Consider the following 230,686-nt stretch of genomic DNA (forward strand, 5'->3'; position numbering starts at 1 on the left):
AGTTTGGTTCATGGTTGGTTTGGGTTTGGTTGTTTGTTGTTGGTTGGGTTCTCGTGGTGAGATGGGTTGAAAAGGAATGGCCGCCAGCCGGGACGTGAATGTCTCAACTGGCGGCCTGTGTTTCCCCGGCCTGCGCTTGGGCATGTCGTGCGACCGGGCTTGCCTCATGCGGCGGTGGCGGACTCGGCTTGGTCTGCCGTGGCGGCGGTGGCGGTGGTGGGACGCATGGGCATTACGACGCAGAGCCTGCCGCTTGGATGCCGGCAGATCCCCGGTGACTGCCCATCATTCAGGCAGAGGGTGCCGCCGACTTCCAAGGCATCCGCCAGGAAGCGCGGGTTGAACGCGACGGGCGGTGGGTTGCCTTCGATCTCCACGCTCACCCGCAACACGGCGGACGTGTCCGGTGCTGTGCGCTGCGTGAGGGTGAGGTGTCCCTTTTTCTCCCACGTCAGGTTGACTGCCGAGCTGCGGTCGGAGAGCCCGCGCAGCCACTTGATGACCGAGGTTCGGTGTGCCGGGGAGAAGGTCACCAGTTCCGTTGCCTTGTCTGGAATGACTTGGCGGTAGTTCGGGTATTTTCCCTCGATGAGTTTCGATATCAGGAGGTGGTTGCCGGAGCGGATTGCGATCCATTCCGTTTCTTCCAGCTTCTGCATACGGACATGGGCTTCGACACTGGTGAAGCCGGGATGCATCAGCACATTCACCGACGGGTTGGGTAGGATGAATGGTGTCGGCGGAACTTCCGCCGGGGCGCAGGCCAGTCTTCTGCCGTCGGTGGCGACGAGTCTGCCGTCATCCTCGGGGGTGAAGAAGACCCCGTTGAGAACGTGGCGAGTCACGTCGCTGGAGGCGCACTTCGCGATGGTCGCCAGGCTCTCCATGGTTTTGGCGGGGATGCGGATTTCCTCACCGCCAATGTCGGGACGTGCCGGAAATTCCGAGACGTCCAATGTGGGGTGGCGGGATGCTACGGAGATGCCGCCGCAGGTCATGACCAGGCGCAGTTCGCGGCGTTTGCCCGGCCCCTTGCAACTGATCCTGATGTCGGTGTTCTTGTCCGCCTGTTTGATGACCTTCACTGCGTCTGGCGGGATGAGGAAGGCTTCCGGTTCGTATGGTCCGGCGGTTGTGGGCGTGCGGGTTTCAAGCCAGCGGTCCAGGTCGGTGACCGCCAGCGTGATGCCGGCTGCGTCCAGGGTGGCGAGGACATGGGTCAAGACCGGCAAGGTGGAACGGGTATGGCGGATGCGGGTGAGGAGTCTGATGGACTCCCGGAGGTGGTTGGATGGAATATTCATTGGTGGATTATGGTTGGTGGTTGTGGGGGTTGGGTTTTAGACTCCGGGTTTGATGTAGGCGTTGACGCCGACGATAACGGGCAAGCCGTTGACGCGGGCTTCGGTGGGTTTGTTGCCCTTGCTGCTTGCGACGGTGAGCGTCTTGCCGGTGGCAGACGGGCGCGGCGCGTGCAGCGGGATTTCGATGTGGAGGACGTTGTCCTTGATGGTTGTTTTCATGTGGTTTATGGGTTGTTGGTTTTCTGTTGGAGATGGGTTGAAAAAATAACCGCCACTGAGATTTTGAGGTCTCAGTGGCGGCTGGTGTTTCGGTTGTTGCGATTAACCGGCGAGGGCCACCTGGGTGTCGAACAATCCGTGCAGGGCCTGGCCGCGTTTGACGGCGGTCTGGGGGTTCACTGTCTTATACACCTCGGTGAAGGCGTTGAACAGGCTCCAGCCGTTGCGCGGCAGGAACTCCTTGTGCCGGGGGGTGCGCCACTCGCTGAGGACGGCGGGCACTTGGCTTGGGGTGATGGCCCGGCAGTCGACGGCGCGGATGACGAGGTCGTGGGCGGACCTGTCCGGGAGGTAGTGGCGCTTGTAGGCGCCCACCCGCCGGTCGAGGTCGCGGAACTTGTCGCCCAGCTTGCCGACGGCGCGTGCCGTGAGCTGGCGCAGGTCGCGCATCACGTGGCGCGTGTGCTTGCGGCTGAGCTTGACCTCGCCGTTGAAGCAGAGGTTGTCGCAGACAAACACCTGGGTCCCGGCAACGAGCCCGGCGGGCAGGCTCTTGTCATGCGAGTTACGCAAGCCCACCACCCAGTCGAAGTCCTGCTCACTACGTGTGGGCAGGCTCACTTGGATGACTCCGAAGTAGCGGGCCCCGTCATGGGTGACTGCGTGGGTCTCACCGCGTAGGATGAAGCCGGTTTCACGCAGCTGTTTTTCCACTTCGATAAGCAAGTCCCGATGCGGGATCGGATACCAGGTGTCGGTGCCGTTGGGTGTCAAAACTCCGAAGAGATCGGCACGGTCAACGACCTGTGCACCGCAGTGAAGCAGGAGCCCCTTCGGGCGTGTGTTGGTATTGAGCTCGGGTGGATTCTCGACGATCTCGAAGGGAATCCCCCGGGCTGTGGATGCCGGTGTTACCGGCTGTTGTTGTAGTTGGATTACATTGTTCATAATGGTTGTTAATTGGTTGGTTTGATGAAAACGGCCGGGTCACCTAAGTGAGGAACCGGCCACGGTTGTTGTTGGTTGTTTTGTTAATACTCAGCTTTTCCGCACCACCAGGGCATGAACCCCGGCGATGCAGAAGAGCACGAGCATGACGACCCAGAGGTCGTGGACTGCCCATAGGATGAGTGCGGCGAGGGACACTGCGCCGAACAGGCACAGGATCGTGTTTGCATGTTTCATGATACTATGGGTTTGGGTTTTTGGACTTACTCATCAAGGCAATGGCGATGATGACGGCGATACCGATCAGGGCGTAGCTCTGCACCTTCCACCCCTCCGAGAGAGGTTTATAGTCAGGTGCGTGAACGACAACCGGTGGGGGTGGCGGAGGTGGCTTTTGAGGGCTATCACCACAGCTCACCAGAGGTAGGACGAACAACATGATACCGAGCAGAAGAATGAGACGCTTCACGCGGCATCTCCCTTCCATTTGGCACACTCGTTGCGGAACTGACACCAGCTACAGTGCATGCCCGGCTGTGGATGGAACCGCCCTTCGGCAATGCCCTGCACCGCTGTTTCCAGCATCATGACTGCACGCCGCCTCCGGTGTTCGTCGGCGGGCGCAATCGCCACGGGAATGACCTGGGGTGCCCTGGTCTTCACCAGGAACAACAATTCCAATGCAGGAGGCGTCCGTCCCGTGGCCTTCTCGATCATCATCTGGTAGGAGACGAGCTGGAGTTCGTGGTCGAACGCTGCGGTTTCCGGATCGGGTTTGCTGGCGCTGGTCTTGAAATCGACGGGCGTCAGATCCCGCCGCACAAGGTCGATGGCACCCGTGAGCGGCACCGAGAGTCCGTCGATGTCCTCGCGGAGGAAGACCTCGACGGCCCTCGGCGACTCCTTCAACGCGGCGGGCGAGTCGAGGTAGGCGGCAACCACCCTCAGCCCGTCCTCGCGTGCCTTTTCCCGGGCCTTGGGTGTTTTCCACGACACCGGCCCCTCTTCCTTCTCCAGGGCCGTGAAGGCTCCGTCAAAGGCCGTGGCGGCGGATTCCGGGGACGTGTCGCCACCACGCCAGACGGCGAGGTGGTGATGCTGGAGGGCCGCATGCACGGCCTTGCCCAGGTGCAGGGAGGGGCTTGTCTCGCTCGGGATGGCCATCACCCGGCCAAAGAAAAACCTCAGCGAGCAGCCGAGGTAGTCTTTGGCGGAGGTGGGGCTGATGTGTTCGGGCGGCGTGCCCGGCTTCACCGCCGGCGGTGATTCGGCGAGGGCGATCATGACCTCCCCTTTCCGTAGGCGTTGCGCCGGGGTGCCCTGTTGTTTTTCCTGCCGGTCATCTCGAAGAGTTCCTCGATCAGACCGCTGGCCTGGATCTTGTCGAGCGACTTGACCCCGCGCCCGAATCGCTGGGTGGCCAGCTCATCGATACGATCCTTTTCAAGACCGTGTTCATCGACCAGCTTTAGAATCAGGTCACGTTGTTTGTCACTGCATGCCCATCGGTCGATGGGGAGCACGTTGCCCGGGGGAGGCGGCGCGCCGTTGTTGGGTGTCTCCATGCCGTAGTCGTGGGGCGGGACAAACCCGGTTCGCCGGATCTGCTCGTCCACGTTGGACTGGAGGTTGTCGTAGAGGCGTCCGGCCTCGTGGGCGATGTCGTCGGTGGTGTTGACCTCGGTCTCGACGGAGACGGAGAACTGGTGCGACGAGTAGCCCGGGAGTCCGAGACGCTTGGAGTAATTTGCTATGAGTTTCACAGCCATGGTGTTTGGTTCCTTTCTTGTTGTTGGTTTTGGTTGATGCCCGGACAGCAAAAAGCCCGGCCGTGGTGGCCGGGCTCGTTGTGGTGGCGGGCGGTGTTGGTTTTGGGTCAGCGTGGATGCTGATACTGTTGTGGTTCCCCGCGGAGCCGGTTGGTCCCGTCGCCTTCCAGGGCCTGGCGCAGGATCTCGTCCACGAGCTTGGTCATGGGGAGTTTCCTGCGTCTGGCCTCGTGATAGAGAAGGCTAACAAGATCACGCCGGATCACCGGGGAATAGTGGTGTGGTCTTGCCATTTTTCCGTGGTTTTCGAGGTTGAAACGGGCCACGGATATCTAATCTCCGTGACTCATGGTATTATGGCTTTTTCCAACATGCTTTTTAACCGCTGACTGGAATTTGCGAGGGGGATGGCGTGTTAGATTCGATGGATTCCGATAAAAAAGATAAATTTTAGTGGGGGAGGGGCTTCGGATCCGCCTAAAAAAACACTTTACTTAGGGGAGCGTAGGTGCTTGAAAATATGTGTGAAATTTTCGTGTCCAGCATGTAATCGACGGCTTGAGGCTGATGACTCAGTTGCGGAAACTAAGGTTACATGTCCAGTGTGTGATGTCGCGTTCATGGCTCCTGATAAGTCGGCAGACACAGGCAGTAAAATAAAGAAGTTGAAGCGAGAATGTATCGCAGATTTGAAGGCAGCCTTCATCATAGCGTTATTACTCTGTGGACTTTTCCTCTATCTAAAAATATCGACGTCTCACAAGAAACCACCAAGCTCAGCAACTGGTTCTAGCCTAGCGATTGAGGGGAATGGTCTATTGACAGACCAATACCCCAAACCTTCTGAAAATGTATTGCATCCCATCCCTAACAAACTACTACTACCGAGAAGTAGATTTGGAAAGCCATGGGGGCTTCCGGGACGCGAATCTATTTTTACCTTAAAACCAAATCCGGCAATAGCTGCCACACCAAAAAAGAAAAAGGAGGACCCTCTATCTTCATTACCTGATGAGGAGCAGAAATACTGGCGGTCACTTAAAGCAAATTTTAAAAATAAGTCCTACAATGAAGGCTCTGATTTCGTATACACATACCGCCGAGTCCCCACTAAAGCGGAATATTTCCTTATTCTTACCAACAAATACCGGGAATTTAATTTCCCCGATATGGAGAAACTTGCTAATGAGTCCAAGGACCCTCTAGATAAGATTCGTCATAAAATCTATGTTGATTTATTCGAAGAATTTCAAGAGAGCTATAAGAGAGGATGCCAAGAAGCGCTCAAGCTACTTCAAGATGCCGCATCACCTGCCTTTGAACCTTAATGCTCCACTGACTCTCACTCAGTTAGCTACAGAAAGAACGCCTAAGTCTATTGGTGATACCCCCACCTGCTCACACCGGTGTGCCTGTCTGTGCCTGGTCCCGAACCTCTGGCACTTTCATCTGGCTTGAATAGCTCTTCGTTCATCTCGCTTACGCCAAAGATGCATAATTGGCTAATGAATAGAGCTCCATCGTAATTTCCGAGGGGGCCAGCTTCGCCGACATGGTTAGGCTGAAGGGCCCCAAGGACATCGGCGACCAGATCAACAAGACCATCATCGCTCAACGAGGTGAGCAAGATGGCCTGAGGGCTTCAACTTTGAGATTATGAGTTGGGCGACAAATGTAACCAACACAGAAGCAGCAAAAAAGTAGGTTCCCGCCATTACCTCTACCTTAATGTTAGGTGATGACTTTAAGCTTACCAATAACAATGAAATCACGAATACGTCTGTCATCGAAAACTTGCTTACCTTGTCTGTGATTTTCAACACACTATCCATGTTGAGTCCAGGCTGCTCCAAGCTACGGGCACTCAACAGATAGAGGGCGATTTTTGCAGTAGGGAATAATACTGAGAAAATAAGGATGAGGCCGAAAAGGAATAATTCTCTATCGCTGAGTAGCATCCCAAGGATGTCTATGACCGACTTTTCCTGAGGCTTATTGAAATCCGACCCTGTTACGGCAGAAATAACCGAGTCAAAGTTTCCAGTCAGGCTCGGTGTGATACGCAGGCATGGCATGGACACTCCGGCTCCGAGCAACACAGCCGAGATCACTAGGAGTATTTTCGCTGTTTTTACATTCATCTCTGACTAATACAGCACATTGTTCTTCCGACAGAATTCGATCATTTCAGCGGTGTCCATATCCAGAGGTATCACCATCAACTTGATACTCTTGAGACTGCCAGTTCCCGGGTGCGTAACTATTCCGACCCGGCACTTTTTAAAATCAAACTTACAATCACCAATAAAATCATCAGGGGTGAGTCCATCATTATCAAAAACCTTAATCACAAAAGTGCTGTCATGGTATAAACGCATCGTTGCTCCTTGCCATATTTCGTCAAGGTTGTTCTTTTTTGTGGAGAGACTGACTAGCGATGGAGCATCAAATGCCTTCCAGACGCCCAGAACCCGGTCTTTTTGGGTCGAACTACGATAAAGGCGGACCCCTTTCATTTCAAAAGCATAATACAGGTCTGGGGCAGATTCATTTAAACTGTCCCAAGATCGACCGTCTGCCCTCCTCTCATGGACATCAACTTCAACTACTGACAATCTATAGCTCTTACCTGACTCCAGTGGTCCAGCATCCGACTCAATATTCAAGCCTCCGTGACTATCACTGTCCCCACCATTGCTTCTCCATAAGGAACCGAGCAGGGTTCCACCCATGACAATAACCAAGACTCCGACAATTACCCAAATAACGCTTTTTGGTGAGCTTTTAGAGCCTTCGTCAAGTGGTTGACTGTCAGATTCATCTACTTCATATTCTCGCATAGCGTAATCTTCAGGTTCACGTTGATTGCTTGCATAAACGCGTAACTTGATCTGACCACTGCATGTCGGACATTCAAAGATCGTCGGAGCGTCGTCGTCGAGAGCAATCCTCTGGTCACAGTGGGGGCATTCTATCTTCATTAGCTTATTGTTGGTAGTTGAGCGGGATGGGGATAGTAATAAAAATTTCAACGCTTAGGTTCACCGATTCACTCTCTTGAACTTAAGCCCCGTCCGTCCCGGGGTATTTGGAATGTATATGAGAGTGTCCCCTTTGATTGAAATTTCATAAGTCCTCCAGTCCGAGAATGGGTTAGTGTCACTAGTTGCGATTCTAGCCCGCTGATGCAATACTACCCCCTCCACTCGATACTCTCCAGTTAATGCATAATCGTCATTCACTTTAGGCTCGGGATTATCACGGATCTTACCGTCGATGGTCCCGATGATCCTACTTTCCCATGTTCCATCTTTCAGATAGTTATCAATTATGACTACTTTATCATCGGTGTGCTTCCACTTCCCAACAATTTTTTCTGACAGGGGCCTAGAGTCATCATCAGGAAGCTCTAAAACAACGCGAAAACCGAGATCCCCGGTCCTTAGGGTTTCAAAAAAGCGGCCTGACATTAAGGATCGGAACTGGAATTGGGTTCCAGATGTCCAGGATGCCCCCATACCCCATTGTTCCAGATTTTTCTCATCGAGACCAGTTGGGGTAGAGCTCATCTCGCCTACGTTCCCAAACATATCAAAAATACCGAATCGATTAGGTTGGAATGAGCCAACAGGTGCCGTTGAAGGGAACGGGTCTCTCCAACCTCTTATATATTGATCAAAGCCATCGGGGAAATATTTGCGAACTTCCTCGCCGCCGAAATTGCCCGCCCCCTCCGGGGGGGGCCATGAACTACGCCAAGGATATCTGGGAGGATGAGGAGCATCTTGGGTTGGTTTCTCCTCTCCAGCGGCAACGCACCACTCAAATAAAGTAGGAAGGCGGTAGGTCAACCCCTCCTTTTCTGAAAGCCATGCACAAAACTTTTCGGCGTCCTCCTTGCTGACCATCACAACGGGGTGATCGGCAGTTTGGTGTAATTGCCTCCACGAGAAATTCTTCCACTCCTCATTTATGTCACGTTGATCCTCTGCAAATTTTTGGTAATCGGACACACGGGTCTCCCAACGACAGAAAAGGATTCGCTCTTTATCAAACTGGATGGGCACAAATTCCATGCCGAGTGAGTTCACAAAGGGCTTGTCTGGAGAAGCGTCGTTAATCGAAACGGGAGCAGTTCGATTACGAGCTGGCTTGCTTTTGTCGCCAACTAAGAACCATATCACCCCACCAAGGCAAAATATGCTCAGAATAATAGATAGAGTCAGCCCTCTAGGTAAAGTTACCTTTCGTTTGGCTCCACGCCCGGTTCTTTTCTTGGGTCGTCCGCTGCGTGCAGTCGCAGATGGCACCGCTTCTTTCACTACAGGATATTTTTGAGAATCTGTCTGTTTCTCTTCTGATGCTCGTCCCTCATCTCGATGACGGTGCCGAGTCGCTGTCACCTTTTGTTCGGGAGTTGGGGTGGAGGGTGGCTCTGGCTTCACTCCCTCGACTAGCAACTCAATATGACCGCTGCATGTGGGGCATTTAAAAGCAAGCGGGGCATTGTTATCGAGGGCAATATGTTGTCCGCAGTGGGGGCATTCAATTTTCATGAGTTTGTTGTTGGGTGTGAGGTGGAAAAGTTCTACTTAGCGTCAATGCCTTGGCCGCAATGAATGCAATGGAATTTAATGGGCACGTATTTAAAGTGCCTTTACCTTCTACGCTTTCAGCCTCTCTTTGTGCAATAGGGCTTTGAGTGGATACCCCTCCTGAGGCATTCCTGTGGCTTGGAATGCTTGCAGGAATAGCGGGGCCTGACTCTTCAAGTTGTATATCCTGGTTGCAGGGCGTAGCATCGTGTCCCTTGATAACCTGAATTTTAATATGGCAACCACAACCTGGGCAGGTAGACCCTCCGGAATCATTATCCCCAAGCTCGATTTTTTTATCACACCGCGGGCACTTCATAATGATCCCTTTCTTCAGTGGCACCGGGGGTATTTAAAATGCGCTCGGAGTTCCCCACAGGGAACCAATAACTCAAATTATCCTGTCACTGTCAAGTTCCCCTTCGGGAACTTTTATGGACAGACGATATAGGAACTGCATCGGCCCCGAAGTGAGGGAGCTAAGAAAAGCTCGAGTGCTGACGCAGGAGCAACTCGCCGCGAAGTTACAGCTTGCCGGTCTGCATTCCATCGACCGTGTGGGGATCGCTAAAATAGAAACCCAAATCCGTTCGGTATTTGATTACGAGCTGGCAGTAATAGCTCAAGTTATGGGGGTTGAGCTTGCGGACCTCATTCCGTCGCCAGAGAGACTGAAGAGGGATCTCGGGTCGCTCATCGGGGGGAAACGTTAGAAGGGGCACAATCCGCCTGAACACCGAGCTGGCCAAGAAGCCGCCGGAGTGCCTTGAATACCTCGTGGTCCACGAGATGGTGCATTTCCTAGAGCCGACCCACAACGACCACTTCGTCGCCCTGATGGACCGTTTCATGTCAAACTGGCGTAGCCGTAAGGACCTGCTCAACAGCCTGCCGGTGAGGCATGAGGAGTGGAGGTATTGACGCTGTCTCCGATAACCAAAGGGGGGCAAGCGTTATCCGTGGACAATTTGCCAAAGATTGCAGAAATAAATGAAATAACGCTTGCCCCCCCTTTGGGAAGACACCCCCCCCTACAGACATTCCCTCCTTTGCAGAGACATTCCCCCTCCGGATAGAAGGTTCCGCCTACGACCAGCTTCTCAGATTGTCTTCATTCAAGCTGGTCGGCGATCCTCTCGAAGTTACGGAAGAACGAGTCCAACCTAGTGCCTTTTCTTGCGTATTTGTATTGGTCCTGAGAGTAGCCGTCGTCTGGCTTGGGTGGCACCTTTGCGCAAGCATCAAGCATACCGATTATTTCGGCAACCGCGCATTCCGTGTTCTTTTTGAAAAACCCTTCTGCCGCAGCCAACCCCAGCTTAACCCGTTGGATGTAGTCTCGCCGAATCTCTGGATTAGGGCATTCAAAGCCACTGGAGGCAGGGATCTCGATCCCAATCTGGTTTCTACACGTCAACACGGCTTCAAGGCAACGACGCTTCTCTTGGGGTGTTGAATCCGGATTGGCGTCTTCCGGGGTATGCCCCTCCTCCAAGAGCCTGATCCGCTCATCATGAATTGCCCCAAGCCGACTTTGAATTTCGAGGGCAAGGCCATACGCCACCCGACGCAGGGACGGAGATGAGGACGGCAGCCATGGCCTCCGGCGAAGCTGCAAAGCGAGCGTGAAGAGCTCGGCACACAAATCAGGATGATTATGACTGTTGACATGTGTTTGTGGACTCTCTCGATGTGGATGCTCGTTATGCTCATCCAAAAGGCTGCTTATGGAGGGGCGCGATCTCTCCCTAAAGTAGGACTCGGTTCCATCCGCCCCCATCGACCCGAGCCCGACAACAGTCATGATGTCCAAAGACCGGATAAGCGACGAAATTTCTCGCACGATCGATTCATCAAGAGCTACCTGCGACCTGGAGTTTTTACTGACAATATACCGCAACACATCGTCGGTGTCGCCGAAGTTCAGCTCCGGCTCCTCGGCCTCTATAAACATCACAACTCCTGTGTCGCAGGGAGTTTTGGCGTCCTGAACCAACGGGTGATTCTCTGGCAGCCCTTCCGAACGGGCCCTCTCCAAGCACTCCTTCTGCTTCCTCTGGTTGACAGAATCAACATCAATATCGACGGGCTTCCTGTTGAGACCGTCAGCAAAACGTAGGTGACGACGTGACCCGCGACCTTCGTGTTCAACGAGAACTCCTTTGTCACGGAGCGAATTTATCCACCGCTGAATCTGCTTTTGTTGAACACCGAGGTATTCAGATGTCAGCCTGGTACGGATGAAGGCATTGTCGTCGTCCCTTTGCCTCAGGACCCACTCCAAATGGTACAGTAAAAGCGCCTGTCCGATGCCGTAATTGTTGGCATCATCGAGACCGAAGCGGACATATGGGGCGCTTGAGGAGGAACCGTCGGAAGCTGGACCGGGGCTACCGACAATTTCGGTGATTCCCGGTTTGAGATAAAATTCCGATGCCGCATTCAGTGATCCCCTGGGTCTGCCGGAACGAATTTCCAGAGCCTCCATCTGTTTCAGTTTTTGGAGTTGATCCCAGACCGCAGACGCTGAAATCCCTCCGATGTCTTCGGCCAGAGCAGCGGCACTCCGGAAGCACCAACGGCTTCCATTCTTCTTGATGGATTTAGAGGTCCAGTAAAGGAGCTTGGTAAGGATAGCTGCCGCATTGACTCCATGGGAAAGGATCAGAGTCTTGTAGACATTGTTCCGGATCTGACATGGTGAAGAATTAGAGGAGAAATCCGTCTCTGCTGGGCCGTTAGGCCCGAGCGGGGCGGATTCCTCTCTTTCTTGTTCTATATTGTTCATATCTTCTTGTATTATCTTATAGGTTCTCGGATTTGTCGCTTTCACGTGCGGATTTGTCGCTTTCATGTGCGGATTTGTCGCTTTCTCCATGTGCGGATTTGTCGCTTTCTCCATGTGCGGATTTGTCGCCCGGGTCACAGATTGTCGGCTCGCCTTGGACACGGGGAATCAAGTAGCTGTCGTCCACATCGGAGAACCATTGACATTCCCACCGGACACGGGTCCGGATCTGAAACCTTGAGCCGTAGCGGTTCTTGTCAACTGTGAGGACAGCATCACTTCCTTTGTCTTCGGGGCAACTCCTCCCAAGACCGATTAACAGCGAGCAGGGAAATGCCTTTCCGGTAGCCTCGCGAAGGTTATCGATGGTTACGGTGGTGCCCCTGGAATTGGCCTGGGATGTGGCCCATACCAGGGCATCTTCCTGTCCAGCCATACTGGCTAATGACTGTGCGATTTCCTCAAGTTGTTTGCGACCACTCTCAATACCATCCATAGAATCGACGATAACGACCGGCTTGTTCTTGTGTGCCGTCTTCAGGGGCGAGATATTGGCCACGATATCTTGCACTCCAGCGTTCCCGCCCGAGCGCAGGGATAAGACTTCGATCAAGGGGAAATCCACGGGAACAACCCCGCGGATCTTAGCATAGGCTACTCCAGACTCCCAAGACTTGAGACGCTGGAGGTATTCCTCGGTCGTCATTTCGCTATGATAGAGCTGGACCGGATGCCCCAGGGCGGCAGCGGTCTGTGCAAGGTGAACCACGAACGATGACTTCCCATCACCGGTATAGCCGCAGATTACATTGAACGTGCCCACCCGGACTCCACCACGAAGTTGGTTATCAAGGGACGTAATCCCTGTTGGAACCAGAGGCCCCTCCATAGGCGGTTGCTCGTCTCCAGTTGGCAGGAAGGCACCACCATTGATGGGGCTGTGAACTATGTCGTTTGCTGTATTCATCTGTATTTGTGTGTGCCCGTATGAAGCCCGGGCACGGGGGCGTTGTGTTTTTTGGCGCTCGCCGCTTAAGCGGCAGCGAACCTTCTCGGCACGATCATGCCCTGACTAGAGGGCACAATGCCTGCCCAACCGTCACAATGCGTGCGGAGACAACTCTTCCAGGGAGCCTTGCCCCCTGAATGGCGTGTTCCCTCTGGCCCAGGAACACCTGGCCCAGAGTGAACTCAACATTCACTATTCCATGGCTGTTTCAAACAGACCCACGGCTTTAACACCCTTATGAATGGGTAACTCTCTTACTCCGGAAGGAATTCCTCCCTGGATCTCAACCAGGCCTCCACGCTGGCGCGACAGAAACGCAGGACCTCCCTGTCCCCCCTGGGGAGGAAGATGGCGGGAAATCCATGGTCCCGGATCAACACATCGATGCTTTCTGGTCGTGTGCGTAGCCACTTGGAGACATCTCTCTTGGTTAGCAGTCTTGCTGGTTTCTCCACTTCTTTCATCTGGAAATCCAGTGACGCCGCCCCCAAGCGCGGGGATGGCCATCTGCTGTTTCCTGATATTTGATGTAGTGGAGATCATTACGAACGACAAATATAGCCATCCCGGCTGGATGTCAATCCTGAGTGATAAATAAATTGCGTTCTCCCATATTTTGAGCCAGACTCCCTCACATGAGCCGCTACAAGCCTATGGGAGTCAGCTTTCTGCCCGAACGAATTGCCATGGTGGACGACCGTGCCAAGCAGCTAGGCCTTTCCCGGTCAAAATACCTGCAGGCACTCGTCGAGGCCGACATCGATGCCGGTTTACTGGACAGCACCAAGAATGCAGCGAATGGAAAAACCACGATTAAACTGCGGGATGGCGTAACCTTGGTAGCGCTCGATAAAAAAACGGAACACGACGAGAAAGTTAAGATCATCGTCGAGGCTGTTAAGACCCTTACCCGGGCCATGCCTCAATTATTCGGAAGTGCAGGGAACGTAGAAAGGCACGCCAAAGATATCCTGAGACTAGGGTAATGAACAACAAGCCCCATAAAGTCATCAAGAGCGGCAGCGTGTCGGTGCCGGTCTACCGCAATATTATTCACGGGAAATACCGGTTCCAGGTAATCTGGCGGGAAAACGGCAAACGTATCAACAGGACAAGGACACAAGAGCGGGATGCCGTGAAGATGGCGGAAAAGGTCGCCGCGCAGCTCTCAAAGCAGGGTGATGTCAGGAAGCGGTTGGTGTCGCATAGCTCCTACCGGGCGCTCTGCCGTCTGAGTAAGATCGCCGATGGTGACATGCACGCCTTCCTGTCCGAACTGGAGGCGGCGAAGACGCATCTCGGTGACGCCGGTTGGACAGAGGCCGCCCGCTTCTGGCGCAGCCACGCACCGGACAATTTTGAAGAGAAGCTCGTCAAGGATGTGTTCGAGGAATACATGGAGCTGTTTCAGGATCGCTCGGCAGACGTCCGTAGTGCCGTGCGCACGAAGATCTGGAAGTTTGTCAAAGCGTTTGGCGGCACTTACATCGGCCAGATCACCACCAAGCAGATAGACGACTGGATGAGGCAGTTGCAATTGTCCAAGGTATACTCCAACAAGCTGAGGGCCGAACTTGTCACATTTTTCCGCAAGGCCCAGTTATGGGGGTATCTTCCCGAGGGCACCGTCGCCCCGGCCAAGATTGCCAGGCACCGGGTGGAAAGAAAAGAGCCGGCCATCTTTTCCATCGAGAAAGCCCGTGAGATCCTGACTCATGTCAGAAAAGACTGTGTCCCCTACGTCGCCATAGGACTATTCGCAGGCCTCCGCCCCTTTGAGATTGCCTGCTCCCGAAAAAAACACTCCCTGGAGTGGCAGGACATCGATTTCGTGAAGGGTTACATCAGGGTGAGGGCCGAGGTGGATGCCAAGAACCTCACCACCCGCTATGTAAAACTCCAGCCGAACCTCATGCAATGGCTTCTGCCCTACAGAAAACCCGAGGGGAAGGTCGCCATGGCCACGGCATCGGCGACGGTCAGCAAAGACCTCATCAAGAAAGGCATTATCGACACCTGGCCCCCCGATGTGATGCGCCATTCATTCTGTAGCTACCTGCTCGGGAAGGAGCAGGATATCAACAAGGTGGCCGAGCAGGCGGGCAACAGCCCCACAATGATCAAGAAGCACTACCGCAGACCCATGACCCAGGAGGACGGCGAAGCGTGGTTTGAGATCCGGCCGGATGCCGCACCGGAGGAGCAAGCTGAAGTAGCCTAACAGTAACCTAGTTACAGCTCGCAAAAAACAGAAACTTTACCATGTGCAGCGTTTATGAATTCGGCAGAGGTAAAAAGAAAGCGCCTCAAGTAATCAACGCTGACGGTTTTGATAATTTAGATGATGACGTCAGGCTCATCAGACGCACTAATACGGCCCCTGTGTATCTGAGTGACGGCGATGTCCGAATGATGCGCTGGGGCTATGAACGACCCGGCCTCGGTGTTGTAAACAATACACGCAGCGAGAACTTTGGCAGTCCCATGTGGCGGGACTCTATCGAACACCGCCGCTGCCTCATTCCCGTGACTGCTTTCTACGAGTGGTCCGGGTCCAAGGGTAACAAGCGAACTCATCGATTCACCAGCCCAGCCGATGAATGGCTATGGATGGCGGGCATCTGGGAGCAGTCAGTCAGCCAAGGCGAATGTTTCTCGATGATTACGACGACAGCAAACTCACTGATGGCACCTATACATCATCGCATGCCTGCGGTCCTCTCAGCCGATGAACTGAACCCGTATCTCAATGGCGAACTGATGGTATTCACACCCAAGCCTGACACTCTGTTAGTAAACGAGACCACGAACCCGCTGCTGAAAAACCCACCATCTCATTTACAAGGCGAGCTATTTTGATGGAATGGAATTCGTCACACTTTAAGGGGCTGTAACTCCAGTTTGTCACTCTGAGCTCGTCCATGATCGCATCTCTCAGCTTCTTCGGCTTGATGACTACGGCTCAGCGTCCCCCTAATCATTAGCGACCCTGGGATTGATTCACCCTAAGGGTGATTTTGCAACGACGGCTGATATTGTGTATAAGGGGGCATGTCACGCCACTACAGCCTGAAGCCCCGCAAGTTTGCAATGGAACTCAGAACCTCGGAGTCCTGCTCAGTGCATGGAGGTCAGTTGGCCATTGTCGGGCTGCTTCGCCAAAGCGGACTAGTCAACTGGATCAGCGACTACCCGCAGCTCGACCACCGTAAGAACAGCAACCGGGGCTTCGACCCCGAAGTCTACATCTGCACCTTGCTCTACAACTTCTGCACGGAAGGAAGCAGTCTGGCGGATGCGGAGGCACTTAATGAAGACAAGGCCCTGCTCAAGCTGCTGGGTATCAAAAAACTGCCCGACCAGAGTGCCCTGGAGCGCATGGCCGAAGGACTGCCCGAGGAAAACTGGGGCGAACCCCGGCTCGAGCACTGGCGCGGGGGAACCAGACACCTCGTGTCGTATAGCTGGGTCAGACACCAGCCCTCGGGTTGCAGGGAGGCGCATAACTTTGCAGCCCTGCGTCACAAACGGGAGGGCGACATGTTCTGGAGCTACTGCTTCATCGAGGTTGAGGAGGGGCGGTGGTTTACATCTGCCGTGAACGCATGAAGGCCTGGCAAAAAATCTTTGAAGAATGGATACCGGACCACCGGCTGGTGTATCCAAGGACATGAGGAAGCCGCCCTGGGCAAAAAGTTCCGGTTGAAGACCTCCCGTGCCGGGGAGGAGGAGGGACAACGCCGCCGACCGGCGCCAGACGGCAATTTTCCCTGAAATTGAGCAGGCAAAAACGCCCGGTCGCCATTGCACCGGCACCCGAGGTGATCAAGTTGATGGTTTTGCAACCCTCCAGCATGAATATCACACGAAAATCAATCCAGCCCAATCTTCGCTAAGGATTTGGGTGGTTTGTTAATCCTGCTTTTCTACTTTACCCGAGCTCACGAAACGAACAGGATGCGGGCGAAATCGTTCTCTAACTACTTAATCAACTTCTCACATGCATGTATCCGAGACCAATCACCTGGTAACCTCAATGGGTCTGTCAAAGTTGGCCGCCCTTGTCGGCACGCTGGGCAGTTCGGACTACGCCGGATGGTGGAACTGTTCATTCCTCTCCCCTACTGGAATTGCTACCCTGGAGTTCAATTTCCCACGCACTGCCATTTCGGCAGCCGTCAGTGCTACATCGAAGGCAGCCGCACTGAAACATGACCACGCAGCAGGTGCCGTGGGTGTGTTCCACCTGTTCAGACTACCCACCGGATTAACCCAGAAAGTTCATGCCCACCTTGTGGCTGATGCCTCACGTATCGCCGAGGTCATCGCTTCCCGGGACCTTTGTATCGAGGCTCTTCGAGAAATGGCAGAGCACGGCTCCACCGATGGTCTAGGCCCAGGTGCGAGAAACCTGGGTAACTTCAGTTTTGACGATCCAGCCCTCACCTATCGTCTGGCATCATCATATCTCAAAGCTTTCACCGAGGACTACCAGACCTTTCCCTACTTCACGCTTTCATGAGCCTGACCTTGGATACCAAAGAACAACGCTACACGACGGCACTTTCAGCAGCACAGGGAATCATACCTGAGTCGCTGGAGTTGTTCGACGCGTGGTATCCAGGCGAGGCACGCCCAGACTTCGTCAATCGAGCGCTGAGCGAGGGCATGTTAGCGTCAGCGACCCAGCGCCGGGCTGAAAATATTTTGAAGGAAGGTTTCGCTGCACGCTTTCTATCAGAACCAGCTTTCCAGTCAGCTCCCGCTTTGAAACGATTGGTGGACGGATCTGCACCACGGGGCATCCTCCATCCAATTTTCCTCATCTTCGCCATCCGTCAGCATTTGATCCTCAGGGAGTTCCTAACCGAGATATACTGGCCTCGTTTCCGTGCTGGAAATGACAGCGTCAACAAGCGAGATGCTCTGGAACTCATCGAGCGGGGCGAAGCTATCGGTCGATTTAAAAAATCATGGTCGCCTACAGTGAAAAATCGAGTCGGTGCCTATGTGCTCGGCATCGCTCACGATTTCGGCCTGCTCTCTGAGGTCTGTGGTGCCGGCGGCCAGCGTCGGATCGAACTTTTTCGCGCCAACCTATCAACCGCACTTTTCCTGGCCTACGATCTCCACTTTCAAGGTGTCGGCACGGAGGCCATCATTTCTCACCCTGACTGGGAGCCGCTCGGACTCAGTCCAGCCGACGTTCGCGACGAACTTTCCCGCTTATCCCAGAGAGGACATCTTCTCTTCCAAGATTCAGGCGACATCGCCTCGATCCAATGGAAATACTCCAACCTCGAAGCCGTAGCCGATGCAATCCTTGCAGAATAATTTTCATGATTTGCTCATCCAGCTGAGGAGCGGTATGCGCCGCACCATCAGCACTGGCTTTGACCCCGTTTACTATATGGTTTTCCATCCATCGGAAATCCTGGAGGTCCGTCGTTTGCTCCCGACCTGGAAGCTGAAACTAGGTGCTGAATTTGAAGTCGCCGAGCTGTCGATGGCCAAGCTCATCCCCCGGCTGATCCAGGAAGATCCCCTCTACGAGATCAACCTGGACAATGAAAACAACAGCGACACCACCGTCCAAGACATCAACGAAACTCTTCGTGGCTCACTGGGTGTGGGTGCTGACGGCCAGCCCGAAGCAGAAGCCCCGGTTCTAGAAGCGTTCTCCGAGGCTCTTACCAAAGCCAAAGAGCTGACGAACGGCGTGCTGCTCATCACCGATGTTGAGGCGATCCATCCCTACATCCGTATCGGCGCGATCGAACAGGTTCTCCAAGGTAAGTTTGAGTGCCCGGTGATCGTTTTTTACCCAGGCGTCCGGACTGGTAAATTCGGACTCAAATTCCTCGGCATCTATCCCGACGACGGAAATTACCGCTCAGTCCACGTTGGCGGCTAACCATTCTCAATATACTCTTATCATGCAAATCCGCGAACTCTTCGATTCCAATCGAGCCATTGACCGACGTATCGAGAAGGTCATCACCTTCAGCAACGACGACGAAAAACTCCTCCTCAGCGAGGTCTCGGAATACGTCGTTACGGATAGCCTTGAGCACCACTACGAGAACTTGCTCGATCGGCTTGATGAAGCACTTCACGGAGGCGGTGGGTTCGAGACTTGCGCTTGGATTTCTGGATTCTACGGGTCTGGAAAAAGCTCGTTTGCCAAATACCTCGGCTTCTCGCTCGACCCGCAGCGAAGCATCGGCGGCACTCCTTTCCGGGATCATTTCGCCAACCAGTTTGACAAGGCCGCATTGCGCCAACGTCTCGGCACCGTGGCTCAGCGTCATGAAGTCACGGTATTCATGCTCGACCTGGCCGCTCAGATGGGGGCTGGCTCGCTGACCACCCCGATCTCCACCCTGCTCTACAACCGGGTGATGGCCTGGGCAGGTTACTCGGCGGAAATGAAGGTGGCCGAGTTTGAATTCCTGCTAGAAAAAGACGGTCGCAAAGAGGATTTTGAGAATCGGGTCCAGGAGATCGCCAAGGGCAAGACCTGGAAGGAACTGCAACGCTCCACCCTGGCCCTCAAAGGCGTCGCCTCACAGCTCGCTCCAGAATTTTACCCGGAGTATTTCCCCGATTCAAAAGCCTTCAATGAAATCACCCTGGAGTCTCCCGAGGTGGAGAGGGAGCGAGTCGAGCGGATGTTAGATCTCGTCAAACGCCGCACCGGTAGCCATAAGGTTCTATTCCTCATTGATGAGGTCGGCCACTTCCTCAGCAGCAACAAATCGCTGATCAACAACTTCGATGGTCTTTGTAAAAACATCAAAGAAGTCGGCGGCGGCACCGCATGGCTCATGGCCACGGCACAACAAACCCTAACAAAAGACGGGCCATTCTTCCCGCTCATGGCTCGACTACCCATCCCGGTAGAACTCGAGTCCAGCGACATCCAGGAAATCACCCACCGCCGTCTACTTCGTAAGTCGGATGCAGGCACGGCACGCTTGGAGCAGGACTTCGCCGGTGCCTCCAGCAAGCTCAAGCTCTCCACCAAACTCGAGGGCGTAAAAGCCTACCAGAAAGAGGAACTTGAGAAAACCAAGTTCGTCCAGCTCTACCCCTTCCTGCCGCATCACTTCGAGCTACTTATGGATCTTCTCGCTGTCTTGGCACATTCGTCCGGTGGCTTGGGACTTCGCTCGGCGATCAAGGTCATCCAGGACATGCTTGTCGAGGCCGATACTCTCGTGGACGGACCTCTCGCAGATCGGGACGTCGGTCAGCTCGCCACCATGGCAGACATCTTTGACACCCTTTCTCGCGATATTGAACCACGCCAGCGCCATCTGGTCGAAACCATCCAGGCGGTGGTCAAAAGCTACGGCAAGGATGAAGTCGCCACCCGGGCAGCGAAATCGGTCGCCATTCTACAGCAGCTTGAAGGGTTCCCCATCACCAAGAAGAACATCGCAGCCCTGCTCCACCCCGCCATCGATGCCCAGCCACTTGAAACCGAGGTCATTAAACAAACGGATGCCCTCATCGATGATCAAAGCGTCCCACTTGGAATCATCGACGGCAAGCTCCGCTTCCTCAGTGAGAAAGTAGGACTGATCGATAGCAACCGCGATCAGCTTCAGCCCCGCTCGAACGACAAGCTCGCCATCCGCAACAAAGAACTCCAGGAAATCTTCTCCACCAAGCCCTCCACGAGTCTGGACGGTGCCCGCAAGGTTGAGTCGGGCGTAGCCGTCTCCGATGGTGGCCGTGCCGTATCTCTCATCGGTGACAACGCTGAGATCCAGACCCTCATCGACCTTGTGGCGTCAGCGGACTATGATTCCACCAAAAAGGCCCGGATTGATGAATCACGGCTCAATGACCACAGCTCCAGGATTTTTCTCCTCGCCGAACTCCCTTCCGAAGTCGATTCCCTGGTCACCGAGATCTACCGATGCCGGGAAATTTGCCGGGCGAACAGCAATGAAGCCGACCCGGATGTGGTCGACTACGTGCGTGGTCAGGAAACCCGTGAACGAGAACTCCGTGGCAAGCTTCAGGAACTTCTCCGCGTGGCCCTCAAGAAAGGCCTCTTCATCTTCCGGGGCAAGCAGGAGGCGCTGGCGGACCACGGCAGTGAAACCATGCCCGCCCTCAAGAAATTCCTCGGTGATGCCGCCAAGGAGATCTTTGATAAATACTCCCAGGCCGGCGAAGAGGTGGCTTCCAACATTGCGGAAAAACTACTTCTCACCAACGATCTCTCCCAGGTCTCCAGCAAGATCGATCCCCTTGGCCTGGTGAAAAAACAAGGCAGCAAGACTCAGGTCGATCTCCAGCATGCCGCACTCGTTTCTGTTCGTGACTACCTCGATAAGCACGGCCAGTCCGATGGTGCCCGGCTGCTCAATGAGTTCTACTCCGCTCCGTTCGGATGGTCGAAGGACACCACCCGCTACTTCATCGCCGCCCTGCTCATCGGCGGTGCGGTAAAGATCAAGCTCGGCGGGGAAACCACCACCGTTCCGGGAGAAACCGCCCTGGCCGCACTGAAGAGTAATCAGGCGCTGTCCAAGACCACCATCTACCCGAACAACGACCAAGTTCCGCAGGACCAGTTGCTGCGTGCTGCCAAGCGCCTGCACGAGCTTCTTGCCGAGAATGTGCTGCCGATGGCGAAGCAGATTAGCCAGGCGGTCCAGAATCACTTCCCGAGCTACCAGCAGAGCTATGCTGGCCTTGAGGCTAAGCTGGAAATGCTCGGTCTTCCGGGTGGAGATCGTGCCCAGCAGCTCCTCACGGGGCTCGCCGGGGTGCTCTCCGCGGACGCTTCAGATGCTCCCGCCACCCTTGGTGCCGAGACCTCCACGCTCTATGATGATCTGCTTTGGGCCAGAGCCGTGACCAAGGCGCTCGACCAAGGTGCCGAGACCACCGTGAAAGAGTCCCTGACTTTACTCAATGACATCGTCGCCCTTCCGGACGCAGGTGCTTGTGTCCAGCTGAAGGCGGATAGCGAGGAAACCCGGGCCAAGGTCCGCACCATCTTCTGCTCAGGGAAGTTCCACGAGCATATTTCCGAGCTGAACCAGCACCTTCAGTCACTCCGCACCGTTGCCAAGCAGGGAGCCTCTGACTTCCTCGCCCAAGAGGCCGCACGGCTCGACAAGGCGAAGGACGAAATCAAGCAGTCCTCGGACTGGCTTGCCGCCCCAGTGGACATACGAGAGAGCCTGGAAAAGCAGCTTGAGGATCTCAAACTCGACCTGCCCACGGATCTGGACGGTGCCCGCAAGCTCCCAGCCCGCCGTATGGAGGTGGATAATAAGCTCGAGTCCGTCCGGGTCGCCGTGACCGAAGCGGTCGCTGAAAAGCAGTTCGAGAAAGAGAAATCCGAGGAAACCCTCCAGCTCCCCGCCCGTCTCCAGTCGACCGCGGATCTGGACGCCGCCCTCGAGCAGCTGGAAGGTGCCCGCGCTACCCTGGATGCCGGCACCCCGGTCAATCTCACCCTCGGCTCATAATCAGCTCCCTACGCCATGGCCTTCGATACCACCACCCGCAATAAACTCGCCGCCCTCGTCACCCGCTGCCGTGGGCGCTTGGTGGAGGAGTTTTCCGATCAGTTCCAACAGTTCTACGGTATCGTGCCGAAGGAAGGGACCGTGGCAGATCTGGGTTCCCTCACCCACCTCAACGAATCTCAGAGGGAAACCGCCCGCCAGCTTCACGAGGTCATCGACTATTATGCCGAGAGCAACAGCGGTAGCGAAGCCCAGCGACGCAAGGATGCCATCGACCGCCTGCTCCGCGAGCAGGCCTTCACGGTGCTCAACCGTCTCGCCGCCCTCCGTATGGCCGAGGAGCGTGGCATCGTCCTGGAATGTGTGCGCCAGGGCACCAAGTCCGAGGGCTTCACGCTCTTTGAAATGAACGCCGGCACCGATCTCGGCGATGCCCACCAGCGCTACGTCACCTACCTGGAGTGCCTCTACGATGAACTCTCCATCGACCTCGGTGTGCTCTTCGATCGCTTCAGCCCCCACGGTCTGCTCTTCCCGGGCGAGGCGGGCCTCAAGGAAGTTCTCGCTTTCCTCGGCGATGCCGACATCAAGCACCTCTGGGCCGAGGACGAGACCATCGGCTGGATTTACCAATACTGGAACAGTAAGGAGGAACGCAAAGCCATGCGCGACGCCTCCGCCGCCCCCCGGAACTCCCGTGAGCTCGCCGTGCGTAACCAGTTCTTCACCCCACGCTACGTCGTCGAGTTCCTCACCGACAACACCCTTGGCCGTATCTGGTATGAGATGACCCAGGGCCAGACCCGCCTCGTCGACCAATGCCGCTACCTCGTCCGCCGACCCAACGAAATTTTTCTCGCTCCGATCGAAGAAATTTATCGTTCGTTATATGGGGAAGACACTGATCTTCCTGATGATATTTTCGAAACCGATGCAATTGCCGATCTGTTTCGGGGAAATCTCGAACGCATCGCAGAGGGCGATGATGGATCCTTTCCCCTCCTCAAGGGCATTGTTGCTTACAAATCGTTCGAGAGCTACTTCGGTGAACGATGGGACCTTAACGACAATTCCTTCTTGGACGATGTTACTAACGCCGTTTTCCGAGGAGAAGACCATCCCAATAAATGGAATCTTGTCTGGGGATTGGCAGTAATCACCCATTACCTCACCAACTCGCAATTAGGTAGTCCCTATGCCAAAGAGTCACTGGCACTCGCCAGAGAATACTTTCAGGAGCTGATAAGGAGACATCTGGACTCACAGAGCCTATCTCAAGAAGAACTCTTGAAACGACCTGTGTTAATTCCCCACCGTGCTATCAAGGACCCGCGTGAGATCCGCCTGCTCGACCCCGCCTGCGGCTCCATGCACTTCGGGCTCTACGCCTTCGATCTCTTCGAGGCCATCTATGAAGAAGCCTGGGATCTGGCAAGCACTGGAAACTGCCAACTGATCACTGAAAACTCTCATGCACCCCTAACCGACCTCTACGCGTCCAAAGAGGCCTTCATGCTCGATGTGCCCAAACTTATCATCGAAAACAACGTGCATGGAGTAGACATCGACCCCCGCGCCGTCCAGATCGCCGGCCTCTCCCTCTGGCTCCGCGCCCAGAAAACCTGGAAAGACACCCCCGCCGCCGAGCGCCCCCGCGTCCGCCGCTCGAACATCGTCTGCGCCGAGCCCATGCCCGGCAGCGACGCCATGCTCGAAGACTTCGTCGGAACCCTCGACCCACCCCTGCTCGGCGAACTCGTCAAAACTGTCTTCGACAAAATGCAGCTCGCCGGCGAGGCCGGCACCCTCCTCAAGATCGAGGAAGAAATCCGCACCGCCATCGATGACGCCAAAACCAAGTGGAAGAAACTCGGCGCCGCCGAACGCGACCTCTTCTCCACTGAAGAGCTCAACCAGACCCTCCGTCCTGGCACCCAACAAGAGCTTACCGGCGTCGAGAAGGCACTGACCACCGATCACCGACCACTGGCCACCGACTTCTTCGACACCGCCGAAGAACGCATCTACGCCGCCCTGCGCGACTACGCCGAGTCCGCCGAAGCCGGCGACTACCAACGGCGCCTCTTTGCCGAAGACGCCGCGCACGGCTTCGCGTTCATCGATCTTTGCAGAAAACGCTACGACGCGGTGGTGATGAATCCGCCGTTTGGTGCCTTCTCGAAGACAACCAAAAAATGGGCTGAAAACACATTCCCTCGTAGTTCTAGCGACATCTACTCCTCGTTCATTGATCGTGGGATCCAGCTCTTCACCTCGGGAGCCTTACTCGGTGCGATAACTTCGCGAACCGGGTTTTTCCTTCGGTCATTCACACGTTGGCGTGAAAAGTTGCTGTTACCATTGTCGCCACCAAACCTTATTGCCGATTTAGGACACGGGGTATTGGATGACGCAATGGTGGAGGTGGCTGCATACTGCCTCGGTGGAACAAATCGAAACTCGAGCACATTCTTTAGAATTGTCGACGCTGAAGACAGGGCATCAGCTCTCCTTAACTCCATAAAATCCTCGCAAGATGCGGTTGCAGGTCAAAGATTCGAATGTGCCCCGTCATCGTTCAAGATGGTTCCAGGCTCACCATTTGCATACTGGGTTTCGGACTCACTACGGGCCGCTTTTGAAAAGCATTCTCCGCTCAAAACATCAGATCGTTTTGCTGCTCGTGGTCCCTACACTCTGGACGATTTCCGCTTCGTTCGAATTCGCTGGGAGATCGCAACATCCTCAATAAAGAACACTCGTGCGCAGACTACCGACACATCATGGGTCCGATTTGTTAAAGGTGGTGATTTCGCTCGTTTCTACGCTGATCCACATTTGGCATTGAACTGGTCGAAAGATGGACTCCAATTAAAAGCGCTAGTTTCTGCTTACCGTGAATCAAAGGGATGGGGGCCGAATTGGACGGCTGCCATTAACGGCCATGACTTCTATTTTCTGCCAGGTCTCACGTGGACTCACCGGACCAGCAGTGATTTATCGCTTCGGGCGCTTCCAGCTGGCTGCATTTTCTCGGCTAAGGGACCAGCTCTAATTGTAGAGGATAGGGAACAGCGACTTGCCTTACTCTCGCTCTGCAACTCGAGTGTATTCAGGTCCCTCTTTTCACTCAATCTTGGGGCAGCTGACGCTGCGGCCCGTTCTTACGACGTTGGGATAATGCAGCGCATGCCAATTCCCGAACTCGACCCCGCATCTAAAGACCGTCTAGCTAGGCTCGCATATGAGGCTTGGAAACTGTGGAGGCGAATTGGTGATGGGGACGAAACTTCGCACAGCTTCCTAATTCCCTGCACAGTAGAGCGGCGCAATTCAACCTTGGGTGAGAGTTCAAACGGCCGGTTTTCAGAACACCTAGAATTGCAGAGCAGGTGCGGAGAAATCGATCAAGAGATAGATTCTACATGTTTCGATATCTACGGAGCTGCACCTATCAAGACCGAACAGGATATCGAACAATCGATCCACGAAGGAGATACGCTTAAGGAGGTTGCAGACTCCATGGAACCAGATGATGACATCTGTGGTCCTCTAGTCTTGTGGATGATCGGTGCTGTATTCGGCCGCTGGGACATCCGCTACGCCACCGGCGAGCGCCAGCCGCCCGAGTTGCCCGACCCCTTCGATCCGTTGCCCGTCTGCCCGCCCGGCATGCTCCAGAACGCCGACGGCCTGCCCGCTGCGCCCGCCGACGTGCCCGACGACTACCCGCTGCCCATCACCTGGCCCGGCATCCTCGTTTCCGATCCCGGCCACCCCGAGGACATCGTCGCCCGCGTCCGCGACGCCCTCGCCGTCATCTGGGGTGACCGCAGTGCCGCCATCGAGCAAGAAGCCTGCGAGATCCTCGGCGTCCGCACCCTGCGCGACTACTTCGCCGAGAAGAAATCCGGCGGCAAATTCTTCAAAGACCACCTCAAGCGCTACAGCAAGAGCCGCCGTCAGGCCCCCATCTACTGGCCCCTCTCCACCGAGTCCGGCAGCTACACCCTTTGGATCTACTACCACCGCCTCACTCCTGACACCCTCTACACCTGCGTCTCCGACTTCATCGAACCCAAGATCACCGCCGTCGGCCGCGAACTCGAACGCCTCACCGCCAAGGGCGACCAGCGCAGCGCCCGGGAGAATAGGGATTGGGAACGCCTTGCCGACCTCAGCGGCGAGCTCCAAGTCTTCCGCGACGAACTCCTCCGTATCGCCAACCTCCCCTGGAAGCCCAACCTCAACGACGGCGTCCAAATCACCGCTGCCCCCCTCTGGAACCTCTTCCGCCTCAAACCCTGGCAAACCAAGCTCAAAGCCACCTGGAAGAGCCTCGAAAAAGGTGACTACGATTGGGCCCACCTCGCCCACACCCTCTGGCCGGAAAGAGTCATCCCAAAATGCACCACCGACCGCTCCCTAGCCATCGCCCACGGCCACGAGGATGCCCTGTGGGAAGAAGTCAAAAACGACAAAGGCAAACTCGTCTGGCAGCCCAAGAAAAACGCCGATCAGATCGCCCAAGAACTCGTTCAACAACACCAAGCTTGATCCATGGCCGCCAAGAAAAAAAAGCCGATCCTCATGGTATCCTCCGCCGTCTACGGCTTCGAGGAGTTACTGGATCGCATTTACGCCACTCTATCAACCCTAGGATACGAGGTCTGGATGTCGCACAAGGGAACGATGCCCGTCGATCCTAAGCTCACAGCCTTGGAAAGCTGCCGCAGGGCAGTGAAGGACTGCGATCTGTTTCTTGGAATCATCCTGCCACGCTACGGCAGTGGTAAAGAGAAACCAAAGGATGACTCGATTGTTCACGAGGAGCTGCGGATGGCGATTGCCGAGAAAAAGCCCCGATGGATTCTAGCACACGATCACGTCGTGTTTGCCCGATCCCTCATTGATAACGTCTGCAAGGAAATGAAACTCAAACGAGGTGAAATGAAGCTAAAGCGGTCGGCCATTTTTGAGGACTTACGTATCCTCGACATGTATGATCTGGCGACTCGCCAAGACGTGGAAGTCTATCGTGACCGAACGGGCAACTGGGTTCAGAAGTTCGGATCGATCGATGAAGCTAGCCTGTTCGCAGTGAGCCAGTTCCGCCGCTATCAAGAGGCGGAGGCATTTATTAGTGACAACTTCGGTGATTCTGGAGCTGTCAAGAAAGTGACAAAAAAGAAAGGAGGAAAATTATGACGCCACTAGAACGACAGATCAAAAAGGGCGAATCGAAAGAGTTGGCATTGCTGCGCTCCGCCGAGGACTACGAACAGATTACGACTCACGTCGTCGCCCTACTAAATAGTGGAGGCGGCAGCATCGTGCTTGGTGTAGATGAAAACGGGTACCCGCTCGGACTACCCAACCCAGTCAATTTCGCCCATCAAATAGCACTCTATTTGAGAAAAGTGATTTCACCCCGCCCTCTACTCTCCGTGACGGCCGAGGAAGCCTACGGCCTCCAAGTCATCCTGATCGAGGTCCCTGGTGGCAGGGACATGCCCTTCTTACACGATGGGCGGATATTTCTCCGCAGAGGCCGGACCACCGTGCCCGCCGACGCTGAAGACCTTCAAGAAATATTCCAACGCCAAGCTCCGGAAGCGGTTCGATGGGAGCGCAGAGGTTCGCCCACACTCACCATCGAAGATCTCCACCATGAGCAGATCGAGACGACTGTTCAAAAGGCTATGGCAGAAGGTCGTTTCCGGTTTAGCGATACTGACTCGACCGAAACCGTCCTGGGAGAACTTGGAATGCTCAGTAATGGTGTCCTCACCAATGCTGCAGACGTCTGTTTCGGCGAGCAGCCAGCCGTGCGGCATCCACAGGTCAGACTTCGGGCCTATGCTTTCCAATCCGACAAACAGGGTGACGAGTATCTCGACCAAGGGGATTTCAATGGGCCTCTGGCAAACGTGCTCGCCAGTGCGGTGGCATTCATCCAGCGCAATGCCTCTACGGCCGCGATGTTTCTGCCCGAGTCTATTGAGAGGAGGAACGTTGCACCCTACCCCGTCAACGCCGTTCGAGAAGGCCTGGTGAATGCGCTGGCGCACCGGGACTACAGTAGCTTTTCCAGTGGTGCCTCGGTTTTAGTGTATCCGGACCGGGTGGAAATTTGGAACTCGGGTAAGCTGCCAGATGGATGGACAGCTAGCAGGCTACGCAGTAACCACCCCTCGATTCCTAGGAACCCTGATATCGCCAATTTTCTCTTTATCCGTAGTTTAATGGAACAAATCGGACGCGGCACACAACGGATGATCGAGGACTGCCGCAAAGCCGAGATTCCGGCCCCAACATGGAAGGTGGATCAGGACGGCATTACCGTGACGCTCTATAGCTTGACCTCTCGTGAAGCTCCGGCAGCTCAACTCGGCGAGCGGCAGCTCTGCATGTTGGAGAAACTTAAACCGGGCGATACGATCCGCCTGCAGGAATACATCCAGCAGTTCGCCCCTGAAGTCACAAAACGCCAGGCCCAGCGAGATCTCCAGGAACTACGGGAGGCTGATCTACTCCGTCTCCAGGGAGGAGGACGATCAGCTCACTATATACGAACAAGTCGGGAACTACCGCGATGAAAGACGACATAATCACGACATTAACCCACCTTGCCGACCTGATAGACCGATTGATTTTGCAGGTCTTCCTGTCAAAACGCTGTCAAATAGCGACACAATCACGACATTTCGACCTAAAGACACACTTCCGTATTCTGCCCGGTTCCTTAGATGATCGGCAAAGAGCAGCTGTAATACTAGAGCAGGAAACAGGATTGCCTCGTCGCGCTCCCAACTGCTTAGTTCACACAATCACCCCACATGAGCTTTCTTAAATTCATCGCCAATCATTGGCAGCAACGTCTTTCTTCAAATCGATCCATCGTGATCTACGATGGATCAGGAGCCCTGCGCGGAGCCCTGGCTCTGCTCGACCTCAAGGAGCTGCATGTCGTGGACACCTCCGAGTCCTCCATGAGATCCCGTCTTGAGGCCTGGGATGCCTGGCTCGCCGTCGGTGCTGATGAGTCCTTGCAGACCCGGCTGCTGGTCTATGTCCCCCAAAACCTTCCTACCGAGATGATGGATGTCCTGGCCGACCCCTACCAGCCATTCCGTCTGGCTGGGTGCCATTTTCCCGACGGCGCAGGGGATTCCCTGCGCAGCCTGGCAAAGAAATTTGTCCCATCAAGAGCCGCCGAGGTCGATAAACTCTTCGAGAACACCGAGTGCCCCGACCTATCGCTCATCGATGCCCTTCGCACCAGCAAGACAGCCACACCCCACTTGCAGACGATCTTTGGAACCGACGAGTTCACAACCATCCTCCGCCGTTTCCTATTGGCCGATGATAGCCTGCGAAAAACGCTCGAAGCCTCTGATGACTGGGCAGCGGAATTCCGATCGCTGGTGAAGTCCTCACTCGGTCTGGACATCTACGGTAAGGCCACTACCTGGAAGACCCTTTCGGAGAAGCTCTGGAACTATCTGCTTTTCAGCGAGTTTGCCTTCGACCTGCCCGAGGGGTTGCCAGAAGAGTTGGAAGAGATCCCCAGGGCCCAGGGCGAGCATATCGACGTGATCAACCACCTCTGCCAAGAACTCCGGGATTACACCCCAAGCCAGTCAAGCTACATCGCCGAGGCCGAGCGTGTCTCGACCAGCTTCGGACTGGAGAAAATCTGCGAGGACATCCATGATCTTGGCCAGCGCGACACCTTTGCCTTTGAAGAGCGCTCCTTCCTGAAACGCTTCGAGCAGGCACTCTCAAGCGGCGATCGTAATATCAGTGGGGAGATCCTCACTCAGCGGAAGGGATCCCTATGGGCGAATCACGAAAGCCGCCAATCACTATGGCGGATTGCTGAACTTGCCAACGATCTGTGCACACTCGGCGATGAACTCGACTCCGAGCTTCCTAAACTAACGAGCAAGGGCGATGCCTTGGTAAATTTCTTTTCTAACAATTTCAGACGGTTGGACACCCTTCATCGCGAGATGGAACAGGCCGTCGCGGATGTTTTCGGCGATTCTAACGAAGTCACCGGAATCATCGACCTGGCTCGCACCGCATTCAAGGAGCGGGCACTGAAGCTACAAAAAACCTTCCTCACGACCGTCGAAACCGAAGGCTGGCCGCTGACTGGTATGGAGGCGAACTCCGGAACCTTTAATCGTCTGGTCGCTCCCCTGCTCGAACAGAAGACCCGGGTCGTTTATTTCATGATCGATGCCCTCCGCTTCGAGCTGGGAATCTGCATCGAACAGGAACTGGTAGAACAACACGAGGTATCTACCGAAGCCGTCTGCGCCCAGCTACCGTGTGTCACCCGCTTTGGCATGGCCGCTCTCTTGCCAGGAGCAGAGACTGATCTCCGTCTCGTGACGGAAAAAAGCGAGGTCCAGCCCAAAGTCGGCGATCAATTCGCTCGAAACCCAAACGAACGCCTCAAGGTATTCCAATCAGTCTACGGCGAGCGCTGTTCGATGATCAAACTCGACGAGCTGATCGGAAAGAAAAACCTCGATGAATTTTCAAACACAGACCTACTGGTCGTGCGCAGCACTGAGATCGATGAATCCGGCGAGATCAATGTGATGCAGGCACGCACCTTAATACCTAGAATCGTGCGCATGATTCTGACTGCCTGCAACCGTCTCCAGGATGAAGCTGGATTTGGCAAGGCGGTGATTGCCACCGATCACGGTTTCCATTGGCTCGATGACCTTGATCAGGGAGACAGCTGTCCCGTTCCGCCCGGAGATTGGAAACTCAAAAAGCGCCGCTGTCTTCTTGGCAGTGGTGATGCATCCCCAACCTCCGTTCATTTTTCCACGGCACAGGTTGGAATTCCAACAGACCTTCCGACTTACGCAGTGCCACGCAACCTGGGTGTCTTCGCACTCGGTTCAAGCTACTTCCACGAGGGATTCTCACCGCAAGAGTCAATTGTTCCAGCTATCTCGGTAAACCTCAAATCGAAGGACTGCTCCGATGCGTTCTCCGCAGGTGGCTTTGAGGTCAATCTGAACTACAAGCAGGGTAACTCGAAGAAGATCATGACACGGAGGCCCTCGATCGAAATTGGTATTCACCAAGAAGGACTTTTTGCCGGCGACCATGTCCGTTTCCAACTGGAGGCTGTGCACAAGAAAGCGGTCGTCGGACGGCCCGCTCCATGCCAGTATGTCGATCCATCAACCAATTACGTGCAAATGCCCCCCCAGAGCTTTGCCAAACTGACATTGATCATGGACGAGGAGTTCAACGGGGAATTCGAATTACGCGCCATCGATCCCGATACCAAAATGCCACTGGGCAAGCAGGCCAAGCTAAAGCTCTACACCGATTACATCGCCTAACTATTTTGCCATGATAGACCCCATCGATCTCAAACTCAATGAAACCTTTGAAGGCCGCTGCGTCCGCAAGGATCTCGTTCAGCGCATTAAAAAGGGAACGAACATCCCAACTTTCGTGCTGGAATTCCTGCTGGCAAAATACTGCGCCACGGATGACCCGGATGAAATCAATGCCGGTCTTCAAGCCGTCACCGAGACCATTCAGCTCAATTACGTCCGCCCCAATGAGGCGAACAAAGCCCAGTCGATGGTGCAGCAAAAAGGCAAACACAAATACATCGACAAGGTGCATGTGCACCACAACGAGAAAGAAAAACGCCACTGGGCGGAGATGCAAAACTTCGGCTCAAAACGCATTGCCATCAACGAACGCCACTACCGGGATAACAATCGTTTACTTGAAGGTGGACTCTGGTGCGAAGTAACGGTGGCATACAATGGAGTAGAGGAGGACGACTACACCTTCTACATCGAGGACCTCAGACCCATTCAAATTTCTCGTTTCTCCTTCGAGGACTACTGCGAGTGCCGATCCAATTTCACGCGTGACGAGTGGCTATCCGTCGTCCTGAGGACCCTGGGGCTAGAGCCAACGGAACTCACCCAGCGGCAACAATTCCATTTCCTGGCACGGCTATTCCCCCTCGTTGAACAGAACTATAATTTCCTGGAACTAGGCCCGCGTGGAACAGGTAAATCCTACGTCTATAGCGAATTCACCCCCTACTCCACCCTGATCAGTGGAGGCCAGACCACCACGGCCACCCTCTTCTACAACAAACAACGTCGCCAAGTGGGTATCATCGGCTACTGGGACACTATCGCCTTTGATGAGGTAGCCGGCATTAAAGTCAAGGACCCTGGCACTATTCAGATCCTCAAGGACTATATGGCCAACGGTCATTTCAATCTGGGAGCCGAGGTGATGGCTCCTGCCAGCTTGTCTTTCGTAGGCAACATCGATGACTCCATCGAGCAGCTTGTTGCCTCTGAACAACACGACCTCTGCCGACCGTTACCCAAAGAGTTTGACCTCGCTGTCATCCACCGTTTCCACACTTACATGCCAGGATGGGAAATCCCACCTAACAGCAGCAAACTACTCACTGATAACTACGGCCTCATCACTGACTACTTGGCAGAGGCTTTCCACCACTTGTTTTCAAAGGTCAATCTGTTCTCCCCTATCAAGAGTAAACTTCAGCTCAACAAGATGCACGAGGGTCGGGATGAAACAGCTGTCATCAAGACCGTGGCCGCGTTCTGCAAAATGCTACATCCCGGGTGCGATCCGTCACCGGAAGAACTGGATGAGTATATCCATTACGCCATCGAGGGACGCCGCCGGGTCAAAGAGCAGCTCAACAAACGTAAGAAAGATGACGAGTTTGCCAACATCAGCCTTGGATTCACCAACTCTAACAATCAAGAAGTTATCGTCGACTGTCCAGAATCGAAAGGTGTGGAAGCGACACAATCCCCAAGAAGAACTGATGATGAAATCCCCGATGCCCCAGCTCCACTCCAGAAAATAACTCCCGCTGACGTAGGAGCTGCAACACAGTCACCAGTAGCAGAATTATCTCCACCTGAACCAACGACGTTGAAAGAAAAGGAGATTCGTATTTTCCACGGCGACCGCGGATTTTCTTATCGCACACTCTTCCTAGACTACCTTCAAGGTGCCAAAAAAGTACAGCTGGAGGACCCCTACATACGACGGCCCCACCAAATCACCAACTTCCTCCACTTCTGTGAAGTCTGCGTCGATGCCGGAACCGTGCAAGAAATCCACCTAACAACTTCTTACGAAGACGATGAGGAGAAAAAAGAAGCGGGAGTTAAGATCATCGCTATCGCCAAGAGTTTAGCCGAGCACGGCATCAAACTCGATGTCACGATGAGCGAAACCCTCCACGACCGCCGTATCGAACTCGATAATGGCTGGACCATTACCCTAGGCCGAGGTCTGGACTTCTACCAACGCCCCGACGACTGGTTAGAAATCGGAGCCAACGAACTCAATCTCCGCCAATGCACCGAGACTACTATCAATTATCGCAGGGCCTTGTAAAACTCCAGCCGAACCTCATGCAATGGCTTCTGCCCTACAGAAAACCCGAGGGGAAGGTCGCCATGGCCACGGCATCGGCGACGGTCAGCAAAGACCTCATCAAGAAAGGCATTATCGACACCTGGCCCCCCGATGTGATGCGCCATTCATTCTGTAGCTACCTGCTCGGGAAGGAGCAGGATATCAACAAGGTGGCCGAGCAGGCGGGCAACAGCCCCACAATGGTCAAGAAGCACTACCGCAGACCCATGACCCAGGAGGACGGCGAAGCGTGGTTTGAGATCCGGCCGGATGCCGCACCGGAGGAGCAAGCCAATGTGGCCTGACGCCACAACCGCCCGGCGGAGCAGCATGGCACGCCCCCCTCGGCACCTGCGGAGATAACGCTCCCCCCACCGCCGGCATCGTTGATGGCGTGAGGCCGCCGCCCCGCCGCCCGGGGACAGGCTGAATACCACTGGCACCCGGGTCGCCGACTTCCACGAGACAGGACAAGCCGACTCGACGGCCAACAACCCGATCAGTTGTTCCCAAATCAGCCGAGCGGAAGAGGAGGTGTTCCTTCTGATTCCGGAAAACAGCGAATGTCAGGCATTGTCAACCCATGCTAACATTTTCGCCTCAAAATATAATCCATACCTTGAGCGAGGGCAAGACTACGAAAATGATTATGGCATACCCTGAAAGCCGCATGAATATGAGCCTTACTCCCCCCCTTGAGCTCTGATCAATAAGGGCTGACGTCCAAACGACGTCAGAGATGGGATTTATACTTGCCATGTGGCCGTTAGTAGCAGTAGCTAGGCACGAATATTTTCATTTTCTATCATGCCCACGCCTCCAGATTCCTCTGCCAGAACTATTGCCAACCAAACATTGCTGTTATTTAGCATCGGCCCGGTTCAAGACTTCATCGCCGCCGCCCGCACCACTCGGGATCTCTGGAGCGGTTCTTACCTACTCTCAACCTTGATTGCCTCTGCTCTCGGTAAAATACAACACGATCACGAAACTGCTGCCGTGGTGTTTCCGCACATTGCAGATCAACCTCTGGTAAACGGCACTCCTAAATCTACCAACAATGGTGACATCTCCGCCTTTCTAACACCCACACTCCCCAACCGCTTACTCGCCATCCTTCCCGAAAGTGTCGACGCGGCAGCCTACGCCAAGGAGCTCAAAAATGCGGTGCGCGATAAACTCCAAACCATAGCCACTGATGTCGCCAATGGACTAAATAATAATCTTAAAGCGGGAGCATCCTTCCATAAAGATAATTTCATCAGCCAAGCCGAACGCCTTCTCGAGGTCCAATGGCAAACCCTCCCTGTCACGAGCGCCGAAGACGCCTACGCTTTCGCCAATTCTTTGCCTGCTAACGAAGAGTTTGATCCTTGCAAACACGTCTCAGCAAGCTCCTCCTTGGATGAACTCTGGGGACCGCTTAATGCCTCCATTTCCTGGCTACAGGACGGCGCCAAATCGCTCCGCAGCTTCAACGCTTGGCGGAAAGGACGTTGGGAGTCCGGAAATAAATTCTTCAAAGACACTCTCAATGGCAAGGAGGAGGTGGTCTTCGTCGTGTCCAATCAACTTGATAAGAACCAAGTCAAAGAACTCGCTGGTCAACTCAAATTGAATAAAGAGGGAGGCCTCAAGAAAGGGGAAATGCTCGGTGCCTCCAGCGTCATCAAGCGATTCTGGGACGTCTTCCATCTCGCACCCAAACTCAATCTTACCCCCGATGATCTAAGGAGCAAACACCCGATGCCCAACACCCACCGCATCGCCAAATACGACAACAAGAAGGATGGAGGTAACGAAGAAGGTGCCGAATCCGATAAATACTTCGCCATTATCGCCATGGATGGTGATGAGATGGGAAAATGGATCTCCGGGCAGAAGTTTGACCGTGCAATGAGCCCGGACGACCACAGGGAGTTCTCAGACATCCTCAATGAGTTTTCCGTCAATCAAGCAGCCGGGTTGGTCGAAGACTCGGTTGGCAAACTCATCTACTCTGGTGGAGACGACGTTCTCGCCATGGTGCCTGCGGGATATGCGCTCGACTGCGCACTCGATCTGAAGGACGCGTTCATATCAGCATTCAAAGGTAAGAACGCCGAGAAATATAAGGAAATGAATGCCTCCATCGGCATCGCCATCGCGCACTACAAGGCGCCGCTGCAGGATGTCGTGAAGGCCGCCCAAGCTGCCGAGAAGCGCGCGAAGTGTTCACCGGATCAAGGAGGTCACGGCCGTGGTGCGGTTGCCATCACCATCTACAAGCGTTCCGGGGAAATCCTGGAGTGGGGAAGCCGATGGGATAACACCGGCATCAGCTTGCTTGGCTCCTTGCTAAAGGACTTGAAAGGGAAAAAGCTCAAGACCCGCTTCCCTCATAAGCTGGAGGCCCAACTCACGCCCTACTTACCGCAATCCGAGTCCATCGCCACTGATGAGAACTTCGCTCAGCATTTCTCAGACATCCTTGAAAAAGAAGTCGCCCACACCCTTAAACGCAATGAAGGAGGAGCTCTTGGGGAAACCAAGCTCGAGCACTTCACCGACTACTGGAACGGAATCAACACGGAAGATTTCACAGAGAAACTCAAACGCTTCATCAACCTCCTCCGCACTGCTGCCTGGATGGCTCGCGGTTACGATGAAAAGGAAGCTAACAAAAACTCAAACACACAGGAAGCAGCCACTCATTAAGCCATGTCTACACATCAACTACTCTACGAACCCACCGACGTTCTCTTCTTTAAGGACGGCCGCCCCATGGAAGGTGCCAATGCCGGACACGGTGCGGCATGGCCCATGCCTCATGTGCTGGACTCGGCACTCCACGCCGCACTCCACCGTTCCGGCCAGAAATCACATACCCACCGCGCTCACCGCAATGGCAAGGTCATTTCCGAAGACCGAGAGAAGGATGGTCGTCAATTCGGCTCGCTGCAATCAGCGGGGCCTTTCCCGGTAAATGCAGATGGACAATGGTTCTTTCCCCGTCCGGCAGATGCTGACCAGGGCAAGTCCTCGGTCACTACGCACAAGCCTCTGCTGGAAACTCCGATTGGCGCTCATTCCAGCCTCGAAACAGGGCTTTCTCCCGCCCTGAACACCCTCCCGCCCAGCAAGGACAAGGCGGAAAAATGGCTGAGCAAATCCGCTTTCGAAGCCTACCTGACTGGAGGAGAATCACCTGCAAAGGAGCACTACCTGAATGACGAGGCGATCTATGCTGCCGAGCACAACATCGGCATCGGGATCGATGCCGATAGTGGCACCCAGGACGGAGAGTCATTTTACTCCGCATCCTATCTCAGGCTGAAGAAAGACTGGAAGCTGGGCCAGATCGCCCGCTGTGATGATAAAGAAAACTCTGATCTGCTGGAGCAGGTTTTCCAGAACTCCGGCCATGAAAACCACATCATCGCCGGCGGTCAGCAGCGCACCTGCACCTTGCTTAGAAATGCATTCACCGCCACCGTCTTGCCCATGGCTCCGGAGATTACTGGCACATTGGTCCGATGGACGCTCCTTACACCGGCTATCTACCCGGCCACTAGCGGGAAGCACACCCACCCCGGCGGCTGGCTCCCGTCATGGGTTAATCCTGACACCAAACAAGTCATGCTTCTTGACGGACCGGGCGTGAAGGCTGCCAAACGCAAAAAGCTTGAACCCGGTAACCCCATCGACGCAAAGCTAGTCGCCGCCATCATCCCCCGCCCGATCCCCGTCACCGGCTGGTCACTCGGCAAAACAGACGGCAACGACTTCGGAGCCAAAGCCACCCACCTAGCAGTCCCGGCGGGTGCCGTTTACTACTTCGACTGCGACGAAGACGAAACTGCGGCCCAACAACTCGCCGCCGCACTCAACTGGCACGGCTGCCAAACCAACCCCCAACACATCATCAATCGCCGATCCACCATCCTCGGAGAAAAAGGCTACGGCCTCGGCGTTTGCTCCCCCTGGACACCACATAACCAATAAACAAGCTCAAATAATCTAACAAACCAAATCCTATGGAAACCAAACTACTCTACCTCTTCACCCGCACACCCCTGCACGTGGGAGCCGGATCATCCGTTGGCGCCATCGACCAACCCATTCAACGCGAGCGACATACCCAGTTCCCCATCATTCCTGGATCCAGCTTAAAGGGATCGCTCACAGACCAGTGGCCAGCTAGCCAAATTGATGACAACGGTAAAGCGTCCCGTCTCACCACAGAAAAGCAAGGAGACAAGAGTATTGTCAAAATGGCTGATCCCGCTGCCTGGCTTTTCGGCTCGGACACTACGGAACTATCTTTCGCTGGTTCACTCCTATTCTCGGAGGCCACTTTGTTAGCCTTCCCAATTCGCTCGGCCAAAGGCTCCTATGCATGGGTAACTTGCCCACACATCCTGGCCAAAGCTCACCGTGAAGGTGTTCTCGTCAACAAACTCGGCACGCCCCTCCCGGCAGAAGACCAAGCCATCTACCAAAGCGGTGCCCCCCTTGATCTAGATGGAACCATTGTCCTTGAGGACTATGCCTTGACGCTTTGCATCAACAGTAACCTCGCCAGCCTCGCAGAGGAAATGAGCAAACTCGTTGATGATGAGATTTACGAGTCGATCAAAGAGCGCCTCGTAATTGTATCTGATCATATGATGACTCATTTTGTCAGTACTGCTTGTGAAGTCGCCACCCACGTCCGAATTGACGACCGCACGGGCACAGCTGAAGGGACCGGACTTTTCAATCAAGAGAATGTCCCCTCAGAAACCCTTTTCTACGCCCCCATTCGTGCCACTAAATCCCGAGTTCCCAACGGCGAATACGCGGATAAAACAGATGCAGACGCGCTCGCCGAGTTTGGCAAAAAAGTTGCTGCACAAAGAGTCTTCCAGTTCGGAGCCGATGCATCCATTGGTCTTGGTTACTGCTCAGCAACTCTTCAAGACATGCAACCATCACCAACAGCTTAAACCTTCAGAAAAATGACCAATATCGATCAAATCCGTGCTGCACATGCTCTCAGTGCCTGCTCCCATGAGAGGCTCAAACGCTCTGCTATCAGCAGCCTTCCCTGTCTCATCATCAATAACGGGCTGCTCGCCACCGTCGCTTATGTGAAATGCGAAGGTGGTGGTGCAAACAGACCCCACCAAGTCAAGGCCATGGAGTCACTTGCGGATCATCTCAAGAATCAGGGCATCACTAATCAACAAACGAACACCCTCTCTATATTTGCTAATGATTTGGCTAACAACTCTCCTGTCAATCTCCAGAGAGCCACTGCTGAAGCTCTCGCTTATTTTAGCTTTCTCAAACGATTCGCGGACATGAATGCCGATGATAATGCAGTGCAAGCACCAATTCCTGACTAAGCCATGCCTATTCACATAGAAAATTCATGTAAGCAGGCGATTGGTGAGCTGGCTCAGAACTGCAATTGTCGCAGCTTGCTCAAAGATCGATACGTTTTTATCGATGAACAGTTGGATGAAGCTAAGTTCATTCAAGCGTCTCGCATTTGCACAGCGGGGCATCATATTATAACAAACTTGATAGAATCATGGGGTAGGGCTGCCGCTGCGGAAAGGAACCCTGCCAAGCAAGGCCAGATAGAAAACAAAATTACACGATGCTCCCCATTTACAAACGCAGAAAATCCGGAGTCCATCGTTATTAAACACCCGCATGCTTGGTTACCAGGCAACGCCAGCAAGGTCCGTGCCCGTCTAATCTCCCGCATGATGGTCAACATGGGAGAAGGGGTCATGGAAAATGCCAACCTGCACCTCAATCGATTTGGTATCCCCACTATTCCCGGTTCGGCGATCAAGGGCTGTGCTCGCCGCATGGCTCTGCAAGCCCTGCACGACTGGGTTGATCACATCAACGATCCTGATGAATCACTTCCTGCGGAAGCCCGGTTACGTCCACACCCGGATGACCTCTGCGCCCCCTGCTGTGAAAGCTTTACTTCACCAGCGGATATGCTTGCCGCCATCGCCCGCGTTTTTGGCTGGGTTCAGTCAGACTGGGAAGGGGACGCAAGTGATCTCCGCTGGGCTGTTCACAATGAACCAGAGATCATCTCTGCCGCAAAAGAGCAGATTCGTGCCGCAGCACAATTCGCTGGCACCGTGGCATTCATCGAAGCCCAGCCCAAGAGCGACCCCGGCATCGAACTAGATGTCCTTACACCCCACCACACTAAATATCACAATGGCGAACAGGGGTATGACGATGCACCCGATACGGAAGACCCCGTGCCGGTCTATTTCCCTGCCGTCAGACCCCAGTCTGCACCCAACCACTACATCTTCCCTATTCTTCCTCTCCCACGCTTGAAGGAAGGGGATCTAGCCAGCGCCGAAATCTGGCTCCTGCACGGTCTCGAACTCTTTGGTATCGGAGCCAAAACCGCAGCTGGCTACGGCTGTTATGAAGCCTACGAACCGCCCGAAGACCTCGGTGATTACGAAAACGAAGATACCTTCAAAAACCGGGTTCTCGACCGCCTTTCAAAATCCGGAGAATACCCACAGCTCAAAAAAGAAATCGAGATCATCAAAGGCAACCCAAAGAACGCACGGTGGATACCCATCCTGCGCGAAAGAGCACGTGCAGACAACAACACGAAAAAACGCCTGAAAAAAACAGACTGGTTTCCAAAAGAATGGATTTCCAGTGAGACAACCCCTTGACCCCAAAATCCAATGATCCAGATCACACAGAAACTCGAAATCATCAGCCCGTGCTTCAATGGAGGAGCTGAACCTGACCAGCGGGCCGAAATCCGTGCGTCATCCATTCGCGGCCAACTTCGTTGGTGGTTCCGTGTTCTCGGCGGTTTCAAATCGTTGGACACACCGCTCCGAGAACAGGAGGCTGCCATCTTCGGTGGTGCCAATGATAGTGATGATAACGGCGTCGGCAGCAAGCTGATCGTACGAGTCGTGTCGCATAATCTCATCTCCAATCGTAAAGATGGTCAGGAATTAGGGCATGCGAATTTCAGCGACTCGGCATTTCTGACTTTCCCGATTCAATCACGAGAAAAAAATCATGTTAAAACGACTTACGATGGAAAAGGTGTCATATTAGAGGGTTCATCATTTAGCCTTCTTTTTATTTGGAAAGGGTTACGACAAGAGAAAAAAAATCTCCAAGCTCTGCTGACTATCTTCGCTAATCTCGGTTCCCTTGGCTTCCGATCAAGACGTGCCATGGGGGCGGTTGCCCCGAAAGACAAGGGACTCATGACTCTGGAGGATGCATTTGGCGCATTCAAATCGCCAAACAACATCCTTATCAAAAAGCTAACTGTAGATTCGTCGGCTACAAATCCGTCGTCGACCGCTATTTCAACACTTGGTGGCTGGCTAAAATCTTGGCGTTCATACGGACGAACGGCAGACCACATACGTGACGAGGGCAACACTCAAGGACGCCCTCCCGAAAACATAGGTTTCAACTACGCGAAAAATGATCATGACATAGGTTATGGGCTACCTAATGCAGCTCAATCCCCAGCGTATCGACCAGCACTCGGGCTGCCCATCATCCAACGTGCAGACGGAACCAAAAATTGGGAGTGGAATACCATCAATAGGAAAGCACAAGGCCGTTTCGCTTCGCCCGTCATATTACGTCCCCACAAGAATCTCAATGGTTCGTGGTCTGCCCTGATCATCTTCGTTGACTCCAAGAAATGGCCAGCTGGGAAGATAGTATATATTAACCACACTTCCCGTGACGTTTCGCTTGGATTATATGATGCCATGAAGGCTGACAATCACCTCACGGATTTCAATTCCTGACTGACAGTCCACGTGTTCATGCATCATCACATACTCGTTGCCTGTCGAAAGCTATTACCCCAGAGCACGCCGGACATCCACATGACGTCATGAGGTTTTACAATACCCAGTCACGCAGCTATGTCTCTGCCTTGTAAAACCTATATCCCAGCGACTCTAAATCCATGAACGAGAACCTGCTACTGCCCTTCTACTTGCTAGAAACGCCCGACCACATGGTGCGCACACTCGACAGCTATTGGCAGCAGGATGCCCGGTGGCTGGAGCAAACTCACGATTATATCCAGTGGATGTTTCCCCTTGTTGTCAGAAGTAACTATAACCCCCACGCGCCGGTGTTGACTGATCAAGTGAGGCAGGCTTTTGAACTGACTGATCAGCATGAGTCCAAGGTGCTGCAGGATAACCTTTCCCGGTCCACACAATGTATGCTGGGTTTCTACGGCTACGATGTTGTAGCTGGTGATATCAACCGCGCTTGCGACTGGCAGGAAAAAAGTCGCAAATGGTTGAACAACGGCAATCATAATCATCTGCGTATTACCCGGATTCTGCGCTCTCTGAATCTCCTTGGGCAGGGTGATCTTGCTCAAGCCTTGCTTGCCGAGTTTGAGAATAGCATAGAACAAACGTCCGCTCCCGTCCCAAGAGAAACTAGGCTCTTGTGGAAAAATGCCGCAGCCCCCAATGTTGCCTCGTCCTTAAACTAAAAGATCGACTCCCATTTATTCATCACACAAGCTAAACCCTGCCTTACTCAATTACTTTGACATCTATCATTCTTCAACCCACTCAATCATCATTACGATTAGCACTATGAAATCCCATTCCTTCTCTCACTACCTAACGACTTTCCCATGGAGGGCTTTTTTATTACTTGTCATGGTTCTTTTCTTCGGCCACTGGCTGGGTGCGTCTACCTCGATCTGGGTGAACCTCGTAACTGATTATTTTCCTCATCATCACCCAATTGTGGCATTACCGGTGGTTTACACCATTCTCATCGCCTTGGTGTTCTCGCTCTATCATCTCAATCATCACTATATCAGGCCAAAATCGTTGTTTATTCGTTTCGTTCTGTGGTTATTATCCACCCTGATTATCGTCACAGCCTATTGTTCTGCCACATGGTCGGAGCATGCCGTTTTAGGGAAAGATTTTTTGGAGGCCCATCCAATTTTCATCTCAAGTATTTGCGTGTTAGGCTTGCTTGCTACTAACAAGGTTCTGAAAAAAATTCTTCGTGTCATTGAAGGACCTGAAGATATTCACCTCAATAATAACCCGGACCCCATCAACACTTTGGTGCTCGCAGTATCATTGCCGAACCACACGCTGGAATTTCCGACTTCAACAGATGTGCATGCCGTTGTCAGTGTAGCATCCAGAACGGACTCTCCGCCTGTAACATATACTTTGAGTGGAAAAAATCTAGCAAGTGACATAGATGCTCTAGATGGCTCGATGTGGAAGTGGCAACAATTATTGCGTGCTATAGAACCTCATAAAGAGCTAAAGAAGGTGATCCTCATAGGTTCAAAAACCGGATATATGCCCGGATCGCCAGGCTCCTACGCGTCATTGGACGAGTGTAGTAAATTGCTTGCTCCCTACTTGCCCTCATCATGTGCGCTTTCCTTGCATCATGAGGCCCTGGCTTTTGAAGATTTTAATGAACTAAAAACGGCTCTGAGGAATATCATTACCGAGGAAATATCCGATGTAGGGGAAGGTCATGTGGCCGTCGATGTCACTGGCGGACAAGCCACTACCAGCATTGCCGGTGCTGCTGCCACCATCGGCACCGAGGCCATATTCCAATACGTTCAGACCAATGAGCCATATGCGGTCCTTTACTATGACGTGCATAATAAACACGCACCCAACCCCAGTGGACATTAACATGATTACCATCGACATATCATCACTCTATGCTGAAACGGGCACAGCCAAGCTGACAGATATTCCTGTTTATGAGGATAAGATCAAAAAACTGACACCGCCCGGTTCAGATGTGACAATTACCGGCCACGGTCCTGTTTGGCTTTATCTTAGACTTGCGCACGCCCTGCATGGGATCGCCCGCATACTGATTTATGATTCTCCTGTGACAGGCCCAGTGGTAATTTTTAACCACAATCCACGCTAAAATTATACTGCGCTTCAGGCTTGATCCACCGTTATGAAAACCACCCTTCTTGCCACCACCGGGCTCTCCCCCGCTATCGTGACTGAGACAGTCTGGGCACTTGCCCAGATGGACCCACCCGTCATTCCCAACTACGTAGAAATCATTACTACCAAGACGGGAAAAAATACCTGTAAGGAAGCTCTGCACACTCCGCTAAAAACATGGGGAGGAAAAACTGTGTGGGAAACATTGCGAGAACATGTGGGGGCCGGACCCGGGCAACTCATCGCCCTGCCCGTCCAGTGCATTCATATCCCTGATCACAGCTCGGGACGATCGATCGATCTGGATGACATTCAAACTCCCGAAGAAAACTCAGCGGCTGCGGAATTTATTTTTTCCCGTGTCTGGAATGTGGTGAGGGACAGCGACCAGTGCCTTGTCGCCAGCATTGCGGGGGGCAGAAAAACCATGGGAGCACTACTGCACGCCGCAGTCAGCCTGATCGGCAGAGAAACAGATCTACTCACACACATCCTGGTGAATCCTCCCTACGATACCCTGCGTGGCTTCTTTTTCCCGGGGCAGCCCGGCGGCGATTTGCTCGATTGGAATAAGAATATACACTCCCCGGACAAAGCTGTGCCGATCCTCGCCGAGGTTCCCTTTGTCCCCCTGCGCAACCGTTTCAAAGACCTCGACGATTTACCAGGATCCTTCATCAGACTGAAAAACAACCTCAGTAGCCAACTCGCCCGTGATTCAGCGGATGCTGTATCGATCGAGATCGACTATAATGGCAACTGCCTCACGGTAGGAGGGCTCCCCAATCAAAACGTAAACATCCGTCAGCTCAGCCTACTGCACTTCCTGCTGGCTTGCAACGAGGAGAATGCCATTCCCCCGTCCCAGGCTGTGGCTGCCGATACTTACAACGACTGGCTCAATAGTGTTAGGCAAATAATAGGAGAGACACCTCCCAACATGGATGAGGAGGATTTCAGAAAAATTCTCAGCGCCCTGAGAACTCAGACTCTCAAAAAAGCACCTTGGCAACCAGCCAGCGGGACACTGAAACAAGCTCCTTTCGTTCTTAATGTCGTGCGACGTGTGCACCGTTGACATACCTCAATCGGGGTGGAAAACGCCGCCGGCCTGCCAAAACCCATAACTTACTCATAAAGAATGATCAAACTGATATGGGAGATGTGAAACCTTGCACCCGCCGTGAAAAATTCCATGCTCAAGTTGGAGGTCTGCCAAAACTGCCTTCTTGACTCTTGAGGATCAATGACTCAAGATAGGTGCAGTCCCGAGAGGGATGTTTGCCGAAAGGCATTGATGACTCAGCCAACCGTTTGCGGGTATCCTCAAGCTCATTGACCTGGTCCCGAGAGGGATGTTTGCCGAAAGGCATTGATGACGGACGGATATGGGTGATTATTGTCTTAATTTTCAATAGTGTCCCGGGAGGGATGTTTGCCGAAAGGCATTGATGACCTTGGCGGCTTGGCGTCTCCTTTTCTTTTTCATAACTTGAGTCCCGGGAGGGATGTTTGCCGAAAGGCATTGATGACGCGGCGATGATTACGAGGAACTGGTTTTGGTCTGTCATGGTCCCGGGAGGGATGTTTGCCGAAAGGCATTGATGACTCGGGCGAGTTCAGGCGTGCGTGGCGAGGATGAACCTCAGTCCCAGGAGGGATGTTTGCCGAAAGGCATTGATGACGATACTGCTCCAGGAACAGAGACTCTCACTCCAGAGAGGTCCCGGGAGGGATGTTTGCCGAAAGGCATTGATGACCTCCGCGAACACTAACAGGCGGATCACAGGAGCCACCACGTCCCGGGAGGGATGTTTGCCGAAAGGCATTGATGACTAGCCGATCCCCAGTCGCTCACACAGCAGTCACCTCTAGTCCCGAGAGGGATGTTTGCCGAAAGGCATTGATGACCCTGTTCAGGACAATCCCCATCAGGATCCTGAGTCTCTGTCCCGAGAGGGATGTTTGCCGAAAGGCATTGATGACTCCCATTGTGGCCTATGAAAAGGAGAGACGATGTTAAAGTCCCGAGAGGGATGTTTGCCGAAAGGCATTGATGACATTACAGTGAATGCAACAGCATGGATTTCGTCATCGCTGGTCCCGAGAGGGATGTTTGCCGAAGGAGTTACGGACATCGCCGTGACGTCAGACAGTTTCCCTTTCAGGGGTATCCGTGGCATACCATACAGCCATGAATAACGTCACACCTGACCATCACCTCGCTATTACCGGGCAGGAAGCTCGCCTAACAACATTGGCAAACGAGCTTTCCGCACCGGAAATACCGACATCCGGAGAAAGCACGCTGCACTGGATTAGGGACCTGGTTTTTCCTGATCGTTTTCGCCATCACATTTGTGCAGGTGCTCATGCAAGAAGCTTCGGGAAATTCTAAATCTTCCTGACATCCGCCCGACATCACACCACTTGCCCAAGGTCAGCACTACGTCATATACTGTAGCCATGAAAAACATCACCCCATCGCGCCACTCCAAAAAACGCTCGTTAATTAAATCCGTCCTCTATTTCGTCGGTTTAATCTATACGATTTGGGAAGTCCGTAGCCTGATCGGCGTCATTATGAACGCCTCCCGGAAATCCCGACGTTAAGATCGACTCGACGCAACCGCAACTATAACCCCCATAATCCCCTACCCATCTAATCATTATGAAACAGGAATCCTCATCCACCTCTAAGCAACACACTGAAAGCGCGTGGACTATCGCCACCCGCGTGATCAAAGCCATCAGCAAGTTCGCCGCCTTCGTCGGCATACCCTTGTTCGTGATTGGCCTGATTATCTACTGCCTGGCAGTTTATTTTGTGCACCGTGAAATCACAGACAAAGCGGTGTCCATCACCCAGGCGGCGGGCACATCAGCGGAGTTCATGGACTTTTTTGGGGATTTTCTTCCATGGCTATTTACCTTTGCCCTGGTCCCTCTGGTTCTGCGCTTTATCCTCGATTGCATCAATCCTTTCGGAGATTCCTCCCAAAACCTAAAAAAACTAAGTTATGCCGCCCTCATCCTCATAGCCCTGGCTAGCCTCATCCCGCTGCTGCGCACCATCCGCGGCGTGGACGCAGACGGGCTGCCAGTTCGCATGGAGCGCAGCGATCCAGCAACCGCACAATGGTTCGCGCCCAACGGCTCAGCCGTCATCTTCGTCTCCCGCGAGAGCGACGGCAGCCAGGCCTTCTGGAACCGCCCGGGAACTACACCGCAAACTGCCACCATCAGCAAGCCGGTTACCCGTGCGGACCGCCAAGAGTGGGAAGCTGCTGAAAAGAAAAAGAAACAGCAAGCTGAGAAGAAGGCAGCGGAGCGCAAAAAGGAGGAGGAGGCCCAGCGTGAAGCCCGTGAGGAGAAGAACCACCTGGCACGTGAGCAGGCGTTGCAGAAGACCCTCATCGAGGAACGCCAGCGCCATGAGTTAGAGCGCAAACGCCTTGAGGAGGAAAAAGCCCGCCTGAAACATCTGCAGGCTTCCCCCAAAAATTATCCTGCACCCGGCACAAACCGCCCTGTCATCACCCGCCCGTCCCAAGCCGGGCCATCCACAGCGAGGGTTTCACCACCCGCAGCCCCCCGGTCTGCTCCGCTCTACCGAGGTAAGATATTCAGATGCACTGTCAATGGCCGAAGCACGGTCGTCTGGACTGACGGGCCGGTTTCGGCTTGGGCTGACCGGGGTGCGCCACGCCGACTGTCTGCCGGTCAACGCATAACTTTTCACCGGTGTCAGGTCATTTATGTCCGCCCTTTGGCTCCATCAGCTCAGCGCGTGTATTATGCCTCTGCGCACGGTTCTCAGCAGGACGGTAACGCAGCGCTGGAGCGGGCAGTGCAGGAGCAGTTAAACCGCTAATCCCCGTTCTAACATGCGATCAATCACCCTTGATGAAGTGCTGCATCACGCGAATGTCAGCAGGGCATGGGAAAAAGTCAGGAACAACCGAGGCGCGGCTGGCGAGGACTCTGTCAGTATAGCCGAACTGGAATCATGCTTTAGTTCAATTTGGCCGGGAGTTGAAACATCCATCCGCCAGCGGAGGTATCAGGTTGCCCCGCTCCGCCCAGTCAGTATTCCCAAGCCATCCGGTGGCCGCAGAAAGCTGCTGATCCCATCGGTGATCGATCGAATTGTCCAGCAATCCCTCGCCTCGACTTTCGGCAGGCGCTGGGAGCACCGGTTTCTGGACAATTCCTATGCCTACCGCCCGGGCCGTGGCGCGCATGGGGCTATACAACAAGTGCTGCTTGATGCTGGCCGCTTATCCTCGCCTTTCGGGCTGAGAATCGATATACAGGATTTTTTTGACACTGTCTCTCGTGCTCAGATTGAGCGCATCATCGGCGAAACTGGATGTGATGAGGATGTAGCGAACCTGGTGCATGGCGTGCTCGGGGCTCCATCAGCATCTCTGACAGGCCCCGTTGCCAGGATTGCTGGTATACCGCAGGGTAGCCCGCTTTCTCCCGTCATCTCCAATGCCATCCTGCATCACTTTGATACGGTGATCACCCGCCAGAACATCGTGTTGATGCGCTACGCCGACGACATGCTCATGATACTCCCCAGCGAGCAATCAGCCCACGAGGCACACAAGAGCGCAGTTTCTGCACTCACCGATTTGGAGCTCCGCCTGAATGAAAAGAAAACCCGCATCGCTCCGCTAAACCAGATTTCATTTCTGGGATTTGGCTTCGAGAGAAATGGCTTAGGCCAATGGCATAGCCAGCTGCCACTGGAGACCTGTGATGCCTGCCGCGCTCATTTACGCCGTATGGAAGACTCCGCCAAATCTCCTGCCGAAATGGCACGTTTTCTAAACCAGTGGGCATCCTATTTTCTTCCTTCACCTGAAGACCGCTTCAGACACGGGTCCTTCCTTACAGAAATAGAAACCCTCTTTCATCTCCCCCAATCCTCCACCTCAAGCCACTCATCCAGACAGAAACCCCCACAAGCTAGGCCGCCGGAATCATTCTCTTATGATGGATCATCATCGCACTCTCAAGAATACAAGAAGGGCTGGTGGGCAGCTCGCTTCATTCTCCGTCGCACCCGCATGGGCCTCACATTCAAGCGCAAGGGCCTGTTACCCATCCCATCCGGTCTCCGCATCAATGTGGCTGGACATCACTTTCACATCCGTTTCTAACCATGGTGATCGCAGCACACACCCCCTCCACCAGAGTCAGCCTGCAGCGGCGCACCATCTGCGTGCAGAATCCCGAGGGCGAAACTTGCCGTGTCCCCATCGAGGAAGTGGAACGTGTCATTCTTGGCTCACGGGTTTCGGTAACATCCGCATGCCTTGCCAGATTGTTAGGAACAGGTATCCCGGTCGCAATCATCTCCACTGGCGGTAGATACCTCGGCTCCTTTGAACCAGCTACCCCACCCCGCGGACTGGCTAAACGCCTTCAGATGGCCAGCTCCGCTGACCTTGGAACCCGGCTCTCCATTGCTACTTCCCTGCTCGATTCCAAGTTCTATAATATGCGGCGTGCATTGGCACGTCTGAACCAGCGAAGACGGCAGTTCGATCCCCAAGTGCTCACCCAGTTCAAACACCTAGCCAGAGATCTCACGCGAGCCGAGAGCATTGAAAGCCTCAGGGGGCTGGAAGGTGCCGCCACGGCGCGCTACTATCAACAATGGGCTACCTTCCTCCCGCCTGAATTTTCCTTCGTCCGCCGCTCCCGTAGGCCTCCGCTCAATGCTGTCAATGCAGTCATTTCCTACACCTCTTCCCTGGTGTATGGAGAAATACTCTCCGCCTGTCAGGCGAGGGGATTGGAAACGGCATTCGCCTACCTTCATGAAACCACTGACGATCGCCACTCGCTACCGCTTGACCTCATGGAGCCATACAGACCATGCCTCATCGAACCTCTCGCCCTGCGGATGTTCTCGCTGGGTATTCTCAATGAGCGTCATTTCCAGCCCCACGGCCAGGGTATCTACCTTGCCCCCCTAGGTCGTCAGCTACTGCTTGAACAGTATGAAGACAGACTGACACGCCCTTTTTTAAACCCGGCCACAGAGTGCAGAACCACCTTCCGTCAGCTCCTTCGGCAATGCCCTCTGGATCTTAAAATAGCTCTGGCCAACCCCGCTTGCTACAGCCCGTTTAAGATGCCGTGACCAGCATCACGCCACAAACACGGGAACGATCCACAGATGCATGGTGGGATGAGTTCTTTCCTGCCAAGCCCTATAAAAAACCACCCGGTTACCCTCTCATGCTCCGCCTCATCATCTATGACATCAGCTGCCCGAAACGTCTCCGCAGTATCGCCAGAGTCTGTGAAGACTACGGCCTCCGGGTGCAAAAAAGCGTCTTTGAATGCTGGCTTGAAAATGAGCGCTTTGATCGCCTGTGGCAGGAACTGCTTGACCAGATGCACCTTCAGGAGGACTCCATCTGCGCCTACTCACTGGATGCATCCGCCGCATCCGCCCGCAGGGGAGCGGGCAATTTGACTAACCTCACGGAAAAACGCAGCCAGCTCATTGTATGAAAAATTTTAGGGGCTGACCTACCTCCGGAACCCTGAAAAGGGCTGCAATATGCCAATAGCCATAAGAAGCTCTTTCTATGTGTGTTATACACTTTCGTGTGCGTAAAACATCAAACATGAAACCAATCCGTTACCACCAATTTCCGAGGTCTGCCAAACATACACTCTTGCCATCTGAGTATAAGCAGGTTAAGACTGGTGCAGTCCCGAAGGGGGCTTTTGCCGAAAGGCATTGATGACAACACTGTAGGTCAATTCAGTAGTATTCATAATTTTTTAGTCCCGAAGGGGGCTTTTGCCGAAAGGCATTGATGACCGGCGAATACCAACAGGCGTATCACAGGAGCCACCACAAGTCCCGAAGGGGGCTTTTGCCGAAAGGCATTGATGACATGGATTCATCGACTGATCCTTTGATCAAGTTTCCGTAACGGGTCCCGAAGGGGGCTTTTGCCGAAAGGCATTGATGACTTGCGGCCGAATCTCTTCAATTGAGTTCCGTGGTCGTAGTCCCGAAGGGGGCTTTTGCCGAAAGGCATTGATGACCGAGGATGAATAGGCCGAATACAAGTAATAATGGTTTTAGGTCCCGAAGGGGGCTTTTGCCGAAAGGCATTGATGACTTGTCTTCTTTTGAGATATTGTAGGTAGTATTCATAATTGTCCCGAAGGGGGCTTTTGCCGAAAGGCATTGATGACTAGGACATGGAGGAAAGAAAAAGGAGTTGTCCACCAGTCCCGAAGGGGGCTTTTGCCGAAAGGCATTGATGACATAATTGACATTTTTTTTCTTACCCTGTCAGTATCATCAAGTCCCGAAGGAGGCTTTTGCCGAAAGGCATTGATGACGCGGCTCCCACTCCTCAACGCAGGGGAGCTTCAGCCAATTGGTCCCGAGAGGGGCTTTTGCCTAAATTGACATTGACGACAACCCGTCTTCATTAGCCTCCAAATTAGATATCCATCAAATCCATCAAATACAACAAACACTTCAATTCATGAAATTTATCGCCTTGCAATCAATGCAACTCAATTACGTCCGGGTAAGCCTCGGATACCGTGAATGGCCTGACGGGACGTTCAGAGAAATGTATGACTACATGAACATGAAGCTCAAACCGGGAGAGAACTTTATTCTTCCCCGGTCCATTGGTTGCGGCACGATCCGTGGCAAGCTTTCTCGTCCAAGCAACTGTAGCCATGCTGCGCTTGAATGGAAATCCGACCATGAATTTACATTTGATCCGGATTCTTTGGAGAATGAATCTTTTCCATTTGAACTCGAGGGGCTTTTCCGACTAGAAATCTCTAAGTAAGCGGCCGTCCAAACCTGAGTGATTAGCTCGGTCACAATACCTGGCACCCCAATGATAGCAAAATAGCACATGCTCTTGGGAAACCCCTTCCTCGTCAAGCGGACAGCTCTAAAGTAGAAATTTGTTGCAGTATCAAAACAGTCCGGTGAGGAGCATTGGCAAAATGGCATTCATGACGTCCGTTGGACGTCTCAATGATGGCGGTTATTTGTCATCTGTGTGTATGGTATGAATTCCTGCTTGAAACCCGATCACCCAGCCCAACAAAACCATGTTTATTGACTGCCTCCAATGCCACCTCGCCGTATGCGCCCAGAAGGACTTGCCAAATTATGGAACGCGTGACCGCGATTTTTGGAACCTCATTTCTATCCGCGAACCCACACGCCCACAGATTGACAAGAATGGATTCCTTCAGGTCCACACAAGCCTCTTTCATGATGTGGCGGGGCTTGAGCAACTCGATCCGACCATCCGTTTCATCCTGCCCAGTGCCGGGCATATTAGGGAGATCTACAACTTCGTGGACTCGGTCAGCGGAGAGCCGCTCCTGATCCATTGCTGGGAAGGGCGATCTCGCAGCACAGCCATTGCACTGGCGCTGATTGTGCGCGGCATGCACATGGATGGCTTCACCACGGATGAAATCATCAGCGAAGCCCCGGAACTGCTCCTTGCCATCCGCAGAATTGCCGTCCCCAATCACCTCGTTCTGACCCTGGCACTGGAACATTTTCTTGAGAAAGAAACAGCGGACAGTTACGTTACGCAGTTACTACATCACCCCGTGCTATTCTCAAACCGATACCCCGGAGCCTCTCCTGCGGACTAAGGCAGCAAGACACAACAACCACTAGTGATCGTATATCCCGACATCACCATCACGAGTATAATTAAAATAGCTGGCTGGTGCAGTTTTACGCTCGTAGTCAGTAGGGGCCGTCCTACAACCCTCGTTGCCCTCAGGAACACCCGCCGGGGGACCGGTCTTCCCCGTTGTGGCGCAGCATCCAGCTCCGCTTTTCCTTCACCACCCCGCCACACATGCCCCGCAACCCCAGCACTTCAAAAATCGACTGGTGGGACGAGGCCTTCCGTCCCGTCGATCCACCTCAAACACCCCTGCTCCGATCCACCATGCTCTACCTCATCGCCTACGACATCTCCTCACCCAGGAGACTCCAGAAAGTAGCCAAGACCTGTGAGGACTTCGGTGCCCGGGTGCAGTATTCACTCTTCGAGTGCAGGCTCAATCCGGACCACTTCCAGGAACTGTGGAGCCGCTTGAACGATCTCATCGATCCCGAGGAAGACCGCATCGTGTCCTACCGGCTGGACACCGACAACGCCGCAAAAACCCTCACCGCGGGAACCATGCATGTCACCACCCCCGTTGTCTGCTACCTCGTGTGAGCTTGCACGGCACCGCACCTCATCGTGACACACCCCCCCCCAGGTCACGAGCCCCATCCCCCCAAAAACACCGACCTCGTGACCTGGACGTCAATCCACTCATTGTCAACAACTTACAAGAAATACCACCCTCCCCCACACCTCCCGAATGCACCGACTAACAGAAAACACCACCCTCAAGATGGCCCGCATTTTGGCCTTTCATTTCCAACACCTTACACCTACCCTCTCCCAAGCAGACCAAACCCCGAAAGGCAGTGGAGACGTTATTTTCATTGTACCTAATTATATCTGAGTTCCTACAAACGGTTCATGACTCGGGTGTTTTCCGGGGCGTGTTGCTTGCCCACCGTTGACGCCTAACCGCTGCGATACAACCACCCGCCCGCCCAGCACCCGAGCCATGGCTCCCTCCACACTCAGTTTTCAAACAATTCATACAGAATCGGGGTGCAAAAAGGGCTTTTTGTGGCAAAAACCCACCATTTCAAGCGGCCATCCAAAACCACGTATATCGCTCTGTTTGTGGTTGTTACGCACCACCCAAGGGCATACTCTAGTGAGGATTCGAATCCCTGTCGGTCCGCCATGACCCCCGCTCAGTCTTTCTGAGTGGGGGTCATGGCGTTTCAGGGGGGATGCCCCGGCCCGCAGTCTTGTGTTCACTCCAGCGGTAAAAGCAACTGGGCCACGGGGGCAAAGCTTTTCCGGTGGATCGGGCATGGCCCGTGTTTGCGGAGGGCCTCGAGGTGGAGTTTGGTGCCGTAGCCTTTGTGGCGCTCAAAGCCGTATTCGGGGTATTTCCCGGCATACTCCAGCATCAGCCGGTCACGTGATACCTTGGCGATGATACTGGCGGCCGCAATCGAGAGGCTTTTACTGTCGCCTTTCACAATGCCTTGGGAGGCAATGGGGAAGCCGGGAACCTGCAAGCCGTCGATCAGGCAGAAGTCGGGCAGCGGACGCAGCGCCTGGGCGGCACGTGCCATCGCGGCATGGGTTGACTTGAGGATGTTGATGGAATCGATCTCCCCGACGTCACCGTAGGAGAGAGCCCAGGAAATATCATCACATCCGGTGATCTCATCATAGAGTTGCTCGCGTTTTTTTTCGGACAACTTCTTGGAGTCATCCAGCAGCTCGTGGGTGAACTCCTCGGGCAGGATGACAGCGGCCGCGGCAACGGGACCGGCCAGCGGGCCACGGCCTGCCTCGTCGATTCCTGCGACCCGATGGAATCCATCGTTCAGCTTTTCCTGTTCATAAAACAAACCGGGCACGCCGAAACGTGCCCGGTTTGGAAAACATTTACCAGAATTATTGTTGCGGCTGGTCTACTGCCAGCCGACAGGTTGCACACCGCGTGGCACCCCCATGGGTTGGGCACCCATACACATCGTGACGTAGGTATTGCCGTTAGGTGCCGACTTGACACCAATGCCAGTGAGATCCCACGCCTGAAGCATGTGCCTGCTGTGTTCCGCACTGCGTTTCCATGCTGCAACGGCGACTGCTGCGGGGTCAGCGGAGCCAGCGGGCACGGCATAGGTCATTTCACTGAGGTTCTCGATGCTGTATTTGAGATAGGCATACTGGGCGCGGTTCTGTGAACCGAGATGGTTTGCATCGCGGGAGGATGAACTCATTTGGTTGCTGTGATTTTGAGCTAATAGGTTTAGACCACTATGGCCGCGCATGGCACGTTTGCCCGCCCGGACCCGCTCATTGTTTACCAGACTGAACAGACGCTCTGCGATGGCACGTTCCCGGGAGGATACAGATGCGGGTGCTGAGGGTGATGCTGGTGGAGTGCCAAGCTTCGAGGCGCACGAGGAGAGAACGAGTGCCACCCCTCCGCACATCACGATGTGTTTGATCGACTTCATGTTTTTGTCTTTAAGTAATTTTTATTAAGATGTCGAGAATATATTGAATTTGCAATATTTCATAGAGCCATACAAGCTATTCAATAGATTGCTTTAAAAATATCCAGCTCCTGGCCTTGGTCAAAACTAACCGGCATACAAACGTTTTTCGCTGACGATAATTTCAAGCACTTGTTCTTGGCAAAGCTCAAGTGACTACGTAGCTTGGTTTCATGCGAAAGAAAGTTATCCTTCCCCTGGCCCTGAATGCTGTCTCCCTGGCTGTCCTTGTCTCCCTGGCATCCTGCGGTTCAAAGTCCGATGATCTCCCGCTCTCAGGAGAGACCGCGGCATTGGGTGGCGTCGATGCAGCCAACACTCTTCTGAATGAAGCCAAGGGTTATGAGGGCGCCGGCAAAACCAGTAAAGCGATTTCAGCTTACGGGGATGTTGCCAAACGTTACCCCTATTCCAGTGCGGCTCCCGAAGCCCGATACGCTGAAGGGCGCTTGCTTGACCAGGAAGGTGACCTGTTCAAGGCCTTTGAAGCCTACCAGGATCTGATTGCGCGTTACCCGAACAGCAAACATTACGCGCCAGCGATCAAACGACAAGAAGCCGTTGCCCACGCGGCTGCCAATGGCATTATCAAAAACAATTTCCTGGGCATGAAAACCCGGATCAGTCCGGAGAAAACAGAGAAAATGCTGGGCCATGTGCGTGACAACGCACCACGCGCATTGAGTGCGCCCAAAGCACAGTTAGCCATTGGACGCATCTGGCAGAAAGCGGGCAATGCCGATAAATCGATTGCCGCCTACCAACGAATCGGGGTCGATTACCCGGATAGCAGCGCAGCGCCAGAGGCACTCTACCAGACAGGTGAAATCCTGATCCTCAAGGCCGAGCGAGGTAACCAGAACAAAGCCAATGTCAATCGCGCGCGGGACATTTTCCAGGACTTGATCAGACGCTACCCGAGTCACGGTCGTGCGGCAGACGCCCGCAAACGTCTGGCTCTACTAGGTGGCCAGGACATCCAGAGGAGCTTCGACACGGGAGAGTTCTATCGGAAAAAAGGACAGACCCAGTCAGCGATTTTCTATTACCGTGAAGTAATGCGCAAGGCCAGGAGCGGCACGCTTTACAATCAAGCCAAGCAACGTATCAGTGAACTGGGCGGTCAGTAAACCGCTTGATCAGCCCCTTATCCAGACCCTATCATGTCCAGAATCATCTTCATCATCCCCCTGCTGCTGGCATCTTGCGTTGGCTATCAGTTAGGCGGCTCCAAACCCGCCCACCTGTCGCATGTCAAAAGCATCCATGTGCCGCTGTTTAAAAACGATACCCAGCTCATCCGGGCGGACTCTTATGCCACCAACAGTGCTGTTGACGCCCTGACGCGCGACGGCACCTACAAGATCGCTTCGTCGGCAACAGCTGATGCCGTGTTAGAGGGGCGGGTCACCACACTCAAGTACCGTCAGGTCAGCTCATCCCGGACAGACACACTGCGCTCCGAGGAGCTGAGTCTGGAGATCACCATCGAGTGGGTGCTTCGTGATGCCAATGACCCGTCGCGCATTCTGGAAAAAGGAAGGTCTCATGGCAGCACCCGCTTCTTTGCCGGCGGGAACCTTCACATCGCCCGCAGCAACGCGCTGCCCGACGCCCTTCGCCGCGCCTGTGAGTCGATGACCACCCGCATTGCCGATGGATTTTAATGACGGCATCCCGTGTGCATCAGCCACGGCTCCAGCCTCCTGACACCGGACAGCTATTGTGTTTTCCTTCGTCCCAACGCCTATCGGCAATCGGTCTGACATTACGCTTCGAGCCCTCGAAGCTCTTCGTGAGGCCGATATCATTGCCTGTGAGGACACCCGACACTCCCGTCCTTTGCTGAAGCATTACGAGATCGAAAAACCCCTGGTATCGCTACACGACCACAACGAGGCACACCGACTTCCCGAGTTGATTGCCAAGGTCCTGGAGGGGCAGAATGTGGCTGTCATCTCCGATGCGGGTATGCCGTTGATCTCCGATCCCGGGTATCGCCTGGTGCAAGCCTGTATCGAGCAGAATGTGCCCTACACGGTGCTTCCGGGGCCGTCTGCGGTGCTTACCGCCGTTGCAGGCTCAGGGTTCCCCTGCCATGCCTTTGCGTTTGAGGGTTTCCTTCCCGTCAAAAAGGGGAAGCGCCGCAAGACTCTCGAAACCGCGATTGAAACCGGCAAAACAGCTGTCTTTTTCGAATCCCCTCACAGAATTCTATCGACCCTTGAAATACTAACAGACATCAACCCCGACCTGCCTGTTTGTGTCGCACGGGAGTTGAGCAAGAAATTCGAGACCTATCATCGCGATAGTTCCTCCGCTCTCTGGGAGTATTTTAAACAGCATCCAGCCAAGGGGGAGATTGTCCTGCTCTTGGACCCGAGTGGTCCATCATCATAGCAGAATGTAAAAAACCGGCACCGGCATTGGTGTAAAGGCTTGGCTCAACCGGTCGGGGTCAACGGCCATGGTCGGGCCACAACAGAACTACTGGAAGCCTGCATTCATTGTGATCTGTTAGCTGTAAAGTCTGGAACTCTTGATATTAATCTTTAAAAAAATGGGACATTCCGGCCTTGTGGTTACTGGAGTTAGGGCGGGTCTAACGACATTTATTTGCAGGAGGCAGTCGTTCATGGGAGTCTATGGCAAGCTTCCCCAAGGCTGTTCCACGTTTCCATACACTCCCCATCCCTCCTCCCCATATTCCCTTCCCCATGAATACACCTACCAACGCACCTCAGATGGCCGGCCCTAAAAGCAGATGGTTTTTTCTGATGAATCTTGTCATTGCCATCGTCATCCTGAGTGCCGTCGTCTTACTCAAAGACAGTGCGTCACACTACCAGCCACGTTCGGCATTTGACAGTGCCTACATTGCCGCCACTGAAAGGGAGACCGATACAGAGGTGCTTCAGCACGGCATCGTTCACACCGAGGCTGCCCGCGCACACGCTTACAGGTCGATCCTCAAGCAAAGCCATGGCACGTTCATCGTTGGTTTGCTGGTTGCCGTTGCGTTTGTCGCGAACTCCATTTTCATCTACCGTATTACCCAGAATCAACATGTGGGTAGTGGCACTACCGCCTAGAACGAGCTCAACCGATTCTCACTAAAACGCCGGGGCGCATGATGCGTGCCGGCGTTTTTCATGTGACGGAAAGGTGTTAGCGCTCGAGCAGCACCTCATCACCGAGAACAACGAGATCGATGCTGCCATCAAGGGTTTTGTCCAGGAATGGGGTGTTCTGACTCTTCGATTGCATGAAGTCGGCGGTGAAGGTCGTCTGCCCCATCGGGTCGAACAGGATGAACTCGGCCTTGCCTCCTTCCACGATGGGGACGGGCTCGAGTCCCATCATCCGGCGTGGTTGGGCGGAGTACCGGTTGACCAGCAGTCCCCAGCCAAACTCACCCTGCTTGATGTAGTGGTGAAACAGGGAGACAACCGCCGTTTCCAGCCCCGTGATTCCGTTGGGAGCCGTGACAAAGTCCTGTGCTTTTTCAAAGGGGGTATGCGGCGCGTGGTCGGTGGCGATGATATCGAAGACCCCCTCCTTCAGTCCTTCTAACAATGCGACGTTATCCTCCGCGGTGCGAAGGGGAGGATTCATTTTGTAGTGGGTATCGTAGTTACCGATATCCTCCTCGTTGAAGAGCAGGTGGTGTGGTGAGACTTCAGCCGTGACCTTGGCGCCCATGCTTTTCCACCAGCGGATTGTTTCCATACCGATCTTGCTGGATACGTGCTGGATGTGGAGTCGGGCGCCCGTGGCGTGAGCCAGCCGGATGTCGCGATCCATGCAGATTTCCTCACTGCAGGCGGGAGTCCCTTGGATGCCGAGTCGATAACTCACGGCACCTTCGTTCAGTGCGCGCGGGCCGGACAGCCCGAGCACTTCGCAGTGGCTGGCAAAAAAACAGTCGAACTCGGATGCGTATTCCATGGCGCGTTTCAGCAGCAGCATATCCGGCACCGCATCACCATCATCGGTGAGCATTTTCACCCCGAGCTGAAGCATTCCATCGATCCCGGCAAGCTCCTTGCCCTCGCGTCCCTTGGTAATACAGCCCGAGGTATAAACCGGGATGCGGGAATCGCGTTCGGCAATGTCATAGATGGTGCGCACCATGGCCGCGGAATCTATTGCGGGCGATGTGTTAGGCATCAGCACGACACCGGTCACACCGCCATTGATCGCCGCCTCGGTGCCAGACCGGATGGTTTCCTTTGCCTCCTGGCCAGGTTCGCGCATGTGGATGTGGGTATCAAACATGGCGGGGGCCAGCACCTTGCCGTCGGCGTCAATCACACGGGCATTTTCCGGGGCACCTATCCCCTGCCCGATTTGGGTGATGACACCATCTACGACCAGCACGTCGGCTGCTGTCAGATCGTCGTTTTCCTCGCAGGCGATGTTGGCGTTTTTGATCAGTAGGGAAGGCATTTTTTTAGACAGAATTTGAACTTGGTGTTTGGAGTTTAAAACTTGGAGTTTATTGCTTGTTCGGCTTCAGCCAATAAAGCACGGCCATGCGGGTGGCGATGCCGTTTTCGACCTGCTGGTCGATCAGGCAGCGGTTATACTCCATCACTTCGTCGCAGAGCTCGACTCCCCGGTTCACTGGTCCCGGGTGCATGATGTAGGTGCCCTCGTCCCGGATGCGTTTGAAGCGTTCCTGGGTCACTCCGTAAAGTTTGGTGTATTCGCGCAGGCTTGGGAAGAACGGCGCACTTTGGCGCTCCATCTGGATGCGCAGCAGGTAAATGGTGTCGGGTGCCCATTGCATCGCTTGATCATAGTTCGTGAAGCGTTTGATGTCCTGCGGGCCGTGTTTGGGGACGAGTGACCCTGGTCCCAACCAGGCGACTTCGACACCGAGTTTACGCATCAGTGTAGAAGTCGAGCGGGCCACCCGACTGTGCAGAATATCGCCAACGATGAGGATTTTTTTTCCTGTGGGATCAGGGAATACCTCTTTGAATGTGAACCCGTCCAGCAGTGCCTGGGTGGGATGCGCATGGGCACCGTCCCCGGCGTTGATCACGCTGGCCCGGGTTGCCCGGGCGATGGCCAGGGGGATACCGGCCATTTGGTTCCGCACGATGATGTAATCGGTCCGCATCGCTTGAAGGGTGGCAATGGTGTCGCGGACAGATTCACCTTTGACCACGGAGGAGTGCGGTACGTCGAAGGTCGTGACGTCGGCGGAGAGGCGTTTGGCCGCCACCTCGAACGACGACAGAGTCCGGGTGCTGGGCTCGTAGAAAAGAGTAAGGACGGATTTTCCTTTGAGAGCCGGAACCTTTTTGACCGACCGGGTAAATAATTCCTTGAAGGGGCCGGCTTGATCGAGCAAGTGCTCGATTTCCTCCCGGCTGAGTGATTCAATATCTAATAGGTCCTTGCGCGTCATGGGCTGTCTGCTCGAACTGCTCGAGGTAATACACGGTTCCGAACACAAGCACAAGCAATGATATGATCGCCATTATTGCCGCGTGATGCCGGGACCGGGGTTTTTTCCAGAAAATGAAAAGGGTAAAGAGCAGCGATAGGGCGGCGCATGTGATGGCGGGAAGGTAGAGTGCCCCGATGGCCAGCCCCGCACCGCTAAGGCAGAGAATATACGCCAGGCCGAGAAGAAGCGGATTCACTGCCTGGTTTTTGATATGCTGGACCGGTGGCCTTACCGCAAAAGCATTACGCCTACGCATCTCTTCAAGATCGTTGCCCGTATGCTTGTGGTCAGGGATTTCCGTCATCAATCGTCATTTTCAGTCACTTCCACCTGATCGAGCCCGTCGGTTCGCTTCAGCTTCACGTCCACGTAGTCCAGCCGCTTTGTTTCCAGCTTGATTCCCACGTAGTCGGGGGCAAACGGCAGTTCCCGGTGACCACGATCAATCAAGACCGCCAGTTCGATCTTGGCGGGCCGACCGTAATCCATCAACGCATCGATCGCAGCCCGGACGGTGCGGCCGGTGAACAGCACGTCATCGACAAGGATGACACGGGCACCATCGACCGCGAACGGAAGCTCGCTGCCCTGAAGCTTCGGGTTCGAGTTCAGGTGCGCCAGGTCATCCCGGTACAGTGAAATGTCGAGAATCCCCATCGGCACCTTGATTCCGGCCTCGGCTAGTTGGCTGAGAATCCTTTCGGCCACCTCGTCACCCCGACTGCGCACCCCGACGAGGGCAAAATCCCCCTTGGGGTTGCCCATACGGATCATCCCGGTGAGTTTCTCAACTCCCTCGGAGATATCAGCTTCTGTCAGCGTGCGGGGCATGCTTTTTCAGGGACGTTCCGCCAGTTGAATAATGCGATGTGCAGCCATAGCGGCATTCATCGGCGCCTTGCTGTGAAGGCCGACGGTTGTGGCGGGAACACCGCCGGGAAGCTGGCTGATGGAAAGCAGGGCATCGATACCGTTGAGCGGGCCTCCCGGAACCGGCACACCGATCACTGGAAGCGATGTCTTCATCACCACCACGCCGGGAAGGGCCGCGGCAAGGCCGGCAATGGCCAGGATCACGGCTTTTTCACCGGTTTCCTCCAGTTTGGCCAAGTAATCAATCAGCTCACTCAAATTACGGTGGGCGGAGAGCACGGTTTCCTCGTACGGCACTTCGTTTTCCTTCAAATACGTCCGGGCAGGCTCCATGAAGGGAACATCATTGGCACTGCCATAAATCATAATTACTTTCATTGCGCCCCCTGCCTAGCGATTGCCCTGACTATTGGCAAGAACTTTGAAATCACAAACGGGTTAAAACTTGCTCGTCCTCCCCTCCACATGCACCGTTTGGACGATTTTCCGGATTCAACTTTTCGGTTTGCAAGGGAGGTTGAAATTGACTAGCTTGTCCGGCCCATGAGCACCCCACACCACCTACTGATCCGGGGCGTCATGCCTCTCTTGCTCTTGATACCCATGATCTTCGGGTCCTTTGTGTCGCCACTTCCGGCACAATCGGACCCTCGTGCCCTCGACCCGTCGGATGTTTTTTTCCAAGCATGGCTTGAGATTCAAAGGGCTGAAAAACTCGAAAAGGAAGGCAAGTTCAGCGAAGCCTGGCAGAAATACCGCCAAGCAGCCAAGTATTACGACGTGCTCAGTCGCTTCCACAAAAACTGGAAGCCTCATCTGGTCGAAGGCAGGGTGGAAAGCACCAAGGAAGCGATCACTCTCATTGAACCCAAAGCGGCGGCCGAACTGGCGGGTAAAAACGCCAAGACACGCGACCTGGTGGAAGGTGGGCCAGAGCCCAAACCTGACGTTGCCGCGAACAAGCCGGCAGGTAGCGGCCAGCAACGCATTCCCAGCAAACCGGTCAGACCAACAGCGCCAACGGTGCCCGCACTTCCCCCTGCCACCCGGGTTTCGGCCGCCGATGCCAAGCTGCTGCGCCAGCTCCAGCAGATGGAGAGCGAAAACAAATCACTACGCGCCGAACTTCAGAAAAGCCAAGCCATGAAGCAGGGCAGCACGGCCGAGCAACAGCGACTCATCGACCTCATTGCCACGAAGGATCGCGAGATTAACACCCTGCGCGATATCCTTGCCCGGGCACCACTCCAGCAGGATATGGACCGTCTCACCCGTGAGAAACGCACCCGTGAGCGGGAGCTCGATATCACGGCGCGCGCATTAAAGGAATCAGAGCGAAAAAGGCAGGCAGCCGAAAAAATCGCTCTCCAGCGCAAGGATGAACTCGACCTGGCCCAAAAAGAACACGCCAGGATCGAAGCCCAGATGCAGGCGGTCAAAAAAGGGGACAACAAGGCGATCGAAGCCCTCCGGAGAGACCTCAAGAACGTGACCGCCTTACTCGAGAAAACCCGACAGGAGCTTGGTCAAGCCAATGCCCGTGTCGCGCAGATGCAACGCCGACTGGATGAATCCCAGACCACCATCAAGGAACTCACCGAGGAGCGGGACGCCCTGAGGGTCGAGCGCGATGCCTTGGCGAACATCCTCAAACAAAGTGACTCCAAGGGCGTGCAGAAACTGATCACCGAGAACATGCGCCTCGGACGCGAACTCAAACAGGCCTTGGACAGGCTCAAGTTTCTCGAGTCCAATCACAACGCCACCAAGGACGAGCTGGTCGAGGCCCGCAGCGATCTGGCGATCGCCAAAACCCGCATCATGCGTTACCAGCAGGAACAGGCCAACCACGGCATGATGATCAAATCCCTGGAAAGCCAGCTGCGTGACGCCAAGGCGGCACTGGCCGAGGCTCAAACCCACCCGGACCAAAGTGGGAACCAGGAGGAGATCGAAATACTTCGCGGCACCGTAAAACGGCTGATCGCCGCCCAGGAACGCCGACGCATGGGTGAGAAAATACTTTGGGACGCATATCAAAAATCAAAATCGACCATCACCGGCATGGCAGAAGCATTCAAAGACATCCGCAACGCCAATGTCGAGTTGACCGACCAGGAAAAGGAACTTGTCGCCATGCGCCGTCCCGACGGCGAATTTAGAAACCCGGAGCGTGTCCCCCTCGCCCATGCGCGAGCCTACGGGGATGCCTTGGAAACAGAGATCCAGACCTATACCCCGCTGATGAAACGCGCCTTTGAAAAAGGCCGGTATGAAGCGGCGCGCCAAATCCTGTTGGATATGGACGAGCGTTTTCCAGGTCATTTCCCGACTCTTTGCAACCGGGGGGTCGTGGAGCTGAAAACTGAAAACTACCCGGACGCCGTCGATATTTTCAACGAGGCGATCACCATGCGCGAGAATAGCAGCTACGCACACTACATGTTAGGCATTGCCCAGTATAAAAACAACAATCTCGACGGAGCCCGCAATGCGTTTGAGCGCGCACTCGACATCAAACCCGGCAACGCCCGCGCCCACCTCTATCTCGGAAATCTGGCAGGTGCGGGAAAACGCTACCAGCAGGCTGAAGAACACTTCCTCAATGCCATCAAGCTGGACCCCACAAGTGCGGATGCCTATTACAACCTGTCCGTCCTGCACCTTCAGCAGAAGCGCAAAAAAGATGCCCTGGAATTTTACCGCAAGGCACTTGACCATGGTGCCGCACCCGATCCCGAGCACGAGCAGAAGCTCAGCAGCTAGAACCTTCTAACATCGTGTAAACCGTGACTTGTTAGTATGGGGCACGCCCACCCTGTGACCGGAAGGGGCAGCCGCGCGCCGTGATTCGCTTTCCACTTCAATTTCAATACTTCGCTACTTCTCCATGTTCAGACACACCCGATTACTCGTCTCCCTATTCATCACCCTGTCCTGCCCCGCAGTTGTGGCATCCCATCCGATCAAAATGGCTGCCTTCCCTGCCTTGTCGCCCGATGGCACCAGGATCTTGTTCTCATGGCACGGTGACATCTGGACGGCGGCGGCATCAGGAGGCAAGGCCGAACGGCTCACAACCCATCCCGCGTGGGACTCTTCCCCCGTTTACACACCCGATGGCAAGTCGATCTGTTTTATGAGCACCCGCGATGGAGGAAACCAGGTGTTCATGATGTCGAGTAGCGGTGGCCGCGCCCGCCAGCTCACCTTCCACAGTGAAGGCTCGGCCCTGGAAGACATTGCCCCTGACGGAAAATCCATCCTCGTCCGTGGACTCAGGGATTTCCCGGGCCTGAGGCCGTTCCGACTCTTTCAGGTCAGTCTCGATGGCAAATCACCCGAGAAGCTGGCCTTCCCTGCTTATGCCGAATACGGTAGGTTCTCTCCTGACGGCAAGTCCATCATCTTCACGCGCGAAGGTGTGGAGATTTATCGCAAAGGATACCATGGTACGATGGCAAGCCAGGTCTGGATCAACGAGGGTGAATCATTCACCCAACCGGTCGCCAGTGAGAACGGTTGCCGGAGCCCGGTCTTCCACCCTGACGGCTCAGGTTTTTTCTACACCAAGGGAAGCCCTAACGGTTTCAACCTGTGGTTCCATGACAAGGATGGCAACGACAGGCAGGTCACGCATTTTGAAGACGACAGTGTCCTTCAGCCAGCCATTGCCCGACAAGGAGGGGCCATCATTTTCCGTCATCTGTTTGACCTCTATGTCCTGCCGCTCACCAAGGCGGAAAACGATGCCGGGCAACCTCAGAAACTCGACTTGTGGCATGACGAGGACCTGGCCGACCAGGCGACCCAGGAACGGGTTATCAGGTTGACCAATGATGCATCCTTTTCACCGAGCGGCCTGGAAATCGTCTTCATCGCCGAGGGCGATATCTGGGCAATGGATACCATTCTGCGAAAACCCCATCGCCTGACTTTTACAAGCGGACACGAGAAGGATGTCTGGTTTTCCCACGATGGGAAATCCATCTTCCACCTGTACGACGACGGCATCGACACGGAGATTCGCAGGCTTGAAAAATCAAACCCCAACCAATACTGGTGGGAAGCTGAAGACTGTGGACACAGCGTCATTGTCAACGCCTCGGAACGTCCTGAAAGCATCTATCCGGGACCTAAGGGAAGGAAAATCGCCTACACCACTTATCCCGGAAACCTCTGGGTCAGCAACCCCGACGGGACCGAGCCGACCCGACTGCTGGAGTCGTGGAGTTCTCCCAGCGTGCGCTGGTCACCCGACGGGAAGTGGCTTGCCTACACCAGTGAGGATGACGACTTTAACCCGGACGTCTCCATCATCCCATCCGATGGCAGCTCTGCCCCCGTCAATATCAGTTGCCACCCGGACCGCGACTTTTCGCCCGTGTGGTCGCCCGATGGCCGCCGACTCGCATTCGTAGGCAGGCACCACAAGGAGGAATATGACATCTTCTTTCTGGACCTCTATAAATCCGACCGCGCCAAGGACAGGCACGGGGAAACCCGGGAGCGGGCCCGCAAAGCGATGGAAAAGGATCCGGCCTACAAAGGAAACGCAAAGAAGAGCGTCAAAAAGGTCATAAGGACTCTAACGGGCGGCCAGCAGGAGCAGGAATATGAGCAAGAGACCTTTGACCTGGAAAACGTGCATCAGAGGCTTCAGAAAATCACCGTCAAGGGGGTCACGCCCACCAGACTCATCTGGAACAATGACTCCAAACGCATCCTGTTCCAAGCGAGAGGCGGAAAAACCACCTATGCGGTGGAGGCGAAGCCGGATGCCAAACCCGTCAAGTTTGCAGACGCCTACGGCACCCCGATCAGGATGACCGACAAAGGCCAGCTCTTCTGGATTTCCGAAGGTGTCCCCGCTGTTCTCGCCGGAGGGAAAAACACCAAGTATACCTTTTCGGTCTACGCCCACCGCAATCTTGAGGCATGGAAACGCATGATTTTCCGCACCGCATGGAAAACCATGCGTGATACCTTCTACGACCCGTCGATGAATAACCGTGACTGGAACAGCATCCGCGAAAAATACGAGGATATCGCCGCCGGGGAAACCAACTCCAAGGATTTTGACCGCGTCACCCGGATGATGCTCGGTGAGCTCAATGCCTCGCACACCGGCTTCCTCTCAACCGTGTGGCCCAAACCTTGGTCTCCGGGTAGAAAATGGCAAGAGTCGACCGTCCACCTGGGCTTGCGTTTCGATGAAGGTTTCCAAGGCAAAGGATGGAAAGTGAAAGATGTATTCCCACGAGGCCCGGCGGACCAGCTTGCTTCCCAAATTGAAATCGGCGAGATCATCACCAGGGTTGACGGTGTGGAGATTGCACAACATGCCCCGCTCACCCGGCACCTCAACCGGCGTGCAGGTGAGCCGGTGCAATTGACGGTCACTAACTCGGAAGGCGAGGAACGTGATGTCAAGATCCTGCCCATCAGTTACACCGCCGCCCGCAGGCTGGAACAAAATGCACGCCTTGACCAGGCGGCCCAGGCTGTCGACAAGGCCTCGGGGGGCAAGCTCGGCTACATTCACGTGGCCAAGATGATGTGGGACGAGTTTGAAAAGTTTGAACATCACCTCTATGAACAAGGAGCGGGAAAAGAAGGACTGGTTATCGACGTGCGCGACAATGGTGGTGGTTTTACCAGCGACCACTTGTTAACGGCCCTCTGCCAGCCACGGCATGCCTTTACCGTCCCCCGCAATGGAGGGGCGGGATATCCGCAGGACCGTATTGTCTATGCAACGTGGCACAAACCCATCATCGTGCTCTGTAACCAAAACAGCTTCTCCAATGCTGAGATTTTTGTCCATGCCATCCGCAATCTCAAACGTGGTAAAGTGGTCGGGGTCGCTACCGCTGGTGGGGTCATCTCCACGGGTAGCACCAAGCTGCTCAATATCGCCCACATGCGCCTTCCCTTCCGGGGATGGTTCAGTGCCATCGATGGAAAAGACCTCGAACTCAATGGCGCCAAACCCGACGTGAGCTTGTGGAACAAGCCAGGCGAACTCAGTCGCGGCAAGGATGTGCAACTTGAAAAAGCCGTGCAAATCCTGCTCAATGAAAGCAGCAAGGCAAGAGGCTATCCCAAGGCCCGCTACCGAAACGCCCGCTAAGTCCAGATTAGGATTCACTTCTCCACATTCACACACCACTATCCCGCATGCTCAGCACTGAAGAACAGGCCCGCTATGCACGCCACTTCTCTCTCTCCCAGGTCGGGATGGAGGGGCAGGAAAAGCTGAAAGATGCGTCGGTTCTCTGCATCGGTGCGGGTGGCCTTGGCTCACCGTCAACACTTTACCTGGCTGCCGCCGGGGTCGGCAGGATAGGCATTGTCGATTCCGATGTGGTCGAACTCTCCAATCTGCAACGCCAGATCCTCCACGGGCAATCAAGCCTGGGTATCAGCAAGCTCGAGAGCGGTGCCGCCCGGCTTCAGGATGTCAATCCACATGTGCAGGTGGAAAAACACGCCTGTCATTTCACCTCTGGAAATGCCATGGAGATAGCAGCCCAATACGATATCATCATCGATGGCACCGACAACTTCCCGACGCGCTACCTCAGCAACGATGTCGCCTTTTTCCTGAAAAAACCCAACATCTACGCCTCTATTTTCCAATTCGAAGGCCAGCTCAGCGTTTTTGCCCCGCATCTGGGGGGGCCGTGTTACCGCTGTATGCTCCCCCAGCCTCCCGACCCCGGCAGTGTGCCCAGCTGTGCCGAGGCGGGTGTGTTAGGCGTGCTCCCCGGCATTATGGGCAGCCTGCAGGCGATGGAGGCGATCAAGTTGTTGTTAGGTGCCGGAGAGCCACCACTGGGGCGCCTGATTCACTACGATGCGCTGCACACCAGCTTCCGTGAGTTTAAACTGCGACGTGACCCCGAGTGTCCACTCTGCGGGGACCAGCCGACCGTGACCGGACTCATCGACTACCAGGGCTTTTGCGGTATCCCCGAGCCCCCTTCCCTGCTGGATACACCGGGTGAAATTAGTGTCGAGTCGTTGAAAGCCAAACTCAGTGGAAGTTTCGACGGAGTGCTCATCGATGTCCGTGAACCGTGGGAACACAGCGTGGTCAGCATCGAGGCCGCCCGCCTCGTTCCCATGGCCCGGATCCCCTCTGTGGTGCCGGAACTCAAGGAAATGGGAACCAACAAGGAACTTCTCATCCTGTGCAAGTCCGGTGGCCGCAGTCTCCGCGTCATGCAATACCTGGAGCAGGAAGGGTTTACCAACGTCCGCAATGTTACCGGAGGCATGGATGCCTGGACCAGGATATGCTAAACCTGGAGTGCGGACGGCTTGCCTCCGCTTTCTCTGAACCGGCTTGCCGATTTTATCCCGGCCAGCAGCTCTATCACCAACCCATCAAGACCCACACGATGAAACCCCACCGCCCGAAGCAAGATGCACCAGACCGCAAAGCGGAGGCAAGCCGTCCGCACTCCAAAAACCAAGTGACAAACCTCGAAGGAAAACTGATTGTTATTGAAGGCATTGACGGCACGGGGAAATCGACCCAGGCCACGATGCTGGCCGAAGTCCTGCGCCAGGAGGGGCACGAGGTGGTGCAGAGTTTCGAGCCGACCAATGGCCCGTGGGGACGCAAACTCCGCGAAAGCGCTACGACGGGTAGACTTACCATCGAAGACGAGCTGGAGTATTTTCTCAAGGACCGGCGGCAACACGTCGAGGAATTGATCCGTCCGACCGTTGAACGTGGTGGCATCGTCATCCTCGACCGCTATTATTTCTCCAGCATGGCCTACCAAGGTGCCCGTGGAATCGACCCCGCAGAGATTCGTGGGCAGAACGAGGCCTTTGCCCCCAAGCCGGATATCCTGATCATCCTCGACCTCCCCGTCGATATCGCGCTCGAGCGCATCGGGGGCCGGGATGGAGAAGCCAATGAGTTTGAAAAACGGGAGTCACTGCAGTTTTGCCGCGACCTCTTCCTCGGCCTCAAGGGTGAGCCGTTCGCCCATGTCATCAATACGGAGGCGCCCATTGAGGAAATCCACCGGGATGTTGTCAGGATTGTCAGGGAAGCTTGCTGACAAAGCTACTTCAGCAGTGATTTTGGCATTGCCCTGAAGAAATCGTCCATCAGCTGGCCACCCGAATCAAGGCGGGCCCGGCTGCCTTGGTGATACTGGGAGGACACCTGATTGCCATTGAGGTATTGGCCGCTTAAGATCAGGTGCTCGCCACGGACACGGATGATGGATTGCTTCATACCGGCATGATGAGGAAGAATTGCCGCGGCGGATTCGACCATGCCATCACAGGGTCCCATCACGGGGCCGCTTGACGAAGCCTTCTTGGTGAGGAAGTTGTTGTAAGGATCATGGGCCGGCCAGCCGTCGGGGCCATCCGGTATAACCACAAAGTTAATCACGTGAATACTGCGTTTGACAGCAGCGGGAAACTTCGCGTCAGGAGCCGCCCAGCGGTCGTAGGCGATGGATGCCACATCGAGCATCGAGGCGCGTGGGCAACGGCTTTTTGCGTTTAAAATACCACGGGCGCCCCACGCCAACGGGTCTTTCCCCGTCGCGACCCAACGGGCAAACAATGAACCCCTGATCACGCCCGCAAAGTTGACCCACAATCTGATTTTTTTCAAATCATGCACGGGGATGTCACGCGATTTCCCGAGCCAGAAATGGACAATATCTGTCGAACCGCGCGAAAAGCCTAACAAGACCGCCTTGTCGACGTGAGGCAGGATCTCCTTGAGCTCCGCCGCGATCACCGAGGCATTTTCCTGCGCCGTTTTCCGATGAGTGCCGGCAATGACCTTGGCCCGGAAACCTAACTGGCACATGTGCACGGAGGCTTTCTGGATGATTGGACCAGCCCTGCCCCCTTCTTCATCGAGACCTAACACAAAAAAGACCCCTATCCGTTTCCTCTGCTCCATCGGGATCGTGTGTAACGAGTCAGGAAAAACAAGTGCCTTGTCGCTGTTGGCCGCCATCATCCGGGATTCAAGCAATCCGCCGGACTCATCCCGCTGCGCCAGGGCTTTTGCCATGCGGTCCCTCGCCTGCACCCGACCATGGTCTACTACCCACTTGCGCGACTGATAGAGCAGGTCACGCTGATCCTCCCGGGGCTTCTCCGCAGTGGCATCCCAAGGAGTCGACGCCATGGGAGCACAACCACCCCATAACAGCATACTGGCCACCGTGGCCGAACACGTGCTCGCTTGCAAAGACGCACTCATAACTTATCCCCCTACCCGTTCCAAGACATACATACACGATCCAGCACGGATTGCACCTAAAAACGTCAAAGCCTGGCCCTGGTGGTAGGAGTCGGCCTAGGCAGTCCTCCTGTTTGTGGTCAGCACGGTGCTGTGGGGTCAAGGTGCAACTGGTTGTGGTATAGGTGATTTGATCTCATCGGAAAACTGCACCATTCCGGCAGGGTTAGAAGTTTGTCGTCTTGGGTCAAAGTAGGCAAACAAGTAGGATCTACCATCTTTCTTAATACGGAGGGAATTGTAGTAGAACTGTTTCTTAACTCCATTAAGTGCCACTAATCTAGCTCTCAGGATGGTCCTCGCCTCTTTGTTCACCGTGGGTTTTAATTTGAGTGAGTCAAGGGGCTTCACGGTAACAGTATTCATCTTGTTGTCCGCCATAAAGTCCACTTCTATACGATAAGGTGTGCCGTTGAATACGAGCAGAGAACCGATGGGTAATTGCTCAGGGCTTGTGTCGAATGATTTCGTAACCGGAGTTTTCCATCCTTCGAGCTGGTTGTATTTATTAACCAAGGCTACCAGCATATGGGATTGGTGTTCACCTACCGGTGACGACACATATTTCACCAACTCTTGCTCCCCACCCTTGTCTCCAGAGCTTTGTCTAAGATACACATCAAGCCGCTGACGATGAGTGATAATACTTTCCTTGCTGCACGCATTCAAAGTAAGTGGCGAAATCGAAAACCGCTCTCCCGTATCATGGTCTTTGTTAGGCATATAAACTAACGAGGGAAGATACTCGAACTTCTTCCCCATGATTTCAGTAGGTACACCAGCCGGTATGATTTCCTCGATGGTGTCGCCATCGGGAGTTTTGATTTTGATAACCTTGGCTTCCTTACTGCGATCAAATTTTGCCAAGCGACGATGGCCAAGAGCCACGAACCTGACATTCAGAAGCTTCTTTTTCGTGCTCCGCTCCGTAGTGGGTTCACTTTCCTGCGCTCGCAAAATGCCCGCATCGATAACAAACAAGCAGGATAAACAGGTAATAATAATCGGGTTAATGGATACTTTACTCACAACAATAGCTAATTGGTTCAATTCCGAACGAGTCACCGATGAAGCATCAGTTAATGCGATCCATTTCATCGTTGGCCAACCAACGGAAGGATTCGATCACAAAACGTCTCCCATGCTCCTTGTTTACGGCAGATGTCAGGTCATCATACCTTGTAGTGGCATCATCAGCCCGCGCATCAACATATTCTGATGTGCGCTGGACAATAGCCTCGCAATACGCGCGGGCCGTCACATTCCCTTTTGCGTCCTGAGCTTCCCCATAAGCTCGGATACGGAATGAATCTGAACGAGCCGTCAAGTTCGCACCAATGCTTTCAAGAATCTTACCCTGGGTCAGGTGAGCTGGAGCATTGGCAAAACGCTCAGTTGGAGCATTCGCGGTATTGATCCTCTCAGCAGTGAATGCCGGGGCAACATATGAAGACGCTGACGTAACCTGGAAATCTTGAAGGCCCGCGTTTAAAGCGGATTTGCGAACAGCCACCTCAAGGGCACCAGCATAACTCAGAAGATCTTTTTCTGACTGTCCTGAAACATCAGGGGCAGCCTTCTCGTCGATGTCCGCCGTCATCAACCGCCGGTTGACGAAATCTGACAACGAAATGAAGGGGGCACGTCGTTTTACCTGTGCCACAATTTCTTTGGCTAACAAATCAATTTCGCTACTTGTAAGCTGCCTGTATCCTGACCATAGCTCGCTATCCAAAGATGTTGTCGAGGTAAGGCCATCACCCGTTGGCTGGGAACTGCCGGGGAACGGCACGGCCTTCTCACCCGTATTGCCACTTGCAATATCCATTCCCATATTCATCGAAAGTAGCGATTTCCACGCGATAGCACTCGTCGAATTTACGGAGTGATGATTGTGCATCCGTAAAAAACGAGCGATGTTATCAGCCTTGGACAAGGATGGGGTGGACAGGTCAAGTCCTGGATCATTGGCAACCTCCATCCGGGGGTTTGGCAAGGATCCACGCTCTCGATAGGAGCTGAGCAATCCGTTTTCAGGTATTGTTGAGAAAAAATATTGATCCCAAAGTGCATGGTTCGTCTCGAAACGATAGTCGTAAGCCGAATAATGGTTAGAAGGGTCGTATTCATCCTGCCACCAGGTGGCATACTGAGGGACTCTGGATTGTTTAAGCCCCTGCCACCAATGAGTCGTGTATTCGTTGACAGACAGGGCACTGCTGTCGCGGGGAGCGGTTACGGGCACCAGGCTTTCTCCTATGATATAGCTGGGCGCACTGAATTCATGTGTGAGCGACGCTTGACGCAGCTGCGCCAATGAGAATGTCTCCATGTTCGGCAAAGGCACATCGAACAAGACATATCGAAGGGTAGACGAACTGCTTGAATCCATAAATGGAGACGTTTCTGAAACCCCTCTCACGTAACGAGGCAGGGTGAACGGGTCGAGATACCCAGGCTGTTCTTGGTCATCACTGGCAAAAGGGCCGAAAGAGTATTCATGTAGAACTGTTGGATTGGCAAATATCCAGTCCCAGGGAGTGCGGCGATAAAAAGGAGAACGCATGTTAGCCATTTCCAGGAGGGGGTAATGCCAGAAGCCCTGTGGGACATTGGTCATGTTCTCGGCTGTTTCATTGAATGCTTTGAGGCGGATGCCCAATTTGGTTCGATTGTCTGGCGGCACAGTATTTGCCGTATTGATTTTCAAGACCGGTAACCAGGGGCGGTTGATATCATGCCATCGACCCTCATTTCCGCGAATCCAGTTATGAATATCCAGCGTGTGGACGATGGGGAAATTGGGATTTTCTTCTGAACCTGCAATGACCCCAGCATAGTTAGTTGATCCATTGGCAATACGTAGGCGTGCAGAGGTCGATTCCTCATACCCGATGTGGTAACCGTTTTCCCAATAACGTAGAAATTTATATTGCAAACTATTAGCCGTATCTGCGGCAGGCCCGCTCATATTGACGTAAAAGCAATTCAAGTCGCTGATATCGGCACTGGCTGACAAACGATTTGATTGGATATTTCCATCCCGTAATTGCAGTTTTTGAGTCTGGGTATTGGCCGGTGTGAATACCAGTGACTGCCCTGGCTCCATCGCCACCGGATCAAGATAGAAAAACATATAGCTCGGACGCGAACGTGCACCATCATTTGGCAGAGCACTTCCCCAGTAAGGGCTTGTGTAAGCGTATTCATCATTCGAACCATCGCCATTATTGTCATCATCAACCTGTATTTTCATATAGCTCCGCTGATTGATTTGGACAAAATAACCGGTGGTATCAAGTGTCACGTTGTATGGGTTCCACAACGTCACCCTTGGGTAGATCAGCAGGGAAACATTCGAAGGTGATGAGGGATCGATGACTGGCCGGGCAAAAACACTGTATTCGGCAATAACGGGATGAACACCATGTTTCACGACCATGGTAGGGTCAGGGTAGTCATTGGACGCCCCCCCGCCATACTTGGCGGTTCTCGGTGCCATGGAACGATTGGATCCAGCCAATCGACCCAGTTGCATGTAATCGCGCAGGGCACCAAACTTCGGTGAAAACTGCACAAATCGCTCGTGTGTTAGCAAGGGGTCAGAGTCCTTTAGTATAGTACCTTTGCTGCCTACCAGGGAACCCTCACCGGCTTCGGAGGTCGATCTGAAGTATGGCGTGAGATCCGTTTTAAAGCCTCCCGTCAAAGTATTGACGATCAGCGCTTTGTTGGATCGGGTGAACTCTTGATCATTATCATGAAGGAACTTTCGGGCATCGCCATTGGTGGAGCCATCAGGATTAATGGATGCCGTGCCATAGCTAAGATAACGAGAGTCCAGACCTTCGTTCTCTATTATAACATCCTCGGAAATCTCGGCAAGCGCCTGCTGGGTTTCGGTGAGGTTGCCGTATGGTCGTTTGGTCCCAGTGTAGAGGTTTCCATACCCCCCGTTTTGAGGGTTGTCGACCGAGGGGAGCTCCGTGACGTGTTTATTATGCTGGATAATCGGAGCCATTACCCCCAGATCGCTCACATGGTAGGCATAGCCACCTTTGGATGTACCTGCTCCCTGGCTATTGGACGCGACTAAAGGAGCTAGAATCCCGGCACCATCTTTAAAGCCGATAACCACTGCATCTTTTCCAGCAGTAAGTTGAATGGTTCTCGGATCAAAAGATTTGTCTTCTGACCCACTGATCAACCACGAAAAGACATTTTCCCGATGATCCATGAATTCAGGATCTGTAGGGTTTCTTCTGTCGGCATGCGCACCATTAGGTTTTTGATAAATGATAGGATTTCGGTCTGAAGTCACCGTAGACCATGATCCCACAGTATGAGGCAAAGCAACTCCGTCGATTTCCAAAGTATCGGGGAACTCGTCAAAAATACTCGCATTAGCGGTAACCCTCTGATCCGGTCCTGCTGATTTCTGGAGCTGGCCAATCGCAATCATCAAGGCCAGGCGGGCATTTGCCTGGGCTGTATAGCCTGATCGTTGGAATTCTGCGCCTGCCTCACCTCAATGGTTGTTAGGCTCAGCATGGCCAGAGCTATCAGAATGAGGAGGCTCATCACTGATACCGTGGCAATCAGGGCAAATCCGCGCTGCCCATACTTCTTTGACCGGCATGGACAGGTCTGAGGCTCTCGTCGTTGTGTGTTCATGGATGTGTGTTGGTCGTTGTGCGGAAATGGATTCATCTGAAAATTATTGATCTCCTGCCAAGGATCACGTATTACATTATCCCGTATCGACGACAAAAACAACCAATTTTTACATTGTAACAACATTGACGGTCGCTGAGAAGAATTGACGCATTTATGATGATGGATCGCAATAAGGTATCTCTACAATGCAAGTATTCAATGTATCTTATCATATATAGCGACAATTCCGGGATTGGTTGTAAATTATACGTATTTTTCCAATCGCGTATCATTCAAATAGGTCTAAGTTACGCGCATGGAAACTCTTTCACTGCTGGGTGTGGCACTCGGATTCGCTACCTTGTCCGGGATCAACCTCTATTTGACGACCTTCCTGGCCGGGCTGGCGGTGAGGTTTAACTGGATCAATCTTGCGGAGAAATACGAAAGTCTGGATGTTCTGGCGAATCCCTGGATCATTGGTATTGCGGGTGTGTTGTTTCTTCTTGAGTTCTTTGCTGACAAGATACCTTGGATTGACAGCAGTTGGGATGCCATTCACACATTGATTCGCCCGGTTGGCGGCACCTTGCTCGCGCTGGCGGCTCTCGGGGAAATGGATCCGGTTGTCTCGGTGATTGCAGCCCTGCTGAGTGGCAGCACAACGCTTGTTACCCACGCGACCAAGGCCGGTGGCCGGCTACTGATCAACATGTCACCGGAGCCTGTGTCCAATGCCGTGGCCAGCCTGGGGGAGGATGGCCTGGTTCTGGGGGGGCTGGGATTGATGGCCGTTGCTCCTGTGGTATCGTTTTTTGTCTTTCTCGCCATCGTGCTCCTTGCCGTCTGGCTCTCCCGCAGGACTTGGGGGATCATCAGGAAAGGTCTGACCGCCCTCAAACGACGTCTTCAGGGAGGCACCATGGAAGATGCCGCGAATTAATGGCAAATGAACCCGAGAGTTCGTAACATCCATGCTTTCCAAGCACGCCCCGGTAAGCTAAAGACATGCCCAACCCCGAAGGAGGGGCTGATATACGACGCATGTTTGTGCTAAAAAAACTATTCCAGTTGCGTGACAAGACGCATGAAGACGAGGAGAAGCCCTTCCTGGAGCATCTCGAAGACCTGCGTGTGGTGATTACACGTATTGTCCTGACCTTGGTCATCGCCATGGGTTTTTGTTTTGTTTTCCGCAACGAACTGATGGAAATCATCCGCCGCCCCGTCGAACAGGTGTGGCAGGTCAGCCAGAAGGATAAAATGCCCGAGGGGCCGGTTGAGATCGACCTCGACACCTGGGAGCTCGCCAAGAAAGCGGACCGTGATGTTGCCGGCTTTACACCCGAGCAACAGGAATATTATTACAATCACGTCGATCCAGACAACAAACACAAGCTCAAGTTCCACTCCGAGAGTGTGCGCTATTACCGTGCCGCGATTGATATGGAAAACTCTGACAAGTCCGGAACCCGATTCATTGAAAAATTTCCAGGCATTGACCAGGACATGCGCAAACAGCTCCTTGCCCTCATGGAAGATGGCAAACGACCTGATGCCGCAGTCGATTCGCGAGGCAAGCTGGTGCTGATGCAGGCACTGAATCCAACCGAGGGGTTTATGCTCTCGATCAAACTCTCCCTCTTCGCGGGGGTCGTCATTTCCTTCCCGCTGCTGCTGTTTTTCACCCTGCAGTTTATTTTGCCCGGGTTGAAACAAAACGAGAAAAAAGCCCTCTGGCCGGCCATGGCGATCGGCTTCGGCCTGTTCCTGGCAGGTGTTCTGTTTTCCTACTTCTTCGTGCTGCCGAAGGTGCTCGATTTCTTCTATACTTATAGTCAGGAAATGGGCGTCACCAACGAGTGGCGAATCGGTTACTACATCTCGTTTGCGACGCAGTTCACCCTGATCTTCGGTGTGGCATTCGAGCTGCCCGTGGTGGTGATGACCATGGTCAAACTGGGCATCCTCAACTACGAGATCATGCGCAATACCCGTTCGTATGCCATCCTCGCCATCGTGGTGATAGCCGCGCTCATCACACCGACTCCGGACGTAGCCACCCTCGCCTTCCTGGCGGTTCCGATGATTATCCTCTACGAGATATGTATCTGGCTGTCGTACTTCCATAACAGGAAAGAACGTGAGGCCGAACTCAAGGAACAGGAGGAGCTGCGCCAGAAACTCCTGGCGGCCCCAGCGTACTCGACCAGCCGGGAAGATACGGATGATCATGACGATACGGAGTATGATGATTATTATCCGGACACCAGCAACTACGATGACTACCACGCGGATCACAGCGGCGACGAGGGGGATGAATCGGATACCGGCACTTACGACTTCAGTGAGCACGAGTTAGAGCAGGCCTACGAACACGAAAGCTATCGTCCCACCGACTCCTACGAACCACCGGAGGATGATTTCGACACGGGTTCAGATCCATCGGATGAGACGGAACAAGACGAAAAACCCAAGGATGGCTCGGGCTCAAAAGACAGCACTGACCAAACCTGAACACTGAACACTTCCAACTGAATTCCACCATGCACTCAATGACAGGATTTGGTCGTGCCGAGCACGCCACCAGCACCATCGCCGCCCGAGTCGAGGCGTCATCAGTCAACCGGAAACAAGGTGAGGTCGTTGTCCAGCTTCCCCGCGCCTACGCCGAGCTGGAAGCAGGTATCCGTAAGGCCGCCATGCAAAGGCTCTCCCGTGGTCGGGTCAGTATCAGCATCCAACTGGAAAAACCCGAGGGTGCCACCAGTTCCATCCGCATCAACGCATCGCGGGCCCGCGCACTGGAAGCTGCCTTCACTGAACTGTCCCATGCCATCGACCGTCCCGTGCAAGCAAGCTCCACCGATTTTCTGAGAACTCCGGAAATCCTCGATTTCGATGATGACCCCGCCGATCCCGATGATGCTTTGAAGGCGATCACCCCGGCACTTGAAGGAGCATTGGATCAAATGATCGCCATGCGGGCAAACGAGGGACAGCACCTCCATGACGACATCGAAAGCCGGGTCACGATTCTGGAAACCATTGCCCATGAAATCGTTTCCCACGCCCCCTCGGTTTTGACCCGCTACCGCGAAAACCTACACCGGAGGTTGACCGAATCCGGCCTCGAAATTGATATTGATGACGACCGCGTGCTCAAGGAAATAGGTCTCTTCGCCGACCGCTGTGACATCACCGAGGAGGTGACCCGTCTCCGTTCCCACTTTGAAAAATTCCGCGAATACCTCGCGCTTGACGAACCTGTGGGACGCCCTCTTGACTTCCTCTGCCAGGAGATCAACCGTGAGTTCAATACGATAGGCTCCAAAGCCAACGACGCCATACTCGCCCAGCTGATTGTGAATGCCAAAACCGAGCTCGAAAAAATCCGCGAGCAAGTCCAGAACGTCGAGTAAGAAGGGAGCGTAGGCGTCCTCGCCCACCATCAATCCAAGCACGCCCCCCCCAGGACAATCATTCATTCTTCAATCATCCACTTATTCATTCCAAGTGTCCTTCCTCGATCCAGCCCAAACATCGCTGAAAATTTGCGGCGTCACCATTGCCAAGGACGCGGAGCGTTTGATCGAGCTGGGTGTGGAAGCACTGGGGGTCAATTTCTGGTCACAATCAAAACGCTACATCAACCCGGAAATTGCAGCTTCCTTCCTGAAATCATCCAAGGGGAAAATCATCCGTGTCGGGGTCTTTGTCAATGCCTTCCCTGACATCCCGCGGCAACTACTGGAGGATGACTTGATCGACATTGCCCAGTTCCACGGAGATGAATCACCGGAGTATTGCGCCCCCTTTGCCGATGCCTCATTACCTTTTATCAAGGCAATTGGTGTAAAGAACAAGAATTCGTTAGAGAAAATCACCGACTACCGGGCCACTGCCATCTTGTTAGACACCCCTGCCCCGGGTGTTTATGGTGGCACGGGTGAAAAATTCGATTGGACACACGCACAAACCTTCATCACCGAGCATCCGGAGACCCCCATCCTGTTGGCCGGTGGTATCAATCCCGACAATGCCGCCGATGCCATCCGACAAGTCCACCCCGCAGCACTCGACATCGCCTCCGGCGCCGAACTTTCCCCGGGCATCAAGGACTTCAAAAAAGTTCAAGCCCTCCTGGCTGCCACCCGACTCCCGATTCCCGACTCCTGCCCCCCATGAACCTCATCTACATCTTCCTCGGCGGTGGACTTGGTGCCCTTTCCCGGTTCGGACTGTCTTCAGGCATTCAGTCGCTTGCAGAACACACCCGGCTGCACCGGTTCCCGATAGGTATTTTCGCCTGCAACCTCCTCGGCAGCTTTCTCATCGGCTGCCTCTTTGGATACATCGCTTCCAAGGGGAACGAACATCCCACCTGGCTTCATCCACTGGCCGTCACCGGTTTCCTTGGTGCATTCACTACCTTTTCAACCTTCGCTCTCGACACCCATAAACTGTTTTCCGCATCCCCCGCCCTGGCCATGCTCAACATCATCGCCTCCGTCATCGGCACCCTGCTCGCAGTTTGGCTGGGTTTTAAGCTCTGTGGCCAGTAAGCAGAGCCAGCTCGACATCTACCGCCAATGAAAACAACATAACAACCGCACGTTAGAACACGGAAAACCACCGGTTTTCACGCCCAGGCAGTTGTTGGGATAAAAGCTGGCACGGCAGTTGCTTATACAGGCGTAAGATGCACTCTGATAAGCTAAACGTATTCTCCGTCAAAGACCCGAGCATTCGAACCTTACATTTTACCTGGATCGCCTTCTTCCTCACTTTCCTAGTATGGTTTAACCACGCCCCCCTCGGAGCTGCGATCGTGGAGACATTTGATCTCTCCAAAGCCCAGTGGAAGGCACTATTGCTCCTCAATGTTGCTCTTACCATACCCGCCCGGATCATCATTGGTATACTCGTTGATAAGTTCGGACCACGGGTGACCTATACTTTCCTGATGGTTGCTTCCGGGGTGCTCTGTGCATTTTTCGCACTCGCACAAAGCTACGAACAGCTTGCTATGGCTCGCTTTCTGATGGGCTTTGTCGGTGCCGGTTTTGTCATTGGCATACGGATGGTCGGCGAGTGGTTTCCGGCTAAAAAAGTGGGCCTTGCAGAAGGTATCTACGGTGGCTGGGGCAACTTCGGTTCGGCTGCCGCTGCATTCAGTCTACCGTCACTTGCCCTCATCTATGGAGGCGAAAATGGGTGGCGCTACGCCCTGCTGACCACAGCCGCCATTATTTTTGTCTATGGCTTTATCTATTCTCGCTCTGTCCGGGACACCCCCAAAGGATCAACTTACTTCAAACCCAAAAAAACGGGTGGACTTGAGGTCAGCAGCAAAAGGGATTTCGTTTTCCTCCTGCTGATGACCATCCCGATGTATCTCGCACTGGCATTGCTCGCATGGAAACTTTCTCCGAGTGGCGTCAATCTCTTGAGTCAACCTACCGTCTACATCATCTATGGCTTCTTGGTCGTCCTCTATGCCTTTCAAACGTCACAGATCCATCGAGTCAACAAGGACATGCTGAAGGACGGAACTCCTGAGCTGTTTAGATATAAATTCAAGCAGGTTGCCATTCTCGACATCAACTACTTTGTCACCTTCGGCTCGGAGCTTGCCGTCGTCTCCATGCTCCCCATGTTCTTTATGGAGACATTCTCACTCAGCCCCGTGGTTGCTGGTTTAATGGCATCAGGTTTTGCCTTTATGAACCTAGCAGCCCGCCCAGCGGGTGGTCTCATCAGTGATAAAATCGGCCGTCGTAAAAGCATGCTCATTTTCATGTTAGGACTCGCTGCCGGCTACCTGCTTTTAAGTCAGATTTCCGGGACATGGCCACTCGCCGTCGCCGTGATCGCAACCATGGCCTGCTCGTTTTTTGTCCAGTCGGGCGAGGGCGCTGTGTTTGCCATGGTGCCACTGATCCAACGCCGCATGACTGGCCAGATCGCAGGTATGGCCGGAGCTTATGGCAATGTGGGTGCCGTGGTATTCCTAACCATCTTCTCATTCGTTGACGCCTCCACGTTCTTTCTGATCATCGCAGGATCCAGTACCGTATCATTCATCGCTACACTCTTTCTCGAAGAGCCCCACGGCCATACAGCTGAAGTCATGGAAGACGGCAGCGTTGAGTTCATTGAAGTTGCATAAGCCCACTAACACAAAACATCATGGTCACCTCAAAAATCAAAGAACGCATTGTTGTCATCGGCAATGGCATGGTCGGATACAAATTCTGTGAACGCCTTGCTGACAAAGATACCACCAAGGCATTCCAAATTGTTACATTCTGTGAAGAACCCAGAATCGCCTACGACCGCGTACACCTCTCGGATTACTTTGCTGGAAAATCGGCAGAAGACCTCAGTATGGCGGCCCTTGATTGGTACCAAGAGCGAGAGATCGAAATTCATGTTGGCGACAAAATCGTGTCCATCAACCGCGCGGCAAAAACAGTAACCTCCGCCAAGGGGCTTACAGTTGGCTACGACAAAATCGTCATGGCTACCGGCTCCGATGCCTTTGTCCCCCCTGTTCCCGGTGTCAATAAAGATGGGGTCTTCGTTTACCGAACCATTGAGGATCTGGAAGCGATCACTGCTTACGCCAAGCAAAGCAAGCGGTGTGCTGTGATTGGCGGCGGTCTGCTAGGTCTCGAAGCCGCCAAGGCCGCCCAGGATCTCGGTCTCAAAACTGAAGTTGTCGAGTTCGCTCCCCGACTGATGGCTCGCCAGGTCGACGCGGCAGGTGGCGCGATGCTCAAGGCGCTTATCGAGGAACGCAATATTGGTGTCAACCTCAGTAAAAACACCACCAATATCGCTGGTGACGACAAGGTCACTGCGATGGAGTTTGCCGATGGTACCACCCTGGACGTTGATATGATCATCGTTTCCGCCGGCATCAAACCCCGTGATGAACTCGCCCGTGATGCAGGCCTCGCCGTAGGCGGTCGTGGCGGCATCCAGGTGGACAAGCAGCTACTCACCACCGACCCCGACATCTATGCCATTGGGGAGTGTGCGCTGTTCAACGGCATGATCTACGGCCTCGTCGCCCCTGGCTATCAGATGGCGGATGTTGTCAGTGATCAAGTGCTGGGTAGATCAAACACATTTGAAGGTGCCGACATGTCGACCAAGCTCAAACTGTTAGGAACCGATGTCGCCAGCTTTGGTCAGATTGAAACCGGCGAGGGCGATGATTCCCGGGAAATTGTGATCAACGACCCCGTTGGCAAACATTACAAAAAACTGGTCATTTCCGCAGATGGCAAAAAACTGCTCGGCGGAATTCTGGTTGGCGATGCCTCGGCATACGGTGGTCTGCTGCAGATGTACCACAACGAGCTGGTCCTGCCACCCGAGCCGGTACGTCTGATCCTTCCTGCTGGTGAGGATGGCGGTGGCGCGGCCATGGGCCCAGCGGATATCCCGAGCTCAGCTCAGATCTGTTCTTGTGAGGCAGTCACCAAAGGTGAGCTTTGCAAGGCGATCGACAACGGAGCATGCACCGTTGGCGATTTAAAAGCCTGCACGAAAGCGGGAACCGGATGCGGCGGCTGCGTTCCTTTGATGACCGACATTCTCAAAGCCAAGCTCATGGAGAATGGAGTGACTGTCAACAATCACTTGTGCGAGCACTTTGAGCTATCACGCACGGAGTTATATCAAGTGGTCAGGGCAACCGGCATCAAAACCTTCGATGAGCTGATTTCCAAACACGGCAAGGGACTCGGTTGCGAGATTTGTAAGCCCGCTGCCGCCTCGATCCTCGCCTCGGTCTGGAACGAGCCGATCCTTAAACATGCTCCCTTGCAGGACAGTAACGACGTCTACCTCGCAAACATCCAGCAGGATGGCACCTACTCGGTGATTCCCCGTATCCCGGGTGGTGAAATCACACCGGACAAACTGATCGTGATCGGCCAGGTGGCCAAAAAATACAATCTCTACATGAAACTGACCGGTGGCCAGCGGATCGATTTACTCGGTGCGCGGGTGCATCAGTTGCCGGAAATCTGGAAAGAGCTGGTGGACGCGGGTTTCGAGTCCGGCCACGCCTACGGCAAGGCACTGCGCACGGTGAAGTCATGTGTCGGCTCGACCTGGTGCCGTTTCGGAGTGCAGGACAGCACCACCCTGGCCATTGATCTGGAGGAACGCTACCGCGGGATTCGCTCACCCCACAAACTCAAGTCCGCGGTGAGCGGTTGTGCACGCGAATGTGCCGAAGCCAGAAGCAAGGATTTCGGTATCATTGCCACGGAAAAAGGATGGAACCTCTACGTCTGTGGTAACGGTGGTATGAACCCGCGCCACGCCGACTTGTTTGCCACGGATATTGACCGGGAGACGCTGGTCAGATACATTGATCGATTCCTGATGTATTACATCAAGACAGCCGATCGCCTGGAGCGGACGTCGACCTGGATGACCAAGCTCGAAGGAGGTCTGAAGCACCTTCAGGATGTGGTGATCAATGACTCCCTGGGAATTGCCGACGAGCTTGAAGAGCAAATGCAGCACCTGATCGATACTTACGAGTGTGAATGGAAAAACGCCATCAACGATCCGGAAAAGCTGAAGCGCTTCCGCCACTTCGTGAACTCCGACGACGAGGATGACACCGTGGTTTTCAAACAAGAGAGAAACCAAATCAGGCCCGCCACCGACGAGGAGCGTGCCGCATGTAGCACGTGCACCTGTTCAGCCAGCTAATCTAACAACCAAAACAATCATGAGTAACTCCTGGAACAAAGTCGGGTCCATCTCAGACTTCCCTGCCGACCTCGGAAGCTGTGTCAAAGTAAACGAGCAGCAAATCGCCGTATTCCGCATCGCAGAAAACGGCAGCCCTGAGAAATGGTATGCGGTGCAGAATTTAAACCCATACAATCAGCGTATGGTCCTGTCCCGTGGCATTGTCGGATGCACCGGCGCCGGACACAAGGTGACATGCCCGCTGCATAAAACCCCGTTCTCCCTCAAGGACGGAAAACACCTCGGTGAGGGTGATGTCAGTGATCTGAAAACCTATCCGCTCAGGGTGGAAAACAACGAGGTCTTTCTGCAAGTCGACTGAACCGCACTGAAGCTGTTTTGACATGCGGCCACCCGGTGCTATGACTGATGCCGTGCACTTCCAGAATACCATGGCGATCAGCGTCGGTCAGTCGACCGAAGCAGGTGCCAAACCAGTCAATGAAGACTGCGTGGGAGTGCGCATACCTGAAGGCAGCCTGCTAGCCACCAAAGGCATTGCCGCAGTCATTGCCGATGGTGTCAGTGCAGCCAGCGCGGGCCTGGAAGCTGCGGAAATGTGCGTCCAGGGCTTTCTCGCCGATTACTACAGCACGCCAGAATCGTGGCAGGTAAAAACATCCGGTCATCGCATCGTCGGCGCTCTCAACTCATGGCTCACTAGCCAGAGCCGGAGCCAGTTTCGGGATGAACACAAAGGATACGTCTCCACCTTCACCGCCGTGGTTTTCAAGTCACGCAGCGCACACATTTTCCATGTTGGTGACACCCGCATAGCACGGCTCAGGCAAGGTGGCTTCGAACGCCTGACAACCGACCACTCAAGCCGCATTTCCGAAGATACCTGTTACCTAACCCGGGCCATGGGACTGGGGATGGAACTCAAGGTCGATTATCGAAAAGCTTCTCTCGAAGTGGGTGATGTCTACATCCTAACAACTGACGGCGTGCATGACTTTGTTCATGCCGATGAAATTACGAAAACCATCGTAGATAATTCTGACGATCTGGATACGGCAGCCGAAACCATCGTCGGTCGAGCATTGGCTAACGGGAGCGGCGACAACCTCAGCTGTGTCATCATCCGCGTGGACGCGCTCCCGGACGGCGACCAGGATGAAGTGCATCGGCGGCTCAAGGCACGCCCCTTCCCTCCCGACCTTGACCCGGGCATGACAATCGACGGATTGCGTATTGAAAGTGTTCTGAGTGCCAGCAAGAGCAGCCAGCTCTACCTGGTCAGGGACCAGGAAACCAAGCAGCAGATGGTGATGAAAACCCCCTCGGTCAATTTCCAGGATGACCCCGCTTATATCGAACGTTTCCTCATGGAGGAATGGATCGGTCGCCGTGTTGACCACCCCCATCTGGTCAAACTGATTCGAGGAAGCAAAACGCCAAAGTTTCTGTATTTCCTCATTGAGCACGTCAAAGGAGCCAGTCTCGGATCTTGGATTCAGAATCACGCCAAGCGTCCGGATACCCAGGAAGTGGTGCGAATCATCCGTGAAGTCACTGAAGGAGTCAGGGCCCTGCACCGGAAAGAGACCCTCCATCAGGATATCAAACCCGATAACATCATGCTCGATGAAAAGGGCCGCGTCAAACTGATCGATTATGGCTCATGCCAGGTGGCGTCCATCCGGGAAATAGAGGTCCCCTATGATCGTCAATCCGCTCTTGGCACGGTTGATTTCAGCGCCCCTGAATACAGGTTGCACATCAAGCCCACCACCAAGGCCGACCAGTTTTCCATCGCCATGCTCGCTTACCACATGCTGACGGGTGGCAAAGAGCCATACGGACCCAAGTGGGAAAAGGCATCGAGCCTCCGTGACTTTAGCGCGCTGACATACACCCCGAGTTTTAAACACCAGCCCATGGTCCCCTACTGGATGGATGGAGCATTAAAAAAAGCCCTCAGTCTGCGTCCGGAAAACCGCTACGACACCCTGTCCGAATTTGTCCACGACCTGGAACAGCCGAACCCCCGGTTCATCGAGACCCGCAACCTTCCTCTACTTGAACGAGACCCGGTTCGTTTCTGGAAATGGACATCACTGGTGCTGCTGGTCGCTCTGGTCGTCGCCCTGCTCTGGCGCTGATTCAACCCACTCTGGCACGCTGTATGCTAAACAGAGACGTAGTGCCCGTCTCCACGCCTAATTTGATCGATCAATTTCTCAGTCGCCAGCAGTCGCTGACCGCTGTGGAGAGGTTCAGCCAAAAACACGAGCGCGAAGAAGTCCCGGTCCAGGAAAAGTATTATCGCGACCTCATTCCGCTCGGACTTCCCGCCGAAGGTGAACAATTTTCCTTTGAAGTCGATCTCGATAAATGCACCGCGTGCAAGGCTTGTGTTGTCGCCTGCCATAGTCTGAACGGACTCGATGAAACCGAGTCGTGGCGCGATGTGGGTATGCTTACGGGTGGCACCACGGCCGCACCTGCACAGCAGACGGTCACCTCTGCTTGCCACCACTGTATTGATCCGGCATGCATGAACGGATGCCCGACCCTCGCCTACGAAAAAGATGTTGCAACGGGTATAGTGCGCCATCTGGACGACCAGTGTATCGGCTGCCAATACTGCATTCTCAAATGCCCCTACGATGTGCCCAAATACAACGAGGCACTCGGAATCGTTCGCAAGTGCGACATGTGTTACGACCGCTTAAAAGCAGGCGAAGCTCCCGCCTGTGTCCAGTCATGTCCGTCAGCAGCCATCTCCATTAAGGTGGTTAAAAAGGAAGCGTCCGCAACCACCCCACAGATGATCGCAGGTGCATTCAACTCTGAATACACCAAACCGACAACCACGTTCCGAAGCAGCAGGAACCTTCCTGAAAATCTTGTCGCAGCCGACCAGCAGTCGCTCAAACCCGAGCATGGTCATAGCCCTCTTGTTTGGATGCTTACGCTCACACAGACCGGCGCGGGTCTGTTCACCATCCTTGCTCTGTTACTGCTCACCGCTCCATCTGTTAGCCTGCCCACCCTGCTAGCCATCGCCTTCAGCGGGCTTGCCGTCACGGTGATCGGGATCGGCTCAAGCATCTGCCACCTGGGCAACCCCAAAGGGGCTTGGCGGGCATTTCTCGGACTCAGGAAATCCTGGTTGAGTCGGGAAATTGTGATCTTCGGCGCCTGGCCACCCATGGCGATTTTAGTCTGCGGCATGTTATGGTTCGACTTCACAGCGCTGTTGCCCGCCGTCGCGCTGGCCTGCTGCCTGATTGGTCTGTTCGGTGTTTTCTGTTCGGTAATGGTCTACGCCGACACCCATCGTGACTTCTGGCGTATCGACCGCAGCCTGGCCCGTTTTTATGGAACAGCCCTCTTGGCAGGTTCGAGTATCAGCATCGCCATCACCGCGTATCTCGAACCATCGCCCCCCGGATTTTTATGGGGTCTGTTTGGGCTGGGATTGATTGCTAAAACGGCAATCGAAATCAGCTCACTCCTGCCTGCCAGGCATGGTGATTGGTCGTATGCCAAAAAGAGTGCATTACTCCAGCTGGGTCCACTCCATCAAACCCTCACCACGCGCTGGCTGCTGCTTGTGTTAGGGGCCGCCATGTTGTTGCTCAACCCGATCGTAGCATCGCTCCTCATCCTGTCAGGTGAGTGGTTGGCGCGGTCTCTTTTCTTCCGTGCTGTAGCCGCCCCCAAAATGCCAGGTAACCCCTCCTCGCCGACATCATGAAGGACATCATCAAAAAAGCCATCCCGCCTATGCGCGCCTGGAGTGGTGCCAAGACCGAGGAGTTGGTCCGCGCTCCGGGGGGATTCGGCCTTGGCCAGGTGCCACGCAAACAGAAACCCGATGCTACCACCAATTTGGTCTGCGGCTTCTGCGCCACGGGCTGCGGGCTGAACATCCACCTCAAAGCAGGCCAGGCGGTCAACCTGACCCCCTCGACCCATTACCCGGTCAACCTCGGCATGGCGTGCCCCAAGGGCTGGGAAGCCCTCACTCCTCTGACCGCTGATGATCGCGCAACCACCCCGATGATCCGGCGCGAACGCGGCGGCGCATTGGAAGCTGTCGGCTGGCAACAAGCCATGGACTATTTCTGTAAAAAGGTAAACAAGGTCCAAAAAGAACACGGCAGGGAATCGATGGCGTTTATCAGCACCGGGCAAATCTGTGTCGAGGAAATGACACTGCTCGGAAGCCTGGCAAAGTTCGGCATGGGAATGGTTCACGGCGATGGCAATACGCGCCAGTGCATGGCGACGGCCGTCACCGCCTACAAACAAAGCTTCGGCTTCGACGCGCCGCCCTACACCTACCAGGACTTTGAAGAATCCGATGTCATCGTCCTCGTTGGCTCCAACCTCTGCATCGCCCACCCCATCATGTGGCAGCGTGTTCTGCGCAATCCTAACAGCCCGGAAATCATTGTCATCGATCCTCGCAAAACGGAAACCGCCGTTGCCGCCACCCAGCATTACCCGATCCAACCCAAGTCCGACCTGGTCTTTTTTTACGGCATTGCACACATCCTGATAGACAAGGGATGGATCGACCACGACTTCATCGACCAGAGCACCACCGAGTTCGAAGCCTTTGCCAGTCACGTCCATGAATTCACTCCCGAGGTCGCGAGCAAACTCAGCGGTATTCCCAAGGATGACCTGCACCGGCTGGCCAAGACGATCCACGAAGGAAAGCGTGTTTCCTTCTGGTGGACGATGGGTGTCAACCAAGGATACGAGGCCACCCGCACGGCACAAGCCATCATTAACCTGGCCTTGATGACCGGCAATATCGGACGACCCGGAACCGGGGCGAACTCGATTACCGGTCAATGCAATGCGATGGGCTCACGCCTGTTCAGCAACACAACCAACCTGCTAGGTGGTCACGATTTCACCAACCCCGCCCATCGTAAAAAGATCGCGGAAATCCTCGATATTCCGCTGCAGAATATCCCCGACCAGAATAGCTGGGCCTACGACCAGATTATCCAAGGCATTGAAGACGGCAAGATCAAGGGGCTTTGGATGATTGCCACCAATGGCGCCCACTCATGGATTCATCAAAAGCGCTTTACCAAGTTACTTGAGCAACTCGACTTCCTTGTTGTCCAGGACATGTATCACAGCACCGAGTCGGCTCAACATGCGGATCTCATCCTGCCGGCTGCCGCATGGGCGGAGAAAGACGGCACGTTTATTAACTCCGAGCGCAGGATAGGTCTGGTCAAACAGGTTTCCCGCGCACCCGGTTTGGCGTTAGCCGATTTCCATATTTTTCGTCTGATCGCCAACGCATGGGGCTGTGCGGAACTATTCAAGGAATGGACCGACCCCGAGGCCGTTTTCCAAATCCTCAAAAGGTTGAGCAAAGACCAGCCGTGTGACATTACCGGAATCGAGGATTACAGGATGATCGACCACGCGGGAGGCATCCAGTGGCCATACACGGACAAGGAAAAACACGCATCGATCGTCAACAGCCAGAGACGACTGTTTGAAGACGGTAAGTTCTATCATCCCAACCAAAAGGCGACCTTCATCTTCGACCTGCCGCGCAACAACCCTGAACCCGTGGATGACCAGTTTCCCTTTCTACTCCTAACAGGCCGGGGAACCTCGGCTCAGTGGCATACGCAGACGCGGACCAAAAAATCCGCTGTTCTACGCAAACTTCATCCCGAATCCATCTACGCTGAGATCAATCCTCTGGACGCCAAACGGCTCGGACTCGACGCGCACAGCAGGATGAGGATCTCATCACGCCGTGGCAGCATCACCGCAACACCATGGATTACACCCACGGTGCAGGCGGGGCAAATTTTTCTACCGATGCATTACGCGGAGACCAATTTGCTCACGCATGGCTCGGTCGACCCGCACTCCCGCCAGCCCAATTACAAATCGTGTGCCGTCAGCCTGGGCATCGCTTGATGACAAAGGTCCCGGATTTTTCCAGTTTGGCTTGGCTTTAAGCTCTGTGGCCAGTAAGCTGACTCATCCCGACACCTACCCACAATGAAAAAAATAAACTCACTACTCATACTTGCTTGCTCTCTCACTATCGGTCTCGCGAATGCGGAGGATAATGTATTATCCGACACCGAAAAAAAGGAGGGCTGGATCAACTTGTTTAACGGCAAGGATTTCACCGGATGGCAAATCGACAAGTGGAACCCCGGTAGCATCACCATCAAAGACGGAGCCATCAGGTGCCAGGGCAAGCCGACCATGCTCTACCACACCGGCAAAGCCAAGGATGCCAAGAACTTCCATTTCATCGCGGACGTCATGACCAGGCCCGGATCCAACGGCGGCATTTTCTTTCATACCCAATATCAGGACAAGGGCTGGCCTGTCGGGCACGAAGCCCAGATCAACCAGACCCAGGGTGACCCTGTCAAAACCGGCAGCATCTATATCGTCAAAAAAAACCTCAAAGCTCCCGCCAAAGACAACGAGTGGTTCCGCTACGAGATCATTGTGAAGGACCTCACCGTAACCACCAAGGTGAACGGAAAAGTGGTGGTCACCTATGTCGAGGAACCCGGTGTCAAAGACCGCCGCAGACTCTCCCAAGGCACCTTTGGTATTCAAGCTCATGACCCCGGGAGTGTTGTTTTTACGAAGAATATCAAAGTGAAACTGTTGCCGTAATCCAGCCATCGACGACTTCAAACCATCCACTTCAAACTGAAACAATGCGTCCCCTCAAAGACGGTATCCGGTCCCTTGTCAAAATCGATTTTTACGGCAATGTCCACAAGTACTTCCGCGGCACCGACAAGGAAGAGCGATTCGCCAACGAGATCCGTATCCTCAAAGCCCTCGAGGAACGTGGCTGCGAAAATGTCCCCCGCTACATCGATTCGGATGCCAGCGAGCTGCACCTCGTCACCACCAACTGCGGCTCCCCGGCCCCTGACATTTCCCAGAAGAAAACCGCCAAGCTCTTCAAAGAGCTCGAGGAAAAATTCGGCGTGCGCCACGACGACCCGTTTTCCCGCAACATCACCTACGACAGCAAGGAAGGCCGGTTCTGTGTCATTGACTTCGAGCTGGCTACCCTGCTGGATGATCCCAGGACAACCGATTCCCACTAGTGAGCGATTCCCCTAACCCATTTCTGCCGGGTGCGCCCAAAATAACCGCAGGACACGAGGCGGCTGCCATTACCTGGTCGGCCGACTCCGTTTCGGGTACCAAAAAACGCATCAACGACGATGCCTGGCTCGCTTTTGCATCGGATATCAACGGAGCGTCGCTTTTGGGCAAGGACGGTCGCCACTCATTGGAAAAACAAGACCTTATCTTTGCCGTTTCCGATGGTATGGGGGGAGGCAATGCCGGAGACGTCGCATCCCGCCTCATGCTGGAACAGCTAAGCTCCATGATCCCGCGCACTTTTAAAACGGCGGCAGCGGGTCTGCGACCGGGTTATTTCACCCATCTGCAACAGGCCATCCAGGCCGTGCACCTTGCGATCAATGCCCAGGCGGCGGGAGACGAAAGTAAAAAAGGCATGGCCGCCACCCTGGCCCTGGCCTGGTTCACCCCGGAAAACCTCTACCTATGCAACGTTGGCGACAGCAGGATCTATCTCCACCGGAAAAATCCCGATGGAGAGTCAGAAACCCGGCAACTCACCCAGGACCATACTTTTGCCTGGAACCAATTACAACGTGGTGAGCTCAACGAGCGCGCCTACCGTACCCACCCACGCAGGTCGGCCCTCTACGAAGTCGTCGGTGGAGGACACCGCACGGTCAACCCATACATTCTCGCCTTCCCCTATCTGTCAGGGGATCGTTTTTTAATCTGCAGCGACGGCCTGATCGACGGACTATGGGAGAAACACATTCACAGCGCATTTTTGAAAAACCCAGACTCGACAAGGTCACTCGCAGAGTCTCTGATGGCGCGCGCCATCAGTAATGATGGCAGGGACGATACAACCCTGATTGCGCTGGAGGTCCATGATATGGTATAGAATGGAAAATAATATCCTTTTTACCAAACCTGGCACGGTAACTGCTATCAAACGAATCGAAATTGCTTCGTCGCGGCACAACACAGCGACAACCACAGACAAAAACCATTAGAAAAAAGACATTATGGCTAAATACAGACTCGATTACATCTGGCTTGACGGCTACACGCCCGTTCAGAACCTCCGCACCAAGTGCATGATGAAGAACTTTGATGAGTTCCCCACCCTCGAACAACTCCCGGACTGGGGTTTTGATGGCTCATCCACCCGTCAGGCAGAAGGCGGCAGCTCCGACCTCGTGCTCAAGCCCGTAGCTCTTTACCCAGACGGCACCCGTGAAAACGGGGTCCTTGTCATGTGTGAAGTATTGCTCCCTGACGGCACCCCCCACCCATCCAACGGCCGGGCCAACATCCCGGACGATGAAGACACATGGTTTGGCTTCGAGCAGGAGTATTTCCTCATGCAAAAAGGTGTTCCACTCGGCTTCCCGAAAGGTGGCTACCCGAACCCACAAGGTGAATACTACTGCGGGGTCGGATTTGGCAACGTCGGTGGAATCGCCCGCGAGATCACTGACACCCACCTTGAGCTTTGCCTCTACGCCGGAATCAACCACGAAGGAATCAACGCCGAGGTCGCCAAGGGCCAGTGGGAATTCCAAATCTTCGGCAAAGGCTCGAAGAAAGCCGCTGACGAGATGTGGGTGGCACGCTTCCTCTTGCTCCGTCTTTGTGAAGAATTTGAAGTGGACGTTGAATGGCACTGCAAACCAATCACGGGCGACTGGAATGGCTCCGGCATGCACGCTAACTTCTCCACCAAGTACCTCCGCGAGGTCGGTGGTAAGGATTACTTCCTGAAGCTCATGGATGCCTTCGAAGAGTTCTGCGAGGAGCACATCGCCGTTTACGGCCCCGACAACGACAAGCGCCTTACCGGCCTTCACGAGACCCAGTCGATTGACAAGTTCTCATGGGGTGTTGCTGACCGGGGAGCCTCCATCCGTGTGCCCCATAGCTTCGTCAAAAACGATGCCTACAAAGGCTACCTTGAGGACCGCCGCCCCAACTCCCAGGGCGACCCCTACAAGATTGCCGGCCGGATCATCCAGACCATCAACACGGTCAAAATCTGATCCGCCATCACATCATTCTTTCAACCGGTCGTGGTGTCTTGCCACGACCGGTTTTTTTAAATGTAGATATACAGGAGGACATGAGCAGCGGATGACGCACGGTCATACGGGTGGGTATCTTGACTTTGCCCACCATTCCATGTTATCCACGGACGCTATGAAAACTTTACGTTCCGTCTGTGCGGCCACATTGGCCCTTATGACACCCATATTGTCGCAGTCCATCGAAGATAAAATCGGAGCTCCAAACGACGACAGCATCCGGGCCAAGGTAGGTAATCAACCCATCGACATCAGTCACTCAATTTACACGGGAAGCTATGGCAAAACCGAGGGTGTCTACGTCCTTCAATGGTTTCACGGAACCAAAGTCCGGGGGGCATTTTTTGACAGCTATCATACAGGGGAAATCAGGTTGTATGGCGACAACTCGAAACCGGGCCGGATCATCATGGAAGCGTGGAAGCAAAACCAACACAACGGCACCGGACTCATCACCAAAGGCGATGGGACAGGGCAGCTGTCCTGGACCGGCACGATCCACTTCACCGAACTTGTCGACTACCCCGTTAGAATGACAAAATTCGTGCCTAACGGACCGGAGACACTGACAAGTTCATCAACCTACTTTGGTAAACTTGGCAATGCTTCTATCAAGGTAACACTGAACTGGTATACCAACGGAAGGGTTCGCGGCCTCTACACCAATCTTAATAATAACAAATCCTACCAACTGACCGGCTACAACTACGCCGACGGGCGGCTTTACCTCGACGAGTGGGATACGAGCCTTGGAGACGTTGAAGGTGGTGCGGTCTCTGCCCGGGTCTGCTTACGCAAGGTAACGGTGAATGGTCGCATCCAGTGGCAGGGACGCATGTTCAACATGGATCAACGTAACTTTGCCATGAGCTTTGTCCGCACAGGTTCCGCAGACACGGGCAATGATAGCAATGGTCTTGAGCAGAAGCTTAGATAACCCCCCGCCTTGTTTTCCTCTACTTCCCTGGAATCGGGGTCAGTACTGCCTTCCTGAATTCAATAGGCGCACCTTCGCTCTGAAGACAAATGCGACCCTGCTGGGCTGTACATCCGTATCCGTAATTGACCAGCTCACCATTGACAAACACCGTGACTTCGCCCCCCCGGCAAACTGTGCGCATGTGATTCCACTCACCGTGGGCTTTTTCCGAGTCATCGGTCAGGTTCTGGAGCCTGCGTCCTTGATGACGTGTATCCATGTCAGTTACGGTAATCCCGTATCCCAAGGTGTAGAAGTCCCCCGCCTGTCCAGTCATGAGCTGGGCCTCCAGACACTTCGGCCAGTGACCCACTTCCTGGGAGCCTGCCACGGCGTGTAGCAATAAACCGCTGTTGCCGGCCCGTTGACCGGGCACCCAGCGCCACTCAAGGTCGATTTGGTAATCGCGGTAATCATTTTTTGTCATCAGATAACCTGCTGGATTGCCGGTGCATTTCAACACTCCGTCGACAACGCTCCAGGTCTTGTCCGCCGGAGTGTCTCCGTTCAGGAAATGATCCCAGTTCTTGATATCCGCACCATTAAACAGTTGCACGGGATTGAGTTCACGCAGTTTGATATGACGGAATGAAACCGCGTCACCATGGTCCTGCAAGCCAATGTGTCCCTTGTTGTGACGGCCAAAATACGGCCACTTGCTGAATTTGCTGTTAGCTACCCGGTTCTTGAAGTCGTCACCCTCGGTCTTGAAGTCAGCGGTTTTAATCCCATTGAGATAAAAACGGTAATGATCGCCCTGCTTGACGATGTGCACCTTGTTCCACTGCCCAACCTCCTTGACGGCATCTGCCGGTGGTTTGTAGAGGCCATAACAACCGCCCGATCTGTGTTTTTCGTGTACTCCGTCAGGGTGCTTCTTGTCGTCGAGAATCTGCATTTCGATACCTGTGTGGTAGATGGGGCCGGATGTTTCCTGTGCTGCCAGGAATATGCCACTGTTTCCCTTCTCTGAAATCTTCCACTCAAGGCTCAGCTCGTAGTCCTCATACTGTTTTTCCGTGATCAAGTCACCTCCTCCTTGGGTGTGGTGCATAACGCCATCGACCACTTTCCAACCTTTGCCAACCCCCTTTTGTTGATAGCTGCGCCAACCTGCAAAGCTTTTACCGTCGAATAATACCTTCCATCCCTGGGCTTTTTCCACATCGGTCAGCTCCACGGCTGAAACAGACATCATCGTGCCAAGTATGAAAAGCACACTCAGGCTATGGGTCGCATTTTTAGTTTTCATACACCTACTACGGCAAATCCATACTGCTTTTACCAGAAAAATTTCAGGTATGGCGTGTCTCCAATAGATTACAAAATGCATCTAGTGTCCGATCGTGGTACAAGGGGCAGACGACTCGAAAAGCCGGGAGCTACTTGCTGGTTCGCAAGCCAATTTTAGAAAGGTCGATGGGGACAATGCCCATTTTCAATGCGGGCGAGCCTGGAGCGAAACGGAAGTCGCCGTTTTCCGGATCGACAAAGAGCGGATCGACCGAACGGCTGTGGGCGTCCACTCCGTCGTCTTGTTGTTTTTTCAACATCGCCTTACCCGCTTCAGGATTCGCAGCGCAGAAATAGATGTTGTAATCGGTGTCGGCATCCTTGGAGAATGCTAGTTGCCTGCCTCGACGATCCTCGGTTTTCCTTCCTTTTCCGGGTGCCAGTTCATCGATAAACACACATTCTTTTTGGGAAGCGTAAAGGATGTTGCGCCTGATCGTCGCCCCTTTCATCGGACCTTCCCGCACCGCCAGGTAGTAGCCGCGTGGTGGCGCGATGATATCGGCGACGATGTTGTTCTCACAGCGCGTATTCAACTTCAGCATGATCCCCTGGGAGGTGCATTTGTAGATCAGGTTTTCGGCAATGAGTGTGTCCTTCTGCCCACCGTCCGTCCGGATCGCGCACTGCATGATCATCGGCGCGACCAGATGGTGTACGTAGTTGCGCCGGATGACGTTGCCCGCCCCTGCCCCACGGATGTAGATGGCATTACCATCACCCAGCATTTCCATGGCGTGATGGATCTCGTTGTATTCGATGAGGTTATCATGTGTGTGCAGGTAGGGGCGGACTTGTTCCAGCGTTGGTTTCCTGGCTAGGCCTTTGATTTCATGCCGCCTGAGGGTTCTCCCGAGTTCACGGTTATCGCCTTTGGAGAAAAATTCCGTCATACAACCGGAAACGATCAGGGCGGTGTACGGAGTGTGATGGATGAGATTGTTCGCCACCCGGTTCTCCCCGCTTTGCCAGAGCATGATTCCGGGTGAATGTGAGTAGATCTCGCCGATGTGGTGAATGTGATTGTTATAGACGAGATTGTTGGTGTTGACGTCTTTGGTGCCTGGCCCGTAACCGCAGAGAAGGATACCGGCACCGCCCATGTGTTGGATATGGTTGCCAGAGAGGGTGTTTTTGCTGCCATGCAAATCGACGCGGATGGCGCCGCTGCCGCTGTTAGCGAAGTGACATTGCTCAATCACACAGTGCTCGCTCCCGCGCAAACGCATCAAGGCATTCCCCTTGTCGAGCATATCCCAATCGTGCTGCAAACCGGCGTCCTCCTTGTTGAGAAGATAACGATCACCGTGCATGAAGGTCAGGCCCTTGAAGTGCAGGTTGCGTACCGGTTTGTCCTCTGGTCCCGCCTTGTCGATCTGCCCCTCCACCCGAATAAACTCCTCCAGGCAGGGTGCCAGAACACCTTTCGGTTCGCCATCGTTCCTTGGCCAGAGGTAGAGTTTTTTTTCCTTGGTGTTGAGAACCCACTCGCCGGGCTGGTCGAGTTCCTCTAGGACGTTTTCGACCCAACACGACTCGGTTGTTTTCAAAAAGTGAAGCGGATTCATCGCGTAGGTAGCATTGATGGAGGTGTGCGCTATCTGTTTTTGCTCGTCCACCGCCGCCAGAGGCAGGATGTTCACGATCCAGGCATGGTGTGGACGGACGATAATCTCGACGTCCGTGACATTCGGCCAGCTTTTCAACCGGCCACTTGGAAAATGAAGCCTGTTCCTGCTTCCCCCTGTGAGCGGAATAAACCCTTTTGACCGCGCGCGCGGAAGACGACCTGCCGAGTCGTAGAGTGTAAAAAACCGACCTGTGACATCGGCGACCCAGACTTTTCCTTTCGCCGATGCAGGAAGCCCCGCAGGGACATCGCTTAGCATCGTCCACCCCTTGATCCCCCGTCCCGAACTGAACAGCGGCTTCTCCCCTGGGTAGGCGGCGTAGGTGATCGTGGCATCCTCTTTTCCCGAATCCTCCAGACTGAAAACGACGGTTTTCTCCAGCTGATAGGTGCCACCACGCAGCAAGACAACGATACTACCCGACTTGTTCTCTTTCAATTCCCGAACGGCGTCACGGGCACGTGCTAGAGTTGCAAAGGGCCCGTCGTTCTTCCCTCCGTTGGGTTCGGACAGCTTACCCGACCATTGGTCGGAGCCGTCGGGCGATACATAATAATCCGCTTTGGGCGAAGGTTCCGCCAATACCACTCCTGCCATCAGCAGGAGAAAGAAGGATGTTAGATTCTGCATGTCTGATGTAATGAAAATCCGCGATACCTACGTGCTGCTGATTCGTACGCAGGATGTATACCAGAACGCGGAGGTGATAGGATTCATGGGAAGTGTTTTAGTTAGGGCGATCAGTCACCGACCGGCATTTTTGCGTTTGTCTTTTTGAGCCATTGGCCGAGCTGTTTGCCCAGGCGATCCGCCAGTTCCGGTTTTTGGCTGATCAGGTTGGTTTTTTCCATCGGATCGTCCTTGAGATTGAACAGGGCCGTTGGAGTCACGCCGTGACCTTGATACAACTTCCAATCGCCCGCAAGGATGACACTGCCCATATTGTATTTGACGCCTTTGCGGTTGTGGGGGTAATGCCAATAGAGAGCATCGCGGTCGAGTTGTTTGCCGCCCTTGAACAGCGGCATGAGGTCAAGTCCCTCGAGCTGGGAAATCCCGGCTGTGGAACCACCTGCCGCATGCACAAAGGTGGGGAAAAAATCCATACTGTTGACGGGCACCGCCGTCTGGGTGCCGGGCTTAATCACCTTGGGCCAGGTGACAACCATGGGAACCCTCAAACCACCTTCGAGCAGTGAGCCTTTTTTTTCGGCCAACCATGAAGTAGGTTTGTCGCCGCCGTTATCCGAGTAAAATACAACCAAGGTATTATCCTGTATCCCGGATTTCTCCAATGCATCCAGCACCTTGCCAATCGCATGGTCCATGCATTCGAGCATCGCCAGATAGGCGTCACCGCCATTTTTTTTCACCCGTGCCTTAGGTGCTTTGATTGGCGAGTGCACGGAGTAAAACCAGAGCGACAGGTGAAAGGGGGTATTCTGATTGGCTTGAATGAATGCAACCGCCTCGTCTCCCAAGCGATCTGTTAGATACTCTCCCTTGTTACGGTTTTTGATAGCCCCGTTTCGATACGGATCAAACCAGGACTTCGGCTGGCCATAAGCACAACCAGCGATGTTGCTGTCGAAGCCGTAGTGTTCAGGGTGATACCTGGGGGCAACCATACCGCCTTTACTCTTCATCGAGCCCTCACCTGCCAGGTGCCATTTGCCAATGAAGGCTGTGGCATATCCCTGTTTCTTCAGTTCGCGTGCATAACTGGGAAGTTCCAGCGGGAGTTGATTCAGGGATGCTGCGTCGTTGGGGCCACCGGCAGGAGCCTGATGGCGTTTTCCCGCCATTCCAGGGATGTGGGTAGTCAGACCGATCTGGGCAGGAGACATCCCAGTGATACAAGCGGCACGCGTTGGTGAGCAGACACTAGCCGCAGCGTAAGCCCGGGTAAAAAGCATCCCGTTCCCAGCCATCCGCTCCAGGTTCGGGGTGTTGATTTTCCGACTACTACCATCGAAGTCAACCCACCCCGGCCCTAAATCATCGGCCATGATGAAAATAATGTTAGGTTTTTCGGCTCCGGTGGTCGCTCCAGTGAGGTTCAGTATAACCAGACCTATAGCCAGTGTGTGTGTAAGTAATTTTTTCATCATTCCATATTCATTATTAACGTCCAATGCTCAATGTTGCTCCGCGATGGAGCGACAAGCTATAGTGGTCGATTTCATAGGCCATGTAAAGCGGTCGGGTGTATCATCGGGCTTTTGGTGGATAAGCATTCGTAATTCTTATTTCGCCTGCCCCATAAACTCAGCCTCTGTCATCCAGGAAAGCTCCCTCCAGTAGCCGGTGTCGTTGGCTTGACGGGCACCGGGGGTTGTTCTTCCCTGCACCACGATCGACGTGGCTAGCTTTTGGAGTTGCTGCACTTTTTCAGGATGCCCATTGGCGAGGTTATTTGTTTCGGCGGGGTCGGCCGCAAGGTTATACAACTCCGCTTTGTGTTTTTTGTTAGGCAGGATGAGTTTCCAATCCCCCCCGGTGATGGCGTAACGTCCGTCACCGGATTCGTTGCTCCGGGTGATGATCGGCAGGCGTTGGTGCCCGGATTCAGGATTGGTCAAAACCGAGGCAAAACTCTGGCTGTCCTCGCCTGCGGTATCAGGTAGTTTTTTACCGAGGATTTCTGCGAAGGTGGCCAGCAAATCGGTCTGTCCAACAACGCCATTCCATTGACGACCGGACTGGGCGATACCAGCAGGCCAGCGGACCATAAACGGCACCCGGTGCCCGCCCTCATAGACAGAGCGTTTGCCCATGCGGTAGCCACCGCGGCTATCGTGTCCGGTTTCCTCCAAGCGTGACGACCAGGATTTCTCGGGGCCATTGTCGCTACTGTAGATAACCATAGTATTCTGATCGAGTCCTTGAGCTTTAAGGAATTTCAAAATACGTCCGACGTGATAATCCGTCTCGATGACAAACTCACCGTAGGCCCCCGCCCCCCCTTGGCCGTGGAATTCGGGCAATGGACAAACCGGATAATGCGGTGAGGTATACGGCAGGTAGAGGAAAAACGGTTTCCCCGCCTTGGCGTCAGCGGTTTTCCCCGTGAGCCACTCGATCGCCTTGTCGGTGAAACGTGTCAGGCATTGGTTGTCGATAAAATCCGGAGCGACCTCAAGACCGCGCTTACCACCGTCATTGTAGGGCGGCATAATCCGGTAGTCGAGGTAGCGCGGGTTTTTCTTCTTCTTGGTATAGAGCGTTGGCGGCACCTTGGCGTAGCGCCCTTCAAACCAAGCCAGCACGCCGAAGTTGAGGGAGGCAGGCACCCCGAAATAATAGTCGAACCCCTTATCAAGAGGCATGTCCTTGGTCGGTTTCGACCAGTCACGGTCCTGCCGAGTTCCTGGAAAATCCATACCGAGATGCCACTTGCCCACCATGGCCGTGTGGTAGCCGTTTTCTTTGAGCAGCGACGCCAGCGTCATCCGTCCATCCGCGATCATACACTTTCCCTCGGATTGCATCACACCGGACTTGCGCACTGTGCGCCAAGGATAGCGACCGGTGAGCAAGCCATATCTGGATGGAGTGCACACCGAGTCCGCACTATGGCCATTGGTAAATGCGATTCCTTCGTTGACTAACATATCCAGATTGGGAGTCTTGAACTTTGCCTCCGGATTGAGAGCACTCACATCACCATAGCCCTGATCATCGGTATAGATGACGATGATGTTAGGCTTTGCCGCGGCGGCGAATACCGTGGGAGTGATCACAAAATAGAGCCCGAGGATGAGTTGAGTGCAGAGATTCGGAATTTTCATAATTGTCACAATGGTTCAAGGATAGTGTGGTGTTGCCAGTGGCTGCCGACTTATAGACCGATTTTGTTGTTTACGGGATGTCTTTGTCTGTTTGTCATTTCAGATGGTCGACAAAAAACCGGGCGGATGCCGCAACGATTTCATGGCGTGAAGGACTGATATCAGCATCGACCTTACGCCAGTTATGCCCTGCGTTCCTGACAATGAGAGTTTTTACCGGAGCACCCGACTCCTTGGCTTTTTCCGCCATGTGGTAGGCATGTTTCACAGGAATGGTGGTGTCTTTATCGCCTTGGATCAAGAGAAGTGGAGGGCTGTTCTTGTTGAGATAGTTGATCGGACTCATTTCCCGATAGAGCCGTAATTTTTCCCCAGCTGTAACGCCTGTATCGACGATACGAGGGCCAAAGCGGTCTTTGAAACCGGGTCGATCGTCGTGATTGAACAAGTCCGTTTTCTCAAAGTCGCACGGACCATACCATGAAAGACCGGCTGTGACGTTGTAGTCGACGTCTGCCAGATCCTTGTCGCCAGCCAGGGCTTTGGCCGGTGCCAGGGCCAGCATCTGCGCAATATGCCCGCCAGCGGAATCGCCAAAGACAAAGAGCTTCCCAGGATCAATACCGAGAGACCTGCTGTTTTTGACCAGGTATCTGATGGCGTCCTTTGAGTCGATCACGCAGTCGCGCATCCTGACAGTGCCTTCCTTACTGTATAATCGATAGTCCACTGAGACGATGCAGAAGCCTTTATTGACCAGGATTTTGAAAAGCGGAGCAAAACCACCGCTGGCGGCACCGAACCGACTTCCCGCCGCCCAGCCTCCGCCGTGGGTGTAAACGATCACCGGGCATGGGCGACCGGCCTTTGCATCGGGGTAATACAGATCGAATTCCAGCTGACGTTTGCCGACGGTTTTATAGACCACACCGAGTTTTCTAGGGTAACCGGTTTCCAGTGCTTTTCTCGGTTTATTCGGCTTCTTCGCCTTTTCCGCCTGCGCGTCAATGGGAATCAGGCATAGTAGTAGTGCCAACAGGGTGCAAATATGTATTTTCATGTTGTGATAATGTGAGGTCACGGTGGTACCCGGGGAATGGATGAAACTGCGCTATGGCTTGAAGTGATCGGTTCTAAACGGATAGGCAGGAAGCCCGCTGCCATTAACGAGATTGACCTTCGGCATACCAGCGAAAGCGTAGCGAACGTAAAGGGGTTTTGCCACTTCAGGTGAATGCAGCACGACACTCTGTCCCGCTATCTTTGTTTGTGCGCGCACCCACTTTTGGGAATTGTCTGCAATCCAGAACGCGGTCGGGGCTTTCCCATCCTTGGTTCTCAGACCGTCGGCATGATCGAAATTAACTGTTAGATGATGTCCTTTCGACTCGACATTTCTAACCACCGGCCCCTGTGCGACAATCTGCATGCCCAGGGTATCGCGTGCTGCCAACAGAGCAAGACGTTGCCCCACCGGAAGTTTATCTTTCGGGTGTACGTTCTTGAGATCACCCAGATCAATCGTATTTGCGACACTGACCCCTTTCAACCCCAAGGCCTTCAACTGGGATTCACGCATCCAGGCCCACGAGTGAGCGGTCGGGCTATCCGGTGCCTTATCCGGTCCTGTCTTCAAGCACTGACCGTAACCAGGCAACATGGTGACGAGAAAATGAAATTCCTCGCTCCCCCATTGTTTCCTGTAGCGCTGCATCCATTGTTTTAAAACATCGCCATAGATCAGCATCCCTGAGTTGCGTGAGAACCATGGGGTTTTAACCATGCCATACATTGACTGGGTATTGCGTTCGCCCTGGTACCACACCAAGCCACGGCATGCATACGGAGCCAGCGGATGCATCATCGCGTTGTAGAGGATATTCGACTGCCGCCGCAGGAAAACATCCTCCTGCTGGCTCCACCCCTTGGGCTTGTTCAGAGCTGCCTTGATTTGATTCCGGGCTTCCGTATTGGCGTCAAACTCATCCATCATGGTCCTGAAGTGCGGAACGCTGTCCACCATATCGCGTGGCATCCATGCTTCTAGTGATGAGCTTCCCCAACACGATAAAATAATACCAACCGGCACGTCAGCAGCAGCTTGCAACGAGTGGGCAAAGGCAAACGCCACCGCACTATCCGGGTAGCGGTCGACCCACCCACCTTCACAGTAGGCCTGTTCGGTAAATGCCACCGTGCGTTTAACGGCGAAACTGCGGATGTTTTTTGACCTGGGAATCAGAGCCTTCACTTCTGGTGCAGCGTTGACACCATACTGCATATTTGACTGCCCCGAGCAAATCCATACCTCACCGACAAGCACGTCATTCAATTTCAGCTCTTCGACCTTTGACTGATACTCGCAAGATATGGTGAACGTCCTCGCTTGATAACTGCCGGACAAAGGATCAAGCTTGAGCATCCATTTTCCGTCGGGAGTCGCGGTCGTGCCTTTTTTCTGACCGGCAAAAACCACCGTCACCTTCGCGCCCGGATCAGCCTCACCCCAAACCGGCACCGGCACGTCCCGTTGCAGCACCATGTGATCCTGGAACAGCGAAGCAGGTCGCAGCCCGGCATTTGATTGACTGGCTGTGCATGCGAGCAAGACAGCGCCAAGATACAGGAGGTCAGTCAGCTTCATGGATTGAAATTAAACAGGGCCAGCCACAAGTCAATGGAACCTATTGTTGTGGCTCCCCGTCCCAGCCATTGATCTTGAGGATATAGCCGGCTGTGGAATCCTTATCGTGGCAGGCGAGGAACAGGTAGTCGGGTTTGCCATCCTTCCAGAGAATACTTGGGCGCTCGGTGCGGGCGAGCTCGTGACCGTAATAGACGTTGTTGGTCTGGTAGCCGACTTTGGGAATGCCCCAGTCGATTCCATCTTTCGATTGGTAGATCAGACCGGGGCGGAAGCCGCCGTTCTTTTCCTTGGCCGCGCGAGTGCCTTCCAACATACCTTTGACGTTCTGGCGATCCTCCACGATCATGTAATACATACCTTGATAGAAGAATGCGTAAGGATCTTCGATATCCATACCCTTATCCGCATAGGTAATAACCGGACTCTCCTTGGAGACCTGGTAGGGGCCTTCGATGTTGTCACTGGTGGCCAGTGATATCTCCCGAAGGACCAGACCCTTATTCTTTGTCATCGTCTTGTGATAGATCCGGAATTGGCCATCGGGGGCGGCGACGAAGCTGGGGTTGGACGCGTGATCGCCGTTTTGATCGCTTGCTTTGAGCACCGGGTTGTGGGGGCTTTCTTTCCAGGGCCCATTGAGTGATTTGGCGGTGGCGATGCCAACCTCTTGCTTGGAGCCATTCTCATCGCTGTGTCGGTTCAGCAGAAAGACCAAAACGTAAGTATCCCCCACCTTGGAAATCTGCGGATTGTGATAGCTGGCTTTGTCACTGACAAACACATCACCTAACAATTTGTATGGTCCTTCCGGCTTATCGGCGACCCAGTGGGCAATTTTGCTATTCTTAATCCAGCTTCCTCCTTTCAGGGGGATAATCGAGTTAAAGACATGCACCTTGCCGGCATCGTCATAAATGGGTGCCATACCCCATGTCCAAGAGCCTTCCGGAGATGGTAGAATAAACGGACCGGGGACCAGCGACTTCACAAAGGCTGATTGCTCTATGCCGGATGCAGGATGAGATAAAAACCCGAAGGCGATGATCGAGGATAATAGGTAGTTTAATTTCATATCGAGTTGTTGTGATGTTTGATTTGAGTGACAACCTTACTTTTTTTATTTTTGAGACGGACTTGGGTTTAACCTTTCTTTCGAGAATAACCTGGGATTGGGCTCCGTGGGTAAAGTTTTGATCCATCTTTGGATTTTCCTAACCAGCTCATCCGCCACTTCCGGGTTTTGTGACTTGATGTCTCTTTTCTCCAATGGGTCCCGGGTGATGTCGTAGAGTTCCACTAATTCGAAATCCTTGCTGGTCAGCAACTTCCACTTACCATCGATAATCGCATAGTTATCGGGACTTTTGTTAGTCTTCTGACTTTTCCAAAAGAGGGGTTTGTCACGCAGGGGTGCTTTTGCTCCCATGAGGACCTTCACCTGGCTTTTCCCATCGGGTATCAACTCCTTCGGCAGTGGCGCCCCGGCGATTTCACAAAAGGTGGGCAATAAATCCACGGCTGAAATCCAAGAGACTTTATCGGTCGCTCCCACTGCCACTTTACCTGGCCAGCGGACAAGGAAAGGAATCCCAATCCCCCCCTGATAGCTCGAAGCCTTCCGGCCTTTGCGGCCTCCGGTGGTCCCCACACTGGCTTCGATACCATAACCACCACCGGTAGCCGTATCCGTCATCATCTTAAGGGGTTTCTTGTTTTTCTCTGAATCACCAGCCGGCCCGTTGTCCGAGCTGAAAACCACCAGCGTGTTATCGGTGAGCTTGAGGCGATCCAGCGTGTCCAAGACCTCGCCGATCCGATCATCCGCGTGTGAAAGCACCGATGCGTAGATATTATCATTGTCTGGTAGATCAGGGAAACGTTTGCGGTATTCGGGTAGTGTGTGAAATGGCGTGTGTGGCTCATGCACCCAGAGGTTGATAAAGAATGGCTTGCCCTCTTTGACGCTTTTCTCGATCAGGATAATAGCATTGCGGGCATCATCATGTACAGGCATTTGCTCGCCGGAGCAGTTAAAGGCAGCGACCATATCATAGCCGTATTCTTCGGGTCGCGGCGAGTCGGGGATCATATTATTCGACAAATGCCATTTGCCGAAATGCCCGGTCATATAACCTGCGTTTTTAAGAATACGGGGCAGCATCGGAAGCGAGGGATCGACCCAGTCAGGCATAGCCCGCTGGGCATTTGTAGCAACCCAGGCAAAGTGCCCGGTGACGCCAAGACGCGCTGGAAACAAGCCCGTCATCACCGCAGTGCGACTTGGTGAGCAAACGCCGCTGGCTACCGTGAAGTTGTGGAAATCAGTCCCCTCCCTGGCCAAGCGGTCAATGTTGGGGGTTTTCACATAGGGATGTCCGTGACAGCCCAGATCGCCCCAGCCCCAGTCGTCACCAAAGATAAACAGAATGTTAGGGCGCATTTTACTCGCCCCGTCAGCCGTTTCACTGGCAGCCACTGCATGGCATGCCAGAGACAGCATCAAAGTTGTTAGTGCCAATGGGGTTTTCATGGTGGGTAGTAATAGACTAAAGCTGTGATACCTATGATTCGTTCTACCAAGCCTTAGAGTTGGGGTGCTTTCCACTGCGGGATTCCTGTCGATTCCTTTTGTTTGAGATAATTGGCCTCGAAGGGTTTTCCCACATCCAGTTTAGCATCCTCATTGACCATTAATGGTCGGGCTGATTTCCAGAAGCCGTCGTATGCCTTGTTTAACTCACTGACGACCTCCGGGTGGCTATTGAAAACGTTGTTTTTTTCGCCTGGGTCCTGCTCGATGTTATAGAGAGCATTGGGTCCGACCAGACGCCACTTTTCGGTGCGCACGGCATAGTTTTTATTTTTATAATGATCAGGATCAGGATCGCCCTTACCAAACCTTGGACCAGCGCCGGCTTTGGGCCAGCGACCGGAGTGGAAGAAGAGTTTACGGTCCGGCCAGGCTGCATTCCGGTCTTTCAGCAGTGGCATCAAACTGCGCCCCGCCAAGCCGAGGTTCGAAATATCGGCTCCAGCCAAGTCTGCAAAGGTCGGGAAAATATCGATGTGGCGGGCAAGTTGTCCAAGATCTCGACCCGCAGTGGTTGTCCCTGGGAGACGGAAGAAAAGCGGCACCCTGGCACCACCTTCATGCAGGGTGTTCTTCCCGCCGGTCATACCCGCGTTATAGATCCTTGAACCCATGGAGCTGCCGTTATCGGTGGTGAAAATGAGCAAGGTGTTTTGCGCCAGCCCCCACTCATCGAGTTTTTTCACAAGACGCCCGACGTTATCGTCCACATTGGTAATCATCCCGAAAAAGGCCGCGGTTTTATCATCCTTCACGTGAGCCTGATACATGGCCTTATAGCTCTCCGGGGCAATAAACGGACCGTGCGGTGCGTTCAGTGCGATATAGGCAAAAAACGGCTGCTCCGCCTTCTGTTCTTTGATCCATCCCAAAGCCTGGCTGAAAAAGACATCCGTACAAAACCCCTTGGTCTTCACAAATACACCATTGTGGCGAATCGTGGGATCAAAATAGCTGTTTCCGGGCACATCCCCCTGGCTGCCAGGAAATCTTTGTCCAATGCCACCGGCACCATGAATGAAGACCTCGTCGAAGCCGCGGCTACCAGGCTGATAGTCGTCCTCTTCACCCAAGTGCCATTTGCCAAAAATCCCGGTTTTGTAGCCTGCCTTCCGCAGCATCTCAGCCACGGTTGGCACCCCGAGCGCCATACGCTCGCGCTCAAGGATGGTATGGGTCACGCCGACCTTGAACGGCTCTTTCCCTGACATCAACGCAGCACGTGTGGGAGCACAGGTCGGGCTGACATGGTAGTCAGTGAAGCGGGTGCTCTGGGCGTAAAGCTTATCAATATTCGGGGTTTTGATAAACGGATGTCCGTGGCATGCCAGATCACCGTAACCCTGGTCATCGGTCATGACAAAGATAATGTTAGGCTTCGCTGCATGCGCAGTGCAGGTGCCCAAACAGATGGCGAGCAGGGCGATGGCTTTGATGATATGCGATTTCATGATTTATGATGCTGGTTTACTGTCGGGCTAATGATTGCTTGCTCCGCAGGGTGTTTATTGGGTCGATGCCTCCTTGGTGTAGGTCATGTATCCATTCGAGTCGATGACGACAAAGCAGCAGTTGTGAATCCCAGCCGGGATGGCTGCGCTGACGCTGCGGCCATCGGCACTGATTGTTGCGATCGCGCGCATTCCCGGCAGCTTGGCATCATCCGGCACCCCCACCATATTACGATCCCTCTTTTCCTTCTTTTCTTTTTTCTCAGAGAGGTAGATGACGTAAGCCGTCGTAATCGTTGGGCCAGCTTGACCGACGCTAATGGTAGCGACCCGTGACGCGCTATTGAACTGTGGAGTGGAGATGACAGCCGCCGCTGTTTTCTTGTCTTCGAAAACCGGATTCAGATAAGGTCCTTCGGCGTGATTGGCGACAAGCTCGGCTTCGAGTGTCTTGCTGAGGCGCTCGACGACGGCGCGGAACTCGGGGTTTCTGGCTAAATCATGGACCTCTTCGTAGTCGTTCCGTTTCCCGTTCTTGGTGAGCTGATAGAGTTCATAATCATCGGAATTGTAGCGTTTGTAGAGTTTGAAGTCTCCGCTGCGGATGGCCGACTTCATGTTATTGTGTGGGAAGTGCCAGAACAGATGGTCTCGTTCAACGCCCTTGGCATCGACAATTTTTTGCGCCTTACCTTCCAACACAGGAGAAATATCCAACCCGCTGAGTTCCTTCGCATCAGCCGGGTCGATTTTCGAGCCGGTCAGTTTCAGGATCGTTGGGAAATAGTCGAGCTGATTCACCATGCCGTCGAATCGGCTGCCCTGTTTGATGCCAGGTCCGGTGACGACCATCGGCACACGGATACCACCTTCCTCCGCATGTTTTTTACCATACTTGAGAGGGGCGTTGTCGGAGAGGATTTCCTTACCTTTGATCTCTGCGCCGCCATTGTCCGAGGTGAAGAAAATGTAGGTTGTCTCGCTGAGTTTTTTGCCGGGGTTTCTTGGGTCCTCTGTTTTCTCGAGATAGTCCACCAAGCGGCCCAGGCTCCAGTCCACCGTTGTGACCATGGAGGCAAAGTAGGGATTCTGTTGACCCGGCAGAGTCATCGCCCCTGGTTTGGGAGGGAATGGCTGACTGAATTTATCGCAGTAGTATTCCAGGAGCTCACCATTACGGGTTAGCATCGGCCAGTGTACCATCCAGTGGCAGAGGTTGAGGAAAAAGGGTTCACCTTTGCTCTTCTCGATAAAGTCGAGTGCCGACTCGGTGACTTCATCGTAAGGGTAGGAAATGCCTTCAGGCTTTTTCTTGCTGGTCGGGAAATATTTTTCCTTACTCAAGGGGTATTTGCGATCCTTGGCTGTGGCGAAATCTTTGGTGCGGTCTCCCATCCCCCGGTGTACACCGCGGTCTTGGCTGACCACATCAAATCCGTAGCTCGCCGCATTCGAGCCGCAGTGCCATTTCCCTGAGTGACCGGTGCGATAGCCGTTTGCCTTGAGTGCGTCTGCCAGGGTAAGCAGGTTCAGATCCAACGGGCTTTGAAGGTAAGGTGAGACAAGACGCTGGTCTTTTTTAGGCTTTGTCCGGACAGCCAGGTCAACGTGGGTCAGACCTATTTTAGCAGGATGCTGCCCGGTCATGATCCCGGCCCGGGAAGGAGCACAGGTCGGGGCTGCTGAATAGGCCTGGGGAAAATTCATTCCAGCTTCGGCTAGCTTTTTAACGTGTGGAGTCTCGTAGGGGCACGGTTGATCCACATCGTTGAGCTGCACATCCTGCCAGCCGAGGTCATCGACATAAAAGATGATGATGTTAGGCTTCGGTGTCGCAGTGGCTGGAATGACCAGTAATAGCAGAATAACAAACAGGTATGCTTTCATTGTTAGTCGTGATGGTTCGTGGTTGGTTTTAATTTGAGAGAAATACGGAATCCGGCGATCGGCTGGTTTGGCAAAGACTTGGGAAGACCGATCTTCAGGCTGGTGGCGTCACGCGTCCACTTGATCGGCTCATCGCTTCCCAACAGAGAAACGCTGGTTATTTCCTCCTCTAGAAGCCCCCCTTTTTTCAAAGTCTTGATGGCGATGTCCTTGGTCGGTGTCGACAGAACAAATGCGTAGATCTTGTCGTCTTTTCGGGTGAACCGGATGTCCTGCTGGGAGTAGGGTTTAATGTTCTCGCCCTGCCGTCCCGTCTTGATTTGGAGCGGCCCCTCGCCATACGTCTTCCATGGGCGGGTGCCGTAGATACCCTCGCCGGTGGTTTTCAGCACCTCTCCAAAAGCGACCAGATAAGCGGCCTGGTTTTCGGGCAAGGTGCCATCACCACGCAGAGCAACATTCATCATAACCACGCCGTTTTTACTGATCGCATCCATGGCATTGGCAATCATCACCGGAATACTCATCCGGTTTTTTGCTCCTTTGCGGTAGAACCAGCCACCGGAGACATCGGTCGCCCACATCCACGGCTCGGGCTGGATGTCCCCGGAGCTGCCCCGCTCCATGTTGTAGGTGTAGGCGGATCTGTCTTTTTTCGAATCCTTGAAGGACAGCACCACCGACTGCTTACCGCTGTTCTCTTTAAGATCGCGGGCAATAAAATCAGTGAAGAGTTTAACACCCAAGCCCTTGCCTGTTTTGAGGGTAGGATAGGGTGAATCGACGTTAAACATGTCGGGGTCATACTTTTCGATCACATCCCAACAACGATCATACCAGTGCTGGTTCCAGCTGTCCTGTTTCGAGTATCCCTTGGGATCGTAGTCCATGTTGAAAAGCTTCCACGCCAGCGTCCCCTCCTTCTGGTACTTTCGCGCGTTATTAAAGAAGCGTGGCGACCAGTAAAGGTGGGTGGAAACGCCAAACTTCAACCCGTGTTTGACGGCTGCCTGTTTCCACTCCTTAAGCGTGTCGCGCTTTGGCCCCATCGCAACCGAGTTCCATGGGTGGATGGAGTCATACATATCAAAGTTGTCGTGATGGGTGGCGACCGGCATGACGAAGCGGGCTCCGTTGTCTTTGAAAAACCTCACCAGTGCATCGGGGTCCCATTTTTCAGCCTTTAACAGCGGCACCAGCTTCTCGTAGCCAAACTCGCTCGGTGGGCCGTAGCGTATTGTGTGGAATTTGGCGAGTTCCTCGGACATCTTCAGTTGTCCGCCCGTCTCTCCAGCGTTCGGGCCATACATGCGACGACCGTAATGCGAGCCGTCATTGGGTCGGTTCTCATCGATCGCCGACGGAACCCCCCAGTGGGTCCAAACCCCGATCTTACCGTCCTGAAACCATTCGGGAACATGGTAATTTTTCGCAAGCGATTCCCAGGTGGGTTTAATCTCTGCGGCTAATGCCGTTGCTCCGAGGAGGCACAGTGCAGACATCGTTGTGATTGGTATTTTCATATTGTGTGGACATCTCAATTCCGGACTGGGTGTCGGTGATGCTTTGCGGTGAGAATAAAAAACCCCGGATCAGATCCGCAGCCCGGCGTGGGGCAAAAATCCCATGGAAGGTTTTATAAGTATGATTGTTTCGTAATGGATATTTAATGGGTATTCCCCATGCGAGGAGGGGCCACACAGGGAGTTTTATGAGCCGTGGTGTCTTGGATCTTCATTGCGGAAAAAACATTTGTCTATCGGTCGTTTGACCGATGCCACCCCGTGCGTTGTTGCAGCAAACAGCCTGTTTAATAAGGAAGCCTACCGTTCCCCTTCGGTTTTCTTTTGCATTCCCTCCACCACTCGCTGGGGCCTTCTTTTTCGATGTCCTTCCAGGTTTCCTGCATGAGTTTTTTGAGTTCATCCAGTTTCTCCGGCATGGCCTCGGCGAGGTTTTTCTGTTCGCCGGGGTCCTCCCCGATGTTGAAGAGCTGGAACTTGTCCATGGCATCGTTGGCAACGAGTTTCCAGTCGCCTACCCGGACGGCGACCCGACACGACGGGTCGGAGACATGGGTGCGCCAGAAGAGCGGCACGCTGCGTTTCACCGGCATCCCTGAAAAAGCGGGAACCATGCTGGCGCCGTCGATGGTGCGGTCGGTGGGGATGGGAACGCCCGCCGCTTCTAACACCGTGGTAAAGATGTCCGAGCCGATCACAGGGACCGAGCTAACCGTACCAGGCTTGATGTGGCCTGGCCAGCGCACGATGCCGGGCACGCGGATACCGCCTTCGAGATCGTCGCGTTTACGACCGCTGAGACCACCGGTAGAGCCACCCTTTTTGGCACTGCCTTCGGGGCCGTTGTCCGAGGTGAAAATCAGCAGCGTGTTGTTTGCCAGTCCATTTTTCTCCAGAGTATCCATGACTTGCCCCAGGGCGTAGTCCAGCTGGGTGATGTTGCCGTAATACCTCGCTTTTGGATCGTCCCCGTAGTGGGCGAGGAATGGCTTATCCGTGGCAATCGGCAGATGCGGCTCGTGCACCCAGATGGAGAGCACGAATGGCTTTTCCGGATTGCGGATCTCATTGAGCCAATGAATCGCCTCCTTGGCCACGAATGGAGCTGAAAAACCATTCACTTTGCCGACCGGTTTACCATTGCGGATAAAATTGTCAGGGTTCTTGTGGCTTGGGTGCGCGTTGTTGTGGGTGGACATCCAGTAATCGTAACCATGGTCGCCCGGCTGCGGATACTCGGGGTTATTGAATTGTTGCCTGGAGTTGAGGTGCCATTTGCCGACATGGCAAGTTTCATACCCGGCCTGCTTGAGCAGCTTGGGATAAGTGATCTCGGAAGACCGCAAATGGGCGGGGCCATTTCCCGACAGGTGTTCCCAAACACCATTGCGGTAAGGCGTGCGTCCGGTGAGGATCGCCGACCGCGATGGTGAACAGACGCCACACGCCGCATAGGCCTGGGTAAAACGCACCCCCTGGGACGCCAGTTTATCGATGTTAGGGCTGACGATTTTATCGCTGCCGTAGCAACTGGCATCGCCCCAGCCCATGTCATCGGCTAAAAAGACAACAATATTAGGACGCGTATCGGCGAAGGCGGAAGACAGCCCTAACAAGGAAAGTCCAAGCAGGGTGATTTTTGACAGGAATGTATTTTTCATGATATGTTAGAACGTGGTTTATTCAGCCTGCGGGACAAACAGAACCAGCTTCAAATTGAATAGGGCCTTCCCTTTTTTCGGTCCAAAACCAAGCGTGCACCTGGTGTCACCCACCTGGTCCAGGTTGACATCGCCCATTTCCATCAACTCGAAATGTTTCCAACCTTTCGTTGGCGTTACCAGCGTGCTTAGTGTCTTACCTGCAACGGTGAGTTGCGCGCTGCTGCCTGCGTAGCGTTTGTCGCAGGAGTAAAGGAGCTTCACTGTGTATTTCCCGGGAGCAGGCACATTCAGCGTCCACGTCGCCGTATCGGAGCTGTCCGTCCAGTAGCCAATGTATGCGTTGTTTTCAAGCTTGTTGGCCTTGCCACTCAACTTGGCATCCTTTGCCAACAGGCTCAGCTCGTTTCCTTTGAGGCCCAGATCGATTGATGATGCGTCAGCGGCTTTCCTACCACCGCTATATTTGATGCGTATGACCGTCGCCTGTGGCTCGGGAGTGGTCGAGGAGAGGTCGACCTCAAGGCCTCCTTTAGTGGCTGATGAGGCGAGTGGTTTACCATCGTAAGTCAACGCCTTGATCTCACCGGCAGCGAGGCCATCGACGATCAGCTTGCCGTTTTTCGGCCAGTCAAACACATAGGCGAATATTTCACCGGCGTCGGCATTGGAGGACTTCGACTGTGCGACGGCTCCCCAGTTTTGGGCAGGCAGGTCAACGTAGTCGGTGTCATATACCGCTTCCGCATGGGCCTTGTTCCACTTACCCATTTGCAGCAGAAGATCGGTCGACCCCTGAGGCCAGGAGCCATCGGCGTAAGGACCGACATTAAGCAGGAGGTTCCCGCCCTTGGCGTTGATATCGATTTGCTTTTGCACCAGGGTATTGATGTCCTTCCACTTGGTATCGCTCTTTTTATACCCCCAGGAGTGGTTGACCGTCCAGCAGGCCTCCCAGACGTGATCCAAGGCCCCTCCCGGTGTTTGTTGTTCGGGTGTGCCGTAGTCCTTTTTAAACTGCGCCCGTTTAGCAACCCGGTTGTTGATGATCATGTTAGGGCTTAGTTTGCGCAGGTAATTGTAAAGATCAATGCCGTCTTCCATTGTCCACCATCTCGCCCAATCACCATCAAACCACATGATGGCGGGATCGTAGCGGTCGATGAGTTCTTTGAGCTGTGCCTTCATGTAAGCCACATAAGCCGCCTTGTCCTTCATTGGCGGCTGGTTGGTCGCCTGCTTGCTGCGCTGGGATGGATGATTCCAGTCGATGATCGAGTAATAGGTGCCGAACTTGAGGCCGTGTTTATCGCACGCGGCTTTTAATTCCCCGAGAATATCGCGATTGAATTCAGTCGCTTCGCCAAGGTCATACTTGGTGTGAGCACTGTCCCAGAGGCAGAAGCCTTCGTGGTGTTTACTGGTGATGACCATGTACTTCATCCCGGCCTCCTTGGCCGTCTTTACCCATTGGTCGGCATCAAGTTTGTCGGGGCGAAAATTCGCCGCCAGCGGGATGTATTCCTCGGGTGTGATATTCCCCCCGCGCTGAATCCATTCCGCGTATTTAGGTACCGTTTTACCTTTCCATTCGCCGCCCAGGGTCGAATAGACACCGTAGTGGATAAACAGTCCGAACTGTGCGTCCGTAAACCACTGCATGCGCTTCTGATAGGCGGCATCGGTTTCTGGTATGAGTTCAGTCGCGTGCAGTGGTGCCAAGGTGGTTAAAAGCAAGGTGGTGGAAAGAAGTGTGGTGTATATTTTCATGATGTTTCTCAGTTTTAGATATTCTAGTTAAATGGCTACTTTAGAATGACTTCCAGCACATAGCCATGGCTGCTCGTAGTTACTCCTGTCAAATCAACTTCCAGGGACTCATCTGTTTGTTTCCATTGGATCGACTTATCGCTACCCAGCAGGCGGAGCCCCGTGACCTTACCGGCGGATTCGTTGAGCGCTAGAATGCGTATTTGCGGGGGAGCTGGAGCCAGTGACATGGCGTAGACCTTGTCACCCCTGGCGCTGAACCAGAACTCCGTGACTAACGACTTGGGGGTTTTAGTATGTATAACACCTTCACGGAAAGTCGTCCACCGTGTTGTGCCAAAAATGGCATCCGCATTGGTTTTCACCCAAGTGCCCATTTCCTGGAGATTTTTGACACAGGGCTCCGGGACTTTCCCTTTGCCGTCGGGACCGATGTTAAGCAGATAGTTGCCGCCTTTGGAAACGATATCAACGAAGTTGCGGAGCAGCTGGTTGGTGCTTTTCCATTGGTGGTCGTGCGCCTTGAATCCCCAGGAGTGATTGGCGGTGCCACAGGTTTCAAAATGCTTGGCCGCCAGTTCGTTGGCAGCGGGTGTCTTATTGTCGCCGGCATCCACATAATCACCAAAGTCGTAGCCCACCCGGCGGTTGATGATGATACCTGGGTTCAGGTCATAGACCATTTTGTAAAACCGGAACGCCTGGGCTTCGGTGATCAAACCGTCTCCATCAAACCAGATCAGTTTCAGTTTCGGCAATTTCCCAACCAGCTCCGCGACCTGCGCGTAGGCCTTGTTTTCGAGATAGTCGGTGTAGGCATCGGCGCTGGGGTCCCAGAGGTTGATACCGTTGGGACGCGTATAGACACCGAACTGGTCGTTATGCGCTTTGACCTTGGCATAATTGCTGTCGCCGCCTTCGCCCCAGTCTTTGCCGTGGGAATAATAGACACCGAACTCGACACCCTCCGCCTGGCAGGCATCGTAGAGCTCTTTGACCAGATCGCCCTGGTAATCGGTGGCATCGGTGATATCCAAGGTCGAGTACGCCGAGTCAAACAACGCAAAGCCGTCGTGATGTTTCGCGGTGATCACGACGTATTTCATGCCGGTGTCCTTAGCGAGTTTGGCGATGATCGAGGCGAAGGATTTATCCGGATTGAAATTCCTGGCGTATGCGCGGTATTCCTCCCGTGAGATTTTAAACGCATACATAATCCACTCCGCCACCTTCGGCCCCTGCCCTTTTTCGATCGGTGTCCCCTTCCAGCTTCCCGCGGCTTCCGAGTAGACGCCCCAGTGGATGAACATGCCGAAACGCGACTGCTTATACCAATTCATCGCCGCCACCTTTTCAGCCGATTGGTGCATCTTCAGCCATGGCTGATAGTATTTGTCAGAACTGATGTATATCCTACTCTTGGTGTATCCTTGCGGGACCAGGCGCACTTTTTTGACGGCAATGTTCGAGTTCACGGTAATCGTCTGTTTACCCGTCTCTGTGAGAACTGCGGGCTGGTCAAACTCGGAAACCAGGCCGTCCTCGATGATGTAGGCTTTCTGCAACTTCCTGCTCAACGGAGTTCCGTTGATCGTCACCGTGCCAGTGTGTGCACTTTTAGCAGCCTCTGTCTCCACGACCAACTGCACCGTGTAGGTGCCGGGGTGGGTTAGCTCGAATTCCCAAGCCAGGTTCCCCTGCCCCGCCTTGGCCAGCCTGGCATCCAGGATGACACAGCTGTCGGCTCGTTGCGTGGGCTTGGTGGGCTCCGCAGCGTGAGACAGGCTCGCACATGCCAAGGCAGCCAATGTCAGCATCCCGTATTTCATCGTGATTTTCATTTCTTTTTCCGTTTTCTCCTAGGCTCCTTCGCCGACTTCTTGGTCGGTTTTTCAGCCACTGGAATGTTCCGGTCAAACAGCACAGCATACTGCTGGTAATTGTTGTAGGTGACGGCGTTGTTTTTCAGGTGCTGGAAACTCTCATCGTATTTCTTACGCATCATTTGCAAGGTAGGTGCATGCTCTGGATTGCCAGCGAGGTTAACCCGTTCCAGCGGATCTTTTTCCAGGTCATACAGCTCCTCGGCAGGCTCCATGCTGTCGTTGCCATACCACCAGAAAGTGTACTTGTAGCGACCGTCCACCGTACTCATGGCTTTGGTGGGATTAGGCCCGAAGACATTCATCAACGTCAACTTCTCATGTCCTCCTTGGGTGGGATCGTTCAGGGTGGGCAACAAACTTTTGCCATCCATGTTTTCCGCCACGGGCAATCCGGCAAGCTCCAGAATCGTGGGGGCGAAATCGATGTTGCCTGTCAGTCTACGCGTGCGGAGTTTCTGCCCTGAGGTTTTAACACGGGGATCGTAAATCATCAGTGGCACCCGCGAGGCTTCCTCCATGGGTAGGACCTTCGAGCCGTAGCCGTGCGAGCCGCAGATGAAGCCGTTGTCGCTGGTGTAAATAATGACGGTGTTATCGGCGATGCCCTGGGCTTCGACTTCGTCGCGGATCATGCCCACGGCGACATCGATCGCATAAATTTGCTGATGGTATTTCCGCATGACACCGTCGTAATCCTTGTCGTAATTCCAACTTTCAAAACGCTCATACTGTCGGCCTTGTTTACTCTGTGGCGCACGGTTTGCAGCGCTGGCTCGACCAAAGTTCGCAGGTTTGGTGAATTTTTTTCCCGCATAAACTTCATCAAAACGAGGATCAGGAGTCGCGGGCATGTGGGGTGCTTTGAAGCTGATCGATAAACACAGGGGTTTCTTCAGTTTCACCGCCTCACGGATGGCATCGCGACCGAAGGCACCGTAGGACAAGGTCGAGTGAGGAAATTCCTTGGCATACTTCGCCATCGATTTGTTTTTGGCCGTCTGGTACATCGTCTGGCCTGGTCCACCGCCCCACAGGTCGAAGTCGTCTTCACACAGGCCTTTCCCTGTAACGATGATGCCAAACTTGCCGGCAAAAGCGGTGAAATAGCCAGCCTTGCGCAGTAAGACGGGATAGGATTGCGCCCATGTTTCAGGCTTCATATTCCCATGTTCAAAATTGGTGCCGGTCTTGTATTCATACATTCCGGTAAGGATATTGGCCCGGCTCGCCATACAGATGGCGGTGGTATCGTAGTGGCGCTCAAAGATCATGCCATCCCGGCCCAGCCTGTCCATCTGCGGGGTTTTCACATCGGTGTTGCCATAACAGCCGACTGAATAGCTGCTCTGATCGTCAGACAGTAGAAAGATGATGTTGGGCTTCCGTTCTGCAAAGGCACTGCTAACAGCCAGTATCGTCAGCGCGGGGATCAAGAATAGTTGTTTCATACGCAGATCTTGTCAGGCTTTACAACTCCGCAGGTTTCCAATGGGGAATCCCCCCGTCGTTCTTCTGCTTTTCATATCGCAGATGCAGTGGGTGTTCCTTCAACTTAGGCAAACCCTCATTGACCATCAACGGCAGCGCAGAAGCCCACCATTGGTCGTAGGACTTCCGGAGTTTGGCGATGACCTCCGGATATTGTGCTGAGACATCCTTGGTCTCTCCCGGATCGGCTGCAATATCGTAAAGCTCTTTGTTGTTTACAAAGCGCCACTTGCTGGTCCGGACAGCGCATTTTTTAAACTTGGAATCCTCCCTCTTCCCGGCGTTCCATCGGCCGCAGTGAATAAAGAGTTCACGGTCCGGCCAGGATGACTGGGGGGCTGTGAGTAGCGGCACGAGCGAGCGCCCGTCGAGAGGCTGTGTCTTGTCTGGTAACACCGCGCCTGCCAGCTCGCAAAACGTGGGGAAAAGATCGAGATGCGCGGTTAGTTTCTTGATGTCGACACCTTCTCCCAACTTTCCTTTCCAATACCAAAAGGCAGGCACGTGTGTCCCGCCTTCGTTAGGGCTGTTTTTCCCACCCTTCATATTTGCGTTGAAATGACGCACTTTATTTCCATTGAGTTTCCCACTCAGGTGGGTTGCTCCGTTGTCGGTCATAAAAATGACGAGGGTGTTTTCCAAGGCATTCCATTCGGTCAACTTATCCATCAGCAGACCGAAGTTTTCATCGATGTTTTCAATCATGCCATAACGTCCGGCGGTTCCCTTGTCGTATCCCAGATCAAGAAACCGCTTTTTATTGCGTTCGGGCGCATTCATCGGAGCATGCGGCGCATTCAGTGAAATATAGGCGAAATACGCTTGCTTCGCGGCGTGTTGCTTTTTGATCCACGCCAAGCCAGCGCGAAAGAACAAGTCCGTACAAAACCCCTCGGTCTGCACGATGGTTTTGTTGTGTAATAAAGTGTTATCGAAGTAGCTGTTTTTTCCGTTAGGAGGAAAATCGCCAAGATTCACCTGCCCGATTCCCCCGGCACCGTGAATGAGCACCTCATCGAATCCCCGGTTCCCGGGAAGATATGCATCGCCGTCACCCAGGTGCCATTTGCCAAAGATACCGGTCGCGTAACCAGCGGTTTTCAATGCCTGTGGCAGTGTAAACACATCCAGCGCCATACGTTCACGTTGGAAAATGGTGTGTGTGACCCCGACCTTGAAAGGTGGCCGGCCACTCATGATGGCGGCGCGGGTGGGCGCACAGGTGGGGCTGACCTGGAAGTCGGTAAAACGAGTCGATTTCTGGTAAAAGGCATCGATGTTGGGCGTTTGCACGACCTGATTCCCCATGCAGGAAAGGTCCCCGATCCCCTGGTCGTCGGTCATGACCAGGATGATGTTAGGTTTGGAACCTGCAAGAGATGCTGCTTGTGTGGTGTGGACAAGCAGGAGGCTAAGCAAGCAGATGTAGATATATTTCATAGTTATTTGTTAGTAATTTAGTTTAGCGCCTTTCCCCGGCTTATTCCGCTCGCCCAACCACCATTCCTTGGGGCCCTCGGCTTCGATGCCTTGCCAGACTTGAAAGAGAGCTTTTTTCATCTCATCGGTTTTTTCAGGCATTTTTTTGGCGAGGTCATTCTCCTCTTTGGCATCTTTCTGAACTTCATAGAGCTGGAATTTGTTCATCTCATCGTTGCTGATGATTTTCCAATCGCCGATGCGCAGAGCTAAGCGGTCATTGGCACCGGAGACGTGGGTTCGCCAGAATAGCGGGACTTTTCGTGTCACGGGCTTACCGGCCAGCGCCGGAAGCATGCTGACACCATCGATGGTGCGATCGGTGGGTTGCGGTATTCCCGTGATCGCCAGGATGGTGGAAAACACATCCGACCCGATCACCGGGATGTCACTGGTGGTGCCCTCTTTGACATGCTTAGGCCATCGCACGACTCCTGGCACGCGGATGCCGCCTTCGTAACTACTGCGCTTGCCTCCTCGCAAACCTCCCGTTGTTCCTCCGTAACGCTGAACCGGACCGTTGTCGGATGTGAAAAACACAAATGTATTCTCGCTGACACCGGCTTTATCCAGTGCCGCCATCACCTGTCCCAGGGCGTGATCCATCTGGCTGATATTGCCCATGTATTTGCTGTTTTTGTGGCCGTTGTAGAGAGCTGAAAACTGGGAGTCCGTGGCAATCGGCGAGTGCGGTTCGTGCACCCAAACCGAAAGCGCGAACGGCTTTTTGGGATCGTGGATATTTTCCAACCAATGTGCCGCTTCGGAAGCGACGATTTGCGCGGAATACCCCTCTATTTTGCCGACAGGTTTTCCGTTACGGACAAAATTATCCGGGTTCTTGTGGCTTGGGCTGGCGTTGTTGTGGGTGTATAGCCAGTAGTCGTAGCCGTGGTCTCCCGGTTGCGGGAACCGGGGGTTATTAAACTGCTGTTTTGAATTGAGGTGCCATTTTCCGACGTGACAGGTTTCATACCCAATGCCCTTGAGTAACTCAAGGTAGGTAATCTCGCTTGCCCGCAGATGGGCTTCATGGTTTCCAGAAAGATGCCGCCAGACACCATTGCGATACGGGGTTCTTCCTGTTAGGATGGCGGCACGCGATGGTGAACACACACCGCAAGCCGAGTAACACTGGGTGAGTTTCACTCCCTGGGACGCCAGCTTATCGAGATTAGGCGTTTTGATCAGTGGGTGACCGTAGGTAGCGGAATCCCCCCACCCCATGTCATCAGCGATGAAGACGACAAAGTTGGGTTTTGCTTTTTCCTCAGCATGACCGGTGACGGCAAGAAAAATGCCGAACATGATGGTTCGCGCACTCATTGGAATGATGTGTGATAGATTCATTTTTTGGGGGGAGATAGTTTGTTTTTCCTGCCTTCGATTGATTTCTTGTTTTTTCTCGACCTTGCTTTGGACTTTGGGGGACGGTTGTTTTGGGCCCGTTCCTTCTGGTCCCAGCCCACCCGTTCGCAGTAGGCATCCATATTTTTGCGTAACTGACCTGCCCGTTCGGGCATTTGTTGCAGGAGGTTTTTCGATTCGCCCGGATCATCCCGGAGCGACCACAGATGCTCCTTGCCGGATTCCAGCTCACGGTAAAACTTGTAGCCATCCTGGATAATGGCGACATCCAGTGCCCCATGCCCAATTATTTGAGCGGAGCGAAAGACCATGAAGGGATCACGCCGTATCACCTTGGTCTTACCGCCACTGGTGCATAGCGGCAGCAGGCTTCCGCCCTCCACCGCTTTGGGGATGTCTTTGCTGGCACCAGCCATATCCAGCACCGTCGGGAGAATATCCCAACCCACAACGGGTTCGCTGGACGAAATACCGGCTGGAATTCCGGGGCCGCGGATAATAAAGGGAACGCGGATGCCGCCTTCGCTGATCACGTATTTGTGACTGCGTAGCGGATAGGATTTGTAAAAATCGCGTTTTGCCACTGGCTGTCCCTTATCGCGCTTAAACTCATAGCCGTTATCCGCAGTGTAAATAATATAGGTATTTTCCGCAATACCCAGCTTGTCGAGGGTACCCAGGATCGCGCCCACGGCCGTATCCAGCTCCTCATTCATCGCCGCCCATAGTGGGTCGTTCTGATATTGCGTCGCCTGGCCAGACCTCGCCTCATATTTCGCAATGGTTTCCGGGAGTGCCTGATAGGTTAAATGATTGGCGTAGAACGAGACCTGCAGGAAAAAAGGATGCTTACTCGCAACTTGCTTTTCCATAAACGCATTCGCCTTTTGGGTCAGCGAGCGAGTCATTTTCGGATCTTTGGGGTCCTTGCTCTGCTCGTTCATGGTCTGGCCATCACTCTCGTCAAAGCCGATCTCTTCCGGTGTCCGCGACCGCTGGTGCCACTTGCCAAAATGGGCTGCCTTATACTGCGGATAGGCAGTTTTCAAACGGCTGACCATCGCATCCGAAGTAGGCGGCAGGGTCTTGGGTGCCTGGGTGGCAAACTTCTTGAGTGCGGTCGGGGTCATACCATACTGAATGCTTGTGCGTGATGGATCACAAACGGCCCCTGCGGAATAGGCCATCGAAAAGCGGATACCACTTTCTGCGAGCTGATCGGTATTAGGCGTTTGGTAATAGCTACTGCCCGATTCCGGAATTTCCGGATCGGCCTTGATAGACAAGGCATTCCATCCCATGTCATCGGTCAGGATCAGCACAATATTCGGAGGTGCCGGATTTGCCTGTAGCACGCAAGCCGTCAGCAGAACAAGTGCCCCCTTACTGATCAATCGTCCCATGTTCATGTTTGTTTTCTTCGATTTGATTTACTGCGTTTTACGGGTCGACAATGCTTTGGGGTTTTCCACGGAAGCAGCAGGGCGACTGTTCTGAGCCAACTCCTTCTCAAAGTCACTGATGTATCCTTGTAACCGGGCAACCACTTCGGGGTTGTCCCTCAACAGATTCTTTTTCTCTCCGATATCTGTCGCCAAATTGTAGAGTGCGACTGGTTTGCGACCTTTCACGTGCAGCTTCCAGTTTCCTGAGCGCACCGCTGCAAGTGCATTCTTCTTATGGTAGAAGAAGGCCTCGTGGGGGGCATCCCCGTTCCCGGACAACACCGGCCAGATGTCCTTACCGTCGATTACGCGGTCATCTGGAATTCCAGCACCAGCCAGCTTCGCAAAAGTCGGCAAAAGATCCATGGCGGTCATGAGTTCATCCCGGTCAACGCCCGCCGGTATGTTGCCAGGCCAGCGAACCACGGTGGGCACGCGCATACCACCCTCGAAGGTAGACCCTTTTTTACCTTTCAATGGAGTGGCCTTTCCTACCATCGGTCCGTTGTCGGAAGTAAAGATCACCAGGGTGTTGTCATCGATGCCATACTTTTTCAGGGCTTCCAGAACCTGCCCGACCGACCAATCGATTTCGCCGATCGCAGAAGCATACATTTTATCCCGGGTGGGGTAGTCGATCGTCTTGTTTTGTTTCTCCTGGGCGAGTTTCGCTTTCAGCGAATCGGGCACATTCTTCCTGAACGGCGGGGACACGGAGATCGGTCGATGGGGCACCGGGTGTGGGAGATAGAGGAAAAACGGCGCGTCCTTGTTTTCCTGGATGAAACGGACCGCCCGCTCGGTAATGCGCTTAGTCAGGTAGTCGGCGTCCGGTTCCAGCTCGACCACCGTCGCATCTTCTAACAACGGTAGTGGTGGAAAGTGGTATTTTTTGTCATTGCCATGAAACGGATGGATGTCGTGGCTGTAAGGTATGCCGAAAAACACATCGAAGCCCTGTTGCCGAGGCAAGAATTCCGGCTGGTCACCGAGGTGCCACTTGCCGAACATGCCTGTTTTATAGCCTGCCGATTTCAACACTTCGGCAATCGTCAACTCAGACGGATTGAGCCCTTTGGGATCGCCTGCGAGCAAGACGTTTTCGGCCATGCCAACCCGCTTGGGATAGCTGCCGGTCATCAAGGCGGCGCGCGACGGCGTGCAAACCGCACCGGCCATATAAAAACTGGTTAGGCGTGCACCTTCCTTCGCCATTTGATCGATTCTCGGAGTATTGACATGCTTGCCACCAAAACATCCCAGGTCGGCATAGCCCTGGTCATCGGTGAGGATTATCACCAAGTTCGGCGGCTGTCTGCCTTCAGCTAACACACTGCTAACCAAACAAACCCCCAGAAGAAACCCTGTCCATTTATTCATCATCATCATCGTGCCAGGAGCCAGCCCTTTTCTTTACCTTTTTGTGATTCACTCATACTCAGTTCAAAGTCCATTGATTGATTCTTCGGCTATTTTCTCGGCTTCTTCCTACGCCCGGGTTCTTTTGCGGCAGGCACTGGCAACTTGCCGTCGCCTGGCTGATTGGAGAAGCGGTAGGGGTCGAAGTGCTTGCGCATCTCTTCGAGCAGAAGCAGCTCCATTTCCTTGAGTTTCCCAGCATAGGCCGGATCTTTTGCGAGATTGGTTTGCTTCGGATTCGGTGTGGAATGCGTGAGTGCAATCACCGTCGGATCGTGGTGTTCGGGCAACAGCTCATCGGGGTTTTCGGCCAGGTTGAAAAGCTGGGTTTCACAAACACCTTCCTTGGTCGATTCATAGCGGATTAGTTTCCAGTCGCCTTTTTTCACACAGCGGATACCGGGTTTGGCACCACCGCAATATGCGCCGTAGAGCACCTCGCGAACTGAGTCCTTTTTCCCCTCGAGAACCGGTTTGAAGCTAATACCCTCACTGGTCTTCGGCGCTTCAATTCCAGCGAGGTCGCAGAGGGTTGCAAGCGCGTCGAGATGGTAGATGTTTCCCGTCGCACGGGTGCCTGGTTTGATGCCGGGGCCTTTGACGATGTAGGGGACGCGGAAGGTGTGCTGGTAGAGGTTCTGCTTCCCCTGCAGTCCGTGTCGACCGATCGCCATTCCGTGGTCGGAGGTGTAGATGATATAGGTGTTCTCCAGTTCGCCCATGTGCTTCAGTTTTTCCAGGACCGCGCCAATCTGGACATCGATATTCTCGCTACAGGCGAACTCGCGCCCCAGCTCATTGCGAATGGTGCGCTCATCACGGTTGGTCCAGACCCCGCTGACATCAACCTCGTCGCGCACCTTGAGGTCCGTATTGTTAAACGGATGCCTGGGGAGATAATTGGAGGGAAGCTTCGGTTGTTTCGGATTTGCCGGAGGGAGGCTTTTTTTATCCTTGTGGTTCACCGCGCCATATTTGGCGAGAAGTTCGGGCTTCCCATCCCGGGTATCGTGGGGATGAGAAAAACCAAAGTAGATCAAAAACGGCGCCTTATCGTTAGATGCCTCGCGCTGCTCAAGATAGTTGAGCACTTGTTTCGCGTGCCAGGCACTGCCGGTCGCATCGGTGCCGCCCCGCTTGGTGGAATCATGCACCACGGTAAACTTCTTGTTCGCGGCCGCGTAGCTGTTGCCTTTTTTGCAGGTTCGCATGGTGTCGTAGCCCGCCGCATTAAACACCGCCGCCAAGGTATGATCCGCCAGGTCCGCCGGCACATGCCTTGGGTCCGCGGAAAGCGGGCTCCTACCGGGTGTTGTTTTATCCGGCACATGCCAAAGCGTGCGACCGGACATGATCATGTGGCGCGACGGAGTACATACGCCGCCACACCAGGCTCCCATCTGATAGGCACCATCGATCACCATCCCCCCGGCGGCGAGCCGGTCAATCACCGGGGTTTCCAGTGACGAATTCCGGTCGTAGACCTTGAGATCAAAGGCGGCCTGGTCATCGGCCACGATAAACAGGATGTTGGGTCGTTTCGCTGCAGGTGCTTCCGTGCTCAGACCAACCATCAACAAAGGCATTGCGCCTAAAACCAACAAGATTTTGCATTTATTATTCATCGTTTGATGTCACACGGTTCAAATATTCGTTGTTGTCCTGGTGGTTGTTTGTTAGGAAATCATGAAGAGCTACCTTCTTTTTTTGCGCCCTCTTTTCTCGGTTTTCATTTTTCCGGCTCCGGTCGGTCCGCCGGTATAGGACTCATCCCACTTCAGGGTGGGCGCCTGCCATTCGGGAATACCGGTGCTCGCCTTCTGGGCATTGAAATCGACATGGAACGGTTTTTCCTTTGCCAGCGGCACGCCGTCGTTGACCATGAGCGGACGGGCATCATCCCAGAACTTCCCGTAGGCTTTTTTCATCTCGGAAACAAGCTCCGGGTATTGTGCCGTCACATCCACAGTCTGCCCTGGATCATTTTCCATGTCGTAGAGCACGCCTTCAACGAGCCGGAAGCGCTGGTTGCGCACGGAGTAGCTTTTCCACTTAAATGCATCGGGATTTTCGCCGCGATTCCAGCGGGTCACATGCTGGAAATGCAGCCGGTCCTCCCAAGCAGGGTCTTTCTCCAGCATCAAAGGCTTCAGGCTTCGGCCTTCGAATTTTTGCGTTGCTGGAAGCTCAGCGCCTGCAAGGTCGGCCAAGGTCGGCAGGATATCGAGATAGCTGACCACCCTGTCCACGGTTCGCCCCTCATTAATCACCCCACCCCAGCGCACAAAAAACGGCACCCGGACACCGCCCTCCTCGACGGTTCCCTTGAGGCCCTTCATGCCTGCGTTGTAGGACATCATCGCTTTGCCCTCTTGGTCGGTACCGAGCTTCACCTGGGGACGACCAGCCTTGCCGTTTAGTCCGCAACCGCTGGTTGTCGTACCATTGTCAGAGGTAAAGATGATGATCGTGTTCTCCATGATCCCCCACTCTTCCAGCTGGTTGAACAGCTGCCCCATGCAGTCGTCGATATGCTCGATCATGCCGTAAAATCCGGCCGCTTTATGGTTAAACCCGAGATCCAGAAAAACCTTCTGATAGGTTGGCGGTGCCACAAACGGGCTGTGCGGTGCATTGGTTGATAGATAGGCGAGAAACGGTTTATCGGAATCCTTGACCGATTGAATCCAGCCCAGGGTGGCCTTGAATAAGACATCGGTGCAATAGCCCTTGGTCTGGACAAACTTGCCGTTGTGTTTGAACACTGGATTGAAGTAGGTGTTACCCGGCACATCCGCACACGAGCCTGGGTATGCTTGCCCGATACCCCCGGCTCCGTGGATAAACACCTCGTCAAATCCCCGGCTCTCTGGTTGGTAAGGAGCCTCATCGCCCAGATGCCATTTGCCAAAATAACCCGACGTGTAGCCAGCCTGCTTCAACACCTGCGGTATGGTGATGGCTTTCAGGTTCAAGCGCTCACGTTCATAGATCGTGTGTGTCACCCCGTTTTTGATCGAATGGACACCGGTCATAATCCCTGCCCGGCTCGGGGCACAGGTCGAGCCCATCATAAAGCGGTCAAAGCGGACCGACTGGGCGTACATTCTGTCCAGCTGCGGTGTCCGTATCCAAGGGTGCCCGTGTGCGCCCACCGGCGCATACCCCTGATCATCCGTCATGATGAAGACGATGTTAGGTTTGGTCGCAGCCTGAGTGTCAGCCAGGGCAACTAACACAAAAATCGATGTCACCCAGAATGACATCATCGAGCACATGCCGGCGACTCTGTTCAGTATCCTGTTATTCATGTTATGACCCACGTGGGAATTTGACTTTGGCTACGTTTCACTCTATTAGCTTCCAGAATACACTAATTCCAGATCTTGCATATCCCCAAAAAAGGGTATGGTTGCACGATCTTCACACCGTTGGTAGGGTAGACCTCTCTTTGCCACTTGTTTGGTGAATCCGGGGCGCAGGGGCGTAATTTTCCAGAGGTCGGTGTATTGAAGCTACCGCTTCCCGGCTTTCTTTTTTTTCTTGTTCCCACCTGGGTCATGCCCCTCCAGATCGACATCCTTGGTGCCTTTGAGCGCTGAGGATGCATCACGGACGATCACGTTCGGGTGGTGCTGCTGTTCGGTGGTCACAAGCTCAAACGACCAGGCATACTGGCTTGGGCCCAAGTCGGACGGTGGAAAAATCCGCACCCCCTGCGGCGTCATCCTCCACGTCACTTTGGCGTCGGACCCCAGCAGTTGTATTGCCTGAATCTGGTCGGTTTTCCAACCGGCTGTTCCGGTGATGGTGAATGCCGCCTTGGGTTGTTTCAGCTTGATGGCGTAGAGATTTTTGCCACGGGTGGTGAAAACCAAGTGCTCGTCCTTCTGGTCGGACACTTTCCAGTAGCGGGATCCATAGATGGCAGCCCCGTTGACTCTGAGCCATTGCCCCATGGCATGCAGGCGCTCGACCTGTGGTTCGGGGATGGTGCCGTCCGCCTTCGGGCCGATGTTGACCAGGAAGTTCCCGTTGCGACTGATCACCTCGATCATCTCGTGGATGACACTTTCAATCGCCTTGTAGGTATCGTTTTCCAGGTAGCCAAAGGAGGTTCCGAAGGTCGTGCAGCTCTGCCACTTGGGACCGATCACCTTGAGCTTGAGGTTGTCTTTTTCCAGGCAGCCGACGCCGTCGGGCCAGTTGCGGTTGGCCCCCTTGTTGTTGACATAAACCGCCTGTCCACGGGCAGCGCCGTCGTTCATGAAATCGGTGATCATGCCACGGACTCGGTCATCAAAATACTGGACCTCCGGTTTGGCTTTTCCTTTTCGCACCTGGTTGCCATCGCGGGTGTAGATGGGAAAATCGTCCATCCAGAGGAAGTCGGGCTGGTACTTTTGCTGGATCTCTTTCCAGCGGGCCACGTAGTCGTCGACAAACTCCTTAGTGGTGCCGAACGGACCGTAGAGAGAGACTGCTTCCGGCACGCGCTTGATCTCTTCAACGATCGCGTCATGCGGCACGGCATTGACCACATACTGCTTCTTGGTAAAGAAACTCTGGTGGCGTTCGCGGTGATAGGACGGTGCGTATTTGAGGCCCTGTTTCTTCAGTGCTTTCCCGAGGTCCCCTACCAGATCGCGTTTAGGTCCCTTGTCCACCGCGTTCCACGGTGTTAGATCGGAGTCCCAGTTCGCCCAGCCGTCGTGGTGCTCGGCGGTCATCACGACATAGTGCGCCCCCACTTCCTTGAACAGCTTTGCCCAGGCATCCGGATCCCAATTTTCAGCTTTAAACTCCGGGATGATATCTTTGTAGCCGAATTCCGGTGGTGTTTTTCCCCAGCGCTTTTGCAGGTAGGGGTAATAATGCTTCGGATCGGAATAGAGCATTTTGGGCACGTGCTCGGCGTAGCCTCGCCCTCCCTTACGGTAACCGATGGCGCTGTATGGCCCCCAGTGGATGAAGATGCCGACCTTGCCGTCGTCAAACCAGGCAGGGACGGGCATTTTTTGTAATGACTCCCACGAGCCGTCGTAGGGTTTCCTGGCTGTTTGGGCGTAAAGACCCGCCTGGGCATAGAGAACCAAGGCCATAATGGATGTTAGAACTTTAAGTTGTTTCCTATTCATTATGTGTAATCTATCTTGGAGGGGCCTTGATGGGGAGTCGGTCAGTGTGCAAAGAATAACCGGCGGGCAGAGAAACCTCCACCCACCGGTGAATACACAAACAGTTTAATTATCTACGGCGACGCAGCAGCAGTACGAGACCACCCAGGCCGAGAAGAGCGGTAATTGATGGCTCGGGAACAGCGTTGACAGAGCCGTTTACCGTCCAGTTGTCAAGACGAGTTGCACTCGCACTATCGGTGTCGTTTTGCCTGTCATCATAAGCAATCCGAATCATAATCGTGCTCAATCCGTCGAATTGGCCAGCAGTGAAAGTGCCTTCACCGCCACCACTGGTTCCGGACATGCCGGTATCGGCAAACGTATTGAAATTAACGGTCTGGGTCGTAGCTGTACCGAGCGTTCCCTGGTTCCGGTATTCCACATCGGCCGCAAAAGCATCCACGCTTGTTCTGATGGCCCAATCGTTGGTACCATTAGCCGATTTGCCAATATCAAATGTAAGCGTATCCAGATCGAATGTGAATCCTGAGTCAGCGGTGATACTGAACTCCCAATACTGTCCGGAAGTCCAAGCCGCCGACATGTTATCCGCAGTGCCATTCTCAACACCCTGCCCCTCCGACGTAAATAGGTTTGCTTCGGAAGTGACTGAGTCATCAAAGTCAGGACTTGTCGGGCCGCCTGCGGAGAGGTGAGTGGCTAACACATCCGGAATTTTGTGGGTTGCGTCGTCATCAAAGTTGTATTGTACCAGGACAACGGCTTGAGAAGATAGGGTGCTCGCGCAGAGTGCAGCGCCGATGATTCCTAGAGTGGTTTTCATAGTAGTGGTTTTCATTGTATAATGAGTCGTTTTTTGTTAGGTGGACCTGGGCCTTGGGATGTGCAAGGCTAACTCAGATTCTTTGACTCCATCATACACATATTCCCAATCCTGCATATACCCAGAAAAGGGTATATTTTGACGAAAAGATGATGGATTTTGAAGGAGCGCACTTACGGCACAAACTTCACGCGCAGGGTCTGTCCCGACCTCAAACCCAGCCCCTGCGGAAAACGAACCACATAGCGACCATTTTCATGTTTGAAATCCGATGCGATCTCCTTGTCGTCAATCGTTGACAGTGCCGTTTTGGCCTGGGTGCCGTCAACCACATCCACAGCGAACTCTTTCAGATCAAGACTGCCATAGTGCAGAGCAAGCGATGCCGTCTGTTGCCCGCCCGCCACTTTCTGTGAAAAGCCACCCCACCCCTCGGCCGCCGTAAACCCTGCGCGGAAGTCTTCCGGCGTCAGCCGAGGGCCAAAGGCGAGTTTCCCTGCGGGTCCGTCATACTGGTAACCGCAGGCAGCCATGTAGGCACCGTAACTGGCCATCGCACGCGAGTAGTGGTCGCTGCACTCGATCTCGTTATACGGGTTTCGATCCTTGGGCTGGTAGCGGTCGTAGATCGCCTTACCGATGGCCAGGCCTTCTTCCGTCATCCCTTCCCAGATCATGTGGGCGGCGACCTGCCACTCAAAGCCGGTCATACATTCATTGAGATAGCCCGCGTAACTCTTCTTGCCGCTCTTGGGCTCGATTTTCCCATGGGGGAAAGTACACATCACCAGACCTGCGTCGCCCGCCGTGGCGTACCAGCGACCATTGGTCATCACCTTGCGGAAGGCACCTACATCGGGGGTGAAGTTATATTTCCAGAGCGCCTCCAGGCTCTTGCGGATTTTATCTTTGGGCAAAATGGGGTCAATACCGACATTCCAGAGCCATGAATCCCCCAGGACCTGGTCAATATGGCAGCCGTTGGTGGAACCGTGTTTTTCATGATCCGACTCACCGGGTTTATGGATGAAATAACCAAACTTCTCGTTCCAGAGCAGATCCACCATCGCGGGTGCCCCCTTGGCAACGATGCTTTCGTAGCGTTGCGCGACGGCAGGCTGGTCCATCTGTCGAGCCATCACCGCAGAGGCTTTGAGGGCTGCGTGGTAGAGGTTGATCAACCAATGCACTTGTCCATGCCATGGCTCGTCGAGCGTGTTGTGCTGCGGCCCTTCCAGCATGCCGTCCTCGTCGGCGTCCCATTTATGGATCACATGATCCATGGCTACCTTGACCCGGCTCCAAATGCTTTTGAGAAAGCTGTAGTCCGTCGTCATCTGGCTCTCGCGCAAGACACGTAGGATCGTACCGCAATTGCCATCGATGGCATCACCAAATTTTCCAGATCCATACCGATGCCGCATGACCCCGGACTTCGGGTCGAAGCCCAGGCCGAACTCGACCTTGTCCCGGCATTCGCGTTCGATCTGTGGGAACACCCGTGCCAGTCCCTGCGCATAATGCCAGACGTGTGTGCAGTTCCCCGGGCAGCATTTGACGCCTTCGTCAAAGTTGTAGTACTCGGGTTCCTTGCCGTGCGCACCGAGACGCTGCCCGAGCTGGGTTTGCACACAGTTCACAGTGACAAATGTGCGTTCCAGGAACCAGTACGGCAAGGTCGAGTCATACCAGGTATCCACCCATTTCCGGGTGGTGCCGTAGAGTTCATTTTCACGCTGGGCGACAGCGGCGGATGCGCCTGTTGCGGTTGGCCAGAGTGTTGCGTAATGATTGGGTGCCTTGAGGGTTTTACGCCCGAATTCCTTGGTATACTGGGTGATGGGAAAGCGCCAGGAAAGGGCAAAGCTGATAGTCTGGGACTCACCCGGTTTTAACTCGACCGATTTTCCAAGCGAAGCAAATGCCCGCTCACTGAAATCCAGCTCGCTAACCGCGCCGTTTTCCAGGCCGTCCGGCTTGGCAACAAACACACCAGCGCCGCCGGGCTGACGACGCGCGATATCCACAATGTCGGGTAATCCCCCGCCCATCAACCCCAACGCCATCGAGCCCATACCAAGGGCATTGGCAGCTTTGTTTTTACCTACTTTGATTTTCCCCATTGTCGCCGAGCATTCAACCGCTGAGAGGCTGTCCAATTCGCGGTACACACAGAGTCTCTTTCCAGACTTGGTGTTAGAAATGTTTTCAATCCAACCGGCAATCGCTACTTTCTGGTCACCCGGCGACGTGTTTTTGAGGGTGTAACGCATCACAATCACAGGGTAGCTGGAGTCATCCCGGTTGAGTGGAATAAACGGTGTGTAGGCCTGAAGTCGCACCTCCACCGGGCAGCTCGCATCAGCAAAATCCACAGTAGCCATGGGATACTGGTTGGTAAATTCCACCTTGGCAAACCCCTTGCCGTCCAGCGAAAACTCCTTACCTCCCGCCTTGATGGCGAAGCCCTGACTCATCGGGCACCGCGCGACATCCGGGCTGACAAATCGAGGTCCCTTGGGGGTGTTATTCTTCGTGTCACGCGCTCCACCCAGATTCCAATGCCAGAGCTGGCCATCACCGCCGAGATACACCTGTCCCGTGCAAATGCCATTGATCGGCATGCCGATATATTTCAAATCCGGTGCCGTCGCCGTCAGTGCCTCGCCCCGCGCATAGAGACCGGCAATCCAGTCCTTGCTCAACTTCTTGTCGGCGGGGATGATCTTGTCGAAATCCGCGGGCGAAAAGGGACCCGCCATCACCGGCACCCGACCGGCCGCCAGCAACGCCGCAGTCAGTCCGGTCGTTTTAAGGAAATTGCGCCGTGCTATCGACGTTGGGCTGCAAGTGTCGGAGGCCCCGCAACTGCTGTTGTCGAGGCGTGGGTGGATTGCTGTTTTTTTCATATTTTTTCGTTATTCCGCCGACTCATTGGTTGGGGTGACCTTACACTCAAAGCGTTTGAGATAAGGCAGCTTCCCGTCTGTCCCGATCTCAAGCCCCCAATGGGGAAGGCCTCCTTTGTCGCTAACGGAAATTGCCTCGGGGCGATAAAACCCACCCGCCCTTGGACCGTCTATCACATCGTGCGTTTTTGAAAAGTGGACACCATCGGCTGCATACTGGATCGTCTTGATAATGTCCGCCGGTCCGGTGTCCCCGATCATTGCCGCCACCCCCTGCCCCTGCGGCCAGGCCAAAACGGCATGGTTTCCCGGGATCACCGGATTATCCGGATGTTTGACATAGGGACCCTGCGGATGATCTGCGATAGCGAGCCCCATCTGGGTGTGTGATGGCTTTTTGCCCAACTGCCGTCCCTTGTAGTAGAGCCAGTATTTGCCTTCACGCACCATCAGGCAGGCATCGTCGATCAGGTGGCTGTCGAAGTCCTCCTGCTTGTCGCTGTTCCTTAACACCGGGTTGTTAGGCAATCGCAGCCATGGACCATCCGGTGAGTCGGCGACCGCAATCCCGATCCTGGAATCGGGCATCACCTTCGGCTTGGAGGAAATGCCTGTATAAAACAACCAGTATTTCCCCTCGGCGACCAGGATGTTAGGTGTAAAGACACTGGCTTCGTCCCAGGCACCGGAACCCGGCTTCCCCGTATTTCCCGTATTTCCCTTGTTCCCCTTGGCTAGCGCCATTCCTTTTTCTGTCCAGGCTTTGCCGTCCGGCGAGGTGGCATACCACAGCGTCGCATCGTAGCCGCTTTTTTTAGGCCCCTTGGAATACCACACGTAGTACAGCTCACCGACCTTGATGATATCGCTGGGGTCGCGACGCATCACGCCCTTCTCTGCACCAATTCCGGTCACATTCGAACGCGACACCACGACCTTGCCATAGTCCGCTCGTGATTTCGGCGAAGCGGACCCGGTCGACTGGGCGTATGCCGAGATGGTGCTCCATAAACCGATGATGAAAACCAGCTTGTTCATGTTAATTATTATACACAAACGCGACTTCCTGCCTATACCCTGTTTAGGGGAGGCGGTTTAAAAAGACGCGGCCGGACCATGCTGATGGCGCAGGACAGCTATCAGGATGGCGGGCATCACGCTGTCAATCCGCAAGGTGAATGCGGATTACCCAAAGCCTTTCAGCCACAACGATCAAGGCCAAATGGAAGTTTCCAGTATTGGTGGTTGCTCTTTTCGACTTTCAGGGCATCTTGTGCCCGCGTTGTCGCGCGGTATGTGCGATCCCGATGTCAGCAACACATACCGAACTTGACCCGTGTCTCTTTTTTAGACACTGGCAGACCTTGAGTCACGACACACCGTTCACCTTATGAAAGGACGGCTTGGCTCTACCCATCCCCTAACTACAAAACAAATATGAACCAATTTTCCGATCTCGGACTATCCGACGACCTCCTGCGTGCTGTAGCCGACAAAGGCTACGACACCCCCTCGCCCATCCAGGCCCAGGCCATACCCGCGGTGCTGAAGCGCAGGGATGTGATTGCATGCGCCCAGACGGGCACCGGCAAAACCGCTGGTTTCACCCTGCCGATGATCCAGATCCTGGATGAAACCGGCAGCCTCAAACCGTCGCGCTCCCGTCCCATCCGGGCACTGGTGCTGACCCCCACCCGCGAGCTTGCCGCCCAGGTGCAGGAAAGTATCAAGACCTATGGTGTCCACACCCATCTCAGGAGTGCGGTGGTGTTTGGTGGGGTCAAAATCAACCCGCAGATCCGCCAGCTCCGTGACGGTGTGGATATCCTGGTGGCAACGCCGGGCCGACTGCTAGACCTCTGCCAGCAGCGGGCGTGCAAACTCGACCAGGTGAATATGCTTGTGCTCGATGAAGCCGACCGCATGCTCGACATGGGATTTATCAACGACATCCGCAAGGTGATCAAGATGCTGCCGAAGAAACGTCAGAACCTTCTGTTCTCGGCGACCTTTTCCAAGGAGATCCGCGCCATGACCCAGGAGCTGTTGATGGATCCTATCAAAATCGAGATCAGCCCGGAAAAAACGACGGCTGAAAAGGTGCGGCAAACAGCCTACCGCTGTGATGCGGGAGCCAAGTCCGATCTCACGGTCAAGCTCATCAAGGACGGCAACTGGGAGCAGGTGCTTGTCTTCACCCGCACCAAGCACGGCGCGAACCGACTGAGTAAAAAGCTCGATGACTCGGGGATTCAATCCAGTGCCATCCATGGCAATAAAACCCAGGGTGCGCGCACCAAGGCGCTGCAAGGGTTCAAGGACGGCAAGGTCCGGGTGCTTGTCGCCACCGACATCGCAGCCCGTGGGCTCGACATAGCCAACCTCCCCCATGTGATCAATTTCGAACTGCCTAACATCCCCGAGGATTACGTGCACCGGATTGGCCGGACGGGACGGGCTGGTGAGGAGGGTGATGCCATTTCCCTGGTTTGTAATGATGAACGTCCCTACTTTACCGCCATTGAAAAACTCATTTCCCAGAAGATCCAACTCACCGACATTGAAGGCTTTGCCCCCCAGCTTTGGCCCGACCGGGCACCGACGGCGAGCGAGGTGCAAAAAGCAGCTGCGGCCCGTAAAAACGCGGCCCGCCAGGCACGTGGCCCCCGGCCTGCCCGCAGTCAGGCGGCCAAGAAAAAGGGTAAAACCCAGGGCAGCACGTTCCATTCTCCAGCCGGTGCCAAAACCGGTGGCCCGGGTGGCTCACGCAGAGGCAATACCCGGCGCAGGAACTCGAGAGGGCGCTAGTGCCGCCCTGGTAACGAATAAGCAATAACGGATAACTTCCCTCCCCCTACTTCTTTTTTTTCTTTTTGGCCGGTTTGTCGGGATTTTTGTCACCGGCGTGTTCGGGAGTAAAGTAATGGGGGGACGGGGTATGCTCGCGTGTCATGATGGCATCGATCTCTTTGGCGACATCAGGATGACCTGCTGCGACGTTTTTATTCTCGGCCGGGTCTTTGGACAGATCATAGAGCTTTACGGGGTCTTTGGTGCCCTTGCGGTAGCCTTTCCAGTTGCCCATACGGACACATTGCTGGAACGCCCCCTCGTAGATTTCAAAATACAGGAACCTGTGGGTGGTTTTCTGATCCTTGCCGAGCAGGGTGGGAAGGATTGAGATGCCGTCATTATCAGGAGCTTTGACACCTGCCATTTCAGCGGCCGTGGCCATGAGGTCGACCTGGGACGTCAGCAGGTCCGTGTTTGAGCCAGCCGCCACCTTCCCCGGCCAATAAGCCACCATAGGGGCGCGGATGCCACCTTCATAAAGTGAGCGTTTGGCGCCGCGCAGGCCACCAGAGCTCTGGAGGGCTTTGATAAACGGGCCATTGGCTCCGTTGTCCGAGGTGTAGATGATGAGCGTGTTGTCCGCGATACCCAACTCCTTGCACTTGGCGATGATGCGCCCCACCCCCTGGTCAAGCAGGGTCACCATCGCCGCGTAGTTTTTCACCGTCTGGCTCCACGGCTTGTCCGCGTAGTGCTTGAGACACGGGTCATCGTCCGGGATCACATATTTCCCATGCGGCGGCGTCCAGGCCGCGTAACAGAAAAAGGGGCCGTCCTTGTGGTCCTCGATGAACTTGATCGTCTGCTCCTCGATCAGGTAGTGGGTGTATGAACCTTTTTTGCCCCCCTCGTTTTTACGCAGTTTCACCTCTTTGCTGTTGCGGATGAGAAAGGTCGGGTAGTAGTCGTGGGCGTGGACCTGGTCGTAGTATCCATACCAGAGGTCAAAGCCATGTTTCTCGGGCACCCCTTCGGTCCCGACGTTACCGATCCCCCATTTTCCGAATCCGCCGGTGGCATACCCCGCCTTTTTCAGCAGGGAGGCCACGGTTGGTGTCCCCTTCACCGTCGGAAGCAGTCCATGCTTGGATTGGTTGGCGCGACGCAGCGCATGGCCTGGATGCATTCCGGTCATCAGCACACAGCGGGTCGGGCCACAGACGGCGTTACCGCTGTAGGCACGGTTGAACTGCATACCCTCTTTTGACATCCTGTCCATCACCGGAGTCTTGATGTGTTTCCCCCCATAGTTGGAAAAATCGCCAATCCCGGCGTCGTCGACCATGATGTAGATGATGTTGGGTTTGGCAGGAGCTGCGAAGGACAGCGTCGCAGCGCCAATGGCCGCGACGGCGTGGCTGAGAACAGAGTGTATTTTCATGGGTCAGTGGCTAAGGTCGGATCTGAAAGAACCTTCTTGCAAACCAGTATACACGGGAATGCTGTTGCTCTTACGCTCAAAACATCAACAATTTTCCTCACACGCACAAAGATTTCCCCCCGTTGTGACCACCGCCCTACCCGCACCACTCGTAAAAACGGCTCTCATCGCTTGGTTTTTCACCTTCCCGGGCGGATTGTGCCCGTTAATGAGCCAGGAAGCCGATGCCGTCGTGATGCCGCTTCGCTTCCGGGTCGAGGCCCGTGGGTTTGATGCCGGTGAGGAGGATATCACCAAGGTGCTGCAGTACGCCGGCCAGCCGCTCTGGAAACAGTTTCCCGGTTATCCAATAGAGCCCATCGTCGTCCAGCGGGGAAACCATGGCCCGATCACACTTTACAAACGCAACGACAAGGGGGAGGTCATCGTCAAACTCGATACCCAAAACACCTTCTGGAGCCAATACGCCTATCAATGGGCGCATGAACTGTGCCACGTCCTCTGCGGATACCGTGCCGACGGTGGCGACAACAAGTGGTTCGAGGAAACCCTCTGTGAGATGGCGTCGCTCTATTGCATGCGTGCCATGGCGGTCGATTGGGCCGCCAAGCCGCCCTATCCGCACTGGAGGAGCTACGCCCCCAGTTTGAAAAAGCATGCCGACACCACGATGGCGAAGTATGAGAAAGTGGACCTCAAGGGTCTGGCGGCCTTTTACAAAAAACACCATGCGGAACTCCGCAAGAACCCGACGCTACGCCCTCTCAATGGCGCGATGGCCGCTGCCATGTTGCCGGTATTTGAGAAAAACCCCGGTCACTGGGAGGCCATCCGCTACCTCAACACCACGCCTGCTAAAAAAGGACTCAGCCTGAAGGGGTATTTCACCAAGTGGAAAAAGGATGCCCCCAAGCAACATCACAACCTGATCGATGGCATCATGAAGGTGTATGGAGTGAAGTAGGGCGCGTTTTCAGCTTGCCCCTACTTGACGCTCTGCGGGTGGCGGATGGTGTTGTCGGGGTCATACTGCCTTTTCATCGCCCGGATCCGGTCGAGACCATCCCCGTAATACGCCTTTTCCCAGTTGTTGAAATGGATGTCCGGGTAATTCCGGTAGTGGTCGCCCACCCCGCTCGCGGCAAGCATCGCCTGCACCCTGGCCACGTTTTCCACGGCACGCTGCTCATGCTTGGGGTCGTCCCAGTAGGCTTGGATTTCCCCGAGCCATGGGTAGCTGCGATGAGGGTAAACCGACTGCCTGGCAAACTCCGGGTTGGCAATCCGGCCGCCAAGCGTATTGATCTGCCAGACCGTTCCCGACACACTGGCGACCTGCCTGGCGATCGCGGGAACCGCTTTGGCGATATGCTGGTAGTCGCGGTAATACCCCGCGGAAGCATTCTTGAAGGGAAGCGGACCGGGACGACCGTAGTAGCGCACGATCGCACTGCCCGTGGGGGCGGTCTGCACGGCTCCGGATTTCCAGGCTTTGGCACGCATGGGTTGAAACACCTTGTCAACGTGGGCCCCGGTCCCCTTGTCAAAAAAAGTCACCAGCACGGTCAAGCTCGAGCCATTGAGCACAAAGGCGGAGAACACGTCATCGGGCAGCTCCGTGGTCGCGACAAACCAGAGCCTGGCGAGTTCATCGACCTGGGCGGGTGTGAGTTTGCGGAATCCGAGCCTCTGGCTGCTGAACAGCCTGGGCGCGACCACCGTGTTGAAGCGCATCTCGGTGATGATACCAAAGTTACCGTTGCCGCCGCCCCGGCAGACATGCAGCAGTTCGGCTCCCTTGAGCGGATCGTCAGCGCTGTCATGAATCCGGCCGTGACCATCAACCATACGCAGACCGGTAAGATGGTCACAGGTCAGGCCGAATTTCCGGGCGAACAGCCCGTACCCACCCCCAAGGGCCAGGCCGGCCAGTCCGACGCCAGCACAGGAGCCGGAGGGTAACAAGCGGCCTTGGGAGAGAAGCAGCGAGCCGATTTGCCCCAGTCGACAGCCCGGTTGGGCTTTGACGGTGTGGTTCGTGTCATCGTAGTCCACCTTCACCATCCCTGAGAGATTGATGAGCATGCCCCCGTTGTTCGAACTGAACCCCTCGAAGCTATGCCCACCGCTTTTGACGGTCACCTGCAGCCTTTGGGCGCGGGCGTAGGCCACGGCCTGGGCAACCTCTTGCTCGGTGCTGCAATCGGCGACAAGGGCGGGTTGAAAGTGGAGCCGACTGTTAAAGAGCCTGCACGCGTCCACGTAACCTTCAGACTCCGGGCTAAGGAAGCGGAGTCTGGGGCTCACCTTGACAGCGGGTTCCCGGGCCGGGACTCTGCCGGAGCCCATCAAACACGCCAGGCTCCCCATCGACATCGTGCGAAGAAACCGGCGGCGTTCGTGGCTTTTTAACATGCCGTAAGTCTAGCGGCGCGGACCGGATACACCATCCATTTCCAGATCATTTTTGCGGCCCGCTGAGACAATACACGGACTGTCCACCCCAGCGAAAAAAGGTCTCCATAAGCACACTCAGCACGAGTCGACGTCCAATGTAGCAACGCAGAACCCCCGATGATTGAATGCACCGTAAATTTATTGGTATCTTTATATCTATCAAATAGATACTATCATTTATACTATTTTTCCTTCATAGGAAAACATCCTGAAAAGCTCATCAGACACCGCCATCTATCCACATGTTGTTCACAAATTTTTCACAAGTTGTCCACCACTTGTTAACATGCTTACCAACACCCTTATCAACCTCCTGCGCCCCTTCCCCCAACTTTGCCGGTCGACCTTCGATGGGCAGCACCCGGCACGTTTGGTTCACATTGCCATCCCCCACCGCCTGTTGGGAGTTTGTAACCATCCGCCCACGCAAGTCAATGCCCCCATTCCGATGAAATGGAGGCATTGGCCGAAGAGCTTGTGTCTTCTCTGTTTTTCCTATTTTTCTATTTTCCTATTCTTTTCAAGCTGCGGCGGAAGAAACTAGGGTAGTTTGATGACCGACTCACCTTCCATCTTCATGGGCCCCTCCATGTGCATGGTTCCAGCACCTCCCTGGATGGCGCCGTCCATGATCATTTTTCCCTCCATCTTGAAAGTGATGGCCACGCAATACTTGATCGACTGGAGTGTGGTGACTTTGCCGATCATCTGCATATCCATGCCCTCGTCGGTCTTCCCTTTGAGGTCGATCTCGGCTACGATGACCGCACAGTCGAGACCGGCGTGCTTTGCTATCGACTCAAAAGTGACCTTGAACGTCCCGGTCAGCTTGTCCATACCACCGCCGAACGAACTCAGGTGGGTAGGATCGACATCCCATGAATCACCCACTTTACGGGGAGTGTCACCGAAAATGTACTTTGCGTCAGGTTCTCCCATGTTTCTGGCTGTTTTCTCGATCGCCTTGGTTTGTTCGGGGGTGGCTGTGCCTTCCTTGAGTTTTCCCGCCCAAGCGTCACCGGTTTTGGTCAATACCACGGTTTGCCCGTGGAGTGGTTCGGTCTGGTCAGCTTGCGGCACAGGCTGGCCATTCATCTCCATGGACCCCCCTGCCTGGTCTTTTTGAATTTCAACGGTGATTTGAGTGTCACTGTCGATGGTCCTGACCTTTACGGATTCGCCGTGGCGGTTCATGGTTCCATTGATCTCCTGCCCCTGCATGGACATTTTCAGGACGGCATCCTTGAGGTTCATGGTATCCGTCTTTGTTTCCACGGTTCCGACAGGCAGAAGCAATGTTTCGCTGTAGAGAACATGTCCCACCGTAGCAGGGTCCACCGGGGCAGCGGATTCACCGGAGCCACTTCCGGTCGATGACGACTCCTTGCAGGAAGCCAGTAAAAACACACCTCCGAGGGAGGCGATCGGTATCATATATTTTAGTTTCATAGCCATGCCACACTGTCCAATCCACGGCGTAAAGCAATCACAAAAAGGGGCGTGAAATGAATCGCTGGCGGCGTATGGCTGCATGGTTTCCAACCGTATTGACAATCTGCCCAAGAGCTTGCAAAGCTCTTCTACTCTCCCAAAAAACACCTTGCCACCCGGAAGTGCCGCTATTTCAGTCCGGGAACCGGTTGGCTGGGTTTTTGCAACTCCAGCTCGGTGACGGTGTTCTCCGTAATCGATCCCGTTGACAGGGCCACCCCGTAGCCATTTTTGTTCGGAGCGATTCTCTTGGTCGTAATCGACAAATGGACCTGCTCCGAGAGGTTGAGTCCGTAGACCAGCGATCGGTAGGCCAGGTTTTTCCCCTTGGCCTTGATTTCAGCTTTCACCGATCCTGTTTCCGTGGTGTTCGTCGAAGAGGGCTCGGTTATCAGCACATGGATATCGAGTTCCGTTTCCAAGAGAGCGTATGGATGCCCCTGGTGGTTTATCACCTCCTTGAACCTCACCTTGCATGAACTCCCGGACTGAACCTGATAGCCAGGTTTTTGAAACGACGGGATTTGGGTTGGATCGACACACCAAACGTCCCCCACTTTGCGCGGCACAACTCCGTAAAGGATCAAGTCATCGGGCGTGTTATAGTCTATCAGGAACTCATCCAGGCCCTGCTGTTCGGCTTGGCTTGCCTCTCCCGATTTTAGACGGATATTCCACGTTTCGCCCTCTTTCGTGATCACAGCCACCTTGCCGTGTAGTGGATTCATGGTCTTTTGGGGGGCGGACGACTGAATTGCTTTTTCGGACTGGTCCGTTTTAACGTAGAGCGTAATCTGCTGGTCACTATCGATGACCCGACCGAAAACCTTGAGCTTGTCGGTGACAGATTCGGTTACCTGGGCAGGCTTCTGGTCTCCGGCATCGTAGCTGGTCTTGCTTTGATGGGTCTCACTGACCGTCGTGAGAAGAACGGTTCCCACGGGTAATGGCTGGGGTGACCGGTAGAGGATATGTTCACCCGCTTGTAGATCGGGTGTCCCGGCCCCGGGTTTCGCCAAAGGCCCACCACCGGCAGCCGCTCCATTTTCAGACCGGGCCTGAGCCTCCTCTTTCGGGGCCGGCGTTTCTATTGCGTCCGGTTTTTGGGTTTCTTTTTTACCACCGATAAACGGCAATTTATCACAGGAGCCAAGCAGAATAACCCCACATGCTAACATCATAAAAACAGGAGATGGCAGTTTGGGGCGGGAGTTCATGTTGCCCCTAAAATGGCTCCATCCGCCGATGACCTCAATCACAAATTGCCGGTGCACCGGTCATTCTATCCGTTACCGGGATGACTGGTTCAATGCGTAGCGAATTGCCAGTAGTCGCACTCCGGCGATGAAGGCGGTGGTAATGGGAATGCTGAATTTCTTTTCGAGGCCCAGGTGTTCCAAGCCTAACAAAAGCATCGCCCCCACCAAGGCGGCGGTGGCATAAATCTCCTTGCGGAAAACCAAGGGCACCTCTGTGCGCAGGATATCACGGATCACTCCCCCGAAGGTGGCCGTGACCACCCCCATACCCGCAGAAGCCCACCACGACATACCATGGTCCACCGCAACGTGCGTGCCAATACACACAAACACACCCAGACCGAAGGCATCAACCACGGATATCTCCCGACGGAATTTATCCCACAAAGCTGGAAAAACCGTCGCACAGGGTGTCGCAATCGCGGCGATGACCACATAGGCCGGGTCGATGAAAACGGGAGGGGGCACATCACCTATCAGAATGCTTCGCACAGTGCCACCGCCTGTCCCGGTGACGAGAGCCATCACGAAGGTCCCCCAAAAATCCATTCCCTTCTGCCTGCCAGCCAAGGCACCGGAAACGCAAAAGAGAAAAGTACCAATAATATCCCAATAATAGAGCATCACAGCAGGCAGGTTGTGAGATATGCGCGGCAAGTCTGGCTACAAGCCTTTGCGTGGCCGCCGTCCCATGATGAGCCGAAGTGCCGCAATGGGCAGCAAACCGATGGCTGCCGCTGCAACCGCGACTTTCAAGCCGGGATAGTGTCGCGCCTTGCCCCGCTGCAGGGCGGAAATGCCTTCGGCAACAACTTGCTCGCTGCTGACGTAAACCATTTCCCCGCCGGGGGTCACATTGGCGTGCCCGCCGCGCTGGGCGACGCTACCAAACGCGGTATGCACAGGACCGGGACACAGGGCCAACACGTTGATCCCGTGACTCCTGAGTTCGATGCGTAGCGCTTCAGAAAAACTGGTGACGTATGCCTTGGTGGCCGCGTAAACCGCGAAGTCAGGGATCGGCAGAATACTCGCCAATGAGCTGACATTGAGGATATCCCCTCCTCCACCCGCGATCATTCCCGGTAGGAATCCGTGAGTCAGATGAGTCAGTGCCACCATGTTCACCTGCATCATCGAATCCACTTTCCGCCATGACGATGAGCTGAATTCACCGTAGTCGCCCATCCCGGCGTTATTGACTAACAGGTCAGGCGTGAACGCCATCGCTTCAAGCATTTTAAAAAGCCCTTCCCGGTCACCGACATGCGTTAGATCCGTAGGCACACAATGAACCTCGGTGCCGGGTGACGACAGGTCAAGCTCGCTGGCAAGCTGTTTCAGCAGGTCACCACGTCGGGCCACCAGGATCATGGCTTCGCACTCCGGTGCAAGCTGCCGGGCAAACTCAGCCCCCAGACCCGAAGACGCCCCGGTGACCAGGGCGCAACGGTATCGCCGTGAGGTGTCCGCTACCGGAGAGGTGTGCATGTTGATACCTAGGCAGGTGCTTGTTGTGGCTTCTGCTGCGCGTCAACCTTCACAATACGCAGCGGCAGACGTTGGATCAGCTCGTCATCGATACTGATATCGATGAAGTAGACACCGGCCTCGGAGAACTTGAGCCCTTGCAGGTTGAGGATCAGGTTGCGGTGCAGGAACGGCACATTGTCGGGAAGCTCAACGGGCATATCAGCATCGATGGGCATTTTCTCATCGAGGGATTTGCCATCACCATCGATGATGTTGACCGAGAACTTGTGGGGACCGTTGTCGTCCGGTGTAATACACAGACGCAGGGCGAGGCAGCAATGTGGCTGGACCACAGGCAATGCTGGCGCGGCAAGCACGTCAATCGTTCCGGAAACAACCATTTTACCGTTATAATCAGCGGCAAAATCACAGAGAGTAGCAATTTGAATATCCATAGTCAGATGCCTTTATCGCAGGCGCAGCTTGTTTGCACCTAAATGGTTGACTAGTCCACCCATAAAAACGGGAAATGTCTTAGTCGGACTGACCGGACTCAAGCTGATCCAGGCGGCTGCGAAGCTCCCTCACGGTGGCCGCCAGCTTCGGTAACCTGGCGACGTGTGCTTTGACTTTCAGGGTTTCCTTTATTTTGCGCGCCGGCATGCCCATGTAGACCTCACCTCCATCCAAGTCCCCCATGACCCCGGCCTTGGCGGTGACGATGGCATGATCACCAATCTTGATATGGCCCACACAACCCGATTTTGCCGCCATGGTAACGTAGTTGCCAAGCTTGGCACTGCCCGACAGCCCGGACTGCGCCACCACCAGGCAATGCTTCCCGGTCGTCACGTTGTGCCCGATCTGGACCAGGTTATCGATCTTGGTTCCTTCCCCGACAACCGTTTTACCAAACCGCGCCCGGTCGATGGTTGAATTCGCCCCGATTTCCACATCGTCTCCCAGGACAACGATTCCGACCTGATCGACTTTGACATGTTTGCCATCAACCAGTTCGTAGCCATAGCCATCGGAGCCGATGACACAGCCAGGTTGTAAAATCACCCTGTTGCCGATGATGCAGCCTTCACGAATCGTGGTATTGGCGTGAAACAAACAGTTTTCGCCAATCCTGACCCCTGCCCCGACGACCGAGCCTGATCCGATTTCGGTGCCGTTGCCAATGCTGGCCCCGGATTCAATGACGGCACCGGCCTTGACACAGACTTGCTCAGGGTCGAGCTCCGCATCCTCGGCAATGTGGGCGGCGGGGGAAATCCCCGGAACAAACTTTGGCCCCTGACTGATAAAATGTTTCACCACCTGGCCAAACGAGAAGGATGGATTCTCGACTTCGATCAGAGCCACCGATTCCTTCGGCGCGGGGTCAGCCGGGACAGCAGACGACACCAGAACCGCACTGGCGTCGGTCTCCAGGAAGTCGTGGTAGTATTTTTCATTTCCTAAAAAGGAAACATCCCCGGAGTCGGCCTCATCGAGCGATGCCACACCTGTAATGTCAGCAGCATTGCCCGGGCGAATCAATTTCCCTCCCGTCAGCGAGACGAGTTCATCCAGTGTTAGTTTCATGACGCGATGAGCTACTTCGGATTAGTTTCCCTCCCCTTCATTCAGGCGCGTGATGATCTCATCGGTGATGTCGACCGCTCCCTCAAGATGGACAAACAGGGGGACGTTACGCGTCGTGTGCCCTCCCGTCTCAATGACCATGTGGTATTTCTTTTCCAAGGCGTAGACTTGAATCGACTGGGTAATCTGGTCGAGAATCAGCTTGGCTTCGCTGGAGATCTCATTGGCAAGCTGGCGTTTTCCCTTTTCGAAAAAGTCACGCCGGTCCTGTTCGAGAGCCACAGCATCCCGACCGAGACTACGGAACTTGGCATCCATTTTCGCTTTGTCCTCGGCACTCATGGTGCCCTCATTCGCCTTGTACTGCTGGTGCATGCGGCTGCGCTCCATCTGGTATTCGTTGATCACCGCCAGACGGTCATTGTTTTCCTTCTCCAGCGATTCCTTGGTATCTTCGATCTTTTTCTGGGATTCCTTCGAATACTTCCATTCATTGAAAACCTTACGCACATCGACCGATGCAATACGCATCCCTTGGCTCATCTCATCGGTTTTCTCTTGGCCATGGGCAGAGCTGCCGACCATGGCCACAACCATCGGGAGTAAAAAGGCGAACTTCATGGGGAAATTGATACTTTTAATACTTAAGATAAGCAAGCATTATGCGGAAATCTCTGACACAATGTTCTTTCCAGCGATGCCCTCTTCCCCTAGCACGGGCGGCGCTCCCATCCGACCACACTCTCTCCCACAACCAAAACCACATCACCGTGACTGATCCAAGCCTAGCCACACTTCCAGAAACCGAACTGCTCGCTCCCGCCGGCTGCTTTCCCTCATTGCAGGCAGCCATCGACAATGGAGCGGATTCCGTTTATTTCGGTCTCGCCCAGCTCAACATGCGGGCACGGGCACGCAGGTCGTTCAATGTGCCGGACCTGAGGGAAATCATCACCCGGCTTCACGATGCCGGGGTCAAGGGGTGCCTGACACTCAACACACTGCTCTACGAACACGATCTGAACCTCGCACGCAAGATGCTGGAAACAGCCAGGGAGGAAAATGTCGACGCCGTGATTCTCTCCGATATGGCGGCGATGCAGATGGCCAATGAACTCGGGCTGGAAGTCCACTTGTCGACCCAGCTTTCACTTTCCAACTACGATTCCGTCAAATTCTACGCCCCTTACTGCGACCGCGTGGTGCTCGCACGCGAGTTGAATTTGAAAATGATCAAGTCGATCTACGATAAAATCAAGGCCAACGGCCTGGTCGGCCGGGCTGGTCGGGAAATGGAAATCGAAGCCTTCGCCCACGGCGCCCTCTGTATCGCGGTATCGGGCCGGTGCGGCATGAGTCTGTTCACCTCCAACGCCTCGGCCAATCGCGGCGCCTGTGAGCAGAACTGCAGGAAAGAATACACCGTCACCGATACGGAAACCGGCAAGCAGTTGAAGGTGGATAACAACTTTATCATGAGCCCTAACGACATCGCCACCCTCGATTTCATGGACGAGTTCCTCAAGGCGGGCATCCGGGTGCTCAAGATCGAAGGCCGCGGTCGCAGCCCGGAATACGTCGCCACCGTCACCCGCGCCTACCGCAAGGCCATCGACGCCGTGCATGCCGGCGAATTCAACAAGGAGTTTGTCAAATCCCTCTACCCCCAGTTAGAGACTGTCTACAACCGCGGTCTCTCCAGCGGCTACTACCTCGGTCGCGAACAAGGATGGTCGGCCGACTACGGCAACAAGTCCAAACGTCGCAAAGTCCTCGTCGGCCACGTCGCCCACGCCTACCGCAAAGCGGGTGTCATCGAAGTCCGGTCATCCGCCACCACGTTGAAAACAGGCGACGACATCCTCGTCATCGGCAACTCCACCGGTGTCATCGAAGGCAAGGTCGGAGAAATGCGCGTCCTCCTGGAAAACGGGGACATGATTGTCTCAGATGAATGCTCTAACGGCCAGACCCTGACCTTAAAGGTCGCTGGCAAGATCCGCACCAACGACAAGCTGTTCAAAGTCGAAGACGCCTGACCCCCGCCCCCCGACAACCATGGTCAAAATCCGTCATAAGAAACCCGAGTGCATCGGCTGCCGTCTCTGCGCCGACGTCGCACCGCAGTATTTCGAGATGGATGACGAAGGCCTCGCACAGCTCATCAACTCCACACCCCAAGGCGTTTTCCAAATCGCCGAGGGTTTTGACGAGGATCTGGAGGAGCTCCAACAAGCCGAGGAAGGCTGCCCGGTGGATATTATTTACATCAACAAGTAGTCGTCCAGTCACCCCACCCGATCCTTTTCATTGTCCTGGCACCGCTCTGTCTATTCATAATCCAGGCACGTCCCTGACCGGAATCTCATTTGCGGCAGAAAAATTTCCATCAGCAGGAATCGAGCGAGGCTGGGCGAGGCTGGGCGAGGGACGATTATTAACTCGACGACCATCAAGGAGTTGATATTGTCTGATGTTAGCTGTTACCCCCCGGTTCACCAAAATCATCGCGTCTGTGGAATCACTGCTGTCAACCTTCTTTTGTCTGCATCAGCCACCGTGCGTCGGGTTCTGCCGAGGTCATCACTACCATGAAAACAACCATCCTCCTCGCCACACTCGCCGTTTATTGTAGCCTCATACCAGCAAATGCCCGTGAGATTCTTTCATCCCTCCGGCCTGCGGAAGCCAAAGCGCTTGCCGCCGCCGAGGAGGGATTGAAAAAGGAAACCACCGCGCGACTCGGGTCAGCAAGCGCGACTACCGTGGCCGGCGCCAAGGAAATCCTCGCGCTCCTTGCCAAGCCCCGCATTGCACCAGGCAAAAACGTCGCTCTCAACGGGAAATGGAAAGTCCGCAGTTGCCAGGTCAATCAAACCGGCGTGTATTGCTACCCGTTTTTACCCTGTGAATTCCGGATGGAAACAGAAACATCCATCAATCTCATCAAGAACACCGGGTCCCAGCGCCGCATGGGGGTCATCGGCGACGACGGCAAAGGAAATCTCATGTTTATCGGCGCCAAGTATTATCAGGGCGAGCCCCCCGGAGCCTACAGCGGCTTTCAAGCCGAGGGGGTCAAAACCAAGCCTGAGCGCGACAGCTATGGTTACCTGTATCGGCTTGGAAAAGACCATCTGATCCTCATTTTCGGTGAAACCGTTTACGGCCGGGAAATCTACGAATTCAAGAAAAACTGAGATGGATGCCGCCAGGCCAGCGGGAGAAAACGCGAACAGGTCCGGGCTTTTCGGCTGTCTGGGCATCGGCGTGGCCGTGCTTGCCCTCGTGGCCGTGATCGTCATCGCCATCAACCGGTATCAGGATAACAAAAACGAAGAAATCCGCACGCAATGGCTCGAACCGTGGTGCCAAGCCATCGGCGAAGGCCGGGCCGAGGATGCATGGCACACATTGACGACGGAGGGTTACCGGAAAGACCGGAACAAAGACAAATACCTCGCGAACTATCAGGAGGCGTCAAAGAAATGGGGCAAACTGGTCTCCGCCACGGTCTTCAACAGCCAAGGTACAAAGCAACCCGGCCGCCCCCCCTTCCAGACCGCAAAAGTGCAGACATTCTGGGAAGACAACGGTAAAAAAATCCAGATCAATCTATACATCGAATTGATCAAAGACGCGGATGGCATTTACCGACAAGACGGCGGCTACATCGGCAGCACCGAAAACCCCGGAGCAAACATGCCCGGCGGCCCATGGTAGTTTTTTCCAACATAAAAAAGAGGGGTGTTTCTCTCCAAGAACGGCCTGGATGCAGCTCTTACGTCCTCCCTTTTTAGGAAAAGAAAGCTCGTCGGCTTCACGGCGGTCGAAACGAACACCGGCGAAGCCTGCAAAGACTTCGCTACGCACGTCTCATGCCATAAAAACGCGGAGCCACCTAACAAGGCAACCCCGCGTGGGATGATTCGTTTTTCTAACAATAATTAGATAAGGTCGGCAACGGCCTCGCGCTCTTCGCGGAGCTCTTGGACGGTGGCGTCGACTTTCTCGCGGGAGAATGCGTCGAGTTCAACACCGGGGACAACGTCCCAGCGGCCATCGGCATCCACCTTGATGGGCATGGAGGCGATCAGGCCGGCATCGATGCCGTAAGATCCGTCGGAACAGACTGCAACGCTGGTCCAGTCGCCATCCGGCGTTGGTGTGGTCAGGCTGCGGACGGTGTCGACGACACCATTGGCGGCAGAAGCGGCGGATGAAGCACCACGTGCGGCGATGATCGCGGCACCGCGCTGCTGCACGGTCTTGATGAACTCACCCTGGAGCCAGTCGGTGTCGGTGATGACCTCGGTGACGGGTTTGCCATTGATTTTGGCGTTGGTGTAGTCGGGATACTGGGTGGCGGAGTGGTTGCCCCAGATGCACATGTTGGTGATGTCGCTGTTGTGGCAACCGGCCTTGGCGGCGAGCTGGGACTTGGCGCGGTTCTCGTCGAGGCGGGTCATGGCGAAGAAACGGTCGTTGGGCACGCCGTCGGCATTATTCATGGCGATCAGGGCGTTGGTGTTGCAGGGGTTTCCGACAACCAGCACACGGACGTCATCGGCGGCATTGGCGGCAATCGCCTTGCCCTGTCCGGTGAAGATACCGCCGTTGACCTTGAGCAGGTCACCGCGCTCCATACCGGGGCCACGTGGGACGGAGCCAACCAGCAGTGCCCAGTTGGCACCCTTGAAACCTTCGTTGAGGTCAGAGGTGGCAACGATCTCGTTGAGCAGCGGGAATGCGCAGTCGTCGAGCTCCATGATCACACCCTGGAGTGCTTTCATGCCTGGCTCGATCTCGATGAGACGAAGATTGACGGGTTGATCCGGGCCGAACATGGCGCCGGATGCGATACGGAAGAGCAGTGCATAACCGATCTGGCCGGCAGCACCTGTGACTGAAACAGTGATAGGTGGTTTCATAGTTATTTTGGGTCGAAATGGAATAGCCACAGGCAAGAGCAAGCGTCAAACCGATATCCTGTCTTATGGCCGAAATATCAGGATCTGCAGTGGTTTCGGCAGAAAGCGACATCAGCGCGGATTTGAGCCATGAGCGCATCGATGGAGTCGAATTTCTGTTCCTCGCGTACGTATTTCAAGAAACGAACCTCCATCTCACTGCCGTAGAGGTCACCGGAGTAGTCCAGCAGGTGGACTTCCAGCATGCGCCTGGCACCCTCACCTTCAACGGTCGGGCGCACACCAAGGTTCCCTGCCCCGCAAACCACCTCGCCATTTTCCAAGGTGGCTTCAACGGCCCACACCCCGTCGGTGGGAAGTTGTTCGTTGTGGACCCTGAGGTTGGCCGTGGGAAATCCTATGGTCCTACCCAGCTGGCGACCTTCCACCACCGTGCCAAGGACGGTGTATTCCCTGCCGAGCATGGCGTGGGCTGCCTTCATGTTGCCATCGCGGATGGCTTGTCGGACCCGGGTGCTGCTGACACGTTCACCATCGACCATCACGGCTTCGGTGGAAATGATACGTATGCCGTTTTTACCGCCGAATTCCTCAAGTAATGCGATGTCGCCTTGCCTCTGTTTACCAAATTTCCAGTCCTCACCGATGGCGAGTGTCTTGAGCCGGGGGCTGGCATCCTTCAGTGATGTCAAAAAATCAAGGGCCTCGCAGTTGGCGAACTCCTCGGTAAAAGCAATCACGACCAGGACATCCACGCCGAGACCGGCAAGCAATTCCCGTTTGTGGTTCAGGGAGGCTAAAATCCTCTGCGGCGCGACCTTGGGGGCGAGCACCCGGATGGGATGGGGGTCGAAGGTCAGGACTCCAGCCACACCACCATCCAGCTTGGCGGCGTCGACCGCAGACCGGATCACCGCCTGGTGGCCGATATGCACACCATCGAACACGCCCAGCGCAAGATGCAGGGGGCGGTCGATCAAGCGTAAGTCGTTCAGGTTTTCAATAAGTCGCACCATGGAGATGTTTGTGGGACGGATTCATTGCGCCTGGATCGCGACATGAAAAGGATAAAACAAAATGCACCGCCGTACGATAGATAAAACCCTCTGCCAGCACGGAGTAATACGATACGGTTCCGGCGAGAAAGCCGAGCGGGGCTCGACAGTGGATGCAGAAGTTTGCGTGGTGCCCGACCGGCTGCAAACAGTGAATACAAAGATCCGCACCATCGTCGCCCTCGATCAAATCTGTTTCCATTGATGTTAGGTTAACGTTTTCGGGATCGTTTGACAACCTTGCAGCTCAGTATTCCAGAACTTCTCTACAATCTCCGCCCCCAGGTTGCGGATGCCACGGCTTTCTGCACACGTTATCCAGCAAAATACGCGGAGCTATAAACGCCATCGAAGAAGCGCCGGCAGGCGGAACCATGATATACGCCATCCGGCGGAAATTGCATCCCGCCCCATTTGCCCCCTTGTCGCAACCTAACAAAAACCATCACACCACCATGAATGAAACCCATTTGTATTTGCCTCTCGTTCCGGAATGCCTTGTTGCATCCATGCTCTCCCCGCAAGATTTCGGCGCCTACCTGGCCGTTGGATCGACCTCCCGGTTTCGTGGTCAGGCGGTCTTTTTTGAAATAGATCCAGATTTTAAATCGGACCACTTCCCGATGCATCTTATCGAGGAGCAATGTGTGCCCAAGGAAAATGGAAAGCCAAAAAACTCACTCTACTTATCCATCTATCGCGTGCTGGAGCACATCCCACTCAGCAAGTTGGGAGACCTCCATCTGGCAACAGACGATGGCAAGGTGCTTACTTTGAAGAAACAGGATTACCAACCCGAGGAAAACCGGCCCCTCCACCTCTATCAGGAGTTCGGTCCGGTGAACCCATCCGTGGCGAGTACCTTGAATGCCATGGATTTCTGCAAATTTGTAACCTCTCCCAGTGAGCCTGTCCGACTGCCCAAGGTTGTGTTTTCGGAGTTGATCCTACGTGATCTGGCAACCGACCCCATCCATGGCAGGATTGGAGAGCTTCCCTATGATCATATCGAGCATCTCCGTGCGGGGCTCGTGGAGCTTAACGAATCCAATGGCAAGAAAAACAAGGTCATCTTCCGCCGCTTGCAGCAGGACTTTTTCTTCCGCACCATCCGCAACGGATTTTTTGCAGGCGACCAGACAGGCCTCCTCTACTACCCCATGCCAACGATGGATGAGCTCGAAGGGACACACTACTCCTGGTGGAAATCAGCCCAGGTCACGCATAACTAACCAACCAAGCCGAATCAGTACTAATCTAACAAACCAGCCAACACCCAACAATCCAACATGAACGAACAACTATTCTGGATAGCCCCCGCATCCTCGGTCATCGCACTTCTTTTTGCGATGTTCTATTTCAAGCAAATGAAAAAGTGCGATGAAGGCACTGAGCTGATGAAAAAAATCGGCAAGCACGTCCGCGAGGGTGCCATGGCTTATCTCGGCCAGCAATACCGGGTGATGATCATCGTCTTTGGAGTGGTTGCAGTGCTGTTCGCCGTGCTCGCCTATGGCTTTGATGTTCTCAACAAATGGCAACCGGTCACATTTATCTGCGGTGGATTTTTCTCGGCACTGGCCGGCTACTTCGGTATGCGCACGGCGACACAAGCCTCTACCCGGACCGCCGCTGCGGCGAGAAACTCGCTGGCGTCATCGCTGCAAGTGGCATTCCGCAGTGGCGCGGTCATGGGACTGGTCGTTGTCGGCCTCGGTTTACTCAACATTACATTCTGGTTCTGGCTGGTAAACAAGGTGATGGCATCGGCAAGTGATGGAGCGCCCGACATGGTCATGGTGACGACCACCGTGTTGACGTTCAGTATGGGAGCCTCCCTGCAGGCCCTTTTTGCCCGGGTTGGTGGCGGCATATTCACCAAAGCCGCTGACGTCGGTGCCGACCTGGTTGGCAAGGTCGAGGCCGGCATCCCTGAAGACGACCCCAGAAACCCTGCTGTGATCGCCGACAACGTGGGCGACAACGTCGGTGATGTCGCAGGTATGGGGGCGGACCTTTTCGAATCATACTGTGGCTCCATCCTGGCTGCATGCGCCCTGGGGGCAGCCGCCTACGTCGGAGCCCCTGAAATCCAGGCCAAGGCCGTGGTGGCACCAATGCTGATCGCCGGTATCGGAATCCTGCTCTCCATCGTGGGGGTCTATTTTGTGCGCACCAAGGAAGGGGCGACCCAAAAGCAATTACTCAAGTCGCTGTCCCTGGGCATCGATACGAGCTCCTTCCTCATCCTTGTGGCATCAGCCGCTGTGCTGCACCTGCTGGACATCCCCAACGCCTGGGGCATCTGGGGCGCCGTGACCGCCGGGTTGATCACAGGAATCGTGATTGGCAAGGCTACGGAGTACTATACATCGACCTCATACTCCCCCACCCGGTCAATCGCCGAACAGGCCAAGGGGGGTGCCGCCACCATCATCATTTCCGGTGTGTCCGTAGGGATGATCTCAACGGCCGTCCCGGTCATTGCCGTTTCGCTGGGAACGGCAGTCGCCTTTTTCTGCGGTGCCGGCTTTGACATGGGCAACCTCAGCCAAGGGCTTTATGGTGTCGCCATCGCCGCCGTGGGTATGCTTTCCACACTGGGAATCACACTGGCCAGTGATGCATACGGCCCGATCGCCGACAATGCCGGAGGCAATGCAGAAATGAGCAACCTCGGACCTGAGGTAAGGGAACGCACCGATGCGCTTGACTCCCTGGGTAATACGACAGCTGCCACGGGCAAGGGGTTTGCCATCGGTTCCGCCGCGCTCACAGCGTTGGCACTGTTAGCATCCTATATTGAAGTGATCCGCATCGAGTTAATCAAAAGCGGAACGGTGACGCTTGAACTCACCCATGGCTTGCGGACCGTAGCGACCAAGGACGCCACCCTGATGGATTTCATGGCTTACTACAATGTCACCTTGCTTAACCCGGTGGTATTGATTTCGATCTTTCTCGGCTCCATGGTCGCCTTCCTCTTCTGCGGCTTGACCGTACAAGCCGTGGGCCGCGCTGCCGGGCTGATGGTCGAGGAGGTCCGGCGCCAGTTCCGCGAGTCCGATGGTATCCTCAAAGGTACGGTCGAGCCCGATTACGCCCGCTGCGTTTCCATCTCCACCCTGGGTGCCCAGAAGGAAATGGTCGTCCCGTCCGTTATCGCCATCCTGGTTCCGATTGCCATTGGCATCCTCTTTGGAGTGGCTGGTGTGATCGGGCTTCTGGTCGGCGGCCTGGCCACTGGATTTGTGCTCGCGGTATTCCTCTCAAACTCAGGAGGAGCATGGGACAATGCCAAGAAATACATTGAAGAAGGACACCACGGAGGCAAGAGTTCATCCGCGCACAAGGCCTCGGTGATCGGCGACACCGTGGGTGATCCGTTCAAGGACACCTCCGGACCAAGCCTTAACATCCTGATCAAGCTGATGAGCATCGTCGCCATTGCAACCGCCGGCGTCACTGTCGCCCTGAGTTTGATCTGACCATCAGGCTCAGCCCGAGTGACGCGGTAGGCCGCTACAGGGCTTCTGGTTTTTGCAGAAGCTCTGAAATGCGGTTCAACAACATACCTGCCCCTCCACCATCGACTACGCGGTGGTCGAAGGTCAGGTCGATTTCCGCCTCGGTCACGGGGATGAAGGTGCCGGTTTGCTCGCTCCAGACGGGGCGTTTGACACCAGCACTGAGGCCGAGGATCAAGGTCTCGTTGGGAAGCGGGATAGGTGTGCCCCAGGTCAGCCCGAACGTACCGAAGTTGGTGACGGTGGCAATCCCGTGCTGGGTCGCCTCCTCGGGTAATTTACGTGAGCGGGCGAGTTCGACCAAGCGGTCATAATCCTCCACCAGCTCGCTGAGGCGCTTGGTATCGGCATTGCGGATGATCGGGACCAACACGCCGTCGTCCACCTGGACGGCCACCCCGATATCGAAGGCACGGGGATGCACGACATTTTCACCGATCAAATAACCGGCGGTGGTCGGGTTTTCAGCCAGAGCCAAAGCAAGCGCCCTGAGAATGTAGAGAGCAGGCCCCGGTTTCACGGCCTGGCTTCGCCGGTGGTTGAGGATTTTATCCATCACCAGGGGTCTGGCCACTGTGGCGAGCGGGCGGGTCCAGCTTCGGCGCATGGCATCGGCCACGGCAAGTCGCATCGGCGATGCCCTGGTGTGCGGCCAGGTATCGATGTATTCAAGAAACGACTCCAGATCCTCCACCGTAACCCTGCCACCGGCACCACTGCCGGGGATCGCGGAAATATCAGCGGCACGCAGGCCCAGCTCGGTCATGCGCGCCCGCATCCTTGGTGAAATATAGTGCGCGCCCCCCTTACCGGTCGGAACCGGCAGGCCTTTGATATTGGGCTCCACCAAAACGGGTTCGTGGTAGCCCTCGTCCTCGGTCTTGAAGTGTAGATTCTCCTCTTCACCGCGGTTGTTCTCCGCTGGCGACTCCTGTGACCCCACGGTCAGCTCGTCCATGGACTTTTCTCCGGTGCGGTCCAGCTCTTCCTGGGTAACCTCGAGCACTCCCAGAATACTGCCGACGGCGTAGCTTACCCCCTCCTCGGCGACAACCTGGATCACCTCGCCAGAGCAAAGTGCGGTCACTCCCATGGTCGCCTTGTTGGTTTCCACCTCGATGACCTCCTGGTCGGGAACCACCGTGTCTCCCACGGCAATATTGAGTCGGATAATCGTGGCCTCGGCGATGGATTCACCCAGTTGAGGCATGAGAATAGGGACTTTCGGCATGGAATTGATTGGTTTGTTTTTAAAGTAAATTTAACAGTATCTCTTAGTAGTTCAATAACTTACGAAGAGCCACAGCAATGGATTCCGGTGTTGGGCGGTGGGTGGCCCAAAGTTTCGGATGATATGGGATCGGGGTGTCCCTGGCATTGAGTCGGGCGGGCGGAGCATCCAGCAGATGGAAACCATCGGCACAGACACGTGAGACGACTTCAGCAGTCACCCCACCCCAGGGAAACGCCTCGCCAACGGCGAGCAAGCGCCCCGTCCGGGCCACCGATGCGATGACGGTATCGTTATCGAGGGGCTTGACCGAGCGGAGGTCGACGACCTCGATTTCCCAGCCCCCTTCGGCGTGGAGCATTTCGGCGGCACGCACAGCCTCGTGAACCATGGCACTGTAGGTGACCACGGAGGCATGTTTACCGGCGCGGGTGATCCGGGCCTTTCCAATCGGGAGATGATCCCCTTTGTAACTATTGGCCTTCAGCCAGCGGTAGAGGAATTTGTGTTCGCAGTAGACCACGGGATCGTCCATGGCGATGGATTCGAGCAGCATCGAGTAGGCATCTGACACGGTTGCGGGCGTGACCACCACCAGGCCCGGGTAGTGCGCGTAGAGGGCTTCCATACTCTGACTGTGAAACGGCCCGGAGCCAGGGGTCCCCCCCGACGGCAAACGCATGGTCAGCGGCACGGGGACACCGGTCCGGTAGTAGTGGGTAGCGGCCTGATTGACGATCTGGTTAAAAGCCACGGAGGAGAAATCGGCAAACTGCATCTCCAGCACGGGACGGGCGCCCTCGATAGCGGCACCAATCGCCATACCGGCCATGGCATCCTCGCTGATGGGCGCGTCAAGAACGCGACCGGGAAACCTGTCCTGCAGTCCTTTGGTGGCCTTGAATGCCCCCCCGAACTGTCCGATATCCTGGCCGTAAAGGAAGACCCGGGGGTCCTCTTCCAGCGCCTTGCCAAGAGCCGCATGAATTGCATCGATGTAGGTGACGTCACTCATTTCTTACTAACGGGTTTGCAGGTTGGGGTTGGAATAGGACCTCCAGTCGTCCAGATACGGATCGGGATCGGATTCCTTCTGGGCGGTGGCAACAGCCGCCTGCACGGTTTCAGCCGCCTCGAGCTCCCACGCCTCAATCTCGGAGGCGTCGGCGAAGCCGTTTTCAATCATCTGGGCCTTGCCGACATCAATGCTGTCGCGCCCCAGGCCCGACGCCTTCAAACCAGGATCGACGTATGACCCGTCGTCATGCTCGCCATGCCCGGTGAGTCGCAGCATGGAGGCAACCACCAGTTGTGGCCCCTCACCTCCCCTTGCCCTGGCGACAGCCTCCTGCATCACTTTGACACAGGCCAGCATATCGGTACCGTCCACACTGTGGCCACGAACCCCGTATCCCTTGGCCTTGTCAACCAAGTCCTCACAGACGAATTGCCGGTCGTTCGGCGTGGAATAGGCATACTGGTTGTTGGCAATGGTCAGCACCAAGGGAAGTTTCTCAACAGCGGCAGTGTTCAGCCCTTCATGAAATGATCCTGTGGAGGTGCAGCCATCACCGACGCAGGTGGCACCAACCACGCCGTCCAGCTCCCCCTTGATACGCTTGGCCATCAGCATGCCACTGACCACGGATATAGCGGTGCCCAGATGGGAAATCATCGCGGGCATACCTTCGGCGGGACGCCCACGGTGGATATTGCCGTCGCGCCCCCGCATGGGGCCTTCCACAGACCCCAGGTAGGTGCGGGTGCAATCGAGCATATCTTCGCCGAATGCCGTGCGCCCCGCCTGGTCCCGGATCAGCGGGGCGTAGATGTCCTTGCCCTTTTCCAAACAAGCCGCAAGAGACGCGCTGACCGCCTCCTGACCTTTGCCCAGATAGACACCACCGACAATTTTGCCGGCTTTATAGAGGCTGCCGAGCTTGTTTTCGAGAATGCGGGCAGTGAGCATGGCCCGAAAGACGCGCCGCACATGATCACGCTCTATGCCAGGGTCGAGACCTTCAGTTGTTTTATCCATAGAGTCGTCTATAAAGCGTTGGTGGGCACAAAAGCGTTGGCGGGCACGACCCGAGGTCGATTGTTGGGATGATAGAAAGAACGGGAAATCAAATCTAGTTTGATTGGAGTTGTCGGACTCAATAAAGACAGCCACAGCCTTGCTGGCAATAGCATTCTTTACGAAAGAATAACCCCATGTTGTCAAAAGAAACCATTGCCAAGCATCCCTACTGGAAGCATAACAGCCTCGCAAAAATCAACGACCAAACCAATCTTTTCAATATGGAACCCACACTTCTTGTTCTCGCGGCCGGTATGGGCAGCCGGTATGGCGGCCTCAAACAAATGGACCCCATGGGGCCTAACGGCGAAACCGTTCTCGATTATTCTGTCTACGATGCCATCCGCGCAGGCTTTAAACGCGTAGTCTTCATCATCCGCGAAGACTTCGCCGAGGCCTTCCGTGAGGGGGTGGGTGCCAGGTTCGAGGGTAAAATCGAGGTCGACTATGTGTTTCAAAAACTCGACGACCTTCCCGCGGGTTTCAGTGTCCCCGAGGGACGTGAAAAACCATGGGGGACCACCCACGCCGTTCGCGCTGCGCGCCATGCCGTCACCGGCCAGTTTGCGGTGATCAACGCCGATGATTTTTATGGCGCGGATGCCTATCAGCGGATTGCCGGCTACTTCAAGGAGGCCGCTGGAACCGTCGATTCCAAATCCCACTACTGCATGGTCGGTTACCACATCACCAAAACCCTCTCCGACCACGGGGATGTCAATCGCGGCATTTGTTCAGACGACAACGGTTTCCTCAAGGACGTTGAAGAAGTCACTGAAATCAAACGTGAAGATGATGGTAAAATCCGCGGCAACGGGCTCGATGGCAAGCGACGCGAGGTGCCGGAAAGCGCCGTGGCGTCGATGAATTTCTGGGGGTTTGGACAGGAGTTCTTCAGCCAGATCGAGGACCACTTCACCCGCTTTCTTCAAGAGCGTGGCACCGAGATGAAATCCGAGTGCTACATCCCCACCCTGGTCGATGAACTGATCCGAAACGGCACGGCCGACTGCAAGGTGCTTGAAACCACCAGCTCGTGGTTTGGTGTGACCTATCCCGATGATAAACCACACGTAGTCGAGGCCATTCAACAGCTGATCGACGCCGGTGAATACACCAGCCCCTTGGACTAACACCCAACCAGAAACCACCACATCATGCACGATCTCAAGGAAATAGCGGGCCTGTTCGATATGCGGGCCGATTTTGTTCACGGCCACCCATACGGCTCAGGGCACATCAATGACACCTACTGCGCTGAATACGACCAGGCGGGACAACGTCTCCGCTACATTCACCAGCGGCTCAGCACCGAAGCCTTCAAAAAACCGGTGGAGCTGATGGAAAATGTCGAGCGTGTCACCACACACGCGCTCAATGAACTGCTCAAGCAAGAGCACCCCGAAGCACGACGGCGCACCCTGACCTGCATACCTTCCATGCAAGGCACTCCCCATGCCTTTGATGCCGCCGGCAACTGCTGGCGGACCTACCCGTTCATCGAGCGGGCGCGCACATACGACACCATCGAATCCGAAGCCCAGGCCACCGAAGCCGCCCGCGCCTTTGGCGAGTTCCAGAAACTCGCAGCCACGCTGCCAGGAGACCCGCTGCACGAAACCATCCCCGGTTTTCATAATACCAAGCAGCGTTTCCAACATCTGGTCGAAGCCATCGAAGCCGATTCGGAAAATCGTGCAGCGGGTGTTCAAAAAGAAATCGATTGGTACATGGCACGCGAAGCCGAGGGCAGCAAGGTTGTCGATATGCTTGAAAACGGTGAACTCCCTCTCCGGGTCACCCATAACGACACCAAGCTGAACAACGTCATGTTAGACGATGTCACAGGTGAAGGCATCTGTGTGATCGATTTGGACACCACCATGCCGGGCTCTGCCATTTATGATTTCGGCGACATGATCCGCACTGCCACATCCCCCGCTGCCGAGGATGAAAAAGACACCTCCAAAGTTGAAATGCGCATGTTTATGTTCGAGGCCCTCGTCAAGGGCTACCTCGCATCGGCTGGAGACTTCCTCACCGACAACGAGCGTTCCCTGTTAGCTTTTTCCGGAAAACTGTTGACCATGGAGTGTGGCGCCCGTTTCCTGACGGACTACCTCAAGGGCGACGTCTACTTCAAGGTGCACCGCGACGGCCACAACATCGACCGCACCCGCACGCAGATGGCACTCGTCGAATCCATTGATTCCCAGCTGGATGCCATGGAGGCGCTGGTGGCGAAGTACAGCGTGTAGGCAGGTCTGAAGTGCGGACGGCTTGCCTCCGCCTTCCCCTGAACCGGCTTGCCGACTCCATCCCCGGCGCAGCCGCAATTCACAACTCCAAACAAGACAAGACTTATGAAACCCCGCCGCAGGAAGCCAGCTTTCCAGCCTCAAAGCGGAGGCAAACCATCCACAAGGCGGCATCATCTAACTTTATCCATCAAACAATCCAACTCCTGAAAAATGAAAATACTCGTCACAGGCGGAGCCGGTTTCATCGGCTCCCACATCGTTGAACATTTCCAAGGCAAGGCCGGGGAGATCCGCGTGCTCGATAACCTCCGCACGGGTTACAAACATAACCTTGAAGGGCTCGACTGCACCTTCATCGAGGGCTCGGTCACTGATCGTGGGCTGGTCAAACAAGCTGTCGACGGGGTTGATTACATTTTCCACATGGCAGCGATGGTTTCCGTTCCTGAATCGATGAGTAAAATCGCCGAGTGTGTGGAGATCAACGTCAACGGTTTGCTCAATGTGCTGGAGGAGGCATCGGATGCCGGGGTGAAGAAAATCGTCTTTGCCTCCTCAGCGGCCAACTACGGCGACAACCCCACCGTACCCAAGCTGGAGACCATGTATCCGGAGCCCAAGAGTCCGTATGCGATCACCAAACTCGACGGGGAATATTACCTTGAGATGTTCCGAACCGAAGGAAAGATCCAGGCGACGTCCATCAGGTTCTTTAATGTGTTCGGGCCCCGCCAGGACCCCAAGGGAGCCTACGCCGCCGCCGTGCCCATTTTCATCGAAAAAGCCGTCAAGGGTGAGGACATCACGGTCTACGGTGATGGCGAGCAAACCCGCGACTTCATCTACGTGAAGGACATCGTCGGCGCTCTTGTCTTTGCCGCGATGCATGAAGACATGCACGGCACCTACAACGCTGGTTACGGAGGCCAGATCACGATCAATGACCTGGCTAACAACATTCTCGGAACGGCGAACACAGGCTCCAAGCTCATCCACGGACCTGAGCGGGCGGGTGATGTGAAACACTCGCGCGCATCATCGGACAAACTACGCGCCGCAGGATGGGTGCCCCGGTTTACCCTTGAGGAAGGACTTGCTGCTACGTTTGAGTTTTTCAAAAACAAACTATCCAGTTAACCTGACCTGAGATGCAGGATTCAAGTGGCACCACCGATACAACCGCTCCTCGTACAGACCCCTACGCCCCTCCAGCAAGCCATCCCACCGATGGCGGCGGGCCAGCTTCGGAAAGTCCACGGAACATCGTGGTGGCCTGGGAGCGGATGCGGATACAATACAACCTCATCCTCTTGCTGCCAGGCCTGGTGGTCCTGATCCTCTACGTCGCCGGCAACTCCATGCCCATGGCGGTTGCCATCCCCGGTGCCCTCGTGACCGCGCTCGCGGCGAACGTATGCTATTTTGCAGGCTCCATCTCCGAGTTTTTTGTCTGCGCTCTATTGAATACGCCGGAACATCCATCCTACCGGAAAACCGCCTATATCGCCGGCATCGTACTCTCACTGGTGGTTTTTGGCATTGTCAGTCTGCCCGGAGCCATGATGGCCTTTTGAAAGACCGTTCCCATTTTAGCTGACATCAGGCCTTTTCTTTCGGTCTAAAAACGCTATATTTCCGCCTCTTCGACCATGAAACCGACCTCCACCGCTCTTGTCATCCTTGTGTCCACGGCCTTGTCAGCGCTGGCCCATGGCCCTATTGACCATGGAGAGGCAACCCTCATCGCACAGGCCAGTGTGACCCCGGCCAACAACACCGGTCAACCTTCGACCACGGCCCCCTCCGCACCAACGGCTCCCAATACCGCACCTGCCACCGCCCCGGGGGCGACGACCAACGACGACGGGGTAAGGGTCACGGTTTTGGGATACCACGATTTTTCAAAAATCAAAACGCCCACCGAGATGCTCATCTCCACCGGCAAGTTCCGCAAACAGATGCAGGCCATCAAGGAACTCGGTCTGCATGTCATCAGCATGGAGGACTTCATCGCCTGGAAACGAGGCGAAAAGAAAATCCAGGACAAGTCCGTGCTCATCACCATCGATGACGGTTGGAAATCCGTCTACACCGACGCCTACCCGATCCTCAAGGAACACAAATTCCCCTTCACTGTTTTCCTCTACACCAATTACATCGACGGTGGTGCCAGTGCGCTGACATCAGCGATGATCAAGGAGATGCAGAACAACGGCTGCACCGTGGCCAGTCACTCGATCTCCCACCCCTACCCCGCCACGGTAAAGGCCGAACGCGCCAAAGGATCGGACGAGTTCGCCACCTATTTACGTAAGGAAATGGGCGGCTCGCGTAAGGAGTTGGAAAAAAAATTCGGCGGCAAAGTCAATGCCTACGCCTACCCCGGCGGCTATGTCACCGGTGAAATGTTGCCCATCGCCACGGAGTGCGGCTATGAGTGCCTGTTCACCGTGCTCCCGGGGAAAACGACTCTCGCGACCTCCAACTTCACCATACCCCGCTACGTCATCCTCGGCACCCACGACTATATTTTCCGGAATGCGACCAGCTTCAGCGCGACAAGCACGACGGCCGCCACCGATGGTGCCATCGTCCAGTCCACCCCCCACCCGGTCAAACCGGAGCCAGGTGCCTTGATAACAACCCGGCTGCCCACTGTCTCGGCTGACCTTTCAAAAGTGGCCAACATTGACGTCGAGTCGATCGTCATGCGGGTCGCAGGTTTCGGCAAGGTGCCCGCCACCTATGACGCCGCCAGCAAAACGGCCTCCTGGACGCTGAACCGCCGGTTGCGCTCCCGCACCTGTGAAGTCAGTGTGCAGTGGCGCACCCTGGGAGCTACCAAATATGAACAGCCGATGACCTGGATCTTCCGGATCGACCGCGAAGCCGCCTATCAACCGTCCAGCCCCATCGCCCCCTAGGGATGGAAACTCCAATCCCGCAGCTGCGGGATCCACATACCCATTGTACTTCAACGCACCAGCACTGCTCTTATCCTGATAACGGATAACCAATAACCGATAACCCACCACCATGTTCTCAGCCCTTTCCGACAGTCTCGACAAAACCTTCCGCAATCTGCGCGGCGTTGGTAAAATCTCCGAAAAAAACATCGGCGACGCGCTCCGTGAAATCCGGCTCGCCTTGCTGGAGGCCGACGTCGAATTCGGAGTCGCCAAGGACTTTATCGCCAAGGTCAAAGAAAAAGCCATGGGGGTGGACGTGCTCAAGTCCATCAAACCCGGCGAACAAATCGTCAAGATTTTCAACGATGAACTCACCGCGCTGCTCGGTGGTGACGCGACACCGCTGAACCTCAATCCGCCGGCACACATTCTCCTCTGCGGTCTCAATGGCGCGGGTAAAACGACCACTGCCGGCAAGCTGGCACTGCGCCTTCAAAAAGAAGGCCGCCGTCCCCTGCTCATCGCCTGCGACCTCTACCGCCCTGCCGCCATCGACCAACTCGCCACCCTGGCTGGGCAGGTGGGTGTGCCGTGTTTCACCCCGGAACCCGGTGAAAAGAACCTCGTCAAGGTCGCCAAACAGGCTCTCAAGTGGGCCAAGACCCAAAATGGCACAACCCTTATTTTCGATACCGCAGGCCGACAGGAAATCGACGAGGCTCTCGTGCAAGAACTCAAGGACCTTCACAAGTTCGTCGAGCCTAACGAGACTCTGCTGGTCGCCGACTCAGCCACCGGGCAGCAGGCTGTTTCCGTGGCACGTCACTTCGATGATGCCGTGGGGATCACGGGGATCATCCTGACCAAGCTCGACGGTGATGCACGCGGTGGTGCCGCTCTCTCGATGCGCGCCGTGACGGGCAAACCCATCAAGTTTATCGGTGAGGGCGAAAAGCTCGACCAGTTCGGCGTCTTCCACCCCGACCGCATGGCCAGCCGTATCCTCGGTATGGGCGACGTGGTCAGCATGGTGGAAACCGCTGCTGAAAACATCAACGAGGAGGATGCCATGAACGCCGCGAAGCGTTTGCAGTCGGGTAAATTCGACTTCAACGACTTCCTCGACCAGATGAACATGCTGCGCAAGCTTGGCCCTCTCGATGGGCTGCTGGGAATGCTTCCCGGTTTCAACAAGATCAAAAAACAACTTCCCTCCGGGGCCTTTGACCAAGGCCGCATGAAACGCATGGAAGCGATTGTGCTCTCGATGACACCGAAGGAGCGGTCCACCCCCCAGCTCATCAAAGGAACCCGCCGCAAGCGGATCGCCGCTGGCTCGGGTAATACCATGATCGAGGTGAACCGATTCCTCAAGCAGTTCACCCAGATGCGCAAGATGATGAAGTCCAAGGGCAAAATGAAGGACATGATGAAGCAACTCGGCGGCATGGAGGGCATGGGCGACATGATGGACGGCATGAAAGGATTGGGCGGCGGCGGCAAAATGCCCAAGCTGCCGTTCTAACAATACCGGCACCTGCCCCGGCAACATTCCCGTGGTTCATCCATTGCATCACCGGACAGCTCAATCTCCTGCATCGTGGCTCTGCGTCATCGGCTGCACTATTTCCGTGCCTTCCACGACTTCTGTAGGTAGTCTACCGCCATGAGTAGTGAAACCCCCAAGGTTCCCAAGTTGGTTCAAGACGATTGCTGGCTCGAACCCTACGCCGATCACATCACATGGAGAATGATCCGCTTACAGGATCACCTGCGGGAAATTGAAGCCCGTGCAGGCAGCATCGAGGCTTATTCCACAGTACATCAGTACGTTGGCATCCACTATCACTTTAAGGACGACACCTGGTCGGTGAGAGAATGGGCGCCCGCCGCGAAGTACGTCTCCGTGGTCGGCGATTTCAATAACTGGGACGCTGGCACCCACCCACTTGTCAAAGCTGAGAACGGAGTATGGGAAACCCGGCTTGCCGGTGACATCGTCAAACATGGCGACAAGGTGAAGCTTCACATCGCAGGCGCAAACGACACGGCGAGGGACCGCATACCGGCTACCATCCATCGCTGCGTCCAGGACGAGCACACCCACGACTATTCAGGCCAGGTTTGGCAGCCCGAAGACGCCTACGTATGGCAGAATGATTTCGATCCCTCCTCGATAGGCTCCCCCCTGATATACGAGGCCCATGTCGGCATGGGTGGTGAGGAACCCCGACTCCACACCTACCGCGAGTTCGCCGAAACCGTGCTGCCACGCATATCCCGGCTCGGTTACAACACGGTCCAGCTCATGGCCGTGCAAGAGCATCCGTATTATGGCTCGTTCGGCTACCACGTCTCATCCTTCTTCGCCCCCTGCTCGCGCTTTGGCACACCGGAGGATCTGAAATACCTCATCGATACCGCACATGGACTCGGTGTCGCAGTGTTGTTAGATGTGGTGCACTCACACGCTGTCAAAAACATTTCCGAAGGACTCAATGATTTCGACGGCTCGGGCAACCAATATTTCCATACCGGCGAAAGGGGCGACCAACCGCAGTGGGACTCGAAATGTTTCGACTACGGCAAAGAAGAAGTACGCCGGTTCCTGCTCTCCAACATCCGCTTCTGGCTGGAGGAATTCAAATTCGACGGCTTCCGCTTCGATGGGGTGACCTCCATGCTCTACCACCACCACGGCACGGTTGCTTTTGACCACTACGACAAGTATTTTTCCGATGGCCCCGATGAAGATGCCATCCTCTATCTCGGACTTGCCACCACCCTGTGTCACCAGCTCCGGCCCGGCGCCATGATCGTGGCAGAAGACATGAGTGGCATGCCCGGCCTTTGCCGTCCCACCTCTGAGGGAGGCGTGGGTTTCACCCATCGTCTCGCCATGGGAATCCCCGACTACTGGATCAAACTCCTCAAACACAAACAGGATGAGGACTGGAACGTGGAGGAAATGTGGGGAGTCATGACCAATCGCCGCTTCGGTGAGGCCAACATCGCCTACGCAGAAAGCCACGACCAGGCATTGGTGGGCGATAAGACCATCGCCTTCCGCCTCATGGACCAGGAAATGTACTGGCACATGGGCGTTGGGTCCGAAAACGGGATCATTGACCGGGGGATCGCCCTGCACAAGATGATCCGCCTCTTCACCCTCGTCGCCGGTGGCGAGGGCTGGTTGAACTTCATGGGCAATGAATTCGGCCACCCTGAGTGGCTTGACTTCCCGCGCGAAGGCAACGGCTGGTCATACCACTACTGCCGACGCCAGTGGTCGCTTGTGGACAACCCCGAACTGCGCTACCAACACCTCAATCACTTCGATCAGGATATGATCCAGCTCGCCAAACAGCACAACCTGTTAGGATGCGCACCCGCCCAGCAACTCTACGTGCATAACGATGACCAGGTGCTCGCCGCCGAACGCGGCAATCTGATTTTCATCTTCAATTTTAATCCGACCCAGTCATTCCCCGATTACCTGATCCCCATTTCCCGTGAGGGTGAATACAAGATCGTGGTCGATAGTGATTCCTGTGAAAACGGGGGCCACCAACGGATCGATACCTCCGTCACCTTCGAGGCTGACGAGAACCAGGCCATCCAGATCTACCTCCCAAGCCGCACCTGCGTCGTCTTGGCAAAGTAGGGCAAGCTGGCAACTTGCCGACAGGTTATACGGCTTTGGTTGTCGGCAAGTTGCAAACTCGCCCTACTTTTTATTGCCAAATCCCCGCATCCCCGCTACAGCCACCCGCATGGCTACTGAAACTTCACTTATTCTTTTTAAACCCGACGCCGTTGAGAAAAACATCGTCGGCACCGTTCTTTCCCGCTTTCAGGCAGAAGGCTTCATCGTGCGCGGTATCAAAATGATGCAGCTCGACGACGCAATCCTCACTGAGCACTACGCCCACGTCGCTGATAAGCCCTTTTTCCCGGAGATCGCCGCATTTATGAGCCGCACCCCGGTGATCGCGCTTGCGCTGGAAGGCGAAGACGTCATCAGTCGCGTCCGCGACCTGCTCGGGCCCACCAACTCCCAGGAAGCTGCCGCAGGCACGATCCGTGGTGACTTTGGCACCGATATGATGGTCAACGTCTGCCACGCCTCTGACGGACCGGAGACGGCTGCCGCCGAACTCAAGCGATTCTTCAAGGACGACGAGCTGTTTTCCTTCTAATCATCGACACACCACACTTCTATTATCGGGGCTCGTTGGCATCGCTGACGGGCCCCGTTTGTTTCCAAAGCCACCTGCCACTATCCATAATCGGTTATTCCCTGCCCATATCTTGATTCTTTACTGTTGGCTCTTGCTTCTTTCATCCGTTTTCCCTAAGTAATCCGCGCCGCACATAAGCAACCTATTTTTCTATGATTTCATCCACTTGCTCCGCATGCCGTTTCTGGCACTCCTCCATTGGTAAAAAAATCGTCGTCGCCCTCACCGGAGCCTTTCTGGTCATATTCCTGGCTGGGCACCTGGTCGGAAACATGCTCATTTTCCAAAGTTCGGAAGCCTTCAACCATTACGCGGATTTCCTGCACACCATGCTGCACGGCTGGGGTATCTGGTTGTTCCGCGCCACCATGCTGGTCTCCCTGGCATTACACATCCTGGCTACCGTCCAGCTGACCGCAGCCAACCGCGCCGCCCGACCACGCAGGTATGAACATGACGCCACCATGGTAGCGTCCAAGTCATCACGCATCATGATCTGGAGTGGACTCACCATCATAGTTTTCTTCGTTTTCCATATCCTTCACTACACCGTCCGCATCCAGGATGACCTGAAACTCCTCGCCGACTTCCACCAGAACTGGGCCATGACCGTCGCCGGTTTCCAGAGTATCCCCGTTGTCCTCTTCTACATCCTCGCCATGGCGCTGCTCTGCTCCCACCTCTCCCACGGTGTCGGCTCCATTTTTCAGACCCTCGGCCTGCGCACCAAGAAGTCATCCGCCGCCATCGGCCTGCTTTCCAAGGTTTACGCCATTGTCATCTTCCTCGGCTTCATCTCCATCCCCATCAGCATCTGTTTCTTCGGACTCGGTAAGTGCGAAATGGAAAAAACCGAAAAGGTCGTAAAACAGCTCAAGGAAAAGGGCCACACACACCTGCCCGAAAACCTGGCTCACAAAAACATCTCGGAACTGACTGATGCTGACATTCCAGCCGCAGACACCCACTGATTTCCTGAATACTGAATACTTCAAACTGCAAACTTTTTAATATCATGTCACTAGATAGCAAAATACCCGAGGGTCCCATCGAGCAAAAGTGGACCAAACACAAGATGGACTCCAAGCTCATCAACCCGGCGAACAAACGGAAATACACCATCATCGTGGTCGGCTCCGGCCTCGCGGGTGGCTCCGCCGCCGCCTCCCTCGCCGAGATGGGATACCAGGTGAAATGCTTCTGTTACCAGGACAGCCCGCGCCGCGCCCACTCCATCGCCGCCCAGGGCGGTATCAACGCCGCCAAAAACTACCAGAACGACGGCGACTCGGTTTACCGCCTGTTCTACGACACCGTCAAAGGTGGTGACTTCCGCGCCCGCGAAGCCAACGTCTATCGCCTCGCCGAGGTTTCCAATGCCATCATCGACCAATGCACCGCCCAGGGTGTCCCCTTCGCCCGTGAATACGGTGGCCTGCTCGACAACCGCTCGTTCGGTGGCGCCCAGGTGTCGCGCACCTTCTACGCCCGTGGCCAGACCGGCCAGCAACTCCTCATCGGCTGCTACCAGGCACTCGAAAAGGAAATCGCCAAGGGTGGCGTGAAAATGTACCCGCGCACGGAAATGATGGACGTCGTCAAAGTCAACGGCCACGCCAAGGGCATCGTCGTCCGCGACATGATCACCGGCAAGATCGAGTCGCACGCCGCCGACGCCGTGATCCTCGCCACCGGCGGCTACGGCAACGTTTTCTTCCTCTCCACCAACGCCATGGGCTGCAATGTCACCGCGGCACTCCGCGCCCACAAACGCGGCGCCTACTTCGCCAACCCGTGCTACACCCAGATCCACCCGACCTGTATTCCCGTGAGCGGCGAGTACCAGTCGAAACTCACCCTGATGTCCGAGTCGCTCCGCAACGACGGACGTATCTGGGTGCCCAAATCCAGGGAGGACGCCGAGGCGATCCGCGCCGGCAAAAAAACCCCCGAGGACATCGCCGAGGATGACCGCGACTACTATCTCGAGCGCAAGTATCCGTCCTTCGGAAACCTCGCGCCGCGCGACGTCTCATCCCGTGCCGCCAAGGAAGCCTGCGACGACGGACGCGGTGTCGCCCCCACCGGACTCGGTGTTTACCTCGACTTCAAGGACGCCATCGCCCGCCTCGGAGAGGATGTCATCCGCGCCCGTTACGGCAACCTTTTCCAGATGTACGAAAAAATCTCCGGCGACAACCCCTACGTCACGCCGATGCAGATTTTCCCCGCCGTCCACTACACCATGGGCGGTCTCTGGGTCGATTACAACCTCCAGACCACCGTGCCCGGCCTGCACTGCCTCGGTGAGGCCAACTTCTCCGACCACGGCGCCAACCGCCTCGGTGCCTCCGCCCTGATGCAGGGACTGGCCGACGGATACTTCGTCATCCCCTCCACCATCGCCGTCTATCTCGCCGGCGAGAAACCCGGAACCGTCACCACCGACATGGACGAGTTCAAGGAGGTGGAGAAGGAGGTCGCCGAGCGCATGAACGCCCTCATCAACGTCAAGGGCAACCGCACCGTCGACAGCTTCCACAAGGAGCTCGGCCTCGTCATGTGGGACAACTGCGGCATGGCCCGCACCGAGGAATCCCTCAAGCACGCCCTCAAACGCATCCCCGAAATCCGGGACGAGTTCTGGAAAAATGTCCGCGTCCCCGGCAAGGCGGACGGCATCAACGCCGAACTCGAAAAAGCGGCACGCGTCGCCGACTTCCTGGAATTCGCCGAGGTCATGTGCTACGACGCCCTCGAGCGCGCCGAGTCCTGCGGCGGCCACTTCCGTCTCGAATACCAGTTCACCGCCGACTCCCCCGAGGTCAAGGCCGGCCAGACCCAGCCGGGCGAGGCCATGCGCCGCGACGAGGAGTTCGCCTACGTCGCCGCCTGGGAATTCCAGGGCGTCGGCACCAAACCCATCCTCCACAAGGAAGAACTCACCTTCGACAGCATCCACCTCGCCATCCGAAGCTACGCCTAGTGGAATGAATAAGTGAAGCAATGGATGAATGAATGATTGCCTACTGATGCCATGAACAATCCGGAACTCAAAGAACGGACCAAATCGTTCGCCGTGCGCGTCATTAAGGTCGTCGAAGCCATGCCTAACAACCGCATCGCCAGCCCCCTCGCAAATCAAATCATCCGTTCGGGAACGTCCGTCGCAGCAAATTACCGGGCGGTTTGCCTCTCCAAATCACGCGCTGATTTCATCTCCAAATTGAAAACCTGCATTGAGGAGGTCGATGAAACAGCTCTCTGGCTTGAGTTGATTTCAGAATCTGACATCCTCGAATGGAGCCGTCTTGAGAGCCTTCACAACGAAGCCAATGAGCTATTAGCCATATTCCTAAGTTCTGCCAAAACCGCCCGCGACAACGCGTAACATCCCCCCATTTCTTCATTTCTTCAATCATCCATTACTTCATTTACCATGAACCTAACACTCAAAGTCTGGCGCCAAAACGACATCCATGACAATGGTCGCCTCGAGACCTACGACGCCAAAGACATCCCCGCCGAAGCCTCCTTCCTGGAAATGCTCGATATCGTCAACGAGCGCATCATCAACGACGGCGGCGAGCCGATCCACTTCGACCACGACTGCCGCGAGGGTATCTGCGGCCAGTGTTCGCTCACCATCAACGGCATCCCCCATTCCAAGGAAAGAGGCATCACCGCCTGCCAGCTGCACATGCGCAAATTCAAGGACGGCGAGACGATTTGGATCGAACCGTTCCGCGCCAAGGCATTCCCATTGCTGCGCGACCTCATGGTGGACCGCACCGCCTTCGACCGCATCATCGCCGCGGGTGGCTTCATCGACGTCCGCACCGGCGCCGCCCAGGACGCCAATAACCTTCCCGTCGCCAAGACCCGCGCGGACTCCGCCATGGACGCCGCCGCCTGCATTGGCTGCGGGGCCTGTGTCGCCGCCTGCAAAAACGCCAGCGCCATGCTCTTCGTCTCCGCCAAGGCCGCCCACCTCAACCTGCTTCCCCAGGGGGCGCCCGAAAAGGACCGGCGTGTCCTCGGTATGGTCCGCCAGATGGACGCCGAGGGATTCGGCAACTGCACCAACCTCTACGAGTGCGAGGCCGTCTGCCCGAAGGAAATCAGCGTCGAAAACATCGCCCGCCTGAACCGCGACTACGCCGTCGCCCTCGCCAAGGAAGCCGCGGTGTAACCGACTCCATGGTGTGCGGGTTTGCAACCCGCGGCATCCCAAGTCCCCTATCCTGTGCTGCCCCGATATGTCGGGGCACACCATAAAGCCCCGCCCCTCTGTGGCCGGAAGCCACGTCCTGCCAGTGGGCTCCGCCAACTGTAAGTGGGGAATTTTGTGACGCTTACCTAAAAACCAAACGCCACCTCTTGGAACGGCTCTCCCTTTCTTCGCGGGCTGATCTGGATCGTCACTTTTTGTTCGAGTTCTGCCAGCAGACCGAGAAACTTGTCCGTGGAAAACCGGCTAAAATGGCCGTTAAACAGGTGCGACACCTCGGCAGGTTTGAGGTGGAGCATCACTGCGATGTCCTTTTGTTTCATTTTTTTGGCTTTCAACAGCTTTACCAAATAAAACCCGATCAAAGCACGTGTTTCCAGCTCCTTGGCACCTTCCAAGGCCAGGTCTTCAAAAACACTTCCGCTGCTTTCTTCAAACTCAATTTTCTTGCTCATTTTTGGCGATCTCCTTTGCTTCGTTGTAACGTTTCTTGATTAGGTCAATATCTTGTTGGGGCGTCTTTATGCCTGTCTTCGATTTCTTTTGAAACGCATGTAACACATATATCTTGTCTCCGAGTTGGACAGCCTGAATGCATCGATAAGCCTCTTTTTTGTGTTTTATGGCAATCTCTAGAACGCCGTTTCCAACTCCTTTGAATGGTTTTGCATTCTTCGGCATTCCTCCGAACTGGACGAATTGCAATTCATCACCCATCAATTTCCTGACATCTTCGGGAAATCCTAGAATGTCTTTCCTGGATTTTCCCATCCAGATTACCGGTCGTTGTTTGGGTAATTCGTTCAAATGCTTTTTCGGCCTTTCCTTAATGGTATTAGGAAATCTCCTAATTGTCAATTTTTCTTTTCCTCCCGCCCTTCCCTTCCAGATACTCCACGCAGAACACCCAGCGCGGCTGCCCGCCCTCCGTCACCAGATGTTTGTCCACGCTGACCACGCGGTGACTACGCAGAAACTTATTGAGTTCCTCCGTCTCTTCCCCGCCTCCGGCGGGTATTGTAAATACTTCATATTGCATTTTTAATTCAACATTCTACATTCACTATTCTAAATTCAAAACCGCTCCGGTATGCCGCCGTCACTGGCTGGCGCTCGTCCCTCGCTTGCCCGTGCCGTCTGCATACCTACGCTCCCTCCTTGCTGTTATTGACCTAGGGCTGGGCGGAACCCGATGCCGCGGCTCGTGTACGTGGGGTTGTTCCCGTAGTGGGCCGCACAGCGCGCGAGGGCCGCGTCGAGGTTCCAACCGCCGCCGCGGTGCACGCGGCCCGAGCCCGTAGCTGGACCCGTAGGATCGTTACTACCCGCATAGGTCCCATACCAGTCATTGCACCACTCATTCACATTGCCAGCCATATCAAACAAACCATAACCGTTCGCCGCAAAACTTCCCACCGGACTTGTGTAGGGATATGACCCGCCGTTGTAGGTCGGGTGATAGTCCCTTGTCGGGCTGGTGTCATAGCTGTAAGAGCTGGAACTATGGTAGTTCGCCAAGCTGTGCGTAATCTCATCCCCCCAGGGAAAACGCTTGCCACTCAGCCCGCCCCGTGCCGCCTTCTCCCTCTCCGCCTCCGTCGGCAGGCGGTAGCCCTTGGCTGCGTAATTGATCACCGGCGTGCTGTTTCCTGTTTTGTAAGTAGCTCCGCCCACCGTATAAACCACAGGCTTGCCCTCCATCTCGCTCTTCGCATTACACCACTTCACCACATCATACCAACTGACTGTATGCACAGGATGGTTTGTGCCCTTGCCTCCTCCTACGCTCAAATCCGTGTAGCCATGGGTGCTACCCCATGTCCTCACCGCATCCCATTGCTCCTTGGTCACCTCTGTCTTCTGCAAGGCAAACGCACTCACATATACAGAGGTTCCTGTGACTCCTGGTTCAGCCCCCCGCATAAAATTTCCGGCGGGGATGGTGACGAAGCCCTGCGGGGCTAGCGGCGTATCGCTCGCCGTTACCTTGAAGCGCATTGTGGTGCTGAGCTTCCCATTCCAGTCCACACCTGCGTCCCATGTGATTTTTTTATTACGCCCAAGTGTGATGCTGGAACCCACGTCGCCACTGACCGCACTGACAGGCACGGCATAGGAAGAGCCGCCGTCCTCCGACACCTGCAAGCTGACATACACAGGAGACGTGGTTCCAGCAACGTCATACCAGACATCCACTTTCTTGGTGCCCGGCTTTTGTGCCGCCCGGACATTGGTCACAGACGGCTCTGCTGCGGATGTGTGTCCGGCAAGAACGAGAATGATGCATGCCAGTTGACTGAATCGATTTTTCATGGGAATGGGAATTAGGTAAAAATGGGGGGGCGGATAACAATCACTCGACTTCAACACGGTAGAACATCCTCCCTGCTACCGTCGGGTTCACGTCAGTGTCCGTGTAGGATGCCCGGGGCACCGCGCCGGGGATGCCATACGCGATCACGTCATAGTTTTCAAAGCTTGGAGAATCGGACCGTATGATGCGGTAGGTCTTGCCCGCCACCGCACTCCACTGGATTTGCAAATCGCCTGATACCCAGGCCGTGGATTGGATCAGAAACTTTGATAGCGGATCATGCGCGTCTGTCCCGGCCACCAGTTCACTACCGTCATTCGATCCATCACCATCGCTGTCTGCGAGCACAGGGCTCGTAAGGCTTGTATTCAGCTCATAGGCGTCATCAAGCCCATCACCATCACTGTCTGCGAGTAAGGGGTTTGTTCCGTAGGTCACCTCATCCACATTCAGTATCCCATCCAGATCAGCATCATCAACCGTGGTAAGCGTGATGCCTTTGACCGTAACCACGGCGTTTTGCGTCCCCCTGCTCATAAGGTGGAAAACAAGATCGCCCTGCTGGCCAGCGATATGCTCCACCGGCATGTTCACTGTGATTTCGCCATTCTGACTTGAGGCATTATCCGCCCCATATCCGATCACCGTACCATTATGAGAAACGACCAGAAAATCCCCATCACCCGCAGCAGTGTATTGAAATCTGAAGCTGATCGACTGGGCACCCACTGGCATCTCATAATCGGCTAGCATGATACCTGCGTTAGCCTGATTACCTTCTGCAATTTCATATCCATCTGTCACCGAAACCACCGAACCAAATGTGCCAAATCCTGTAATGGAACCCACTGTCGGAGTGGCTGTCATAGATGCCGACTGAGCAGGAGCAAACTGCGAGCTGGAGCGCGATATTGAAGCGGATGCCGCTGCCATACTGCCGTCTAAAAATGGCGACCAGCCAAAGCCCGCCGTCCCAGCCCCTCCTTCTTGAATCGAGTCATTATACCAAACGTATGCGTAGGAATGATCAGTCTCACTGTATCTTAACGGACCTGGCATTATAACTTTGTAATCATAATATTGTGACGGAGGGTTAGCTTCAAAAAATTCGGGGTCTGTTCCCTCACCATAGCGCGATGACACATATCGATCCAGCATCCTACCAAGTGCAGGAAATTCTAATATATGTTCTTTGTATGGTACAGGCGTGTCCAACATGGTTACACGAATATTGCTCAAAATATTTCTGAGCTGATAACCACATTCGCCCATGACAAATCCACCAGCACTGTGACCTATCAGGTGCACGGGTTTACCAGCATCCACATTGCCTCTGCCTATTTCTAATTCTATCCAACTTGCAAGAGATTGCCCAATCGTCTGTCCCGTTGGGCGGATGTAGTATAAATCATGGAGGATATCCAATCTAGTGCCGTCCAGGAAAGACCAGTCGGTTGGGTCTGAGTATTCTCCCCATCCCAGCAAAATTATGTTCGGTGGACTCTCAGCTTCTAACCGCTCCCGGATATACTTTGCCATGTTACGAAGCCAAGCATCGTTTTTATTCCCTTTTAGTCCGTGTGTCACGATGACAAGACCATTGGAAATTTTGTTTGGATCAAATTCAAAATCACCTCCATCCTCATCATGCAAACCGCCCAATCCGACCGGAAGTGATGGGATTGGCTTCGGCTCGTTGGCGGCTGCGGGCACATTGAACACCCTTCTTTGTATTTGCTGATCGGTCAATCCACCGCCATCTGTAGCAACTACCTTCAACGACTTGGTCCCCGGCTGTCCTTTATGGGTATAGTCCAAAGATTCACCCTCAGCGATTTTTGCGCCATCGAGAAACCATTCCAGTGTCACGTCGGATTTTGATGAAGGGATCCAGCCTGCCTCTGCTGTGATCCGCCACTCAAAATCCACACCCGTCTTCTGCACAAAAGCCGGATCGCTTACCGAAGTCAGGACTGCTCTAAGATCGCTACTTTCCACAATCGTCACCTCGATCGAAGACGTGCGCCTCCCGTTATCCCTGTCAATGGTCGCAGATAGCGCAACCGGAGTTGATTGGGCCAGTGTAGTGTTCAGCACATTACCAAACATGAACACCCTTTTATGTCCATTAGCATCAAGCGGAGCCCCCGTTACTTTCCAGTCACACAGACTTGTCACGTCCTCTGGATCAGCCCCTTCGTAATATAGAGTGGCAGTATATTCGGTATCCGCACCAACTGAAACTTGTGATGGACCTGTGACAACCAATTGATTCAAGGTCAGCGTTCTAGTATCCACGGTCACATTGGACGACTCGGCGGAATCGGCAAATACGCTACCTGTCACGAAGGCACACACGGCAAGACACACAAAGAGGGCTGAACAAATCCTTCTCATTGACAAAAAATCTAGCAACACATTCACCAGAGGCAATAATATTCCACCATCAAAAGAGCCACCGACCACGCGCGGTGCTTCATCAGGTGGTTGAAAGAAGTGTATTTGCAGGCACGCACGCTAGAACCAGCCCCGTGGCCAGACTATACAGCATATGGGCGTGCAAAAGCTGATTGTTTCCCACACCGATCAGAGATTGCCGAAGTGGCGTTGCCTGGCGGGTTACGGTGTATTGGCGCAATGACCCTCTTTGGGGGTTCCAAAGCGGCGACACTTCGCCGCAGTCCAAAAAGTCGCCACGTCCTCACACTTCCTCCACCAGAATCATCAACCCGTCCTCCGAGGTGATTTTCACCGGGGTGCCTGCGGTGATATCGAGCACCTTGACACCGACGCCCCCTCCCATGGCCGACAGGCGGGGGTCTTTTTCCATGGTTGCAACCGGCACAACTGCTATCAGCCTCTTTGTCCAGATCCCCACCGCGGTCTAGGTGACTACCAATCACGACTACAAAAGGACCGGAATGGCCACTTGGCTTGACCGGTCCTTTTTCTGTCTGCTATCCTGTCTGCTCGGCACCAAACCCTGCTGCGCTGTGCCAGCATGTCCGTTGCGTGCAAGTTTCTCCGTGCATGACCGTATCCCCCCGTCATGAAGTGCCTGCTCACACCCTTTTTCCTGCTGGCATCCTTGCAGCAACAACTACCGGCAGCTGAGCCATTTGTCCACCCGGGTATCGCGCATAACCAGCGCAGCATCGACTTCATCAAAGGCAAGCTCAAGGCTGGTCAGGAGCCTTGGACAAAACTGTGGAAAAGCTGTCACGCCCACAAATCAGCTGCCCTTGATTGGAAACCGCAACCCCGGGCCAAGGTCGAACGCGGAGTGCGTAACAAGCCGGATATCGGCGGCACCGAATTCCTGCGTGATGGCGACGCTGCCTACACCCACGCGCTGCATTGGGCTCTCACCGGCGAAAAGGCACATGCCAGAAAATCCGCAGAGATCATCCTCGCATGGTCGCACACTCTCGAAACGGTGGAAAATCACGATGCCAAACTGCTGGTCGGCATGGGTGGACACAAGTACTGCAACGCCGTCGAACTCCTCAAACACTCCGGGGACGGATGGGAAGGCTGGACCGGGAAAGATCAAGCCGCCTTCGAGTCGATGCTACGCAAGGTCTGGTATCCGGTCATCAAGGATTTCTACCCCTCGGCCAATGGCAACTGGGACGCTGCCATGCTCCAGACCATGATTGCGATGGGCGTCGTCCTCGACGACCGCGCCATCTTCGACCGCGCCACCAACTACTACCTGAAGGGCAAGGGTAACGGCGCCGTGCGCAATTACTTTTTCCCGTCCGGACAATGCCAGGAGAGTGGACGCGACCAAGGTCACACCCAGATGGGCCTCGAATTCCTCGCCAACACATGCGAGACGGCCTGGAATCAACAACTCGACCTCTACGGCGCCTATGACAAGCGGCTGCTCAAGGGGTTCGAATACACGGCGAAATACAATCTCGGCCACGACGTCCCCTATGCCCCCTACAAAAGCTTCGAGGGCCGCTACCACTACAAGTCCATTTCCGACAAGGGGCGCGGGCAACTGCGGGCCATGTTCGAGAAAGTCTACAACCACTACCACCACCGCAAGGGCTTGACTCCCAACTACACAAAAATGGCCTTGGACAAAACCCGTCCCGAGGAAGATGGCCGGGGGACACTGCCATGGGGGAGCCTGATGTACACGCGTCAGCCAAGCCCGTCAGCGGGGAGATGACTTGATAGACATTGACATGCTTGCCCCCCCGCCTTGAAAAGCCACCCCTTTTTTCAAAAAGAATTGTTCGGATACGGGCTACTTGAGCCGACCCACGGGAGCCTTGGGCTTGGATTGCTTTTCCTGAACCCCCTCGGGCATCCAATTTTCATCCATGGGGCCGATGTACCCGGACCCGGACCCAACCGAATCCACATGTTTCAAATAACCATTCACCGTATTGATGAATTCGGACTTATCCACCTTGCCCCTGAACTCACGCATCATCCTCCCGTCTTTGTAAATCCTCACATTAGGGACAGCGGGAACATTCAGCTTTTCCAGTAAGGATGTATTCCTCTCTGCAATGACCTTGGCGACCAGCACCTTGGCTGGCAGTCGTTTGATCTCCTCGTCCAGATCATGGGTCTCACCACGCGAAGACGCCGTGAGCTCATTCTGGATGACGACAATGACAATGCGGCCCGGCTCATTGATCACCTGATCGAACTCGTCCGCGTCGACCATGCGAACCTCCGCGTAGTCGCCACGAATCACCATCCGCTCAATACCGGCGGCAACCGACTTCAACAGACTGATTGCAGCAATGCGCACGCCCCTTGATGCCGGGAGCATCAACGCGCCCAATACCAAGATTGTGTATAGTATGGCTTTCATACCCCCGTGTTTGTTGTGTGTGATAGACAAGTCGGCCGAGGGGGCGAACTCTTGAATACTAAAAATATCAGGTTTTCCTAAATTTCACAACCTCCAAATTGTAAAAATATCAATACCAAGCGGATCGCCCTTTAAAGAACGGGGGCTTACTGCCACGCCATGACCATTTGCGGCGGGATTTCCTCCATTTCGCTTGATCATCGCTGCTGTCTATGCCATCTCCCCGCCCGCATGGCAGACAAGCGATTCCAATCCCTTCCCGGCTTCCGGGATTTCACTCCGCGTGATTGCGCGGTTCGGAATTACCTATTCTCCGTATGGAGGGACGTGGCGCATCGTTACGGCTTCACCGAATATGAGGCTCCCATCGTCGAATCAACCGAACTCTACCTCAAAAAAACCGGGGGCGAACTGACCACACAGCTGTTTCGTTTCGAGGACCAGGGAGGACGGGATATCACCCTGCGCCCCGAGCTTACCGCCTCCCTTGCCCGGATCGTAGGAGCCAATCAGCGTGATTTCCCCAAACCACTCAAGTGGTTCGAGATCGGCCCCTGCTTCCGCTATGAAAAGCCGCAAAAAGGCAGGGGCCGCGAGTTTATCCAGTTCAACGCCGATATTCTCGGTGAAGGGGCTGCCAGCGCCGATGCAGAACTCATTGCCCTCGCCATCGACACCATGCTGGGCCTGGGTTTCCAGGAGGGCGACTTTGTGATCCGGGCCTCCGACCGTGAAAGCTGGCTGACTTTCTGTTCTCAACACGATATTTCAAACCCGTCCGAGTTCCTGCCCCTGATCGACCGGCTCGAAAAGCTTAAGCCCGAGGTTCTCGACGAGCAGCTCGCCACCTTCAACGTCACGCGTGAGCAGGTGGACGCCTTTATCAACAACCCGGATAACGCCTCCACCGCTTTCCGAGAGATTCAAGAAGACCTGGCTGCACGTGGTCTCGGTCAGTTCCTGGAGCTCGACCTCACCATCGTACGTGGCCTCGCCTATTATACGGGGGCTGTTTTCGAAATCTTCGACATGAAGAAGTCCATGCGCGCCGTCGCCGGCGGTGGCCGTTATGACGGTTTGCTGTCGACGCTGTCGGATGGAGCCGCGGACCTGCCTGCCACCGGTTTTGCCATGGGCGACATGGTCATTCGCAATTTCATCGAGGAAACACCGAATGCCAAAATGGAAATGGAGGCATGGATGGCGCGCAATCCGGCCTGTGACGTCTATCTTGTTGTCGCCGATGAAACAAAACGCACCAGCGCCCTAGGCGTTCTCTCTCAACTTCGCACGGCGGGTATCTCGACCGATTTTGCAATGACACAACTCAACGTTGGCAAGCAGTTCAAAAAAGCGGAACAATCCGGAGCTCGCTTTGCCCTCGTCATCGGTGCTGAGTTCCCCGAAATGCAACTCAAGATCCTCTCTTCCCGTACCGAAGAAACCATCCATCCGAATACCAACGTCATCGAAGCCATTCAAAAGCACCTCGACTCACCCGACGGGCCTTTGATTGCCTAGCAAATACAAAAACAATTCTGAAAAATTCTGTCAATTCTGTCCAAAAAAAATCATGCGCACGCACACCTGCAATCAACTCCATCACTCCAACATCGGCGAAACCGTCACCCTCATCGGATGGGTTAACTCCAACCGCGACCACGGTGGCGTGAGCTTTATCGACCTCCGCGACCGCGAAGGCCTCACCCAGTGTGTCTTCCGCCCGGAGGAGAATGCCCAGGCTGCTGAGATGGCCAAGGCGCTCCGCAGCGAAGACATGATTCAGGTCACAGGACTGGTTGAAAAACGCCCGGAAATCGAAGGGGTCTCCACCGTTAATCCGGATATGGCTACCGGCTCGATTGAAGTGTCAGCCAGCCAACTCAACGTCATCAACAAGTCCGATGTGCTCCCTTTCCAGCTCGACAAAGAGCTCTCTAACGAGGATATGCGGATGAAGTATCGCTTTCTCGACCTGCGTCGTCAGCGCATGACCCGCAACCTTCGCATCCGTCACCGCATTACCCAATCCACCCGGAATTTCCTCGATGCCGATGGCTTTTGCGAAATCGAGACACCCATCCTGTCGAAATCGACTCCTGAGGGCGCGCGTGATTTCCTCGTTCCATCCCGCATGCAGCCCGGTAGTTTCTACGCGCTGCCACAGGCTCCGCAACAGTACAAACAACTGCTGATGTGTGGCGGTATTGAAAAGTATTTCCAAATCGCCCGCTGCTTCCGCGACGAGGATCTTCGCGCCGACCGCCAACCTGAGTTTACGCAAATAGACATCGAGGCTTCATTCGTTACACCTGACGATATGCACAGCCTGGTGGAAGGTCTGTTAGGCAAAGTATTCCAGGACACACTGGGGGTGAAAATTGCCGAGAAATTCGATCGCCTGACATATGAGGAGGCGATGAACACCTACGGCTCAGACAAACCGGACCGCCGTTTTGGCTACCACCTCACCGAGCTTTCCGAAGAACTCAAGGACTGCGAATTCCGCGTCTTTTCCGGAGCTATCGCAAACGGTGGTGTGGTGAAGGCCATCAACGCCAAAGGTTTTGCCGGCGCCACCCAGGGCCAGATCGAAAAGCTCACCCAGACCGCCCTTGAAGCTGGCTCCAAGGGGCTCGCCTACATCCAGGCGCGCGACGAAGACCGGTCTTCGTGGAGGTCTCCGTTTGTCAAGCGTATGACCGATGCAGAGGTCGAGGCCCTTCGTAAAAAGCTCAACATCGAACCCGGCGACCTGATCCTCTTTGGGGCCGGCGAATGGGAATCCGTGTGTGAAGTCCTCGGGAGAATCCGCCTCTGCTGCGCCGACCTCCAGAACGTCCTCGAAGGCAACGAGGAACTCGATTTCCTTTGGGTCACTGAATTCCCACTGCTGGGATACGACGAGGAAGAAGGCAAGTGGAACGCCGTCCACCATCCATTTACCCGCCCCATTCCCGAGGACGAAGCCAAACTCATCGCGGGCACAACCGCAGAACCCGAAGACGAGAGCCAACGCTTTGCAGGACTCCGCGCCCAGGCATACGACGTTGTCCTCAACGGCTACGAACTCGGCGGCGGCTCGATCCGTATCCACGAAGCTGCCCTCCAATCCGCCATGTTCACCGCCCTCGGTGTCAGCGAGGAGGAAAAGAAAAGCATGTTTGGCCACATCCTCGACGCATTCAAGTTTGGCGCCCCTCCACACGGTGGCATCGCCCTTGGACTCGACCGCCTGGCCATGCTCGTCTGCGGTGAGTCATCCATTCGCGAAGTCATCGCCTTCCCGAAAAACAACAAGGGCATGGATATCATGTCATCCTCACCTTCACCTGTCGACGCCACTCAATTACGCGACCTTCGTATCCAGACGACGGTCAAAGAGAAGCCCGTCACGTAACACAAACATAACACGTCCGCCCCCTGTCATGGCACCCCCCTTTGTGGTGACATTTTGCAACTTTGTTTCGAAGGATTCAGAATTGACTCGGAAACCCAGAAGACGAGGGCTTTGGACTTCCCTACTCGATTTCGCACTGCAAGGAACCGAACTGGACTCAGCCGATTAAAAGCAGCCAAATTAATAGGAGTTAATCGAGAGACTGTAGGTCGCTGGGAATCTGGCAAGCGACACCCTGAAATATCAAAGCTAAAAAAAATCCATGAAATTCTCGGGGCAGATGCACTCCCGCACACAAACAACGATCTCCCTGGCAGAATGAAACTCTTCCGTATGAAAATGGGTTATCAAATCAGAAAGGCATCAGGCCTTGTTAAAAAGAACCAATGTTGGTGGATTCAAGTGGAAGGTGGTGAATTATCTCTCAGCGACATCGAAAAGCAAACTCTGGTCGAGATTCTATACAATGAAGAATGCCGAGTGACATCATCGTAACCACGCTCTGCCCAACCAGCCCAAAACCGTCGACATCGAATACCTCAACGCACAGCCTGATAGGTGACCGCGTCATGCCAAGAAAAGGCAACATGACTGAGGAAAAACACCGCCATCATTGAATTTCATCCAGCACTTTCATTGATCACGAAGTTCACTTCTCAGACCTCGATCACTTCAATCGTCTCGCCTGTTTTGCGGAGTGGTATAAGAACCCTCGCATGTCAGGCCATTCTGGAATCTCCAATCTCATCGGTATGCGCGGCAGGAAAAAGGGCGGGCTTCCGTCTGTTCCCGCCGGCACATACCCGGATCCTACCACCCTGCCCGCCCGGGCTGCCGCGTTTCTTGAGCACCTCGCCATGCGCAGTTACTCACTAGCCTCCATCGATGCCCACCGCTGGGCGTTCACAGGTTTTCTGGACTGGGCGCGGACACAGGGACACCACTCACCCACGGATTTCACCCGGTCCATCCTGGAGTCCTACCAACTGCACCTGCACAACTACTGCTCCCCGCGCACCGGCAAGCCCTTGGTTGTGAATACCCAGATCGCCCGTCTCGGCTGCATCCGTCGTCTGTTCGCCTGGCTCTGCCGTACCGGTGCCATCCCCGCCAACCCGGCCGCCGATCTCGATCTGCCCCGCAAACAAACCCGCCAACTTCCGAAGTCACTCAGTCCGGAGGAAATTGACCGGCTGCTGGCCCGCCCAAATACCACAGACCCCTTCGGCCTGCGCGACCGAACCATCCTCGAGCTTTTTTACGCCACCGGAATCCGCCGCACAGAGATGACCAATCTCGATCACGGCGACTATGACACCACCGCCCGCACCCTGCTGATCCGCCGTGGCAAAGGGGGCAAGAGCCGGCTCCTGCCCGTGGGAGAACGCGCCGCCGTCTGGCTGGACCGCTACCTGGCGGAATCCCGCCCGCAGTTCGCCCACCTGCCATCTGAAACCTCCATGTTCCTGAGCGGTTACGGAACCCGGATCACACCCGCCTACCTCGGCACCTGGGTCGCCGGACAGATGAAACTCGCGGGAATCACCACCAAGGGCTCCTGTCACCTGTTCCGCCACTCCTGCGCCACCGCGATGCACATCGGCGGAGCCGACATCCGCTACGTCCAGGAAATGCTCGGACACTCCCGTATGGAAACCACGCAGATATACACCCACGTGCACATCGCCGCCCTTGCCGAAGTCCATGCCCGCTGCCACCCGCACGGGCGCATGCCCTCCATCGAGCGCGTGCCCGGGGCCGAATCCCCGGAAGAACCGGCTGAGGAATCCAGCCCGGGGAAAGATTCCCCTTCACATCCCCTCCCGAATTCGTTAGTTAAGAACAGAGAAATGCTCGAAGTCTGTCCATCCAAACAACCGGCCCTGGCAAGGCCGTCAAATCGTCCCGGGAATTCTTCCGATGACGATCTGGACCCGCCTTCTTCCCCGGCTCCCGCCAAACCAGCCCCTTCTCCCCCACCGTCTGGAAAACCATCTAAGAACTACAGCCCCAATCATTTAGGCGGTCTTTCAACCTCCACTAGACACGACCATCTTAATTACTACGGATACAGATACTATGATGCGAACGTAGGGCGGTGGATCAATCGCGACCCGGTTGGGGAACGTGGTGGGATGAACCTATACGGATTCATCAAAAATATGCCGACTATGGCATTTGATGTTTTAGGTTATCAAATCAGGTTTCCTGAGACTCCTCCAATAAATGACAAGCCTGTTGATCTGCCTGAACTCCCAATCGACCCTGATGCTTTACCTGATATTCCCGATTTTGAAGAAGATCCAGACGGAGTTTTGTATCCCGACAAGCCTAAGCCTGAACCAAGTCAAGAGGGTAATGGGAAGGGGCGTTATGTCTGTCGACGAATTGATAGGTGGGAAGATGGTCGTCGTCCTCGCTCTGCTTCTTGGAAGGCATCTTCCATTCAGCGATATCATAACAATTCAAGATGCCCTGATTGTCATGATATGATTAGTGCTAGGTGTACCTATGACTGCCGTCTTGCCACATCTCAAAATGGCAGACCTCCAGACGCTACAATAATAAAGCTGAATATAGAATATTGCATTCTAGAGGGAGCTAAAAAAGATTTGGATGGGTATATGGAATACACTTGCCCTAAAACTATTGGTATTAATCTACACATTCATGGAGAGCATGGCTGGGATTCTCCAGATTTGGATCCTATACAGAATCCTGATCCTGATGGTTCACCTTTCGTCACTGAAATCTATCCTAACGTTCTTGATCATCTGAATTTAAAATGAGTGTTTACAAATTATATTTTCTCGCGATTTGCGGCATGCTTTCGCTAGCTAATGTCTATGCTGGTGAGTCCATTCAATTGATCCAAAAGCAAAGCTTCGGTGATGGATCTTCCAAGGTGAATCCATCTGGTGGATTATTAGGTGAGGTTCTTGGGAAACAGCTGAATTTGCAAATGCTTGAAAATACTCAAGCAAGCATCCACTATAACGGTAATAAACTTTTCAATCTTCCCAAAGGAGTAGTCTTGGAGGGTCTTGTTATAAAAAAAGAACTGGTAGTTTTTCATTTAATGAAAAATGTTAGGGGTGGGAGAAATCATCATTCGCTAGTGATTCTGAGCCTCGGAAAACATCCAGGTATGACTTATGCATATGTGGCTGGAAAATCGTTTTACAAAGGTGAGAAAGTCAGAATTTTTGAATTGCTTGACATTAAGCCTGATGGGGAAATCGTATGTATTCTTGGCATAGGAAAGAATGAAATAAAGCATTACAAGGCGCAATTAGATGTGCGCGATTACGTGATTAATAATGGTTTTAATTGTAAATTTTCCGAGAATGAATTGTAAATGGCCGAATTAATATCGTACTGTATTTCCAAATTAGCGTCGGGTAATTTCTGATAGATTTCCACGCTCTGGTCGTACTTTGGTTCCATTTCGGTTGTACTGTGTTTTTCGAGTACGACGGCAGGGGCATTTTTTCGTGTGGTCCTTTGGATTTTCTCAGGCATGGCAGAGGACTCTCGATAGTCGTTTTTTGTAAGCGATCCGTGAAGAGCCTTCTGAGTAGGCTTGATATTCACGATGAAAGTGTGATATGTGTCACACTTTTAATTTTTCCCAATAGCCGCGTTCAAGCAGCGGCTGCGTTTTCCTGAGTTGCGGTCCGCACCCATGCGGCGGGGAGGAGTTTGTGTAGGTCGTCCTTGTTGGTCGTGGTCAGGAGTTTTTCAAAGACCCATTTCAAATACGCGTAGGGGTCTTTGCCGAGGATGCGGCAGTTTTCAACCATGGTGTAGAGCACGGCACTGCGCCAGCCGGTTTCCTCGCCTCCGATGAAGAGCCAGTTCTTGATGCCTATTTTTGTGGGACGCACGCCGCGTTCGACGGAGTTGTTGTCGATGTGAACCTCCCCGTGGTGAAGGTAGACGATGAGTTTGCTCCACTGGTTCAGTGCATACGCCGCCGCCCCACCCAGGCCGCTTTTGGGCAGGTGTTTGTTTTTAACTTTGGTGATGAGGTGGTGGAGGCGTTTAGTGATCGGGCGGCTTTGCCGTCGTCGGTAGTATTTGCGGACTTCGGGAGCCGAGTCCTTGTATTTTTCCTCGATCCGGTAGAGTTGCTGGATGAGGCGCAGGATCTTTGCCGCAAGCAGGGGGTCTTCCTCCAGGTTGTCGTAAAATTTGCGACGGGCGTGTGTCCAGCACCCCGACTGGGTGATGCCTTCGTTGTCGCCGGACCATTTGTTGTAGGCACCGTGGCCGTCACTTTGGAGGATGCCTCTGAAAGTATCTTTTTCGTCTGCGTTGCCGAGGATGGCGGCGAGGCAGCTGGAGTCACGGCCTGTCTGCCAGTCGTAGACGATGGTGTTGTGCGCGGGGTTCTGGTAGAGCCAGAGGTAGCCTTTTCTTGTACTGCCGTGTCCGGGGCTGAGGTAGTCGATGGGGGTTTCATCGGCCTTGACGTAGCTGCTTTTCCGGAGGTCGCTGACGAGGAGTTTCCAGAGGGGCTGGAGGAGGTCTGCGCCGACTTCCATCCAGTGGCTCATGGTGTTGCGGGGGATGTTGATGCCGTGGCGACGCGACATGATTTGCTCCTGCCGGTAGAGCGGGAGGTGGTCGCAGTATTTGCCGGTGACGATGTGGGCCAGCAGCGAGGGGGTGAGGATGCTGCCTTCGAGGACGGTGGGCGGCAGGGGCGCGGTGTGGATGCTGGGTATGGCCTCGTTCTTTTTGACGTAGGTGGGCCGGATGATGAGTCGGCGGGTGTAGCGGCCGGGTTCGACATCGAGCCGCTCGCTGGTGCGCTGGCCTATGCGGCGGTAATCCCCCGGGTTGGCCCGGACTTCATCGGGGATGATGACTTCCTCAACGGTGGGGAGGTTGGCGGGCAGCCGGGGTTCGCGGGGCTTGCGCTCGCGGACGGGCTTGAGTTCGCTCTTGAGTTCTTCGGTGTTGTCAGCCGCCGGTGCGTCCTCTTCGCCGTCGGCGGCGCAGGGCTTTTTTGCCGCGTCGGGGTCGAGAAGGAGTTCAAGCTGGGCGGGGTCGAGCTTTTCGCTTTTGCTGCCGTAGATGATGCGGATGAGATGGTCGACCTTTTTTTCAAGCAGGGCGATTTGCTCGCGCTGGCTTTCTATCAGCTCACGCTGTGAGGCGATGATTCTGTCTTTGTCCTCCTCCGTCCGGGTCACATACTAACAACGTCACCAGGTGATGCTTTCTTTCTAACATTTGCGATTTTTTACGGCTTTTCATACCATGCGCGTTTGCATCCGTCGCGCAGGTCGATGCCGTCGGTGAGCATGGCAAGGGCGGTGGCTTCAAGGCTGATTTTCCCGTGCTTGCTGTGGCTTTGTTTTGGCCAGCTGTAGCGTCCCTTTTCAAGTCGCTTGGAGAGAACCCACAAGCCACTTCCGTCCCAATGGAGGATCTTGATGAGGTTGCGGCGTTTGTTGGTGAAGAGGAAGGCGGCTCCGCTTTGGGGATCGGCACGGAGTTTGTTTTGCACGACGACGGAGAGCCCGTTGAAGCTCTTGCGCATGTCGCAGGGTTCGGTGGCGAGGTAGATTTTGAGGCCGCTGTTGAAGGTGAGCATTGTTCTAGCGAGTCAGGGTTTTGATCAGGGCGGCGGCCAGCGGCACCTGGCTGGCGTCGGCAAGGTGGATGCGGTTTCCACCACCGAGTTCAACGACCAGGCCTGCTGCGGGTGAGGCGGCCGGTGTAATTTCCACCAGTGAGTCAAGAGCAGGCCGGGCCTGCTTCGCCTCCTTGCGTTTGCGAACCCAAGAGGCGAAGGTCGGGTAGGTCAGCCCATACTTGCGGGCGAATCCCAGTCCGCTCATCGAGCTGCGTTCAAAGGCGTCGAGCAGGGCTTCTTTGTGTTCCGGACTGAGGCGCATACGCCCTAGCTCGTCTGTGGTGATCGGGATCAGGGGAACGTCGTTTTCAATAAGTGTGATAGATTCCATAGCTATGACACTTACACCATCTTCCGACCTCAGAGGAGATTTGAGTGAGGGCTCTTCATCGACCGCTTACCGTTTTTTGATGCAGGGGGCATGCCCACTTGTTGTGAACACGCCCCCTGGCTTTGTTTGCGACGCTATCGGTCGTCTCTGTCCTGGCTATCTGTGAATGGCCTGAGGACGCTTTGATAGGCGCATGCTCAAAGTATGACCTCACGTAAACAAGAAGCTCAATAAAGTGTATTTTCATCCAAGTTGGCATGCGGTTTACATAGTGCTATGGTTGAATGTTATCTCTCTAGTAATCTTCGGGTTTTTTCCCATACACATCGGTAATTTGTACCTCCGCACCATGCTTGACAAAATATGGTAATAATTTCTCACCATTGTCACCGTAATACATAATCCAGTGAACTGGAGTTCTGCCCAGATCGTCCTTAACATTCACACCTGCTCCATTTGAAACAAGAATGCGAATGATTTTTTCATTTACTGGGTGATACCCAGCCGAACATGCCTGATGAAGCAATGTAGCTTGATCGTATGATCTTCTCTGGCGAACAACTTTAGGGTCGCGAGTAATAATTTTTTTTAGTTCGGGAATATTCGCTTCAGAAAGAGCTATTTCCGCTTGCTCGAATGATGAAACTCCCCCCTTCCCGCAAGATAGTAAAAGCACAAAGGTGCTCACAAGAATATATGCTATAATACACGCTTTCATCATGTTCATCTACTGGATCTCCGCATCCTTGTCTGCATTCCCACCCAGGAGGCTCGCTGGCGGACAAGCTCCTTGATGGAGCGTGCTTCAGGGCCTGTGGCGTGGGCGCAGGGCACCATGTCAAGACGCAGCAGCATCGCAAGGCGGTGGGCGTCAACCTTGTCGTTCTTGAGGTGGGCGGCGCAGATCATTTTCACTTTCAGGGGGTGTGCCATCATTACCTCTTCCACGCCCTCGATGGCTCCGAGTAAATCGTAGAGGACGTGCCAGTTCGTCGAACTCTCGAACACCGCCTTGCAGGGCAGGTCAAGACCTCTAACAATATCGGTGAATGTTCCGTAGTCTTCGTTGTTGATGCGTCCCTTCCAGACGGTTTCTCCGTGCGGGTCAAGGACGTGGACTTGGCCGCAAAAACGCTTATGCGCGTCAATGCCCATGCTGTAGTAGTTTTGCTGGTTCATGGTTTCTGTGCGAAGGGGGTTGTTAGTCCTTCACTACCATTATCGCAGCTATCGGAGTCCTTCGCTACTTCCTTTCATGCCAACTGACCCCTCTCTTACTAAAAAGACAGTTGCTGACCCCATTTTCTAGGCCGCGCAATGTTTTTTCTGTAAAAGTGGCTGATGGCTTTTGTTGAAGATTCGGTTTTTGTTTCTGTTTGTTTTTTTGTTAGTTGAGCTTGAGGTAGGATTTTCCTGTTTCCCAAGTCTCGGAGATTTCGACCAATACAGCGGTCACGAGCCGCAGTAGCGAGTCTTCGTTTGGAAAGAGTCCGACGACCCGAGTGCGGCGTTTGATCTGGCTGTTGAGTGTTTCGCAGGCATTGGATGTGCGCAAGCGCTTGCGATGTGCCTCAGGCAAGGTAAACACGGCAAAACCTTCAGGAATGTTCTCTTCGGCCCAGGCTGCGAGCTTTGGCTGGTCTTTGCGATAAGTGTTGACGAAGTCCTTGAGGCGTTCTTCTGCGTGCTCCCGACTGTCTGCATTGAAAACGGCTCGCAGATCTGCCGCGACCTTGCTTTTGAGGTGCTGTTTGGTGATGTAGTTCTGGGCGTTCTGCTGAAGGTGGAACTGGCAGCGTTGCCACGGACTGGCATTGAACGTGGCTTTGAGGGCTGCCCTGAGACCTGTGTGTGCATCGGATGTGATCATGTCGGGAATGCCGATGCCGCGCTCCTTGAGGTCGGTCAGGAACTCTCGCCAATGAATCTCTGCCTCGGAGAGGGCGCAGGAGACGCCAAGGATCATGCGTTTGCCGTCGTCACGTCTCACCCCGATGGCTTTCAAGGTGGCGCAATCCCTTACAGTGCCGTCGATGCGGACCTTGTAGTAGGTGGCGTCGAGCAGCAGATAGGCGACTTCGGGTAGAGGGCGTGAACGCCATTTTTTGAACTCGGCATCAAGCTCAGAGGTGAGCTTGGAGACCTGTGCTGATGAAACGTCAAAGCCGCAAAGTCCCTTCATGACCTGGGTGACACGGCGTGTACTGACTCCCTGCACATACATGGTGGCGATGGCGGCCTTGAGTGATCGGTCACTGCGCGAACCCTTCTCAAGCAGTGAGGTGCGGAATGTCGTGTCACTGTCACGAACCTGGGGAACCTGCAGGTTGATTTTGCCTACGGCAGTCTGGAAGGACCTCGGCTTGAAACCGTTGGCATATCCATTGCGCTCAACGGCGTCCCTTTCATAGGGGGCGGCTCCGATGTGGTGGATGCGCTCAAGCAGCATGGCGGTGTTCATGAGGAGTTCAGCGATCTTTGAGAGACTGTTTTCGAGTCCGTCGGCGAGAAGAAGGTTGATGATTTCGTCGTTATGGCTAGGATGTGTCTGTTCGTTCATTGCTTTTGTTTGGTTGTGTTAGAACCTTCATTCAAAAGCATTGGGCGGACGCTGGCAACCCCTGAGGGGGGATGGCGCGCCGCCGCAACGGCAGCCGATTCCGCTACGCTCCATCGCCTGCCGTTGCGGCGGGGTCAGGGTATAGCAGCTTTTACAGACAAATATTTACACTACCATTTTCTAACCTCCTCTTCGTTTCTAACCTCCTCTTCGAGGTCGAATTTTTGGTTCTTTACTATTACCTCTTCTAGATTTTTTGCTAGACCAGTCAAAGCCATTCATATCAATATTAATTGTTAAATGCTCATCTTTCCCGTTTTTGTTAAAATCCTTAAAATAGAGTTGAAGATTACATCTGTCATGCATTTCAGGCTTATAAACAAGCTGAGTATACCTCCTAAAATTTCTGCTATCTTTGATGAAATTCAACCAATACTTTTCCCCGCTTGTAAGCTCTAATTGATAGTAATGTGGTATCGTTTGTTTTTCAAAAAACTGATGGCGCAGTAAATTCTCATCGTTCTCTATTTTTTGCTGGTTCAACAAAACTACACAGGTGATCTGGGTTGTACCAGGCTTTCCTCCATCCGAAGAATACAATCGAATATGTAGTTTATCGTCACCTATTTGAATTGGCTTTTCAAGATCTTTTAAGGTCAGGTTAATTATCTTAAAACGCTCTTCTTTTCCTACGACTTGAGAGATTAAAGTTCCCATAATGAATAGAAACATCACTAATTTTTTATTCATTTATTATTCCTCCTTTCATTTTCCCTTTAATATCAAAGGATGCTGCCCCGCGATGTTTTTCAACTAAAAGAGCCCAATCGTCTTTAATATCGACTCCTCCAATTGTAACTTTTTCTCCTGGATTCCAATCATACCTGTCTCGGATATTGAAAGTTCCTATAGCGGCCGTTGGTTTTCCTCCTTCCCACACAATACAACCTTCGAAATCTATGAAACCAGCATTCATGGCGAAGAACAAATCACGATCATGAGGCCAAACATTAATACCTGCTTTTGAAACATGCTCGCCATTCTTACCGTCTCCATCTGCTTGAACTTTGTCAAAAAACATGCTCTTAACCAGTTTGTCTCTTACATATTTGGACGCCTCTTGTTTGGTCATTTGATAATCTCCACCGTTATTCAGCCATCTCCGCATCATTTTTGATGCAAATGGTTTACCCCCTAAAAGACCACCAAATGCGAGTCTTCTGTAAAGGACTTCAGCCTCCCTCGCTGCCTGCCCTTCCCAGCCCAAACTTAAAAATAGTTCAATAGACCCTACATATACGTTTAGAATAGTATCCAAACCAATATTCCCTAACACATCTACTTGATTTGTAGAATCATTTTCTACGAACCCATAAAGGTTTAGGCCTCCTCTCTCTTGAATCGGGTCGCGATTGATCCACCTCCCCGTAACCGGATCGTAGTATCTGTATCCGTAGTAGTAGAGGCCGGTCTCGGCGTCGTGGTACTTGTTGGAAAACCTATGGGCGAAGTCGTCTTTCTTCGGCCCGGTGGCAACAAGCGTGTTACCAAAGGCGTCGTACTCGTAGTGCGCCTGCACAACGTTGTTACTGTCAAGATACTCACTGACATTGCCATTGCCATCGAACGTCGGGTAGTAGCTTGCACTGCCCTCTTTGACGGCGAGAAGTCCGCCGACTCCCCCCGCTCCTTGCATGGAACCTGACAAATCCATACCCCAAGTATAGGTCTTTGTGAGTGTAGTGCCAGAATATTCGGCAATAAGGTTCCAGCCGTCGTGGATGTAGAGGGTGGCGCTGCCACCGACAACCTGCTTGACCGTGCGGCGTGACTGGGCGTCGTAGCTGTAGTTGGTCGTGGTGGTGACGGTGTTTTTAGTGACTGTGGCCGATACCAGGCGGTTCTCTGCGTCCCAGACCAGGGTAGCGTGGGTTCCTGCGTCAGATGCCGGGAGCGGACCACGGGTCATGTTGCCGTCTTCATCATAGGGTGCGGGGGCCGGTGTGGTCGGCAGGGCGACGCCGTTGGCGGTGGTGTACTGGTTCAGGCTGTTGGCCACGTAGTTTACCGGGGCAGCGCCCAGTGTGTCGGCGAGTCCGTTGACCGTCTTTTCCCGGTTGCCGATGGCATCGTACTGGAAGGCGCGGTCGTTGTTGGAACTGGAGGTGTCGTCAGCCTCGGTGAGCTCGCCCGCCCCGTTGTAGCTCCATGTGTAGGCGGGCGCGGTGGCGAAGGCGCTACCGCTGGTGATGAGACTGGTGCGTTGACCAATGCTGTTGGCCCCCTTGCCGGTCGGGTTGCCGTTTGACAGGATCTCGTAGTCATACTTGGAAACCGGGCTGGCGGGTGTGCCGGTGTGGTTGTTCCTGCCGAGCAGGACGTTGCGGTCTTCCTCCCATGTGTTGGCGACGGTGTGGCCGCCGGTACGGGTGACGGCCTTGACGAGCCCGTAGCTGTCCGGCTCGTAGGTGTAGGCAAAGTCGGCGGCTCCTGCCGGGGCCTTGGTGGTGGCATCCAGCGCGGGCTGGTGCCATACGGAGGCGAGGCGGTTTGCCGCGTCATAGCCGTAGGCGGTTGTGTATTCTCCGGCGATTTCCGTGGAAAGCGGGCGCAGCAAGTCATCGTGATGGCGGTCGAGGGTGCGGGTATCCTCCTCCGGATTCCTGATCATCGAGAACCCGTGATGCACGAGGCTTGCGCTGTGCGCTCGAACTGCGTTCTCATCCTTAGACTCGCTTCGCGAGTAGGGTGCATTTTCCAGAGGAAAATGGTCGGGGAGACAGGATTGACCTCGCCCGCTCGGTCTGTGCCAGGGTGCAGGAATCCTCCTCCGGATTCCTGATCATCGAGAACCCGTGATGCACGAGGCTTGCGCTGTGCGCTCGAACTGCGTTCTCATCCTTAGACTCGCTTCGCGAGTAGGGTGCATTTTCCAGAGGAAAATGGTCTGTATGTGGTGACATTTTGCAACTTTGTTTCAGTGGATTCAGAAACGACTCTGAGACTATGAATACACTAGCTCGGGACTTCCCTGCCCGCTTCCGTGCTGCAAGAAACCGGACGGGGTTGAGCCGGTCGAAGCTCGCCGAAATATTACGAGTTAACCGGGAGACGGTCGGGCGCTGGGAAACCGGAACGAGATATCCGGACATATCAAAGCTCAAGAGGATCCATGACATTCTTGGAGCAGACGCTCTGCCACATACTAACGCTGACCTCCCCGGCCTAATGAAGCGTTTCAGAATGAAAATGGGCTATCGAATGAAAAAAGCTGCAAGCCTCGTCAAAAAACACGGATTTTGGTGGTCACAGTTGGAAAATAGAAAGAGGCATCCCAACAGCGGCGATAAACAAATCCTATTGGAAATTCTCTCCTGTAATGGTTAAGAATCCCTGGTGGCTTTCTTTGACACCGTGTTTGAGTGCATATATTCCCCTCATCGACATAGCTTGATTGGGTCGCTGGCCTGACTGGGGTTCGTAAGGTTTATCTGGCTGAAAGATGCTTGGGATGGTGAATCTGGTTGCTCCGGGACATGGGATCGTGTGCGGTGGTGGCGTTTCCTTGGCCAGTCGGGTAGATGAGGTGAAAGGCATTACATCAAAAGATGCGTGTTGGTGGCGAAGCAATGGCAAAAACGGGGCTGGATGATCTGGAGTAAGTTTTGCGTATCTTCGTTGCCACTCTGTATTGGTAAGCTGACCGAGTAACAAGAAGCCCATTCATTCGTTTTTTCTTCATTGTTGGCACGCTGGTTATGGTGATGCTTTGGTTGAGTTATTCTTTTCATGGGCTGACTCCGTAAACCCTAGGACTAACATCAGCAGACCTAACATGGTTAATGTAGTTTTTCGTTTCATTTTCTCAATGTCTATATATTACAGTTCATCAGCCTACCTCCTATTCTCTAACCATTCATACATTTTGTATTCCAAGCTACTTTGTCAATTTTGCTTTAACACTTTTTTCGATTTTTTCCCCATTGCAGCCATGAAAGTTGTTAATTCATATCACAGCCATCCCATAAGAATGGACAATTTTAGTGTGGCTGGCGGCCGATCCCACTCAGGATCGGCCTGATGAAAAACAAACCAACCAAAGCCAGGCTGCCAGTGCTAACCCAGCTCTGCAAGCTCATACCGCCACACCTCGTCCCCAAACTTGCCTGCAAGCACGGCATCGACAAGCAGGCACGCGCCTTCACGGCATGGAGCCACGTCGTCAGCCTGCTCTTTGCCCAGCTCACCCACTCCATCGGACTCAACGATGTCTGCGATACCCTTCGCATTCATTCGCGCTGGCTCGGCAGTCTCCGGGGAGCCGTCGCCCCCGCCCGCAACACACTCTCCCACGCTAACAGGAACCGCAACAGTGACATGATGGAGGATCTCTTCTGGGGAACGCTCCGTCACCTCGACGGGCTGATGCCGGGAGGCTTCGGCATACGCTACAAGGGTGTGCCCAGAAGATTCAAGAGAGCTATCCACGCCGTGGACTCTTCCACCATCGCGCTGGTGGCCAACTGCATGAGCTGGGCAAAACACCGCCGCCGCAAGGCCGCCGCCAAGCTGCACCTGCGCCTCAACCTCCAGAGCTTTCTACCGGGGTATGCCGTTATTGAAGAGGCCAGTCATCACGACGACACCCGCGCTCCTGAACTCTGCGCCCACCTCCAGGAGGGCGAGATCGCCTTGTTTGACAAGGCCTACATCAACTTCACCCACCTCTACAACCTTGCCCTGCGAGGCGTCTTCTGGGTGACGCGCGCCAAGGATAACATGTCCTATACCGTGCGCAAAAAGCTCCTGCGCAAGCGCAGCGGCAACATCCTGCGTGACGACCTCATCCTGCTGAAGACCCCGAAGAGTAAAAAACAATACCCAGTCCTGCTGCGCCGGGTCGAAATGATCGTCACCGTTGACGGCAAGGAAGTGGTAATGGTTTTCATAACCAACAACACGGACTGGGCGGCCAGCACCGTCGGCGAGCTCTACCAGGCACGCTGGGGCATTGAGGTCTTTTTCAAACAAATCAAGCAGACGCTGCAAGTCTGTGACTTCCTCGGCCACAGCAAGCACGCCATCCGCTGGCAATTATGGGCGGCCCTGCTGCTCTACATCCTGATGCGCTTCCAGGGGCAGATGGTGGACTGGGCACACAGTTTTTCAAGGCTCCTTGCGATGGTCAGAGGCGTGGTATGGGATCGCATCGACCTAACGACCTTGCTCAAATCCTATGGGACAGCAGGTGGTCACTATCGAATGCGAGCGGCCTGCGAAACCTCGTATCTACCAGGTTTCGCACCATGAAACTGTGGGACAGCACACGGACGTCAAAGCCCGGAACCAAGCGGATGAGCACTCAAAGTTGAAAAAACAAAATTGCCGAATCAGCCAAAAACCAACGTAATATCAACGCTCGTAGCCCCTCATTCGAGGGCTATGGGATGACTGTGAATTCATATTCTTTTCGCTCATACCGAAACACCCCGTTTCTGACCCATGCTACATTCCAACTCTCGCGAGTTCTGAACATTACGGCTTTCTCGTATCTCACAGTTAAAGGGCGTGTCTGATTCAAACGAAAAAATAACTTTTGATGGTGCATATCACCAGCGTCTTCCTTGCTCCTATATAGCGAAATAAATTTATGCTGCTTATTACCGGTCAAATCTCTGTGAACAATTAAAGCAGAGGTTATTTTTTCGATATAACTATCATCGATTGCCTCACTAACACCAGAGGATAACAACACAATAGCCAAAAGCATAATATGATTATTCATAGTAACTCTATATCTATAGTGGCTACCTTCCCCGTTCCGTCCATCTCATGCCGTCAGGCGAATCATACAACTGCGCCGGGCCTACTAACACATATGTCTCCTTGAAAGTGTCCTCCTCGTATGTATCACATTTTTTTCCAGTTTGTTCCGACAACCTCTCACAAGCGGTCTTAGCATCGTCTTCAGCCTCTTTGGTTAGTGCTACTGACATCTCTATCTCTTCATCTAGTTCCAAACCTTTGTCTACTTGTCTTATCTCTTGCCACAAATCACCCTGCTTAACACCTACGACTATTACATCAATTACGCGTACAGCACTTCCCGTAACATCTCCACATTTTACGTATTCATTGATATGTTGCAACCCCTCTACAGGCTGCACACAATAACAACCACCGCTTGAGATATACTCCCATTCAAGTTTCCACTCCCCCTTATTACTCCTATCCCATTCTTCCCATCCCAAATAGTCTGTTTTGTTTACACTATCGTTCCTAACAAACGAATACAGATTCGTCCCTCCATCCTCTTCCTGAGAATCTCTATTAACAAATCTCCCTGACGCAGGATCGTAATATGCGTGGGTAACATCGGTTAACACTAACAGTATTAAATAAATAAAGATGGATGGTTTAAACATATTTCTTTTCGTGTTATGGATAGATTCAGATCAAATCTGAAGCAGTTTCTACTATATTGAGCTAGTGTTGACATAGGTATGATGAATATGAGGAAGGTCATCTGTTTGCGTTTTTGTTTCAGTATTGGCACGCTGGTAATGGTGATGATTTAGTTGAGATATTTATTTTACGGACTGACCCCTCTCAGGACCGGTCTGATTTTTCGCTTCATTTTTCTATCTTCACAACTCACTGACCCCTCTCCGGGAGAGGATCTAGCTTAGGTAATATTTGTTCATTGTTGTCAGCTTTAGCTTTAGGAGGGACCGACAGCTTAAACGGAAAATTTAAATCAACCCATCCAGACTCTATATACTCTATTTTACATTTTCCCGATCTAAAATCAGAAATCCATAGACGTAATGAAACTTTAACTTTGGATTTGTTTTTATAAATTGGCAACACATCCCCTAAGTTAGGGAAAATCAATGCTCCATCTTTTGCTTCAGATTTATATTTAAATTTGAACTTATCACCGTTCTTGAATATGATTCCTTTATATAAAAGAGGTGATACAAGTAAAGTATTCGTACTCTTGATAGGCTTGCCATTGTATTTACTATAAAATGAGGTCTTTCCCCACTGGTCTGGCCTATGGACATAATAGGTATTAAATTCATCCGATATACATTCGACTTGAATTGTCCAATTGTAAAATCTACCTTCTTTTGTTATTGATTCCACCTTTACTTGAAAGGTTCCGCAGGCAGCGAATTGCACCAAATAAAAAGACAATATTATGACGTGAATTGATTTCATAGAGAGTTCAATAACAATTTTTCCATGCGCTTTTCACCCATCCGCTTGCATTCCGACAATAGTGTCCAACCGATTCTTCCGCACCCTTTCTAACGCATTCCTCTTTCTTTACTGGATCTTTTAAACCCGCGCATTGTGCAAACTTATATGCTCTTATCTCCAGGCACGCCCTTTTTGCGCAATCAGTTGCCTTCAAACCGAAGCAACTATCGTATGCATGCGCATACTCGTGAATTGTTAAAAGCTTAAAATAATTAGAGCCAGCAACGCTATTACAGAAGAGAGCTATAGCATTCGTCACGTGGTCGAAATGTCCTCCTCCTTTTTCACCTTTTTCCTTACACCTACATTTGACAGTGGGGAGCTTACATCCCTTCTCCTTCATGCGATCAATCAAGGTCTTAACTCCTTCATCAGCTTCGCCAAGTTTTTTCCCTTTTTCACACGTGTCACAAAGACTTTCTAATCCCAAATAGTCAAACTTGTTTACAACGCAATTTCCTACGAACCCATACAAATTTGGTCCTCCCGCTTCTCGAATCGGATCTCTGGATGGCCAGCGCCCTGTGGTGGGATCATAGTATCTGTAACCGTAGTAGTAGAGGCCGGTCTCGGCGTCGTGGTACTTGTTGGAAAACCTATGGGCGAAGTCGTCTTTCTTCGGCCCGGTGGCAACAAGCGTGTTACCAAAGGCGTCGTACTCGTAGTGCGCCTGCACAACGTTGTTACTGTCAAGATACTCACTGACATTGCCATTGCCATCGAACGTCGGGTAGTAGCTTGCACTGCCCTCTTTGACGGCGAGAAGTCCGCCGACTCCCCCCGCTCCTTGCATGGAACCTGACAAATCCATACCCCAAGTATAGGTCTTTGTGAGTGTAGTGCCAGAATATTCGGCAATAAGGTTCCAGCCGTCGTGGATGTAGAGGGTGGCGCTGCCACCGACAACCTGCTTGACCGTGCGGCGTGACTGGGCGTCGTAGCTGTAGTTGGTCGTGGTGGTGACGGTGTTTTTAGTGACTGTGGCCGATACCAGGCGGTTCTCTGCGTCCCAGACCAGGGTAGCGTGGGTTCCTGCGTCAGATGCCGGGAGCGGACCACGGGTCATGTTGCCGTCTTCATCATAGGGTGCGGGGGCCGGTGTGGTCGGCAGGGCGACGCCGTTGGCGGTGGTGTACTGGTTCAGGCTGTTGGCCACGTAGTTTACCGGGGCAGCGCCCAGTGTGTCGGCGAGTCCGTTGACCGTCTTTTCCCGGTTGCCGATGGCATCGTACTGGAAGGCGCGGTCGTTGTTGGAACTGGAGGTGTCGTCAGCCTCGGTGAGCTCGCCCGCCCCGTTGTAGCTCCATGTGTAGGCGGGCGCGGTGGCGAAGGCGCTACCGCTGGTGATGAGACTGGTGCGTTGACCAATGCTGTTGGCCCCCTTGCCGGTCGGGTTGCCGTTTGACAGGATCTCGTAGTCATACTTGGAAACCGGGCTGGCGGGTGTGCCGGTGTGGTTGTTCCTGCCGAGCAGGACGTTGCGGTCTTCCTCCCATGTGTTGGCGACGGTGTGGCCGCCGGTACGGGTGACGGCCTTGACGAGCCCGTAGCTGTCCGGCTCGTAGGTGTAGGCAAAGTCGGCGGCTCCTGCCGGGGCCTTGGTGGTGGCATCCAGCGCGGGCTGGTGCCATACGGAGGCGAGGCGGTTTGCCGCGTCATAGCCGTAGGCGGTTGTGTATTCTCCGGCGATTTCCGTGGAAAGCGGGCGCAGCAGGCCGTCCTGGTAACGGTCGAGGGTGCGGGAATCCTCCTCCGGATTCCTGATCATCGAGAACCCGTGATGCACGAGGCTTGCGCTGTGCGCTCGAACTGCGTTCTCATCCTTAGACTCGCTTCGCGAGTAGGGTGCATTTTCCAGAGGAAAATGGTCGGGGAGACAGGATTGACCTCGCCCGCTCGGTCTGTGCCAGTGTGCAGGAATCCTCCTCCGGATTCCTGATCATCGAGAACCCGTGATGCACGAGGCTTGCGCTGTGCGCTCGAACTGCGTTCTCATCCTTAGACTCGCTTCGCGAGTAGGGTGCATTTTCCAGAGGAAAATGGTCGGGGAGACAGGATTCGAACCTGCGACATCCGGCTCCCAAAGCCGGCGCTCTACCAAGCTGAGCTACTCCCCGTAGCCAATGACTTGTCGCCCTGACCGGGCGGCGCGCAGAAGCTCTACGAAGTCACACGATAGATCAAGAGTAAAATGATATATTTGAGTATCTCCCTGATCGTTAGCGAGGATTGGGCTGGATTAATTTTTGTGTGATATTCATGCTGAGGGGTTGTAAATCCATCGCGTTGATCGCTTACGGTGATGGAGCAACGATGTTCTGGCGTTTTTACCTGCTCATTCTCAGGCTGGATTGCTCCCAACTCCCAGTCGACGGCGTTGTCCTTCCTCCTCCCCGGCACGGGAGGTCTTCAACCGGAACTTTTTGCGCAAGGCGGCTTCAGGCCTTTGGATACATCAGCCGGTGATCCGGCATCCATTCCTCAAAGATCTGCCGCCAAGCTTTCATCCTCTCATGACAGATGTAAACCACCGCCTTGAGTTGGCGGGCATGACGCTTGATTTCCATGGGCAATAACAACAGCCGCTGCATCACCGTGCGCGGACGCTTGGCCAGGTCTTTTTCAGGCAACACCAACAGCTTGAGGGCCCCGAGGATGTTGTAGGCCAACGCCCCGAGGCTATACCATCCGTCGTTGGCGCTGAGACTGTGGCAGGGCGGCCTGTGAAGCCCTAGATCACTGAGCACTTCGCCAAAGCGGCGTTCACACTCACCCTTGAGCCGGTGACGTTCAAAGGCTGCCCTGGATTGGGCCGCTGTGTGACCCCGTCCTTCTTCAACTTCGACGAAGCAGTAGCTCCAGAACATGTCGTCTTCCCGTTTGTGACGCAGGGCCGCAAAGTTATGCGCTTGCCTACAGCCCGAGGGCTGGTGTCTTACCCAGCTGTAGGATACGAGATGTTTGATTCCTCCACGCCAGTGGGTAAGTTCGGACTCGCCCCAACTTTCCTCGGGAAGTCCTCCGGCCATGCGTTCCAGGGGACTTGTCCATTTGTTGTAGCTGATGCTGTGGCGGGTGAAGTGTTTGGCCGCGTGTTCAAGATCCTCCCCGTCACTGCTGCCGCTGTCGGCGTAGAGATAGTGTTTTCCTTTTTTACGCAGCTTACCGCTGTTAGCGCAGAACCTGCCGAAACACTCGCTTACTCCGCGCTGTCCCCCGAGTTCGCATTCGAGGATGAGAGGCCCGGCCCACAACGTCTGCCAACCAAGCGATACATCCCCCTTGTAGTTGATTGCGGCACCTTCAAATTTTTTACCGCTGACTTCGATCTGGGTATCATCGAAAAACCATTCGAGTTCGTTGCCACCGTAGCTGTATGTATTGGCCGGAGCCGTCTTGAGCACCCATGTGCAAAACCGGCGGTTGATCGCCTTGAGGGCATCAAGGCCCGCGGGGTCCAGAGCCCGGAGCCATTCGCCCAGGGCGCTCTGGTCGGGCAGTTTTTTTATTCCTAACAGCCTTAGCAGTGCCTTGTCTTCATTGAGAGCCTCCGCATCCGCCAGGCTGCTTCCTCCTGTGCAGAAGTTGTAGAGAAAGGTGCTGATGTAGACTTCGGGATCAAAGCCCCGGTTGCGGTTCTTGCGGTGCTCGAGCTGCGGGTAATCACTGATCCAGCCCATTAGTCCGCTTTGCCGGATCAAGCCGACAATGGCCAGTTGCCCTCCATGCACCGAGCATGATTCCGAGGTTCTTAGCTCCATTGCAAACTTGCGCGGCTTCAGGGAGTAGTGTCGTGACATGCCCCCTTATACACAATATCAGTCAAAGTTGCAAAATCACCTTCAGGGTGAATCATCCCCAGCGTCGCTAATGATTAGGGAGTATCTTTGTATCCAGCCATCTCCATACCCTCACCACGATGGTTGCCACGAGCAACAATCGGCCCGCGCGCTCCTTGTCCATCCACCTCAAATAGAATGACATCCAGCAAACCGCAACAATGATGACACGGGATATTCCCGGAAGATTGTGACAATTTCACCTTGTGTGCTATCCTTACAAACGCTGTGCAGAAACAACATGATCCACAGTCAACCCCAAAAAATAACACGATGAAACTTAAATACATAATTACCCTGATCGCAACGACTGCTATGTTTACCTCATGCGAGGAAGCCAGGAAAACGACCGACGAAGCCACTGACAAAGCCGCAAAGTCGGCTGAAAAGGCTGCCGATTCTGCTGAGAAGGCCGCCGAGGCAAGCAAGGAAGCCGCCAAGAGCATCGCTGATGCAGCGAAAGAAAAAGCCGCAGAAGCCAAGGCAGCCACTGAAAAGGCAGCCGCTGACGCCAGAAAAGCGGCCGAAGAGAAAGCAGCCGCAGCTGAAAAAGCCGCTGCGGATGCTGCCGCTGAAGCCAAGAAAAAAGGTGAGGACGCTGTCGAAGCCACCAAAGACGCCGGTGATGCGGCCAAGGAAAAAGCCGCCGATGCGGTGGAAGCCACCAAAGACGCAGCCAAAGCAAAGGCCAGCGATATCATTGACAAGGCCACCAAAGCAGTCACACCCGAAAAACCGGAAGAGTAAGCGGTCGGGTCCGGGTGCAAAAAAAGCACGCCTGGACTTGCCGTAAGCCCCCATCAACTCACACATCACCCCTGTTCTCTGCTGGACAGGGGTGTTTTTTTCTTAAAAACAACCTTCTCGCGCGTGAATTCCAGCCTATCAACACCCTCGCATCCCAATCAGATGCGATATTCGATTTCACAGGCTTGCAATCTCGTCGCAATCTCATAATCTGCCGCCTCTCTATGCAACTCTCCGCCATCATTGAAGCCCTGCTGATCGCCTCTGAGGACCCCCTCCCCAGTTCCGAAATCGCCCGCCTGATTCGTGCCCGGATAGCCGAAGCCGAAGACGCCCTGGCTGCTGCCGCCGAAGACAAGGATGAGAATGAGGGTGAAGAAGAACCTGCTGACAGGCAACCCTTGGAGAGACCGCAACTGCCGGACGAGCTTGCCGCTCTAGCAAATGTCAACGATGACGCGATTACGGCTGCCATCGCCGAGCTGAATCACAGTTACGAGACCACAGGGCGGGCATTCCTCTGTACGGAAAGGGCCAAGGGATGGAAAATCTACACCCGCCCAGACTACGCCGAGTTTGTCCGCCAGCTCTTCCCGGGAAGAAAGCCGAGCCGTCTCAGTGGCCCGGCGATGGAGACGCTGGCAATCATCGCCTATCGCCAGCCCGTCACCAAGGCCTCCCTTGAAGCCGTGCGCGGTGTTTCCTGTGACGGCATGATCCAGAAACTCCTTGATCGGGAGTTGATCAAAATCGGCGGTCGCGCCGACCTCCCGGGTCGACCCATGCTCTACGAGACAACGGATCTATTCTTTGAACATTTTGGTGTCAAATCCGTTGACGAGCTGCCCAACGCCAGCGAACTCAGATCGGTCAAGCTCCCTGAACCTGAAGACTTTGCTGAAAGCCCTGAAGATACGGAGGAAACCGATACACCGGAAACCGAAGCAGACGATTCTGATAGCTTTACCCAGGAAGACATCGAGAAACAGCTCGCACTCACCGCAGCTGGAATTCCCAAGTCAGAAGTAGAAACAACACCAGATGCAGATGCAGGCGGCGAAGCACCCGGCGAATCGTCCGGTTCAAGCAACGAAGAGGAAGAGTGATTTCCGGTTAGTTATTTTCAGTTAGTTATTTTCAATCATCCCTTAAAAAAAGTGCCACTCGACAACATACGTAAAAAAATCGACGCCATCGATCAACAACTGCTCGACCTTCTAGCGGATCGCGCCGGTCTCGTTCACGAAGTCGGTGTGATCAAAAAAAAGGAGGGGCTGCAAATCTATGCCCCGGAGCGTGAGGATGCATTGCTCAAACGCTTGGCAGCCATGAACAAGGGGCGGCTCCCGGACCGATCCGTGCTTGCCATCTACCGCGAGATCATGTCCGCGGCACTTGCCCTCGAAGACGACCTCAAGGTCGCCTACCTGGGGCCCGAAGGCACCTGGACCCACCAGGCAGCCATCAAAAAATTCGGCCACTCGATCACCTACTCCCCTCAAGCCAACTTTGCCGATGTTTTTGAACAGGTGGCACGCCGCAAGGCGCACTATGGTGTGGTTCCCATCGAGAACTCGACCGAAGGAGCCATATCACACACGCTTGACCTCTTTGTTGACTCCCATCTTCAGATCTGTGCCCAGATTTTACTCCGTATCGAGAATGGTCTGATGGCCTGTATTCCACGTGCCCAAATCAAGACCCTCTATTCACACCCACAAGTCTTTGGCCAATGCCGCAACTGGATACTTCGCAATTTCCCCGACGCGGATCTAGTGGAGGTTTCCTCCACGACCAAAGCCGCGATGCTCGCACGCCAAAATGCGGCCGATGGTGCTGCGGCACTCGGCGGCAAACTTGCCGCCGAATTAAACGATCTCGATATCCTTGAAGAGTCGATCCAGGACCGGGCGACCAATACCACGCGCTTCCTGGTCATCGGTGAAAAGACCTGCCCGGCGACGGGTAATGACCGCACCTCCATCCTCTTTTCCATCCATGACCGACCTGGCTCCCTGGTCAAGGCGCTACAGGCCTTCGACAAGCTCAACGTCAACATGAGCAAGATCGAATCGCGCCCATCCAAGCAGCGCGACTGGGAATACATCTTCTATGTCGATCTTGCAGGCCATTGCACCGACCCCGCCGTATCCGATGCCCTGCTGGAACTTGAGAAACACTGTTCTTTGGTAAAAATGTTCGGCAGCTACCCGGACTCGGATGAGTAAGCTTTATTTTGTTAGGATCCAGTAATCCTGACTTTGGGAAAGACATCCGAGTGGTGCATCTTGAGGATTTCACGCCGTGTAGTGCCCGGTGGCATTTCGTTGACATCAAAGTCACCGCGATGTAGGCAGTAACCATGACTATCCATGTGTACTTTCTCCTCTTCATGATCACGATGTTGACGGTCGGCCTGGGGCATGCCCAGGAGACAACACCACGGGATGACCTGGATTACAGAGCCATCAGACGACAGGCAACAGGCCGCGAACACGATCAGATCAAAACCCCACGGGGAACGATTTTCTACAAAGTGAAGATCACCCGGATCGACGACTACCGGGTCACGATCGAACATCAGGACGGCCAATCGATACTTGATTACGACAGCATTCCGCCAGAATGGATCAAGGAATTCAATGTCGTCGCGCGGGCGCAATCAAACACCAGGGCATCCCGCACAGGACAGCCAGCAACCCCTGAGTTCGATATGTCGGGCATTGTTAGTATCGGGAGTGAATCGGCGGGCGGCGCGGGTATACTGGTAAAATCAGGTGAAGCGTATTACGTTTACACCGATTGTGCCACCATTAGCAGCAACGCGCAGTTATCGATGCAATTAACGGGCGGCAAAGTCCTTGAGTATGCCCAGATTATTGAATGTGCGGAAGGCTTCCCGCTGGCCCGGATCCAGGTCAAAGCCCCCGGCGATGATGTGCACCCCGTTGTCCTGGCCTCTGCCGACGCGGGTAGCCAGTTACAAGCCCACCAGTTTTTGTTTCCTTTGAAGGCTTCGGATAACCTCCGCCCGGCAACCATCAAAGCCGTCGAATCTAACACCATCGAGCTCAGTTACAGAATATCGGATTCGGAAAGAGGGACGGCGATGATGACCGGCGACAAGGTGGCTGTCGGTCTGTTCCTGGGGAAAATGCCTGACGACCAGAGACTGGCGAGCTACGATTCAAGGCGTTTTGAAAGCAGGGATTTGGATCTGGTCCGACTGGACATTGCCTATCAGTGGAAAAAGGTAAGGCTTCTGGATTTCTTGTCTGCCCGGAAACGCATCACTGATTTCGACCAAAAAACCTTGCTCTGCAAAGCATTTGGCGAGTGCCGGCTATCGGGTGGTAAAGTCGTCATCCCGGGCAACGCGCTGGCGCTTTTCAAGAGCCAGACAAAAAACCGTCATGTTGAGGACTTGCTGAAATTAAGCGAGAGCCTTGAAAAAAAATCGATGCGTGTGAATGAAAAGGAAGTGACGCGGAAGCTCGACAACATCATCGATTCGGCCCTCCGGTCGTCGAAAAAACAAATGGCGAAGGTTTCACTGGATGATTTCAGCTGGTATCACAGGCACTTCTTCAAGGAATCGCTCGATTGGAGGAAAGGCGTTGTTACCCGCGTGGAACAGTGACAAGCCGACGCCGGCTCACCTCCCCAACATCCTGTTGGTATCCTTGACACTCAGACCTTTCTGGTCTTTCCAGTTGGTGATTTCCGGCTGCTTGTAAACGCGCCGACGCACTTGGGTTTCCGCGTCCTGGGTGTGGGCAATACGTGTTGCCCCCTGCTCTCCGGCGGTTGATTTTTTGAAAGGATTGACCGCGTATGATTTTCCATCGGCCTGGGCACGTTGCCCAGCCGCGGCAGCCTGTTTTTGGACGAACCACGGCTCCTTTTTATATTGGCTGGCATCTGTGTTACCCTCGTATTTTTTCCGCGCGAAAAAAGTGTTACCCCCCCAGCGTTTTTTCCGGTAGGACTTGGTGCTGTAGTCTTTCCCCTGGAAATCCCGGCCAGCCGCGATATTGCTTTGCTTTCCCTCAAGACTGCTACGCCGGTCCGACTTCATCACCGGATTACCGTCCTTATCCTTACCCACCGTGTAACGTTCATCCCTGCCCCAGGCATCTTTTTTGACCTGGGTTTTGGTGACGGTCTGCTCCGAAGCACACGCACCCAATAACATCGTAACACCGATGGAAAGCAGTATGGTTTTGGAAAACTTCATCACGGCGTGGAGCATGCCATCAATTGAACGACTCATCAAGCCCCCATTTCCTTCGGGACAAGCAGGGCGATCATGCTCGGGGTTTTTTACCGCGAAATACGCCAAATACGCGAAAAAGAGGATGTTTTCAGGTGCATTGCTACAGATCTTACCGAAACCCTCATTGAGAGTCGCTCTGTGTAAGGTATCAGGATATGAAAATTTCGCGTATTTTGCGTATTTCGCGGTCTCATCAAAACTCTCTTTGTTAATTTCTCCCGAGCTTGATCGCCCAGTCGGGACAAGCGGTTCCCTCCCAAAACCCAGCTACGGCCTTCTGAAGGGAGGACGGTGAACGGGAGTTGCTGAGCCTGGGACGGCGGCAGGATCAGTTGCAGCAGGTTTGGCGTCGGTCAGCTTTGTCCAGTCGACATCGCCGTTATCGATACGCCTTATTTCAGCCTCGTAAATGGCATCCTCGTTGCGGGGATCAATCGTGGCCGAGAGCGCGATCAGGTATCTTGCCAGCAAGGTATTCACTTCCGCCTGCTGTTTTTCCAGTAATTTCCCACGGGTCAGGAGGAGACGGGCAAACACATCGGAGTCGTAGTCGGCGATGACCTTTTCCGGCATAATCCCACGTTTCAGCTGGGCATTGATCACCACGCACTTTTTGTTGCGGGGAGACAAATGCAGCGCGAGGCCGAGCACCTTGCGGGCATTGTCCAGAGATTCCTGGTCGCCCGAACTTAACAAAATCTGATTCACCGCATAGGCAGCGAGATTGGTCGCGTATTCATCCCTTTCGTTATTCACCATCGAGAGATCGTCACCAAAAAGCCGCTTATTGATCCTGGGTTCTTTATAAAGCCCCTTTAGCTCCGACTGGGCACCTGCTGCGGGACCGGGGATGCCTGCAAGCAAAGCCACCATCAAGGCGAGTCGGAAAGTTCCTTTCGAGATGCGATTCATCCCTGCCATTGTCTCGTTTCCAGATCCATCACGCAAGCTGCATTTTTGTGGAAGTTTTTTCGTGTCCAGCTTTCGCTTTTCCGCTTGCATGCTGGCGTGAGCAATGAGGGATCGGCCAAAAGAATCATGCGTTTGGAAATGCGCACCCGGCTCGGTGGATTACCGCAGGCAGATATTGCCGCTGGTTCGGAAATGATTTGCCGTCACCTCTCTCGCGCTGGGTTCATGCTGGCATCCGTGCAAACGATCGCTGTGTATGCCTCCCACGGGCCCGAAGTATCGCTGGCCAGCCTCGCCTCGCTTCTCCCGGACAAACGGCTCGTCTATCCTCTGTGCCATGCACCGCGTCGCCTGTCGTTCCACCACGTCACACGCCTATCAGAACTGTCAGCGGGCACGCTGGGCATCCCTGAACCGAATGCCGGATTGCATCCTGAGGTTGCCCTCGCGGACATCGACCTGATATTGTGCCCCGGCCTGTGCTTCGGTTTGGATGGCTCGAGACTGGGCCATGGGGGGGGCTATTATGACCGTGCCCTTGAGCACTATTCCGGGGTGGTCTGCGGGGTTGCCCTGGAACAACAAATCAAACCCAGCGTGCCTCATGATGACCACGATATCCTGATGGACTGGTTGGTTACCGAAAACGGAATCAAGCTTCCGCACTCCAGACCTCGTTGAGAATCGACTGCTGGAGGGTGTCCATCGTCGCCCTCCCCTCACTTGTCGCATCTTCATGTCCAGCCAAGTGAAGCAGGCCATGAACGATGTAGAGCATCAGCTCCCGCTCGAAGCCATTATCAAATTCCGTCGCCTGCGCACGCGCCGTTTCCGCACTCACATGAATCTCGCCATGATCAAAGGTAATGACATCCGTTGCTCCCGGAATATCCATAAAACGCAGGTGCACGTCAGCAATCGTCTGATCATCGACGATGCTGACCTCGACCGTTTCCAGCTGTGACAAAGCAGAGTCGTATTCTTTGGCATAGCCGAGAGCCATGGTGACAGCCAGCTGGCCCGAGGTTTCCAATCGGCCCAACAAGGCAGGTGGTAATTTGATCACCCCTTGGTGGTTGAAAACAGAAAGCTCTGGAGGCTGTGACATCCTTGCCTGACGTTAGTAATGCACCCTGGAGAGCTGCTTCATGGGCTGCGTCGCCGTTGCCTGGCGAGTCGGGGGTTTTTGATTTTCCTGGCTCCCCTCTTTGGATTTCTTTTTGGCCGCCTCGTCATCCTTCGGATAATCGATGCGAGTATGCATCATACTCCGGAGTGTCGAGGCAAAGCTCTCGCAGGCTTTTTTAATATCCCCCATGGTCAGGTCACTACGGTCAAGCTGGCCGCTGGTCACCCTGGCCATGACGATATCATCCACCAGATTACGGATCTTCTGGGGGGTGGGTTTTTTCAGGCTTCTGGAGGCACTTTCCACAGCATCGGCCAGGCTGATAATACCGCTTTCACGGCTACTGGGGCACGGTCCCGGGTAACGGAAACTTTTGGTATCCACATCGGGAAGGTCTTCCTTGTTTTCAATTCCCTCCTCGACCTTCCTCTCGACTTCGAGCCGTTGCTCACGTGCCTTGTGATAGAAGTACTGGACCAGCGAGTCGCCGTGATGTTCGCGGATCACCTCGATGATTTTCGGGTTCAACTTATGTTTGATTGCCATGTCCACGCCATCCTTCACATGGGCGATGATCACGATGGCACTCATGGTGGGAGTCAGGGTATCATGCGGGTTTTGATCCCCCTGGTTTTCGATGAAATACTCCGGTTTGTTGAGTTTACCGATATCATGGAAATAGGAGCAGACACGGCACATCGAGGCATTGGCACCCACTTCCTCGGCTGCTGATTCGGCAAGCGTGGCTACCACCATACTATGGTGATATGTCCCTGGAGCCTCAAGCTGGAGCTGACGCAGCAGCTTGTGGTTCAGGTCGCTCATCTCCAGCCAGCTGATGTTCGTGGTGATGGCAAAGAGGCTTTCCAGGGCTGGCAGGAGACCGCTTACCACCATGCCGGTGAGAAGCCCACCGAGAAGGACGATGATGATTTTGGTTCCCTCAGCCGAAACCTTGTCGCCATCGGCCAGCAAGCCGAGGTCTATTTTATCAAAAACCAGTGCCAGCAGGAATGTTGTCAGGCCCACATAAAACCCGGCGCGTAGTAGATTGCCACGCCGCCTGACACGACGGGTCAGCGCCACCGCCATGATGCCTACAATCAGACTGATGGTCAGAAAGCCGAAAATTTCCTGCACCGGCAGCAGCAAACAACCGAACAAACTAACACTGAGTGCTGAAAACGCCCCGGCATGGCGTCCCGCCAACACGGAATTCACCATCGGAGCGAAGGCCAGCGGCGGTAGTAAAATACGGTAATCAACGGGCCAATGGTTGGCATCGACAAGATAACACGTAGCCCGCAACAAAGCCACATGCACCACGATACCACCAAAAATGAGGACTACCTGGCCATTGCCGATCTTTAAACTGTGTCGTGTATGATAAATGAGGACCACCCCGGCGGCCAGGATCATACAGATCAGGCTTCGGCGCATGCCGCTCCCATGGAACAATGTTTGATCCGAAACATAGAACGCTGCAATCAGACAGACCAGGGCGGCAAAGGCGGGGTAGATGAGCAGCTTCATCCACACACTGCGCTCCATGGAGTCCACCATGGCGTTTTCACTTGTGGTGGAGGTGCGGCGTTTCTTGCCGGATGACATCCCCCTTTTAGCAAGGCGCCATCGCTTGAAAGAATCAATAAATCCCATAAATTGTTAAATCGGATGAAAACAGATAGTAGAAAGAAGCTGCCGTGGTGTGGGTTGGCAAGACATCAAAAGGACGCTTCCGCGTCCCTTTGGACCCTGAGGCTATCCCAAATGACCCGCTTTGACAATCTTGTATTTCTGGCGGAAAACCATCGGTTTTACGTGGTTTCTGGCATTTTTTACCTTGTGGCGGCACCTTGCCTGCGATGGTTTTCTGCCACCCAATGCCTGGCTGGCCGGTGCTTGATCGAGGCCCGGCCGCTGTGAGTTACCCGTCAACCCTGTCCAGGCAAAGCCCCCGGTTCAGTCAGGAAAAACCATCGTCTTGGGCTCGGTCGAAACCGTCGCCGGGTCTTGGTCGGTCTGTGGGACAGCTGATGGGATGGCTAAAGGGGCGGCTCCTGTTGGCTGGGGGCGCTGCTGCCCCGGCACGTTCACCTCAGGCGCGGGCATCCAACTGGGGGCCTTGGGCGTGACATCTGCATACCAGGCCACCAAGGTCATACCTATCAGTCCGACAAAGCCACCGTAGCCGAGCGTCATCGCCGTTGCCATGGATGCAACGAGGGGGGTGAATATCAAAAGGCCGATCACCATCCAGCTTGGTTTCACCTCGTAGTGATGGACGACCAGCCGGATCCGCGATCTGGCCAGGGCCAAACCAAAAACCGTGTAACAGGCGAAATAGGAGAAGGCGTTGATATGGTATATCACCCCGCACCCATCGGTCACGGCGTGACTGCCAAACATCGGTGCCAACCACGACAACACCATCGAGCCAAAAAACAAGGCTATCATCGCAATTTTTCCGAGATTGGTTTTAAAGGCCGACGAGCCGATGGAGCCGGCGCAGATGATCCCCGAGGCGGTGACCACGGTCATCGCCATCACAAGATTGCGCCACGCATCGATACCGCCAATAAAGTAACGCACGATCAGATAAGGGAGCAGGGAGACAAAGGTCACCAGGCACAAACCCCACATCGCAAGGAACTTCCCCCTGACCACCCGCCAGCGCGTCAGTGGCGTCATCAACAACAGCTCGTGGTTTCCCTCCTCAAGCTCCTGCCCCATCAGCGCAAGCCCGCCCAACGGCATCACCACAATACAGATGAACCCCGCAACCAGCCAAAACGGTCCCGAGGTAAAAAACAAAGCCGGGTTCAGCATACCGGTCATATCCGAGAACCCCTCCACATCCCCCATGTTGAACTCCGCCAGCATCGCAAACACCGCCAGCACCTGAATCACGATAAACGGGATGATAAACATGCCGCGGCGCAATCCTTGCCGCAGCTCTTTCACCGTCATCGCTCCAAAACGGTCCGGCAGGTCATCTTTTTGATAGGTTAGTTCACTCACAGCTTAGGTGCACTCTAGGCTAACATGGTATTTTTCCAACCTCATTTTTAGCCACCACCCCATCCAGCGAATAATGGTTCGACCACCCCGTCATGGTTCACTCATGCGACCGGATCATTTTGGAAATATGGCAACCGGCACATGCGTATAACTAGCCGTGAAGACTTCCCTTCTACCCTCACTCCGGGTAATCTCGATGTTGGCCCTGATCGCTCCCTTCTCCCCGGCCTCGGCAACTTCCCCATTGCATGCCGCATATACGGAACGGGGTGCCCGCTATGTGGTATTTGCCGAAAGACGTTCGGTGGGCGACGGCCACTGGTATGCCAACCTTGGCTACTATGCACCATCGACCGAACGGAAGCTCTACGCGCCCAAAAGTCGGCTCTGCCTGCTCGACACCGAGTCGAAGACTCTCCGAGTATTGATAGACGACCCGGAGGGAACCCTGCGAGACCCCGTGGTGCATTATGAGGCGACCAAGATTCTTTTTTCCTATCGAAAAGGCACAAGCAACCACTTTCATTTGTACGAGATTGGGGTTGACGGGAAAAACCTCAGGCAACTGACCGGCGGCACGCATGATGATATCGAACCCACCTACCTCCCTGATGGCGGAGTGATGTTTGTCTCCACACGGGGCAAGCGATGGGTCAACTGCTGGCTAAGCCAGGTCGCCATTCTTTACCGCTGTGACGCTGACGGAAAAAACATCCGCCAGATCTCGGCCAATATCGAACACGATAACACCCCCTGGGTGCTACCGGACGGTCGCATTCTCTATCAGCGCTGGGAGTATGTGGATCGATCCCAGGTCCACTACCACCATCTCTGGACCACCAACCCGGACGGAACCAACCAGATGGTCTATTTTGGAAACCAGCATCCCGGCGGCCTGTTTATTGATGCCAAACCGATACCAGGGACGAGAGACGTGGTAATGATCAACTCACCAGGGCATGGCGCACGTGATCACCGGGGGCATGTGGCAATTGTTAGCGACCGCCAAGGGCCTGATGCCAAAAACCAACTGAAGAACATCAGCAAAAGCAACTCCTACGTCGACCCCTGGGCATTTTCCCCGGACTTGTTTATGGCGGCGACCTCCAACCGCATTGTCATCCTCGATAGTCAGGGCAACGAAGAGCTCCTCTACCAGGGCAAGGAACCCATTCATGAGCCACGTCCCGTCATCAAGCGCCAACGCGAGCGCATCATCCCCTCACGCTCAGACCCCGGTAAAAGCACTGGCGAACTCATCCTCACCGACGTTTACAATGGCCGGAATATGAAGGGGGTGACGCGTGGGGAGATCAAGAAACTCCTGATCATGGAATCATTGCCCAAGCCGATCAATTACACCGGTGGTATGGCACCGATGAGTCACAATGGCACATTCACCATGGAGCGGGTGTTAGGCACGGTTCCTGTGGAGGCCGACGGCTCAGCCAGGTTTGAAGTCCCTGCAAACCGTCCGCTCATCCTCGCTGCTCTCAACGCCAGCAATCAGGCGGTCAAAAGAATGCAGTCGTTTCTCAGTGTCATGCCAGGTGAGACCACCAGCTGCGTAGGCTGTCACGAGGACCGCTCCTTGGCGCCCCCCAATGTCAACTTCGGTAGCCTGTTAGCCATGAAACGCCCCCCTTCGGCCATCACTCCTGTTCCAGGGGTCCCGGGGATATTTGATTTCCCACGGGATATTCAGCCCATCCTGGACAAGCACTGTGTGCGTTGCCACAACCCGGACAAACGTGAGGGCGAGATTTTACTCACCTCGGACCGGGGTCCCCTTACGACACATAGTTTTCACCAACTCACGGTATTCGGGCAATTTTCAGACGGGCGCAACCGGCCTCAAAGCAATGCGGCACCTTACCAGAAATGGGATGCAGCCAGCCCGCTGATGACCAAGCTCAGCGGTGTGCACCACGGTGTCCGTGCATCTCCCCAGGAGGTCGAAATCGTCCGTCACTGGATCAATGCCGGCGCCTATTATCCGGGAACCTATGCAGCACTGGGGACCGGTATGATCGGCGGCTATGAAGAAAACCAGATCCAGCGCAACGACATGGTCTACCCGGAAGTCCACGCGATGGATCACGCTATCCAAAAACGATGCCTGGAGTGCCACAAAGACGAAAAAATGCCACTACCACGCACCGCATCCCATGAAACCCTGGTCCCGACCTGGGTGCCCCAGCGGAATGTGCGCTTCTCCCGACACATCCTTTATAACCTGACCCGACCTGACAAGTCTGTGCTGCTCATGGCTCCCTTGGCAAAACCTGCGGGCGGCTATGCCGAGGATAACAAAGATTACGTCCACCCGGTCATTTTCAAGGACAAGTCCGACCCCGGCTATCAAACAATCCTCAAGGGGATTGAAAAAACCAAATGGTTACTCGAGGAAATCGGCAGCTTTGAAATGCCAGGTTTCAAACCACGTGGTGCCTATGTCCGGGAAATGAAACGCTTTGGGATTTTACCTGCAAGTTTCGATGCCAATAAAGACCCCATCAATGTCTATGACACCGATCGACGCTATTTCCAATCCCTCTGGCACGTTCCAACAGGAAAACCTCCCGTAAAAACGCACAACAATCCGTTCCCATATCCGGGTATGGAAAAAGACAACGACCCCGCAAAATCACGGGCCCTCTGGAGAGAAGCTAAAGCGTCACGGTAGTTTTGAATGGACCGCCAAATACGCTAGGTTTTCATATCCTGATACTTCATACATCCCCCCCATTAAGAATTTTTGGTAAGGACTGTATAAAAAAGTGCAGTTGAAGCCCGATCTCATTCCCTTGTCACGCTACCTTGTTGATCACCATCCGAACACGCAATCCTTGATTCTTGGTAGTGCTTCGGAGGAGCTCATTCAAAAAAGTTCTTAAAGCCTGGCCGGACGTATCGCCTATCTTCATCTCCATGGCCTTGTCTTGACAGAGATGAGGCCAAACTTTGGGCGAGGATGGTTTCGTGGTGGATGACACCATTACCGTACTATCTATTTCACAACTTAATTACTATTTTCCCCTCTCAGGTAAATCCAGGTTAGTCCCACTGACAGAGAGAACGGATATAATCAGCCGAGCCATCCCGCAGCCATCCATCGAGCTGGGCCGGGTCCTTGAGTTGTTGGCCACGCAACCGCGGCACGACAAAATACCCGCAGTCAACATCGGACAGGGTCGACATGTCGCCCCAGATTTTTTCGAACTGTGTCACCGGATAAACATCCTCCTGTCCGTGCCCCCATCGTTTTTTAACCTCCTTGAGGGTCAAATACGTGGGGAGGCGCGATGCCAGACCGCGCACGGCCTCTGCGATCAGAGCCTCCCTGTTTTCAAGAATATCTTCTCGGGTCAGTCCGAGGACGCCGAGCAGCTTGTCAATATCGATCCATGTTGTCAGGGTGTTATAATAGGACAGGCCGAATTCGGTCTCCTCGCGGGGCATCGCCAGGCCCTCGACGAGGCGCGGCCGGCCATTGACCCTGGCCAGTCCCCCACCCCGGTCCTCGAGCCGGCGTGTGATCACTTCGAAGTCGAGCGTATTTCCCTGGTCAAGGTGCAAGCCCAACAACAAAGGATCGATATTGGCACCCAGGGTATCGATGTTATGAAGTAGCAAAGTTGTGAGCTGTGGCTGGCCCAGCAGCAGTTCACGGAGGGTTCCATTCAAAATAAGATTGGGTATCTCAAAGAAATGACCGACCGGGTGGAGGCATTGGAGCGGTAGGTTGTCGGTGTAGTCGGACGCTTCACCCGTTGACTTTGCCCAGTTGATCAAGGCCGCATGCAGGGAGTCGAGCATCTTCTGCTGCTGTTCATCGAGGCGTTGCTGGGGCATTTCCTCCCAGGCAAATCGCAGGTCCCGCTCGGTGGGAACCATGCGCAGGCCCACCGATCTTCCGGGGGAGAGCAACAGCTGGCCAGGGTAATGGTACATTTCAGCGGCGGATAGAAATTCAGCGGTCGGTGCATTGGTCAGGTAGGATGTCGTGATCACATGAGGGACCGGCGAACCGGAATACGCACCTGTTTTACGCGACTTCGCCAGGTGGGTTTCGATAAACGACCGGTATTTACCATCTAACGGAGCAAATGGATTCAGCGCCTTGCATGTTCCGGCCCCACCGGTCCAACGCGAGCCGGCACCGGCAGCCAAGGTGACCACGGCCACCTGTCCGTTTTTGAGTGCCTCGTTCCCGAGCGAGGTCAATTCGGCAACCCTCGGGAGAGGCTCACCGGTAATATCAGTCACGTCACCGGGTGAGACATCCGTAATCTGGGACGAGGCAGGGAGGCGATTCTGGGAAAGACCGATACGACCTGCGAGCAGGTCTTTGCGCACCTGGTTGTGCAGTTCACGATCAAAGCCATTCTCCCGCAGCAATTGACTTAACGATGCATCCGCCCCCTCACCTGCCTTGCCTTCCTTGGGAAAGAGTGTGTCGAACAACTGGACAATCGCATTGCCGAATTCAGGTTTATCACGTGATGCCGCCGCAAAGTGATCCAAATCCCCCCGCTGGGTGGATGTGAGCTTGGCAGGATCAAGCTGCAACATGTTAGGCACATTGAGCTGGTAAAACATCGGCGGCAGCAGCGAATCCCTGCCACATAACAGGTCGGCACAAGTGCCGTTCGGGTTGATCGAAAAATCGTAGACCACAGGGTCCATGGCAAAGGGCAGGGCGAACTGTAGGCGCTGTTTGGCCGCATCCATAAACTGCTGCATCTTTTCCTGTCCCTCCTGCTTGCGGTGTGGTGCAAAAATGAAACCCATACCACCACCCGACATGCCACCTAACATCCAGAATCCCCAGAAATCCCCGCCGAAGTAGTCACGGGCGTTTTCTATCAGGGTTTCGGTATACAGGTTGGTGGCCCAGGGAATGATGGTCTGCAAGGGACCGTAAAAATTGCGTGTTGTGGCATCACCGAGCGCTTTGATGTCACCACGCTTGAGAGCATCGATCAGCTCATCGAGCAACGCCAGCGCCTGCTTCCGCCCCACCCACTCAGCAGCCGAGCGTAACAGATACTTTTCAGTCACCATTTCGAGGATCGGGCCCACATTCTGCGCCATCCCGCCGTGGACGAGCACCAACGAATCCTGCAACGCTTGCCGGGAAGCCAACGGGATTTCATCGTCGTCAAAAACGTGGTGCACCGGCATCAACCGACCGCGGGACACACCATATTCAGGGTCCGTCTCAGCCGCCTGCTCACCGGTGATGAGTTTGATGCCGGGCCAGACGCCGCCGGAATCCTGCCAACCGCCGCCAGAGCCACCAATCCATTCACCAAGGATGGCACGCGCCAGAATCAGGCGACGCTCGTTTTCCTCCAGTGGGCCGGTGAGCGATTTGGTTTGCCCCGTCGCACGCATCAGCGCGCCGATGAGGGCTGCGAGCAAATTGGTCGAAACCGCCAGGCGGGAACCCTTCGGAATATCATTAACGGAGGAGACCAGTTCAAATCCCCTACCAGGACCAAAAACACGACCTAACAACTGGTCGAGCTTCATACCGGAACCTTCAATACCAGGAGGGACAATCCCCGCTGCTATCACGGCTGCTTTTAACAAACCCAGATAATCCTTGGCAAAGTCAAACACCTCCCCGAGCGCGTCGATTCTTACGCTGGCACGAAGGTCGACCGAAGTCAGTCGAATCACCGGCTCATCGATCACCCGTAAGTAGGCTTCCACCGGTGGCCTTGGCGTTTTGTCCCGACCATGCACGCCCAGATCCACCGAGACATTCAGCACGCGCGCCCCCTCGGGATAGTCCATCCCTAGGAAAAAAATATCTGACCACCCCGAGTGGGAGAGGTCCATCCGCACCGGCGTCCTCTCGCGCAGGATCGGCAGGGCACCATCGCTCGCGGGCTGCACGAGTTCGGGGCGAATACGGAGCGGATGGTCGGCAGGGTGGCCCATACGGAACATCCACTGGTTCCCCCTCACCGTGCGCACCGATTTCCTTACCTGGTTTGCCAGGGTCTGGAATGCCAGCTGGTGGTAGGCCGAGGCGAGCGCTGAGGCAAGCGCGTCGCCGGGTCCCTGTTTGCGCACCGCGCCAAGAAACAGGTCGATCGCCTCGCCAAAACGCCTCTGCAACAGGTGTTCATAACCTTTGAATGGAATGCTTCCCACCTGTTGGGCATCGAGTTTCCCAGGCAAATGAAACCGGTGGATCGCATAGAGAAAAAAGAGTGCCCTCACCCGGTCGTAGAGGTTCCCGGATTCCCTGCGAAAGGCATCGAGGCCTTCGCACTCGGCAAGCAGCCCGGCCAGCGATAGCTCCGCACAGACTGAAGCAAGTGCAACATCCCGCTCAGCAGGGTCGGTTGATACAATGATGGAAACAAGTTGTGATGCCATGATGACAGGAATGTGAAAACCTAGGATTTGGCGACAGATAACAGCTCGATCAGGGAAACCAGCATGTCGTCCCGGTGGGGACCGGCCAGCGCCAGCGCAATTTGAGCCCGTAACAAACCATGTCTTTCCCCCAGGTTGAACCGCGTCCCCTTCAGCTCGGCAGCCAGAAATTGTTCCGACCGGGCAATCTCTGCCAGTGCAGGTGTCAGCCCCAGCTTCTCGCCTTCTTGCAACCCGGCCACCTGACGATCCAGCAGATCAATAATCGAAGGCTTCAGCACTTGGATTCCAAAAAAACAGAGATACTTCCCATGCCGCAAACCCGGGATGATCAGCTCCTGTTCCGCCAGTGTCGGGGTAGGTTTTTCAATGATCGCATTCACTTCAAAGAGAGACGGCTGGGAAGGGTCCCGGCGGGCGCCTATAGTCCCGTAAAGATGCAGCTGGCTCTCATCCGTCACCTGGACGGCCGAGAAATACGCATCGTGCTCAGAGGCCTGCGCCAGTAGCTGTTTGACACAGGGTTCATCCGTATGGCTCATAAACAAATGGTCGCCCACAATCAAAACAAAGGCTTCACCATGCAAAAACTCACGGGCACACCAGACGGCGTGACCGTAGCCCCTGGGGGATTCCTGTTCAATGAATTGAATCGCTCCAGCATGCGCCCCGGCAGCAGCTCTGTAAGCGCCTACAGCTCCGGGAACGACTACAATGGCTACCGACTCGATCCCCGAGGCAAACAGTTCATCCAGGGAATTCTCGATCACTGATTTGGACTCACCGACCGCGTTGGTGATGGTTTGAAGTGGGAGATGTTGTTCTGCCGGATTGGCAGCGGTAATAAGGGCTTTACGAGGCTTCATGTGTTGGAAATGATGCCTGACACTAGGCAAAGATCGGATTATGCCAACTTCATTTTCACCTGCGTGAGTAATCGCTTCATCAACAGCGAGTGACCATTGACGATTGCCCCGATGCCTACGACATCTTCGACAGCCTACTGTTGCTCTGAAGATATTTCAGAGGCTACTGTGTCAAGCCCTCTTACGGATGTTCCACAGTTCGTGCCTCCATAAATTACGATGACAATGTGGAAACATTACTAATACTTGACACAAGTCACCCGATGACAATTTGAAAATCTAGTACGATGAGAATTCGGCCGTTAACAACCCACGAGGCGAATGTGGTGTATTTTACGCCGCAGTATTTGGCGAAACCCATGCCACTCATGCCACTGGTCTCAAATGTATCGAGTAGCTTCTCACGATGCTCGGAACTCACCCTGATCCGACCCATACAGTCTGTCTTGATAAGCTCTCCATCCACTTTGCAAAGTTCTGTCGTAGGTGTCATACCTACGACATATACGACACGACTTTGCTACGGCAAAGGCCTTTCAGATGGTGCTACGTTGAGCGCTTACTGATGAGAGGTGGAGGACGGGGCGCAGGCGGTGAGGAGGAACGACGCTCTGCCGGAGCTGCGTCCGGAGCCGCTGTGGAAGGGGCCCCCTCGGGGAAGGCAGCCACAATCAGGGAGAGACTTGCACTCGCAAAGCTCGCCCGTGGGCACCACCCCTCATTACGCCCGTTGTGCGATGTCAGCCAAGCACGACGCGTGACAGGCCGTCGGCGGGGTGCTGGGCGCGGCGGCAGTTGATCAGGATTCGCGACAGCGACTAGTCTTTGAGAGGGTAGCTTTTGCCACGCTAACAAGACAGACTAACAATAGTAAAATTCACGATTCACGAACTGCCCCCTCTCTGGCCCCCTCTCTGATCTTTTCTAGCTGGGTGTGGGTGTCTTTGGCAAGACTCTAGCTTGGAGTGTTTGCTGCCCGGCGGAGGCACTTTCAGACTCCTGTCCTGGAAAGTTGTGTTGTGGACGGTAGAGCATAAGACTATTTGCTTCTTGAATTCGTCCTAACGATTTACTCAAGCGGGGTTTTCACAAGTTGTCGCATCGAGTAGATTTGCTTTTTGGGCTGCTTCCACTCAATACCACACATCGGCCGGGCACCGCTCTTGCGTTTCTCTCCAAAGCGATCGCGTGCCTGTTTGAATATCTGATCGACAAATTCCCGGCTTCCCACGGTCATGCCATCGCTGAAATACCGCACCCTGCAGCGCATGGCTTCGCCAAAGCTGAGTTTACCACCCTTGGCTAACACCTTTTCCACGTTCTTACGCTTGAACCCTTTTCTAACGCGCTTGATCTTCTGGTTGTCAGGCACATCGCCAGCGTGAATATCTTCCGCAAATACCTCCTCGCCATCGGCAAAGAGCATCATGCGGTAGTGATCCGCCGCCCCCTTGTTCCAAAACTGCGGTTCGGGTGGTTTGTTTCCAATTTCCTCATGGGTCTCAAGTATCCGACAGATCCCGTCGCGCGCTTTTTTCCTGCCGGAGTTCGCTTTCGGCTGCATCGCCTCGCCGTATGAACACCACTTGTAATCCTCGGGATTCTTCACCATGCCCGCCCGGATCGGATTGAGATCGATATAAGCGGCCATCACCCGCGCAGCATAGCCATCCTCCACAAGCACACTCTTGAACCGCCCTTCCCACAAGGTTCCGCGCCGACCGTTCGCGCCATTATACCACTGCGTAAAACGTTGCTTGAGCCCCTTCATGAACTCGGACAGATCATGCATCCGACAGGTAAACTTCTCCTTGAGCTCTGCAGCAGCCTTATCCGCGCCGTCTGCACGAAACTTCTTCAGCATCTGCTCGATACCCCGATAATACACCGTCGAATACAAGGGCTTGAGACGAGCCAGAAAATCCTCATCCGTAATTTCCACAGCTTCTCCCTGGACCTTCGGGGGAACCTCCACCAACAGGTGAAAATGGTTGCTCATAATACAGTAGGCAAGCACCCGAACCCCACAAAACGCCTCGTATTCGCGCATCATACGGACAAACACGTCCTTTTGCTCGCGACCCAACACAAACTGCCGATCAACAACCCTGGACACGCAGTGATACAGGGAAGCCGTGACTTCAGCAGAGGGGGATAGGAAACGTGGCTGACGCATGACAAGGGCAGTAAAACATCAGGAAGAGGAGTAGTCAATGTGCTTCTTTATAAAAGGCCTGTCCCTTTATACGCATCCGCCACCGCTCCGCGCAACCATCCATCCCATCCCGGTCCGGCAAGCCATGCGGCCCTTGATGATTTTGAGATTTTCGCGGGGGACGGCCACTTTCATGCCGCCGCCTCCCATGACCAGCGTGATTACAAGGGAAGGAAAACAGCCGTAGGCCACCTCTACACACTGAACCTGCGAAACTTCACCTGTAATCACCTCGCCCTGAGCAACAAGAAAGAAAAACGGCGGACAAGGAAGACCGAGAAAAACCACGACATCACCCTGCTCAAGTCCCTCGACAGAGAGCTCCTGCGCCAAGGCGCGCCAAAGGGAAGGAAGGTCATCTACGTGTGGGATAAGGCCGGAATCGATTTCGCCCAGTGGTTCAAGTGGAAGCAAGCGGGCGGCATTTACTTCCTGAGCCTTGAAAAAGACAACATGCGCCCGGTGAGTCCGATGCCCCTTGGGTTTGACACCGCGGATCCGGTTAACGCCGGAGTAATCAGCGACGAACTCGCAGGATACGGCGGCGGAGTCATGCTGCGGCGCATCACCTACCGCTGCCCGCAGAGCGGACGCGACCTGGTATTGCTGACCAACCTGACAAGCTCAAGCTTCCCGCCGGGACTCATTGCCCAGCTCTACCGCATGCGCTGGGACATCGAGAAAATCTTCGATGTGTTCAAGAACAAGCTTGGCGAGATAAAGGCATGGGGGAGCACGGAGGCCGCGCGGGAGATGCAGGCTCTCTTCATCACCCTGAGCCACAACCTGCTGACACGCTTTGAGGAAACCATCAGGGAAGAAGAGGGAATCGAGAACACAACAAACCGCAAGCGGATGGACAAGCGTCTTGAGCAGGCGCAAAGTGAAGCCAGCCAGTTAGGAGGGGAGTTGCCAAGGCTATACAAAGACTGGCAGAGGCTTAAGCAGACGGGCGTGACCTTCATCCGCTGGGTAAGCGGTCGATGAAGAGCCCTCACTCAAATCTCCTCTGAGGTCGGAAGATGGTGTAAGTGTCATAGCTATGGAATCTATCACACTTATTGAAAACGACGTTCCCCTGATCCCGATCACCACAGACGAGCTAGGGCGTATGCGCCTCAGTCCGGAACACAAAGAAGCCCTGCTCGACGCCTTTGAACGCAGCTCGATGAGCGGACTGGGATTCGCCCGCAAGTATGGGCTGACCTACCCGACCTTCGCCTCTTGGGTTCGCAAACGCAAGGAGGCGAAGCAGGCCCGGCCTGCTCTTGACTCACTGGTGGAAATTACACCGGCCGCCTCACCCGCAGCAGGCCTGGTCGTTGAACTCGGTGGTGGAAACCGCATCCACCTTGCCGACGCCAGCCAGGTGCCGCTGGCCGCCGCCCTGATCAAAACCCTGACTCGCTAGAACAATGCTCACCTTCAACAGCGGCCTCAAAATCTACCTCGCCACCGAACCCTGCGACATGCGCAAGAGCTTCAACGGGCTCTCCGTCGTCGTGCAAAACAAACTCCGTGCCGATCCCCAAAGCGGAGCCGCCTTCCTCTTCACCAACAAACGCCGCAACCTCATCAAGATCCTCCATTGGGACGGAAGTGGCTTGTGGGTTCTCTCCAAGCGACTTGAAAAGGGACGCTACAGCTGGCCAAAACAAAGCCACAGCAAGCACGGGAAAATCAGCCTTGAAGCCACCGCCCTTGCCATGCTCACCGACGGCATCGACCTGCGCGACGGATGCAAACGCGCATGGTATGAAAAGCCGTAAAAAATCGCAAATGTTAGAAAGAAAGCATCACCTGGTGACGTTGTTAGTATGTGACCCGGACGGAGGAGGACAAAGACAGAATCATCGCCTCACAGCGTGAGCTGATAGAAAGCCAGCGCGAGCAAATCGCCCTGCTTGAAAAAAAGGTCGACCATCTCATCCGCATCATCTACGGCAGCAAAAGCGAAAAGCTCGACCCCGCCCAGCTTGAACTCCTTCTCGACCCCGACGCGGCAAAAAAGCCCTGCGCCGCCGACGGCGAAGAGGACGCACCGGCGGCTGACAACACCGAAGAACTCAAGAGCGAACTCAAGCCCGTCCGCGAGCGCAAGCCCCGCGAACCCCGGCTGCCCGCCAACCTCCCCACCGTTGAGGAAGTCATCATCCCCGATGAAGTCCGGGCCAACCCGGGGGATTACCGCCGCATAGGCCAGCGCACCAGCGAGCGGCTCGATGTCGAACCCGGCCGCTACACCCGCCGACTCATCATCCGGCCCACCTACGTCAAAAAGAACGAGGCCATACCCAGCATCCACACCGCGCCCCTGCCGCCCACCGTCCTCGAAGGCAGCATCCTCACCCCCTCGCTGCTGGCCCACATCGTCACCGGCAAATACTGCGACCACCTCCCGCTCTACCGGCAGGAGCAAATCATGTCGCGTCGCCACGGCATCAACATCCCCCGCAACACCATGAGCCACTGGATGGAAGTCGGCGCAGACCTCCTCCAGCCCCTCTGGAAACTCCTCGTCAGCGACCTCCGGAAAAGCAGCTACGTCAAGGCCGATGAAACCCCCATCGACTACCTCAGCCCCGGACACGGCAGTACAAGAAAAGGCTACCTCTGGCTCTACCAGAACCCCGCGCACAACACCATCGTCTACGACTGGCAGACAGGCCGTGACTCCAGCTGCCTCGCCGCCATCCTCGGCAACGCAGACGAAAAAGATACTTTCAGAGGCATCCTCCAAAGTGACGGCCACGGTGCCTACAACAAATGGTCCGGCGACAACGAAGGCATCACCCAGTCGGGGTGCTGGACACACGCCCGTCGCAAATTTTACGACAACCTGGAGGAAGACCCCGTGCTTGCGGCAAAGATCCTGCGCCTCATCCAGCAACTCTACCGGATCGAGGAAAAATACAAGGACTCGGCTCCCGAAGTCCGCAAATACCACCGACGACGGCAAAGCCGCCCGATCACTAAACGCCTCCACCACCTCACCACCAAAGTTAAAAACAAACACCTGCCCAAAAGCGGCCTGGGTGGGGCGGCGGCGTATGCACTGAACCAGTGGAGCAAACTCATCGTCTACCTTCACCATGGGGAGGTTCACATCGACAACAACTCCGTCGAACGCGGCGTGCGTCCCACAAAAATAGGCATCAAGAACTGGCTCTTCATCGGAGGCGAGGAAACCGGCTGGCGCAGTGCCGTGCTCTACACCATGGTTGAAAACTGCCGCATCCTCGGCAAAGACCCCTACGCGTATTTGAAATGGGTCTTTGAAAAACTCCTGACCACGACCAACAAGGACGACCTACACAAACTCCTCCCCGCCGCATGGGTGCGGACCGCAACTCAGGAAAACGCAGCCGCTGCTTGAACGCGGCTATTGGGAAAAATTAAAAGTGTGACACATATCACACTTTCATCGTGAATATCAAGCCTACTCAGAAGGCTCTTCACGGATCGCTTACTCCGCTGGTTAAGAAATCAAATTTTCAAACCGACTTCGTGGGTGCAGTCCTTGCACCTGTTAAGGCAAACCTACGCCATTTTTAAAGCATGATCTTCTAACACCGATCATATGATATATGTCCCTTTATATACCTTCGCTTAAGGAAGTGCCATTCATGCCTGCCCTCCTTAAAATTAGCCCTTTCAAAAATTAGTTGCTAGGCCTTTGCAATTTCAGGTAGTTATTTCATAAATCCATGAGTTCAATAGGGTATGGACGATAGCAAATATCTAGTCTTATCACACGTCTGTTCAGATACATGAACGAAACTCCTAGTTTCTCGTAAAATGCCTCGGATGCATTCTCTTTAATTTTTCTTAGCAGTTTGGGAGGTCCATATAAACTCTGCATTTTATCATAAGTCGTGAGCCCGTGAAATAATGCTCCATGTGGGTTTTGAATCAACTCTCCGCTTTTATCACTTATCATTAAGTCATTTCCATCAATTCTAGAAAAATCAAAATCGCCATCATTATGATAAATTCCTATTCTTATTACCTGATTGCCTTCATCGTGCTCTGATAGTCGAAAAACAACCACAATGCTTGTTTGCCCATGATATATCCAACGCCAGCTACCATCTAATTTTTGATTAGTGTATTCAACAATTTCATCGTTGCGACCAAGTTTTATTTTATCGGGGTACCCATATATATAGATCACTTCCTGCATATTAGCCCGGAGCTTAAGGCCCTTATAGCCAAAGATTTTGAAATGTCCTAGATCAAGATTTGACCTTTGATGCATTTTATGTTCCTCATATTTGCCATATTTTTTGGATATAAAGTGTCCTGTAGCACCTAAAAGGATCAGTGCTATAGGTACAAAAAACAAAGGTTTTTTGATAGCTTTCTTTATTTTCTCTTTATTTGCAATTTCACCTTTTTTTGATAGGATTATGGTTGCGATTAAAAGTGAAATTCCAATTACTACAGAAGATATTAATATGCTGAATGCTAGACTCATAACGAATGAATTAAGTTAACGTCAATATGGGGGAGCTGTATATGACGGACTGATGGTTGAATTGTCATGACGCTTACTGTACGCGGTGGGCAAATTGTTTGTAGCCACTCCTTGTTTGACGATTTGATTACAGGAGGCTGAAGTATGTCCAGATAAGGTTTGCGATCAGAGACCCACTGACTCCATTGGCTACCGCCGTTCCCTGTTGAGCCAGTTCCATCGTAATGTCGCCGACCCACTTTTTTACTGACCCGCCGACCTTGCCAGGAGGATCGCCCTCAGGTCGTGTTTCGTCATCTTCGGCCATGGCAGCATTAAGGCGCGTTATATGAGCGTCACCCACCCCAAGTTTCTTCAGCTGATTGAATAAGTCATTCTTCGTGGAGATTGTCACAACATTGCTATCGCCATGAATTACGACATGCCCGGACCCTGAGACATTTGATGTCGACACGGTTGCACCGGAATGAGCTGTGATGGACATTGACGGGCTTTGACCCTCGATAGGCAATCCATTCTCGGCACGGTAGGTGCTGCTGCTCTTAAACAAATTAATCAGCTTGGGCAGATTTCGTATTATCGTCATCTGTTCGTCCCATAGCTCGAGCGCAATCGTCACCTCCCAAGTTTTCGGTGCACCATGCTCTTCGCATCGCTTTGTCACATGTCGCTTATGAGCCGCATAAAGCTTCTCATACCTCGGAAGCTTGTTCATGAGGATAATTTCGAGCACATCGACGAATTCCGTGTAAGTGTGGCACGAGTCTGAACTCTCCAGTTTGCTCAGCCATTCTATCAGGTCGATTTCCATCTGTCGCCCATCTGAGTAGATCATATACGCAAACTCATCGTGATCACCGCCATAGTTGGTGTATTGATGGAAGTTGCCAGACTTCACGGATACCCAATATTTATCTTTTTTGTGCAGACTATCCGAGATCGCACGGACACGCTCAACTTCTAGTGGTATATTGCTCATAAGTTTATTGGTCGAACAGTATTATTCGTTGGCTCACCCTTACTGCAATGAATTTGATTTTTCACGGTGGGATTCTGGATCTCTGTCATGGAGTCATAAGGGAGTTGCCGGGAAAAAGAGAGGTGTTGAATTTAGAATTGGTGCATACAGCAGCTAATCCCCTTGCCTCACATCGGGTTTCCTCCTTCGCTCCCACCATCGCTAAAAAGCTACGGAGGACATGATGGCGGGCAGGAAAGCTATGGAGGACAGGTGATCGTCTAGATTTCTTTGTTCTGACGGACTTCGGGTTTGATTTCAATGGCGGGTTTCTTCTTTGTTGGCTTTTTTTGTGAGGTTTTTTCCATGCTTTCTACCCCGTCATCTCTATCAGCTATCAGATTGATGTCAACCTCAACAGGGACAGCGCGGAGGCCGGAGATGATTTTTTCTAGCTGGCTGATGGTGTCTTTGGCCAGGCTCTGGGGTTGGGCGTAGTGGGTTCCGGCGGCGGTGATGACGTCCCGGATGGACTCTAGGCCGTCGTTGAACTGGGTGAGCTGGGCTACGACTCGGGTGATGGGGTCGGTTTCGGAGGCTCCGCCTAGGAGTTTGTTTTTGTTGAAGTCCTTTTTGATCTGGGCCCAGCGGTCGGCCTCCTCTTCGGTGAGGATGTTTTCCATTTCCTTGAACTTGAGCAGGTTTGCCTCGGCTCCTGTTGTTAGGGTCTGGGACTCGTTTTCGTAGTGGTCGATGACCAGGGCGCGGACTTCGTCGTGGGTCATGAGGGGCAGCACTTTTTCGGCGATGCGGTTCATGTTCCGGTAGGAGCCCTGGAGCTTGAAGGCGGGCTCGGTGCGGTAGTTGTCCTCCTGGGCGGCGCTTTTGATATACTGGAGGTTTACGCGCAGGATGGTGTCGCGGACGGTGTAGAGGTGTTGAGTGGTTTTGACGAACTCCTCGATCTCGGCGGCGGTGTAGTTGCCTTCGAAGTCGATACCCTCCTGGCTGCCGGAGAGGGGTCAGGCCGTGGATTGTGGATTTTACAATTGTTAGATTGGAATGTTAACCTCCCAAATATCAACCTTCCCAACTCTAGAGTAAGCGGTCGGTGAAGAGTCCATAGGATGGGCTGGATGTTGAAGATGAAAGTGTGGTATGTGTCACACTTTCAATTTTTGCCGACGGTCGCTGTCAGTGTTAACGGCCGAATTCTCATCGTACTAGATTTTCAAATTGTCATCGGGTGACTTGTGTCAAGTTATAGCCATGTTTCCACATTGTCATCGTAATTTATGGAGGCCCGAACTGTGGAACATCCGGCCTGAGCGGTCGTAATTTTGTGACGGTCTGACACGATTGGGGAGAGTTTTGTAATGGCGCGGTGTTTGGTAGGATTTTTTGAGGCATGCCGAGCCGTTCCGGATGTTGTGTCCGGTTTTTTTGTTAGGACGTAGAAGGACGTGCCGGCAGTTTCCAGGCTAGGTTACATCCCTGTAGAGTCTGACCGATGGCTCCACCCAGAAGGTGGAAAGTTGCCGCTCCCCTGTAAGCCGGATTCTGTCCTCAGTGCTTTCGCGCTGATGGACGGTCATTTATCTTATCCCTTGCGGGAAACCTCCCTTGCGGGATGGTGCGACTAATACCCGGGGATCCTGATCGGGCGGGCTACCCTTCCCCTGTTATGTCTTGCGCCACGCGGGGTTTACCGTGCCTCCTCGGTTACCCTTGGAGCGGTGGGCTCTTACCCCACCTTTTCACCCTTACCCCCCGAAGCCTTGGCAAAGGGGGGCGGTTTGTTTTCTGCTGCACTTTCCGTCCGACAGGCTTGAACCGGTCGTCCCCTGTTGTTCACAAGGCGCGCTGCCCTTTGGCGTCCGGACTTTCCTCAACCCCGCCAATACAAGACCGGCAGGACTGCGACCGTCCGGGGAGCGGCGAGCGCAGGCTACGCCTGTAAACTCCAATTAGCAAATCCCAAATACCAACAAGAATACTTGTATTCGCAATTTGGAACTTGGAATTTGGAATTTGAAACTTAGAACTTCCGCACCATGTCTTACGTCCTTCCTACTTACGCCAACTTTCCGCTCACCGCTGTCCGGGGAGAGGGCGCGCGATTGTGGGACAGTGAGGGCAAATGTTATCTCGATTTCTGCGCTGGCATTGCCACGTGCAGCATCGGCCACTGCCACCCTGCACTGAGTAAGGCGATCAGTGAACAAGCATCGACGCTGATGCATTGCTCCAACCTCTACCAAATCCCCCAGCAGAAAGAGCTGGCGCGTACCTTGGTTGAAGATTTCACCAGGATTCCGGGCAAGGTGTTTTTTGGAAATTCAGGAGCCGAAGCCAATGACGGCATGATTAAAACCGCCCGGCGATTTGGTCATGCCAGACCTAACGCCAAAGGCAGCCCCCGCTACGAGGTGATCACGTTTAACAGCTCGTTTCACGGCAGGACGCTTGGATCCATGGCCGCCACGGCCCAAACAAAAATCCAGCAAGGGTTCGATCCGATGCTGCCAGGTTTCAAGTATGTGCCACTCAATGATCTTGAGGCGCTTAAATCGGCGATCACCGACATCACCGCAGGTATCATGCTGGAGCCCATCCAGGGCGAAGGTGGTGTCCATGAGGTTACGCCCGAGTTTTTACAAGGAGTGGCCGGACTTTGTCAGGAACATGATCTGCTGCTGATGCTGGATGAAATCCAGTGCGGACTGGGTCGGACGGGAACCCCGATGGGGTGGCAGGCTGTTTGCCCCGAGCTCAAACCAGACACCATCTCGTGGGCCAAGGGCTTGGGTGGCGGTTTTCCGATCGGTGCCTTTTATGTGAGTGACAGAGCCATCGATGCAAAGGGCACCGCGCTATCTGCACTGATGGATGCCGGCTCCCATGGCTCGACCTATGGCGGCAATCCCCTCGCCTGCTCGGCCGCTCTCGCCGTTCTAACTGAAATCAAATCATCCGGCCTTTGGATCAACGCCGGCCATCAGGAAAAACGGATCCGGCAGGCAGTCACAGCATGGAATCACCCGGCGATCGATACCATCCGGGGCAAGGGCCTTCTTCTCGGATTTGCCCTCAACAGGGAATCCATGGAGGTTCCCGATGAATCACCACCGGCCCCCCACCTCTGCAAGGCGCTGATGGCCAATGGGCTGCTGACCGTCCCCGCCGGGCCTGACACCTTGCGTTGGCTGCCACCACTCAATGTCACCGATGGCGAAGTCGACGAGGCATTGAAAATACTCAAAAACACCCTCGATTTACTGCTTAAAAACTGAATACTCCAAGTATTCGCCCATTTATCCACTCATTCATTAATTCATACCAGTGACCCACTTACTCTCCATCGAAGAGCTATCCAGAGACCGCATCTGGAAAATCATAGATAACGCCGTTTCGTTAAAAACCGAACGTAAAAAACACGGCGGCCACAAGGTCAAGCCGCTTACCGGCCAGACCTGGGCGATGATTTTCACCAAGGCATCCACCAGGACCCGTGTTTCCTTTGAAGTCGGCATTCGCGAACTTGGTGGCTCCGTCATGTTCCTTTCCTCCAACGACCTGCAACTGGGTCGGGGTGAGCCCATCAAGGATACGGCACGCGTGTTGGGCCGGATGGTCCACGGTGCGGTGATCCGGACCTTCGCGCAGAAGGATGTGGTGGATTTCGCCAATTTCTCCGGAATCCCGACGATCAATGCGCTAACCGACGATGCCCACCCGTGCCAGATCCTTGCCGACCTCCTCACCATCCGTGAACGCCTCGGAACCTGGGAGAACAAAAAAATCGCCTTTGTCGGTGACGGCTTCAACAACATGTCCAGGTCATGGATGTGGGCAGCCAGGCAGCTGAACTTTGAACTCGCCATTGCCGCGCCCCAGGGGTGTCTGCCGACTCCCCAATACGTCGAGAGACTGAACTCTGCCAACGTTACCCTGACCACCGATCCAATCGAAGCCGTCAAAGACGCCGATGTCATCAACACCGATGTCTGGCTCTCCATGGGTGAAGAAGGCCAGGTCGAAAAAGAAGCCTTGTTCGGCAACTACCAGGTGAATTCCGAACTCCTCAGGCACGCCCACTCATCCCATATCGTGCTCCACTGCCTGCCTGCTTATCGTGGCAAGGAAATCACCGATACCGTGCTCGAGGGTCACGCCGACGTCATTTTCCAACAAGCCGAAAACCGGCTCCACGTCCAGAAAGCCATCCTGGCCAAACTCGCTGCCTACGGCCAGACGTTCCGTGGCATGTTTTCCTAGCCGGGACATCCGGCCCCTGAAACCCGGATTCCAAGATGATGCACGGCCAACTTCTATTGCTCGG

General features: G+C 54.3%; 197 protein-coding genes, 1 tRNA gene, 1 other RNA gene and 2 CRISPR repeat arrays (1 of these 201 cut by a window edge). Of the genes, 103 read left to right on the forward strand and 96 right to left on the reverse strand.

Annotated features, from left to right (window positions below; genetic code table 11):
- Window positions 1–164 precede the first annotated feature (164 nt).
- The 8 genes from dnaN to H7A51_04180 form a co-directional block, all read right to left on the reverse strand.
- The gene (dnaN, locus tag H7A51_04145; GenBank protein ID MCP5535409.1) at window positions 165–1,304 is read right to left on the reverse strand and encodes a DNA polymerase III subunit beta; all 1,140 of its coding nucleotides are present in this window, start codon (window positions 1,302–1,304) and stop codon (window positions 165–167) included.
- Window positions 1,305–1,340: 36 nt separating this feature from the next.
- Window positions 1,341–1,523, reverse strand: coding sequence for a hypothetical protein (locus tag H7A51_04150; GenBank protein ID MCP5535410.1), 183 nt, complete (start codon window positions 1,521–1,523; stop codon window positions 1,341–1,343).
- Between the two features lie 102 nt (window positions 1,524–1,625).
- The gene (locus H7A51_04155; protein MCP5535411.1) at window positions 1,626–2,471 is read right to left on the reverse strand and encodes a DUF932 domain-containing protein; all 846 of its coding nucleotides are present in this window, start codon (window positions 2,469–2,471) and stop codon (window positions 1,626–1,628) included.
- A 90-nt stretch (window positions 2,472–2,561) separates the two neighbouring features.
- Window positions 2,562–2,708 (reverse strand): hypothetical protein, encoded by a 147-nt coding sequence (locus H7A51_04160; GenBank protein MCP5535412.1) that lies wholly within the window; start codon window positions 2,706–2,708, stop codon window positions 2,562–2,564.
- A 4-nt stretch (window positions 2,709–2,712) separates the two neighbouring features.
- Window positions 2,713–2,940, reverse strand: coding sequence for a hypothetical protein (locus H7A51_04165; GenBank protein ID MCP5535413.1), 228 nt, complete (start codon window positions 2,938–2,940; stop codon window positions 2,713–2,715).
- A complete protein-coding gene (locus H7A51_04170; GenBank protein MCP5535414.1) occupies window positions 2,937–3,755 on the reverse strand; it encodes a PD-(D/E)XK nuclease family protein in 819 nt (272 codons plus the stop codon). Before H7A51_04170 ends, H7A51_04165 begins: the two co-directional genes overlap by 4 nt.
- Window positions 3,752–4,234 (reverse strand): hypothetical protein, encoded by a 483-nt coding sequence (locus H7A51_04175; protein MCP5535415.1) that lies wholly within the window; start codon window positions 4,232–4,234, stop codon window positions 3,752–3,754. Before H7A51_04175 ends, H7A51_04170 begins: the two co-directional genes overlap by 4 nt.
- Window positions 4,235–4,347: 113 nt before the next feature.
- The gene (locus H7A51_04180) at window positions 4,348–4,533 is read right to left on the reverse strand and encodes a hypothetical protein (GenBank protein MCP5535416.1); all 186 of its coding nucleotides are present in this window, start codon (window positions 4,531–4,533) and stop codon (window positions 4,348–4,350) included.
- A 327-nt stretch (window positions 4,534–4,860) separates the two neighbouring features.
- On the opposite strand from H7A51_04180, the gene H7A51_04185 reads away from it, so the two are divergent.
- Window positions 4,861–5,568 carry a hypothetical protein gene (locus tag H7A51_04185; protein MCP5535417.1) on the forward strand — a complete coding sequence of 236 codons (708 nt, stop codon included), beginning with the start codon at window positions 4,861–4,863 and terminating at the stop codon, window positions 5,566–5,568.
- 276 nt (window positions 5,569–5,844) lie between these two features.
- Here H7A51_04185 and H7A51_04190 read toward each other — a convergent pair whose 3' ends face one another.
- Genes H7A51_04190 through H7A51_04200 form a run of 3 tightly spaced genes read right to left on the reverse strand, consistent with a single transcriptional unit; the run spans window position 5,845 to window position 8,796 of the window.
- The gene (locus H7A51_04190) at window positions 5,845–6,381 is read right to left on the reverse strand and encodes a paraquat-inducible protein A (GenBank protein MCP5535418.1); all 537 of its coding nucleotides are present in this window, start codon (window positions 6,379–6,381) and stop codon (window positions 5,845–5,847) included.
- 6 nt (window positions 6,382–6,387) lie between these two features.
- Window positions 6,388–7,221 (reverse strand): hypothetical protein, encoded by an 834-nt coding sequence (locus H7A51_04195; GenBank protein MCP5535419.1) that lies wholly within the window; start codon window positions 7,219–7,221, stop codon window positions 6,388–6,390.
- A 60-nt stretch (window positions 7,222–7,281) separates the two neighbouring features.
- Window positions 7,282–8,796 carry an SUMF1/EgtB/PvdO family nonheme iron enzyme gene (locus H7A51_04200; protein ID MCP5535420.1) on the reverse strand — a complete coding sequence of 505 codons (1,515 nt, stop codon included), beginning with the start codon at window positions 8,794–8,796 and terminating at the stop codon, window positions 7,282–7,284.
- A gap of 473 nt (window positions 8,797–9,269) precedes the next feature.
- Between H7A51_04200 and H7A51_04205 the strand changes: the two genes are divergently transcribed.
- Both H7A51_04205 and H7A51_04210 read left to right on the forward strand, forming a co-directional pair.
- Window positions 9,270–9,548, forward strand: a complete 279-nt coding sequence (locus tag H7A51_04205; GenBank protein ID MCP5535421.1) for a helix-turn-helix transcriptional regulator — start codon at window positions 9,270–9,272, stop codon at window positions 9,546–9,548.
- The gene (locus H7A51_04210; GenBank protein MCP5535422.1) at window positions 9,517–9,756 is read left to right on the forward strand and encodes a M48 family metallopeptidase; all 240 of its coding nucleotides are present in this window, start codon (window positions 9,517–9,519) and stop codon (window positions 9,754–9,756) included. Before H7A51_04205 ends, H7A51_04210 begins: the two co-directional genes overlap by 32 nt.
- A gap of 190 nt (window positions 9,757–9,946) precedes the next feature.
- Here the strand turns inward: H7A51_04210 and H7A51_04215 are convergent, their stop codons facing one another.
- From H7A51_04215 to H7A51_04225, 3 genes are all read right to left on the reverse strand, one after another.
- A complete protein-coding gene (locus H7A51_04215; GenBank protein ID MCP5535423.1) occupies window positions 9,947–11,689 on the reverse strand; it encodes a hypothetical protein in 1,743 nt (580 codons plus the stop codon).
- Window positions 11,640–12,590, reverse strand: a complete 951-nt coding sequence (locus H7A51_04220; GenBank protein MCP5535424.1) for a hypothetical protein — start codon at window positions 12,588–12,590, stop codon at window positions 11,640–11,642. Before H7A51_04220 ends, H7A51_04215 begins: the two co-directional genes overlap by 50 nt.
- Before the next feature lie 296 nt (window positions 12,591–12,886).
- Window positions 12,887–13,096, reverse strand: coding sequence for a hypothetical protein (locus H7A51_04225; protein ID MCP5535425.1), 210 nt, complete (start codon window positions 13,094–13,096; stop codon window positions 12,887–12,889).
- A 171-nt stretch (window positions 13,097–13,267) separates the two neighbouring features.
- On the opposite strand from H7A51_04225, the gene H7A51_04230 reads away from it, so the two are divergent.
- The 34 genes from H7A51_04230 (at window position 13,268) to cas2 (H7A51_04395) (ending at window position 52,856) form a co-directional block, all read left to right on the forward strand.
- Window positions 13,268–13,618, forward strand: coding sequence for a hypothetical protein (locus H7A51_04230; protein MCP5535426.1), 351 nt, complete (start codon window positions 13,268–13,270; stop codon window positions 13,616–13,618).
- The gene (locus H7A51_04235) at window positions 13,618–14,853 is read left to right on the forward strand and encodes a hypothetical protein (GenBank protein ID MCP5535427.1); all 1,236 of its coding nucleotides are present in this window, start codon (window positions 13,618–13,620) and stop codon (window positions 14,851–14,853) included. The genes H7A51_04230 and H7A51_04235 overlap by 1 nt, the downstream gene beginning before the upstream one ends.
- 41 nt (window positions 14,854–14,894) lie before the next feature.
- Window positions 14,895–15,491 carry an SOS response-associated peptidase family protein gene (locus H7A51_04240; protein ID MCP5535428.1) on the forward strand — a complete coding sequence of 199 codons (597 nt, stop codon included), beginning with the start codon at window positions 14,895–14,897 and terminating at the stop codon, window positions 15,489–15,491.
- 192 nt (window positions 15,492–15,683) lie between these two features.
- A complete protein-coding gene (locus H7A51_04245; GenBank protein ID MCP5535429.1) occupies window positions 15,684–16,241 on the forward strand; it encodes a hypothetical protein in 558 nt (185 codons plus the stop codon).
- Window positions 16,242–16,259: 18 nt separating this feature from the next.
- The gene (locus H7A51_04250) at window positions 16,260–16,406 is read left to right on the forward strand and encodes a hypothetical protein (protein ID MCP5535430.1); all 147 of its coding nucleotides are present in this window, start codon (window positions 16,260–16,262) and stop codon (window positions 16,404–16,406) included.
- Window positions 16,407–16,632: 226 nt separating this feature from the next.
- Window positions 16,633–17,154 carry a BrxE family protein gene (locus tag H7A51_04255; GenBank protein ID MCP5535431.1) on the forward strand — a complete coding sequence of 174 codons (522 nt, stop codon included), beginning with the start codon at window positions 16,633–16,635 and terminating at the stop codon, window positions 17,152–17,154.
- A complete protein-coding gene (locus H7A51_04260) occupies window positions 17,151–17,966 on the forward strand; it encodes a DUF1819 family protein (GenBank protein ID MCP5535432.1) in 816 nt (271 codons plus the stop codon). The genes H7A51_04255 and H7A51_04260 overlap by 4 nt, the downstream gene beginning before the upstream one ends.
- A gap of 34 nt (window positions 17,967–18,000) precedes the next feature.
- Entirely contained in the window at window positions 18,001–18,546 is a 546-nt protein-coding gene (locus H7A51_04265) for a DUF1788 domain-containing protein (protein ID MCP5535433.1), read from the forward strand.
- A 22-nt stretch (window positions 18,547–18,568) separates the two neighbouring features.
- Window positions 18,569–22,129: a BREX system P-loop protein BrxC gene (gene brxC, locus H7A51_04270; protein MCP5535434.1), complete on the forward strand. Its 3,561-nt coding sequence runs from the start codon at window positions 18,569–18,571 to the stop codon at window positions 22,127–22,129.
- A gap of 15 nt (window positions 22,130–22,144) precedes the next feature.
- Window positions 22,145–26,686, forward strand: coding sequence for a BREX-1 system adenine-specific DNA-methyltransferase PglX (pglX, locus tag H7A51_04275; protein MCP5535435.1), 4,542 nt, complete (start codon window positions 22,145–22,147; stop codon window positions 26,684–26,686).
- Window positions 26,687–26,689: 3 nt separating this feature from the next.
- The gene (locus H7A51_04280; GenBank protein MCP5535436.1) at window positions 26,690–27,337 is read left to right on the forward strand and encodes a DUF4062 domain-containing protein; all 648 of its coding nucleotides are present in this window, start codon (window positions 26,690–26,692) and stop codon (window positions 27,335–27,337) included.
- Window positions 27,334–28,728, forward strand: a complete 1,395-nt coding sequence (locus H7A51_04285; protein MCP5535437.1) for a putative DNA binding domain-containing protein — start codon at window positions 27,334–27,336, stop codon at window positions 28,726–28,728. Before H7A51_04280 ends, H7A51_04285 begins: the two co-directional genes overlap by 4 nt.
- Before the next feature lie 240 nt (window positions 28,729–28,968).
- Window positions 28,969–31,509, forward strand: coding sequence for a PglZ domain-containing protein (locus tag H7A51_04290; protein ID MCP5535438.1), 2,541 nt, complete (start codon window positions 28,969–28,971; stop codon window positions 31,507–31,509).
- Window positions 31,510–31,522: 13 nt separating this feature from the next.
- Window positions 31,523–33,583 carry a BREX system Lon protease-like protein BrxL gene (gene brxL / locus H7A51_04295; GenBank protein ID MCP5535439.1) on the forward strand — a complete coding sequence of 687 codons (2,061 nt, stop codon included), beginning with the start codon at window positions 31,523–31,525 and terminating at the stop codon, window positions 33,581–33,583.
- Window positions 33,544–33,909 carry a hypothetical protein gene (locus H7A51_04300; GenBank protein MCP5535440.1) on the forward strand — a complete coding sequence of 122 codons (366 nt, stop codon included), beginning with the start codon at window positions 33,544–33,546 and terminating at the stop codon, window positions 33,907–33,909. The genes brxL and H7A51_04300 overlap by 40 nt, the downstream gene beginning before the upstream one ends.
- Window positions 33,910–34,411: 502 nt before the next feature.
- Window positions 34,412–36,301, forward strand: coding sequence for a type III-B CRISPR-associated protein Cas10/Cmr2 (cas10, locus tag H7A51_04305; GenBank protein ID MCP5535441.1), 1,890 nt, complete (start codon window positions 34,412–34,414; stop codon window positions 36,299–36,301).
- A 3-nt stretch (window positions 36,302–36,304) separates the two neighbouring features.
- A complete protein-coding gene (locus H7A51_04310) occupies window positions 36,305–37,588 on the forward strand; it encodes a hypothetical protein (GenBank protein MCP5535442.1) in 1,284 nt (427 codons plus the stop codon).
- Window positions 37,589–37,620: 32 nt separating this feature from the next.
- On the forward strand, window positions 37,621–38,571 hold the full coding sequence (cmr4, locus tag H7A51_04315) for a type III-B CRISPR module RAMP protein Cmr4 (GenBank protein ID MCP5535443.1): 951 nt from the start codon (window positions 37,621–37,623) through the stop codon (window positions 38,569–38,571).
- A gap of 12 nt (window positions 38,572–38,583) precedes the next feature.
- The gene (gene cmr5, locus H7A51_04320) at window positions 38,584–38,973 is read left to right on the forward strand and encodes a type III-B CRISPR module-associated protein Cmr5 (protein MCP5535444.1); all 390 of its coding nucleotides are present in this window, start codon (window positions 38,584–38,586) and stop codon (window positions 38,971–38,973) included.
- Window positions 38,974–39,339: 366 nt separating this feature from the next.
- Window positions 39,340–40,299, forward strand: a complete 960-nt coding sequence (gene cmr6 / locus H7A51_04325) for a type III-B CRISPR module RAMP protein Cmr6 (GenBank protein MCP5535445.1) — start codon at window positions 39,340–39,342, stop codon at window positions 40,297–40,299.
- Window positions 40,300–40,311: 12 nt separating this feature from the next.
- Window positions 40,312–41,415 carry a type III-B CRISPR module RAMP protein Cmr1 gene (gene cmr1 / locus H7A51_04330; protein ID MCP5535446.1) on the forward strand — a complete coding sequence of 368 codons (1,104 nt, stop codon included), beginning with the start codon at window positions 40,312–40,314 and terminating at the stop codon, window positions 41,413–41,415.
- A gap of 164 nt (window positions 41,416–41,579) precedes the next feature.
- The gene (locus H7A51_04335; protein ID MCP5535447.1) at window positions 41,580–42,125 is read left to right on the forward strand and encodes a hypothetical protein; all 546 of its coding nucleotides are present in this window, start codon (window positions 41,580–41,582) and stop codon (window positions 42,123–42,125) included.
- Between the two features lie 106 nt (window positions 42,126–42,231).
- On the forward strand, window positions 42,232–43,317 hold the full coding sequence (locus H7A51_04340) for a hypothetical protein (protein ID MCP5535448.1): 1,086 nt from the start codon (window positions 42,232–42,234) through the stop codon (window positions 43,315–43,317).
- Window position 43,318: 1 nt separating this feature from the next.
- Window positions 43,319–43,564, forward strand: coding sequence for a hypothetical protein (locus tag H7A51_04345; protein ID MCP5535449.1), 246 nt, complete (start codon window positions 43,319–43,321; stop codon window positions 43,562–43,564).
- A gap of 33 nt (window positions 43,565–43,597) precedes the next feature.
- A complete protein-coding gene (locus H7A51_04350) occupies window positions 43,598–44,668 on the forward strand; it encodes a TIGR02584 family CRISPR-associated protein (protein ID MCP5535450.1) in 1,071 nt (356 codons plus the stop codon).
- A gap of 187 nt (window positions 44,669–44,855) precedes the next feature.
- Window positions 44,856–45,727: direct repeats of the CRISPR family, unit length 30 nt; unit sequence GAGGGATGTTTGCCGAAAGGCATTGATGAC.
- A gap of 57 nt (window positions 45,728–45,784) precedes the next feature.
- The gene (locus H7A51_04355; protein ID MCP5535451.1) at window positions 45,785–45,988 is read left to right on the forward strand and encodes a hypothetical protein; all 204 of its coding nucleotides are present in this window, start codon (window positions 45,785–45,787) and stop codon (window positions 45,986–45,988) included.
- A 68-nt stretch (window positions 45,989–46,056) separates the two neighbouring features.
- Window positions 46,057–46,203, forward strand: coding sequence for a hypothetical protein (locus tag H7A51_04360; GenBank protein ID MCP5535452.1), 147 nt, complete (start codon window positions 46,057–46,059; stop codon window positions 46,201–46,203).
- A 58-nt stretch (window positions 46,204–46,261) separates the two neighbouring features.
- On the forward strand, window positions 46,262–47,464 hold the full coding sequence (locus H7A51_04365) for a hypothetical protein (GenBank protein MCP5535453.1): 1,203 nt from the start codon (window positions 46,262–46,264) through the stop codon (window positions 47,462–47,464).
- A 13-nt stretch (window positions 47,465–47,477) separates the two neighbouring features.
- Entirely contained in the window at window positions 47,478–48,761 is a 1,284-nt protein-coding gene (locus H7A51_04370) for a hypothetical protein (GenBank protein ID MCP5535454.1), read from the forward strand.
- 2 nt (window positions 48,762–48,763) lie between these two features.
- Window positions 48,764–49,750 (forward strand): CRISPR-associated endonuclease Cas1, encoded by a 987-nt coding sequence (gene cas1 / locus H7A51_04375; GenBank protein ID MCP5535455.1) that lies wholly within the window; start codon window positions 48,764–48,766, stop codon window positions 49,748–49,750.
- A 98-nt stretch (window positions 49,751–49,848) separates the two neighbouring features.
- Window positions 49,849–50,127, forward strand: a complete 279-nt coding sequence (cas2, locus tag H7A51_04380; protein ID MCP5535456.1) for a CRISPR-associated endonuclease Cas2 — start codon at window positions 49,849–49,851, stop codon at window positions 50,125–50,127.
- A 203-nt stretch (window positions 50,128–50,330) separates the two neighbouring features.
- A CRISPR array of direct repeats spans window positions 50,331–51,054; the repeat unit is 37 nt; unit sequence GTCCCGAAGGGGGCTTTTGCCGAAAGGCATTGATGAC.
- A gap of 71 nt (window positions 51,055–51,125) precedes the next feature.
- Entirely contained in the window at window positions 51,126–51,443 is a 318-nt protein-coding gene (locus tag H7A51_04385; protein MCP5535457.1) for a hypothetical protein, read from the forward strand.
- A 271-nt stretch (window positions 51,444–51,714) separates the two neighbouring features.
- The gene (locus H7A51_04390; protein MCP5535458.1) at window positions 51,715–52,275 is read left to right on the forward strand and encodes a hypothetical protein; all 561 of its coding nucleotides are present in this window, start codon (window positions 51,715–51,717) and stop codon (window positions 52,273–52,275) included.
- Window positions 52,276–52,580: 305 nt separating this feature from the next.
- Complete coding sequence (gene cas2 / locus H7A51_04395) at window positions 52,581–52,856, forward strand: CRISPR-associated endonuclease Cas2 (protein ID MCP5535459.1); 276 nt, start codon at window positions 52,581–52,583, stop codon at window positions 52,854–52,856.
- Between the two features lie 662 nt (window positions 52,857–53,518).
- On the opposite strand, the gene H7A51_04400 is transcribed toward cas2 (H7A51_04395), so the two are convergent.
- Complete coding sequence (locus H7A51_04400; GenBank protein MCP5535460.1) at window positions 53,519–54,127, reverse strand: ribonuclease HII; 609 nt, start codon at window positions 54,125–54,127, stop codon at window positions 53,519–53,521.
- A 63-nt stretch (window positions 54,128–54,190) separates the two neighbouring features.
- The gene (locus tag H7A51_04405) at window positions 54,191–54,742 is read right to left on the reverse strand and encodes a hypothetical protein (GenBank protein MCP5535461.1); all 552 of its coding nucleotides are present in this window, start codon (window positions 54,740–54,742) and stop codon (window positions 54,191–54,193) included.
- A 212-nt stretch (window positions 54,743–54,954) separates the two neighbouring features.
- Between H7A51_04405 and H7A51_04410 the strand changes: the two genes are divergently transcribed.
- The 4 genes from H7A51_04410 (at window position 54,955) to H7A51_04425 (ending at window position 57,873) form a co-directional block, all read left to right on the forward strand.
- Window positions 54,955–55,911 carry a tetratricopeptide repeat protein gene (locus tag H7A51_04410; GenBank protein ID MCP5535462.1) on the forward strand — a complete coding sequence of 319 codons (957 nt, stop codon included), beginning with the start codon at window positions 54,955–54,957 and terminating at the stop codon, window positions 55,909–55,911.
- A 33-nt stretch (window positions 55,912–55,944) separates the two neighbouring features.
- A complete protein-coding gene (locus H7A51_04415) occupies window positions 55,945–56,448 on the forward strand; it encodes an LptE family protein (GenBank protein MCP5535463.1) in 504 nt (167 codons plus the stop codon).
- 58 nt (window positions 56,449–56,506) lie between these two features.
- Entirely contained in the window at window positions 56,507–57,181 is a 675-nt protein-coding gene (rsmI, locus tag H7A51_04420) for a 16S rRNA (cytidine(1402)-2'-O)-methyltransferase (GenBank protein MCP5535464.1), read from the forward strand.
- A gap of 317 nt (window positions 57,182–57,498) precedes the next feature.
- Window positions 57,499–57,873, forward strand: a complete 375-nt coding sequence (locus H7A51_04425; GenBank protein MCP5535465.1) for a hypothetical protein — start codon at window positions 57,499–57,501, stop codon at window positions 57,871–57,873.
- Between the two features lie 76 nt (window positions 57,874–57,949).
- On the opposite strand, the gene H7A51_04430 is transcribed toward H7A51_04425, so the two are convergent.
- The 5 genes from H7A51_04430 to H7A51_04450 are packed head-to-tail and all read right to left on the reverse strand — an operon-like array spanning window position 57,950 to window position 61,493.
- A complete protein-coding gene (locus H7A51_04430) occupies window positions 57,950–59,230 on the reverse strand; it encodes a dihydroorotase (GenBank protein ID MCP5535466.1) in 1,281 nt (426 codons plus the stop codon).
- Between the two features lie 49 nt (window positions 59,231–59,279).
- Window positions 59,280–60,200: an aspartate carbamoyltransferase catalytic subunit gene (locus tag H7A51_04435; GenBank protein ID MCP5535467.1), complete on the reverse strand. Its 921-nt coding sequence runs from the start codon at window positions 60,198–60,200 to the stop codon at window positions 59,280–59,282.
- Window positions 60,172–60,546, reverse strand: a complete 375-nt coding sequence (locus H7A51_04440; protein MCP5535468.1) for a hypothetical protein — start codon at window positions 60,544–60,546, stop codon at window positions 60,172–60,174. The genes H7A51_04435 and H7A51_04440 overlap by 29 nt, the downstream gene beginning before the upstream one ends.
- Complete coding sequence (pyrR, locus tag H7A51_04445; GenBank protein ID MCP5535469.1) at window positions 60,546–61,073, reverse strand: bifunctional pyr operon transcriptional regulator/uracil phosphoribosyltransferase PyrR; 528 nt, start codon at window positions 61,071–61,073, stop codon at window positions 60,546–60,548. Before pyrR ends, H7A51_04440 begins: the two co-directional genes overlap by 1 nt.
- Before the next feature lie 6 nt (window positions 61,074–61,079).
- A complete protein-coding gene (locus H7A51_04450; GenBank protein MCP5535470.1) occupies window positions 61,080–61,493 on the reverse strand; it encodes an AIR carboxylase family protein in 414 nt (137 codons plus the stop codon).
- A gap of 165 nt (window positions 61,494–61,658) precedes the next feature.
- Here H7A51_04450 and H7A51_04455 point away from each other — a divergent pair, with 165 nt between their 5' ends.
- From H7A51_04455 to H7A51_04470, 4 genes are all read left to right on the forward strand, one after another.
- Window positions 61,659–63,881 carry a tetratricopeptide repeat protein gene (locus H7A51_04455; protein MCP5535471.1) on the forward strand — a complete coding sequence of 741 codons (2,223 nt, stop codon included), beginning with the start codon at window positions 61,659–61,661 and terminating at the stop codon, window positions 63,879–63,881.
- A gap of 124 nt (window positions 63,882–64,005) precedes the next feature.
- Entirely contained in the window at window positions 64,006–67,248 is a 3,243-nt protein-coding gene (locus H7A51_04460) for a PD40 domain-containing protein (GenBank protein MCP5535472.1), read from the forward strand.
- Window positions 67,249–67,295: 47 nt separating this feature from the next.
- Complete coding sequence (moeB, locus tag H7A51_04465; protein MCP5535473.1) at window positions 67,296–68,423, forward strand: molybdopterin-synthase adenylyltransferase MoeB; 1,128 nt, start codon at window positions 67,296–67,298, stop codon at window positions 68,421–68,423.
- Between the two features lie 98 nt (window positions 68,424–68,521).
- A complete protein-coding gene (locus tag H7A51_04470; GenBank protein ID MCP5535474.1) occupies window positions 68,522–69,196 on the forward strand; it encodes a dTMP kinase in 675 nt (224 codons plus the stop codon).
- Window positions 69,197–69,201: 5 nt separating this feature from the next.
- Here H7A51_04470 and H7A51_04475 read toward each other — a convergent pair whose 3' ends face one another.
- The 4 genes from H7A51_04475 to H7A51_04490 all read right to left on the reverse strand — a co-directional run bounded on the left by H7A51_04475 (window position 69,202) and on the right by H7A51_04490 (window position 75,081).
- Window positions 69,202–70,293 carry a hypothetical protein gene (locus tag H7A51_04475; protein MCP5535475.1) on the reverse strand — a complete coding sequence of 364 codons (1,092 nt, stop codon included), beginning with the start codon at window positions 70,291–70,293 and terminating at the stop codon, window positions 69,202–69,204.
- A 213-nt stretch (window positions 70,294–70,506) separates the two neighbouring features.
- The gene (locus H7A51_04480; GenBank protein MCP5535476.1) at window positions 70,507–71,505 is read right to left on the reverse strand and encodes a hypothetical protein; all 999 of its coding nucleotides are present in this window, start codon (window positions 71,503–71,505) and stop codon (window positions 70,507–70,509) included.
- Window positions 71,483–74,869 (reverse strand): hypothetical protein, encoded by a 3,387-nt coding sequence (locus tag H7A51_04485; GenBank protein MCP5535477.1) that lies wholly within the window; start codon window positions 74,867–74,869, stop codon window positions 71,483–71,485. Before H7A51_04485 ends, H7A51_04480 begins: the two co-directional genes overlap by 23 nt.
- A complete protein-coding gene (locus H7A51_04490) occupies window positions 74,869–75,081 on the reverse strand; it encodes a hypothetical protein (GenBank protein ID MCP5535478.1) in 213 nt (70 codons plus the stop codon). Before H7A51_04490 ends, H7A51_04485 begins: the two co-directional genes overlap by 1 nt.
- Window positions 75,082–75,379: 298 nt before the next feature.
- Between H7A51_04490 and H7A51_04495 the strand changes: the two genes are divergently transcribed.
- The 16 genes from H7A51_04495 (at window position 75,380) to H7A51_04570 (ending at window position 93,936) form a co-directional block, all read left to right on the forward strand.
- The gene (locus H7A51_04495; GenBank protein MCP5535479.1) at window positions 75,380–76,006 is read left to right on the forward strand and encodes a DUF4126 domain-containing protein; all 627 of its coding nucleotides are present in this window, start codon (window positions 75,380–75,382) and stop codon (window positions 76,004–76,006) included.
- A gap of 65 nt (window positions 76,007–76,071) precedes the next feature.
- Entirely contained in the window at window positions 76,072–77,580 is a 1,509-nt protein-coding gene (gene tatC / locus H7A51_04500; GenBank protein ID MCP5535480.1) for a twin-arginine translocase subunit TatC, read from the forward strand.
- A gap of 29 nt (window positions 77,581–77,609) precedes the next feature.
- Window positions 77,610–78,485 carry a YicC family protein gene (locus H7A51_04505; GenBank protein ID MCP5535481.1) on the forward strand — a complete coding sequence of 292 codons (876 nt, stop codon included), beginning with the start codon at window positions 77,610–77,612 and terminating at the stop codon, window positions 78,483–78,485.
- Window positions 78,486–78,579: 94 nt separating this feature from the next.
- Entirely contained in the window at window positions 78,580–79,251 is a 672-nt protein-coding gene (locus H7A51_04510) for a phosphoribosylanthranilate isomerase (GenBank protein ID MCP5535482.1), read from the forward strand.
- On the forward strand, window positions 79,248–79,628 hold the full coding sequence (crcB, locus tag H7A51_04515; GenBank protein MCP5535483.1) for a fluoride efflux transporter CrcB: 381 nt from the start codon (window positions 79,248–79,250) through the stop codon (window positions 79,626–79,628). The genes H7A51_04510 and crcB overlap by 4 nt, the downstream gene beginning before the upstream one ends.
- Before the next feature lie 137 nt (window positions 79,629–79,765).
- The gene (locus H7A51_04520) at window positions 79,766–81,235 is read left to right on the forward strand and encodes a NarK family nitrate/nitrite MFS transporter (protein ID MCP5535484.1); all 1,470 of its coding nucleotides are present in this window, start codon (window positions 79,766–79,768) and stop codon (window positions 81,233–81,235) included.
- A gap of 20 nt (window positions 81,236–81,255) precedes the next feature.
- Window positions 81,256–83,805 carry a nitrite reductase large subunit gene (gene nirB / locus H7A51_04525; GenBank protein MCP5535485.1) on the forward strand — a complete coding sequence of 850 codons (2,550 nt, stop codon included), beginning with the start codon at window positions 81,256–81,258 and terminating at the stop codon, window positions 83,803–83,805.
- Window positions 83,806–83,824: 19 nt separating this feature from the next.
- Window positions 83,825–84,169, forward strand: a complete 345-nt coding sequence (gene nirD, locus H7A51_04530; GenBank protein MCP5535486.1) for a nitrite reductase small subunit NirD — start codon at window positions 83,825–83,827, stop codon at window positions 84,167–84,169.
- A gap of 52 nt (window positions 84,170–84,221) precedes the next feature.
- A complete protein-coding gene (locus H7A51_04535) occupies window positions 84,222–85,952 on the forward strand; it encodes a bifunctional protein-serine/threonine kinase/phosphatase (GenBank protein MCP5535487.1) in 1,731 nt (576 codons plus the stop codon).
- Between the two features lie 23 nt (window positions 85,953–85,975).
- Window positions 85,976–87,553 carry a dimethyl sulfoxide reductase anchor subunit gene (locus H7A51_04540; protein ID MCP5535488.1) on the forward strand — a complete coding sequence of 526 codons (1,578 nt, stop codon included), beginning with the start codon at window positions 85,976–85,978 and terminating at the stop codon, window positions 87,551–87,553.
- Window positions 87,550–89,763 (forward strand): molybdopterin-dependent oxidoreductase, encoded by a 2,214-nt coding sequence (locus H7A51_04545; GenBank protein ID MCP5535489.1) that lies wholly within the window; start codon window positions 87,550–87,552, stop codon window positions 89,761–89,763. Before H7A51_04540 ends, H7A51_04545 begins: the two co-directional genes overlap by 4 nt.
- An 84-nt stretch (window positions 89,764–89,847) precedes the next feature.
- On the forward strand, window positions 89,848–90,486 hold the full coding sequence (locus tag H7A51_04550) for a DUF1080 domain-containing protein (GenBank protein ID MCP5535490.1): 639 nt from the start codon (window positions 89,848–89,850) through the stop codon (window positions 90,484–90,486).
- Window positions 90,487–90,530: 44 nt separating this feature from the next.
- A complete protein-coding gene (locus tag H7A51_04555; GenBank protein MCP5535491.1) occupies window positions 90,531–90,932 on the forward strand; it encodes a serine/threonine protein phosphatase in 402 nt (133 codons plus the stop codon).
- Window positions 90,932–91,819 carry a serine/threonine-protein phosphatase gene (locus H7A51_04560; protein ID MCP5535492.1) on the forward strand — a complete coding sequence of 296 codons (888 nt, stop codon included), beginning with the start codon at window positions 90,932–90,934 and terminating at the stop codon, window positions 91,817–91,819. The genes H7A51_04555 and H7A51_04560 overlap by 1 nt, the downstream gene beginning before the upstream one ends.
- A 124-nt stretch (window positions 91,820–91,943) precedes the next feature.
- Window positions 91,944–92,957: a glutamine synthetase beta-grasp domain-containing protein gene (locus H7A51_04565; GenBank protein ID MCP5535493.1), complete on the forward strand. Its 1,014-nt coding sequence runs from the start codon at window positions 91,944–91,946 to the stop codon at window positions 92,955–92,957.
- A gap of 157 nt (window positions 92,958–93,114) precedes the next feature.
- Entirely contained in the window at window positions 93,115–93,936 is an 822-nt protein-coding gene (locus H7A51_04570; GenBank protein ID MCP5535494.1) for a hypothetical protein, read from the forward strand.
- A gap of 19 nt (window positions 93,937–93,955) precedes the next feature.
- Here the strand turns inward: H7A51_04570 and H7A51_04575 are convergent, their stop codons facing one another.
- The 25 genes from H7A51_04575 to H7A51_04695 form a co-directional block, all read right to left on the reverse strand.
- Window positions 93,956–95,230, reverse strand: coding sequence for a DUF1080 domain-containing protein (locus H7A51_04575; GenBank protein MCP5535495.1), 1,275 nt, complete (start codon window positions 95,228–95,230; stop codon window positions 93,956–93,958).
- A gap of 130 nt (window positions 95,231–95,360) precedes the next feature.
- Entirely contained in the window at window positions 95,361–97,532 is a 2,172-nt protein-coding gene (locus H7A51_04580; protein ID MCP5535496.1) for a right-handed parallel beta-helix repeat-containing protein, read from the reverse strand.
- Between the two features lie 110 nt (window positions 97,533–97,642).
- Window positions 97,643–98,911 carry a sulfatase gene (locus H7A51_04585; GenBank protein MCP5535497.1) on the reverse strand — a complete coding sequence of 423 codons (1,269 nt, stop codon included), beginning with the start codon at window positions 98,909–98,911 and terminating at the stop codon, window positions 97,643–97,645.
- 237 nt (window positions 98,912–99,148) lie between these two features.
- On the reverse strand, window positions 99,149–100,693 hold the full coding sequence (locus H7A51_04590; protein ID MCP5535498.1) for an arylsulfatase: 1,545 nt from the start codon (window positions 100,691–100,693) through the stop codon (window positions 99,149–99,151).
- Window positions 100,694–100,787: 94 nt separating this feature from the next.
- The gene (locus H7A51_04595; protein MCP5535499.1) at window positions 100,788–101,753 is read right to left on the reverse strand and encodes an alpha/beta hydrolase; all 966 of its coding nucleotides are present in this window, start codon (window positions 101,751–101,753) and stop codon (window positions 100,788–100,790) included.
- Between the two features lie 51 nt (window positions 101,754–101,804).
- On the reverse strand, window positions 101,805–103,337 hold the full coding sequence (locus tag H7A51_04600) for a sialate O-acetylesterase (protein MCP5535500.1): 1,533 nt from the start codon (window positions 103,335–103,337) through the stop codon (window positions 101,805–101,807).
- Between the two features lie 40 nt (window positions 103,338–103,377).
- Entirely contained in the window at window positions 103,378–104,412 is a 1,035-nt protein-coding gene (locus H7A51_04605) for a hypothetical protein (GenBank protein MCP5535501.1), read from the reverse strand.
- A gap of 45 nt (window positions 104,413–104,457) precedes the next feature.
- Window positions 104,458–105,840: a sulfatase-like hydrolase/transferase gene (locus H7A51_04610; GenBank protein MCP5535502.1), complete on the reverse strand. Its 1,383-nt coding sequence runs from the start codon at window positions 105,838–105,840 to the stop codon at window positions 104,458–104,460.
- 83 nt (window positions 105,841–105,923) lie between these two features.
- Complete coding sequence (locus H7A51_04615; protein MCP5535503.1) at window positions 105,924–107,381, reverse strand: arylsulfatase; 1,458 nt, start codon at window positions 107,379–107,381, stop codon at window positions 105,924–105,926.
- Window positions 107,382–107,435: 54 nt separating this feature from the next.
- On the reverse strand, window positions 107,436–109,268 hold the full coding sequence (locus H7A51_04620; protein MCP5535504.1) for a sulfatase: 1,833 nt from the start codon (window positions 109,266–109,268) through the stop codon (window positions 107,436–107,438).
- A gap of 2 nt (window positions 109,269–109,270) precedes the next feature.
- Window positions 109,271–110,791 (reverse strand): alpha-L-fucosidase, encoded by a 1,521-nt coding sequence (locus H7A51_04625; protein MCP5535505.1) that lies wholly within the window; start codon window positions 110,789–110,791, stop codon window positions 109,271–109,273.
- Window positions 110,792–111,078: 287 nt separating this feature from the next.
- Complete coding sequence (locus H7A51_04630; GenBank protein ID MCP5535506.1) at window positions 111,079–112,452, reverse strand: sulfatase-like hydrolase/transferase; 1,374 nt, start codon at window positions 112,450–112,452, stop codon at window positions 111,079–111,081.
- 18 nt (window positions 112,453–112,470) lie between these two features.
- Window positions 112,471–114,222 carry an alpha-L-fucosidase gene (locus H7A51_04635; GenBank protein ID MCP5535507.1) on the reverse strand — a complete coding sequence of 584 codons (1,752 nt, stop codon included), beginning with the start codon at window positions 114,220–114,222 and terminating at the stop codon, window positions 112,471–112,473.
- 35 nt (window positions 114,223–114,257) lie between these two features.
- The gene (locus tag H7A51_04640; protein ID MCP5535508.1) at window positions 114,258–116,063 is read right to left on the reverse strand and encodes an alpha-L-fucosidase; all 1,806 of its coding nucleotides are present in this window, start codon (window positions 116,061–116,063) and stop codon (window positions 114,258–114,260) included.
- On the reverse strand, window positions 116,060–117,556 hold the full coding sequence (locus H7A51_04645; GenBank protein MCP5535509.1) for a sulfatase: 1,497 nt from the start codon (window positions 117,554–117,556) through the stop codon (window positions 116,060–116,062). Before H7A51_04645 ends, H7A51_04640 begins: the two co-directional genes overlap by 4 nt.
- Before the next feature lie 19 nt (window positions 117,557–117,575).
- Window positions 117,576–119,036 (reverse strand): arylsulfatase, encoded by a 1,461-nt coding sequence (locus H7A51_04650; protein ID MCP5535510.1) that lies wholly within the window; start codon window positions 119,034–119,036, stop codon window positions 117,576–117,578.
- A gap of 9 nt (window positions 119,037–119,045) precedes the next feature.
- The gene (locus H7A51_04655) at window positions 119,046–120,425 is read right to left on the reverse strand and encodes a sulfatase-like hydrolase/transferase (GenBank protein ID MCP5535511.1); all 1,380 of its coding nucleotides are present in this window, start codon (window positions 120,423–120,425) and stop codon (window positions 119,046–119,048) included.
- On the reverse strand, window positions 120,422–121,846 hold the full coding sequence (locus H7A51_04660; GenBank protein MCP5535512.1) for a sulfatase-like hydrolase/transferase: 1,425 nt from the start codon (window positions 121,844–121,846) through the stop codon (window positions 120,422–120,424). Before H7A51_04660 ends, H7A51_04655 begins: the two co-directional genes overlap by 4 nt.
- A gap of 27 nt (window positions 121,847–121,873) precedes the next feature.
- Window positions 121,874–123,268, reverse strand: a complete 1,395-nt coding sequence (locus tag H7A51_04665) for a sulfatase (GenBank protein ID MCP5535513.1) — start codon at window positions 123,266–123,268, stop codon at window positions 121,874–121,876.
- 89 nt (window positions 123,269–123,357) lie between these two features.
- On the reverse strand, window positions 123,358–124,932 hold the full coding sequence (locus H7A51_04670; GenBank protein ID MCP5535514.1) for a sulfatase-like hydrolase/transferase: 1,575 nt from the start codon (window positions 124,930–124,932) through the stop codon (window positions 123,358–123,360).
- Between the two features lie 69 nt (window positions 124,933–125,001).
- Entirely contained in the window at window positions 125,002–126,573 is a 1,572-nt protein-coding gene (locus H7A51_04675) for an arylsulfatase (GenBank protein MCP5535515.1), read from the reverse strand.
- 249 nt (window positions 126,574–126,822) lie between these two features.
- Entirely contained in the window at window positions 126,823–128,445 is a 1,623-nt protein-coding gene (locus tag H7A51_04680; protein MCP5535516.1) for an alpha-L-fucosidase, read from the reverse strand.
- Between the two features lie 109 nt (window positions 128,446–128,554).
- Window positions 128,555–129,271 (reverse strand): PEP-CTERM sorting domain-containing protein, encoded by a 717-nt coding sequence (locus tag H7A51_04685; protein ID MCP5535517.1) that lies wholly within the window; start codon window positions 129,269–129,271, stop codon window positions 128,555–128,557.
- Window positions 129,272–129,444: 173 nt separating this feature from the next.
- Entirely contained in the window at window positions 129,445–132,180 is a 2,736-nt protein-coding gene (locus H7A51_04690; GenBank protein ID MCP5535518.1) for a glucosylceramidase, read from the reverse strand.
- A gap of 9 nt (window positions 132,181–132,189) precedes the next feature.
- Window positions 132,190–133,218 (reverse strand): family 43 glycosylhydrolase, encoded by a 1,029-nt coding sequence (locus H7A51_04695; GenBank protein ID MCP5535519.1) that lies wholly within the window; start codon window positions 133,216–133,218, stop codon window positions 132,190–132,192.
- Window positions 133,219–133,617: 399 nt separating this feature from the next.
- Here H7A51_04695 and H7A51_04700 point away from each other — a divergent pair, with 399 nt between their 5' ends.
- Window positions 133,618–134,988, forward strand: coding sequence for a DEAD/DEAH box helicase (locus tag H7A51_04700; GenBank protein ID MCP5535520.1), 1,371 nt, complete (start codon window positions 133,618–133,620; stop codon window positions 134,986–134,988).
- Between the two features lie 46 nt (window positions 134,989–135,034).
- Here H7A51_04700 and H7A51_04705 read toward each other — a convergent pair whose 3' ends face one another.
- Window positions 135,035–136,414, reverse strand: a complete 1,380-nt coding sequence (locus H7A51_04705; protein ID MCP5535521.1) for an arylsulfatase — start codon at window positions 136,412–136,414, stop codon at window positions 135,035–135,037.
- A gap of 124 nt (window positions 136,415–136,538) precedes the next feature.
- Between H7A51_04705 and H7A51_04710 the strand changes: the two genes are divergently transcribed.
- Complete coding sequence (locus H7A51_04710; protein MCP5535522.1) at window positions 136,539–137,378, forward strand: hypothetical protein; 840 nt, start codon at window positions 136,539–136,541, stop codon at window positions 137,376–137,378.
- A 20-nt stretch (window positions 137,379–137,398) separates the two neighbouring features.
- Here the strand turns inward: H7A51_04710 and H7A51_04715 are convergent, their stop codons facing one another.
- From H7A51_04715 to H7A51_04750, 8 genes are all read right to left on the reverse strand, one after another.
- Window positions 137,399–138,829, reverse strand: coding sequence for an FAD-binding oxidoreductase (locus H7A51_04715; protein ID MCP5535523.1), 1,431 nt, complete (start codon window positions 138,827–138,829; stop codon window positions 137,399–137,401).
- 582 nt (window positions 138,830–139,411) lie between these two features.
- Window positions 139,412–140,320: a hypothetical protein gene (locus tag H7A51_04720; GenBank protein MCP5535524.1), complete on the reverse strand. Its 909-nt coding sequence runs from the start codon at window positions 140,318–140,320 to the stop codon at window positions 139,412–139,414.
- Between the two features lie 170 nt (window positions 140,321–140,490).
- Window positions 140,491–141,543: a hypothetical protein gene (locus tag H7A51_04725; GenBank protein MCP5535525.1), complete on the reverse strand. Its 1,053-nt coding sequence runs from the start codon at window positions 141,541–141,543 to the stop codon at window positions 140,491–140,493.
- Between the two features lie 108 nt (window positions 141,544–141,651).
- Entirely contained in the window at window positions 141,652–142,278 is a 627-nt protein-coding gene (locus tag H7A51_04730; protein MCP5535526.1) for a trimeric intracellular cation channel family protein, read from the reverse strand.
- A 6-nt stretch (window positions 142,279–142,284) separates the two neighbouring features.
- Window positions 142,285–143,064 carry an SDR family oxidoreductase gene (locus tag H7A51_04735; protein ID MCP5535527.1) on the reverse strand — a complete coding sequence of 260 codons (780 nt, stop codon included), beginning with the start codon at window positions 143,062–143,064 and terminating at the stop codon, window positions 142,285–142,287.
- Between the two features lie 56 nt (window positions 143,065–143,120).
- A complete protein-coding gene (locus H7A51_04740) occupies window positions 143,121–143,549 on the reverse strand; it encodes a hypothetical protein (protein ID MCP5535528.1) in 429 nt (142 codons plus the stop codon).
- Between the two features lie 79 nt (window positions 143,550–143,628).
- Window positions 143,629–144,684, reverse strand: a complete 1,056-nt coding sequence (gene lpxD / locus H7A51_04745) for a UDP-3-O-(3-hydroxymyristoyl)glucosamine N-acyltransferase (protein MCP5535529.1) — start codon at window positions 144,682–144,684, stop codon at window positions 143,629–143,631.
- Between the two features lie 21 nt (window positions 144,685–144,705).
- A complete protein-coding gene (locus H7A51_04750) occupies window positions 144,706–145,305 on the reverse strand; it encodes an OmpH family outer membrane protein (GenBank protein ID MCP5535530.1) in 600 nt (199 codons plus the stop codon).
- Window positions 145,306–145,346: 41 nt separating this feature from the next.
- Here H7A51_04750 and H7A51_04755 point away from each other — a divergent pair, with 41 nt between their 5' ends.
- The 4 genes from H7A51_04755 (at window position 145,347) to H7A51_04770 (ending at window position 148,407) form a co-directional block, all read left to right on the forward strand.
- Complete coding sequence (locus tag H7A51_04755) at window positions 145,347–146,723, forward strand: U32 family peptidase (protein ID MCP5535531.1); 1,377 nt, start codon at window positions 145,347–145,349, stop codon at window positions 146,721–146,723.
- A gap of 19 nt (window positions 146,724–146,742) precedes the next feature.
- Window positions 146,743–146,964, forward strand: coding sequence for a ferredoxin (locus tag H7A51_04760; protein MCP5535532.1), 222 nt, complete (start codon window positions 146,743–146,745; stop codon window positions 146,962–146,964).
- A 311-nt stretch (window positions 146,965–147,275) separates the two neighbouring features.
- Complete coding sequence (locus H7A51_04765; protein MCP5535533.1) at window positions 147,276–147,884, forward strand: DUF4893 domain-containing protein; 609 nt, start codon at window positions 147,276–147,278, stop codon at window positions 147,882–147,884.
- 1 nt (window position 147,885) lies between these two features.
- Entirely contained in the window at window positions 147,886–148,407 is a 522-nt protein-coding gene (locus H7A51_04770) for a hypothetical protein (GenBank protein MCP5535534.1), read from the forward strand.
- A gap of 224 nt (window positions 148,408–148,631) precedes the next feature.
- Here the strand turns inward: H7A51_04770 and H7A51_04775 are convergent, their stop codons facing one another.
- Together H7A51_04775 and H7A51_04780 are read right to left on the reverse strand one after the other, a co-directional pair.
- Window positions 148,632–149,615, reverse strand: coding sequence for a malate dehydrogenase (locus tag H7A51_04775; GenBank protein ID MCP5535535.1), 984 nt, complete (start codon window positions 149,613–149,615; stop codon window positions 148,632–148,634).
- A 77-nt stretch (window positions 149,616–149,692) separates the two neighbouring features.
- Complete coding sequence (locus tag H7A51_04780) at window positions 149,693–150,631, reverse strand: bifunctional riboflavin kinase/FAD synthetase (protein ID MCP5535536.1); 939 nt, start codon at window positions 150,629–150,631, stop codon at window positions 149,693–149,695.
- 61 nt (window positions 150,632–150,692) lie between these two features.
- On the opposite strand from H7A51_04780, the gene H7A51_04785 reads away from it, so the two are divergent.
- The 3 genes from H7A51_04785 to H7A51_04795 all read left to right on the forward strand — a co-directional run bounded on the left by H7A51_04785 (window position 150,693) and on the right by H7A51_04795 (window position 154,158).
- Window positions 150,693–150,875 (forward strand): hypothetical protein, encoded by a 183-nt coding sequence (locus tag H7A51_04785; protein MCP5535537.1) that lies wholly within the window; start codon window positions 150,693–150,695, stop codon window positions 150,873–150,875.
- 250 nt (window positions 150,876–151,125) lie between these two features.
- Window positions 151,126–151,902 carry a hypothetical protein gene (locus H7A51_04790; GenBank protein ID MCP5535538.1) on the forward strand — a complete coding sequence of 259 codons (777 nt, stop codon included), beginning with the start codon at window positions 151,126–151,128 and terminating at the stop codon, window positions 151,900–151,902.
- Between the two features lie 57 nt (window positions 151,903–151,959).
- The gene (locus H7A51_04795; protein MCP5535539.1) at window positions 151,960–154,158 is read left to right on the forward strand and encodes a sodium-translocating pyrophosphatase; all 2,199 of its coding nucleotides are present in this window, start codon (window positions 151,960–151,962) and stop codon (window positions 154,156–154,158) included.
- Between the two features lie 34 nt (window positions 154,159–154,192).
- Here H7A51_04795 and H7A51_04800 read toward each other — a convergent pair whose 3' ends face one another.
- The 3 genes from H7A51_04800 to H7A51_04810 are packed head-to-tail and all read right to left on the reverse strand — an operon-like array spanning window position 154,193 to window position 157,397.
- A complete protein-coding gene (locus tag H7A51_04800) occupies window positions 154,193–155,428 on the reverse strand; it encodes a 2-oxo acid dehydrogenase subunit E2 (GenBank protein MCP5535540.1) in 1,236 nt (411 codons plus the stop codon).
- A 43-nt stretch (window positions 155,429–155,471) separates the two neighbouring features.
- Complete coding sequence (locus H7A51_04805; protein ID MCP5535541.1) at window positions 155,472–156,443, reverse strand: alpha-ketoacid dehydrogenase subunit beta; 972 nt, start codon at window positions 156,441–156,443, stop codon at window positions 155,472–155,474.
- Window positions 156,444–156,449: 6 nt separating this feature from the next.
- The gene (locus H7A51_04810; GenBank protein MCP5535542.1) at window positions 156,450–157,397 is read right to left on the reverse strand and encodes a thiamine pyrophosphate-dependent dehydrogenase E1 component subunit alpha; all 948 of its coding nucleotides are present in this window, start codon (window positions 157,395–157,397) and stop codon (window positions 156,450–156,452) included.
- 332 nt (window positions 157,398–157,729) lie between these two features.
- Between H7A51_04810 and H7A51_04815 the strand changes: the two genes are divergently transcribed.
- The 12 genes from H7A51_04815 to H7A51_04870 all read left to right on the forward strand — a co-directional run bounded on the left by H7A51_04815 (window position 157,730) and on the right by H7A51_04870 (window position 171,111).
- Entirely contained in the window at window positions 157,730–158,641 is a 912-nt protein-coding gene (locus tag H7A51_04815) for an NTP transferase domain-containing protein (protein MCP5535543.1), read from the forward strand.
- 24 nt (window positions 158,642–158,665) lie between these two features.
- The gene (locus H7A51_04820) at window positions 158,666–159,766 is read left to right on the forward strand and encodes an aminoglycoside phosphotransferase family protein (GenBank protein ID MCP5535544.1); all 1,101 of its coding nucleotides are present in this window, start codon (window positions 158,666–158,668) and stop codon (window positions 159,764–159,766) included.
- 213 nt (window positions 159,767–159,979) lie between these two features.
- On the forward strand, window positions 159,980–160,906 hold the full coding sequence (locus H7A51_04825) for an NAD-dependent epimerase/dehydratase family protein (GenBank protein ID MCP5535545.1): 927 nt from the start codon (window positions 159,980–159,982) through the stop codon (window positions 160,904–160,906).
- 11 nt (window positions 160,907–160,917) lie between these two features.
- Complete coding sequence (locus tag H7A51_04830) at window positions 160,918–161,343, forward strand: hypothetical protein (protein MCP5535546.1); 426 nt, start codon at window positions 160,918–160,920, stop codon at window positions 161,341–161,343.
- Window positions 161,344–161,418: 75 nt separating this feature from the next.
- Complete coding sequence (locus tag H7A51_04835) at window positions 161,419–162,693, forward strand: polysaccharide deacetylase family protein (protein ID MCP5535547.1); 1,275 nt, start codon at window positions 161,419–161,421, stop codon at window positions 162,691–162,693.
- A gap of 112 nt (window positions 162,694–162,805) precedes the next feature.
- Entirely contained in the window at window positions 162,806–164,203 is a 1,398-nt protein-coding gene (gene ffh, locus H7A51_04840) for a signal recognition particle protein (protein ID MCP5535548.1), read from the forward strand.
- A 141-nt stretch (window positions 164,204–164,344) separates the two neighbouring features.
- Window positions 164,345–166,342 (forward strand): alpha amylase C-terminal domain-containing protein, encoded by a 1,998-nt coding sequence (locus H7A51_04845; protein ID MCP5535549.1) that lies wholly within the window; start codon window positions 164,345–164,347, stop codon window positions 166,340–166,342.
- A gap of 109 nt (window positions 166,343–166,451) precedes the next feature.
- Window positions 166,452–166,877 carry a nucleoside-diphosphate kinase gene (ndk, locus tag H7A51_04850; protein MCP5535550.1) on the forward strand — a complete coding sequence of 142 codons (426 nt, stop codon included), beginning with the start codon at window positions 166,452–166,454 and terminating at the stop codon, window positions 166,875–166,877.
- Between the two features lie 194 nt (window positions 166,878–167,071).
- Entirely contained in the window at window positions 167,072–167,890 is an 819-nt protein-coding gene (locus H7A51_04855; protein ID MCP5535551.1) for a succinate dehydrogenase cytochrome b subunit, read from the forward strand.
- Window positions 167,891–167,934: 44 nt separating this feature from the next.
- Window positions 167,935–169,905 carry a fumarate reductase/succinate dehydrogenase flavoprotein subunit gene (locus H7A51_04860; GenBank protein MCP5535552.1) on the forward strand — a complete coding sequence of 657 codons (1,971 nt, stop codon included), beginning with the start codon at window positions 167,935–167,937 and terminating at the stop codon, window positions 169,903–169,905.
- A 51-nt stretch (window positions 169,906–169,956) separates the two neighbouring features.
- On the forward strand, window positions 169,957–170,310 hold the full coding sequence (locus tag H7A51_04865; GenBank protein MCP5535553.1) for a four helix bundle protein: 354 nt from the start codon (window positions 169,957–169,959) through the stop codon (window positions 170,308–170,310).
- 48 nt (window positions 170,311–170,358) lie between these two features.
- The gene (locus H7A51_04870) at window positions 170,359–171,111 is read left to right on the forward strand and encodes a succinate dehydrogenase/fumarate reductase iron-sulfur subunit (protein MCP5535554.1); all 753 of its coding nucleotides are present in this window, start codon (window positions 170,359–170,361) and stop codon (window positions 171,109–171,111) included.
- A 167-nt stretch (window positions 171,112–171,278) separates the two neighbouring features.
- On the opposite strand, the gene H7A51_04875 is transcribed toward H7A51_04870, so the two are convergent.
- From H7A51_04875 to H7A51_04895, 5 genes are all read right to left on the reverse strand, one after another.
- Window positions 171,279–171,605 (reverse strand): XRE family transcriptional regulator, encoded by a 327-nt coding sequence (locus H7A51_04875; protein MCP5535555.1) that lies wholly within the window; start codon window positions 171,603–171,605, stop codon window positions 171,279–171,281.
- On the reverse strand, window positions 171,589–171,921 hold the full coding sequence (locus H7A51_04880; protein ID MCP5535556.1) for a type II toxin-antitoxin system RelE/ParE family toxin: 333 nt from the start codon (window positions 171,919–171,921) through the stop codon (window positions 171,589–171,591). Before H7A51_04880 ends, H7A51_04875 begins: the two co-directional genes overlap by 17 nt.
- Before the next feature lie 76 nt (window positions 171,922–171,997).
- Window positions 171,998–172,189 carry a hypothetical protein gene (locus tag H7A51_04885; protein MCP5535557.1) on the reverse strand — a complete coding sequence of 64 codons (192 nt, stop codon included), beginning with the start codon at window positions 172,187–172,189 and terminating at the stop codon, window positions 171,998–172,000.
- Between the two features lie 125 nt (window positions 172,190–172,314).
- The gene (locus H7A51_04890; GenBank protein MCP5535558.1) at window positions 172,315–173,463 is read right to left on the reverse strand and encodes an SUMF1/EgtB/PvdO family nonheme iron enzyme; all 1,149 of its coding nucleotides are present in this window, start codon (window positions 173,461–173,463) and stop codon (window positions 172,315–172,317) included.
- A 40-nt stretch (window positions 173,464–173,503) separates the two neighbouring features.
- Window positions 173,504–175,810, reverse strand: coding sequence for a hypothetical protein (locus tag H7A51_04895; GenBank protein ID MCP5535559.1), 2,307 nt, complete (start codon window positions 175,808–175,810; stop codon window positions 173,504–173,506).
- 703 nt (window positions 175,811–176,513) lie between these two features.
- Between H7A51_04895 and H7A51_04900 the strand changes: the two genes are divergently transcribed.
- A complete protein-coding gene (locus H7A51_04900; GenBank protein MCP5535560.1) occupies window positions 176,514–177,647 on the forward strand; it encodes an alginate lyase family protein in 1,134 nt (377 codons plus the stop codon).
- A gap of 78 nt (window positions 177,648–177,725) precedes the next feature.
- Here H7A51_04900 and H7A51_04905 read toward each other — a convergent pair whose 3' ends face one another.
- Window positions 177,726–178,304, reverse strand: coding sequence for a hypothetical protein (locus H7A51_04905; protein ID MCP5535561.1), 579 nt, complete (start codon window positions 178,302–178,304; stop codon window positions 177,726–177,728).
- 231 nt (window positions 178,305–178,535) lie between these two features.
- Between H7A51_04905 and hisS the strand changes: the two genes are divergently transcribed.
- From hisS to H7A51_04930, 5 genes are all read left to right on the forward strand, one after another.
- Window positions 178,536–179,825, forward strand: coding sequence for a histidine--tRNA ligase (hisS, locus tag H7A51_04910; GenBank protein MCP5535562.1), 1,290 nt, complete (start codon window positions 178,536–178,538; stop codon window positions 179,823–179,825).
- A 52-nt stretch (window positions 179,826–179,877) separates the two neighbouring features.
- Complete coding sequence (gene aspS, locus H7A51_04915) at window positions 179,878–181,704, forward strand: aspartate--tRNA ligase (GenBank protein MCP5535563.1); 1,827 nt, start codon at window positions 179,878–179,880, stop codon at window positions 181,702–181,704.
- A gap of 111 nt (window positions 181,705–181,815) precedes the next feature.
- A complete protein-coding gene (locus H7A51_04920) occupies window positions 181,816–182,199 on the forward strand; it encodes a helix-turn-helix transcriptional regulator (GenBank protein MCP5535564.1) in 384 nt (127 codons plus the stop codon).
- 221 nt (window positions 182,200–182,420) lie between these two features.
- A complete protein-coding gene (locus H7A51_04925; GenBank protein ID MCP5535565.1) occupies window positions 182,421–184,493 on the forward strand; it encodes a tyrosine-type recombinase/integrase in 2,073 nt (690 codons plus the stop codon).
- Window positions 184,490–185,062: a hypothetical protein gene (locus H7A51_04930; protein ID MCP5535566.1), complete on the forward strand. Its 573-nt coding sequence runs from the start codon at window positions 184,490–184,492 to the stop codon at window positions 185,060–185,062. Before H7A51_04925 ends, H7A51_04930 begins: the two co-directional genes overlap by 4 nt.
- A gap of 286 nt (window positions 185,063–185,348) precedes the next feature.
- Here the strand turns inward: H7A51_04930 and H7A51_04935 are convergent, their stop codons facing one another.
- The 8 genes from H7A51_04935 to H7A51_04970 form a co-directional block, all read right to left on the reverse strand.
- On the reverse strand, window positions 185,349–186,905 hold the full coding sequence (locus H7A51_04935; protein MCP5535567.1) for an IS66 family transposase: 1,557 nt from the start codon (window positions 186,903–186,905) through the stop codon (window positions 185,349–185,351).
- 50 nt (window positions 186,906–186,955) lie between these two features.
- On the reverse strand, window positions 186,956–187,309 hold the full coding sequence (gene tnpB, locus H7A51_04940) for an IS66 family insertion sequence element accessory protein TnpB (GenBank protein MCP5535568.1): 354 nt from the start codon (window positions 187,307–187,309) through the stop codon (window positions 186,956–186,958).
- Between the two features lie 4 nt (window positions 187,310–187,313).
- Entirely contained in the window at window positions 187,314–187,682 is a 369-nt protein-coding gene (locus H7A51_04945; protein MCP5535569.1) for a hypothetical protein, read from the reverse strand.
- Between the two features lie 295 nt (window positions 187,683–187,977).
- Complete coding sequence (locus H7A51_04950; GenBank protein MCP5535570.1) at window positions 187,978–188,400, reverse strand: ankyrin repeat domain-containing protein; 423 nt, start codon at window positions 188,398–188,400, stop codon at window positions 187,978–187,980.
- 5 nt (window positions 188,401–188,405) lie between these two features.
- The gene (locus H7A51_04955; GenBank protein ID MCP5535571.1) at window positions 188,406–188,861 is read right to left on the reverse strand and encodes a transposase; all 456 of its coding nucleotides are present in this window, start codon (window positions 188,859–188,861) and stop codon (window positions 188,406–188,408) included.
- Between the two features lie 208 nt (window positions 188,862–189,069).
- Complete coding sequence (locus H7A51_04960) at window positions 189,070–190,242, reverse strand: IS256 family transposase (protein ID MCP5535572.1); 1,173 nt, start codon at window positions 190,240–190,242, stop codon at window positions 189,070–189,072.
- 198 nt (window positions 190,243–190,440) lie between these two features.
- A complete protein-coding gene (locus tag H7A51_04965; protein ID MCP5535573.1) occupies window positions 190,441–190,992 on the reverse strand; it encodes a hypothetical protein in 552 nt (183 codons plus the stop codon).
- Window positions 190,985–192,913: an RHS repeat-associated core domain-containing protein gene (locus tag H7A51_04970; protein MCP5535574.1), complete on the reverse strand. Its 1,929-nt coding sequence runs from the start codon at window positions 192,911–192,913 to the stop codon at window positions 190,985–190,987. Before H7A51_04970 ends, H7A51_04965 begins: the two co-directional genes overlap by 8 nt.
- Before the next feature lie 335 nt (window positions 192,914–193,248).
- On the opposite strand from H7A51_04970, the gene H7A51_04975 reads away from it, so the two are divergent.
- Entirely contained in the window at window positions 193,249–193,629 is a 381-nt protein-coding gene (locus tag H7A51_04975; protein ID MCP5535575.1) for a helix-turn-helix transcriptional regulator, read from the forward strand.
- Between the two features lie 693 nt (window positions 193,630–194,322).
- On the forward strand, window positions 194,323–195,552 hold the full coding sequence (locus tag H7A51_04980; protein MCP5535576.1) for an IS4 family transposase: 1,230 nt from the start codon (window positions 194,323–194,325) through the stop codon (window positions 195,550–195,552).
- Between the two features lie 130 nt (window positions 195,553–195,682).
- On the opposite strand, the gene H7A51_04985 is transcribed toward H7A51_04980, so the two are convergent.
- The 6 genes from H7A51_04985 to H7A51_05010 all read right to left on the reverse strand — a co-directional run bounded on the left by H7A51_04985 (window position 195,683) and on the right by H7A51_05010 (window position 201,308).
- Complete coding sequence (locus H7A51_04985; protein ID MCP5535577.1) at window positions 195,683–196,027, reverse strand: hypothetical protein; 345 nt, start codon at window positions 196,025–196,027, stop codon at window positions 195,683–195,685.
- A 22-nt stretch (window positions 196,028–196,049) separates the two neighbouring features.
- A complete protein-coding gene (locus H7A51_04990) occupies window positions 196,050–196,667 on the reverse strand; it encodes a hypothetical protein (protein ID MCP5535578.1) in 618 nt (205 codons plus the stop codon).
- Window positions 196,668–196,896: 229 nt separating this feature from the next.
- Entirely contained in the window at window positions 196,897–197,466 is a 570-nt protein-coding gene (locus H7A51_04995) for a hypothetical protein (protein ID MCP5535579.1), read from the reverse strand.
- 7 nt (window positions 197,467–197,473) lie between these two features.
- Window positions 197,474–199,276, reverse strand: a complete 1,803-nt coding sequence (locus tag H7A51_05000) for a hypothetical protein (GenBank protein ID MCP5535580.1) — start codon at window positions 199,274–199,276, stop codon at window positions 197,474–197,476.
- Between the two features lie 272 nt (window positions 199,277–199,548).
- Window positions 199,549–199,625 (reverse strand) — tRNA-Pro (locus tag H7A51_05005).
- Window positions 199,626–199,946: 321 nt separating this feature from the next.
- Complete coding sequence (locus tag H7A51_05010) at window positions 199,947–201,308, reverse strand: transposase (protein MCP5535581.1); 1,362 nt, start codon at window positions 201,306–201,308, stop codon at window positions 199,947–199,949.
- Between the two features lie 312 nt (window positions 201,309–201,620).
- Here H7A51_05010 and H7A51_05015 point away from each other — a divergent pair, with 312 nt between their 5' ends.
- The 4 genes from H7A51_05015 (at window position 201,621) to H7A51_05030 (ending at window position 205,734) form a co-directional block, all read left to right on the forward strand.
- Complete coding sequence (locus tag H7A51_05015) at window positions 201,621–202,094, forward strand: hypothetical protein (protein ID MCP5535582.1); 474 nt, start codon at window positions 201,621–201,623, stop codon at window positions 202,092–202,094.
- A gap of 224 nt (window positions 202,095–202,318) precedes the next feature.
- Window positions 202,319–203,200: an SMC-Scp complex subunit ScpB gene (gene scpB, locus H7A51_05020; GenBank protein MCP5535583.1), complete on the forward strand. Its 882-nt coding sequence runs from the start codon at window positions 202,319–202,321 to the stop codon at window positions 203,198–203,200.
- 51 nt (window positions 203,201–203,251) lie between these two features.
- Window positions 203,252–204,322: a prephenate dehydratase gene (pheA, locus tag H7A51_05025; GenBank protein ID MCP5535584.1), complete on the forward strand. Its 1,071-nt coding sequence runs from the start codon at window positions 203,252–203,254 to the stop codon at window positions 204,320–204,322.
- A 134-nt stretch (window positions 204,323–204,456) separates the two neighbouring features.
- Window positions 204,457–205,734, forward strand: a complete 1,278-nt coding sequence (locus H7A51_05030; protein MCP5535585.1) for a hypothetical protein — start codon at window positions 204,457–204,459, stop codon at window positions 205,732–205,734.
- Between the two features lie 15 nt (window positions 205,735–205,749).
- Here H7A51_05030 and H7A51_05035 read toward each other — a convergent pair whose 3' ends face one another.
- Both H7A51_05035 and H7A51_05040 read right to left on the reverse strand, forming a co-directional pair.
- On the reverse strand, window positions 205,750–206,367 hold the full coding sequence (locus H7A51_05035) for a hypothetical protein (protein ID MCP5535586.1): 618 nt from the start codon (window positions 206,365–206,367) through the stop codon (window positions 205,750–205,752).
- A 270-nt stretch (window positions 206,368–206,637) separates the two neighbouring features.
- The gene (locus H7A51_05040) at window positions 206,638–207,282 is read right to left on the reverse strand and encodes a hypothetical protein (GenBank protein ID MCP5535587.1); all 645 of its coding nucleotides are present in this window, start codon (window positions 207,280–207,282) and stop codon (window positions 206,638–206,640) included.
- A 126-nt stretch (window positions 207,283–207,408) separates the two neighbouring features.
- On the opposite strand from H7A51_05040, the gene H7A51_05045 reads away from it, so the two are divergent.
- Window positions 207,409–207,963, forward strand: coding sequence for a 5-formyltetrahydrofolate cyclo-ligase (locus tag H7A51_05045; protein ID MCP5535588.1), 555 nt, complete (start codon window positions 207,409–207,411; stop codon window positions 207,961–207,963).
- On the opposite strand, the gene ybeY is transcribed toward H7A51_05045, so the two are convergent.
- From ybeY to H7A51_05060, 3 genes are all read right to left on the reverse strand, one after another.
- Window positions 207,935–208,390: an rRNA maturation RNase YbeY gene (gene ybeY / locus H7A51_05050; GenBank protein ID MCP5535589.1), complete on the reverse strand. Its 456-nt coding sequence runs from the start codon at window positions 208,388–208,390 to the stop codon at window positions 207,935–207,937. The genes H7A51_05045 and ybeY overlap by 29 nt on opposite strands.
- Window positions 208,391–208,402: 12 nt before the next feature.
- On the reverse strand, window positions 208,403–210,070 hold the full coding sequence (locus H7A51_05055) for an HDIG domain-containing protein (GenBank protein MCP5535590.1): 1,668 nt from the start codon (window positions 210,068–210,070) through the stop codon (window positions 208,403–208,405).
- 303 nt (window positions 210,071–210,373) lie between these two features.
- Window positions 210,374–211,432 carry an ABC transporter permease subunit gene (locus H7A51_05060; protein ID MCP5535591.1) on the reverse strand — a complete coding sequence of 353 codons (1,059 nt, stop codon included), beginning with the start codon at window positions 211,430–211,432 and terminating at the stop codon, window positions 210,374–210,376.
- Window positions 211,433–211,589: 157 nt separating this feature from the next.
- Between H7A51_05060 and H7A51_05065 the strand changes: the two genes are divergently transcribed.
- Entirely contained in the window at window positions 211,590–214,118 is a 2,529-nt protein-coding gene (locus tag H7A51_05065; GenBank protein ID MCP5535592.1) for a hypothetical protein, read from the forward strand.
- A 371-nt stretch (window positions 214,119–214,489) separates the two neighbouring features.
- On the opposite strand, the gene H7A51_05070 is transcribed toward H7A51_05065, so the two are convergent.
- The 3 genes from H7A51_05070 to H7A51_05080 form a co-directional block, all read right to left on the reverse strand.
- Window positions 214,490–217,828 (reverse strand): UTP--glucose-1-phosphate uridylyltransferase, encoded by a 3,339-nt coding sequence (locus H7A51_05070; protein MCP5535593.1) that lies wholly within the window; start codon window positions 217,826–217,828, stop codon window positions 214,490–214,492.
- Between the two features lie 20 nt (window positions 217,829–217,848).
- A complete protein-coding gene (locus H7A51_05075) occupies window positions 217,849–218,694 on the reverse strand; it encodes a UTP--glucose-1-phosphate uridylyltransferase (protein MCP5535594.1) in 846 nt (281 codons plus the stop codon).
- Between the two features lie 1,069 nt (window positions 218,695–219,763).
- Window positions 219,764–220,870, reverse strand: coding sequence for a transposase (locus H7A51_05080; protein MCP5535595.1), 1,107 nt, complete (start codon window positions 220,868–220,870; stop codon window positions 219,764–219,766).
- 39 nt (window positions 220,871–220,909) lie between these two features.
- Between H7A51_05080 and H7A51_05085 the strand changes: the two genes are divergently transcribed.
- From H7A51_05085 to H7A51_05100, 4 genes are read left to right on the forward strand one after another with little or no spacing between them, the layout of a single operon-like run.
- Window positions 220,910–221,896, forward strand: a complete 987-nt coding sequence (locus H7A51_05085; GenBank protein MCP5535596.1) for a transposase — start codon at window positions 220,910–220,912, stop codon at window positions 221,894–221,896.
- Window positions 221,897–221,951: 55 nt separating this feature from the next.
- Window positions 221,952–222,320 (forward strand): hypothetical protein, encoded by a 369-nt coding sequence (locus H7A51_05090; GenBank protein MCP5535597.1) that lies wholly within the window; start codon window positions 221,952–221,954, stop codon window positions 222,318–222,320.
- 4 nt (window positions 222,321–222,324) lie between these two features.
- A complete protein-coding gene (gene tnpB / locus H7A51_05095; GenBank protein MCP5535598.1) occupies window positions 222,325–222,678 on the forward strand; it encodes an IS66 family insertion sequence element accessory protein TnpB in 354 nt (117 codons plus the stop codon).
- A 50-nt stretch (window positions 222,679–222,728) separates the two neighbouring features.
- Window positions 222,729–224,285, forward strand: a complete 1,557-nt coding sequence (locus H7A51_05100) for an IS66 family transposase (protein ID MCP5535599.1) — start codon at window positions 222,729–222,731, stop codon at window positions 224,283–224,285.
- Window positions 224,286–224,606: 321 nt separating this feature from the next.
- On the opposite strand, the gene H7A51_05105 is transcribed toward H7A51_05100, so the two are convergent.
- The 4 genes from H7A51_05105 to rnpB all read right to left on the reverse strand — a co-directional run bounded on the left by H7A51_05105 (window position 224,607) and on the right by rnpB (window position 228,283).
- The gene (locus H7A51_05105; GenBank protein MCP5535600.1) at window positions 224,607–225,386 is read right to left on the reverse strand and encodes a hypothetical protein; all 780 of its coding nucleotides are present in this window, start codon (window positions 225,384–225,386) and stop codon (window positions 224,607–224,609) included.
- Window positions 225,387–225,513: 127 nt separating this feature from the next.
- On the reverse strand, window positions 225,514–226,365 hold the full coding sequence (locus tag H7A51_05110; protein MCP5535601.1) for a hypothetical protein: 852 nt from the start codon (window positions 226,363–226,365) through the stop codon (window positions 225,514–225,516).
- A gap of 260 nt (window positions 226,366–226,625) precedes the next feature.
- Window positions 226,626–227,162 carry a hypothetical protein gene (locus H7A51_05115; protein MCP5535602.1) on the reverse strand — a complete coding sequence of 179 codons (537 nt, stop codon included), beginning with the start codon at window positions 227,160–227,162 and terminating at the stop codon, window positions 226,626–226,628.
- Between the two features lie 715 nt (window positions 227,163–227,877).
- Window positions 227,878–228,283: RNase P RNA component class A (gene rnpB, locus H7A51_05120), an RNA gene on the reverse strand.
- Between the two features lie 115 nt (window positions 228,284–228,398).
- Here rnpB and H7A51_05125 point away from each other — a divergent pair.
- The 3 genes in view from H7A51_05125 to H7A51_05135 are tightly spaced (at most 49 nt apart) and all read left to right on the forward strand, a layout consistent with a single transcriptional unit that may run on beyond the window.
- The gene (locus H7A51_05125; protein MCP5535603.1) at window positions 228,399–229,637 is read left to right on the forward strand and encodes an acetylornithine/succinylornithine family transaminase; all 1,239 of its coding nucleotides are present in this window, start codon (window positions 228,399–228,401) and stop codon (window positions 229,635–229,637) included.
- Window positions 229,638–229,686: 49 nt separating this feature from the next.
- The gene (argF, locus tag H7A51_05130) at window positions 229,687–230,622 is read left to right on the forward strand and encodes an ornithine carbamoyltransferase (GenBank protein ID MCP5535604.1); all 936 of its coding nucleotides are present in this window, start codon (window positions 229,687–229,689) and stop codon (window positions 230,620–230,622) included.
- Window positions 230,623–230,657: 35 nt separating this feature from the next.
- Window positions 230,658–230,686 carry the 5' portion of a glycoside hydrolase family 3 protein gene (locus H7A51_05135; protein MCP5535605.1) on the forward strand. It continues 1,072 nt past the right edge of the window, so the window shows 29 of its 1,101 coding nt (coding positions 1–29); its start codon is at window positions 230,658–230,660; its stop codon lies off the right edge, out of view.

It is taken from the genome of Akkermansiaceae bacterium (genome assembly GCA_024233115.1).
In the GTDB taxonomy this organism is placed as follows: domain Bacteria; phylum Verrucomicrobiota; class Verrucomicrobiia; order Verrucomicrobiales; family Akkermansiaceae; genus Oceaniferula.

What these genes read in the sequence shown, in the direction of transcription:
- H7A51_04545 (MCP5535489.1), top strand. Translation starts at nt 87,550, where the DNA reads ATGAAGGACATCATCAAAAAAGCCATCCCGCCTATGCGCGCCTGGAGT.
- H7A51_04185 (MCP5535417.1), top strand. Translation starts at nt 4,861, where the DNA reads ATGGCTCCTGATAAGTCGGCAGACACAGGCAGTAAAATAAAGAAGTTG.
- H7A51_04800 (MCP5535540.1), bottom strand. Translation starts at nt 155,428, where the DNA reads ATGCCGAAAGTCCCTATTCTCATGCCTCAACTGGGTGAATCCATCGCC.
- H7A51_04370 (MCP5535454.1), top strand. Translation starts at nt 47,478, where the DNA reads ATGCGATCAATCACCCTTGATGAAGTGCTGCATCACGCGAATGTCAGC.
- cmr1 (MCP5535446.1), top strand. Translation starts at nt 40,312, where the DNA reads ATGATCCAGATCACACAGAAACTCGAAATCATCAGCCCGTGCTTCAAT.
- H7A51_04280 (MCP5535436.1), top strand. Translation starts at nt 26,690, where the DNA reads ATGGCCGCCAAGAAAAAAAAGCCGATCCTCATGGTATCCTCCGCCGTC.
- H7A51_04260 (MCP5535432.1), top strand. Translation starts at nt 17,151, where the DNA reads ATGAGCCTGACCTTGGATACCAAAGAACAACGCTACACGACGGCACTT.
- H7A51_04825 (MCP5535545.1), top strand. Translation starts at nt 159,980, where the DNA reads ATGAAAATACTCGTCACAGGCGGAGCCGGTTTCATCGGCTCCCACATC.
- crcB (MCP5535483.1), top strand. Translation starts at nt 79,248, where the DNA reads ATGAACCTCATCTACATCTTCCTCGGCGGTGGACTTGGTGCCCTTTCC.
- H7A51_05125 (MCP5535603.1), top strand. Translation starts at nt 228,399, where the DNA reads ATGTCTTACGTCCTTCCTACTTACGCCAACTTTCCGCTCACCGCTGTC.
- H7A51_04810 (MCP5535542.1), bottom strand. Translation starts at nt 157,397, where the DNA reads ATGCTCACTGCCCGCATTCTCGAAAACAAGCTCGGCAGCCTCTATAAA.
- H7A51_04235 (MCP5535427.1), top strand. Translation starts at nt 13,618, where the DNA reads ATGAACAACAAGCCCCATAAAGTCATCAAGAGCGGCAGCGTGTCGGTG.
- H7A51_04820 (MCP5535544.1), top strand. Translation starts at nt 158,666, where the DNA reads ATGCACGATCTCAAGGAAATAGCGGGCCTGTTCGATATGCGGGCCGAT.
- H7A51_04830 (MCP5535546.1), top strand. Translation starts at nt 160,918, where the DNA reads ATGCAGGATTCAAGTGGCACCACCGATACAACCGCTCCTCGTACAGAC.
- H7A51_05010 (MCP5535581.1), bottom strand. Translation starts at nt 201,308, where the DNA reads ATGTCACGACACTACTCCCTGAAGCCGCGCAAGTTTGCAATGGAGCTA.
- H7A51_04670 (MCP5535514.1), bottom strand. Translation starts at nt 124,932, where the DNA reads ATGAATAATAAATGCAAAATCTTGTTGGTTTTAGGCGCAATGCCTTTG.
- H7A51_05030 (MCP5535585.1), top strand. Translation starts at nt 204,457, where the DNA reads ATGACTATCCATGTGTACTTTCTCCTCTTCATGATCACGATGTTGACG.
- H7A51_04945 (MCP5535569.1), bottom strand. Translation starts at nt 187,682, where the DNA reads ATGGAATCTATCACACTTATTGAAAACGACGTTCCCCTGATCCCGATC.
- H7A51_04625 (MCP5535505.1), bottom strand. Translation starts at nt 110,791, where the DNA reads ATGAAAATACCAATCACAACGATGTCTGCACTGTGCCTCCTCGGAGCA.
- H7A51_04180 (MCP5535416.1), bottom strand. Translation starts at nt 4,533, where the DNA reads ATGGCAAGACCACACCACTATTCCCCGGTGATCCGGCGTGATCTTGTT.
- H7A51_04620 (MCP5535504.1), bottom strand. Translation starts at nt 109,268, where the DNA reads ATGAAAGCATACCTGTTTGTTATTCTGCTATTACTGGTCATTCCAGCC.
- H7A51_04220 (MCP5535424.1), bottom strand. Translation starts at nt 12,590, where the DNA reads ATGAATACAGCAAACGACATAGTTCACAGCCCCATCAATGGTGGTGCC.
- H7A51_04965 (MCP5535573.1), bottom strand. Translation starts at nt 190,992, where the DNA reads ATGAATAAAAAATTAGTGATGTTTCTATTCATTATGGGAACTTTAATC.
- H7A51_04845 (MCP5535549.1), top strand. Translation starts at nt 164,345, where the DNA reads ATGAGTAGTGAAACCCCCAAGGTTCCCAAGTTGGTTCAAGACGATTGC.
- H7A51_04385 (MCP5535457.1), top strand. Translation starts at nt 51,126, where the DNA reads ATGAAATTTATCGCCTTGCAATCAATGCAACTCAATTACGTCCGGGTA.
- H7A51_04335 (MCP5535447.1), top strand. Translation starts at nt 41,580, where the DNA reads ATGAACGAGAACCTGCTACTGCCCTTCTACTTGCTAGAAACGCCCGAC.
- H7A51_04455 (MCP5535471.1), top strand. Translation starts at nt 61,659, where the DNA reads ATGAGCACCCCACACCACCTACTGATCCGGGGCGTCATGCCTCTCTTG.
- moeB (MCP5535473.1), top strand. Translation starts at nt 67,296, where the DNA reads ATGCTCAGCACTGAAGAACAGGCCCGCTATGCACGCCACTTCTCTCTC.
- ffh (MCP5535548.1), top strand. Translation starts at nt 162,806, where the DNA reads ATGTTCTCAGCCCTTTCCGACAGTCTCGACAAAACCTTCCGCAATCTG.
- H7A51_04435 (MCP5535467.1), bottom strand. Translation starts at nt 60,200, where the DNA reads ATGACGCGCAAGGACCTATTAGATATTGAATCACTCAGCCGGGAGGAA.
- H7A51_04765 (MCP5535533.1), top strand. Translation starts at nt 147,276, where the DNA reads ATGAAAACAACCATCCTCCTCGCCACACTCGCCGTTTATTGTAGCCTC.
- H7A51_04290 (MCP5535438.1), top strand. Translation starts at nt 28,969, where the DNA reads ATGAGCTTTCTTAAATTCATCGCCAATCATTGGCAGCAACGTCTTTCT.
- H7A51_04170 (MCP5535414.1), bottom strand. Translation starts at nt 3,755, where the DNA reads ATGATCGCCCTCGCCGAATCACCGCCGGCGGTGAAGCCGGGCACGCCG.
- H7A51_04230 (MCP5535426.1), top strand. Translation starts at nt 13,268, where the DNA reads ATGAGCCGCTACAAGCCTATGGGAGTCAGCTTTCTGCCCGAACGAATT.
- H7A51_04350 (MCP5535450.1), top strand. Translation starts at nt 43,598, where the DNA reads ATGAAAACCACCCTTCTTGCCACCACCGGGCTCTCCCCCGCTATCGTG.
- lpxD (MCP5535529.1), bottom strand. Translation starts at nt 144,684, where the DNA reads ATGAAACTAACACTGGATGAACTCGTCTCGCTGACGGGAGGGAAATTG.
- H7A51_04750 (MCP5535530.1), bottom strand. Translation starts at nt 145,305, where the DNA reads ATGAAGTTCGCCTTTTTACTCCCGATGGTTGTGGCCATGGTCGGCAGC.
- H7A51_04215 (MCP5535423.1), bottom strand. Translation starts at nt 11,689, where the DNA reads ATGAAAGCGACAAATCCGCACGTGAAAGCGACAAATCCGAGAACCTAT.
- H7A51_04155 (MCP5535411.1), bottom strand. Translation starts at nt 2,471, where the DNA reads ATGAACAATGTAATCCAACTACAACAACAGCCGGTAACACCGGCATCC.
- dnaN (MCP5535409.1), bottom strand. Translation starts at nt 1,304, where the DNA reads ATGAATATTCCATCCAACCACCTCCGGGAGTCCATCAGACTCCTCACC.
- H7A51_04955 (MCP5535571.1), bottom strand. Translation starts at nt 188,861, where the DNA reads ATGAACCAGCAAAACTACTACAGCATGGGCATTGACGCGCATAAGCGT.
- H7A51_04615 (MCP5535503.1), bottom strand. Translation starts at nt 107,381, where the DNA reads ATGAAATCGCATATCATCAAAGCCATCGCCCTGCTCGCCATCTGTTTG.
- H7A51_04775 (MCP5535535.1), bottom strand. Translation starts at nt 149,615, where the DNA reads ATGAAACCACCTATCACTGTTTCAGTCACAGGTGCTGCCGGCCAGATC.
- cas2 (MCP5535456.1), top strand. Translation starts at nt 49,849, where the DNA reads ATGCTCCGCCTCATCATCTATGACATCAGCTGCCCGAAACGTCTCCGC.
- H7A51_04505 (MCP5535481.1), top strand. Translation starts at nt 77,610, where the DNA reads ATGCACTCAATGACAGGATTTGGTCGTGCCGAGCACGCCACCAGCACC.
- H7A51_04570 (MCP5535494.1), top strand. Translation starts at nt 93,115, where the DNA reads ATGAAAACTTTACGTTCCGTCTGTGCGGCCACATTGGCCCTTATGACA.
- H7A51_04255 (MCP5535431.1), top strand. Translation starts at nt 16,633, where the DNA reads ATGCATGTATCCGAGACCAATCACCTGGTAACCTCAATGGGTCTGTCA.
- H7A51_04695 (MCP5535519.1), bottom strand. Translation starts at nt 133,218, where the DNA reads ATGAACAAGCTGGTTTTCATCATCGGTTTATGGAGCACCATCTCGGCA.
- tnpB (MCP5535568.1), bottom strand. Translation starts at nt 187,309, where the DNA reads ATGCTCACCTTCAACAGCGGCCTCAAAATCTACCTCGCCACCGAACCC.
- ndk (MCP5535550.1), top strand. Translation starts at nt 166,452, where the DNA reads ATGGCTACTGAAACTTCACTTATTCTTTTTAAACCCGACGCCGTTGAG.
- tatC (MCP5535480.1), top strand. Translation starts at nt 76,072, where the DNA reads ATGCCCAACCCCGAAGGAGGGGCTGATATACGACGCATGTTTGTGCTA.
- H7A51_04610 (MCP5535502.1), bottom strand. Translation starts at nt 105,840, where the DNA reads ATGCTGTCTCTGGCATGCCATGCAGTGGCTGCCAGTGAAACGGCTGAC.
- H7A51_04860 (MCP5535552.1), top strand. Translation starts at nt 167,935, where the DNA reads ATGTCACTAGATAGCAAAATACCCGAGGGTCCCATCGAGCAAAAGTGG.
- H7A51_05040 (MCP5535587.1), bottom strand. Translation starts at nt 207,282, where the DNA reads ATGAATCGCATCTCGAAAGGAACTTTCCGACTCGCCTTGATGGTGGCT.
- H7A51_04600 (MCP5535500.1), bottom strand. Translation starts at nt 103,337, where the DNA reads ATGAAGCTGACTGACCTCCTGTATCTTGGCGCTGTCTTGCTCGCATGC.
- H7A51_05105 (MCP5535600.1), bottom strand. Translation starts at nt 225,386, where the DNA reads ATGAGTCTAGCATTCAGCATATTAATATCTTCTGTAGTAATTGGAATT.
- H7A51_04160 (MCP5535412.1), bottom strand. Translation starts at nt 2,708, where the DNA reads ATGAAACATGCAAACACGATCCTGTGCCTGTTCGGCGCAGTGTCCCTC.
- H7A51_04460 (MCP5535472.1), top strand. Translation starts at nt 64,006, where the DNA reads ATGTTCAGACACACCCGATTACTCGTCTCCCTATTCATCACCCTGTCC.
- H7A51_04195 (MCP5535419.1), bottom strand. Translation starts at nt 7,221, where the DNA reads ATGAAGATAGAATGCCCCCACTGTGACCAGAGGATTGCTCTCGACGAC.
- H7A51_04580 (MCP5535496.1), bottom strand. Translation starts at nt 97,532, where the DNA reads ATGCAGAATCTAACATCCTTCTTTCTCCTGCTGATGGCAGGAGTGGTA.
- H7A51_04340 (MCP5535448.1), top strand. Translation starts at nt 42,232, where the DNA reads ATGAAATCCCATTCCTTCTCTCACTACCTAACGACTTTCCCATGGAGG.
- H7A51_04650 (MCP5535510.1), bottom strand. Translation starts at nt 119,036, where the DNA reads ATGAAATATATCTACATCTGCTTGCTTAGCCTCCTGCTTGTCCACACC.
- H7A51_04755 (MCP5535531.1), top strand. Translation starts at nt 145,347, where the DNA reads ATGCGGAAATCTCTGACACAATGTTCTTTCCAGCGATGCCCTCTTCCC.
- cas2 (MCP5535459.1), top strand. Translation starts at nt 52,581, where the DNA reads ATGCTCTACCTCATCGCCTACGACATCTCCTCACCCAGGAGACTCCAG.
- H7A51_04485 (MCP5535477.1), bottom strand. Translation starts at nt 74,869, where the DNA reads ATGATTGCGATTGGCCAGCTCCAGAAATCAGCAGGACCGGATCAGAGG.
- H7A51_04355 (MCP5535451.1), top strand. Translation starts at nt 45,785, where the DNA reads ATGAATAACGTCACACCTGACCATCACCTCGCTATTACCGGGCAGGAA.
- H7A51_05000 (MCP5535580.1), bottom strand. Translation starts at nt 199,276, where the DNA reads ATGATCAGGAATCCGGAGGAGGATTCCCGCACCCTCGACCGTTACCAG.
- H7A51_04885 (MCP5535557.1), bottom strand. Translation starts at nt 172,189, where the DNA reads ATGCAATATGAAGTATTTACAATACCCGCCGGAGGCGGGGAAGAGACG.
- H7A51_04245 (MCP5535429.1), top strand. Translation starts at nt 15,684, where the DNA reads ATGTCACGCCACTACAGCCTGAAGCCCCGCAAGTTTGCAATGGAACTC.
- H7A51_04865 (MCP5535553.1), top strand. Translation starts at nt 169,957, where the DNA reads ATGAACAATCCGGAACTCAAAGAACGGACCAAATCGTTCGCCGTGCGC.
- H7A51_04960 (MCP5535572.1), bottom strand. Translation starts at nt 190,242, where the DNA reads ATGAACGAACAGACACATCCTAGCCATAACGACGAAATCATCAACCTT.
- H7A51_04770 (MCP5535534.1), top strand. Translation starts at nt 147,886, where the DNA reads ATGGATGCCGCCAGGCCAGCGGGAGAAAACGCGAACAGGTCCGGGCTT.
- H7A51_04740 (MCP5535528.1), bottom strand. Translation starts at nt 143,549, where the DNA reads ATGGATATTCAAATTGCTACTCTCTGTGATTTTGCCGCTGATTATAAC.
- H7A51_04405 (MCP5535461.1), bottom strand. Translation starts at nt 54,742, where the DNA reads ATGAAGTCGATCAAACACATCGTGATGTGCGGAGGGGTGGCACTCGTT.
- H7A51_04855 (MCP5535551.1), top strand. Translation starts at nt 167,072, where the DNA reads ATGATTTCATCCACTTGCTCCGCATGCCGTTTCTGGCACTCCTCCATT.
- H7A51_04425 (MCP5535465.1), top strand. Translation starts at nt 57,499, where the DNA reads ATGAATACACCTACCAACGCACCTCAGATGGCCGGCCCTAAAAGCAGA.
- H7A51_04990 (MCP5535578.1), bottom strand. Translation starts at nt 196,667, where the DNA reads ATGTTTAAACCATCCATCTTTATTTATTTAATACTGTTAGTGTTAACC.
- H7A51_04675 (MCP5535515.1), bottom strand. Translation starts at nt 126,573, where the DNA reads ATGTCATTCTGGGTGACATCGATTTTTGTGTTAGTTGCCCTGGCTGAC.
- brxC (MCP5535434.1), top strand. Translation starts at nt 18,569, where the DNA reads ATGCAAATCCGCGAACTCTTCGATTCCAATCGAGCCATTGACCGACGT.
- H7A51_04205 (MCP5535421.1), top strand. Translation starts at nt 9,270, where the DNA reads ATGGACAGACGATATAGGAACTGCATCGGCCCCGAAGTGAGGGAGCTA.
- H7A51_04495 (MCP5535479.1), top strand. Translation starts at nt 75,380, where the DNA reads ATGGAAACTCTTTCACTGCTGGGTGTGGCACTCGGATTCGCTACCTTG.
- H7A51_04285 (MCP5535437.1), top strand. Translation starts at nt 27,334, where the DNA reads ATGACGCCACTAGAACGACAGATCAAAAAGGGCGAATCGAAAGAGTTG.
- H7A51_05090 (MCP5535597.1), top strand. Translation starts at nt 221,952, where the DNA reads ATGGAATCTATCACACTTATTGAAAACGACGTTCCCCTGATCCCGATC.
- H7A51_04975 (MCP5535575.1), top strand. Translation starts at nt 193,249, where the DNA reads ATGAATACACTAGCTCGGGACTTCCCTGCCCGCTTCCGTGCTGCAAGA.
- H7A51_04790 (MCP5535538.1), top strand. Translation starts at nt 151,126, where the DNA reads ATGAATGAAACCCATTTGTATTTGCCTCTCGTTCCGGAATGCCTTGTT.
- tnpB (MCP5535598.1), top strand. Translation starts at nt 222,325, where the DNA reads ATGCTCACCTTCAACAGCGGCCTCAAAATCTACCTCGCCACCGAACCC.
- H7A51_04300 (MCP5535440.1), top strand. Translation starts at nt 33,544, where the DNA reads ATGCACCGAGACTACTATCAATTATCGCAGGGCCTTGTAAAACTCCAG.
- H7A51_04415 (MCP5535463.1), top strand. Translation starts at nt 55,945, where the DNA reads ATGTCCAGAATCATCTTCATCATCCCCCTGCTGCTGGCATCTTGCGTT.
- H7A51_04645 (MCP5535509.1), bottom strand. Translation starts at nt 117,556, where the DNA reads ATGAAACAACTATTCTTGATCCCCGCGCTGACGATACTGGCTGTTAGC.
- H7A51_04875 (MCP5535555.1), bottom strand. Translation starts at nt 171,605, where the DNA reads ATGAGCAAGAAAATTGAGTTTGAAGAAAGCAGCGGAAGTGTTTTTGAA.
- H7A51_04480 (MCP5535476.1), bottom strand. Translation starts at nt 71,505, where the DNA reads ATGAAATGGATCGCATTAACTGATGCTTCATCGGTGACTCGTTCGGAA.
- H7A51_04805 (MCP5535541.1), bottom strand. Translation starts at nt 156,443, where the DNA reads ATGAGTGACGTCACCTACATCGATGCAATTCATGCGGCTCTTGGCAAG.
- H7A51_04635 (MCP5535507.1), bottom strand. Translation starts at nt 114,222, where the DNA reads ATGAAAATATACACCACACTTCTTTCCACCACCTTGCTTTTAACCACC.
- H7A51_04715 (MCP5535523.1), bottom strand. Translation starts at nt 138,829, where the DNA reads ATGTTAAAAAGCCACGAACGCCGCCGGTTTCTTCGCACGATGTCGATG.
- H7A51_04705 (MCP5535521.1), bottom strand. Translation starts at nt 136,414, where the DNA reads ATGAAAATACACTCTGTTCTCAGCCACGCCGTCGCGGCCATTGGCGCT.
- H7A51_04430 (MCP5535466.1), bottom strand. Translation starts at nt 59,230, where the DNA reads ATGCCTTCCCTACTGATCAAAAACGCCAACATCGCCTGCGAGGAAAAC.
- H7A51_04640 (MCP5535508.1), bottom strand. Translation starts at nt 116,063, where the DNA reads ATGAAAATCACGATGAAATACGGGATGCTGACATTGGCTGCCTTGGCA.
- H7A51_04360 (MCP5535452.1), top strand. Translation starts at nt 46,057, where the DNA reads ATGAAAAACATCACCCCATCGCGCCACTCCAAAAAACGCTCGTTAATT.
- H7A51_04540 (MCP5535488.1), top strand. Translation starts at nt 85,976, where the DNA reads ATGCTAAACAGAGACGTAGTGCCCGTCTCCACGCCTAATTTGATCGAT.
- H7A51_04310 (MCP5535442.1), top strand. Translation starts at nt 36,305, where the DNA reads ATGTCTACACATCAACTACTCTACGAACCCACCGACGTTCTCTTCTTT.
- H7A51_04760 (MCP5535532.1), top strand. Translation starts at nt 146,743, where the DNA reads ATGGTCAAAATCCGTCATAAGAAACCCGAGTGCATCGGCTGCCGTCTC.
- H7A51_05015 (MCP5535582.1), top strand. Translation starts at nt 201,621, where the DNA reads ATGAAACTTAAATACATAATTACCCTGATCGCAACGACTGCTATGTTT.
- H7A51_04590 (MCP5535498.1), bottom strand. Translation starts at nt 100,693, where the DNA reads ATGAAAATTCCGAATCTCTGCACTCAACTCATCCTCGGGCTCTATTTT.
- H7A51_04150 (MCP5535410.1), bottom strand. Translation starts at nt 1,523, where the DNA reads ATGAAAACAACCATCAAGGACAACGTCCTCCACATCGAAATCCCGCTG.
- H7A51_04685 (MCP5535517.1), bottom strand. Translation starts at nt 129,271, where the DNA reads ATGAAAACCACTCTAGGAATCATCGGCGCTGCACTCTGCGCGAGCACC.
- hisS (MCP5535562.1), top strand. Translation starts at nt 178,536, where the DNA reads ATGGCAGACAAGCGATTCCAATCCCTTCCCGGCTTCCGGGATTTCACT.
- H7A51_05035 (MCP5535586.1), bottom strand. Translation starts at nt 206,367, where the DNA reads ATGAGTCGTTCAATTGATGGCATGCTCCACGCCGTGATGAAGTTTTCC.
- H7A51_04815 (MCP5535543.1), top strand. Translation starts at nt 157,730, where the DNA reads ATGGAACCCACACTTCTTGTTCTCGCGGCCGGTATGGGCAGCCGGTAT.
- H7A51_04655 (MCP5535511.1), bottom strand. Translation starts at nt 120,425, where the DNA reads ATGAATCTATCACACATCATTCCAATGAGTGCGCGAACCATCATGTTC.
- H7A51_04925 (MCP5535565.1), top strand. Translation starts at nt 182,421, where the DNA reads ATGTCAGGCCATTCTGGAATCTCCAATCTCATCGGTATGCGCGGCAGG.
- H7A51_04440 (MCP5535468.1), bottom strand. Translation starts at nt 60,546, where the DNA reads ATGACGGAAATCCCTGACCACAAGCATACGGGCAACGATCTTGAAGAG.
- cmr5 (MCP5535444.1), top strand. Translation starts at nt 38,584, where the DNA reads ATGACCAATATCGATCAAATCCGTGCTGCACATGCTCTCAGTGCCTGC.
- H7A51_04265 (MCP5535433.1), top strand. Translation starts at nt 18,001, where the DNA reads ATGCGCCGCACCATCAGCACTGGCTTTGACCCCGTTTACTATATGGTT.
- H7A51_04900 (MCP5535560.1), top strand. Translation starts at nt 176,514, where the DNA reads ATGAAGTGCCTGCTCACACCCTTTTTCCTGCTGGCATCCTTGCAGCAA.
- H7A51_04605 (MCP5535501.1), bottom strand. Translation starts at nt 104,412, where the DNA reads ATGAAATTAAACTACCTATTATCCTCGATCATCGCCTTCGGGTTTTTA.
- H7A51_05045 (MCP5535588.1), top strand. Translation starts at nt 207,409, where the DNA reads ATGCGTTTGGAAATGCGCACCCGGCTCGGTGGATTACCGCAGGCAGAT.
- H7A51_05115 (MCP5535602.1), bottom strand. Translation starts at nt 227,162, where the DNA reads ATGAACCGCATCGCCGAAAAAGTGCTGCCCCTCATGACCCACGACGAA.
- H7A51_04870 (MCP5535554.1), top strand. Translation starts at nt 170,359, where the DNA reads ATGAACCTAACACTCAAAGTCTGGCGCCAAAACGACATCCATGACAAT.
- H7A51_04520 (MCP5535484.1), top strand. Translation starts at nt 79,766, where the DNA reads ATGCACTCTGATAAGCTAAACGTATTCTCCGTCAAAGACCCGAGCATT.
- H7A51_04980 (MCP5535576.1), top strand. Translation starts at nt 194,323, where the DNA reads ATGAAAAACAAACCAACCAAAGCCAGGCTGCCAGTGCTAACCCAGCTC.
- cas1 (MCP5535455.1), top strand. Translation starts at nt 48,764, where the DNA reads ATGGTGATCGCAGCACACACCCCCTCCACCAGAGTCAGCCTGCAGCGG.
- H7A51_04890 (MCP5535558.1), bottom strand. Translation starts at nt 173,463, where the DNA reads ATGAAAAATCGATTCAGTCAACTGGCATGCATCATTCTCGTTCTTGCC.
- H7A51_04200 (MCP5535420.1), bottom strand. Translation starts at nt 8,796, where the DNA reads ATGAAAATTGAATGCCCCCACTGCGGACAACATATTGCCCTCGATAAC.
- H7A51_04345 (MCP5535449.1), top strand. Translation starts at nt 43,319, where the DNA reads ATGATTACCATCGACATATCATCACTCTATGCTGAAACGGGCACAGCC.
- H7A51_04595 (MCP5535499.1), bottom strand. Translation starts at nt 101,753, where the DNA reads ATGAAAATACATATTTGCACCCTGTTGGCACTACTACTATGCCTGATT.
- nirD (MCP5535486.1), top strand. Translation starts at nt 83,825, where the DNA reads ATGAGTAACTCCTGGAACAAAGTCGGGTCCATCTCAGACTTCCCTGCC.
- H7A51_04785 (MCP5535537.1), top strand. Translation starts at nt 150,693, where the DNA reads ATGCACCGCCGTACGATAGATAAAACCCTCTGCCAGCACGGAGTAATA.
- H7A51_05070 (MCP5535593.1), bottom strand. Translation starts at nt 217,828, where the DNA reads ATGGCATCACAACTTGTTTCCATCATTGTATCAACCGACCCTGCTGAG.
- H7A51_04720 (MCP5535524.1), bottom strand. Translation starts at nt 140,320, where the DNA reads ATGAAACTAAAATATATGATACCGATCGCCTCCCTCGGAGGTGTGTTT.
- H7A51_04725 (MCP5535525.1), bottom strand. Translation starts at nt 141,543, where the DNA reads ATGATGTTAGCATGTGGGGTTATTCTGCTTGGCTCCTGTGATAAATTG.
- H7A51_05110 (MCP5535601.1), bottom strand. Translation starts at nt 226,365, where the DNA reads ATGAGCAATATACCACTAGAAGTTGAGCGTGTCCGTGCGATCTCGGAT.
- H7A51_04410 (MCP5535462.1), top strand. Translation starts at nt 54,955, where the DNA reads ATGCGAAAGAAAGTTATCCTTCCCCTGGCCCTGAATGCTGTCTCCCTG.
- H7A51_04470 (MCP5535474.1), top strand. Translation starts at nt 68,522, where the DNA reads ATGAAACCCCACCGCCCGAAGCAAGATGCACCAGACCGCAAAGCGGAG.
- H7A51_04190 (MCP5535418.1), bottom strand. Translation starts at nt 6,381, where the DNA reads ATGAATGTAAAAACAGCGAAAATACTCCTAGTGATCTCGGCTGTGTTG.
- H7A51_04905 (MCP5535561.1), bottom strand. Translation starts at nt 178,304, where the DNA reads ATGAAAGCCATACTATACACAATCTTGGTATTGGGCGCGTTGATGCTC.
- H7A51_04995 (MCP5535579.1), bottom strand. Translation starts at nt 197,466, where the DNA reads ATGAAATCAATTCACGTCATAATATTGTCTTTTTATTTGGTGCAATTC.
- H7A51_04700 (MCP5535520.1), top strand. Translation starts at nt 133,618, where the DNA reads ATGAACCAATTTTCCGATCTCGGACTATCCGACGACCTCCTGCGTGCT.
- nirB (MCP5535485.1), top strand. Translation starts at nt 81,256, where the DNA reads ATGGTCACCTCAAAAATCAAAGAACGCATTGTTGTCATCGGCAATGGC.
- H7A51_05080 (MCP5535595.1), bottom strand. Translation starts at nt 220,870, where the DNA reads ATGCGTCAGCCACGTTTCCTATCCCCCTCTGCTGAAGTCACGGCTTCC.
- H7A51_05075 (MCP5535594.1), bottom strand. Translation starts at nt 218,694, where the DNA reads ATGAAGCCTCGTAAAGCCCTTATTACCGCTGCCAATCCGGCAGAACAA.
- H7A51_04390 (MCP5535458.1), top strand. Translation starts at nt 51,715, where the DNA reads ATGTTTATTGACTGCCTCCAATGCCACCTCGCCGTATGCGCCCAGAAG.
- H7A51_04970 (MCP5535574.1), bottom strand. Translation starts at nt 192,913, where the DNA reads ATGATCAGGAATCCGGAGGAGGATACCCGCACCCTCGACCGCCATCAC.
- H7A51_04555 (MCP5535491.1), top strand. Translation starts at nt 90,531, where the DNA reads ATGCGTCCCCTCAAAGACGGTATCCGGTCCCTTGTCAAAATCGATTTT.
- H7A51_04565 (MCP5535493.1), top strand. Translation starts at nt 91,944, where the DNA reads ATGGCTAAATACAGACTCGATTACATCTGGCTTGACGGCTACACGCCC.
- H7A51_04985 (MCP5535577.1), bottom strand. Translation starts at nt 196,027, where the DNA reads ATGAATAATCATATTATGCTTTTGGCTATTGTGTTGTTATCCTCTGGT.
- H7A51_04240 (MCP5535428.1), top strand. Translation starts at nt 14,895, where the DNA reads ATGTGCAGCGTTTATGAATTCGGCAGAGGTAAAAAGAAAGCGCCTCAA.
- pglX (MCP5535435.1), top strand. Translation starts at nt 22,145, where the DNA reads ATGGCCTTCGATACCACCACCCGCAATAAACTCGCCGCCCTCGTCACC.
- cas10 (MCP5535441.1), top strand. Translation starts at nt 34,412, where the DNA reads ATGCCCACGCCTCCAGATTCCTCTGCCAGAACTATTGCCAACCAAACA.
- cmr6 (MCP5535445.1), top strand. Translation starts at nt 39,340, where the DNA reads ATGATGGTCAACATGGGAGAAGGGGTCATGGAAAATGCCAACCTGCAC.
- cmr4 (MCP5535443.1), top strand. Translation starts at nt 37,621, where the DNA reads ATGGAAACCAAACTACTCTACCTCTTCACCCGCACACCCCTGCACGTG.
- H7A51_04575 (MCP5535495.1), bottom strand. Translation starts at nt 95,230, where the DNA reads ATGAAAACTAAAAATGCGACCCATAGCCTGAGTGTGCTTTTCATACTT.
- H7A51_04660 (MCP5535512.1), bottom strand. Translation starts at nt 121,846, where the DNA reads ATGGGACGATTGATCAGTAAGGGGGCACTTGTTCTGCTGACGGCTTGC.
- H7A51_04780 (MCP5535536.1), bottom strand. Translation starts at nt 150,631, where the DNA reads ATGGTGCGACTTATTGAAAACCTGAACGACTTACGCTTGATCGACCGC.
- H7A51_04795 (MCP5535539.1), top strand. Translation starts at nt 151,960, where the DNA reads ATGAACGAACAACTATTCTGGATAGCCCCCGCATCCTCGGTCATCGCA.
- H7A51_04950 (MCP5535570.1), bottom strand. Translation starts at nt 188,400, where the DNA reads ATGAAAGCGTGTATTATAGCATATATTCTTGTGAGCACCTTTGTGCTT.
- ybeY (MCP5535589.1), bottom strand. Translation starts at nt 208,390, where the DNA reads ATGTCACAGCCTCCAGAGCTTTCTGTTTTCAACCACCAAGGGGTGATC.
- H7A51_04690 (MCP5535518.1), bottom strand. Translation starts at nt 132,180, where the DNA reads ATGAAAAAAACAGCAATCCACCCACGCCTCGACAACAGCAGTTGCGGG.
- H7A51_04835 (MCP5535547.1), top strand. Translation starts at nt 161,419, where the DNA reads ATGAAACCGACCTCCACCGCTCTTGTCATCCTTGTGTCCACGGCCTTG.
- aspS (MCP5535563.1), top strand. Translation starts at nt 179,878, where the DNA reads ATGCGCACGCACACCTGCAATCAACTCCATCACTCCAACATCGGCGAA.
- H7A51_04665 (MCP5535513.1), bottom strand. Translation starts at nt 123,268, where the DNA reads ATGAATAAATGGACAGGGTTTCTTCTGGGGGTTTGTTTGGTTAGCAGT.
- H7A51_04585 (MCP5535497.1), bottom strand. Translation starts at nt 98,911, where the DNA reads ATGGCCGATGATTTAGGGCCGGGGTGGGTTGACTTCGATGGTAGTAGT.
- H7A51_04450 (MCP5535470.1), bottom strand. Translation starts at nt 61,493, where the DNA reads ATGAAAGTAATTATGATTTATGGCAGTGCCAATGATGTTCCCTTCATG.
- H7A51_04550 (MCP5535490.1), top strand. Translation starts at nt 89,848, where the DNA reads ATGAAAAAAATAAACTCACTACTCATACTTGCTTGCTCTCTCACTATC.
- H7A51_04225 (MCP5535425.1), bottom strand. Translation starts at nt 13,096, where the DNA reads ATGAAAGAAGTGGAGAAACCAGCAAGACTGCTAACCAAGAGAGATGTC.
- scpB (MCP5535583.1), top strand. Translation starts at nt 202,319, where the DNA reads ATGCAACTCTCCGCCATCATTGAAGCCCTGCTGATCGCCTCTGAGGAC.
- H7A51_05055 (MCP5535590.1), bottom strand. Translation starts at nt 210,070, where the DNA reads ATGGGATTTATTGATTCTTTCAAGCGATGGCGCCTTGCTAAAAGGGGG.
- H7A51_04490 (MCP5535478.1), bottom strand. Translation starts at nt 75,081, where the DNA reads ATGAACACACAACGACGAGAGCCTCAGACCTGTCCATGCCGGTCAAAG.
- H7A51_04365 (MCP5535453.1), top strand. Translation starts at nt 46,262, where the DNA reads ATGAAACAGGAATCCTCATCCACCTCTAAGCAACACACTGAAAGCGCG.
- H7A51_04475 (MCP5535475.1), bottom strand. Translation starts at nt 70,293, where the DNA reads ATGGCGTCGACTCCTTGGGATGCCACTGCGGAGAAGCCCCGGGAGGAT.
- pyrR (MCP5535469.1), bottom strand. Translation starts at nt 61,073, where the DNA reads ATGCCCCGCACGCTGACAGAAGCTGATATCTCCGAGGGAGTTGAGAAA.
- H7A51_04930 (MCP5535566.1), top strand. Translation starts at nt 184,490, where the DNA reads ATGAGTGTTTACAAATTATATTTTCTCGCGATTTGCGGCATGCTTTCG.
- H7A51_04880 (MCP5535556.1), bottom strand. Translation starts at nt 171,921, where the DNA reads ATGGGAAAATCCAGGAAAGACATTCTAGGATTTCCCGAAGATGTCAGG.
- H7A51_04680 (MCP5535516.1), bottom strand. Translation starts at nt 128,445, where the DNA reads ATGAATAGGAAACAACTTAAAGTTCTAACATCCATTATGGCCTTGGTT.
- H7A51_04630 (MCP5535506.1), bottom strand. Translation starts at nt 112,452, where the DNA reads ATGAAAAATACATTCCTGTCAAAAATCACCCTGCTTGGACTTTCCTTG.